Below are 230,686 nucleotides of genomic sequence, written 5' to 3' on the forward strand. Positions count from 1 at the left end.
TTCCCGCAAAGAGAAGATTTCGTTACTAAAGCTGGTGACAAATACGGCGCTGAAGTTGATAAAGTTATTGGTGCGGGTCCGTTCGTTCTGAGCAAATGGGATCACGGTCAAACACTTGAACTTGTTAAAAACGATAAATATTGGGATGCTGCTAACGTGAAGCTTACAAAAGTTACAGCTAACATCGTTAAAGATACCAATACAGGTCTGAACCTATATGAAACAGACGCAGCTGATTTGACAGAAATCAACCGCGATCAATTGAAACTGTACAAAGGTAAACCAGACAACCTGCCTAAACCAGAGTTGACGAACTCTTACCTGATGTACCAAACGAAAAAAGTTCCAGCATTAGCTAACAAGAAGATTCGCCAAGCTTTGGGTATGGCGATCGACCGTCAAGCTTATGTAGATACGGTTCTGGCTAACGGATCTGTAGCTTCCACAGGGCTTGTACCAGGTGGTACTTCTGACGGCAACGGCGGAGACTTCCGTAAATCGGCTGGCGAAACACAACCGAAGTTCGATGCAGCGAAAGCAAAACAATTGCTTGCAGAAGGTTTGAAAGAAGCTGGCTTAACAGCTCTTCCAAAAATGAAAGTGAATGCAGATGATACTGAAACTGCGAAAAAATCACTTGAGTTCATCCTTGCACAATGGAAAGAAAATCTTGGATACGAAGCTGTTGCGAACCCAGTTCCACATGCTCTGCGTATTGAGCTTTCCTCCAAAAAAGATTTCGAAATCGTACTTTCCCTATGGGGCGCGGATTACAACGATCCAATGACGTTCTTGGATATGTGGGTAACAGGTGGAGAGTTTGACGAAGGCGACTACAGCAACCCAGAATACGATAAGCTGGTCAAATCCGCTCAAACCGAAGTTGATGCTGCCAAGCGTTCCAAAGCGATGATCGATGCTGAGAAAATCCTTATGGATGATCAAGGTGTAGCACCACTTTACTTCCGTACACGTGCTTACTTGAAAAAAGATAATGTAAACGGCTTGATTCTTCCATCATTTGGACAAGAGTGGGAATTGAAATGGACATCTATCAAGTAATCTAAGTTCGGACTGTGATTAGTTAAAGAAGAGGCCGTTCGCACCTCGTGGGAGCGGCCTCTTCTAAATTTCTCAAGAGTTAATTTTAATAAAGGAGGAGCAATATGGTTAAGTTCATTCTTCGCCGTTTCTTATACGCGCTTATTACGTTATGGCTAATTGCATCATTTACTTTCGTATTGATGAAAAACTTACCAGGTAATCCACTTGGAGAAGGCGCCGAACGGATTCCTAAAGCTACGAAAGAGATGTTGTTGAAGCAATATGGCTTGGATAAGCCATTATGGGAACAGTACTTGACTTTCATGAACAACATCATCCATGGCGATCTAGGAGCTTCATTTCAATTCCCGGCTCACAAAGTTACGGATATTATTAAACAAGCATTTCCTTCTTCACTGAAGCTTGGTTTAATTTCCATTGCTATTGCTATCGTAGTAGGTTTAACATTAGGTATTATCGCGGCACTGAAGCATAACAAAGCAGGCGACTATACAGCGATGTTCATTGCGATTTTGGGTGTATCTATCCCGTCTTTCGTTCTAGGGCCACTTTTATCTTATTATGTTGGCGTTAAATGGGGCATACTTCCTGCAGGATTATGGAAAGGACCCAAATACGTCATCTTACCGTCACTCGCGCTTTCTTTTGGTACCATTGCGATTCTAGCCCGTCTGATGCGAACGTCCATGTTGGATGTACTGAATCAAGATTATATTAAAACGGCGAAATCCAAAGGTTTATCCAATCTTACCGTCGTTGTTAAACATACAGTTCGGAATGCGATTCTCCCGGTTATCACAATTATCGGCCCAATATTTGTAAACGTCATCACAGGTACACTCGTTGTAGAGCAAATTTTCTCAGTGCCAGGCTTGGGGAAACACTTTGTAAGCTCGGTTACTTCCAATGACTACACGATGATTTCTGGATTAACCATTTTTTACTCAGCTATTCTAATTTTAGTAGTATTCCTTACTGACGTAGCGTACGGTTTTGTTGACCCTAGAATTCGTCTTGGGAAAGGCGGGAAATAATTGATGCAAACTCCAAATAACACATCTGAGGCTAACTTTAAGTTTGCTCCCGTATCGAAAACATCTTTAACTGGCGATAGAATTTTAAGACCTTCGCTCAATTACTGGCAGGACGCATGGAGACGACTTAAGAAAAATAGACTGGCTATGGCTGGCTTAATTATATTGGCAGCTTTAATCCTATTAGCGATTATTGCGCCTCTTGTTTCTAGCTACGATTATCAGACACAAAACTTAAAGTTGAAAAACGCAATGCCAAGCGCTGATCATTGGTTTGGAACAGATGATTTTGGACGCGATCTGTGGACGCGTGTCTGGGTAGGCACACGAATTTCCCTTTTCATCGGTATTACCGCGGCATTGATCGATTTAGTGGTTGGTGTTATCTATGGTGGTATTTCTGCCTACTACGGCGGGAAAGTCGATGAAGTTATGCAGCGTACGATTGAGATCGTTTATGCGATTCCTTTCTTGTTGATCGCGATTCTCTTGATTATGGTTATCGGATCAGGGATTTCCTCGATCATCATCGCCTACAGTATTACGGGCTGGGTTCCCATGGCTCGTCTAGTGCGGGGTCAAATGTTGACATTGAAAGAGCAGGAATTTGTTCTTGCTTCCCGTACATTAGGTGCTTCTCCGCTGAGAATTATTATGCGCAGTCTAATTCCGAATGCGTTGGGCATCATCATCGTACAAATTACGTTCGTTGTCCCATCTGCGATCTTTACGGAAGCTTTCTTAAGCTTTATTGGACTAGGCGTTGTACCGCCGCTGGCTTCACTGGGTAACTTATTATCCGACGGTGCTAATGTTATGCGTTTATATGCATACCGTTTAATTGTCCCGACCATTGTTTTCAGTTTGATTCTAATAAGCTTTAACGTCCTTGGCGACGGGCTTCGCGACGCACTTGATCCGAAAATGCGCAAGTAAGAAGGGGTGAATAATGATGAGCATCAAAGACAATTTACTTGAAGTTAAAGATTTAAGGGTTTCTTTCCAAACCTATGCGGGAGAAGTCCAAGCTGTTCGCGGCGTATCTTTTTCTTTGAAAAAAGGTGAAGTGTTGGCGATTGTAGGTGAATCCGGCTGCGGTAAATCCGTTACGGCACAAACGCTCATGCGTTTAATTCCTACTCCGCCTAGCTATATAAAGAGTGGCTCCATCCTGTTCGATGGGAAAAGTGATATTACAAAGCTTTCCAACAAGCAAATGGAGAAAATTCGCGGATCCGAAATCGGCATGATTTTCCAAGATCCAATGACATCACTCAACCCAACGATGAAAGTCGGCGATCAGATCACAGAAGGTTTGATCAAGCATGAAGGTTTGAGCAGAAAAGCGGCAACAGAGAAAGCGATTGAGATTCTTAAATTAGTTGGGATCAACTCGCCGGAAGGACGTATTCATCAGTATCCGCATGAGCTTTCTGGTGGTATGCGACAACGTATCATGATTGCAATCGCACTGGCTTGTTCGCCTAAGTTGCTAATTGCCGATGAGCCGACGACTGCTCTGGATGTTACAATTCAAGCGCAAATCATTGATTTGATGAAGACCATTTCGGAGAAAACGGACTCTTCTATTATCTTAATTACACATGATCTTGGTGTCGTTGCAGATATGGCACAGCGTGTCGTTGTTATGTATGCAGGTAAAATTGTCGAACAAGGGACTGTAGACGAAATTTTCTACGATCCACAGCATCCTTATACATGGGGCTTGCTTCGCTCGGTGCCTCGTTTGGATACGAATAGTAATGAAGAGCTTGTCCCGATTCCGGGTACGCCGCCAGATCTATTTGCACCTCCAAAAGGGTGTGCTTTTGCAGCCAGATGTCCATACGCCATGAATCATTGCCTGGAGGAAGATCCGGAGCATACAACGCTTTCGGAGACTCACAGCTCCGCGTGCTGGCTGTTGCATCCTGATGCACCGAAAGTTGAACGTCCTGTAGGAGTAGGAGGTCATCAACATGTCCAATAAACCTATTTTGCAAATTCGCAATATGAAGAAGCATTTTAATCTTGGCAATGGCAAGGTGCTTAAGGCCGTCGACAATTTCTCGATAGAAATCAATCGGGGTGAAACCTTTGGTCTCGTTGGGGAATCTGGTTGCGGGAAATCGACAGCTGGACGTACGATTATCAATCTGTATGACGTCACGGAAGGCGAAGTTATTTTCGATGGCGAAAATGTTCACAAGATGAAAGGCAAGAAGCTGAAGGATTTTAATCGGAATATGCAAATGGTATTCCAAGATCCGTACGCTTCCTTGAACCCGCGTATGACCGTTGGTAATATCATTGCAGAAGGCATTGATATCCATGGTCTATACAAAGGGGCTAAACGCAAAGAACGCGTGATGGAATTGCTGCGTGCTGTTGGTTTGAATGATGAGCATGCCAGCCGGTTCCCGCATGAGTTCTCCGGCGGCCAACGCCAGCGTATCGGGATTGCCCGTGCTTTGGCGATTGAACCTAAATTTATTATCGCGGATGAGCCGATCTCGGCCTTGGACGTATCTGTTCAAGCTCAGGTTGTTAATCTGTTCAAAAGATTGCAAAAAGAAATGGGTTTGACTTATTTGTTTATTGCGCATGACTTGGCGATGGTAAAGCATATTTCTGATCGTATCGGTGTTATGTACTTGGGCAACCTTGTTGAAGTTACGACATCCGATGATCTTTATGCGAAGCCGCTTCATCCTTATACGCAGTCATTGCTCTCGGCTATTCCGATCCCGGATCCAGAGATTGAACGTACGCGTGAGCGTATCATTCTTCAAGGTGACGTGCCAAGTCCGCTCAACCCGCCAAGCGGCTGCCCGTTCCGTACGCGCTGCCCGCAAGCAATGGCGAAATGTGCAGATTCGATGCCGCCTACCAAAGAAGTGGAACCACATCACTTTGTTGCTTGTCATTTGTATTAATTTGCTCGGCCGTCCCTTAGGGGCGGCTTTTTGTCTTGTTCGGATTTTAATTGTAATTTTTAAAAATACAGTTTTGACGATTTCGGGGCTTACGTGTACAATCAAAGAATAGCTGTTTTATTTGTTGTGAAGAGGAGACACAAGAAAGCTTATGCAAATCGATACTTTTCATTGGAAGAAAAATCAGATATTGGCGGAAGATTATATTGGTCAATCGGATCAAGCAAAAGCATTATATCCGTATCATTTTGGAAACGTAGAAGATTGGCAATCCCGTGTAGATTGGTTGGACGAAGGCGGCACTTCGCTGCGGGCTGATCGCGGGCGCTTGGTGGAAGTGCTGCAAGCTTATAATGAACGTATTGGCAACTCACAGGCTGCTGTCGAGCAGATTAAAGCACTTGCAGGGAAGGATGCGCTCGCGATAGTAGGGGGGCAGCAAGCCGGCTTGTTTGGGGGTTCGCTTTTGGTCATGTACAAAGCGATTACACTTATTCAATTGGCGCGTGAGTGGAGCGCGAAATTGGAGCGCCCAGTCGTGCCTGTTTTCTGGATTGCAGGCGAGGACCATGATTTCGATGAAGTCAATCATATACACATGTTATCCCAAGCTCAGCAGATTGAGAAAGTGAAGATGGATCATCCGACAGGCAAACGGACATCAGTCAGCAGACTGCCGCTTACGGCTGAAGCATGGAAAGAAGCACTGAACGCCTTGGATCAATCATTAATGGATACGGAGTTCAAAGCATCCTTGCTAACAAAACTAGAGAGGACTGTGGTTGACGAGGCTTCCTTATCCGATGCATTTGCACGATGGATGGCCATTTTATTTGGCGAATACGGACTTGTTCTCATAGATTCGGATGAGCCGAATCTGCGTGCGCTGGAAGCATCCATGTTTGAGCAATTAATCGTTCAGAATGAAGCTTTGACAGCCTCGCTGCTGACAAGTCAGGATGAGGTCACACAAGCGGGTTATGGCGTTCAAGCGGAGATTACGCAGGAAAGCGCTAATCTGTTTGTCTTTGCTGGTGAGCAGCGTCTGCTTTTGCACCGTGAGGGGAATTACTTTGCGGATAAGAAGAATGAGCATCGCTTTACTAAGGAGCAATTGCTTGATATGGCTTTGACAACGCCTGAACAATTGAGCAATAACGTCATGACGCGGCCGCTGATGCAGGAATTTCTATTCCCCGTTCTGGCGACGGTTCTTGGAGCTGGTGAAATTGCCTACTGGGCGTTAACGAAACACGCTTTCGAACAATTTGGCATGAAAATGCCCATCTTGGCGCCGCGGCTGGAGTTTACACTCATCGAAGGTACCGTTCATAAGCAAATGAACAAATATGAGTTCACTTTTGCTGATGTGCTTGAACGTTTTGAACAAAAGAAACAAGCTTGGCTGGATGCGCAAGATACGCTGCAGTTAAACGAACGTTTCGATGTTGTGAAAAAGGATTTCCATGCGAGCTACGCGCCGCTTGTCGAAACATTGGCTGCAATCAATCCCGGTGTCAAAAAGCTGGGGGACACGAATCTCTTAAAGATTCTTGAACAGATCGAATTTCTTCAGCACAAAGCAGGGGAAGCGTATAAAGCGCAGTTCGATGCAGCACTTAGACAATTGGAGCGCATACGCCTAACAATATTACCGTTAGCAAAGCCGCAAGAAAGAGTGTATAATGGGTGTGCTTATCTAAACCGATATGGGAATGATTGGCTTCGTGATTTAGTGGAGAATGCAATACCTGTAGACGGTTTGCATCGTGTTTATTATTTATAGGAGGAATCGACCATGACAACTGTTGACAAAAGTATTGTAACTGATATGGCTTTAGCGCCAGACGGACATTTAAAGATTGACTGGGTTCAGGCTCATATGCCTGTTTTGAATCGCATTCGTGAGCAATTTGAGAAAGAGCAGCCTTTCAAAGGGTTGAAAGTGACGATTTCTTTGCATCTAGAAGCGAAGACGGCCTATCTAGCCAAAGTGGTTAAGGCTGGCGGAGCAGAAGTTACAATTACAGGCAGCAACCCGCTTTCAACGCAAGATGACGTTTGTGCGGCGCTTGTGGAAGACGGCATCACTGTATATGCCAAATATAATCCAAGTCCGGAAGAGTACAAGGAATTATTGATTAAAGCGCTTGAAACAAAACCTGATCTTATCATTGATGACGGTGGCGACTTGGTTTCCATTCTACATTCCGAACGCAAGGATTTGGCTGTGCAAGTTCGCGGCGGTGCGGAAGAAACAACAACAGGTATTCTGCGTCTGAAAGCGATGGATAAAGAAGGGAAGCTTGAATTCCCGATGGTTGCTGTGAACGATGCTTTCTGTAAATACTTGTTCGACAATCGGTATGGAACAGGGCAATCGGTATGGGATGGCATTAATCGTACGACGAACTTGGTTGTGGCTGGCAAAACCGTTGTTGTTGTCGGCTACGGCTGGTGCGGTAAAGGTGTTGCGATGCGTGCGAAGGGTCTGGGCGCGAATGTTATCGTTACAGAGATCGACGCTATCAGAGGCGTTGAGGCGTACATGGATGGTTTTGCTGTTATGCCAATGGTAGAAGCGGCTAAGCTGGGTGACTTCTTCGTAACTGTTACAGGGAATCGCGATGTTATTCGCGGAGAGCACTACAAAGTTATGAAAGATGGAGCTATTCTTTCGAATGCAGGCCACTTTGACGTAGAAGTGAATAAACCTGAACTTGAGGCTATGTCTTCTTCCAAACGTACTGTGCGTCGCAATATTGAAGAATATCAATTGACGGATGGCCGCAAAATCTACGTCCTTGCTGAAGGTCGTCTCGTGAACCTCGCTGCAGGTGATGGACATCCGGCAGAAATTATGGATATGACGTTCGCGCTGCAAGCGATGTCCTTGAAATATGTCAACGATGAGTATGAAAAGTTGGGTAAAACCGTTGTAAATGTTCCTTATGTTTTGGATGAGCAGGTGGCTAGATTCAAACTGGAATCATTGGGTACTAGTATTGATTTCTTGACGGAAGAGCAAAAAATGTACTTAGACAGCTGGGCTGAGCATTAAACGATAAAGATGAGCCTTTCAATCCACTTTGGTGGTTGGGAGGCTTTTTTTGCTGATTTCCTGCAATTCTGCATCCTTTTTGGTCTTGGAAAGCCACGAATCAATAAATGCCTGCGATTGTGCAGGTTTTTGAGGGTTTTTCTTGATTAGGGGGGGGAAACGCTTAAAAAGCCTGCATAATCGCAGGCTTTCCTGTGTTTCAGCTGATTTCGCCGGAAAAGCCTGCATTTTTGCAGGCTTTGGCTATTGCTGTATCTGTGCACCAGGATGGAAGTGTCCGAAATGGGGAGATAGGCTTCGTCTTCCGTTTGACTAAGAATGTCACTTTGTCTGTTGGCGGTGAGAAGGGGGACATCTTGCCATGAGAGAACCGGTCTTTCCAGATTGGAATATCGAGTCAGCCAGAAAAGAAGCCGCTTCATTCGAGTGGATGGATGGCATTCACGCATTTAAGATTGGAATTTCTTGTTGTTGCTCCAAATGGGCAATCATCTATGCAACTTTTCTTGGGCGCACTCCGTTTATAGGGTGTGCGACCTATATTTGGAAAAGAGGGGTGCTATCATGGGGGGCTTGAAAAGTAAAGAGAACAGCAGACGAATGCAAGGGCAGAGGTATGGAATGCTGACAGCAGGTGGAAGGAAGCAAGGGGGCGAGCGAAGGAGGAAGCAAGGGAGGAAGTGGACAACGTCGCATATATTCGTCGTTTGTATCCTAGTTGTTGCCCTCTTGTCCGGCTGCAGCTCAGCTGTTAACGACACAGCCAAGTCGTCGTTGGCAAACGAAACGAGCGATCAAATGCATGTGGATGGCAAACAAGCTGAAATGGCCAAACGCTCCGAAGATAAGGCTGCTGCTGTGCCTGCTGCTCAAGCTGGAAGCGGACAATTGGCTGCCGAGAAGTCGAAGGATGCTGCATCGATTAGCGTGATGCCGGCAATCGGAAGCGATGAAGCGGCAGGTTTTAACCGAAAGTTAATTTATCGTGCTAATTTGGTTATGCCTGTGGAGGATTACAGCAAGTCGCAAACGGCGCTTCGTGACCTGGTTACATTAAGCGGCGCTTATATCCTGCAGTTCTCTGAAAATGCCAACACGGGGGAGCGGGGCGGTACATACACGATTAAGGTAGCTGCGAACGGATTTGTTTCCTTATTAGACGGTTTGGAGAAAATTAGTCCGTCGCTGCAACGGAATGTACAGGGGCAGGATGTGACCGAACAATACGTGGATCTAAGTTCCCGCCTTAAAGCCAAAGAACTGGTTGAAGCCCGCTTGCTTAGCTTTATGGAAAAGGCATCGAAGACGGATGATCTGCTGGCCTTCTCGAATGAGCTTTCCAAAGTTCAGGAGACGATTGAACAGATTAAAGGTCAAATGAGATATCTAGATCAGAACGTAGCGTTCTCTACAATTGAGCTGCGGATATATCAGCGAACTGGAAACAAGCCGCTGCTCGCTGATCCGAATCAATTAACGCTTCAAGAACGGGTTCACAAAGCTTGGAGTTCCAGTCTCAATGTTCTTGTTGCCGTGATGCAGGGAATTCTTGTTTTCTTGGCTGCAGCATTTCCTGTTATTGTAATTGCTTTGTTGATTGGGACGCCGATCTGGTTGTATAGACGTAAAAGAAATAGGGAATTACTGGCGATGCGAAATGAGCTGAAAGCGCAAAATGCTTCGCTGAACGCATTGGATGGTGAGAAACAAGAAACAAAAGACATCGAATCGCCCTAAAATTGAAATTAATTTTGAAAATCCTGCTCCCGTAGCAGGATTTTTTTCATTTTTGGCGAATTATGATTAAAAAGTGGTGGAAAGTGGTACAAAGTGGAGGGAAAGGGGGCGCGCATGCTATGTTCATGGGTGAATATCAACATAGCATCGACGAAAAGGGGCGAATGATCATTCCCGCCAAATTTCGTGAAGCCCTTGGAGAATCCTTTGTTATCACCCGCGGCTTGGATCAGTGTTTATTCGTCTATCCGCAGTCGGAATGGGCAATACTTGAGCAGAAGCTCAAAGCGCTGCCGCTCATGAAATCCGATGCTAGGGCGTTTACCCGCTTTTTCTTCTCCGGAGCTACGGAGTGCGATCTTGATAAACAAGGGAGAGCGAACATTCCAGGTAATCTCGTTGATCATGCCAAGCTTGAGAAAGATTGTGTGGTTATCGGTGTTTCTAACCGAGTTGAGATTTGGAGTAAGCAAATTTGGGAAAGCTATGCCAATGAATCGGAACAATCCTTTAATGAAATAGCAGAGAAACTCGTCGATTTCAATTTTGATTTATAGATACTTACGAAGTGAGTTTTCCCAAAAGAAAGCTCTTAGGAGGACAACAAGTGTTTCATCATGTGACTGTACTTAAGGAAGAATCTGTTGAAGGTTTACATATAAAGCCGGATGGTGTTTATGTGGATTGTACGATGGGAGGAGCAGGTCATAGCTCCCTGATTGCATCTAAACTAGGCCCCAATGGCTTGTTGATTGCTTTGGATCAGGATGATATTGCATTAGCCAATGCTCAAACGGTTCTTGCTCCTTATCTGGATCGCGTAAAAATTGTAAAAAGCAATTTCAGAGACTTGGAAAATGTACTCCGCAACGAGCCTAGAGCTCTTCGGGACGGCGTCCCTCAGGTTGACGGCATCCTATTTGATCTTGGTGTTTCCTCTCCTCAATTGGATGATGGAGACCGGGGATTCAGCTACAATCATGACGCAGAGCTTGATATGAGAATGGATCGTACAACGGCATTAACGGCCAAAACGATCGTCAATGAATGGTCGCCAGAGCAAATAGCTCGCATTTTGTTCGAGTATGGCGAAGAGAAGTTCTCCAGACGAATTGCAGGTGTCATAGCCGAAGCAAGAACCAAAAAAACGATTGAAACGACTGGGGAACTAGTCGAGTTAATAAAAGAAGGCATTCCAGCAGCAGCCAGAAGAACCGGCGGTCATCCGGCCAAGCGCAGCTTCCAAGCATTGCGCATTGCAGTCAATGATGAGTTAGGGGCTTTTGAAGAAGCGTTAGTACAGTCAGTTCGTTGTCTTGCACCGCAAGGGCGCGTTGCAGTGATAACATTCCACTCGTTGGAAGATCGTATTTGCAAACAGTTTTTCGTGAAAAATGTGGAGAAATGCACATGTCCTCCCGATCTTCCATTTTGCGTATGCGTGAAAAAAGGAACTGTCAAATTAGTGACGCGTAAACCGATCATACCTAGTGAGCATGAGCTTGAAGTGAATCAGAGGGCGAGATCAGCAAAACTGCGGATTGCAGAGAAGCTTTGAACCAAGGGAGGAACGAAGATATGCCATCTTACATTCAAGGCAATTTGGCTCTCGATCAGAAACGCGCTGTACCCAAGCAGAAGGTTAAGATCAAAGAAACAACAAAGGTTGTTTATCGCAATAAGTCATTGCCGACACAAGAGAAAATGCTTTATTTATTCACAGTCGTGTTATGTGTTATCGTAGCTGGCGTCATTATCTGGCGCTACGCGGCTATCTATGAAATGAACGCGAATATTCTAAAAATGCAAAATGAAATTCGCGAGATTCAAGCTCAGAACAGCGCTTTGAAGCAAGAAGTAGAAAAACTGCAAAGTCCAGATCGCTTAAAAGAGGAAGCCGCACGTCTCGGGTTTAATTTACAAGATGAGAAGCAAGTTAGCCTAGTGACGCCTCCTAAGTCGAAGTCTAGCACGAACAGCAGTAAAAATACGAAAACAGCTTCTAAACCGTAACGGGCAGGTATGGATATGACGAAAAAAATTAAGCTGCGATCTTTACTCATCGGAGGGTTTTTCACCCTTCTTTTTGTTGTCCTTGTTGGTAGAGTCTATTGGATTCAAGTGGTAGAGGCGTCTTGGCTGCTGAAAGGCGCGGAGACTAGATGGGAGACAGATAAGATTATTGCCCCTGTCAGAGGCACCATCATGGATAGAAATGACAAGGCGTTGGCCGTAGAAGGAACTGCTTATACGATTGCTCTCAACCCTAAAGTGATAGATGGCTATAAGGTTTCTGAACCAATTGTGCAGGGGCTAGCAGAGATTTTGAAAGAATCGGAAGAAACGAAACCGGAACTTGTTAATAAAATTAGGAAATTAGCAACGAGATTGAAGCAGGATGGATCAGATTTTGCTGCCAATGTGGAGATTAGGAATGAAGGCTGGAAAATTGATAAAGATAAAGCGGATAAGGTACGTGAGCTGATCAAGACGCTTCAAACTAAGCTCAATCTCTCTACCAGGGCGAATGTGGGAATTAGTATTTTAGAAGAGAAGAAAAGATATTATCCTGGTCAAACGCTAGCTTCGCATATTCTTGGTTACACGAATAAAGAAGGGGAAGCCGCATTAGGCTTGGAGCTCAAGCTCAATGATACACTCAAGGGCATTCCTGGCATGCTAAGCTATGAAAAGGATGGAAAAGGCGTTGAGCTGCCTGACGCCAAGGTTGATTTCAAACCTGCGGTTGATGGCAATAACGTACGGCTTACGATTGATAAGAACATTCAGTTCTATTTGGAAAGCGCGCTGGCGAAAGTCAACGACAAGTGGCACCCCAAGAGCTTAACGGCGATTGCCGTTAATCCGCAAACGATGGAAATATTAGGCATGGCGAACACGCCAACCTTTAACCCGAATACGTATTGGACGATTAAGGATCAGGCTGATTTTAAAAATGGCGCTGTGGCTTCACGCTACGAGCCAGGGTCGACGTTCAAGCTGGTCACGCTAGCAGGTGCAATTGAAGAAGGTGTTTTCAATCCTGCGGAGATGTACCAATCAGGACAAATTCAGGTAGCGGACAGAGTCCTTCATGACCACAATTACGTTGGTTGGGGGAAGATCTCTTTTCTGGATGGATTGAAACGGTCAAGCAACGTGGCATTCGTCAAGCTAGGTTTAGAAAAACTGACTGAACCCAAATTCAGAAATTATATTACCAAATTTGGGTTTGAGGAAAAAACGAATATTGATATGCCCAATGAAGTTTCGGGTTTAGTTGATATGAAATATAAGCCGGAAATCGCAACAGCGACTTATGGCCAAGGGAAAGTTGTGGTTACGGCTATTCAACAAACAGCCGCATATGCAGCAATGGCTAACGGCGGGAAATTGATGTGGCCTCATATTGTCAAAGATATTGTCGATCCGAAAACCGGGAAAACGATTCAATCTTTTGAACCCAAAGTGGTTAGACAAGTGGTTAGCGAAAAAACAGCGAATCTAGTAAGCGGGTATCTCGAGCAAGTTGTCTCTGACCAAGAGATTGGTACAGGTAAGCTTGCCTATATGGAAGGTTATCGGGTAGCAGGAAAGACCGGAACTGCGAATCTCGTTCGTCCCGGTGAAAAAACGTACTCGCCGAATACGTGGGTTATTTCCTTTATCGGTTATGCCCCTGTTGAAAATCCACAAATCTTAGTTACCCTGATCGCGGACCAGCCGGATCTAGGCGGCAACTATCATTTGGGGGGTCAGGTTTTGGCGCCTGCTTTTAAAGAAATTGTCGGAGAATCACTGCAATATATGGGCGTCGCGTCCAATAAGCAAACCAAGATGGTGGCGAAGGAAGCGAACAAGCTGACGGTTCCCAATTTCTCGGAATCAACGTCCGAAAGTGCTAAGGCAACTGCGAAAGAAAGCGGCCTATCACTTGAGGTCTTTGGCAAAGGCAATAAAGTTGTTGACCAATTTCCGAAAGCAGGAACAGAAATCTTGTCTGCACAACGAATTTATGTAGCAATGCAACCTGTGGATGGAATGCCATTGCCGAATTTGGTTGGACGATCCTTGCGGGATGCCGTCGAGGCTTGCTCCTTCTTCAAGGTGGATTGCCAAACATCAGGAGAAGGCTACGTCTCGGATCAAGCTGTATCCGGTGACGGAGAAGGGCGAAGCGCAACACTCCAGCTTAAGCCGCTGAGTGAGAAAACAGCGGCATCGGATTCTCAGGCGTCGGCTTCATCGACGCCGCCACCGAAAGCGAAAACAGAGGATCAACGATCTACCGGCAAAAAGGCTCCTTAACGGAGAGCTTGTTCTAACCCCTGTTTGTCCCGAATAGTCATGTTAGGAATGACTTGATTTATTTGGGAAGGGAGATTGAACGTTCATGCGTGTTTCTAACGTTACCGTTCGTCGCAGATTGTTTACTGCACTTATCATTAGCACCGTCATCTTCAGTGCACTTATCATCCGTCTGGCTTACGTTCAGCTATGGATTGGACAAGACTTGGCGAATAAAGCGGAAGATAGTTGGCGAAGGAAGATTGAGTTTGCGCCCAAAAGAGGCGAAATTCAGGATCGCAATGGGATTACGATGACCTATAGTATGAGTACCCCTACGATTGTGGCCATTCCTGTTCAGGTTCAAGATGCCCGAAGTACCGCAGCGAAGCTTGCAGAAGTGCTTCAAGGAAATGAAGAGGACATCTTTAAGCAAATTACCAAAAGAACCTCACAAGTCGATATAAAGCCTGCTGGGCGAAAAATAACGATTGAAAAGGCGCAGGAAGTCCGCAATCTTCATCTTCCCGGCATCGTGGTCGCAGAAGATAATAAAAGGTACTACCCCTTCGGCAATTTAGCGGCGCATATTCTTGGCTTCGCTGGAATTGATAAAGGAATTACGGGGATTGAAGCGAAATATGACAGCCAATTGACCGGGATACCCGGAAATATTTCTTATATGACGGATGCTGCGGGCAGAACGCTGGAGGGGACAACGGATACGTATACGAGCCCCAAAGACGGCCTGAATGTGAAATTAACCATCGACAGTCATCTGCAGTCTGTGATGGAAAGAGAATTGGATCAAGCGATGGTGCAGTACCAAGCGCAAAATGTTGTCGCCATTATGATGGATCCGAATAATGGCGAAATTCTCGCCATGGGCAGCAGGCCAACCTATGAACCAGGCAATTACAAGGATTTTCCGAGCGAAACGTATAATCGGAACTTGCCCATCTGGAAAACGTATGAGCCAGGCTCTACTTTCAAAATCATTACGCTGGCAGCTGCGTTAGAGGAAAAAAAGGTCGATCTCAAAAATGAGCAATTTTTTGACCCTGGTTTTATTGAAGTTGGCGGAGCTAGGCTGCGCTGCTGGAAGCGTGGCGGTCATGGCAGTGAAACGATGCTGCAGGTGGTGCAAAATTCCTGCAACCCTGGTTTCGTTGTTATGGGGCAGCGCTTAGGCAAGGAGAAGTTGTTTGACTATATTTCCAAATTCGGTTTTGGGAAGAAGACAGGGATTGATCTTGGCGGGGAAGAAAACGGGATTATGTTTAAGCCGTCACAAGTCGGACCGGTTGAGCTGGCAACAACGGCTTTCGGTCAAGGGGTGTCGGTAACGCCAATCCAACAAATCACGGCGGTATCCGCAGCAATCAACGGCGGCAAGCTGTTTAAGCCTTATGTGGCCAAATCGTTCACAAATCCGGATACGGGCGAGGTTGTCAATGTCGTTGAGCCGCAATTGGTGCGTAATGTGATCTCCGAAGGAACCTCGAAGCAAGTCCGTGAAGCGCTTGAAAGCGTTGTGGCTCTGGGGACAGGACGAAATGCTTTTATTGACGGCTACCGGGTCGGTGGCAAAACAGGAACAGCGCAAAAGGTAATTAATGGTCGTTATTCACCGGATGAGCATATTGTTTCTTTCATCGGCTTTGCGCCGGCAGATAATCCGAAGATTGTTATCTATGCTGCTGTTGATGACCCGAAAGGCATACAGTTTGGCGGGCTTATCGCAGCCCCATTAGTGAAGAACATGATGGCTGACGCACTCCGATATATGAAGGTCGAACCCGATAAAGCTCAGCTCAATAAAGAGTATCGTTATGGGGAAATTCCGGTTGTTGAGGTGCCGGACTTGGTTGGAGCGTCAGTTGATGATATATTAGAAGATCTGAACATGAATTTTAAGCTGGCGAAGTCGGGAAATGGCAACTATGTCATTAGTCAAGCGCCTAAGGCAGGCTCGCGTGTGGATCAAGGCTCAACGATTCGAATCTTTTTATCCAATACGCCTCCCCCGCAGTAAATGGGGAGGAACGGTCAAAAAAGATTTCGAATGTAGACATGTTTTGCTTTTCCAACTGCATAAAATTGTCCATAATAGATAGAAAACCGGTAAGGAGAGGTTGCTCATGAAACTGCAGGAGCTTGCTTCCGCATTGCTCATTACCCATATCCATGGTAATGCTGAAACAGAAATTACGGGGATTGAAGCAGACTCTCGTAAAATTAAACCAGGATACGTATTCCTATGTATTCCTGGATTAACCGTAGATGGCCATGATTATGCCCCAAAAGCGATTGCGCTTGGGGCTTCTGCGCTTGTTACGGAAAGAGTGCTCGATCTGCCGATCCCGCAGTTGGTTGTCAAAGATGCCAGATATGCCATGGCTGCATTGTCTGCCCATTTCTATGGCTATCCGAGCAAAGAAATGAAGATTATAGGTTTTACAGGTACGAACGGTAAAACGACTTCTACCTATTTGCTCGAAAAAATATTGCGAGACCAAGGCTTTATCACCGGACTTATGGGCACCATTGAGATGAAAATCGGAGACAACTATTACGAAATGGAGCGGACAACCCAAGAAGCGGTTGATTTGCAAAGCAGTTTTCGTAAAATGTGCGAGCACAAGACCGATTATTGCCTGATGGAAGTTTCCAGTCATGCTTTAGAGCTGGGACGTGTCAAGGGGATTCATTTCCGTTCGGGGGTTTTTACGAATTTAACACAGGACCATTTGGATTATCACAAAACAATGGAAGCCTATGCTGCGGCAAAAGGGTTGTTGTTCTCTCGTTTAGGGAACGGCTTCGCAAGCGATCCTGCTGAGCGTCAATATGCCATTCTCAATGCGGATGATGAAGCCTCTGTGATTTTTAGCAAATTAACTGCTGCGCAGATTATTACCTATGGGATCAATCAGGAGTGCGATGTACGAGCAGCGAATATTCGAATGTCGGCGAAAGGCACGGAATTCCAGTTAATTTCGTTTGCAGGCGAAGCCTATTTTCAAATGAAGTTGGTCGGTAAATTCAATGTGTACAACGCGCTTGGGGCGATTGCTGCGGCTTTGGCTGAGGGTATTTCGCTGGAAGCCATCCGCAATAGCTTGGAAAGCTTGAACGTGGTTGAGGGACGTATGGAGGTTGTGGACGAAGGCCAGGAGTACTTGGTCTTGGTTGACTATGCCCACACGCCTGACGGCTTGGAGAACGCGCTGTCAACGATTTCCGAATTCGCTGAAGGCAAGATCATTACGGTATTTGGGTGCGGCGGTGACCGTGACAGAACGAAGCGTCCGATTATGGGGAAAGTGACTGCTGCCTACAGCGATTATTTATATGTGACTTCCGACAATCCTCGAACCGAGGATCCGGAGGCTATTCTTGCCGACATCCGGCCTGGCTTGCAAGAGGTAAACTACCCGGCCGAAAAGGCTGAATTCATTGTGGATCGCAAAAAAGCGATACAAAAGGCTATTGAAGGGGCAGGCCCCAAGGATGTAATATTGATAGCGGGAAAAGGCCACGAAACGTATCAGGATATCATGGGGGTTAAGCATGATTTCGACGATCGTTTGGTGGCTAAGGCTGCGATAAGGGGGAGAGGACGATGATCCAACGTACACTAGAGCAAATCGCAGTGATGTTGGGGAGTGAAGTATCAGAGGGAGCGGGAACTGTTCAAGTAACAGGCGTTTCCACAGATACTCGCTCTATCCAGGCAAGCAGCTTATTTGTTCCTTTAATCGGTGAAAATTTTGATGGGCATTCGTATGTGCAAGAAGCATATGCCAAAGGAGCTTCTGCCATTTTGTGGCAGGATAGTCATGGCGCGGCTCCAATCGGCATTCCTCATATCCGTGTTGCCGATACGTTGACAGCCCTGCAGCAATTGGCCAAAGCCTATCGCAAGCAATTGTCAGTGCGCATAATAGGGATTACAGGCAGCAACGGTAAAACGACGACGAAAGATTTGGTTGCGGCCGTTCTGGGCAGTACGTATGAGGTGCATAAAACGAAAGGCAATTTGAATAATCACATCGGCTTGCCGCTTACGCTGCTCCAGTTAGAAGAAACGACGCAATTTGCCGTGGTTGAAATGGGGATGAGCGGGCGAGGCGAGATCGAGTTGTTGTCTGATCTGGCTGAGCCTGAGGCAGCGATCATCACGATGATCGGCGAGTCGCATTTGCTTCAGCTGGGCTCGCGGGACGAGATCGCGCGGGCGAAGGCCGAGATTGCCAGCGGTATGCCCAGGGATGGGCTGCTCGTCTACAACGGCGATGAGCCGCTGATTGAACAGGCCCTCGCCGAGCGAGGTCTGGGCTCGATTGAGGAGCAGGTTGCAGGGCTGCGCCGCATTCGCTTCGGCAGCGGCGCGGGCAATGATCTGTTCCCGACCGATATCCGAATGGACGCGGACGGGGCTTACTTCCAGATCAATTCACCGGGCTATCCGGAATTGTACGTTCCCTTGCTCGGTACGCATAATGTCATTAATGCGTTAGCGGCCATTGCCATCGGCGAGACCTTCGGCGTCGCGCCAATCGCGATTGCAGCAGGGCTTCGCTCTCTGCAGATGACGAGCATGCGCATCGAGAAGCAGACGGCAGCCTCTGGGCTGACCGTGCTTAACGATGCGTACAACGCCAGCCCGGCCTCCATGCGGGCGGCGATTACGTTGACCGAGCAGCTGGGCGGCTTCGGTCGCAAGTTTCTTGTGCTCGGCGATATGCTGGAGCTTGGCGAAAATGAAGAGCAGTTTCATCGCGGCATTGGTGCGATGATAGATGCCGAACGTGTCGATTACGTCTTCACGTTCGGCCGTTTGGGCCGCTTCATTGCAGACGAAGCGGAGGCGCGGTTTCCGCAAGGGCACGTTCGCGCCTTCGATGAGAAAGATCAGCTCGCGGCCGAGCTGGCCGCTCTCGCCGAGAAAGATGATCTTGTGCTCGTGAAAGGCTCACGCGGCATGAGGCTTGAACAAGTGGTGCAAGCTTTGCTCGCTTAATCGGCGAGCGAGTTGACGATAAGGAAGAAACAGTAGATCGTTTTCGGAAGGCGGAAACGAGCAGGGGGAACCGACGTGGAAAACGCAATTTTATTAACAATGGGCGTAGCATTCGTGCTCGCGCTAATTATGGGGCCGCTTTTCATTCCGATCTTGCGGCGCATGAAATTTGGGCAACAAATTCGGGAGGATGGCCCGCAAGGCCATTTGAAAAAACAAGGAACGCCTACCATGGGCGGTGTCATTATTTTACTGGCGCTGGCACTGGCTACCCTTCGTTTTGCCGATAAAAATACAGACCTGCTCATTTTGTTGATTGCTTCACTAGGCTATGGTCTCGTAGGCTTTCTCGATGATTACATCAAAATTATTTTCAAACGCTCTCTGGGACTTACAGCGAAGCAAAAGCTGTTTGGACAACTATTGATTTCAGCCATTGTTTGTTATTTGCTAGTCATGAAAGGTCATAGTACGGACTTATATATTCCTTTCGTAGAGTTCCACTTTAACCCAGGCTGGCTGTACTTCCCGTTAATGGCGATTTTAATGTTAGGCGCATCCAACGCGGTTAATTTTACAGATGGACTGGACGGTCTGTTAGCCGGTACAAGCGCGATTGCCTTCGGAGCGTACACCGTTATTGCTATGAACAACACACAGCCGGAAGCGGCCATTTTCTCTGCGGCGATGGTTGGTGCTGTGCTGGGCTTTCTTGTGTTTAATGCTCATCCGGCTAAAGTGTTCATGGGCGATACCGGTTCGCTCGGAATTGGCGGCGGCCTTGTGGCTGTTGCGATTTTGACGAAAGCGGAATTACTGTTAGCGGTTGTTGGAGGTATTTTCCTGATTGAAATTCTTTCTGTCGTCATCCAGGTCGTTTCTTTCAAAACAAGAGGGAAACGGGTGTTTAAAATGAGCCCGATTCATCATCACTTTGAATTGGTTGGATGGTCGGAATGGCGGGTTGTTATTACGTTCTGGGTCGTAGGTCTTGTGCTGGCGATACTCGGATTATATATGAATGAGGTGTTGTAGAGGATGAATCATCCGCGTGAATATCGTGGACTAGAAGTCATTGTTTTGGGCTTGGCTCGCAGCGGTGTCGCTGCAGCTAAGCTTTTTCACCAAAAAGGTGCCCTAGTTACCGTTAATGACAAAAAAGAGCGGAGCGCATGCCCTGAAGCCGACGAATTGGAGGCTCTGGGTATTTCTGTTGTATGCGGCTATCATCCGGACTCCATCGTTCATGCGGGCGTTGCGCTTGTCGTGAAGAACCCAGGCATACCGTATTCGGTAGAGCCTATTCGCAAGGCATTGGAGCTTGGTATCGAAGTGGTGACCGAAGTTGAAGTCGCTTATCAGTTCTGTGAAGCGCCTATTATTGGCATTACCGGCTCCAATGGCAAAACGACCACCACCACCTTAATTGGCATGATGTTGGACGAAGCAGGCTTGTCGCCTGTGGTGGCGGGGAATATTGGACGCGCGCTGACAGAAGCAGCGCCTGAGGTGACGGCTGAGAATTGGATGGTCGTTGAGCTGAGCAGCTTTCAGCTGAAAGGCACAACCTCATTCCGGCCCAAGATTGCCTTATTATTAAATTTGTATGAGACCCATTTGGACTATCATGGCTCAATGGACGATTATATTGCGTCCAAAGCGAAAATATTCGCTAATCAAACCGAAGCTGACACAGCCATCTTGAATTGGGATGACGCCGTTTGCCGCGCTCTTATTCCGACTATACGTGCCAAGGTGTTCCCTTTTTCGATGAAGGAAATCTTAGCTTATGGCGTATATTTTGACGAGAAAACAGGGGCACTCATTTACGCAAATGGCAAGGATCAAGCTGTGCCTTTCATGCAAGCCAGCGAAGTTGGGATTCCAGGCAGCTTCAATGTGGAGAATGCCTTGGCAGCCGCCGCGGCAGCCCTTACAGTGGGTGTTCAGCTTGAGATCATAGCTGATGTGCTTCGAAGCTTTCAAGGCGTGGAACACCGCCTGGAGCTCGTGAAAGAGCTGGACGGTGTGACCTTCTACAATAATTCCAAAGCCACGAATGCAGCAGCTTCCATCAAATCAATCGAAGTTTTTGATCAGAAGATCATTCTCATTGCAGGTGGTCTTGATCGAGGCTCGGATTATATGGAATTGCTGCCTACTTTCCGTGAGCGGATCAAAGGGATTGTTGCGCTGGGTCAAACGAAAGAGAAAATTGCCCATATTGCCGAGCTGGCAGGGATTAGCTACAGGCAAACCGTCGATACTGCTAAGGATGCAGCGGATGCGGTTTCACAAGCCGTCCAGCTTGCTTGGCAAATGAGTGAACCTGGCGATATTGTCTTGCTGTCGCCTGCTTGCGCAAGCTGGGATATGTTCCCCTCTTATGAGGACAGGGGACGCATGTTTAAGGAGTCCGTGCATAACCTTTAAGTAGGGCTTATCCACCTTTGGGGTGTTGCATGTGACCACTCGCCTACGGATTCATGGATAAGGCCCACAACACACAAAGAGGTGTCTGTTATGGGTAAATCACGGTCCGCTCCTGACATTTGGATCATCATTCCAACCTTGTTGCTTCTGACAATTGGTATTATTATGGTTTACAGTGCAAGCAGTGTGCTGGCATTTCGAGAGTTCGGCGATTCTCTGTATTACTTGAAACGGCAATTAATTTTTGCTGTTTTGGGTGTTGTTGCCATGTTTTTTACGATGAATGTGGATTACTTAGTTTGGAAAAAGATTTCAAAAATCACTCTTTTTATCTGCTTTGGCATGCTCGTTATCGTTCTTATTCCCGGAGTGGGGGTTGTTCGAGGCGGGGCCAGAAGCTGGCTTGGGATCGGCGCCTTCGGTATTCAGCCTTCCGAGTTTATGAAGATCGGGATGATTCTGTATTTGTCCAAAATGCTCTCTGAGCAGCAGTCCAAAATCACCTTGTTCACGAAAGGCTTGCTGCCCCCGCTAGGGATTATGGGCTTGGCTTTTGGTCTTATCATGCTTCAGCCTGACTTGGGTACCGGCGCTGTGCTTGTCGGCGCATCCCTGTTGATCATTTTCACTTCCGGAGCGAGATTGCTTCATCTCTCTTATCTAGGTATGATAGGGATTGCTGGTTTTATTGGTCTGGTCATTGCAGCTCCCTATCGCTTGAAACGTATTACGGCCTTCTTGGACCCTTGGCAGGATCCATTAGGCGCAGGTTATCAATCTATTCAATCCTTGTATGCGATTGGACCTGGCGGTCTAGTTGGACTTGGCTTAGGAATGAGCAGACAGAAGTACAGCTATTTGCCAGAGCCGCAAACCGATTTTATTTTTTCTATTATTGCAGAAGAGCTTGGTTTTATTGGCGGAACGCTGGTTCTGCTGTTGTTTACGATTCTCGTTTGGCGCGGGATGCGGGCAGCTATTACGGCCCCGGATACGTTTGCCAGCTTGATCGCCGTCGGGATTATCGGCATGGTTGCAGTTCAGGTTATTATTAATATCGGTGTTGTTATCGGCATGTTTCCGGTAACCGGCATCACATTGCCATTCATAAGTGCAGGAGGGTCTTCCCTGACGCTAATGCTGACATCGGTCGGCATCCTGCTCAATATATCCCGCTATTCGAGGTGACACGGAAATGAAAACAATTGTCTTCACCGGAGGTGGCTCCGCTGGACATGTGACCCCCAACATTGCGCTCATGCATCGTCTTGAGCAGTTAGGTTGGGAAATTAAATATATCGGCTCTGCTACGGGCATCGAGAAAGACATCATAGAACGGGAAGGGGTATCCTTTTACCCCATCTCGTCTGGGAAGCTTCGGCGATATTTTGATCTTAAAAATTTCAAGGACCCTTTCAGAGTCATGAAAGGCGTGTATGAGTCTTATAGATTGCTTCGTCGCTTGAAGCCCGCCATCGTCTTTTCGAAGGGCGGGTTCGTTTCCGTCCCGGTCGTTCTTGGCAGTCGGATGAATAAGGTGCCTGTGATCATTCATGAGTCTGATATGACACCGGGACTTGCCAACAAAATTTCCATTCCTTTTGCAACCAAAGTATGTGTGACGTTTCCAGAGTCCCTTCAGCATGTACAGAAAGAAAAAGCGGTCTTAACCGGATTGCCGATTCGTGAACATATATTGAACGGAAAAGCGACTCGTGGCTACCAGCTTTGTGATTTTCACTCTCAGAAGCCTGTTATCCTGGTCATGGGCGGGAGCTTGGGCTCACAAATCATTAACCAAGCGGTACGCGGCAATTTGGATCGACTGCTGGCACAGTTTCAGATTGTGCATCTTTGCGGAAAAGGGAACATCGCCTCCGAGTATGCTCATACACGGGGTTATAAACAATTTGAGTATTTGAACGAGGAACTGCCGGATGTCCTGGCGATGACGGATCTGGTTATTTCCAGAGCGGGCGCTACGTCTATCTATGAGTTCCTGGTATTGGAAAAGCCGATGCTGCTCATTCCATTATCCTTGCAAGCAAGCCGAGGCGATCAGATCTTGAATGCAAAGTCTTTCCAGAAAGCCGGCTATGCCGATGTGCTTCAAGAAGAGGACTTAACTGCTGAGACGCTTGCTGCGCATGTGGAAGCTCTCTACGCCAATCGTTTGGCTTATCAGGAAGTCATGCAGTCTCGCAAAGTGAACGACGCCGTAGCATCCATCATTGCCTTGATTGAATCCCACAGCCTTACGTCTTGATTTTGCTAAAGCGTATAGGCGATTGTCACACTCTATCCGATTTTACATAAACTACACTATAACCGTGACAGACACCTACGGGCTTGATACGGCGCCAAGCAAAGGAGACCGGCCATCTTCGTCTTGGTCCGTATGATTGAAATTATAGAGCTTGAAGCACAATTTCAAGATCTTTTCGCCCTATGTTCTGTGAAGGAGGTTTTCCCATGCAACAGTTAATATCCGACTTACAGGCAGCAAATATTGGCGAGATTCGAACGAATGAACGATTGGCTCCTTTTACAACTTGGAGAATCGGAGGTCCGGCCGATTGTCTGATCCTCCCTCAAACGAAAGAGCAGGTTGCTGCGGTTATTCGTTTCTTGCATGAACGCGGCGTTCCGTGGACCGTTATCGGCCGTGGTTCCAATCTGCTTATCCGTGACAAAGGGATTAGAGGTGTCGTCATTAAACTGGGGTCTACACTCGAAACACTGCGTTTCGATGGTGCGACCGTATACGCAGGTGGTTCCTATTCGTTCATTAAATTGTCCGTACTAGCCGCCAAAGAAGGTTTAACCGGACTGGAGTTTGCTTCTGGCATCCCCGGTTCTGTGGGAGGCGCCGTCTACATGAATGCAGGGGCTCACGGGTCCGATGTGTCACGCATACTCAAGCAGGCTGAAGTCATCCTGGACACAGGGGAATTGGTCACGATGCAAGCGGAGGATTTGCAGTATGCCTATCGACATTCCATTCTGCACACGCTGCCCGGCATTGTAACGGAAGCTGTCTTTGAATTACAGGTTGGAGATCGCAAAGAAATCGCCGGAGCCATGGCGGCTTACCGTGATCGGCGTCGACGCACGCAACCTGGCCACTTAGCTTGCGCAGGAAGCGTATTCCGCAACCCCGAAGGGGGATTCGCAGCTAAACTTATCGAAGAGGCAGGCTTGAAAGGCAAACGTGTCGGTGGAGCGGAAATCTCTACCTTGCACGCCAATTTCATTGTTAACACCGGAGATGCTGCAGCCGAGGACGTTCTCACTCTCATAAGCGAAGTCCAGCAGATCGTACTGCAAAAGTACGGAATCTCGCTGGTACCTGAAGTTTTGGTGATGGGTGAGAGGTAAATCGGAGGTGGAACTTTGGAGAAGCTCGTTATCGAAGGTGGAAGACCTCTTACGGGAGCCATCCAGATACACGGCGCGAAAAACGCCGCATTACCAATCTTAGCAGCCTGCATCCTGGCTAGCGGCACTCATACTCTGCATAATGTTCCTAATTTGCTCGATATCGACACCATGCTGCGCATTCTATGTGCACTCGGTTGTCGTGCGGAGCAGCAGGGACATACCGTAACCATTACAACATCCACAGCTCATTCCTCACATATCCCGGAAGAATTGATGGGGCAAATGCGTTCTTCCATCTTCCTCATGGGTCCGCTGCTCGCGAGATTCGGCAGTGTCACCGTGTATCAACCTGGTGGCTGCGCAATCGGCGAACGTAAAATCGATTTGCACCTGAAGGGTTTGCAGGCTCTTGGAGCCAACATTGAAGAATTCGCGAATAAAATTGTTTGTACAGCTGATTCGCTTCAAGGCAGTGAGATTGTGCTCGACTTCCCGAGCGTTGGTGCGACGGAAAATATTATGATGGCTGCTGTGCGAGCAGAAGGCATCACAACGATTTACAATGCAGCCCGTGAGCCGGAGATTCAGGACTTGCAAAATTTTCTGAATGCCATGGGCGCTGATATCATTGGAGCGGGTACGGATACGATTACGATCCGCGGAGTAGAGTCTTTGTCGCCTTGCACGTATGAAATTATACCTGATCGCATTGTGGCTGGTACCTTCCTGGTAGCAGCAGCTGCAACCAAAGGGAATATTACCCTCGAGAAGGTGAATCCGGCACATTTAACCTCAGTGATTCACGTCCTTAAGCGTGCAGGTGTTCAAATCATTACGGACGGTGATATAATACATGTAAGCTGCCCGACAAGACCGAAGGCAGTCGAACGAATTGTAACGTCACCTCATCCTTCCTTCCCAACCGATCTTCAATCGCAAGTTATGGTGCTGCTGTCGTTAGCAGATGGACTTAGCGTGATGAAAGAAACGATTTTCGAAGGCAGATTCAAGCACGTCGATGAATTGTCCCGAATGGGAGCAGATATCCGTGTAGATATGAGCTCAGCCTTTATCCGAGGCGTTCCAAGATTGTATGGAGCAACGGTTGAAGCGACTGATTTGCGTGCTGGCGCCGCACTTGTTATCGCCGGTCTGGCTGCGCATGGCACAACGATCGTTGAGCAAATCCATCATATTGATAGAGGTTATGATAGGATTGAACATATGCTGTCCAGGTTAGGCGCTTCCGTTCATCGCCAAGCCCCCGTACCGAGTGAGTAGAACATTGAATGACTTCCGCGGATCCCTTCCTGCTTACAGGTGGGGATACACGGCTTTCATTGAATCATCATACATAGATTTATTCTAGCAAACTTTATATGAAACTATTAGGTGGTGCCCATCTTGTCCGAAGACCGCAAAGTACCCGCTCTGCCTGCTGTACCTAAGCCACGTGCGCGTACCAATCGGAAGCTGCTTATTTTCTTGTTTATCTTTTTTGCGATCCTATTAGTTATTCTTTTTTTTCAATCATCACTGAGCCGTGTTAGCGCCATTGAGGTTCAGGGTAATGAACTAATGACATCCGAAGCCATTGGACAAGCTAGTCAAATAGCCGTAGGAGATCGATTCTTTGCCGTAAGCTCAGCCACGATTCAGCAGCGTATTGCTTCCATGCCAATGGTTAAATCGGCTGAGGTCAAAAAACATTTTCCAGGCATCATACGCATTGCCGTAGAAGAATTCCCCAAAGTAGCTTTCCAAATAGCGGCTGATGGCAAGAAACAGGCTGTTCTTGCTGATGGCGCTGTTGTTCAGCTTGCTGCCGGGAGCAGCATCCCTCTGGATATGCCTATTCTTACAGGATGGACGGATGGTGATCCGAATAAAGCGGCGTTATGCAAGGTTTTGGGAGAGATTCCTGAAAGCGCACTATCGGATATTTCCGAAATTAAACCGGATCCATCCGAATCGTATCCTGATAAGATCAAGTTATACACAAGATCGCAGTTCGAGGTGTATACGACAATTGCCTATCTGCCTGAGAAAATTGACAACTTGCCTGCTTATATTGCAAGCTTACAAGAGGACCACATTACGAGTGGTGTGATCAAAATGCTAGAAGTAGAGTATCACGCTCCTTTTGATCCAAATGAAGAGCCCAAAGGCGATAAGGATGCATCAGCCACTCAGAAGTCTGGGAACAGCAATTCGAGTCCAAGTCCTGATTCGAGCAAGGATGGAGGCAAGCCGACTCCAAAACCGACTCCAAAACCGACTGCCAAACCAACGCCAAAGGAAACAGTAAAGCCTTCTTGACAAAAAAACGCTTTAATGGACTACTCAATCATGAAAATTAATGTTAAAATTAGATTTATGGTTAAATAGGCATCTCTCAACTCTTTATATGTTTACCAGAAAATTACTAGTCAAAATTAAGATCTATTTACAAGTGGTTGATTAATCAGGTTAAACATTTTTTTGAGCAAAAAATTGTAGAAAAAAGAGGGAATATGGCGTTTGTGTGGAATAAATACAGAAGATATTGTGAGGAAATCACATTAATACCAAAGTTATAGGAGGTGCCAGGGCTTGAGCAACAATGACATCATTGTTAGTTTAGACATCGGTACATCCAAGGTTCGTGCTATTATTGGGGAAGTTGTTAACGGAACCATTAATATAATAGGAGTGGGATCTGCCGAGTCAGAGGGTATTCGTAAGGGCGCCATCGTGGACATTGATCAAACTGTGAATTCTATTCGCAGTGCTGTGGATCATGCTGAACGAATGGTTGGCGTACAAATATCTGAGGTTTATGTTGGAATTTCAGGAAATCATATTGCTCTTCAATCCAGTCATGGTGTTGTCGCTGTTTCTAATGAAGACCGAGAGATCGGTGAAGAGGATATTGATCGTGTTATTCAGGCGGCAAGAGTCATTGCATTACCTCCTGAGCGTGAAATTATTGGAGTCGTACCCAAACAATATTTGGTTGATGGACAAGAAGGAATTAACGATCCTCGCGGGATGATTGGCGTTCGATTAGAAGTTGAAGCGACCATCATTACGGGCGCGAAGACCGGGATACATAATTTAATCCGTGTTGTGGAGAAATCCGAACTCAAGGTTGCTGGAGTTATTCTAATGTCACTGGCCTCTGGACAGTTAGCTCTATCCAAGGATGAGAAAGCGGTTGGCACAGTGCTTGTTGATATTGGAGCAGGAGCGGCTACAATCGCTATTTTTGAACTAGGCAATTTGTTGGCAACATCGACAATTCAAATTGGCGGCGAGTACATCAGCAATGATATCTCGATTGGCCTCCGTACTCAGCTCGAAATCGCAGAGAAAATAAAGCTGAAATACGGCTGTGCATCCGTCGATGATTCAGCGCCTGATCAAGTGTTTAAAGTGACCCGCATGGGAAGCAATGTGGAAAAAGAATTTTCACAAGTGGACCTTGCGAATATCATTGAACCCCGCGTCGAAGAAATTTTCCAGATGATTCGTGCAGAAGTGCATCGATTGGGTTATGGCGATTTAGCCGGCGGTTATGTGCTTACTGGCGGAACTGTCTGTATGCCGGGTATACTTGCTATTGCACAAGCTGAGCTCGCAACGTCAGTGCGTATTGCTGTTCCAGATTTCATTGGGGTGCGTGACCCTTCTTATACAAGTGGAGTTGGTATCATTCAATTCGTTTCCAAGTATATGAAAAACAGGAATTCTGGCTTTACCAAGAAAGTGGCTGCAAAAACGACTACAAAAAAATCCTCCGACAGCAATAAACCAGGTCTTATGGAACGAGTAAAGAACTTTTTTAGTGAATTTATATAGTGAACGCGAAGTTAGGGGGATATGACTCAGATGTTTGAATTTGATATGGATTTAGATCAATTGGCTCAAATCAAAGTCATTGGTGTGGGTGGCGGCGGAAGCAATGCCGTTAATCGGATGATCGAGAACGGTGTAAAGGGCGTTGAGTTTATTACGGTGAATACGGATGCTCAAGCTTTGCACTTAGCGAAATCCGTGCATAAATTGCAAATTGGGGATAAGCTTACGCGTGGTCTTGGCGCAGGTGCGAACCCTGAAGTAGGTAAGAAGGCGGCAGAAGAGTCAAGGGAGACAATTCTGAATACGCTTCGCGGTGCCGATATGGTATTCGTAACAGCAGGAATGGGCGGCGGTACAGGAACAGGAGCTGCTCCGGTTATTGCCGAAATCGCCAAGGAAGTAGGCGCTTTAACGGTTGGTGTTGTGACTCGTCCGTTTACGTTCGAAGGGCGCAAACGTTCTTTACAAGCAGAGCAGGGGATTGCTGCTCTGAAGGAAAAAGTAGATACATTGATTATTATTCCGAATGATCGTCTCTTAGAGATTGTAGATAAGAAAACGCCAATGCTTGAAGCTTTCCGTGAAGCGGACAATGTTCTTCGTCAAGGTGTGCAAGGGATTTCAGACTTAATCGCGGTTCCTGGACTTATCAATTTGGATTTTGCAGATGTCAAAACGATCATGACCGAGCGCGGCTCAGCCCTTATGGGGATTGGTGTCGCAACGGGTGAGAATCGCGCAGCGGAAGCAGCCAAGAAAGCAATTTCCAGTCCTTTGCTGGAAACTTCCATTGAAGGCGCACGTGGTGTTCTGATGAATATCACAGGCGGTGTCAACCTTAGCTTGTACGAAGTCAACGAAGCAGCTGATATCGTAGCATCTGCATCCGATATCGAAGTGAATATGATCTTTGGAGCGGTTATTGACGATAAGCTCAAAGACGAAATTCTGGTTACTGTTATCGCTACTGGTTTCGAGCACAAGGCTCCGCCTTCTCACGCTACAGTGAAACGTCCTGTGAGTGGACAACCTGAAGCGCCAGCTTCGGATAACCGCTTGAATAACTTAAAACCATTTGGCGCTCAGCCATCCAATGACCAATTAGATATTCCGACGTTCCTGCGCAACCGCGGGCGGAATACCGACAAATAATTACACGAACTGTGTAAAGAGACCGAAGCCCTACATCATGTAGAGGCTTCGGTTTTTTTGTGTTTCAGGACTTTTCTAGCGAATGCAGCACCGCGTCAACTGACAAAAAAAGTAATAGCCTACTAGCAAGTTTAGACAGACTTTGAAATTAGATTCCCCTATACTGATTTAGAACCTTAAAGTTTCGTCAGGAAATTGGATAAAAAGCATCACTCATGGAGGTGAGGAAATTGTGGTCGTCTATGCGGATCTCATTTTCCTACTGAACTTTCTGATGGATGCGGCCATACTGATTGTTACGGCTAAAACACGGAAAATATCGTTCAAGTGGTGGAGAATCGTAGGTTCGTCGTTTTTGGGAGCTTCCTATGTCGTGATCATGTTCCTGCCCGTGCCTCTTTTTTTATTTACATTTTCTGTGAAATGTATGTTCTGTATCGGTATGATTATGACTGCTTTCGGATTTGGTTCTCTACAAAATTTACTGAGAAACCTTGGAACGTTCCTCTTAGTGAATTTTGCCGTGGCCGGAGGGATGTTCGGCATTCATTATGTACTGGCATCCTCATCGGATGTGATGAAGGGGATTGTATTTACACAATCAGGTGTAGCTTTATTTCAGTTGAATATGGGCGGTATTCTATTTGTCCTTGCTCTCTTGATTCCTTTGTTATGGTGGTTCAAAACGGTGTTTCAAAGCACGAAACAGCGTGAAGTGATGACGACTTTTTTAGCTGAGATTACGATTCATGTAGGTGATTATACAGCCTCGTGCAAAGGATTGATTGATACGGGGAATCAATTATATGATCCGCTGACGCGAACCCCGGTGATGGTCATGGAAGTGTCAGAGTGGGGCGATGTGTTTCCTGCCCAGTGGCTCGAACGGATTCGGTCAGCCGATGTAGACCAAATCATTAGCGGTTTGGGGGAAGAAGAGTTTGTGTGGCAGGATCGATTGCGTCTTGTTCCTTATCGAGGTGTGAATCGAAATACGCAATTCATGCTGGCGATTAAACCCGATAAGGTGGTGATTACCCATAATCAGACGCAAACGGAAGCAAGCAAGGTGCTTATCGGGCTCGACGGAGGTAAGCTTTGCAGTGACGGCTCCTATCAAGCTATTATTCATCCGGCATTAATTTCCGCAGTATAGCGCTTTCAGAATGGATAGATGGGCTACCCAGTTGGATCGACGAAAGTTTTGCTTTCGCAAAACTCAGCTTACGCTTACGACGCAAGTTTTCCTACGGAAAACTCGGCAAATGCTTACGAAGTCAGTTTTGCACAGCAAAACTCAGCTTACGCTTACGACGCAAGTTTTCCTACGGAAAACTCTTAGGAGGAAACTAACATGCTCTTGAAATGGAAAATGCTTTTTCAACTAGCGTATTATCGTATTTTAATGTTCTTAGGTCTTAAAGGAGAGGAAATCTACTACATAGGTGGTAGTGAAGCTTTACCGCCACCCCTTACGAGAGAAGAAGAAGAATACTTATTGGAAAAATTACCATCTGGGGATGCCGCGATACGAGCGATGCTGATCGAGCGGAATCTGAGATTGGTTGTCTATATAGCTAGGAAATTCGAGAATACAGGGATAAATATCGAGGATTTGGTTTCAATCGGTGCTATCGGATTGATTAAAGCTGTGAACACCTTTGACCCTGAGAAAAAGATAAAATTAGCAACCTATGCATCACGTTGTATCGAAAATGAGATTCTTATGTACCTGCGGCGCAACAGTAAGATTCGTACAGAAGTTTCTTTCGATGAACCGCTGAATATTGATTGGGATGGAAATGAACTTCTGCTTTCCGATGTTCTTGGAACCGAGAATGATACGATCTATCGTAACATTGAAGAGCAGGTAGATCGCAAGTTGCTGCATAAAGCGCTTGATAAGCTTAGTGAACGCGAGCGTATCATCATGGAACTTAGGTTCGGCCTGCAAGACGGCGAAGAAAAAACACAGAAGGATGTTGCGGACCTGCTCGGTATCTCACAATCGTATATATCCAGATTGGAAAAGCGGATTATTAAAAGGCTTCGCAAGGAATTTAATAAGATGGTATAAGAAATTTTTTTTGGGCAGGTTATGTGGAATTTGTTCAGCAGTCACGGGAGGGAGCAAGTCGCAGACCTTTTGTCAAGTGCCTGGACAGAGGGAAGGACAGGAATAAATCGGTTACTCACGGGGATAATTAACAGTAATGTTTCTCCTTGGGAGGTAATCACGGTGACCCGAAATAAAGTTGAGATTTGTGGTGTTGATACCGCCAAACTGCCTGTTCTCACAAACGCAGAAATGCGTGAGCTGTTCTCTGATTTGCAGACCAAACAAGAACGGACTGCACGGGAGAAGTTGGTGAATGGGAACCTCAGATTGGTTCTAAGTGTGATTCAACGGTTCAACAATCGCGGAGAGTATGTGGACGATCTCTTCCAAGTTGGTTGTATTGGTTTGATGAAAGCCATTGATAATTTCGATTTAAGCCAAAATGTCAAATTCTCGACCTATGCTGTACCGATGATTATAGGTGAGATACGCCGCTACTTACGTGACAATAACCCGATTCGCGTTTCTCGTTCCTTGAGAGATATTGCTTACAAAGCTTTGCAAGTCAGAGACAGTTTGACGAATCAGAATTCTCGCGAACCGACGATTTATGAAATATCCGAAGCGCTTAATGTGCCCAAAGAGGATGTGGTCTTCGCTCTGGATGCTATTCAAGATCCAGTTTCCCTTTTTGAGCCGATTTATCATGATGGTGGAGATCCGATTTATGTGATGGATCAAATCAGTGATGAGCGGAATAAGGATATGTCCTGGATTGAAGGTATTGCCCTGCGGGAAGCGATGCGGAAATTGAATGCCAGAGAGAAGATGATCCTCTCCATGCGCTTTTTTGAAGGGAAAACACAAATGGAAGTTGCCGATGAGATTGGCATTTCACAAGCGCAAGTATCCAGACTTGAGAAGTCAGCCATATGCCAGATGCAAAAACATGTGAAATCGTAAGTTATTACATAAAGACCGGATCGGCTGTGACAAGCCGTGAAGGTCTTTTTTTAAGTTTCAGGACATTTTGCCCACTCCGCACATATACTAGTACAAAATCAGTTAAAATCTATTGAGATTCGTGGTGAGCAGCCTCATGAAAATATCTGATTTTCAGACGAAGGATGTAATCAACATTGTAGATGGCAAAAAGCTCGGCCAAATCAGTGATTTGGAGCTTGATTTGCGCCAAGGCCGAATTGAATCCATTGTTGTACCAAATCAAAGCAGGTTCTTCGGGTTATTTGGTTCAGGCACGGACGTCATCATCCCATGGAAGCATATTGTGAAAATCGGCGCTGATGTTGTACTCGTTAAACTCGAGGATGCTCGTCCCTATCGTCAAACGGATGACAGTGAAGGTGTTTATGAGTTTAACCGGCAGTTCCGTAATTGACGTACGACACACGAGCGAAGGCTGCTGCGAAGCGCGATAGCCGAGCAGATATCGTGTGTCTTTTTGTTTTGTGCTAAAGTAGGAGTAACTGAATGTATGGGGAGAGAGACAGATGGAGCCATTTATTATACAAGATAATGAGAATAGGCCAGTCCTATTTACGATAGCAAGCTGGTTGGAGCAGTTTAGTGAAATAACAGCAGGCTTTACTTCACGCCATGGAGGGGTGAGTATGGAGCCCTTTTCGACACTTAATTGCGGGCTTCATGTTAATGATGTATCTGACCATGTAGTGAAGAATCGTGCACTAATTGCCGAAGCCCTTGAGCAGCCGTTTGAGGCCTTTACATACGCAGAGCAAGTACATGGCAACGAGGTTGTCGTCGTAAGCGCTCAGGATAGAGGGAGAGGCCGTACATCCAGAGTAGAGGCTATTCAGGCCAAGGATGGGTTCATCACGAAGGAGCGGGGGATTGTGCTATGCGCACAGTTTGCCGATTGCGTACCTTTGTATTTCTATGATCCTGTTCAGCGTGTTGTCGGGTTAGCCCATGCCGGCTGGAAAGGGACCGTGCTAAACATTTCCATGGCTACAATATCCTTAATGACACATACTTTTGGTAGTCAGCCGTCTGACATTTATGCGGCCATCGGACCATCCATTGGGGCGTGCTGCTATGAGGTGGATACAGTGGTAGCCAGTCGAGTGCAAGAAGTGCTTGAGGGAACTCTAGATGCACCCGAAGAGGGGGCTCCTATACTGGTTGCCAAAGAAAACGGCAAGTATATGCTGAATTTGCAAGAATTGAACCGAAAATTGTTGCGCCAAGCAGGAATTTTGTCGTCCCATATCGAAGTATCACAGTTATGTACGAGTTGTAACACTGATCAGTTCTTTTCTCATCGAAAAGAAGGCGGTGCTACAGGCAGAATGATTGCTTGGATCGGACTTCTGCAAGAAGCGGATGAGCAAGCAATGCGTTGAAGTGAGGTGCTTTCGCAAATGAATTTACGTAATCGTAAAAATGAAGTCGAAGTGCGGGTTGCCGCAGTCTGTGAGCGGTCCGGACGAAATCAAGAGGATATCAAGATCATAGCTGTAACCAAATATGTTTCCTTAGAAACAACACGAACTGTTTTGGATGAAGGACTACAGCACATTGGCGAGAATCGGTGGCAGGATGTTAAGCCTAAGTGGGAGGCGCTGCACGAGCGAGGAACCTGGCATTTCATCGGACATCTCCAAACGAACAAAGTGAAAGACGTCATTGGCAAATTTGCCTATATTCACTCGTTGGATCGTATGTCGCTAGCCAAAGAACTGGACAAACAGGCAGCAGCCCTAGGTTTGGAAGTTAATTGCTTGCTGCAAGTGAATGTCTCCGGCGAGGAGTCCAAATATGGCGTAGCCCCTGAGCATTTCTTTGATCTCGCTGCAGAAGTCAGCAAACTAACACATATACATATCACCGGCTTGATGACCATGGCTCCGTATGAGATGGAAGCTGATGCAACGAGACCTGTTTTTCGTGGATTAAGAGAGCTTCGAGATCAATTGAATGAACGGCAAATATTCCCTTATGAGGTCACCGAGTTGTCAATGGGAATGTCCGGTGATTTTGAGGTAGCTATTGAAGAAGGCGCAACTTGGGTGCGTTTGGGAACGGTTTTAGTGGGTAAAGAAGAGTAATGAAGAAATAATCAATGTTCTGGATGTAAGAACAAGACAGGAGGGAATTATAGTGGGTGTATATAACCGATTTATGAATTTTCTTGGACTGCAAGAAGAGGAAGAGGTTGTGGAGCGGGAACGGATTGTGGAAACAACAGAAGAACCTGAAACCAATCCATATGAATTGCGTAATAAAAATAAGGCGAATGTCGTCAGCATTCATTCACAGAAAAATGCACGTGTCGTGCTGAGCGAGCCTCGCACCTATGAAGAGACACAAGACATCGCAGATCATCTTCGATCTCGAAGAGCTGTGGTCGTTAATCTGCAGCGCGTTCGCGGCGATCAAGCTGTACGGATCGTAGATTTTTTGAGCGGAACAGTATATGCTTTGAATGGGTCTATTTCCAAACTAGGACCGAATATCTTTCTGTGTACACCAGACACCGTCGATATTCATGGTCACATCTCCGAGATGATGGGTGAGGAATAGGCGCATATCCTAACACAGAGGTGGATGCTTACGTGGCTTACGTTCACTATTATTTAAGTATTTTGATGGAAATTTATTATTTCATGATTATTGGTTATTTGATTCTTTCTTGGTTTCCGAATGCGCGTGACAGCTTTATTGGTGGATTGCTGAGCAAACTGGTTGAGCCCTATTTAAGTCCTTTCCGGAAAATCATTCCGAGTATGGGCGTCATTGATTTCTCCCCAATCGTCGCTTTGATCGCTTTGCGATTTGTCGTGATGGGAATTGCAGCTGTGCTAGATTTCATTGCGGGGATGTTTTAATTTTGTCAAAAGAACTATACGGCCATTTCCACCCTGATGAACACCATTTTGTGGACAAAGCCTGGGACTGGGTTGAGCGGGCAGCAGAGCAGCATGCTGTGAAGCTGACGGATTTCCTAGATCCCAGACAGGCATTTATTTTAACTTCACTCGTTAACCGGCATCCCGATGTCCACTGTCGTTTGGATGGCGGATATTCGGCTGCAGAACGAAGGAGAGCATTGATTGCCCCTGACTACCGTCTATTGGATGGAGAGGATATGGCCATGTCAGTGCTGTCTGTTGCTTCCGGAGACGGTAAATTTCTAACCTTAGAACATGGAGATTACATGGGCGCCATTCTTGGACTCGGCATGAAGCGAGACAAGGTTGGCGATATTCATGTTATAGAGGGCGGCTGCCACTGCTTGGTAACGCAGGATGCAGCCGATTACTTGCATTTGAATTTATCACAAGTCCATAAAGTTCATGTCCAAACGGAGCTATTGCCCCTGGATCAGTTGGAGCTGGCACAGGTGAGCTTGGACGAGCTGACCTTGTCTGTGGCCTCGATGCGGATGGATGGTATCGTGAGTGATGTTTTTCGTCTCAGTCGTGCCAAAGTATTGACACCTATTCAAGCTGGTCGCTGCCGAGTCAATTGGAAGCTTGAGGAAGATCCGAGCAAGCCGTTGAAAGAAGGCGACATGGTTTCTATGCAAGGCTTTGGCCGGTTCAAGGTGCTTGAAGTCGAAGGCGTCACGAAAAAAGGCAGGATTCGCGTGAAAATCGGTAAATTTGCCTAAGTGGAACATTTATCCACGAACTTTGCAGGAATTGCTTATTTTCTGTCGAACTGAAACAGTAAGAGTTAGGTGTAAACGGGCTTTCAGCGGAAGCTTGTCCGTTTATGCTTACGAAGTCAGTTTTGCTAAGCAAAACGCTAAGGAGGGGCACTGATGCCATTAACACCGTTAGACATACATAATAAAGAATTTTCCCGCTCGTTTCGCGGTTATGATGAAGATCAGGTCAACGAATTCCTCGATCAAGTCATTAAAGATTACGAAGCGTTGATTCGCGAGAATAAAGACTTACAGAATCAAACGGTGGCGCTTCAGGAGCGGCTGGATCATTTCACGAATATTGAAGATTCGCTTAGCAAGACGATCATTGTCGCGCAAGAGGCGGCAGATGAAGTAAGAAGCAATGCGAAGAAAGAAGCTCAGTTGATCTTAAAAGAAGCCGAGAAAAATGCAGATCGGATCATCAATGAATCGTTGACGCGTTCACGCAAAGTGTCTCTGGAGATTGAAGAGTTGAAGAAGCAGGCATCGATTTATCGGACCCGTTTCCGGACGCTGCTGGAAGCTCAGCTTGAACTGCTCAACACAGAAGGCTGGCAAAGCATGCAATTCGAGACCAAAGAAGAGTAGGAAACTACTGTCCTAGGTGGTTGTCATATTGACTATGCCTAGTGAATTGGGTATACTCCTGTTAAATGTATCTCAGCAAAGCTATGACTGGAACGAGTAGGGCGTCATTGCAGTGTCAGCGAATTAGGATATCGGTGTGAGCCTAATCTCTGCAGCGTATCGAATATCCCCCAGGAGCGTCTCTTGAATCAAGTAGAGAGAACCGGGTCATGCCGTTACACATGGTCGAGTGATTAAGCGTTAGAGCTGCGCAATGTGCGCTGGTTCAATTGCTTAATAACGAGGGTGGTACCGCGAGTTGAGTTTCTCGTCCCTTTTTAGGGGATGGGAGGCTTTTTTTGTTTTTTGGACGCAAACAAGTTTAAGGTAAGAAATGGAGCGGTTGACATGGATTATGGCAAAACATTAAATCTATTACAAACGGAGTTTCCGATGCGAGGGAACTTGCCTCAGGCGGAACCGAAAATTCAAGAACAGTGGGAAGCCGAAGACATCTATGCCAAAGTGCAGGAAAGTCGCAAAGGCAGAACCAAGTTTATTTTGCATGACGGGCCTCCCTATGCCAACGGGGATATTCATATTGGACATGCGCTGAACAAAGTCCTAAAGGATATTATCGTGCGTTTCAAAACGCTGCAAGGCTATGATGCTCCTTATGTTCCAGGTTGGGACACGCATGGCTTGCCGATTGAACAAGTGATTACGAACAGCGGCAAGGTGGATCGGAAGAAAATGACCGTTCCAGAGTTCCGGGAATATTGCAAAGAGTATGCCCTGCAATCGGTTGAGAAGCAAAAAAGCCAATTCAAACGTTTGGGTATTCGCGGGGATTGGAAGAATCCATATATTACGCTGCAGCCAGAGTATGAAGCTAATCAGATTCGGGTTTTTGGTAACATGGTGCAAAAGGGCTATATTTACAAAGGCTTGAAGCCGGTTTACTGGTCTCCGTCCTCGGAGAGCGCTCTTGCGGAAGCCGAGATTGAATATAAAGAAAAAACGTCAACATCCATCTATGTGGCTTTCCCTGTGAAAGATGGTAAAGGCAAGCTGCCGCAGGACGCGGCAATTGTGATCTGGACCACGACGGCTTGGACGCTGCCAGCCAATTTAGGGATTTCCTTGCATCCGGAATTCGAATACGCGGTTGTTCAAGCCAATGGCAAGAAATATGTGCTTGCGCAAGGCTTGCTTGCCGCTGCTGCCAAAGAAATTGGCTGGAGCGAGTATGAAGTGCTTTCAACGGTAAAAGGCAGCGAGCTGGAATATGTGACTTGTCAGCATCCTTTCTATGACCGTGAATCATTGGTTATGGTTGGCGAGCACGTTACGCTGGAAGCGGGTACCGGCTGTGTTCATACAGCTCCTGGACATGGGGAAGATGACTTCGCGATTGGTCAGCGCTACAACATCGGTGTGTTGTGCCCAGTGGATGACCAAGGCCATTTCACGGCAGAAGCACCTGGGTATGAAGGCTTATTCTATGAAAAAGGCGGCAAGCTGATCATTGAGAAGCTGCAAGAATCAGGACTGCTTCTGAAAGCCGCAGACATTCAGCATCAGTATGCACACGACTGGCGGACGAAAAAACCTGTCATTTATCGTGCTACAGAGCAGTGGTTTGCTTCGATTGATAAATTCAGACAAGAGATGCTGGGTGAAATCAAACAAGTGAAGTGGACACCGGAGTGGGGCGAAGTTCGCCTGCACAACATGATTGCAGACCGTGGAGACTGGTGTATTTCGAGACAGCGCGCATGGGGCGTTCCAATCCCAATCTTCTACTGCCGCAGCTGCAACGAGCCGTTGGTCAACGAGCAAACGATTGAGCATGTAGCTCAGTTGTTCGAACAAGAAGGCTCTAATGCTTGGTTTATCAAAGAGGAGAAGGACCTGCTTCCAGCGGGAACGAGCTGCTCCAAATGCGGTCACGGAGAGTTCCGCAAGGAAACAGATATCATGGACGTTTGGTTTGATTCCGGCTCAAGTCATGTCGCCGTGTTGGAAGCACGCCCTGAGCTTGAATGGCCTGCTGATCTGTATTTGGAAGGGTCTGACCAGTATCGCGGGTGGTTCAATTCTTCCCTTATAACAGGTGTAGCCACAAGAGAGAAATCGCCATACAAAGGCATTCTCAGCCACGGCTTCACGCTTGATGGCGAAGGACGCAAAATGTCCAAGTCGATCGGGAATACAATAGATCCGAATGTTGTTTGCGGGAAGCTTGGCGCCGATATTTTGCGTCTTTGGGTATCTTCTGTGGATTATCAATCCGACCATCGTATTTCTGATAATATTTTGAACCAAACGACGGAAGTATACCGGAAAATCCGCAATACATTACGTTTCTTGCTTGGGAACCTCAGTCATTTCAATCCGGATGCGGATCGTGTTGCAGCTGAAAGCTTGTCAGAGCTAGACCGTTATGCGTTAATTCGCTTAAACCGGATGATTGATAAAGTGGTGAAAGCTTATGAAGCTTATGAATTCCATGTCGTTTACCAAACGATTCATCACTTCTGTGCGGTAGAAATGAGTTCATTCTACTTGGACATCATCAAAGATCGTCTATACGCGAATGCGCCAAATGATCCAGCACGCAAAGCATCGCAATCGGTGTTGTATGCCTCGTTGATCGCGATCACCAAGCTGATTTCACCGATTCTTGCCCATACGGCAGATGAAGTCTGGAAGTACATCCCTGGTGTTGAATTGAGCAGCGTTCAGTTGGCTGAACTGCCGGAAGTAGACACAAGCTTGTACAACGAGGAATTGGAAAATAAATGGAACGGATTCTTAAATGTTAGAGATGAAGTGCTGAAAGCACTCGAAGAAGCGCGCAAAGAAAAAGTGATCGGCAATTCGTTGGGAGCATCTGTCCATTTGTATCCGAATGAAGCAACGTACAGCTTACTGTCGAAGCTGGAACAGCTTGACCAATTGTTCATCGTATCTGCCGTATCTGTGCATCCTGCTGGCTCGACAGCGCCTGAGGGAGCTTACCAAGCCAAAGAGGCTGCCATTGCTATTACGGTTGCCGAAGGCGAGAAGTGCGAGCGCTGCTGGATAGTGACCCCGGAGGTTGGGCAAAGTAAAGAACATCCAACTCTATGTAAAAGATGTAATGACGTCGTAGACGCTCATTATCACGAGTAACTAAGGGAACAAACGAGCTTTCGCCAAATAGCGAAGCTCGTTTGTCCTGTTTGTTCTAATCCTGCTCATCATCCGCTTTATGGAGATTTTCGGGTTCCAGAAAAGGGTCGCCTTCGCCGCTATGCAAATAATCGCGATAAGATTTGCTCCGCACAATGGTCACATGCTCACCGTAGAGATCAGTGGCGACAAAGCTTTCGAAGGATTCCACGTAACCTTCGTTTTCATCGGCTTCAATGTACATTTCGTTGTAATTCTCGACATTGGGATCTTCAGCAAAAGCAGGCGTATTCGAGGTGCCCCAGCTTTCAACAATTTGCCAGGCATCCTCACCGTCAAATTCGGTCTCATCGCCGCGTTCATCGAAGCTCGTCCGGCCAAAAGGGGGAAAGAGCACTTGTTCTTCGACAGGCCTTCTGAAAGACTGGTCTGGATCCGGTACATGTTCCAAGCTGTAAAGCGTCGTTGGTATGGCTTGCAGACGTTCGAAAGGAATAGGCTGTTTACTGAAAACACAGATGCCATATTCCCCGCTTTCCATGCGAGATAAAGCTTCATTTACTTGTTCCAAATGCATTTCGGCATGTTCATTCAGTGAGATATCTTTCTCGCGTTCGTAAATTTCAGAGGCAATATCTCCAGGATGATTGTCGTACATGGAGAGCTCGCCTGTACTGTCAGAGAACGAATTGGCTAGGCCATAATGATCATTTGAAGCAAAATGTTTCTCAAGACCAAGCTTTTCCTCCAATAATTGCAGATATAATTGTTTGAGTTGTTCCTCGGTTAAATGGCTCATAGGTCGTACAGCTCCCTTCTTACAGCTGATCCTTACCGTTATAATGCCGAGTGGGAGCACTTTTTAGTGAGGTAATTCCTTGAAAATAAGGAACTGTTGTTTTTTGATGACGATTAGGAGGAAAAGATCAATGAAATATTATTTTTATGCGCTCATTGTATTTATTATGGATCAAGTGTCCAAATGGTTTATTACCAAACGAATTCCGCTGGGAGAAGAACGCTCAGTCATTGGTGAATTCTTCATTATTACTTCCCATCGCAACAGAGGCGCGGCTTTCGGTATTTTGCAAAACCAAAGATGGTTTTTCATTGTCATCACAACGATTGTAGTGATCGGGATTATTTGGTACATCCGCAAGACAATCCGCGAAGGCAAGGTTTTGCTATCTTTTGCGCTAAGCTTATTGCTGGGAGGAGCTCTTGGTAATTTCATCGATCGTGCTCTATTTGGCGAAGTTGTGGATTTCCTTCAGTTTACTTTTGATTTCAGCCTATTCGGCAAAGCCATCTATTATATATATCCGATTTTCAATTTAGCTGATTCAGCCATTGTAGTTGGGGTTATCCTCATCTTCCTTGAATCAATTCTGGCTTGGAGAAAAGAGAAAAAAGGAGCAGCACATGAACACAAATCAGACCTCGTCTGAAGCCGCACAGAGTGAGATCGTCGAATGGACGGTCGAAAAGCAGTTTGCCAAAGAACGTATTGATAAGTTCATCACAGAAGCCTTGGAAGAAGATGTGTCGAGAACGTTGATCCAGCAATGGGTCAAGGATGGGCATGTTAAAGTCAACGGCAAAGAAATTAAACCTAACTATAAGCTGGCTGAACAAGATGTTATTGCGCTGCAAATTCCTGAACCGCAAGGAGTCGAGCTTGCCGCGGAAAACATTCCGTTAACTGTCGTCTACGAAGATGCGGACCTTATTGTCATCAATAAACAACGCGGGCTTGTCGTTCATCCGGCGCCAGGACACTACTCGGGCACATTGGTGAATGCTCTGATGTATCATTGCAAGGATTTATCCGGCATCAACGGAGAGCTGCGTCCGGGTATTGTTCATCGGATCGATAAGGACACTTCCGGACTCATTATGTCCGCCAAAAATGACAAAGCGCATGCAAGTCTTGCTGAGCAGCTGAAGGCGCATACCGTCAATCGCAAATATATCGCCTTGGTACACGGGCATTTGCAGCATGATCAAGGAACGATTGACGCTCCAATCGGACGCGATTCTCATGATCGTAAAATGTATACCGTCACCGAGAAAAACAGTAAAACGGCAGTAACTCATTTCGTTGTGCTGGAACGTTTCGGAGATTTCACGTTGGTTGAGTTGAAGTTGGAGACGGGACGAACGCATCAAATCCGTGTGCACATGAAATTCATCGGGCATCCGCTAGTCGGCGATCCGATGTATGGCAAGAGCAAAGGAATGCTAATGGATGGACAAGCGCTTCATGCAGCTATTCTGGGTTTTAAGCATCCTCGCACAGGGGAATGGCTGCAATTCGAAGCGCCAATGCCGGCGGATATGGACAATTTGCTGCAAACAATAAGAACAACCTAGGGTTCTTCTGAGTGGGAGAGGAGTGAATCATATGGAGCATTTAATAAATCCCTTAGTGAGGGACATTCAAATTTCGGGCATTCGCAAAATTTCCAATCTGGTCAGCACCATACCAGGTGCTTTGACGCTAACGATCGGGCAGCCTGACTTCCCGACACCGCGGCATATTATCGAAGCGGGTCAGAGGGCGCTGGATCAAAATAAGACCGTGTACACCCAAAACCCCGGACTGTTGGAACTGCGTGAAGCCGTGTCCCATTTCGTGAAGCTGAAATATGGACAAACGTATCGCGCGGCGGACGAAATTATCGTAACTGCAGGAGCGAGTCAGGCTGTTGACATCACGCTGCGAACCATTCTTACACCGGGAGCAGAGGTGATCATCCCAGCCCCGATATATCCTGGCTATGAGCCGTTGATTCGTTTGGCAGGAGGCGTTCCTGTCTATGTCGACACGCGGAATAATGGTTTGAAGCTAACGGCTGATATTCTTGAGCCTTATTTAACGGCAAACACGCGATGTGTGATTCTATGCTATCCGTCTAACCCAACAGGACAGGTGCTCACAGAGAAAGAATTGGCTGATCTGGCGCAGCTGTTGGAAGATCGGGATCTCTTTATTTTATCCGATGAAATTTATAGTGAGCTGGTTTACGGTCAAAGCCATCATTCTATTACGACGATAGGCAAAATGCGCGAGAAAACGATCGTTATTAATGGTCTATCCAAATCACATGCGATGACAGGCTGGCGGATAGGCTTCACACTCGCGCCGGCTTACCTCACTGAGCACATGATTAAGGTTCACCAATACAATGTGACCTGCGCCAGCTCCGTAAGCCAGTATGCGGCATTGGAGGCCTTGACGGTTGGTGTGGATGATGCACTGCCGATGCGCAGCGCATATGAAGCGCGTAGAGATTATGTGTATGATCGCTTAGTGGCTATGGGAATTGATTTGGAAAAACCGGATGGAGCTTTTTACTTATTCCCTTCTATTGCCAAGTTTGGCCTCAGTTCCATGGATTTCACAATGAAGCTGCTTCAAGAGGAGCATGTTGCCGTTGTTCCAGGTGATGCCTTTACTTCCTATGGGGAAGGCTTCATTCGAATATCCTATGCGTATTCTCAGGAAGTTTTGGAGCAATCCTTGGATCGCTTGGCGCGATTTGTTGGCAAGCTGAAGTAATTGAATTTGCTGGCAAAAACTGCAAAAGTGCAGGCTTTTTGGATGATTTAGGGCTAAAAAGTGGATAATCCTGCAAATATGCAGTTTTTTTAGGCTTGTAAGCGCTTGGAATAGAAATGAGCGGAGAAAACCTGCACTTTTGCATGAATTTTAGAAAAAGAAGCATAAATGAACCGAAAAAGATGCACAATTGCAGGTTTTTATTAGCTATGAAGGCTTGTCTTCTTGAATAACCACCATTAGACACGATAGTGATCTTGGTTCGCTCTTGATCGAGATGAAGCTGGGAGCATGAATAAGAAGAGTGAAGAGGCTGTCTCAAAGTCGAAAATGACGACGAGGCAGCCCCTTCTGTTTTAGTGCCTCAACGGGTACCGTCTAACCCTAACTGCAACTGCCTATTCATCTGCGACTGCAAGCCCAAGCCCAAGCCCAACCCCAACCTGTTTGCAAATTCCACTGGAATTACTACAGTGTTATCGGGTTTGGGAAGTGGAAATGCTGCTTTGACTGGAGTTTATCCAGTGTATGCAAAGAACGCCTTCCTAGAGGCCACAAGAGGCTGTATCTAAAGTCTGAAAGACCTTAGAGAATAATAAAAAGAAATCTCTCTTTGGCAAAATGGAGGTATACACCCTGCCAATGGATTAGAAGAGAAGATTCCTCCAATTGAAGCGAATGCCAATCGATATACGTGTGTTACTTTTGAAACAGCCTATTTGGCCCTACCGCTGTAATAATCGTTTCTGCACTACATGCTTCTGTAGCGAAACGGAAGCATGGAGCCGCGAGTTGATGGAAGATGTCTTCCAAGTCAATCATCGACGGACAAAGGAGTGGAAGGCAGCTCAATAGAAGAGGGATGGGTGTGAGGATGGTAAGGCGTTTTACGTAGGAACCCCCACATCGATCCCTCCCCATGAACAAAAAAATGGATTTACACGCAAAAAAACCGTCAGGATGGTTCCCCTGACGGTTTTTCTTATTGCATTACTTTTTATCTGATTTAAATCGCAGATAAGCCGTTATTGTCGTTATCGCGATTTCAATCGCGCGTTCGTCGGGCTCAAGCTTGGCATGATGCAGACCATGTGGCGTGTCTACACCCAACCAGAACATGAAGCCGGGGATTTGCTCCAGGAAATAACCAAAATCCTCGCCGGTCATTGCTTCGGTGCATTCAACCAACTGGATGTTGTCCCGATCCCGCAGCCAATCCATGAACTCGATCGTCAGCGGAGGATCATTAAACACTTGGCGATAATTGGAGCCATAATCAATCGCGACGCTGCATTCGAAGGAGTTTTCAACGCCTGCGGCTACCGCTTCGATCCGCTTTTTGATCTTGCCCATGGAGTCTGCGGACAAGGTGCGGATCGTGCCTTCGAGACGAGCTTTTTCCGCGATGATATTTTGTTTGGTTCCTGCTTCCATTTTGCCGATTGTAATAACCGCTGAATCCAGCGGGTTTACATTGCGGGAAACGATGGTATGCAGTTGTCCTACCATTTGCGTCGCAGCGACAATCATGTCATTCGCTTGATGCGGGTAAGCAGCATGTCCGCCTTTGCCCAGCAGGTCGATGAAAAGCTCGGATGTGTTGGCAAACAAAATTTCCGGCCGCGTAGCGATAGTGCCTACCGGATATTCCGGTGCGATATGGAGGGCGACCATTTGGTCGGGCTTCCAATCCTGCAATTCTTCGGCAGCGAGCATCGGCAATGCGCCGCCCGGACCTTCTTCGGCTGGTTGAAACAGGACGACCAAATCATCCTGCATCGGCTGCTGGACGAAGTGGGTGACTACGCCCATTCCAATGGACATGTGGAAATCATGCCCGCATGCATGCATATAGCCCGGATGCTGGGAAGGAAAGGCAAGAGAGGTCTCTTCAGCAATGGGCAATCCATCCATATCCGCCCGATAGCCGAATCTCTTCGTTGGGTTCGTTCCTTGAATGTAAACAAGAATGCCGGTACGCCATGTACGAACGAATAGGCGCTCTTGCGGCAGCTTGGCTAGATGATCAAGTAGCAGCTGTTGGGTCTTGAACTCTTGGAAGCCAGGCTCCGGTATTTGGTGAAGCTGACGTCGCAGCTCGATAAAAGGGCTAAGCATGGCGAATTCCTCCAGATCCTCTTACAGGGTGCGCAGATCTTGTAAAATTTCGGTTTTGGATTTCGTTTTGTCATCCACTTTCTTGATGACGCGTGCAGGCGCTCCTGCAACAACGGTATACTCTTCAACGTCTTGTGTGACGATAGCGCCAGCAGCGACAACGGAGCCTTTACCGATGCGCACGCCTTCCAAAATAACCGCATTCGCACCAACAAGGACGTCATCTTCGATCACGCATGGTTGTGCGGAAGGAGGCTCAATAACGCCGGCAACGACAGCGCCTGCGCCGATGTGACACATTTTGCCGACTTGTGCTCTGCCGCCAAGGACTGCGTTCATGTCGATCATTGTGCCGTCGCCTACGGATGCGCCAATATTGATGAGCGCGCCCATCATGATAACAGCGTTATCTCCGATATGTACTTTATCGCGAATAACTGCGCCTGGCTCGATACGGGCATTGATATGTTTCAGATCAAGCATAGGGATAGCCGAGTTGCGACGATCCGCTTCAACAACGAAATCCTCGATTTGCGCTTTGTTTGCTTCGAGAACCGGCTGGATTTCACTCCACTCGCCAAATACAACGCCGCTGCCGCCGGAAAGGAAGGATTGACTGCCTTCTCCGAAGTTAATGCCATCGAGGTTTCCTTTTACATATACTTTCACCGGAGTTTTTTTCTTGCTCTCTTTAATAAATTGGATAATTTCTAGCGTATTCATTTCGCTCATGGTGACATCTCCTTAAAATTTAAATTGACTCTCCTATATTATCAGATAGGGAGCGTTTCAGCCAATGCGTATTCATAGAAAAAGCTTGTTTGCCGGATGCAACTTATGACTTCATTGTGAAAAAGGCCGCGTCAGGAGTCGGATTAACTCTAACGCGGCCATAATTTAGGAGCTTGCTTTTTGAGCAAATTGACTATTGTAGAGATCTGCATAGAAGCCTTGTTGTTCCAAAAGCTCCACATGTGTGCCTTGTTCAATGACGGTTCCCTGATTCATGACGAGAATGAGGTCAGCATCACGTATCGTCGAAAGACGGTGGGCAATGACAAAGCTGGTACGATTCGCCATCAGGTTATTCATGGCTCGTTGGATAGATACTTCCGTTCTCGTATCAACGCTGCTTGTCGCCTCGTCAAGGATGAGAATCGTTGGATCCGCTAGGATAGCGCGAGCAATGGTAAGAAGCTGTTTCTGACCATGGGAGAGGTTGGATGCTTCTTCATTCAGAATCGTGTCGTACCCCTCGGGCAAAGTTCGAATGAAATGATCGGCATAAGCAGCTCGAGCTGCGTTCACGATTTCCTCTTCCGTCGCTCCGTCACGGCCATAAGCAATGTTGTCCCGAATGGTTCCATTGAACAGCCAAGTATCTTGAAGCACCATGCCGAAAAGTCCGCGCAGTTGGCTGCGTGACAGCTCGCGTGAATTCACACCGTCAATAGAAATGGTTCCGCTATTCAATTCATAGAAACGCATAAGCAGATTGACGATTGTGGTTTTGCCGGCGCCTGTAGGTCCAACGATTGCGACGGTTTGACCGGGTTCCACGGTGATATTCATATCTTCAATCAGCGGCGTATCGGCCTTGTAAGAGAAGGCAACGTGCTCAAACTTCACAAGTCCGCGGACATTAGAAATCGAATGGACATTGGCGTTCTCCAGAACTTCTTCAGGCTCATCCAACAGCTCGAAAATACGTTCCGCCGCGGCGATGGTGGATTGAATGACATTGGCGATATTGGCAACTTGCGTAATCGGCATTCCGAATTGCCCGGAATATTGAATGAAAGCAAGGATGTCACCGATTTTAATAGCACCATTGGTAACCATGATCCCGCCGATTACACTGACAAGTACGTAGCCGATATTCCCGATAAAGGACATTAAGGGAAAAATCATCCCGGAGATGAATTGAGCTCTCCAGCCTGAATCGTACAACCGGTTATTAATTTCATTAAACTGCTCAACCGATTTGTGCTCACGGCCAAAGGCTTTGACGATCGTATGGCCCGTATACATTTCTTCTACATGACCGTTTAGTTCGCCAAGTGTTTTTTGCTGTCCTTTGAAGTACTTTTGTGAACGGGAGGCAATTATTTTGGTTCCCCAAATGCTTAATGGCAAAGTAATAATGGTAGCTAAAGTCAGCAGGGGGCTGATCGTTAACATCATCACAATGATACCTAGCAAAGTGACGATCGATGTAATCAATTGGGTTAAGCTCTGCTGCATTGTAGAACTAAGTGTATCTACATCGTTGGTAGCACGGCTCATCGTGTCCCCATGACTGCGGGCATCAAAGAAGGACAAGGGAACCCGAGTCAGCTTCTCGCTAATCGCCTTGCGCAGATTAAATACAACCTTCTGTGTAACGCCAACCATAATCCATTGTTGGATATAGGTTAGAACAGCGCTAAGCACATAGAGCGCAGCCAAAATCAGAACGATTTGGAGAATCGCATCGAAGTCGATTTTCGCACCGGCGACCCCTTTTAACTTGGCCACAGAGCCTTCATATAATAGGGTAGTCGCATTACCCATCAGCTTCGGACTGATAATGCTGAACATCGTGCTAAGAACAGCTGCAATAAGAACAAAAGATATCGGCAAGCGAAAGGGCTTCATAAAGCCGGCAAGCCTGCGAAGCGTTCCTTTGAAATCCTTGGCTTTTTGAACGGGTCTGCCCATAGCCCCCATCCCGCCGCGGCCAAAGTTTCCTGGGTTGACAGCCGGAGGGGACGGACGCTCATCTTTGCGTTGCTCACTCATGCGATTTCCTCCTCTGACAGCTGCGAAGCCACAATTTCTTGATAGACAGCACAGGTATTCATCAGCTCAGCATGTGTTCCGATACCGGAGATACGGCCATCTTCCAACACGATGATACGATTCGCATCCATGATGGTACTGACGCGTTGAGCGACGATAATTTTGGTCGCATAGTCAGTTTCATCTTTGAGTGCTGCGCGGAGCTTGGCATCCGTCTTGAAATCCAAAGCAGAAAAGCTATCGTCGAACACAAAGATATTAGGTTTGCGAGCTAGTGCTCTAGCGATGGCAAGGCGCTGCTTCTGACCTCCTGATAAATTCGTTCCGCCTTGGGCGAGAACCGACTCAAAGCCATCTTTCAATTCAGCGATAAAATCAGCAGCTTGCGCTGTAGCCGCCGCATGTCGGATCTCTTCATCCGTTGCAGTTTCACGTCCGAAACGAATGTTTTCGGCGATCGTCCCGGAGAAAAGCGCAGCTTTTTGTGGGACATAACCGATTTGTTCTCTTAGGCTTTCTATTTTCAGCTTATGCATAGATTGTCCGTCAATGGTAATGTCTCCTGAATCGACATCATAGAAACGTAACAGCAAATTGATGAGTGTCGTTTTCCCAGAACCTGTGCCGCCAATAATTGCAGTAACTTCACCTGCTTCTGCGCGGAAGGAAATGTCGAGAAGCGCCGGCTGCTCGGCGCCTGGATAACTAAACGTAACATTTTGAAACTCAATGGCGGCTTGCTTGGCATCCAAATTTTTCGCTGATTCGCTATCATGGATCGTGGACTCAAGGGCCAAAACTTCATTAATTCGAACGGCCGATGCTGATGCCCGGGGAATCATCATGAAGATCATCGTCATCATAAACATGGAAAACATAATTTGCATCGCATACTGGATGAAAGCCATTAGATCGCCAATCTGCATCTGATTGTTGTCAATCCGTATGCCGCCGTACCATAGAATGACGACAACGCCTAAATTGAATACCAACATCATGACTGGCATCATAGTAGCCATTAAGGTATTAACTTTTACAGCGGTCTGGGTGTAGTCAAGGTTTGCCTTTTCGAATTTCTGTTTCTCATGATCGGACCGATTGAAGGCACGGATTACGCGGATGCCGGTTAAATTTTCTCGCAACACTAGGTTGATACCATCAATTTTGAGCTGTAATAATTTGAAGAGGGGGAGACCCTTGCGCATAATCCAAATGATCGCAAGAACGAGAATCGGAATGACGGAGATTAGAACAATTGCCAGATGAGCGTCTTTGTAAGTCGCCATGATGACTCCGCCGATCAGCATCGTTGGCGCTCCGATGAACATTCGCATCATGACAATGACCTGCTGGACTTGGGCAATATCATTGGTTGTTCTTGTAATGAGCGAGGAGGTACCGAGCTTGTCGAATTCGTTCAGCGAGAAGCGCTCGACATGGCTGAAAAGCGTACGGCGCAGATCCCTGCCGAATCCTGTTGCCGTCTTGGCGAGCAAGTAGCTTGCGATGATAACACAAACCATTCCTCCCATCGCGACTAACAGCATGTAAGCTCCGTATCGAAGAATATACGAAACATCTCCTTTGACAACCCCCACATCAACAATGTCTGAAAGCAGTGTCGGCAAATACAACTGTGCCAGTGATTGCAGCAGCATTAATGCAATGACGGCAGTCACCAAAAATTTGTAAGGCTTCAAAAGTCGAAACAATTTGAACATAGTTTCCTCCTTAGTGAGATAGCAAGCCTGTCTGTTTCTTTCAAAATAATATGTAAATTATAACACATGCCGGAGCGCTTGCTCAAAGAGAAATGCGGATAAGATATTGACTTATCGTGTCGAAAATGGCATAATGCTTTTAATTACATATGTACCTTTAAAAACAGTCCAGAGAGGCTGGCAAGGTAAACGATAAGAAAAGACGGGATATCGAGAATCTTAGGTTCACGATATGAACAAGCGTGGGATGTGCGCATCCTGATGCCCCGCTCTGTATCTTTATGCACTCGTAACTCCTTGCCAAGAATTGGGCAAGGAGTTTTTTGGTTATCCCGAAGGAATATGCAGCTTATTCTTACGATGTCCATTTTGCTGGAGATGAACTCTCAGGAGGCGAAAATATGAACGAAACAGCGGAACATACCATTATCGATGAAATGGGCATTCGAAGAGCACTTACGCGGATTGCGCACGAGATCCTGGAAAAGAATAAGGGTGTAGAAGATTGCACCTTGATTGGGATTCGGACCCGCGGCATTTATTTAGCCAAACGCGTGGCAGAGCTTATTATGGAAATCGAAGGTGTGCCGATTCCGGTTGGCGAGATTGATATCACTTCTTACCGCGATGATCGCATCAAAGTGAAATCAGTGGAAGACGCCAGAGAAGGCGGCAACCTGCAAATCCAAGACCGCAAAATCATCCTTTTTGATGATGTTCTTTATACCGGACGAACGGTGAGAGCTGCCATGGACGCTTTGATTGATCTGGGTAGACCGCAGATGATCCAGCTGGCCGTACTTGTTGACAGAGGACATCGCGAGCTGCCCATTCGCCCCGATTATGTTGGGAAGAACGTACCTACCTCCAAAAGTGAAAGCATCGAAGTGCTGTTAACGGAAATCGATGTTAAAGATGGGGTCATCATACTTCAACAGAGGGGGAAATAGGAGTGAGCATAGTGAGTACACAAGCAGCAAGACATTTTCTGGGACTAAAAGGCGTGAGTGCAGGGGAAATAACGAGCATTCTAGATCGCGCGGTGTATTGGGAACAATCGCCAACGAAGGTGTCGAACCAGTTCCAAGGCAAATTCGTTTCCAACCTATTTTTCGAAAATAGCACCAGAACCCGCTTCTCCTTCGAGCTGGCGCAGAAACGCCTAGGAGCTGACGTGCTTAACTTCTCTGCCGCAGAATCAAGCGTGCAAAAAGGGGAGTCCATCTACGATACAGTTCGCACGCTCGAATCCATGGGAATTGATGCTGGGGTTATCCGCCTGAAGCCAAACGGTGTTCTGCAGGAGTTAGCCGAGAAAATCAAAATTCCACTAATCAATGCCGGCGACGGAAATAACGAGCATCCTACGCAAGCGCTTCTGGATTTCTATACAATGCGCAAGCAGTTCGGCGCCATCAAAGGGCTGACGGTTTCCATCATTGGTGATATCCTGCACAGCCGTGTGGCTCGCTCCAACCTATGGGGACTTATCGCCTTGGGAGCGAAAGTACAGTTCTGCGCGCCTCCAAGTATGCAAGCTCCTGAGCTGGCTGAGTTCGCACCGTATGTCTCTTTCGAGGAAGCTTTGAAAGCCGATGTCGTCATGATGCTGCGTGTACAGCTTGAGCGCCACGACAAAGGAATTATTCGCTCGGCTGAAGAGTACCGCGAGCAGTATGGTCTGACCGTAGAACGCGTAAGCCGCATGGCGCCGCATGCGATCATCATGCATCCAGCTCCGGTGAATCGCAATGTGGAGCTTGATGATGAACTGGTCGAACATGAAAAATCGAAAATTTTCACACAAATCGCTCATGGTGTTCCGATTCGTATGGCGGTCATTGAACGAGCTTTATCATAAAACAGGGGGATTGCATCACAATGGGAATTTGGATCTTAAACGGACTTACCGTTGACGTCAATAATGTACAAGCAAAGAAACACATTTTGATCGAAAATGATAAAATCGCACAAGTGGTGGATGCGGCAAGCGGCTCAACGCCTCAGACGGAAGGGCATGAAGTTATCGATGCAGCAGGCAAACTTGTAACACCTGGTTTCATTGATATGCATGTTCATTTGAGAGAGCCAGGCTTTGAACATAAAGAAAATATTGCGACGGGCACGCGCTCTGCGGCTCGCGGCGGTTTCACAACGATCGCCTGCATGCCTAATACAAGACCAGTGATCGATACGGTTGATACCGTGAACTACATATTGGATAAAGCCGCAACAGAAGGAGTCATCCGTGTAATTCCTTACGGCACGATTACGAAGAACCAGCTTGGTCGCGAATTGACGGATTTCGCAGCGCTCAAAGAAGCGGGCGTTATCGGCTACACCGATGACGGTGTTGGAGTGCAAAGCGCACAGATGATGAAGGATGCAATGGCTTTGGCCGCATCCATGGACATGCCAATCATCGCACACTGCGAGGATGACACGCTTGTCGTTGGAGCGCCGGTGAGTGAGGGCTCGTTTGCGAAGAAACACGGCCTGAAAGGGATTCCGAACGAATCTGAGGCGATTCATGTAGGGCGCGACATCCTGCTGTCTGAAGCGACAGGCGTTCACTACCACGTGTGCCATGTGAGCACGGAGCAATCGGTTCGCTTGATCAGGCATGCGAAGCAGTTCGGCATCAAAGTGACTGCAGAGGTATGTCCGCATCACCTCGTGCTGTCCGATGAAGATATTCCAGGGCTCGATGCCAACTGGAAAATGAATCCTCCGCTGCGCACGCCGCGCGATGTGCAGGCTGTCATTGAAGGTCTGGAAGACGGCACGATTGATATCATCGTAACGGACCACGCACCGCATAGCGAAGAAGAAAAGGCCAAAGGCATGATGCTGGCGCCATTCGGCATCCTAGGATTCGAAACAGCGTTCTCGCTGCTGTATACGAAATTCGTTCTAACTGGACAATGGACGCTGGGCTTCCTTGTGGATCGGATGACGCAAAAACCGGCAGACGTGTTCGGACTTCCTTACGGAACGCTGGAAGTGGGCCGAGCAGCGGATATCACAATCGTAGACTTGGAGACGGAGCGTGAAGTTCTGAAAGATGAGATCGTGTCGCGCAGCAAAAACACGCCGTTCATCGGTTGGAAGCTGCAAGGCTGGCCGGTTGTGACCATCGCATCCGGTAAAGTGGTTTGGTCGTAACATCCGCATAATGCGCTGTACGCGATCGATGAAATCGTGTATATTTATACAGAATGATCATTTTTTATGCAAGTCTATGCATTTCTTAGGAAGTTGTAGGCATGACATCTGCGGTTCGTGAGAATCGTTTGACAATAGCGAAGGAGTTGAAAGAACATGCAGGCAAGATTGTTGCTGGAAGACGGCACTCTTTTTACAGGAAAATCGTTCGGTAGTGAAGGTGAATCCGTCGGCGAGGTTGTATTCAATACAGGGATTACAGGTTATCAGGAGGTGCTTTCCGATCCTTCCTACTGCGGTCAAATCGTGACGATGACGTATCCATTAGTGGGGAACTACGGTGTGATTCGGGATGACTTTGAATCCGTTCGTCCTTTCATTCATGGTTTCGTCGTGCGTGAGCATGAAGAGATTCCAAGCAACTGGAGAGCGCAATACACACTTGGCAGCTTGCTCAAAGAATACGGCATTGTGGGCATCAGCGGCATCGACACTCGTATGTTGACTCGCAAAATCCGTCACTACGGCGTTATGAAGAGCTTATTGACAACATCCAACAAATCGGTTGCGGAATTAACGGAAATTCTTCGCGGAACTTCCCTTATGACGGATCAAGTTGCTCGTGTATCTACCAAAAGCGTATACGGCGCGCCAGGTCACAAAGAACGTATCGTACTTGTTGACTACGGTGCAAAAAGCGGGATCATCCGCGATCTGAGCAAACGCGATTGCGACGTCGTCGTTGTCCCTCAAGATGCGACGGCTGAACAGATTCGCCGCCTTGCGCCGGACGGCGTACTGCTGTCCAACGGCCCTGGGGATCCGAAGGATGTTCCACACGCGGTTGAAATGATCAAAGGCTTGCTCGGCGATATTCCTTTGTTCGGAATCTGCCTTGGCCACCAATTGTTCGCACTCGCTTGCGGCGCGGATACAGATAAATTGAAGTTCGGTCACCGCGGCGGCAACCATCCTGTGAAAGATTTGGCTTCCGGTCGCTGCTACATCACATCGCAAAATCATGGCTATACCGTAAAGGAAGATTCCGTGAACGGAACGGACCTTGAAGTAACGCACATTAACAATAATGACCGTACAATCGAAGGTTTGAAACACAAGAAATACCCTGCTTTCTCGGTGCAATATCACCCAGAGGCAGCACCGGGGCCATTCGACTCCAGCTACTTGTTTGATGATTTCATCTCGCTGATCCGTCAGCATAAGCTTGATAACCCACAGCAGCCGCGCCAAGCGCAAATGCTTGCTCAGTGGAAAGCTTCCACGGCATCGACATCTGTGAAGGAGGAACTGCAATATGCCAAAAAATAATACACTCAAAAAGATCCTCGTTATCGGTTCCGGTCCAATCGTTATCGGTCAGGCAGCGGAATTTGACTATGCGGGCACGCAAGCTTGTCAAGCACTTAAAGAAGAAGGCATGGAAGTTATCCTGATCAACAGCAATCCGGCTACGATCATGACGGATACAAACATGGCGGATAAAGTATATATCGAGCCAATTACACTTGAATTTGTTACACAAATCATTCGTCAAGAACGTCCTGACGGCTTGCTTCCAACACTTGGAGGCCAAACGGGTCTGAACATGGCTGTTGAACTGGCTCGCGCCGGTGTACTGGAAAGCGAGAACGTGAAGCTTCTCGGAACGCAGCTGACGGCGATTGAGAAAGCGGAAGATCGTGATCTTTTCAGAGACTTGATGAGAGAATTAGAGCAGCCGGTACCAGATAGCGTTATCGTAACGACAGTTGCTCAAGCGGTTGATTTTGCTAACGAAATCGGCTTCCCGATCATCATTCGTCCAGCGTACACATTAGGGGGAACTGGCGGCGGTATCTGTAATACGATGGAAGAGCTGACGGAAATCGTAGCTTCCGGAATTCGCTACAGCCCAATCGGCCAATGTCTGGTTGAGCGCAGTATCGCAGGTATGAAAGAAGTCGAGTACGAGGTTATGCGGGATGCGAACGACAACTGTATCGTTGTGTGTAACATGGAGAACTTTGATCCAGTTGGTGTACATACAGGAGACAGTATCGTAGTAGCGCCAAGCCAAACGTTGTCGGACCGTGAGTATCAAATGCTGCGTTCGGCATCACTGAAAATCATTCGCGCCTTGAATATCGAAGGCGGATGCAACGTACAATACGCACTTGATCCGCACAGCTTCCAATACTATGTAATCGAGGTTAACCCGCGTGTCAGCCGCTCCTCAGCGCTTGCATCCAAAGCGACTGGATATCCGATTGCCAAAATGGCAGCGAAAATTGCGATTGGCTACACGCTCGATGAGCTGGTCAATCCGGTTACAGGCCAAACCTATGCTTGCTTCGAGCCGGCACTGGATTACATCGTTTCCAAAATCCCGCGTTGGCCGTTCGATAAATTCACAGCAGCCAACCGTAAATTAGGTACACAAATGAAGGCGACTGGCGAAGTTATGGCGATCGGCCGTACGTTCGAAGAGTCCATTCACAAAGCAGTACGTTCCCTAGAGATCGGTGTACATCGCCTATTCCTTAAAGAAACGGATTTGCTGGATACAGAAACATTGGAGTTACGCTTGCAAAAACCGGACGATGAGCGCCTGTTCTTATTGGCAGAAGCTTACCGCAGAGGCTACACGGTGGAGCAATTGCAGAATTTGACGAACATTGACTGGTGGTTCTTGAACAAGCTTGATGGTCTGATCAAATACGAGAAAGAAATCGCGGCAAGTGAACTGACGAATGAGCTGCTTTTCGAAACGAAGCGCAAAGGCTTCACAGATCGTGCTATTGCCGAGATTCGTACGCTAGCTGGATGCTCGACATTCACCAAAGAAGCGGAAGTCAGAACACACCGCTTGAAGCAAAACATCAAGCCTGTCTACAAAATGGTAGATACTTGTGCAGCGGAATTTGAAGCTTCTACGCCTTACTACTATTCTACGTATGAGCAAGAAGATGAAGTAACCGAAACAACCAAAGAGAAAGTCGTTGTATTAGGCTCCGGTCCGATTCGTATCGGTCAAGGGATCGAGTTCGATTACTCCACGGTTCACGCGGTTTGGGCTATCCAAGCAGCGGGTTATGAAGCAGTTATCATCAATAATAATCCAGAGACAGTGTCGACGGATTTCAATACATCAGACCGCTTGTACTTCGAGCCGCTATTCTTCGAGGATGTTATGAACGTCATCGAGCGTGAGAATCCAATCGGAGTTATCGTTCAATTCGGAGGCCAAACTGCGATTAACTTGGCAGCACCGCTGCACAAAGCTGGCGTGCGCATCCTCGGATCTGATCTGGAAAGCATTGATACGGCGGAAGATCGCAAGAAGTTCGAAGCTTTGCTTAGCAAGCTTTCGATCGCTCAACCTCCAGGCGGTACTGTAACATCCGTTGACCAAGCCGTAGGAACAGCAGCGAAATTCGGTTATCCGGTTATCGTTCGTCCTTCTTATGTCCTAGGCGGACGTGCGATGGAAATCGTCTACTCCGATGAAGAATTGCTGAACTACATGGAATATGCCGTGAAAATCAACCCTGAGCATCCGGTTCTGATTGACCGTTACATGCTGGGCAAAGAAGTAGAAGTGGATGCGATTTGTGACAGAGAAACGGTTCTGATCCCAGGGATTATGGAACACGTTGAACGCGCAGGGGTTCACTCCGGCGACTCGATCGCGGTATATCCGCCGCAATCGCTCTCCGATGAGCTTAAGCAGCAAATCATCGACATTACAACGAAAATTGGACTTGAACTGAACGTGGTTGGATTAGTCAACATCCAGTTCGTCATTCATAACGATCAAGTGTACGTGATCGAGGTTAACCCGCGTTCTTCCAGAACAGTGCCATTCTTAAGCAAAGTAACGAATATTCCGATGGCCAATGTCGCGACTCGCGTCATTATGGGTCAAAAGCTTACGGATATGGGCTATCAAAGCGGACTTTGGCCGGAAGATAAATATGTTTCTGTCAAAGTGCCAGTGTTCTCCTTTGCGAAGCTGCGCCGTGTAGATACAACTCTCGGGCCTGAGATGAAATCAACAGGCGAGGTCATGGGGCGCGACATTAACTTCGCTAAAGCCCTCTACAAAGGCTTGATCGGGGCAGGCATGAAAATCCCAGCTGCCGGTTCCGTCGTAGTGACGGTAGCTGACAAAGACAAAGAAGAAGCGATTGAAATTTTGAGAGGCTTCTACCGCTTAGGTTATAAAATCATCGCAACAGGCGGCACCGCTACAGCGATTCAAGAAGCTGGTCTGCCGGTGACAACTGTCCACAAGCTGAGCGAAGGATCACCTAATATTCTGGATCTGATCCGCAGCGGGGATGCACAATTTGTTGTGAACACTCTGACAAAAGGGAAAGAACCAGAGCGCGACGGCTTCCGCATACGTCGTGAAGCTGTTGAGAATGGTGTGGTTTGTATGACATCGCTGGATACGGTCAGAGCGCTAGTCAATATGCTTGAAGCGATTAACTTCTCCTCACGTGCAATGCCCATTCATGCTTAAGGGAGAGTGAAGATTGTGTCGATATTAACACGTACTGAGATTGCTGGACGTATAATGGTTGCTTTGGATTATGCGAACGCAGAACATGCTGAAGGGCTGCTTAAGCAGCTCGAAGGCATTCCCTGCTTCGTGAAGGTGGGGATGCAGCTTTTCTACGCTGCAGGTCCTAGCTTCGTTGCTAGTCTGAAAGAACGCGGCTACAAGGTGTTCCTTGATGTGAAGATGCATGACATTCCGAACACGGTCAAAGGCGGCGCGGAGAGCGTGACGCGCCTCGGGGTTGACGTGTTCAATGTGCATGCTGCCGGTGGCAAGCACATGATGGAAGCTGCCTTGGAGGGGGTCGACAAGGGGCTTGCTCCTGGCCTTACACGTCCGATCGTGATCGGCGTGACGCAGTTGACCAGCACCAGCCAAGCTGTGCTGAATGAAGAGATCGGCCTGGCCGGTACGACCGAGCAGGCCGTCATTCGCTATGCCCGCTTGGCGCATGCCGCGGGGCTGCAAGGCGTCGTAGCGTCACCGCTTGAGGTGACGGCGATTAAGTCGGCGTGCGGCGACGGGTTCGTCACGGTGACGCCGGGGATTCGCCCGGCAGGAGCTGACGCGGGCGACCAGTCACGCATCATGACGCCGGCTGAAGCATTCGCGCAGGGGACGGACTACGTCGTGATCGGCCGACCGATCACTGGCGCAGCCGACCCTCGTGCGGCAATTGAAGCGATCATAGATTCGATCGCGTAACCAAGTCTTGAGCCTTACAACGGAAGGAACGGTGGAAGTATCATGAGTCAACTCGAAACTATTGCACAGCATATCGCAGCGTCTTTATTAGAAATCGAAGCGGTTGCGCTTCGGCCGCAGCAGCCTTTTACATGGACATCGGGCTTGAAATCGCCCATTTACTGTGACAATCGTTTGACGATGTCGCACCCTGCGATTCGCGATGCGATCGCTGAAGGCTTCGTCCAATTGATTCAAGAGAAGTTCCCTGACGCTGAGGTTGTGGCGGGTACAGCAACTGCGGGAATCCCTCATGCTGCTTGGGTCGCTCAAAAGCTCGGCCTTCCCATGATCTATATCCGGGATAAAGCCAAAGGCCATGGCAAAGAGAACCTGATCGAAGGTTCTGTGAAGCCAGGTCAAAAGGTGATTGTGATCGAGGATTTGATTTCAACCGGAGGCAGTTCATTGAAAGCGGCGATTGCGGTGAAAGAAGCTGGCGCTGAACCGCTTGGCGTGCTCGCTATTTTCTCCTATCAGCTGGATAAAGCAACCGAAGCGTTCCAAGCTGCGGGTATGCCGCTGCATACACTATCCAACTACTCTGCGCTGCTGGAAGTAGCACTAGAGAAAGGGAAGATTCAAGAATCCGATATGGAGCTTCTTCGCTCCTGGAGAGCGAATCCTGCTGCTTTTGGCGTATAAGAGGCTGTGCCTAGGTTATGGTGAAGTTTCGCGAAGATTGACGAATTGTGTAAGAGTACCCTATACTGTAAGAGTGCTAGGTACGTCCTAACATCTGCGAAATGGCAAATGACGCGAAAGCGGCAGACGCAAAGCTACAGGGGCTAATCGGCTTGGTCCGCATGCCTGCCAGCTACCGAACGATGAGAGGAGGAGTGCTCGTGAATATCAATAGTGTTCTTACAGCCGTTAATGGCGGTGACTCTTTGAAGCAAGCGGTTGGCATTCAGCTTTTGAGCAAAGCCAATGATCAGCAAGCCGCTGCAGCTACTACTTTAGTACAGGATTTTGCTAAAACCCAGCAGCAGGTTACCGCTTCAGCGGCGCCGCACTTGGGTGGCAATCTCGACATCCGCATATAAGTTTATAACGCAAGAAGCTCTACCTTTACGAAAAGGAGAGCTTCTTTTTTTTGTTGCGTTAATCTTGCTTTTCGCTCGTCAACAATTGGATGAACGATTGGAGGGGCTGCGACATCCACTTTTTGGGATGAAGCAAGAGCTGGAGATCCATGCGCAGATCGGCATGTGAGAATGGAAGCTGTGCCAGCTTGCCTGCGGCGAGCTCGCTTTGCACGGCGATATGCGGCAGCAGCGCAATGCCCAGCCCATTCATGACGCATTGCTTGATCGTTTCCAAATTGCCTAGCTCAAAACCGATGCGAAGCGCAATGGCGTGATCTTTGAGCAGCTGCTCAAACATGCCGCGATAAATGCACCCTTCTTCTGTAACGATAAATTCGGCTTCATGGAAGTCGCCAAGCTCCACGGCAGCTTGCTGCGACAGTGTATGCGCAAGCGGAGCTATCAGGACCAATGGTTCTTCACGAACTTTGGTACAGGTTAGCTGATTATCCGCCGGATAGCGATCCAACAGGAGACCAATATCGTAGTCGCCATTTTTGACTTTGCTCATCAAAGAGGACTCGCTATCAGGGTACAGCTGAATATTGAGACCTGGATACAGTTGTTTCATTTCATGCAAATAGGGAGGCAAATAATAGGCGGCAAGCGAGTTGATCGTTCCGATGGTCAAAGTTCCGCTGACTTGGCTGGCAATCATTTCTTTGGACTGATCGTAGAGATCGAGCATTTGCGCAACTAACTTGAGCAAGTTTTCTCCCGGAACGGTTAATCGCAGCTCACGACCGTACCTCTCGAAGAGGGGGACCTTATATTCTCTTTCCAGCTTCTGAATTTGCATGGTGATGCTGGATTGCGCGTATCCTAGTTCTTCGGCAGCTTTGGTAAAGCTTTTTCGCCGGGCGACTTCCCGGAAGGTTCGGAAATAAGTTAAATCCATGGGAGTCCCTCGTTTCATTATCAATAATATTGATGATCTACATCATTTATTATAGCTAACTGTGATGATAAGTTCCATGCTAAAGTGTTTGTATGCAGGAACATCGCGAAGGAGATGAGTCAGATGTTAAAAGAGCAGGATTTGCAAGGAGTTTACGTTCCGATCATTACACCATTTGATGAAAAATTTGAGATAGATGCAGCTTCTTTTTACAATCAGGCCTATCAATTGTTTCAAAATGAAGTGGATGGTCTTGTTGTCAATGGGACTACAGGCGAGTCGCCGACCATCACGGGGGAAGAGTTAGCGCTCTTGTTTGCAACCGCACAGGCAGCAAGAACGGCAGCCAACGTACAAGCCCCGCTTGTCGTCGGCACAGGGACGAATGACACGTTATCTACAGTGAAAAAAACGGAAATGGCAGGCAATTTAGGGGCAGACGCTGCTCTGGTGGTCGTGCCTTATTACAATAAACCAAGTCAGCAAGGAATTATTGCGCATTTCCGCCGAGCAGCAAGTGTTGGCGTTCCGATCCTTGTATACGAAGTTCCTCATCGGACAGGTGTGACATTGGAATTGGATACCGTTCGTGAAATACTCGATATTGACGGGGTCATTGGTATGAAAGACAGTACGCCAAATACGAAACTGGTAGCGGAGCTGACCCGAATGGGGTCGAAGCCAATTCTTTGCGGGGAGGATACGTTGCTGTTTGATGCCCTTCAAGCAGGGGCCAAAGGTGTTATGAGTGCCTCAGCCAACATTGAAACGGAGCGATTCGTCGCGTTCTATCGCCACTTCGCAGCTGGCAGGAACGAGCAGTCCAAAGAGCTTTTTGAAGGACTGCTGCCGCTTATTCGACTTCTTTTTGCAGAACCTAATCCGGCTCCGCTCAAATGGCTGCTTGAACAGCAGGGCGTCATAGCAAACGGTACGCTGCGCCTGCCACTTTTGCCAGTCACCGAAAATTTAGCAAAAAGATTAACGCCTTTTATATAAAAGAAGAGGGGGAAGCGCGATGAATCGAACGAAAGTGTTTACAGGATCGCCGTGGGAACCGCTAGTTGGTTATTGCCGGGCGATTCGTGTGGGAAACCGCATAGAGGTTGCAGGTACAACTGCGATGAAGGATGGTGAAGTCGTTGGCGCGGGGAATGCGTATGAACAGGCGCGATATGTGCTTCAGACGATCGAACATGCCCTGCATGAGTTGGGGGCAACCATGTCTGATGTTATTCGAACGCGCATGTTCGTGACGGATATTTCCTTATGGGAAGAGTTCGGCCGCGCTCATGGCGAGTTTTTTCGCGAGGTGCAGCCTGTGGCTACGATGGTCGAAGTGAAGGCGCTGATTGATCCGGATTTGATGATTGAGATTGAAGTTGAGGCCGTTCTAGGCTAAACCCAAACGGGGCTGTTTCAGAGGGGGGAAAGTATTTGAATCCGGCTTGAGCCTGTCGAAAAGGTGGCTGTCTCATAAGTAGATAGACCTTCTAGAGGGACTGCTTCTTTGATTGAGATTCGGAGAGGCTCAATCGTGCCTATTTCAAACTTACTTTTACTATTCGATTACCGATAGCTCAGAATTGTACATTAGAACCTGACATAAACTGGCCGTTCTGCGTGTGATCTTCTTTCATGCATATGACTATAGCTGTTCGGATCTATTTAGCTGTTACGGGTTCTGATAATCTCTTGATGAGCCTCTGAACTTTCTAGTTTCTCTGACTCTAGCTCCAGTTGCTTACTCTAAACCTGCAATTATGCATCTTTTTTGCTCTTGGAATAGCCTTAACTAGTAAATTCCTGCGTTTGTGCAGGTTTTTGAGGCTTTTTCTGGATGAGCGGCTGAAAAAGATCAAAATGCCTGCACAATTGCAGGCATTTCCACTTTTTAGCCGAATTTGCTCGGAAATTCCTGTATTTTCGCAGGCTTTTACACTTTGGTGATCTGATCTGATCTGAGCCCCTTCATCCTACATGAAATTATAAAGTAATCAAGCCTCATCATCTATCGAAGCTTACGTACTAAATTTTGCTTATGGGACAGCCTCAAACCCTGCTCGAGCCTGCCGAAAAAGCAGTCTCAACGCACGAAGCAGTAGCCTCCCCGCGGAAAGCACGCCGAACCCAAAATGACACTCAGGAGGAATTCCTCCCAAGTGTCATTTTGTTCCTGCGCAGCTGTTAACCTACACGCTTACCTACAATAATAAGGTCGCGTTCAATGCCATCCAGCTCTGCAATGCCTGGCAAATGCGCCCAGTTCTCAAAGCCAAACTTGCGGAATAGCTGCAAGCTGGGCTCGTTGTGGCCGAATATGAAGCCAAGCAAGCTTTTGATTCCTAATTCAGGACTAGCTTCAATCGCTTTTTCGATTAAATATCGGCCAATGCCTCTGCCGCGGTAGGCTTCATCTACATAAATGCTGATTTCTGCGGTAGCATTATAGGCAGGTCGGCCATAAAAGGATTGAAAGCTGAGCCAAGCGCATATATGATCGCCGTCTTCCATAACCCATAAGGGGCGGAAGTCGGGGGAGTGCTCATGAAACCAAGCTTCTCGACTTGCTATTGCAACAGGTTCCGTATCAGCGGTGACCATACGGCCTGCCACGGTTGTATTATAGATGCGGACGATGTCTGCAAGATCTTCAAGCTGGGCATTGCGAATAGGGAGAGGTGAGGTGCTCATTGTGTCGGTTCATTCCTTTCACTTAGTTGCTCATTGCTGCAAGCTTCAACCAGAATCGGCTGATGGTTTCTGTACCTTTACTCCAATTCATCAAATGAAAATGTTCATTTGGAGCATGCAAATTTTCACCTGGCAGGCCAAAGCCAAGAAGCACAACCGGAGCGTCCAACACGCGTCCTAATACTTCAACAATGGGGATAGATCCGCCGCTTCGTGTATAGACTGGCCATACGCCGTAGGTGTCCTCATAAGCCTCTGCTGCTGCAACCATGACAGGCTCATCAATATGGGTTATAAAAGGATTGCCTCGCAGCTGGCGGTCCATAGTCACTTTGACGCCAGGCAAGGATTGCGCATGAATATGCGTTTCAATGGCATCCATGATTTCTTCCGGCACCTGCGCCGCAACGAGTCGACAGGCCACTTTGGCTGTAGCCCGATTCGGTATGATGGGCTTAATCCCTTCACCTTGGAAACCGCCGGTCACGGATGTAATTTCCAGCGTTGGCCTTGATGTGGTTTGCTCATAGAAGGAGAATCCATTTTCCCCGTACAGCGAATCCACTTGCAAATCAGCGCGTACTTTGTTTTCATCCGGTTCCACTTGTTTAAACGCTTCGCGTTCCTTGTCTGAAAGCTCAATAACGCGGTCATAGAAGCCTTTGACTGCAACTTGCCCCTTATCATCGTGAAAAGTGCTGAGAAGTCTTGATATGGCATGTATCGGATTCTGAACGGCACCTCCAAACAACCCCGAATGCAGATCACTATTCGCTCCGTCCACTGTAATTTCGAAGCCTGCTAGTCCGCGAAGACCATACATGAGGGCCGGTTTGCCCGGTCCGTGCATTTGTGTATCGGAAAGTGTGATGGCGTCAGCTTGTAATTTGTCTTTATATTTCTCTACAAAAGCAGGCAAATGCTTGCTGGCAATTTCTTCTTCGCCTTCGATGCAGAATTTCAAGTTTACAGGAAGACTGCCCTGTGTGCGGAGAAACGCTTCAACCGTTTTGACATAAAGCAGCAGTTGACCTTTGTCGTCAGTGCTGCCACGGCCGAACAGCTTGCCATCGCGAATGATCGGATCAAAGGGAGGCGTCTCCCAGAGCTCAAGCGGCTCAGCGGGTTGAACGTCATAATGACCATAGATCAGCACGGTCGGCTTGCCTGGAGCATGCAGCCAATCTGCATAAACGACCGGATGCCCGCCAGTGGGCATAATTTCAATATGTTCAAGACCTGCTTGCTTCAACGATTGTGCCGTCCACTCGGCGCAGCGAAGCATATCGGGCTGGTGCTCGGCGACAGCACTGATGCTTGGAATCCGCAGAAACTGCATGAGTTCCTCTATGTGTTGATCCTTTTGCTCGTCCAAATAAGCTTTGATGGGTTCAATCATGTGTAAGTTCTCCTTCTTTGAAAGCAATATTAGTTAGTTGCTCCTTTTAACTTCCCCAAATACAGGTGAAATCCTGCAAATTCGTCTTAAAGGGGTGCATATTTATCCGAGAATGGCCAATCTGACTCGCACCAATCATGTTTTGTAAAAGCGTGTCAAAATAGGTCATTGGATGTATGGATAAATATTCCATTTAATAGTATCTTTTAATAGATTACACGTATGGATTTTATTGTAAAAAAGTTTTCAGGAAATTTTCAGTTTCATGAAACTTTTTTGGCAGATTCACCGTCTACTTTAGCATACATACAGTTTATCTATGAAAGGGAGTCCTACGATTATGGCGAGATGGTTTCGCAAAAAAAACACATCGGAGGCTTTGGCGTTCGAAGAAGAGCCGGCAATTGAAGTCAGCTCATCTCCTTCTAGACAGATAAAATCTCCACTTCTGACCGTAAGTGGCGTCCATCGCTCCTTTCAAGTTGGAGGTCAGAGATTGGATGTATTGAAAGGGATCGAGATGGAGTTGAAGCCGCTGCAGTTGGTGATGCTCAAAGGCCGTTCAGGCTCGGGTAAAACAACGCTGCTCAATTTAATTGGCGGACTTGATCAACCGAATGAGGGGGAAATTCGGTTTCAGGAGCATGCCTTCCATCTTAGCAGTGATGATGAGCGGACATTGATTAGACGCAAAGAGATTGGCTTTATCTTTCAATCCTTTGCCTTGATGCCGCTGCTGTCTGCTTGGGAGAATGTGGAACTCGCCCTGCGGATGGCAGGTATTCCGCGTTCCGAGTGGAAAGCCAGGGTTAAGCACTGTTTGGAGCTTGTAGGACTTGGCAAGCGGATGCATCATCGTCCCTTTGAGCTTTCTGGAGGAGAGCAGCAGCGTGTCGCGATAGCCAAAGCGATTGCGCATCGGCCATCGCTTATCTTGGCTGATGAGCCTACAGCAGAATTGGATTCCCAGATGGGAGCGCAAATTATGTCTGTATTTCGCAGTATTATGAAGACAGAGCAGATCACGATATGTATGACTACTCATGACCCTACAATTTTGGAGGTTGCCGATCATGTTTACGAAATGGTGGACGGGAAGTTCGTCTCTTAATTGGACGAAGAAGCCCCTAGCAGCAGCACTTATATGTTCAACCCTCATCATCGCTTCAGGCTGCTCGCTATTGCCTAAAGAGCAAGAGGAAGAAGCTATCCCGTCGATTAATCCACCGAAGCTTTCGAAGAAACCAGAATATACGGTGAAAACAGAAACGCTGGAAACGAAAGTAAGAGGAAGCGGGCGCCTTATGGCGTTGAAGGAGGAGAAGCTGTTTTTCTCGGAAGATATGACGGGGAAGCGAATTAGCGCCGTTCTAGTGAAGAATGGGGACGCGGTTGTACAAGGACAGCCGATTGCCGAACTTGATGTTTCGGATATGGCCAGCGATTTGAAGCGGAAAAAGCTGCAAACGCGCAAAGATGAGCTCACCATGATCGAAACGCTGCGCAAGTCGGACGAGATGTCGCCGGAACAAATTGAGCAGGCGAAAATTGATTTCGAGCTGAAACGCGAGGAGCTTGCGAAGCTCGAATTGCAAGTAAGCAAAGCCCAGTTAGTAGCACCCTTCAGCGGCAATATCGTTACGGTTGTCTCGAAAAAGGGTGATACCGTGAAATCAGGCGAATCCGTTGCAACGCTCGCTGATTTGAATGAGCTCACGGTTGCAGCTAGCATCAGCGCAGATGACGCCAAGAAGATCGCCATTGGCATGGAAGCACAAGTGGATATCAATTCCTCGGGGCAGCACAAGGGAAAAGTAAAGCAGCTTCCGGTAGTGCAAGGGAATGACAATAACAATGGTGGAGGATTCCCTGGCGACGGACAAGGCGGTCAGCAAGATTCCATTGACAAATATCTGGTCGTACAGCTGGATGAATTCCCTAAGGGTTTAAATCGAGGAACACCGCTTAGTGTCACAATCATTACCCAAAGAAAAGAAAATGCCACAACGATTCCACTCGCTGCGCTTCGCACTTATTCCGGTCGCAATTATGTTCAAGTGATTGATGCTCAAGGAAATAAGAAAGAAATTGACGTGGAGATTGGCCAACAGACTTCAACGGATGTGGAGATTGTAAAAGGTCTTACAGCCGGTCAGAAAGTAGTGGGTCGCTAATGTCTATCCCGATGCTGCGGTTTTTATTTCGAAAAATGTGGAATACCCGCTGGCTAACGCTAAGCACGTTATTAGGTCTTGTCATGGCTGTTGCCTTCACTACAAGTATCCCGATGTATGCAGATGGATCCTTGAAACGAGTCGTTGCCAAGTCGCTGGAAGAGAAGTCTAGCGGGCTGCCTGCAGGCTCTTTGCTTATGCGATATCAAGCCGTTGGGTCAGAACGTGCAGGACTGGATGAGCTGAAAGACGTCAATGTATACATACAGGATCAAATTCCTAAGGATATTGCTTTTCCAGTGGCAACTTTCGCAAGCACCTACACCATCAAAGGGGCACAGTTGACACCAGCCGATCAGACGAAAGTGGACCCAAGCAAACGTCGTCAGATGACGCTGACTTCGATGAGTGGGCTCAATAATCAGGTGGAATGGACCATTGGGCAGATGGCAGCGGGACAATTGCAAAATGGCATGATTGAAGCTGTTGTTCTCGAGGAAGCTTTATATCGGAATGATCTGCATATCGGGGATGTCTTTAATTATTCCGTTACGGGTGCAGGTGGCAGCCAGCTTCTAAAGGTGAAGATTGTTGGCTCTTTCAAACCGAAGAACGACACAGACTCCTATTGGTTCCAAGGGTTGGAAGGATTAGTCAATACACTTGTGATTCATGATGATGTGTTTATGAAGACGTTGCTAACGGAGAAGAAAATTCCGCTGCAGCTTGCTAATTGGTATTATGCTTTCGATTTGCGCAATATTCAAACGAGTCAATTATCGCAATTGGATAACCGTTTGGAGCGGCTGGATATCAACCTGTTCCAGAAGCTCAAAAATACGAAGGTAGATGTTTCCTTCAAGCCTATTCTTGCCGAATTTAAAGCGCAAAGCTTGCAGATGCAAATTCTACTGTTCACCTTAGCGGCACCGATGATTGCCATGGTTTTCTATTACATCGTGATGAATGCCAGACAATCCCTAGATCGCCAGCGTGGCGTAATCGCCATATTGCGAAGCCGTGGAGGCAGCACCAATCAAATTATCGGCATTTACTTCCTGGAAGGTTTGCTGCTTGGCATTATTGCGCTGCTGATCGGTCCGTTTATGGGCTGGTTCATGGCCAAAAGCATCGGTTCCTCGAGCGGATTCCTGACGTTCGTAGACCGCAAATCGATTCCCGTCAGCTTCACATCGGAAGCGATGCTTTATGGCAGTCTCGCCGTTCTTATCGCGATTCTGGCCAGTGTGATTCCAGCCGTTATGTTTGCGCGATCTTCGATCGTGAACTACAAGCAGCAGCTTGCGCGCTCCGATCGCTCACCGCTCTGGCAGCGCTGGTTCCTTGACATCGCGCTGCTTGGTTTCGTCGGTTATGGCTTCTACTTATTTGATCAACGTCAAATATTATCCGTCCAAACCGGGCTGACGACAGATCAGCTGCAGGTGCATCCGCTCTTATTTTTCGTGCCTGCGCTTTCGATCTTTGCGCTTGGACTTTTCTTTCTGCGCATTTTTCCATGGCTGCTGCGATTGTTCGGCTGGCTCGGCCGCAAATTCCTGCCTGTGCCGCTGTACTTAACCCTTGCACAGCTATCCCGTTCAGCCAAAGCCTATTATCCGCTCATGCTGCTGCTGATCCTTACGTTGGGTCTTGGGGTGTACAATTCTTCAGCAGCACGCACGATAGATTTGAACTCGACGGAGAGAACCCTCTACCAATATGGAACGGATGTCGTGATGCAGACCGTTTGGGAAGGCTTTTCGGATGATCTGCCAAAAGATCCTAAGGCTGGCAAAAACGGCGGTTCGCAGGGAGGCGGAGGAAACGGAGGAAACGGCGGGAATGGCTCTAATGGCTCTAACGGCAATGGTGGTTCGGGTGGCGGCCCAGGTGGTCCAAAGCCAGGCGAAGAAACACCAAGCAAGATCAGATATGTCGAGCCGCCATTTCAAGTTTTCCGTGACTTAGAGGGCGTTAAAGCAGCTGCAAGAGTGCTGCAAACCAAAGGAAATGTCGTCGTATCCGGTAAATCGACCGGCCAAGGCATGGTTATGGGCATCGACAATGTCGATTTCGCCAAAGTCGCGTGGTTTCGACCAGACTTATTCCCAGCGCCGCCGCATCAATATTTAAATCTGCTGGGAAGTTACGAGCAGGCCGTCATTATTCCATCCAACTATGCGAGTAAATATGCGCTGAAAACAGGAGATTTGCTCTCCATCACGATTGGACAGCAGCCTGTAGAATTCGTCATCGTCGGCATCTTGCCTTATTGGCCAAGTCAATATCCGGATCAAATGCCATTTTTCATTACGAATCTGGATTATTTGTATGATCAGGCTCCAATTCTTCCTTATGAGGTTTGGCTGAAAATGAAACCGGACGCGAAAGTAGCGCCTCTTGTTGCAGCTCTTCAAGCCAAGGGAATTGAACTTGCCGCCGTAAAAGATGTGCGCAATGAGCTGATTATTCAGAACAAGCTTCCTGCCAGAGGCGGTGTTTTTGGGATCCTAAGTCTAGGATTCTTGGTCTCGGTAACGGTATCTTTAATCGGCTACATGCTGTATTGGTTCTTCAATCTCTCCAGCCGTGTCGTACAATTCGGGGTGCTTCGTGCCATGGGGCTTTCGCGCAAGCAATTGACCGGGATGCTCCTTCTCGAGCAAGGCTTTACAGCGGGCTTATCGATTGCCCTGGGGATCGGGATAGGTAAATTAACAAGCTATTTCTTCTTGCCTTTCTTACAAACCTCACAAAATGTGAAGACGCAAGTACCGCCTTTCCGTGTCGTTTTCGATTCCAAAGATACTTACCAGCTATATTTCGTCGTGGCTTTTATGATGATAACCGGGGCGCTGCTTCTGTTCTTGCACATTAGAAGGCTGCGTGTTCATCAAGCTGTGAAGCTGGGGGAGGAGAAATAGCATGATTACCTGTGAAGGCTTGGTCAAAATTTACAAAACAGATGAAATTGAAGTTGTCGCCTTACAAGGGCTGAATATCCAAATCGATGCCGGTGAGCTGATGGCGATTATTGGGAACAGCGGAAGCGGCAAGTCCACCTTCCTTAACATTCTGGGAGGGCTGGATCGCCCCTCTGCGGGTCAAGTGAAAGTCGGCGACTGGGATTTATTGAAGATTACGGATAAACAGCTTGTTGACTACAAGCGGCATACAGTCGGATTCATATGGCAAAATAATGCGCGTAATCTAGTTTCGTATCTAACCGCACTCGAAAATGTAGAAATGCCCATGATGCTCAGCGGCAAATATGATCCAGCCTATGCCAAGCAATTGTTGGAATGGGTCGGTCTGAGCCACCGAATGAACAACAAGCTGCAGGAACTGTCAGGAGGCGAGCAACAGCGTGTCGCCATTGCGATATCGCTTGCGAACCGCCCGCGGCTGCTGCTGGCTGATGAGCCTACTGGATCTGTAGATACGAAGACAGCAGATATGATTCTCTCTATTTTTCAACGGTTGAACAAGGAACTAGGGGTAACCATTGTTATTGTTACCCATGATTTATCCATGGCTGGCAAAGTGGGAAGAGTTGTTGCCATTCGGGACGGGATGACAAGTTCGGAGTTTATTGCAAGGAATCCTTCGATTGATGGCACTGCAACTGGATTTACGAGCGAAGACCACGAAGAGTATGTCGTTCTGGACCGAGCAGGCAGGCTGCAAGTTCCAAAGGCTTACTTGACGGCTCTGCAAATTGACGGCAAAGCTTCGATGGAGTTCGATGGCGAGAAAATTATGATCAAAGCACCAAAAGGGCTAGCTGCGGATGAAGATGCAGCACCTATTACATCTACTGTTGGAGGGAAAGCGAAATGAAATTGATGAATCGTAGAATGCTGGCAACAACCTTAACGCTTAGTTTGGTTGTGCCTTTAGCTGTTGCTTGTACAAAAGGGGATAAAACGGATAATAAGCAGGAACGTGTGCTTCGCATCGCGAATTCCATGGGGTATGGCGGAGATGATGAATATTTCAGACAACAATTCACGGAAATTTTTGAGTTCGCCAATCCGAATATCAAAATTGAGTTTATTCCTACCATGGACGACGCGTTCCGCTTTGGCGGGGGGCAACCAGGTGAAAAGATGCCAGATCCTATGGTGAAATTGAAGGAAGTCATGCAAGGTGACAATCCACCGGATGTAGTCATGGTCGGTTATGAGCAGCTGCCCGAAATTATTGAAAGCAACCTGTTGACACAGCTTGATCCTCAGATTACCAAAGATAAATTCGATACATCAGGCATTGTGCCTGCGGTCATTGATGGTATCAAAAATGCAGGCGGCGGCAAGCTCTATGCCTTAGCGCCGACTTTTAGTTCATCAGCGCTCATTTATAATAAAAAAATGTTTACAGATGCAGGGGTAGATTTTCCGAAGGACGGCATGACGTGGGATGAAACTTTTGATCTTTCCAAACGTCTAGTTAAAGGGCAAGGAGAGAATCGCATTAACGGCTTCTCTTTCTCTACACAATCTCAAGGCGACAATTTATTTTATGGCATGCAAATGTATACAGCTCCCCTTCAGCTCAAGATGTTTGATGATGCCGGAGAGAAAATGACGGTAGACACGGATCAATGGGAAAAGGTTTGGGCGAAAATGGCGCAGCTGCAAAAGGACAACGTGTTCCCGGAATTGATGGATCCTCAGAAGCCGATGAACCGCCAATTCGATCAGAACAATCCATTCTCTTATGATGACTTCATGTCGAATCGTTTAGCGATGGGAATCATCAATTACGGACAGCTTCAGCAAATTACGAATGCGAACAAAAATGCTGCGAGCTATAAAGGTTATACGCCTATTGATTGGGATGTCGTAACGATTCCTTCCCATCCTGAAGCGAAGGGTGTCGGCGGATCTATCTACATGAATGGGATTATGGGGATCAATGCCAAAGCGCAAAATCCGGAAGATGCATGGAAATTCATTAAATTTATTAATGGCGAAGATTGGGCAAAGTTGAAGTCGCACAGCTCTTATAATTTAGTAGCTCGTTCCAAGTATTTGAAACCTAAAGATGGATTGGATTTCCATATGGAAGCTTTCTATAATGTCGTGCCTGCTCCGATGGAAAATAACATGAAACTCTATCGTGAGAATCCGAACATTTATCAGGTTCAAGAGATTGGACGCCAGCAATTCTCCAACGTCCTGCAAGGGAAAACAACCGCACGCGAAGGACTTAAGCAGTGGCAGACACAAGGCGATGCGATGCTGAAACAAATGAAAGAAAACCCAACAACACCAATGCAGCCTGGCGTGATGCAAGCTGTACCTGCCGGTTAAGGCAGAGCAGCTTGGCAGCTAACAGCCAGTTAGACTTATAAGGAGGTCATTCATCCCCATGAAAATTAAGTTTCATCATATTCGCTTGGCCACTATTGCTTTGTCAGCAACCTTAGTCCTAGGAGCTGTTACGCCCGTATGGGCGGACAGCACTCCAGCAGCAATCTCAGCTGCTATAGGCAAGGTGCCGATTACAGGAAGCAGCTATTTTGAATTAAAGCAAATTCACGTTCTTCCTGACCAAAGCGGGAAATTGGCGACATTCACCATCAGCATTCACAACGAAGGCAACAGTGAACTTCAGTTTATTGATTACTGGGCCCGTTTGAAAAGCAAATCCGGCAATCAATTCTCGGCGCGTTTAGTTCCTGCGGATAAAGATAAAAACCGTGTGGCCCCAGGGTCAACGACAGATTTAACCTTTTATGCGAATGTGAATGCGACTACGAATTTGCAAGATCTCGTTGTTCAATTCATCAAATGGGATTTTAGCCAGACCAATTTTGAACGTGTGCTTGGCGAAGTTGCCGTTCCAGCTGATTTCACAGATGTTACGCCAACCGACAGCGCTGCGGCCATTTCCGTTGGGGGCGTTCAAGTCAATGCTTCGATTAAGAAGTTCGTCAGCAACAAAAATGAAAAATATCATGTTCCAACGGTTTACTTAACATTAGAAAATGGGGGGAATAACGCAGTCACGATTCCTTCCTACCTCTTTTCCATTCGCACATCCGAGGGCCTGCTGTATCCATTGGAAGCCAAAGGAATGAAGGATCTAAAGATTAATCCAAAGGAACAGAAAGAAATTCAATTATCCGGTTCGATACCGGTCGCTGTTGCTACGAATGGTTGGCAGCTTGCTGTGGCTGAGACAATTGCAGATCTGAAGTTGAATGTTGCGGTTGCCAATTTTCAATTGCCGGCTGTTTCCAAACAGGATGGCGGTTCAATCGGCAAAGAATATACTTTCACGAACAAATCAGGCGTGTATACGACGCAAATGAATGGACTTCATCGTTTGCCTTGGGATGATCAAGATATTTTAACGGCGGATTTAACACTGTTCAACAAAGGCGATGAGTCCTTGCCCATCCCCAAATTATCCGGCTACTTCATGCTGGATGATGCTGTGAAAATTGATGCGAAGCTCATTCAGACGGAAAAAGTAATCGGACTAGGGGCTAAAGCGAATGTGAATTTGCAAATTGCCGGAAAAGTCCCTTATACGTATGAATTTTCTAAAGTGAAGCTTGTCCTGCAGGAGAATGAAACGGACACACCGGCTTCAGGAACGGATAAGGGCAGCACAACGACTACGGATGTGTTGGAGTTCTCCGCACAGTCCGAGATACAGGCTATTCCTTTTGTTAACTCCGGAGAATCCTATACCACGAACGATGTCGGGCGCAAAGCGAAATATGCGATTCGCAATGTCTCTACTTATGAAGACAAGACGAATATCATGTTTTCAGCTATGGTCGAGGTCACTAATTTGGAGAAACGGTTCTCAACGGTTTCTAAGCTGGTTGCTAACTTCCGTTCTCCAGATGGGACGATATTCCCAGCTTCAGTTGCAGAAGTGAAAAACAAGATCAGTCCAACGGGGAAAGCTTTATTGAATGTGTGGGCTACCGTACCGAAAGGGTTTTCCACCGCTAATATGAACTTGCTTTTGGGAGAGGCAGTTACGGAAGGCAAATTGTCAGAGGGAGAAAAGGCCGTAGCCGATTCTTATGTTAATCCTGTTTCCTACTGGCTTCCGGACGAGAAGAAAGAGGTAGCGAAAACTCTCAAAAATGTTGATTTGTTCCCTTATACCATTTCAATTGATAAAATTAGCACTGCTGTTGAGGATAATCTGTTTAAGCTGAAGTTTAATTACGAGCTGACCAAGGAAAAATTAACGGAAATTAATACCGAAGGCCATAATCTATTGCTTGTTTTTGAAGATGGCGGCGGCATTAAGCGATTTGAGAAAAAATTTGATTTTAAAGATTTCGATGTTTACAATGGTGACTCCACTGCTGATGAGGATACGAAGATCCGCCTTGGCAAACGAGAAAAGTTCTTAATCTCTATTTCAGACCCAGGACTTATTTTCAATACTAAATTCCTTGAGAAGTACAAGCTTAGTGTGTATGACGAGTTCCAAGGCCAAAGAAAGCTGCTGGCCACACAGACGGCTGATTGGTTTATTACGACGGACTAGCACTGAAATTGAAGCGAAGGCACAGAGCCTTCGCTTCTTTTGTATTCAGTCACACGAAGTCATAAGCAATAAGTGAACGATATGACCATTTTATGACTGAGATATGACTTCCCTCACCTGTTTTTCTGGCAATGAAGCGATATAATAAATCCAGATCACGAATAAACATAAAATTTCCAAGGAAAATTTATGTTTTGTTAAGAATTTCCAAGTATGATGAATGAGTGTGCATCATGGTAGTAACGTAATAAAGCTGGTGATAGGGGAGAAGTGAGAATGTCCAAGTTAACTGAGTTTTCCATGAAAAATATAGCGGCGATCTTTATTGTTATGCTGCTATTGGTCGTAGGAGGAACGTTTTCTACAACCACACTGAAGGTAGAAAGTATGCCGGATATTACGTTTCCTGTCGTCATAATTAGTACGACATATGTCGCACCTCCGAAGGATGTGCTGGACGAAGTTACGAAGCCGTTAGAAAAGGCTGTTGCAGGGTTAGATGGATTGAAGACCCTGAGTTCAGGCTCACAAGACAATTACTCACAGATTATTTTGGAGCTGGAACAAGATAAAAAGCCTGAAGACGTGAAGAAAGATGTGGAGAGCTTGATCTCCAATGTGAAGCTGCCGCTAGGCTCCGAGAAGCCGAAGGTATTAACAGCCGGCTTCGCATCCGAGCCTGTCTATTACTTAGCGGTTTACGGCGACGCGTCCATGAACCAAACAGAGCTGGATAAAGCCTACAAGGATACGATTCTTCCCGGCTTTAATGGCTTAAAAGGAATCGACCATGTGGATTCGGTCGGTAATCAAGACGCAGTACTTACCATTAAATTGGATGCGCCCGCGATTAACAACTATGGGCTGACTCCAGCAGAAGTATCGAGCTTGATTAAAGCTTCACTCGTTTCCAGTCCTGCGGGTACGGTGGATTTCAATGGGAACTCACAAATGGTTCGTGTCAAAGGCGAGTTGGATACGATTTACAACTTAGATAATTTGAAAATTTCAACCAAAGCAGGCGACACGCTGCTGCTGAAGCAAATTGCCAAAGTAGAAGCTATCAGCGAGTCGAAGTTTATTGCCCGATTAGATGATCAAGCAGCAATTGGGGTGCTTCTATACAAAACGAAAGCAGCTAATGCTGTTGAGTTCGCAGATAGTGCCGATAAACTGATGACGGACTGGGGAACAACACTTCCAGGGGTTAAATTCCATAAGATCTATAATTCAGCGAATGACATTAAGGATTCCATCCATGGCATGGTGCAAGAAGGCGGATTAGGCGCTGTGCTTGCCTCGCTTATGATCCTGCTGTTCCTGCGTAATATTCGTATGACGGTTATCGTTCTCGTTTCGATTCCTCTTTCGATTCTGGTCACCTTATTGGTAATGGGGCCGCTCGGTATCTCATTGAACATTATGACGCTTGGCGGAATGGCGATCGCGGTTGGTCGGGTCGTTGATGACAGTATCGTCGTTATTGAGAACATTTATAGTCAGCTGCAGGCTGCTCAAGAGCGAAATGAATCTGTCATCAAGCTGGCTACGAAACAAGTCTCCAGCGCGATTACGTCCTCGACGATTACAACTGTAGGTGTATTTGGTCCTATCGGCTTCGTGAGCGGGGTTGTCGGTGAAGTATTCCGTCCATTTGCCATCACACTTGTGGTTGCTTTAATGTCGTCATTGATTGTAGCGTTAACGGTAATTCCAATGCTGGCGAAGTTATTAGTGCTGCGCAGCAAAAAATTAGTTTCACACGATGACAATCATGTGACACCGATGGCTAAAAAGTACAAAAAAGCACTCATATGGTCTTTGAATAACCGTATCAAAACCTTGTTGATTTCTTTAGTTGTCCTTATTCTTTCAATTTTCATAACTGTTCCTAACTTGGCAGTTGCCTTTATGCCGAACAGTGAATCTGTTAAGCAAGGGGCTATCACGATTAAAATGCCGCGGGAAACATCCATCGAAATGATGAATGAGAAATCCAAAGAGCTCGAAAAAGATTTGAAGCAGCATACAGACAAAGCAGGCAAACCTGCGTTCAAGTACATTGAATCTCTCGTCGGTTACAACCAAAGCAGCGACCGTTTTGCCTACAGAACGATGATGTTTTTTGAATTAACACCAGAAACTGATGCAGATGCAGGGGTTAAGAAGTACAAAGAAGATATGCTGAAGCTTCTTCCCGCAGGCTCTGATGTTAACATTCAATTGTTCACAGGCGGTCCGCCAACCTCGACGGGTGCCGATTTCTCCTATGCGCTTAAAGGGGATGACCAGCTTTATCTCAAGCAGGCGGCTCAGCTGATCAAGGATAAAATGAAGGAATTCCCAGAACTGAATGATATTAAAGACAGCCTAAGTGATTCCAAAACAGAAGTTGAAATCACCGTAGATCAAAACAAAGCACGCTTGTATGGTCTTTCAAGTTCACAAATTCTCCAGTCGGTGAATGCTTGGATTGCAGAGGAGAAGCTTGGTGATTTGAAATTCAACAATGTCACTTATGAGACTAAAGTGCTGTTAAATCCGATGTACAAAAATTCAGTCGATAAATTAGGTCTTTTCCTGATTAAAACGCCGACAGGTCAAACGGTGCAGTTAAATGAAATTGCTAAAGTAAGACAGATTGATGCGCCTAGCAGCATTAGTCGAGAAGATCAAGAGCAAATCATCAGCGTAAGTGCTAAAATTGTTAGCACAGACAAAGGCGGAGCAAGTAAGAAAATTTCAGATGAGCTTGCCAAAATTGAATTGCCATCAGGCGTGAGCCGTGAAGTCAAAGGCGTGTCCGACGATATTAACAAAAGCTTCATGGAAATGTTCATGGCTATCATCGCGTCCATCTTCATTGTATATACCGTTATGGTTATTGCTTTTGGAAACGCCCGAGCACCGTTAGCGATTCTATTCTCACTGCCGCTGGCAGCCATTGGGGGGCTCCTTGGACTCCTACTGACCGGGGAATCCATTAACGTAACCTCACTGATCGGATTCTTGATGTTGATCGGGATCGTAGTAACGAATGCCATTGTTCTTGTCGATCGTGTTCAACAGCTTAGAAATCAGAATTATTCCATCCGAGATGCCTTAGTTGAAGCGGGGATTACACGCTTAAGACCGATTATTATGACGGCTGGAGCAACTATTATTGCCTTGCTGCCGCTTGGACTAGGTTTATCCAAAGGAACGATTATCTCCAAAGGCTTGGCGGTTGTCGTTATAGGCGGTCTGACGACTTCTACACTGCTTACACTCGTAATTGTACCTATCATTTATGAAATGTTATTTAAGAAAAGAGAAGGCCGTTGGTTCAAGAGAAAAGGGAAGTCGGCAACTGTACAATCCGAGCAAGCAGCATCTGCTCTTCAATAAGCTGAACAGGGGAAAAGGAGAAAATGAATATGAAACGTCAGTTGTTTACGATTAAACAGAGTGCCAAATTATTCGGTATCGTCGCGCTTAGCGCGGCGATCGCCGTAGGATGTTCCGCATCGCCAGCGGCAAGCCCTGCCGCGACGACGGCAGCTGTTGAGCAAGGGGTTAAGGTTGTCAAGACGGCAAAGATCGTGAAGCAGAAGATTGGTGATCCTATTGAACAAGTAGGAGATGTTGAATCCTCTGTTCAATTAGATGTAGTGGTGAAGTCTGGCGGCGAAGTTATTGAGATTGTGAAGAAGCGCGGGGATAAAGTTGAAAAAGGCGATGTCCTTTTCCGCTTGGATCCGACGGATACGTTGATTCAGAAGGATTTAAATACAGTGAGTATTAAAGGGGCTCAAGCAGGACTAACAGCTGCTAAGCAAAATACTTCAAATGGGATCGAGGATGCGAAGGATCGCGTTTCCAAAATGGAAACTGCTGTCAACGATCTACAGAAAGCCTATAATACGATTCACAACGATTATGACTTGGGAACTGCAACCAAAGCTCAGTTAGATCAGTCTCAAACGACTTTAACGAATACGAAGAAGGATCTCGATAGTGCAAGAAGATCATTGAAAACCTTGCAAGAGACCAACTCGCTTGCACAAGCGGAGACAAGTCTGGAATCCGCACAAGTCACTGCGCGCAGCATTGAAAGATCGCTGAGCAATCTGGACGTTAAAGCCCCGGCATCAGGCGTCTTAACAGATCTTAACGTGACTGTTGGCCAAACATTGAATATCGGAGTCCGTGTTGGAGAAGTTCAACAAACGAACCCGGTGAAAATTAAGTCGCAATTAACCGAAGCATCGGCTAATCTGATAAGAGGGAAAAGTGAATTGACGTTCTACATTCCGGACGTGACTCAGAAAGCAAGTGCGAAAGTCATTTACTTGTCCGATGTCATTAACGGGCAAACCAAAACGTACGATCTTGAGTTGGAAGTTGCGAATCCCGATGGCAAGCTGAGACCAGGCTCCAAGGCGCAAGTTGAGCTGACCAAGGATGATGAGCAAGTCGTGCCGGTTGTGCCAAGTTTAAGCATCGTCCGTGAGGGCGGAGATAATTTCGTCTACATCGTAAATGGTGAAACCGTACAAAAACGTAAAGTTGAACTTGGCCGTTTGAATGAAACGAATCAGGAAGTTATTTCCGGCGTAAAAGAAGGCGATGTGCTCGTTATTTCCGGGCAACATCAATTGAAAGATCAAGATAAAGTCAAGATAAGCAACTAACTTATCCTTTAGGAGGAGAAATAAGTGAAGAAGACGATGAAGAGATCGCTAGCTACCATTATTCTATCCACTGCACTTTTAACTACAGCATCTTTTCCTGCATGGGCAGCAGAAGGATCTAACTTAGCCGCTTTCGCGGCTACGAATGCTGTCACCAGTTATACGTTAACGGACAAGGTTGAAGTAGAAATCAAAAGCATTCTCAACGAGCATGAATCCGACTCAACGAAGCTCGGAGCTGTCATCCGAGTGAGAAACACAAGTGGGAAAATTACCCGCGTACCTGATTTTGAATTACGCGTTCATATGGCGGATGGTACGGACTACACCCTTCAGCCAAGCGCCAAAAATGTCAAATCGATTCAACCCAAAAGTCAACAGGAGCTAAGCTACTTGACCGTTGTTGACGGTGGCGATGATGCGGCTCTTACGGATCTTAGCTTCGTAGATGTTGATTTGGAAGTGTATCCTAAGAAGGAAACAACGCTGCTAGCCGTTAAAGTAGATGGAAGCAATGTATGGAACGGCAGCGACAGCTCGATCACAAAGCCTGCAGCCATTCTCAAATGGGGCGAAGCTTTTGCACTGCCTTCCTTGCGTTCGCCGTTAGGATTCATCCCTATTGATATTCATAAAGAAATAACGGCAAAAGGTGTTTCGACAGTCGTCCAAATTCAAGTTGTGAACCCGACCAAAGAACGCCAGAACGTACCTAACTTCGGCATCGATGGCAAGACGGAAGATCGTGTGTATTCCGGAAGTCGTGCAGAAGCTTCCGTTACCTTGGAACCAGGTGAGAAGAAATATATCCATATTGTGATTCCAACGGATTTGGACACCGAATTCACCAGCTTGAATGTCGTCACGCCAGAAGTATTTTCTGTAGCGGCAGGCGAAGGCAAGTTCTTGGATAATTCCTATCGTGTGGGTCGCATCAACATTCTGCTGCCAAACGGAGCTGCTACGCAAGGCGTTATTCCAGCACCTGATTATGCGTTGGGTACTCCAGTCAAGCTGGATTCGACGAATAAATTTGTTCCATCGAATGTTGACGTCTCGTTAGTTGAGCTGCATGTTACCAGCAATGAAGATGATGGTTTCAATACGGCTATCGCTAAGTTCAAATTGACGAACAACAGCGATCGTCCAATCCCCATTCCGGCTATTCAAACGGAGCTGGTGAGCAAAGACGGATATGCCTATGGCGGCAAAAGACAGGCGCTGACCGCACTAAGTGTCGTTCCGAATGCTTCTTACGTGGTAAGCTACTCGTACGCACTTCCTGCTTCCGAGACAGGGGAAGGCTTGAAGATGAATCTTTACAGCCAACAATCTAGTGGAGAAACAACCTATAAATCACTTCTTGCTACCGCGAAAGTACCCGTGCAGAAAAATGATTTTACAGGCAAAGAACTCAGTGTATATCCATATCAAATCACGATCAAAGATTGGAGCATTTCAGCAATTTTACAAGCTTCGATGATCTATGATTATAAGTTGAAGCTGGATCTAGATATTAAACCGGATAAAAAAGTAACAGTGGATAAATTCAACAACAGCCTTTCCTTTGAATTGTTCGACAAAGTGGGCAATCCGGTAGGGAAATCCGTTCAAGCTTTATCTGGCGAAGGCCGATTGTATAACGGAACGAATACGATTGATCTGAATGCGAGATCCAATCAGCTTGACTTCCCGATTCAAGTGAAGGTATTTGAGACGTTCACGAATGAATACGGAGAAGTCGTCAAACGATTGCTGACTACGTTCAAACAATAGCAGCGAATGAAGTGAAAGCCGCTTGGACTCTGATGCTCAGAGAACCAAGCGGTTTTTGGTTCTGTGCTCACGAAGAGCGCCGAGAGATCATGTGACTCATAAGTTAATCCGTTTATGGATAAGATAGGATTATCGATTTGAACAAAACGGAGTGATGGCGATGAATTGGATATATTGGGCCAAATTATATGATTCCAAGTTTCAAGCGGGCTGTTTAGCGAAAAGAATGGAAGAAGACTGGTGGATTTATGGCTATGAATGCCCGCAGGAAGTAGAAGTGTACAAGTCAAAAAAAGGCCGCTTCGGCGTTCGATACAACACATAAGCTGCTTGAAACTAACCTAAAAATTAACGCTTGACTTAGACCTCGCGATTGGTGTATATTTATTTTTGTCGCTGTTGAGCGACAGCTAATGACGCGGGGTGGAGCAGCCCGGTAGCTCGTCGGGCTCATAACCCGAAGGCCGCAGGTTCAAATCCTGCCCCCGCAACCAATTTATTTCATTTCGGGCCTATAGCTCAGTTGGTTAGAGCGGTCGGCTCATAACCGATTGGTCGGGGGTTCGAGTCCCTCTGGGCCCATAGCACGCAAACCCTTGGTATAAGGGTTTTTGTCGTTTATGGACATAAATAAGCCCCCCCAGAAAGGAACAAATGATGTGCCGAAACATTAAGCCTTTATTTAACTTTGATCCGGTCGTTACGGATGAAGAGATTCGCGCCGCGTCTTTGCAATTTGTTCGCAAAATATCTGGCTTCACGGAGCCTTCGAAAGCGAACGAGGAAGCTTTCGAGCTCGCGGTGAATGAAGTAAGTCTGATCGCTCGCAAGCTGATGGAATCGTTGGTGACGAATGCAGAGCCGCGCAATCGTGAGGTTGAAATGGAGCGGGCTCGGGCAAGAAATGCCAAGAGATTCGGAACGGGAGAGGCTTAAATCACTTCTCCTTACGTATAAAGGTTCTTTCCCTCAGGGAGAGAGCCTTTTTATGTTGGATCACTCTATATGTCTATTACGAGAGTAGCGCCCCAAAGCTTTTAAGCATATGATGTAGGAAACTAGTAGAAAATAGGTGATTGAAAGTGACCAAAGGTTTTGATTGTTCAACGCCTTTAACGGTACCAACTGCCGCTGCTTTCGTCAATGACGGCTACTTGTTTGTGGCCAGATATCTGGTTCCAAGTGGATTCAAAGCACTAACCAAAAGTGAAGCCGATGTAATTAGCAAAGCTGGTTTGCAGCTCGTATCTGTCTTCGAGACAACAGCTAATCGGGCTCTTGGAGGGCGGACCGCTGGCTTAGCCGATGGGGCAACTGCGCTGCAAGTTGCGAAACAAGTCGGCCAACCTGTGGGCAGCTGCATTTATTTTGCTGTCGATTTCGATGCCAGCAGTACGCAAATGGCGACGATTATTGCTTATATTCAAGCAGCGAGCGAAGCGACACCGGCGTATACAACTGGGGTTTACGGATCTTACTCCGTGATGGAGGCAGTTCGCCAGGCAGGAGTTTGCTCGCATTATTGGCAAACCTATGCATGGAGCGGTGGGAAGAAGTCCGCATTTATTCAAATTTACCAATATCTAAATGATGTCACTGAACATGGCATCGGTATCGATCATGATGAATCTTATGGGAATGAAGGCTGGTGGAACACGATATCACCACCTGACCCGCCCGTATCATATCCTTTGGCTGCCAGTGACGCCAATGCCATTATTCCTTTCCTTTCTGCGGGTTATGGGGCAACCTCCTCGCCAGATGCCCGTGAGGAGTTTCACCGCTTAGCGAATGAATTACGGAAAGCTTCAGGTCAACCTGAACAATAATGAGAAGAAAGTAAACCGAATCCTCTTTTGATCCGTTTACTCTTAGGAGTGAAGGATAATTCAAAGGAGGATTTTTGATGATGAAAAAAACTGTAATTGCCGTTGTTCTTAGTATTGGGTTGTTCGCAGCAGGTATATGGCCAGTTTCCGCCCAAGAACATGATATGAGTATGGCAGCAGATATGAGCCTGAAGGCAGGAACTACGCAGCAAGTGAAGTCCGATATGAAACTTACTTTGAATGGGAAACCGCTTCAGCTAGACGAGGCTTACTTGATTGATAATTCCTTATTCGTGCCTTATCGCGCTTTTGCCGAAGGAATTGGATCCGAAGTGGGTTATGATGCGGCTGCTCAAACGGTCACCGTAAAAAAAGATAATAAAACCGTCAAACTGACGATCGGTTCATCCGATGCCGATGTCGATGGCTCCATTCATACGATGATTGGACCGGCGCAGCTCATTAACAGCTCAACTTACGTACACTCGCGTTTTCTGGCAGAGGTTTTCGGGATTAAAGTGGTCTATGATGAGGCTGCACGAACGGTTAATCTTGTTTCCGGGCAAAAAGCAGCTAACACGTATTACGTGAATATCGAAGGATTTGCCTTCAAAGATGGCGATATTACGGTAGAAGCAGGCTCGACAGTTGTTTTTACGAATAAGGACAAAGTGAAGCATAATGCTGTTGCTGATAATGGCAGCTTCCAAACCAATCTGTTAGCAACCGGGGAGTCGGAAAGCATCACATTAACTACGCCGGGAGAGTATACGTATTTCTGTGAGCCTCATAAGAACTTTATGAAAGGCAAGATCACGGTGAAGTGAAAAATAGACGGCCTGCCCCACGCTAAGCGAAGTGGGGCAGGCCGTTTCTCATTGCATGACCGCGCTGCGAATGTACCAGCGTGTATCTAACGAGGCTCTTTCGAGACGAAAGAGCACGCGCCTGTTCACGACCGCGGAGGCGCCTTCTGGCGTAGCTGTGACGCTGACCGCGGTCTCCAGCTGCAGGAGCTGGGACACGTCCTGCTCCGGGAACTTGGACAAGCGGCGCATGCTGCGCACGTGCACCGCTTGTTCTGTTCCTGTGGTGGCCTGCAGAAGCTGAAGGTCACCTTGGTTCGCCGCGCTGATCCACACGTCGATCAGCGCCCAGGGCGAAAGCTTGCTGATGTAGGGGATCAGCAAGCCGGCAGCCCGGTGCACCATGACTTGGTGCGCCGGATCTACGGAGCGGGAGCCGTGTGTCACGCTCCCGAGGAAGTGAATGCAGAAATGACCGTTGAAGTCATTTCCGGGAATACCGTCTCCGCCATGCGGCATGCCATGCATGGAGCCGGCCAGCGTGCGGCCGTTCAGCTTCACGAGGACCGCTCGGCGGTCCCAGCTCCAGGCGCCGCCGTAGATAGCTTTGAGCGTCGCGGAGTCTTCTTTGGTCAGTGGCTGCACATCCGCATGACTGGAGCCCGCTCGGCGCTGCCCTTCGAAGCTGAGCCCGCTCTGCACGTCTACAATCGTGAACTTGCTATATTTGGGGAGGACTAGGCTTGCTTCCTCCCAAGGAAGCATCTCGCCATAATGTTTGGCTCTTACCGCTTGCACTTGCGCGCTCAGCGAGGTCTGGACATTGTGAGGAAGCGTAAGAATTGATTTGGAAACAAGCTCGACGACTTCTCCATCGGTGGTGACCCCAAAGCTGTACGTTCGGCCATTGTCTTCAAAGAAAAGTGTCGTATCAGGAAGGAGCGCTTCTTCATAAGAGAGGTCTGAGCGAGATTGCCCTTCTTTCAGCACTTTGCCTAACTTCTTATCGGTAAAAACAACTTCCGTCCGATAAGCAGAACTGGCAGTCGCTTGGACGACAAGGCGGAATGCACTCGCATTCGCTGCAGCCTGATCCATAGGCAGCATAAAGCCTATTAACAGCAAAAACAACAACAGCGTGCAGATCAGCTTTGGGAGCAAGCTGGTTGCTCGGTTGTAACCCATAAATGAGCTTCCTCCTGAGGTAGATTTTGTTAGTTCAGCATAGTCAGTTTTTACATAAAGAGATGAAATTATTATTAACATTCTGTTTTAGGCTGCCTGTCAGAGATTATGTTAAACTAGCAGTAATAACAATGATTAAAGCACAATCGGAAAGGAAGGGATCTATGTGAAGCTGAACGCTGGCAAACCATTTGAACTTAAATTGGAAGAAGATCGCATTGTACGAGGAGATTACATGGAAGCGAATATACAGCCTTCTCGAGGGCGGCTCATCATTTGCCATGGCTACAAAGGCTTCAAAGATTGGGGGATGTTCCCGCATGTCGCTCAAGGCTTGGCTAACGAGGTAGATGTGATTTCCATTAATTTCTCACACAACGGCGTCGGGGCAGATTTACTTGAGTTTACAGAGCTTGAGAAGTTTGCCAAAGATACCTATTCCAAAGACCTGGAGGACTTAGCGGCAATTATCCAATATAGCCAGCGTCAAGATGATACCAGCGTAGAGAAGCCCGTTTTTCTTTTGGGTCACAGCCGAGGTGCGGCAGTTTGTCTGATTTATGCACTGGAGCATCCAGAGCAAATCTCCGGCGTCCTGAGCTGGAATGGCACTGCGAATGTTGATTTATGGACAGAGGAAAATAAGGCGGAAATGCGGGCAAAGGGTCGAACCTATACATTGAATGGACGTACGAAGCAAAACATGCCGCTAGATCTTGAAATCCTAGAAGATATGGAACGCAATGTTGAGCGATTTGACATTGTGGGTCGTATTAGCGAAGCTGCTTGTCCAATCACGTTGATTCAAGGAACCGAAGATGGAGAGCGAGGCATCCAAGGATCAAAGCGATTAATCGAGCAAAATCCCGCTATTAAGTGGATTCGTATCCCTGAGGGCAATCATACCTTTGGCTCTGTTCACCCGTTTAAAGGAGAATCACAGCCGCTGAGAAAAGCGATTGAAGCATCGCTCCAGACAATTCATGACATGTTGGAGTAACGCTATATTCGAAGAGGAGGCGGACCCTGCATGTCCCAAACCTATTTTATTTCCGACCATCACTTTGGTCATAAATCCATTATTGATTTCGAAGATCGTCCCTTCGCGGATGCAGATGAAATGAACGCAGCCATGATTGCCAAATGGAATGCGGTCGTGACGAAAGACGATACCGTCTTTCATCTTGGCGACTTTTCCTTTCTTAACAAAGAGAAGACTGAGGCTATCGTTTCTCAGCTGAACGGCTACAAGATTCTCATTCTGGGCAACCACGACCGAGGACGTTCGAGAACTTGGTGGCTCGACGCCGGCTTTGATGAAGTAAGCGAGTATCCTATCATTTATAAAAACTTTTTCTTCCTGTCCCATGAGCCGATGTATATGAACAAACAGATGCCATACGTCAACGTCCATGGCCATATTCACGGCCAGAAATACGAGGGGCATCATTATTATAATGTCAGTGTGGAACAGTTGGATTATACGCCGGTTTCTTTTGAGCAGATTCGTGATTCGGTTGTGGTGAGTGAGGAGCAGTAGATAGTGTTAATTGGACCGCAGCGTAGTTTGCTGCGGTTTTGTTATTTTCTTTGTAAGTTCTATAAAATGGGCAATGAATTCGGCGTTTCCGCTGGAGTGAAGTTCACTCTCGTCATTAAAGCCATACAGTTTGCAAAGCACTAGGACGGCTTCTTCTTTTTGAACTTGAGTAGGCTCAGCATGTTGGCTTAACTCAAAAAAGCGTTGAAGGGATGCGAAAGCTGAGAAATGGGTGGATGTTGAATTGTGCATGGGATAGACCTCCTTTGTGATATAATGGGGAACTAATGTTCTGTTTTCTTGTACAAAGTATAACTCCGTTGCGATGTTTTGTAAATATAAACAAAATGTTTTGATTTACAAAACATCAGAATAGTTTTATTATATGGTTCATGAAATGCAAGAGATGAAAGATGAATCTTAATTTGGAGGGGAAGCTGCATGCTGGCTCAACGCAAGTCTTTAAGATATATGTATAAAATTAACAGCACACTTCTAAAAAAATATGACTGGAATCTTATTTTGGATCCAGATTCCGCAAGAAAAATAGGGTCAGTCGTCTCGTTAGCCAATAGTCAGGCTATCGAATTCATAGATGAGATTGTCAAAAGCGGCTTCTCTGAAGAGAAAGTGGATGAAATTAAACAGCAAATCAAGTTGATCAAAAAGAAAAAAACAACGAAGAGTCATGTAGAGAAATTAGGACGGCTTTATTGTGAACTGGATGAACTACTATTTATGAATGATTACTTATGTATACAGTTTGATAAAAAAACAGATTTTGATCAAGCCAATAAAGGTTTTTATTTCAATAATATCCGATTTACAAGGTTATATGGGACAAACGGTGGAGTGAAGAACGAAACAATCGTTTATGTCAGTGATAAGGTTGGAGCGGAATTACGCAAAAGGATTGACAATGGCCGCGATGTAAATAAAGAAATAGTGCCAGCCAAACTTGAATCTTATAAGTCACTGATTAGCAGTGCAAGTGTAAAAGTAACCGAGCCTGATGAAATGGGGGTACTCGTGGTTCGCGATTTCGTGCATGAGATTGATGCTGAGGTTATTAGGCTGAAAGATCATACAGATCAGCCGCCGAGTTTGGAAGAAGTATATACCAAGGTGCAAGTTAATGCTTCGGATGGGTTTGGTTTAATCTCTCCTGAGTTTGCTGCTAGATGGGCTGCAGATTTAGGACTAGATTATATTCCAAGCGGATTTATTGTTCGGAATTCGTTTTGTAAAGGAACTTTGTTTACTTTTGATTTTGTGCTATGGGCAAAGCAGAAAGCCCAAACCGAAACGGTGAAGGATGTATGGTCGCAGTTACAAGATATATCTAAAGTCCAAATTATTTTAACAGCGGGCATGTTGAAGCTCTGGAGCAGCTATGCCAATATTGGCCATTATCGAGCTTGCTGCAAAGAAAACGGCTATTCTTATCGTGTAACCAAAACGACGCCTAAAAAATTGGAACAAGAACGTAATTTGAACTACCAATTCATCCAGTCTTTACACTTGAACGAGGCTGATTTAGATCAGCTTCTTATGCCGACTGTAGATGAAATTAAAGACGTCATGGGAAGGGACTGGCGTAAGAGTATTCTATATCTAAAAGGGAATCATGTGGGTGATAAAAACATCGAGATGCTAACCTACGATTATGCCCAAGCACTGATGATTGATCCTCAGATGATCAATGACCCTTTTGTAAAAAGAAAGATTAGAGAAATGATTGATCAAAGAATTAATAGCGCCAAAATAGGAGAACTGAAAGTAAAGGGGAATTACAGCATCCTCTCAGGGGATCCAGTAGCATTATTGGAGCACATGTTTCAATTCAAAGAAGTGAGAGGATTATTAGGAGCCGGTGAATTCTATTCCCGATATTGGTTGGATCAAGGCATCCATCAAGTGGCAGCATTCAGAGCACCTATGACCTGTCACAATAACATTCGAATCTTTAGATTCGTCGAAAATGAGGAAATTAACAAGTGGTATACATATCTAAGCGGCGTTACGATAATTAATGCGTGGGATACAACGACACAGGCACTTAATGGATGTGATTTCGACGGTGATCAAATTATGACAACATCGAATGAGATTATTTTGTCCGGAATTAATGAATCCAAGGCACTTATTTGTGAACAAAAGAATGCCAATGCTGTTATTCCTGCCGAGCAAGATTTTGTTATAGCGAACAAAAACAGTTTTGGCAATGAAATTGGTCAAATTACGAATAGCGCTACCAGTATGTATGACAAGTTGGCTGAATTTAAACCTGAGAGTTTAGAATATAAAACCCTTTTGGAAAGAATTATGAGCTGTCAGCATTATCAGCAAAACGCGATTGATAAAGCAAAAGGAATTGAGTTTCATCCAATGCCTTCTGTTTGGTTTAACTACAAGTCCAATCTAGAGCTAGATAAAGATACGAAGGAAGTTTTGAATGTTAACGAGTTTAATATTCGTATTTTGGCGAACAAAAAACCGTATTTTATGATTTACCGATATGAGCACTTAAACAATGATTATAAAAAGTTTTTATCCAATACCAATCAAAATTCATTTAACCGTTTTGGCTGCAGCGTAGCGGAATTAATAGAAAAGGAAAGCAAGACGGACGAAGAAACACAGTTTATACAATCGTATTTTAACCAGATGCCGGTCTCTAGGGGGAATTCAGTAGTTAATCAGCTTTGTTGGAAAATTGAAGAGCATTTTGCAGCAAGGAAAAGCAAACAGAAAAGCGAAGCATTTGACTATTCCATCCTCATGTCTCCGGATCGAACGTATAGTAAAAGTACATTTAAGAAAATAAAAGATTTGTATGATGAATATAAATACATGACTCAAGCCTATATGCTGGGCAAAAAAGTAACGATTTCTAATCGTGCAGCAGAAGATACTTATTCCGATCAACGTCGTTTGTTCACTGAAAGATTTAAAGTTATAGCTTCGCAAATGTGCAGTAATGAGGAGGAGTTGTGCGATATTATTGTTACTTTATGTTATACCAATGATCAGTCCAAACAGTTTGCTTGGGATATTGTTGGAGAAAAAATGATTAATAACTTATTGAAAAGGAATGATTTTGTTATTTCATATCCTGAACTGGATGCTGCTGGCGATATTGAATTCAGCGGAAATAGGTTTTCAATGAAAAAGAAACAAATCGGACTACATGAGGAGTGGGTACATGAATATTTTGCTAAGTGAAAAAAAACTGCTTCATCAGATACTAGTTGAGGATTACTGGGGTCCAAATAAGCATGATCTGATTAGAGTTTTAGTTAAACATTTCTATGGGGAGGGGTTAAAGCGGAAGAGCGTCAAGGAAGAAGTAGAGAACGTTATTATACAAAAAATGGATACCTATAATCCTCTAGTTTGGGATGCGATCTTAAATAAATATTTGAAAAGGTTAGAAAAGGCGGATCATAGACTATATTCGGTAGATGAAATTATCATCACACAAGATGAACTGGCATCTATCAGGGCAATTGAACACGAAGAATATGAGAAGGTTGCTTTTGCTCTTCTGGTGCATGCGAAAATCCAAAATAGTATTAATCCGGATAACCACAATTGGATGAACAGCAAAACAACTGACATCATAAGAGACTCGAAGCTTAACCTGAAGGCACAGGAGAAGAAGCTGATTTTCCATGTATTAATGAAACGAGGATTAATTGAGAGCTCAAAATCGATGACAAATACCAACTTCAAAGTTCTTTTTATTCATAATGAATCTGAGAAGGGAGTTGTAATTAAGGATTTCAGAAATTATGTTTACGAGTATATAAGAGCGAAGGGGGGGACAAATATAATGGAATGCCAGCAGTGCGAGCTGCTCATCATCAAAAATAAAAACATTCAAAAATATTGCACCGATTGCGCGCGGGTGATTAAGAGAGAGAAGAATCGATTATGGAAACAAGAAAAATGGGTTCAGTAGGAAAATGAAAATAATTAATAATTTATTACTATAAAGTAAAATATTGTACTATTTGTTAATTTCTAATGTGATAAAGAAGACGGAGCATAAAATTAAAAAACTTTAACCAGGCAGGTGGTCTTTTGAATAAACAAGGTTTAGTCAGTGAAGTGGTTATGAAAACAAAAGTGACAAAAAAAGTTGCTTCAATTATTGTCGATGCTGTTCTTGATACGATTTCTGAATCGTTGCAAGCCGGTGAAAAAGTCCAACTGCTTCATTTCGGCACATTTGATACCTATGTAAGATCGGCGAGAAAAGGAATTAATCCAATGCTGCTTACCCAATTACTGAATCAAGGATTGGATGCTGAATCAGCAAAAGTAAGAGCCATCGTCTCTATACCTGAAGTAAGGGTAGCTGATTTTAAGGCAGCAGAAAAGCTGAAAGAAGTGTTGAAGGTTATCTGAGCAAGGTGCTTTACATGAATGAAGACTACTCATTGTTGAGTGGTCTTTTTTTATTTAATTACTCGAATATCGACAAGTAGGAAAATGAAAAAAGTCAAAAATATCATATAAATAATGGAATATATGTAAATTAATATAATCTTCTAATGTGATAGATAAATATATCCCAGAACATGAAAGGAATCAGTCTTTTTGATTTTGGTGGAATCATGCTTAAATATACAGTTGATCCTATTGGTATTGTACAAATTATCGAGTATGAGATAGGGAATCCAAGAATGGTAGTTGAGGATAACAGCAATGATTGTGATGACGTACTGACGCGCAAATCTCAATTACTTGAAACTGAATGTTTCTATATAAACAAAAAAGAAGGATGAGGAGAGTATCCGTGTTCTCCTGGATCGTATTTCAATAAAACTTACGCTTTAAGCACATCTATTCAATCGGATAGGTGGATTTAAAGCGTAAGTTTTCGTATGTGAAGCCGTATGTAATGTCCCCTCTTCCAACTTTAAGCAGCTATACATACGAAACTTAGGCATGCAAAGGAAGACGCAGGAAAGACTGAGGTGAGGAGATTGAATTTCATTGAAGATTGAAGATGACATAAAGCTGGAAGCATTAGCTAATTTGCCTACATCAGTTGGGCCGCTGCTTGTTTCACCGTTGACCTTGAAAGAAATCATTCAGTATGGGTACAGCAAATATAGTCAAGTCGTACAAGTTGCTTTGCTTACCAAAGAACAGCTCATTAAACCGGAGTATTTATCGCAGCTTTCTCCGCAGTTAAGTGTAGCTGAGATTATCTTTGAATTGTTTGAAGATGATTTATCATCATATCTTGTTGACGCGCTTAGATTGTTTCTAAAAGCGGATGTAGTTCATTACAAAAATAACGCATTATACATTGATGGGTTAGAGGTAAGCAGCGAGGACTTTAATGAGATTATTAGAATCATAAAAATTCAAAACTGCCTGGTGACCCCAAATGATGAAAAGTTTAATCCTTTGAATGAGCATGCAGCGAGAATTAAAAAAAAGATGCTTGAAAGTAAAAGGAAAATTCAGGAGTTAGGTCACGACAATATCAATGATCAATCATTATCGATATTTGACTTAATTTCAATTTTGTCTTCTCATGCAAACGGGATAACGATTTTTAATGTTTTTGATTTAAACATGCTTCAATTTAATGATCAATTCAGTCGTATGAAGCTTTTGGATGAATATGAAGTCAATATTCAGGCTCTTCTACATGGGGCAGATGCGAAACAAATTCAATTGAAACATTGGATTTCCAAACTAATGTAGGTCAATTACCTGCAAAAACATAATTAATAGGAGGAATTTACTATGCAATACGGATCACGTGAAATTTGTAATGTTGTTATTAAAGACTTTAAAACCAAGGAGCCAGTGGCTTACCTTGAATCTCTTACAACGTCGGATATCGAAGTAAAAGGAACAACGGTTTGGGCCAAAGGCGGAAGAGGCGCCGCTAAGCGGATTGGTTGGGATTCTGATAAAGAGATTACACAAAAAATGGAATCTGCTTTGATCACGAAGGAGTCCTTTGGTGTACTGACAGGCAGCGCATTTACGGCAACGGCCAAACCTGTACATAAAAAGGAAGCAATTCTGGTTACTAGTGACGCTTCGGATAAAGTTGTCATTTTGTCATCGAAACCAACAGCTGTTGCCGGCTATTTGACACTGTTTTATAAAACAGAAGACGGCTCAAGCCTTGGCGAAAAGCTGACTGCTACGGTTACTACGACCGGAACAGGGGCTGCTGCTGTCACGAAAGCCAAATTTGCAGGAGCCATTCCGGCGGTAGGAGATTTGGTCATTGTGGATTATTATGTTGATGCTCCGGCTAAATCTCAAACGATTTCAATCGATGCGGATAAGTTCCCAGGAACTTATTTTCTGGAAGCCGAAACACTTTGGAGAAATGAGGATGGTGTAGATGTACCTGCCTTGTATACCATTCCTAAGATGAAAATTTCTCCGAATTTCACGATTTCGATGGGAATGTCCGGCGAACCTAAGCCGTTCAGTTTCCAAGCTGAAATTCTAAAGGATAACAAATCACAATCGATGGTTATTATTGATTTGTTGGAAGAATAGCAACTGCAAACAGGAGACTTAGGTCTCCTGTCTTTTATTAAATTTAGTAACGGGAGGGGACACATTTCGTGGCAAAGAAACTAACACTTACGGCTATGAAGAAAGATCATACCAAAATCTTTAATGAAAAAACAAAGATCACCTTATCCAATGGCGATTACTTACATATTTATAAGGAATTTAAGACGACATCTATTCAGAAATTAGTCGTTGATTATATGGAGATTATCGAAGAGTTGAAAAAGAGACAAATCGGTTTTAAAACTTTTAAAGATATGACGTTTGTTTACTACATGTTATTACTCAAACATTTTACAGACTTAAACAATATCCCAACTGACATCGAAAAAATGATTATTATTTGTGAGGAACTCATCAATTTGGATTTACTTGAGCAAATTATGCAAGCCTTCCCCGAGGATCAATTGAAAAAAATTAAAAAGCTGCTCGATAAAGCAAATGAGAATAGTGAGCTTCTAGGAAAACACTTAAATGACCCAATGACATAAAAGGAGGAAATACAATGTCTAAATATGAAATGGATGAAACAACCCTAAAAAATTTAACCATCTTTCTTGGAAGAGTGAATCTTACGGGTGCAGAGGTCGGAGAATTCAATAAAATCATTCAAGCATTATCCAATCCGATTCCAGAAAACATCGAAAAGTAAATTTCTTATTCGAACATTCTACATCAGTTGAATGGTGTAGGAGATTGGACGAAGAAATAGAAAACAAAGGAGTGAAGCCTATAATGGCAGGGGAAAATCTCAATATTCTGCTTCAAGCAATTTTAAATAAACCAGCGTCTCTAACTGAACTTAACAAAGCTATCAAAGAGTTGGAAAATGATCCGAGATTACAAAAGATTAAAATCAAAATGGATATGAACACGAAAATCCTTGATATGTTAACTACTTATAATAGAACAATTAATCAGATTACACAGTCCATTCAAGCTCAGAACTATGTAGTAAATAACCATACGAATACGCTTAGTAGACAGACCCAGGCATTGAAGGATGCAACGGAGGCTCAGAAGCAATTTGTTGCCGAGAAGCAGAAGAAGGTGGGTGTTTCGGATGCTGCGAAGACAGTTGGCGCTGTTACTCCAGATAAAAGTAACTTCATCGAATCATCGAAATCAGTGAAAGAAATAGTTGATTATGTCGTGGCAATTTCTTCTGTTGGTGATGCTTTTAAAAAGTTGAAGGTTGCTGGTGATTGGTTTTTAAATTTTGTCGGAGTCTCAGCTACTAGAATTAGTCAGTTAAGTGCAAAAATAGTGAGCTTTATGACATCTTTAGGATACTCAGCAGCAGCTGCGAATGTTTTTGCAGCCTCACTTATTACTCTTGCTACAACGTTGCTTCCGTTAGCGATTATAACAGGTGTCACTTTTGCCATATCTAAATTTGTTGAAGTCATCCAAAAGAAAAAGGCCGAAGAAAAAGCACTTGCTGACCAGCAAAGTGTTATTGCTAATAGTTGGTACACACAGCAAGATAATATTAAATTACTTGTTGCTGAATATAATAATTTAAATTCAATTAAGAATAGAACTCAGACACAAGATGAGCGGTATCTAGAAATTTCAAATCAATTGGCCTCTCTTTTGCCGAATCTTGCGGCTTCCGTAGACCAAAAAGGACAAGCTCATCTTAAAAATGCTAAAGCGATTGAACAAGAACTTGCTTATGCTGGAAAATTGTCAGCTTTAGAGAGCGGTAAAAAAATTGCTAATTCTGAAAATAATGTTAAAGAGATTATTGACAGCAGAAAAAAAGTGCAGAATGAAATCGATGGAATAGATTCTAAATTAACTCTTGGCTTTACTATTGTTGGAACAACAGCGATCAAAATACCTGAGTCTGAATTGATTACTTTACAGATGAGAAAGCTTGGACTAGAGCAACAGTTAACCGGTATGACTGGTAAACTAAAAGATGAAATAACCTCTACTACTGCTTTAATGTCTGGGATGAAACCAAATACTGCTGGTATTGAATCTTATAAAAATATTATTGATAACTTAGATTTGGATAAAATTGAACCTAAAGATGCTTCCAAAAAAATCTTTGATATTGGGAATGCGCTTAAGAATCTCCAAACAATTCAAAGTGTTAAAAAGACACCTGAATCAGAAAAGGCTTACTCAATTGCTTTGGGTGTATTGAGAAGTAATTTAAAACTAACTGATCAAGAGTTACAAGATTTCATTAAAACGATGAATAGCTCCAGTCCCTCAAGTGACAAAGCGTCAAATGATACAGTTAAGTTTGCTGACAGGTTAAGTAAATTAAAATCATATGCGGAAGATTCAAATGGTTCTTTCTCTTCTTTAGCATCCGCTTATCAAAAGCTTCAGCAAGGGGAACAACTGTCTACCCAAGAGACATTAAAGTTGTCCAATGAGCATCCATTGTTATTGGATTATCTGGCTAAGCATAATGGACTCATTGAAGACAAGGGAGAGATTTTACAATGGGTTGCAGGTGAAGAGCGCAAAACTGCCTTAGCGGAAGCCATAAGTTTAAATACTAGTGCTACAAACACCTATAATGCTTTGGAAACAAAACGTAAATTATATAAAAACTTCTACGAGGGAATCAATCCAGTTAACCCTCTAATCCAAGACGCAAATTTTATCAAAAAGTATGGTAAAAAGGAAATTCCAGAAGAAAATAATCCAGCGAAATTTAGTCCAATAACTTCAGCAGAACTTAAAGAGCAAGCTGAAGCAAAAGAGAAGATGCAACAAACAAAAATCTTAATGGATTTTCTTAGTAAACCTATTGAATTTCCTGCGAGTGCTCCTAAATCGGAAGTTTCATCCGGATCTTCAAGTTTTGAGGAATATAAAATCGATGCCTATAAAAACAGTTTGCAGGAACTCGACTTACAACTCAAAGAGTCCGAATCTATCATGTCTCGCTACACAGAAACTTCGGAGAAGTATCGTGATGAATTATCGAAACAAGTTGAAATAGCAAAAGAAAAGCTTAAATTAACATCCGAGGAAGGTTTAACTGTTCGAGCCAAAATAACAGAGCTGGAAAGTCAACTTTCAAAGACTTCAGACAAGGAAAAGAAAAATCAGATAACCCAACAATTAGATGAGACAAAAAGCAAGCTGGCAGAGCTTTCGAACTCTTGGTGGGATTACGAGGTAAATATTGAACAATCTGAAAAGAAACTGAAGGAATCGCTATTTAATTTCTCCAAAGATTGGATCAATAATGAAAAGTCTTCCATGGAGTTGCTTGGCCAGTCTGAAGTGGAAGTAGCTCAGATGGTATTCGATGCCTGGAAGCGGATGAGCGACAAGCGAGACCAATATACCATTGAAGAACAAGATGAAATCAATAATAATCTAGCTCAGGCAAAGGATGCTTTGAAAAAATCTCATCTAGGAAATTCCGAGAATTGGATGAGCGAAGAATCTGAACGTATGCGTCTTACGGGTCATACAGAGATTGAGGTTGCTCAGATGGTTCTTGATGCTCGTAAACGAATGTTAGATGAGAACTGGACGAAAGAACGCGGTATCACTGAATTGAGTAAGGCAGAACGATTGAAAGCAGAAAAAGATGTAGCTAGTGCCTCATGGGATCTTATAAGTGTGAAAATTAATAAGGCTACTCATGAAGTCAGTAATTACGATGATGCGCTGTCTGCTTCCAAAAGTAAAATGTCTATGCTTACTGTTGGTTCCGCTGACTACACAATGGAATTATCCAAGCAAGTTAGTCTTATGAGTGATAAGTTGAAGGCTGAAGAGAATCTAGAAAAGGTAATCCGTTCTTCCATGTCAGCAGTAAATTTGAGTAATGAAAACTGGCAAAATTTAAATGATCAACTTCGAAAATCCATCCTAAATCAGATCAATATTGCCCAACAACTGAGTGATCAAATGAAGACAGTTGCTGATGATGTTGTTAGTATTTACAAGGATATGTATGAGAAGCAAAAGGAAGCCGCGGCTAAAGCTACTGAGAAAGAGCTTGAAGCACTTGAAACGACTCACAAAGCTAAAATTAAAATGCTTGATGATGAGATGAACAAGTACGATGAGTTGATTAATGCTAAAATCAAAGCTTTAGATGATCAAGCCAGTAAAGATGATTATAATAAACAATTGGCAAAGCTTCAAAAAGAACGGGATGAGATTACTAATAAGATTAGCATTTCATCACTTAATGATTCTCCGGAAGCCAAAGCTAAGCGCGCTGATCTGCAAAATCAGTTGAATGCTAAAAATGAAGAAATTGATAAATTTACAACTGACCGATCTATCACACTGCAAAAAGATAATCTTCAACAACAGCTCGATGAGAAAAAGAAGCAGTCAGATGCTCAGAAAACCATTGAAGATGATGCTTATGAAAAAACTAAAATAGGAATTGAAAATCAAAAGACATTAATGGATCAGTACTATGATGATCTAATTAATAATGAAAGAGAATTTGCTAAGATACGTGAGGAAATTGCTAAAGGCAACTTTGATCGCGTTAAGAAAGACTTTGCAAGTTTTCAAACGTTTCTTACTAGCAATAGTGGGATAATCGGAACAAGCATAAGTGAAAATATCAGTGATAAGATAAGCCAAGCTTCTGGTACAATTGAGCAGTTGTCTGTGACTATGCGCGAAAAGTTTTCGGATATTGCGAACTCTATGCAGACTGGAATTATTAAAACGATTGATGATTTAATTGAAAAATTAACGAAAGCAAGTAGCATGCAGTACTCCTCATCAACTGGTAGCACTTCTCCAACCAATGGTAATTCTAATAGTGGTTCTAATGGTAATGGTTTTTACTTTCCTACGGACGACAGAGAAAAGCATATTAAAGAAATGATGAAACAGAATAGTGGTGCTTGGTCAGATGCAGATACTGATAAACGCAAAGAGTTAGAACAGTCGAATCGAAATTGGGCAGCCGAACTTGGGGATAACGTAAAATACGACAATGGAACATGGTTTAAGAATGGATTACCACTATATCATGAAGGTGGAGAAGTTGGAGTTGAAGGAACAACGCAAAAGAGTTGGGTAGAAAAAGTACTAAAGCTTAATCCGAATGAGTTGCTGTCTATCCTGAAAAAGGGAGAGGTTGTTCTCAATGATCCGATGCAGTTTATTGGTGATATCGCTAGTCGAGTTATGGGTACTTTGAAGCCGACGATCCCAACTTTTCAAATGAGCAGTTCTAATAGGGAATCTGGAGATTCAACTTATCATTTTGATTTCCATATCGATAAACTTGTTGGTGATGAAAAAGGAGGCCAAGATTTTGCAAAAGGATTTATGAAAAGTCTTAATTTGAGAGGGGTGAATACATAATTTATGCTAGAAGGCACTAATTTCTCTTTTGATGGCAAGTATTCAGTCAACTATGGATTGCTGAATTGTAAAATTGGCGGTGGTTTATTTGATGAGCAATTTGTTGCTAATAAGGATATCAAAGAGACAAGAGTCAGAGGTAAAGATAAGCCTTACCTTCAAGAGGTTGTGCGTGCTCCTCTAGAGTTTTCGTTAACTTTTGCTTTTGAAGACAATTATGATGAAAGTAAAATTCGTGAAGTTGCACGATGGTTGGATACCGATTATTACGCTCCGTTTTTTACAGATTCAAACACGGAGCGGGTATTTTATTGTATGTTAGTCTCTGATTCTAAACTTCTACACAATGGACTAAAGCAAGGTTATGTGGAACTCACTTTTCGCTGCGATGGTCCTTTTTCATACTCACGGTCTTTTGTTTCAAAAACTTATGAATGGCATGATAGTCCACTAACAATTACAAAGCAAACTTTTGCAGATGGAGTATCAGAGAATTTGATTATGGATAGTGAAAACAAGCTGATTATGAATCCAGTGAAACCAAAGTGGTCAGGCCACTCTTCAGCTATAAAATGGATTGATGTGTAGAGAAAGGGGAAGTCATGATGAACAACACGACAAATTTAAATTTAATTAAGCCGGATTTAGATACTGAGATTCACCAAACAATTGCCGATCTAGCAAGTAACTTTCAGAAAATCGATGACGTTGCTGACATATATGGTAGTGGTATGCCTATATCAGGTGATTGGCTAGTTCCTAGAATTAGATGGGAATTGTCACCTGTAGCTGGAGGTAAAATGGGATGGGTTACAATCCGATCTGGTAAGGCAGCGCGTGCTTGGTCGGCTTTAAACCCATTTGTATTAGGTGACTTAATTGTACCGACATTAAATAATGGACACTATTATCAATGCATTCAGAAAGGTATGAGTGCAGTCACAGAGCCAACGTTTCCCACTACTTCTGGAGCTATTATAGAGGATATTAAAGGTGCTTCAGTATGGCAAGTAACTAAATCATATGCTTTGAATACTATTGTGAAGCCTAGTCTAAGTAATGATCGTTATTATATATGTAAAAATTCGGGGGTAAGTGGAATTACGGAACCTACGTGGTTAACCAGTGAAGGAAGTATTACATCAGATAACGGGGTTCAGTGGACATGCCACATCATTGCAAAATGGCAAGAGATGGGTACTTCTGCCCTTTTTAAGCAATTTGGATTAATAGATATGTGAGGTGATTACTATTGCAACTTGGAATTATTTAGCCGCTTATAAAGGGTTTTACACCTCACCTGACATAGCTATTAATTTAGATGGGGATGGTGTGATTTCAAAGATTACGTGGAATGCAACAGTTCCTTTGGGAACATCCCTACAGGTGCAAACCAATGTATCATTTGATAATGGCTTCAACTGGGAGGGGTGGAAGTTTGCTATTCATGGGGGTTCTGTTCCAGATATCTACGCTAATACTCCTTTATATCAAGCTAAAATTAAATATCGGTTTATTGCTGAAACTACCCATAAAACCATTACTCCAACAATTGAGAGTATTGGTTTTTATTTTGAGCCTGTTATTACATACAACAACAAAGGTGATCTGAATGTTAAACCTGAGATATGGATTGACAAAATTGGCAATGGAGATTTCACAATTATCAATACATCCAAAGGAAATGATGAGTTTAAATTTACTAATTTGATCGATCTAGAATCTTTGTATGTGAATAGTGAACGTGAAGAAATTGAAACAAGTTTACCCAATACGTACAGGTATAAGGATTTCAATGACAACCACCTTAGCTTTCCTTATGGAGTAAACATACTTCGAATTAAAGGGAATGCAAAGATTAGATTTAAAAGTGAGTATGTAGTAAAACAAGGATGAAAGTAGGGGGTTGAATGATAGGAGAAATTGACCCAAATAAAAAACCGATAAAGCCACAACTATTTCTATCTAAGCCAGATGGGACTATTATTGCTAAACTTAGCGAGGCTTTTAATATAAAGCACAATGTTAAATTGACTTCTGTGAATGAATTATCCTTTGATTTGCCCTATGAGATATCCGTTGATCATAAAAATGTTTGGAATAAACATATTGATGTTCTTAGAGAACGATACCTCATTAAGGTCAAATTAGGAAACAAAGAAGAATGGTTTATCATCGACAAGCTAATAGATAGCATGAGTGACACTGGAGATATCAAATCTGTAGAAGCTTTTTCACTCGCATATGGATTAAAAGACAAAACACTTAGAAATCTTGTCCTGGAATCTAAAAATGCGAAAGAAGCATTAAATGCGGTATTAACGCAAACCTTGTGGACAATTGATGTTCTCGATGCTGACTATGAATTAACCTATCGTGACTTTGACTTTGCGAGTAATACTGTCTTAGATGCTGTTTATCAGATTGCAGAGACTTTTAATGCAGTAGTGTTATGGAATACCGTGAATCGAACACTTAGCTTAATAAAGCCTGAGTTTACAGGTCTAAACAGAGGCTTGAAGTTCTCATATGGGCACTACTTAAAGTCATTAAGTCGAGAACACAATGCAGATGAAATGGTAACGCAATTAGACGCTTACGGGAAAGACGGATTGTCAATTGAGCAAGTCAGCAGCACAGGACAATCCTACATTCAAGATTTCAGCTATTTTGTTTATCCATTCGATCGAGATGCACAAAAACAAGTGATTACTTCAAGTTATTATATGAGTGACAGCCTTTGTCATGCGCTACTCGATTATAACGAACTACTTGAAAGTAAACAGGGTTTGTTTAACACCTATTTGACGAGTAAAGAAGCTCTAGTAAGTACTAAATCGACGAAAGATGAAGAAATGCTCAATCTCCAGAATGACTTGAAAGAAGCGATTGATATCCGAACCCTGCAGCAATTTGATAATAACATGTGGTTTTATAAAGAGTTGTATTTGGGACTATCTAAATCTTATGTTACAGCTCTTAAATCTGCGGCTCTTTCATATGTTGTCATGTGTAAAGTATCAAGCGTAGATAACATTACAGTAAAACTTGATGGAGTTGCTAAAAGTGTTACTGCAGATCAATGGACTGTACTAGGCAAAATAAAAGGTGTTGCATCTGCAAGTGTTCAAGTAAGTGGATCTGCTTTGAATACAGAACTGTTTATTCAGATCGCGAATACGACTGAAAATGAACATACCACAGTAAACAATGAGGACATGCTGATTAATAAATACAGCGTCGATCATAAAGAGTTGCAAATTGCTGCTAAACAAGATGAAATTAACAGCGTGAAAAGCCAAATTAGTGTTGTTGATGCTAATATTCTGGAATTGAAAACCTTGCTTGCTTCAACTAATAATTTTACACCTATGCAATTAGAAGAGTTAAGTGACTATATCATTCGCCGCGAATTTGTAGATGACAAGTATATTGATCCCAAAGACTTATACAAAGCTGCTCAAGAAAAGTTTGATGAATTGCGAAAGCCACAAACGAGTATCAAAATTGATATTGTTAATTTCTTGGAGATTGTGGAAGAACAGAGAAATTGGTCTAAATTAAACTTAGGCGACGAGGTTATTATTGCTTATGAAAAAATAGGCATTAAAGTCACAGCCAAAATTACTGAAATCAATTTTGATTATGAGAGTTCCAATATTTCGCTAACAATTGCCAGTATTAAGGAAATCAATGATGCCGATAGGAAGCTTGAGAAGTTTGTGCAAAAGGGAATCCATACTGCAGTAACGATTGATTTGAATAAGAATAAATGGAGCAAGACTATCCATAGTACTGGTGAGATTAGTCAGATATTGGAGAACTTCTGGAATAAGACAACCAATGAAATTAATATGGCTAACAACGAATATGTGACTCTCGATAGAGAAGGTATTACAATTATCGATCCCAATGATCCTTCTAGATTGATTCGTCTCACACATGGAGCGATGGGTTTAAGTCGGAGCAGCGGTTTAAAATATGAAACAGCGATTACGGCTGATGGCATTATTGCTGAGCGGTTGATGGGTAAAATTCTCCTTACTGAACGAGTGGTCATTGGCGATGACGATGGGATTTGGACAACTACTGGGGCAAGCACAGAGATTGTAGATCGCTGTGGAAGATTAGCCATGAAATTAGGTTTGTATGATGCTAACCCTGATAAGTTCGGTATGATTGTTAATCGATATGCCTCAACTGCATGTAATGACACCATCGTTACTAACCGAGTCCGGATAGATAGTGAAGAAGGTTACGTCATTGAGACTAAAAAAGGATCGGAATTTGAGAAAGTTGCTTGGCTTGACTCAAATGGGCTTCTAAACATTAAGAAACTTCAAATTGATCATGCCGTTGGGAAATTAAACAACGATATTCAACTTGATAACGAAGGCCTCATTTTCACTCGATCTGATAAAGGCTATCGGACGATCATGGATGCTATTCGAGGTTTTGTCATTCAGAAGAATAATGGAACATCAGAAGTTCCGTATTGGATGGATAAGCTTTTTACGAATGCGAACGGAGATTTGACGTTAAAAGGCCATTTCCAAGCTGGTGAAGGAGAACGAGTATTTACCATTGATGACTCTGGTTTGGCGCTAGGTAGTTCGGTATGGGGAACAGCTCCATTAAGAGCAGATTATTTGGGTAAAGTGTGGATGAACAAGCTGTTCGCGGAAACTGCCGAGATTAAGAACTCATGGTTTAGAGATGGGCATATCGTTGGATCTGATCTTACTATTGGTAGCGGTAATAACGTGCTAAAAATGTTTCCAACGATCGGATTATGGCTAGGGCACGATCAATACGAACTTTCACCATTTCATGTTAATCTTCAAGGTGAAGCTACAATGTCCAAATTAACCATCAAAAACGGGGCAGGAAAGCCTCTCCTGGAAACCACAAATAGTACTTTATACCTCAATAACATGAACATTGAAGGTGTTAACAAGCTGACTGCAGAGCAGATTGCAACACATAATATCACCGCTGAGGATGGGTATATTGCTAACCTCAAAGTGAATTCTTTAGTAACCTTGGAAAATGATGCTGATAAAAATCAATATGTTGATTACATTAAAATTAATGGTAAGACAACTCAGTTTATTACAGCAAAAGTGGTGAAAAAGGAACAAGCAAAAGATTCCTTAAACAATCTATTATGGTGGACTGATTCAACTAGACAATTGTTAACTATTGCAAATCTAGGTAAATCATTAATTGCATATTCTTATGGATTTGAAGGCGAAGGACAAGACATTAACATTAAACGAGAGACTAGTTTTAGTGGTAATGGGCAAAATTCTATTATTGTAGATAACTTTGGTGCAGGTGATGGTCAACACAAAAGAGCTGATGGTTACCAATCTGGGAAAGGGCATATTGAGAAGCGAAATGGAAGTATGGAGTTTAAGTACTTCACTTCTAATATTGCGGATGAGAGAAGTATTAAATTTGTTGACGATAAAATCAGTCTTTATGCTGAAAAATCACTAATCAAGGCTTTCGCGAAAGACTTCAATCTTCACGCGGAGGGTGGGAATCTCACTATTGAACATAGCAGTGGTTCAAAACTGATATTTGATTCGAATGGAGAAGTTACAATAAAATCTGCGGCAGATATGAATATTAACTCTGAAGCAAATATGAAATTCAATGCGGTTGGGAATATCCAAATGACTGCTGCTAGAATTGATTTGAATTAATACTTAAGTTACCTGTCTCACAAAGGAGGTGAATTAATTGTCAGAAGCTGCTTATCATGGACTTCCTATCGCACAAACAATTGCAGCAGGGTTTATATCATACAGGTATAGAAAATGGGAAAAGACTGGGACTCAAACATGCACAAGCAGAGATGAAGATGGGGGATGTAATAACTATGTGGATGACTATGCTTGGAAAGAATACCCGCAAAATTCTAATGCCGTTGACATGGGTACAGTATTTGCATCTTCGAGCGTACATGTAAATGGAAAGGCTGTAGCAACGACCTCAAGTACTACGAATGAAAGTTGGACAAATACAGGCTTTGAATCTGAACTTGTAAGCGCAAGTCCAAGCACTGATGGAATAGGAACAGGAGCTGTAACAAGTGGAAGTTCTACTATATTTGTGAATGGAAGCCCAGTGGCATTTAATGGATCGAAAGTAACCACATGTGTTGGCACTGTAAGTTCCATTCAAGGTGGAAGCTCAAATGTTTTTGTTGGCAGTTAGGAGGTGAAACCTTGCCAGAATTACAAACATATCTCGAATATAATGATCCACTTAGTATTATATATCGTGCAGGGACTCCAAATGATCCATATAAAGATCGCTTAGATTCCTTACCAGTAATCAATAATCAAATTACTTTATTAGAAATTCCATCCGAATTTCACAAAGTAAAGATCTCAGGATATACAGAAATAAATAATGATATATTCCGAGTACAAAACTTAATTAATAGCAATGAGTTTTTGGTGAATTATTCGAATGGTAACATTCAATTTAATCCTTCTGAAGAAGGGAAGACATTACTATGCGAATCCAAGGGTCGCGGCTTAATCTTATATCCTGCATCTCGAATTTACGCTATAGTGAGTCGAAATCCTGATGTCGTTAAAACACTTCAAGACATTATTGATGAAGCTTTGCTTAAGATCAGTCAAGCAAATATGGTCATTAAAGATGTGAAAGTAGCTATTCGCAATGCTGAAGCAGCTACAACAAATGCTAACACTGCTACAGATAATGCCAGTAAAGCAAGAGATAACGCAATATTAGCTACTGAAGAGACGAACATTGCAACATCCAAATCTATAGTTGCCACAACAAATGCAGTATCAGCCGCCCTTGAAGCATTGAATGCACGTGACTTAGCAATTGATGCTAGGAATCAATCCATTCTCTTATGGCAGCATTCAGTTCCATCTCGCGACGTGTTAGAAGCGACATATCCTACTCCTAAAACTGGATGGACTGTCTCAATGGATGATACAGGTGTTGTTTATAGATTCGATGGAACTGAATGGAAGGATATTGGGAATATGGTTGGTGCTGTTCCACTTGTTAACAGTACACTTGATGGATTGATGCGATTCAGTGACTACGTAAAGTTGAAAGCAATCGAACCTAATGCACAAGTCAACTTTGTTCAAGAAGATGCGAAAAATGTGCTTCCTGATTACTTCAGAACTAAGACAATTACTTTTATGTTTGCCTCTGTAATTGATACAGGTTTACAAGAAATAGAGATAAAGTTTCCTTATCATGGAGAGATTACAGATATTACAGCTTCGTGTAGTACGGAGGGTAGTGATGTCACAGAAATTGAAATTGAAAAAGCAAGTGAAGCTGACTATAAGGCTAAAAATCCATGGGCAAATATTTTATCTAGAAATGTATCTATTCATTATGGAGAGAAAGTTGACGATCACGAAAGACAAATTGTTATCCCACAAGTAAACAAGAACGATTATTTTAGAGTTAACGTGAAGAAAATTGGAACAGGATTAGCGAATTTAGTAGTACAAATAGAAGTTAAAATCTAAGGAGGACTTAAATAATGGCTAATGAACCTAGTGTATCTTGGTACGAATATGTAAGTGAAATTGATGCGGCACAAGGGACTCGCCCATTGTCAATGTGGCAGTTGAATACAGTTGAAGCAGATGGAAACAGTGACTTAACCTTAAAAAAATTTATCATATGGAATAATAAAAGTGGGACTCAAGCCGCGCAAACGATGCGCAATTGCACAATTGGTACTAGAGATACGAGTGGTGGTTTTAATCAACCTCTTGTAAAAGAAAGATGGGTAAAGGGACACTTTCCAGTTGGCGCTAACCCATTTGCTATTGGAGCTGTCGATAACGCAGGAGTTCTAACGGCTGTCGAAATGCCAATTAAAGCTGCTTCATCGGCTGCAGCAACAGGCACTGTTGAGGGTAACATAAATGATGGGAATATGGCAACAGCAGGGAATGATAAGAACTATAGCATCTTCCAGTTAAGAATGGTTGTACCTGCTTCTTCTGGAGCAGGACTGGTGCAAGCAAAACTAAGAGTAGGATATGAGATCACTGGTTAAGAATAAAATTTACTTTATTCATTCATTGAGGTGAATTATTAATTGAATATGCTAGAAAAAGTCCATCCCTATTCATTTGTGAGTAGGGATTTTTATTGGGTTTCAGAGTACTTAGATGGAAGCCTTTATCCAGAGTATAATTATCAAACTTTTGAAAAAAACGACTTTGAACGTATTAATAAGGGCTATTTAATTAGATTCGGATATATCGGTTGTGGGTATCGCTTCTACTATGATACTCCAACTGGCATTTTTAATATCGCAGGTAATGCATTTCAATTTTCCTATTTGGTTGATAATGTAGAATACAATTTATCATGCGCTGATACGTTTTACAATGATGTGATTTCATATAAATCAATGTTCTCAGATGCCAACTTTAGCAGCCAAATGAATGTAAGCAATATATCTGAATACCATTTTGGTTATAAGGCTTCTTTTGAAGAGAATGGTGTAAAATTTATTTTCAAAGTTATCATGCATGTTCCATTGGATTCACCCGCTTATTTCACGTTTCATTTGGTTAGTGATACAAGTTTAGATGGAAAATTAATTGTTAGAAAAAACCGTTTTAGATTTGCTGATTTCGAAGCACCACTAGAGAAAAACATTGGTGGAGCACTATCTTGGAATATAGAAATATAGAATGAGGTGATGTGATATGAGCATACAAGATGCTCAGATTATCGTGGAGAAGATAAATGGCACAGTGCCCAAGAACGCTAATTATGTGTTTCCATTCAAAATTACTGCCCCTAATTATGGACAAGAGACTATTACAAAAGTTTTAGAATCTACAAATTATCCATTAGGTACAGGGAAAGTTACTGAAGTTAAGACAGACTCAGAAAAATACAGCAAATTTACCGATTTAAAAGTCAACAATGGGACAGCTTTGCTGATTAAAAGTGGGGATGGATCTGACGCTTTATTTTCAGTGGATAGCGTATCTAAATCTGCTGTACAAGTAGGAACAGGAAATCCAACGGAGTCTTTATTTTTAAGCAAGGGTTTTACAGATAATTCGATTGTTGGAGAACTTAGTACGACTGTGAATTTAAATTATGCCAATGGTCTGGGAAGTGGATTCATATATAAGAAAAGCGTTCCTGATTTATTTGATAGACTTTCTACGATTCAATTTGTTTAAATAGTAATACTTACGAAAGAAAAAAATATTCTTTAAAAAGAATGATTGGAAATGGGAACATATGCGCAACAATTAATATGGCTTAGCGCAGTTCAATATTCGAATTAATAGATCTATATTATGGTTGGTTGGACTTAAATTACTAAGATTGCATTTTTAGGGGATGATGCGCCAATGTCAATATATTATGTTGATGGAATTAATGGGTTAGATTCAAAAAATGGAACAAGTTTAGCATTAGCATTCAAAACTCTAGATAAGGCTTTTGCTTCTATTGGAGCAGGAGACGAAATAAGACTAGTACCAAATAGCGTGTACAAGTACACTAGCACAGTTTTTACATCTGGAATTTATAAATTATCCAGTACTATTGATCGCACTTACGCAACAATAGATTTAGAAACAAAATCAGCAAGTTTTACCCAGAATAAATCATTTTACTGTATTGAATTGAAAAATGTTGGAGCTCTAAATACAAGTGGTGGAACAATATTAAATACCTTTGATACTTGTATTATTGATGGTGGTACAAATTCAGCAAACGCGAGTTTTTGGACTAATTCAAATAAAGTGATCCTTAAAAGATGCATTATCAAGAATTTATATAAAAATATGGGTTCAGCTATGTCGGTTCAATTAAACTATGGAACAACAACAGTTTCAGAAATTTCTAACTGTGTATTTTTTAATTTATTAGGTGTTACTGGCTCAGGAACATATCTGGTGTTTAAAAATTGTATTTTTGATACAGCGACACCAATAAATGCATCTTTTTCAATGGTAGATTCTGTAAAGAGAAGTACGTATGTTGAATATGAATATGTTAATAACACATTATATGGAGTTTATTTGTACTATAATAAATTCTTGATTTCATTGGAAGGTGGAGAAGTTTGTTCTATGAATTTTGCTGACCCCAATTTGAATACAATTCCAGCAATGACTTCAACCACCCTTCCCAATGGTGTTGTTGCCTCAAGTTCGATTGTTGCTGCTAATTATGATTGGCAAGCCTTTGATAGATTGACAACAGGAAATGGGTGGCTTACAGGATTAGCAAATCAATGGATTTCATACCAATTTGTCACTCCAAAAATAATTGCAAAATATACGCTAATTGTAAATTATCATTTCTCTGCCGCACCTAAGGATTGGACTTTTCAAGGCTCGAACGACGGCATTGTTTGGATTTCATTGGACACACGAACAAATGTCATAGATTGGGTCGTAGGTACAAAAAAAGTATTTTCATTTTCAAATAGTAGTGCTTATTCAAGATATAGGGTTTATATTTCGAACAATAATGGTCATTCTTCTTATACAAATATTTCTGAAATAGAAATGATGGAAACCTATTTTGATTTTATTTCTCTTGGAACAAAAACACCTAGCGACAATGATTTCATTAATAGAGGGGTAGATAAGACAACAGTATTTGATCTCACAAAAAATCTTTCAAAAAAAATATCATTAATATCTAATAATACTGCACTTGGTAGTGGTAAAGTGCTCAAACAATCGATTGACACATCACAAATTAAAATTAAGAAAGTTACAATCACGTAGAACATAATGACATTTATGTTTGAAAGGGGGAGTGAAATAAAATGGCAACAGTGGGACAAACGTTAAGCGCACCCGAAACAGGATGGAAAAGATATGAAGAAACGGATAGCTCTTTCACATATGCAGGTGCATCATGGCAGTCGAATTCAGGTGCGATCTACTCAGGAAATTCGGCTAAATACACTTTAACCCCTACGCTTCATTCCGTTAAATTTAATTTTACTGGTAGTAAGATTAGAATTATTTCTTACAGGGGAACGGATAGGAATAGTGCAATAACATTAAAAATTGATGATGTCGCCTATACTTATTCCGCAAATGGTTCTGCTCAGAATGCGACTTTACTATTTGAAAAGATTGATTTAGTTGACGCTGAGCATAACGTTGAGATAAGTGTGTCTGATGCAACTGGTCAAAGAATATTTGAATTTGATGCAATAGATATTGATAGCAACAAAACAATAAAACTGTATAAAACTTTTAGTTTTAAAATATTAGTTCTATCTAATGGCTATTACAGGAAGTTCAATGGAACATCGTGGGAAGTAGTTTCAGCTACACCAACAGAAACAGACTATCTAAATAATGGTATGGATGACATTTCAACAATTCCAGAATCTGCTTGGTCACAATTAACTGGAATTGTTGAAATTGACTGTTGGACTGACAATTTTGTTAAAGCAGAAGTACAATTCAACTTTGAAACTAATCCATTTACACTTGCAGATGTATGGGAAGGAAAATCAATAGAGGTTTTGTGCTATACAGATGATCCTTTAGCAGGAAATCAAAATATGAAAGTATCTATGAACGTCACAGGTCGAAGAAATTTAATCAAGAATATTCCAAACCCAACTATCTTAGCATATAATACCAATCCAAATACAGTCGTTAATGGAAGCATGTCTGGTATTCCAAAAGATAGATATTATAAATACAAAGTGACTATAGATGATACTTCTACACCGAACAATCCCGACGATATCCTTTCAGATTGGTCTAATTGGAAAACAACTAATACGGATACTTCTGTTACTGTACCTGCAGGATACGTGCATAAACTTAATCCATACAACATAAAAGTTGAAGCTCAGCAACTTGATAATAAAATTATTTCAAGCATTGGACAGGTTTTATTGTTCAATCAGTCTCCCGTCTTTATAATGGGTGCGATCTCTTATAACACTTTATCTGTCACACTTGATGACCCTGATGGTGACACCATTCAGTACCAGATTTTATTAAATGGGAAAGTCGTAACACCTGAAGATGGTGGTTGGTCACCACCCCAAACTGTCCCATTTCCAATAGTTTATAAGTTTGATACAACAGATGTATTAATTGGTAAGAGTAATACGTGCACCATTAATGTTAAAGATGAGTTTGGAGTTGTGGCTACTCTTACACTTACTTTTACAGGTGATTACAATGGGATCATGTTTAGTGATGCTTCTGGTTCATACTATTCAACTGACTCAGGGGCGGTTATCAAACAACTTGATTTTGGTATGCTTGTAGCAGGATTCAATTCAGACATTGCCACGATTCGGATTGTAAATAAGAACTATTTTCCAGTTAAAAATATTGAGTTGTCATTTGATAAATCCAAAATTGCACAATACACGGATGTGAAGATGAGCAAATACAGTGGAGATAGTTTTTTAGACTCTGATACGCTTATTTATGATAACGTTCTCAAAAGTGGAGAGTATGTAGAAATTTACATTAGAATTAAAACTCAAATGTTTGCTAATGGTGGATCTCTATTCAAAATTAATGCAAAGGCAAATATTTCAGTTTAGAAGTTCCAATGCAATACAATGGATTGGTGGTAAGCGATGGCATATATAATCATTAATAGCATGGAAGGCAAGTATCTAGTGAAACGACCCTTAGAGGTATTTTTACCTTTAACGGCTGGCATCCGTCTTTCGTTAAGCAGTTCTATCTTAATTCAAGTAGCAATTCCTCCAAACAATCAAATGGAGGGTGTCGTTGAAGTAGCTCACAGACCTACAATTAAAAAGATTATTAAAGTGGCTAGAGATGCTTATGTTAACGAAAGTGTTCCAACACTAAACTATGGTAATAGAAGTCAGTTGCGTGTTGGTGTTGATATGGACGGACACAAGTATAGGTCTTTTTTGTTGTTTGATTTGTCTACTTTAGATAAGGGCTTAACTTTTGTTAGCGCGAAACTCAACCTCAATGCAGCAAATCCTATATATTCAATTGACCATATAGAAATATCGACATTGAATAAGAGTTTTGATGAGTATGGGATAACTTGGGACAATCAACCATCAAGACTAAAATTTATCGATATTTTAGAAGTTGATAAAGGTTCCGAAAAACTTATTTTTACATTAACGGATGTAATAAAAGAGTGGTATCTGGATTCTAGGACGAATAATGGCATTCTATTAAAAGAATTTAACAACTCATTAGATAAACTGATCTCACTCCATTCTAAAGAAGGGGGATATCCTCCCAATTTAGAAGTTGAGTATTTCGATCCTACATTTGGAGTTCCAAAACAAAGCACTAAGCTTATATCTTTAACTGTCCTAAATAAAAAGAGTTCGTCTATTCCAATTAGTGTAAATGTAATTACTTACATGAGAGATTCTACTGTGCCAATTAACATGCTTGTTAAAAGCATAAGAGGTGAACTTTGGGTCGAGTCAAGAATAACTGTTAATAAGCTACCAATAAGTTTGACTGTAAAACAGGTCAGAAGTGATTCTATCCCTGTGGAATTCAAGGTTAGTCATCTGCTGGAAGATGTCATTCCACTTGGAATGAATGTGACTCAGAATAGTTTACCAACTCGATTCAACGTTAGAGCGATAAGTGAATTATTATTGGAATCCAAAATCTCAATCAGGGCAATTCCACTTTCACTTTTAGTAAGTAAGAGAGATTTAGACGTTAGTTTAAATGTTAGGACTCTTAGTGAAATTCCAATTTACATGTCGGTTAGTAAAAAAGGCATCCCAATTGAGTTTTCAGTGATGAAGCCTAGTTCTATTAAAATCGAAGCAAACGTTTTAAAGAGAAAAAATGAATATCTCAATGTTTCATTTAGCATTGGACGAACTTCTATACCAATTGAATTTTACTATAAGCAAGGAACTTCTATTCCGATTGAGTTTTTATTATTAGGCAAAAGATTCAATGAATTGCCTTTAACCCTATCAATCTACAAAAGTGATTACTCTGTAGTCCCAATTGAATTTGAAACACAAGCTATCTCAGATTTACTTATTAGCATGGATGTGTTTAGTAGAAATTTAGATGTTTCTATGTTCGTCCTTAAAAATAAGGAATCGTTTAAGAACCTTGAAATGAATGTTAGAAAGTTTGATTCCTTGCCTTTAGAACTTCACGTAACTAAGTTTAAAGACCTGCTGGTTTACATGGAAGTTAAAAAGATATGGTTTAGTGATATTGGAATTAGGTTGGTTATTGGTGGAAAGGGTAAGCAGAAGAGAAGTTATGTGTTCATTATGTAGGAGTTGACTGAATGATTAAAGAAAAGATAGAGAAAATGATATTTAATAAGAAGGAATCAGGAGAATCAGATTTTAGTGAAATTAAAGATCAGATTATGATTTATGCAAATGTAGAACTGATTAGCGAGGATGAAAAAGACTATTTGAATTTTTTGATTGGTTAATGGTGAATTATTAACTGTGTGGTTCATACGTGGTAATTTAAGGGGCGTCGGTCAGACGCTCTATTTGTTTTCAATAAGAAGGTGGCTGACAGTAATGGGAAGCGAAATGAACGAAGGTGAACGTTTGGTAAAGTTAGAAACTGAAGTAGGGGCTGTAAAAGAAGCAGTATTTGACATGAAAAAAATGCTCACGAATCAACATGAGAATTATATAACAAAAGAAGTATTAGATGAAAAACTAAAGTCACTAGACAAAGATGTTCAAGGACTTCAAAAGGCTATAGATCAAATAAGATTAGAGAAACAATCAAATAAATCAAATCTTCCAGTATGGTTGGGCATTCTGCCATCTATAGCCGCGGTGGTTGTAGCCATCATTGCTATTTATAAATAAAAAAGGAGAATGAAAAATGAATATTGATAAAGTTAAAGTACTACGTTACGTTTCACTGCTATTTGTGATTTTAGGAATTGCCAATAAGGTAGCAGGTCATTACGGATATCAACTACCTGAAGCTGAATTAGAATTTTGGGCTGATGTAGTAAGTGCTATTGCGACTCTTGTGTTTGGGATTACCCTTGATAGTAAAGTAATCCAATCATTGTTTAAAAGTAAGAGTGGGGTTTAATGCAACTAAATCAAATCCTATCGAAGAGTGAAGCAAGAATAAGTAAATTGAATCCTATTGTAGCCCAAGGGGCACGACAACTCATTATCGCGGCATTCAACGAAGGTATCAATATTGTTATCGTTCAAGGATTGCGCACATTTGAAGAACAAGCAGCGTTATACGCTCAAGGTAGAACAACCTCTGGACCCATCATAACAAACGCTAAGGCTGGATTCAGTTATCATAACTATGGAATTGCAATCGATTTCGCCTTATTAGCCGATGATGGATATAATGTTCTTTGGACTGTTAATTCTAAGTGGAGACGAGTAGCGGAGATAGGTAAATCATTGGGGTTTTCTTGGGGTGGAGATTGGACAGGAACGCTGATTGATAATCCACATTTAGAAATGACTTTTGGATTGAGTATTAACGATTTATTGAATGGTGCAAAGCTACCTGAATTAGAAGCGGATGAAGATTTAATGAATAAAGTACTTGAATATGAACAATGGGTATGGGATGAGTTAAATACTTACTTAGGTTGTGCTTACAATGAGGGGCATCTTGAAGACTGGAAGTGGGTTCAAGCTGCAAGAGATAAGACATTAACGTACAAAGACCTGATCTTACTTAAAGTTTTAATTGATGAACGTAGACGGAAGAAAGCATAAAACTTTATTTGGGGTGTGGTAGCTAATGTTCTAGCTACTATGCCCCCGAAATTAACTGTAGATGTAAATGGAAAAATACGCAACAAAAAAACCCTTATGCATCAAGGGTTTAATCGTTTTTGTGGTATGACCTGTAGTGGGCTCGAACCACTGACCCCTACCCTGTCAAGATAGTGCTCTCCCACTGTAAGTAGATATACAGTAAAAACGGTGCTAGAGCAAAAGCTATTTGTCTCATTAAAATCAAACAAAAGAAAAAAACTACCTGCAATTTAATACGCAAGTAGTTTTTTTCGTATAGGACGAGTGGGGATCGAACCCACGACCCCTACCCTGTCAAGGTAATGCTCTCCCACTGAGCTACCGTCCTGCATATGGGAACTTTAACAGTATACAATGAAAAGAAATTTTTTTCAACTCTCAATTCATTTACATAATCGGGGAGGGTTCTTCCTTAAAGAAGGTACCCGTTGAATACTTATTGAACTTGATCTTTAATCTTATAAAAGTAATGATTTCTTTACTTTTTAGTGTTAAATAAATTATTACTAGACAAAAACAGAAAAAAGTAAGCGATTTTAATTGACATCATCTAATATTTGGCTTATTCTAATTGTTAGGAAAACATATGGGAGATGATCAGTCATGATGATTACTGAAAAACATCCCGAATTAAGTCCTGCTACTAAACAATTAAAGACTATCATGATTGGGCTTTACAAGGGTCTGGAGAAGCATAAAGCAAAAATTGAAAACTCTAAAAAGAAGAGAACTGCAAAGAACTATCTTCCAAATCAAAGAGCCACATATGTGAGTGACGAGATTGCGGAAACAATAGAGGCAACTGACTCATCTTTATCTGTTGTCATCCAAAATTCAGCAAATCACGAATTCGTTGTAATAAAGATAGAAGAGAATAATGTGAATGTAATTGTCATGCATTTACGTGAGGGAGAAGACCTTCCAACTAAGTCTCGATTCCGTGGCAATTATTCAGCATATCATAATGATCGTTTGAAAATACATAGTATTAAGTCAGAACCAATAGGACAACTAGAAGCAATACTTCAAACATTTAATGATACAATTGCACCCATTGTCTTAGATCATACAACGCTTCCTTTCACTTGGATTGTTACATATGATGGTCGGAAGTATACTGATTCTACAATAAAAATTGGCGCACTAGCTCCTGATCAAGAAAATTGGATATTCCGAGATGATATTACTGGATTTTTTAGATCTTGTGTAAACGATGTTCCAGCCGAGCTTTTACCAGAAGAAGAAAGTACATTCGGATCAGACACAAACGTAGTTTACATTAGTTCAATAGAGAAAAACATACAAGAGACAGAAATACCTCTTGAATTTAAACCGAATGTAGTTTCTCCTATAAAGAAGGAGAATGATTTAGATGGGGACAGCATTTAATGGTAAGGCTTTAAAAGATGCAAGGCTAGCTAGAGGATATACTCTGATTGAACTCTCTAAAATGATTAATGTTTCAAAACAAGCTATCTCTCAGTATGAAGCGAATATAAACCCGCCTAAAGCCGAAGTTTTAATGAGAATAATTAATACATTGAAATTTCCAAGGTATTATTTTTATTCAGACATGGGAAATCGGTTTGAAGGTAATACTTTTTTCAGGGCCAATTCCTCTGCTACAAATCGTTTAAGAGATATGCAGAAAATCAGAGCAAATTGGATTGCACATATCAGGGATTACTTGGAAAAGTTTATTACCTTCCCAGAATTAAATTTACCAGATTTGAGTAATTATGAAGATTCTATATGGGATGATGTTTCAATTGAACACCTTGCAGCACACGTTCGTTCCTATTGGGGACTGAGTGATAAACCTATTACTAATTTGATAAATGTCTTGGAGAAGAATGGCATAATTGTTTCTTCAATAAAATTAGATTCTGATAATGTTGATGCATTCTGTCAATTTAGGCAACCCGATAAAGCAATGATTGTGTTAGCGGAAGATAAGGAAAGTGCAGTTAGAAGACAATTCGATGCAGCTCATGAATTAGGCCATATTCTAATGCATAAGTTTGATGTGGATAATCAGACAGAGTTACCAAAAGAACAATTTAAACTTATGGAAGCCCAAGCTGATAAATTTGCATCCTGTTTTCTATTAACTGAGAGTACGTTTAGAAAAAGCATAGAAATAACGTCTACCACTATTCAAGGATTTATTGAACTAAAGAAAATATGGAATGTGTCAATTGGAGCTATGGTACGAAGAAGTCGCGATCTTGGATTAATTAGCGAAAGTAGATATACTTCAATTCAAAAGCAAATGTCAATGAAAAAAATGCGTAAAAGAGAACCTCTTGACGAGATCATAGAAATTAGTGAACCTAACCTACTTAAACGTGGTATCATCATGCTTATTGATGCCAAAGTTAAGACAAAAGCTGATATAGTCGAGGAGATTATGTTGCCTTCTGAAGAAATTGAGATATTATGCAGTCTGGATGAGAAATATCTAACTGTAGTCGAACATGAAGCTGTGTTATCTCTTAAATCTAATAAGGATTTGTCCGAATCTGTTATTGGCTAAAAAGAAATTGATTCAAATAGGGAAATCTTCTAATTAAACTTATAAGTGTTTCGTTATCGACTATAGAGAAGGTATTCTTTTTCACTAAGACTTTCAAAGGGAATAACCCTCTCTAGAGTCGATAACTGAGTTCTTATAACCCCAAAATCTCATCTGCAAATTCACAAAGTTCACCACTTACAGATTCCACAATTCCACTCCACTTACTAAAGAATTAATACAAATTATAAACTCTATCTGCAGCGTTCCATCCTCTTAATTTTATATGGTAATATTAAACTATTAACGTAGGAGAGGAAGAATATCTATTGAATCGTGAGCGAATTAAAGCTATATTACCTGAAGTTGAAAAGCTAATTGCTTTATCTAAAGAGTATCAAAGGAAATTGAATAATGGGGTATCAAGCTATTTAGCAGATGTAGAAGTTAATAGCTACTTAAGTAAGTTTGATCTTACTGATATTATCTTGATTGAGGCATTAATGTACATAGGACGTGAGGATTATATCCCGCGGGAAAGATACGAGAGCGAAGTGGACTATTATAGAGAAGTAGAAGAGTTCTACGAAAGATACGATGTTGATGATATTGTTGGAAATAAGGTTGAATCTTTATTTAGAAATAGTGATACAAAGCTAACAAGGATAGAGCAAATGGTTTCAAAGACACCACTTTCTCAATACCTAGAGCAAGGGCTTCACGTAATCAGAGTTAAGAGGAAATTGGCGTAAGTAATTCTTGTGAATTAGTGGTTGATATCAACAGGAGAAGTCAAGATGAAACAAATTATAATGATTGAAATTTAACAGAAAGTAGGAAACAAGAGGGTACCTCATTAATTAGGGTACCCTCTGCTCATTCAGATAAACACCATCACATACTTACCATTATAATCTTCTTCGCCACATTCATCTGTAGTTTCAATTTCCTCCCATTTGTAATAGCCATTAACACATCTAAGAATCGTATCTCTTATAATAGCTTGTTCACCAACATAACCAATCCATTCCGTTATTTCCTCAATCTTGGCCAGCTCTTTATTTACTTCGTAAAAACCATCATATCCGAGCATGAAAGGGTAGAGGCCTTGATCAGATAAACTACGGTCAAAGTAAACAGGAAACCATGTTGGTTCAACATAAGCATTATCTTCGCTGTAATACTCTCTATAAAGCGTTTCTAGCTCATCACTGTTCATATAGTTGATATGTTCAATCTGACTTGTTACCGCCACTCTATGACCTTTCAGTAAGCTTGCAATGTAGTCCGAGTGAGTGCCACTCAATTCCATATCTATGATTGCTAATTCATGAGTTAATGAGTTCAATTGGTTTTCCATATATTTGTTACCTCCGAATGTAAATTATTAAATTTTTGAATATATCCAATGTCTTATTTCATTTTTATTAAATGTGGGTTATGATTATTAAGAAATCTTTATAATTCAGTTTTGGAGTGTAAGAGGGTAGACTGTTCGCTGCAATTTACTCTCAAACTTCCTATAAATTCAATCAATTGTCATCACATCCGTTTCCTTTGATAATTAAAGTTTACCAACAATTAGGCGATTTTTAAACTAGCTGAATTGTGATTTTAGAGGTAAATGTAGGATTGATTTTCCAGTTATAATATGCATTTGTGTTATATTTTGTCGAACTTTTGTCGAATAAAAGGAAAAAAAATAACCCTTTCGGGTTAGCATTAATGTAAAAGTACGTTTATTTTTGTTGCAGATAATGTCTTCATATCAGAAATATCTTTCTCTTTACCAAGTGCAGGTTTTAAGGCAGAATCTATAAATTTTGCATAGACTTGAGTGAAAATTAGATCCTTACTATCGCTAAACTCCTCAGAGAATACAGCCCAATATTTAAATGAATCATAATATAACACCTTATCCATATTAATTAAAACCTTACTGTGGGCAACAACGAAATTCTTCATCTGAGTTAACATTTCTATAATATCAATTTCTTTGTGAACATATATGTAAGTATCAGTTTTGGTTGTAATCACAGCTTTTGTTGTTCTTGTACATTCTACATAAAGTATTTCATTTATCGGCAACCACTCGGCAACTTTTGTCTTCTCATTTGTTACGAGTAGTGTTTTTCTATCGTTTATGATATTAGCAATGTCTTCAATTACTTCCTCCTCTACATCACTACTTCGAAGTTGATTAAGCAATTCTGTTAGTCTCTGTAGCATACACTTATCCCCCAATAATCACTATTAATTGTTTATCTATAATTATAAAACGATTCTCTCCCAAAAGAAGTTTCAATGAGAGAGAATCATTTATAACTTCTTTTAATTAAACTTGCTCAGGATCATGTAAAAAAAATACTTTGCTAGTTACTCCAATAATTACAACAAGACAAGTAATCAATAAAACCATAGCTAGTTTTTTCATATATGCTAGACCTCCTTTTTATCATTTTTGAGGCCATATACTTCAGGAGCATATTCGGCTTCATTTCTCTTTATAGAAAAGTAAATTAATATTAAAGTTATAATAATCAGCCCAACAAAAACAAAAATAAAGTATTGTATAGTTAGTGATTGATTAAAAGCATAAAGAAGGGCAGTAGAAAGAATTACACAAACAATAACAGTACCTATGAAATGGTTCATTTTTTTTATTTTTGAATCTGCTCTAAAAGCGAAGCCTTGCTGTCTAAAGATTTTAAAGCTAATACAAATAAATAAGCAAAAGATGAACTCGATTAGTTGAAAAGTATACGTCTTTACAGTAAACGCATCTTTTAACTCTTGCATACTATTAAAATATCCAGCATATATAAACAAACCAATGAGAATAGCTTGCAAGAATACAAAAATAATATAACTTACTGAAGGAACGACAATAGAATACATCCAATTGCGTTCTTTAAAAACAAACTTAAATAACATTATTAGCGAAAATATTTGTAGAACTACGAATATTTCTCCAACATCATATATGACAAAAAAATAAGAGAATAGGGACATAATTACAGATGTTGAAATTACCTCTTTTATGTAATACTTAATCGTAAATTGAAAAATTGTGAGCATTAAAATAATGACGGATAAGAATTCAATTGAAGAGAAGATCATAAAGTTAACAAAGTTAATCATGATTTCACCGTTTCTTCCTGATTGGTATAAGTGTCATGGAACTAACGAAGAGTGCTGCATCTATAACTTGATTATTTAGAATAATTACCACAAGACATATAGCTATCGAGAGAAACTTTCTTTTCCTAACATTTGTTCTATGACTTCGCTTAGTTGGTGCAAAAAGTAATATAAATATTGCTGCTAACGATAAGAATATGTAGCGATGATTTTCTATGAATGGGGCTGCTAAAGGTAAGATAACCAATAAGCTGCTAGTAATGAAAATGCAGTGTTCAGCCTTCCTCAAGTGAAAACCACCGTTTAATGTTCGCAACAAACCGAAAACAATTAAACCAATCAAAGTATTTATTAAATTGTGAACCATTATTCCAGTAGCTAGTGAAATGAGAAGTATTGAGTAGTTGATAATGACATTAGATATCTTAGTAGATAGCTTTTTCATATCTTCTACCAATCCAATTTCAACTACTATGGATAACTTGTTTGCTATTCTATTAGATAAAAATGCTACCACTCAAACCCTCGTCTCTATTTCATTTATTTTCCAGCGTCTTCATTACTAATATACATCGCACATTTACTTTAGTCAACTTAATATCGTTATTTTTATTTTATACTCCTATTCGATCACACTTATGTGCAACAGTGAAGGTACTCGTTTCAATAATTCTTTTTTTCATACCGACATCGGTACATATCTGTTTAAGTACTTCTAAATCATCACTTTCAATTACCTTGCCATTTGGCTTGTAGAGTTTCCATACATCTGGATTAGTACTGATTAATTGTTGAATGCGATACTTTTTCATTGTGAGTGCTCCTTTCTGGGCAGGATTAATAAGCTTTTAATTGGTATTATAGTATTATTTTTATTATAATGATTATCTATTTCAAGGGGAGAAGTACGCTCCCTCGGGCGGTTTACCGCGACCATATTGCCCGATGGACAAGATGGGTTTCGACTGATAACCAATCAGCAGCTCATCAGGCGGTTATAGTTTACTCAACGTACTAGATGTATTGTTCTTGTAATTATTCATTGTTTGGACATAATGACGATCAATGATTTCAATAGAACTATGTCCAGTATGTTGACGGATAGTTGATAAATCAAAACCTTCATCATGTGCCGCTGTTATGTGTCCACTTCTAAGCGAATGCCCAGCGTAGAGTTCAGGATTGAGTCCAGCAGCCTTTGCATGTTTTTTTACAATATCAGCTACTGATTCACCCGAAAGTCGTTCACCAACGTTATTGGCCTTGTTGACTGCACGAAATATAGAATCGCTTTTGATTCGTGCTTCTTTTAACCAGACAAGAAGCGTTTCGATTGGACAATAGTTGTTGTTAGCAGGGAGAATTACTATTTTTCTTTGCTTTTTCTTCTTTTGCTCGAATACGTCAATCTCCAAGCCTTTATCAGTAAAAACCAAATCTTCCATATTAATTGAAACAATATCACCACGTCTTAAGGCAGTAGACCATCCAAGTAAAATTAATGCTTTGTCCCGTTTTCCTTGCAATGTACTGGTGTCAATCACATCAATGATTCTCTTTAAATCATCTAATACCATAGCTTTTTTGGAAGTAGAATGATTACCTTTTGTTCGTGCAATAGAATCCATTAATTCTTCAACAATTGGATGAGTAGTGTTTGACATAAGTTTGGCCATTTTATGTGCTTTCGAGATGGATGAAATTTTCCTTTTTATGGTTGAATGTTTGCATGTTTTGGATTCTTCAGATATGAAATGTATCAAAGTTGCTTCACTAGCAGGTAAAGGGAGGTAATTGAATTTAGAGCAGAACTGCTTAAAGTTATTCCAATCAGATTCATATGCAAGTTTGGTGTTAGCGGCTTTAGCGTTTTCCAATATTGATGCAATTCTTTCTTGATCCGCTTGAGGCATCGCTGAAAGATTTATTTCATTAGATAACATGAACATATGGATGACCTCCTTAGATTAATTTACCGCTACGCTTTCCATAGAAGGAAAACGTTTCGCTAGAATCTCACTAGCTCATCAGGCGGCTTAAAAGATGGCTTCACTAAAACTGCATAACTCTTTAGTGAATGAATCACGAAGTTTAGTCCATCCATTTAGAAATGCATTACAATCAAATTCAGTGAAATGCTTTTTGACCATATCGACCAACCAAAACTCTGCATTTTCATCTTCGCCAAACTCTGGATCTTCTCCGTGAAGTACCACCAAGTCAATTAATTCTTCTTTAGCTGTTTTAGTGTTTGTCATATGTATATCGCTCCTTTAGAATATGTTTTGTTGTTGCTACCTAACTAGAGAGTCGTAAGAACAGCTACATTTGTTGCATTGCCATTCCGAAACAGTAGTGTTCAGCCGCTTCGTCAACTGGTTTTGTTTTAACAATTTCATATGATGATCCTATGTATGAAGGTAGATCCTTGAGCTGTGTGTAAAAGGTATCGCGGCAATGGGTGAAGGATACAATAACATAACCTTCAGTAACCCAGCCTTGAACCGTTTCATGGAACTCAGCTTTGGTGTAGAAGCCAAATGGTGGTACAGATACAAGGTCTTTACCGCTAATAATGATTTGCTTCACCTTAGAGTCCCATGCAGTTTTTTGTTTCAATTGAAAAGGTGTCATTGTGGTTAGCTCCTTTATTCGTATCTGTGGTAGTTTGAACTTGTTATAGGTTGGTTAGCTCCGTACTCTGCTCGCCACTTTGAAAGCTTATTGCGCCACATTTTAACTTGCTTTTCGTTACCTGCCTCTCGTGCCAGCCTGATCTTTTCAATAATTTGATTGTAGCGATTGCTCATTGAGGCAACTCCTTAATTTTTCGTTTGTTTAACTCGATACTCATATAGTATCACTTAAATAGTGACACGTCAATAGTGTATCTTTATATGTGATACTATTTTTATTTATTTTTTTAAAGTAATATGTTATCTTTTATATATCGCTTTTTAAGGAAAGGACATTGTGAGAAGCTATGTCAAAAATTACTCTTCATTTAGATGAAATATTAAATGAGCTTGGAATAACTAGAAATCATTTAGCGGTGGAAGCGAAAGTTAGACCAACAACGCTTTTAGAAATGGTTCACGGCAAAACTCAAGCAGTGAAGTTTGATACATTAATCAAAATTCTTGATACTTTGAATATTATTGCTTTTAAGAATTGCTTCGAACGTAGATACACCATAGGTGATTTAATTAAATATGAATTCACTTTAAGAATGGTCAATGGAATACCCATTGATTTAATGGATGACGATTTTGAAGAAGTATAGTCTTAGTTCTCAGTGGCTTAGCAAGCCGCTTTTTTTGTTCCTATATTTGGAACATTTGTTCTTATTTCGGTATTCGTATTGTAATATAAAACACTTGTTTTGTAAAACAAAACATTTTACGTTGAGTGTAAAGTAAAAAATAACAATTATGCTAATTTGTATTTGGTGTTATTCTAATCATGCAGGAATATCCTGTAAACTAATCATAAGGGAGAATGATAAGAAGAATGACAAATGAGATTCAGGTAAAAGGTACAGTTAGTTTTATGGGGAAAGAGATCCCAAAAGTATTTGGAGGGTTCGGAGAAGACAAGCCAGTGTTGTTGGCAAAAACAATTGCGAAGATCCATGAAAGAGATTTGTTTAAAGTTAATGAGTTGATTAACAACAACATTGAGCAGTTTAATATTGAAGGTGCTACGGATTTGATTGATTTAATCTCAATCCTTTCGAAGGATTCACTTTTAGAGTTTGGGTTCACAAAGCAATCTATTGCAAACTCAAAAAACATCTACCTCTTATCTGAGCGTGGGTATAAAATTCTAATCAAGGCTATGGAAGATGATATGTCTTGGGAAGTATATCATAAGCTATTGAATGAATATTTTAACTTCAAAGAGCAACAGCAGTTCGACCTTTCGAAACTTTCACCAGAATTGATTATGTTCAAAACCTTATGGGATGGATTAGCTAAAACTCAGTTGATAGCACTTGAAAATCAAACAGAGATTAAAGAAGCTAAACAAGAAATTAAACAAGTACAGAATGTTGTTGATGATATCCGCGAGACGATTGTCCAACGTGATGACGATTGGAGAGATTCAATCAACCAACTAATAAAGAAGGCTGCTAAGAATTTGGGTGGACGTAATGATGACTTTGTGACTGTTAGAAGGGAATCATATGAACTACTTCAAGAACGTGCTAGTTGTCGCTTAAAACAACGGGTTAAGAACATTCAAGATAGGATGCGTGAACAAGGCATTAGAGAGACAGACGTTAAGAAAGCAAACAATCTTGATGCAATCGAAGCAGATAAGAAGTTAAAAGAAATCTATTTTAGTATTGTTAAAGAGCTTTCAATTAAATATGGAAATGATAAAAGGGTAGTGTAAAGTAAAAATAATACATATAAACAAAGTGTGGTTACTAGATGAATAGGCAAAGTAACCACACTCATTTTTAATGAAATCGAGGTGACTATATATTTATTGTGTTATACAAAAAGTTGTCAATAAAAAAGTCAAGTATCAAGGCCAGTCGAAGCAAAGTGATGATGGGGAAATGATGAAACTCATTAACAGGTTAAAAGAGGAATGGAAAATAGAAGCTTCCAAAACTAGCATAAGTTAAAGAAGAAGGCACAAAATGTTGATCCATATAGTGGAAAGTGTTTTAATATATATACAACAACTAAAGGAGCGACAAAGATGACAATAAACCAAGAAGATGAAAGTAAAAGTGAAAAAGAATCGTTGCGTAAATACATTCTTAACATGGAAGTTGAAAAAGTCGAGTTCAAAAAAGCAGTAGTGGATTACATTGGTGTTTGGTACGAAAAGAACGCAAGAAAGTTGATTACCGATAATGAAGAAACGCTCAAATTACTAGATACTGCTATATTAAAAGCATTTAAAGAAGATGTACGCAAGCTAATTGAAAATGCTAGTGAGTATGTAGAGAAATATTTTGATGATGAAAAATTGTGGTGGCACACTAACGGACATAGAGCTTTAGTTTTTAATAATTCGGAATTACCAAGTGAAATCAATATAAGCTTAAAAGCGTTAGCTGGTGAATTGGGAAGTGTGTTGGATAGACATGAATTAATACTAATTAGTGGATCTAGTGCAATTTCAAGGATGGAAAATATTGAACAGTTGATTCAATCCTATGAAAAGTATGATACGTTGACTCTTCGAGCAGAACTATTGAAAGATATTATTAATAGTAAAGAAAAGAAAATTAAGGACAATTCTAAGGTTGAGGATAACTCTATAGGCGATTTGTGGGATTCATTGTAAGCCATTATACATTTTAAATAATTTCCCTGACATTTGTAGTGTCAGGGTTTTTAGTGTTTACTTTTGCTATGTGATTTCTATTGTTATCAATTGGCTAATCTTTAGAGTTTGACATATAATGGGAAATTGTATTCACTAAAGGGTATCCATCAAAATCATTTTCCTACATGATGAACAACTGATGAAAGAACAATTTTAATGCGAGTTATATAGATAAATTATTTTAAAGTAAAAAATTAATTTAGGGTTTAAGGAGCCTATTAAGGGTTCTATTTTATTCAACTTTATCAAGAACTCTAGTTTTTGAGATACCAAATATTAGAATATTAATATTACTAGAAACTAACAAAAATATATTGTCAATATTCCTATGTTTTCCATTACATAGTATAATATGACTATAAAATTTAAGGGGAACTCTACTATGAGGAAAAAACTACAAGTATTCATCTCTTCGACTTTTACAGATTTGAGAGATGAAAGACAAGTTGCTGTAAAATCTGTCTTAAACACTGGACATATTCCTGCTGGTATGGAGTTGTTTACAGCTGGAGATGAATCACAAAAGGAAATAATTAAGAGATGGATAGATGAGTCAGACGTCTACGTATTAATTTTAGGTGGTCGTTATGGATCAATAGACAAAGATACAGGTAAAAGTTACACACATTGGGAATATGACTATGCAGGTGAAATAAGTAAACCACGATTCGCTATTGTTTTGAGCGATTCCGCGATACAAAACAAAATAGTTAAAATTGGATATAAAGATGCTACAGAACAAAATAATCCACAATTACTTAAGAATTTTAGAGAAGATTTACTAGGAACAAAACTAATTAGTCCTGTGGATGACGATAAAGATATAGAGATTAGTATCTTCAAATCATTGAGGGAGATTGAAAATAGAAATGATTTATCGGGTTGGGTATCTGGCAAGGATGTTCCAGATGTGAACGGATTATTGAATGAAAATGCGAGACTATTGAAGGAAAACGCAAAGTACTTACTTGAGATTGATAAGTTAAAGGTTAAATCATCGAAAACTGATTTAATAAATGGGTACGAATATGATGAATTAATTAAAATATTAACAGATACAAAAATTGTTTTGCCTAAAGAAGTTGATCCTGATACAAAAGAGATTAGTTATTTGCAATTATTCAAGTCTGTCAAAAATCATTATGCTGTAGGAATCAGTAATGCTTATGGTATGAATGAAAGTGCAAAGTTATTATTTTTTAAAGTAGCTCCCACATTAATGATCTATGGTTTAGTTGATAAAGTAAAATCAGGAAAATTAGAAAAAATCCAAACGTCTAAGGAAGGATTTAAATTTCTAGCGAGGTTAGAATTAGATGGGATTCAAGATGATAAAGAAGAAGTCGACAACAAAGGTAACGTTACCAAGGCAAAACCAACTATAGAGAAAGAAACAGCTACAAAAAGAAAACTAAAGGAAAAAGAGCAATCAGCAAATTTACGATAATTTGTAGTATTGTAGTTGATTACTTATTAATCCGTAAAAAAGAACCTTCAAAAACACTGTAAAAGTGGAGTTGTCGGTTCTTTTTTTTCAAACTTTTATGTAACAGGAAGTATTGAGTAGGCAAAAATAAAACATGAAGATGATAAAGCAAAATAAAAACCTCACTTTTATTAGGTGACATAAAGGAGATTAGTTAATGCTAAAACTAAACGATTTTATTTTATTGAAGTCCATATATAGCGAGGATCTTCACAATGCCATTCTAAAGCATGATTCCGCGGCAATGAATACAATTGTACAAAGAGACTATTCAGAGGAGCTAGAGGACGGTTATGTAAGCTTAGAGGTCATTTATACTAAAAATAATTAAATCAACATTTTAGATAAGGAGAAACAATGAAATTGACAAGTATATATAGAAAAAATAAAAAGTAAAGTAATAGTTGACTTAATGTATATATCAATGTATTATGGTATTAAGCGTTAGACAAGGGGGTGCAAGCATTGAATCAAGATGACGCTATCTTAAAGGTAATAAAGAAATTGTCTGATCTAGGTTCATACATACTTACAAATCATGCAACTGATCAGAGAATAGTAAGAGGTATGAGCATACAAGATGTTGAAGATGTACTTTGTAACCCTACTAAAATTATTAGAACCGATGTCATCAACTCAATATCAACGTATAAAATTGAGGGTGGTTTTAAAAAGCAACGGTTAGCTGTAGAAATTTCAGGCCAAAATGTAGTTATAGTGATAACGGCTATGGATTAATAATCCTAGCCTTATCTTCATAATATATATACAGATTAAACACTAGAGAATGCGGAGAATATACAGTTTTAACACTGGAGTTTATCAGATGTAGTACTGGAGAATATTAGATTTAACCTAGAGAATATCAGAGTTTTCTATTATGTATAAGGGAGTGTAAAAGTATGTTGAATTTTAATTGCGTTAATTGCAGGAAGGACGTGTTTGTTGAAAAATTTATTTCGAAGGAATATGAAGTTGATGGGAAAAAGTTGGTGATTAGTGGGATTCCAGTAATCCAATGCTCCAATTGTAATGAATCATATTTTGACAAGAAAGCATCAGAATATATTGATAATCAAATTAAAATTTTTAAATCAGAGGGACTCGAAAATAGAACACGCGAACTAGCGAAGGCTAAAGGATTGACTCAGGAGCAGATTGGAAACCATTTAGAACTTAGCAAACAAAGGATTAGTCAAATTTTTAGCTCTGAGAGTATTGATATTAAAATTGCTTATAAATTGTCTAATATAATGAAAGAACCAATTCAGGAAATATTCAAACTTCACAACATAATCCAAAGAGAAGACAAATATTATATTGAAAATTGACTGAAAATAATTATATAGATGCCAAAAGCCCATATAAGGTTATGGGCATTGGCATTTTTGTGTTTTAGTACAATGTAGATTTTTTAGTGAGTGCTTATATTTAGATTGGACGTTTTGGTGGTAATTGAACAACTAACTTATAGGACTTACCGAAATAGTTACCTTCTAAATGCAAAATGTCCTCATTCTCGAAATATGAAAATGATACAGGATATCTATTGCTTGAATTTGGATAATGTTCTTGGAATTCAGCAGGAATAACACCATCTTCGTCCCATACAAAGTAAATACGACTATAGTTAGTTTCTACACTTGCATACACTTGGTAATAATTGTTGATTGTTTCTTTACCATTAACTCTAGCAATCACATGAACCTTATCTCCTGAAAGTGGTTCGTCCCTGTAATTTATAACTACTTGGCGAAGATCGTCTTTATAATCATTCATAGTAATTCTCCTCATTGTTGTAATATGGAAACTACGAATATATTAACATTTTTGTATTATCATTGCATACCATTATTTAGGCTTAGAATTGATTACATTCAATACACTAAACACTATCGTCACACAAATAAGCGTGTATATGACTATCTTTATGTACATTGGTAGTTGATTGAATGTACCTGTGAATAGTGACGTTAGTGAACCCAGTATAAGTAGTATTGCGATTACAATCGCGTTGTTTTTAGTCAATGTGATATTCCTCCTTTTTCTTGGATATGATATAATAAAGGAACTAAAGGAAGGCTCCAACCTTCCCTTAGTTGCTTGTCTAGCGTTTGCGGTGCTTTCTACTTCTTGGCGGGAGTGAAGCATCGCTTTTTACTATGTCCTGCTTTCTTTCGTCTGCTTCGCGTTCATTTCGTCTATCTCGCCTATTTGCGAAGTAGAGGAAGATGGAAACCGATGCCCCGATTAAAGCAGGTGCTAGGGCTTTAATGACGTCTAACCATATCATTGGCGTCATTCCCTTCTATGTATTTGTGTTTCTTTGGTACTTCTTTATTATAAGTTATTTTTAGTTTAAAGTCAAATGTTATTTTTATTTTATAGAATGAGGCTCGTAACGGCGTTTCAGGCGTATTATGTGCTAATGAAAGTGTAGGTGAGGTTATGTGGTGTAACGTTGTATTTAGGGCTTCCTGAGGCGTTAGGATGGATGATAGTGGGTTAGGGAAAGGTGAGTGAGTGAATAGTGGAATGGATCATGTTAGGTGAATAGTATAGTGAGAATGGTAGATGGCATGTTGATAGGTGATAGTTATTGGATGGATTATGGTGATAGGTAATGGCTATAACGTAGAGAGTGGATAATTATATAGTTAACATGTAAGTTAATGTAATATGAGTGTGATGATATATTAACATCAAACTAATACCAATAGTTTATCAATTGAACTAAGTCGTTATTGTTATTAACAGAATGGGAACTGGGGCGTTTAGTGTCCCTATGCTAGTATTATACATATCCCTTTATACATAAACCTTTTTAATCGTCACATCCTTGTTAAACAAGCTATTATCAATGAGTATTCATGTAAGTTACTTACTATTATATATCCTGATAATATATAGATATCGGGATCTATCCTTTATATATAAGCCTTTTCATAGGTGGGGGGATGGTTCACACCTTACAAAAAGTAAGTGAGACAGTGAGGGGCTGCAACTGATTATCCCACAGCATCTTCCCAATTTTCCACTTTTACTTTCATCTTCAGCTCCTCAATTTAACTCCTAATCCATGCCCATATTCCATAAATTTTAATCATGTTCCCACTCATAAAACTATTATATTTTTCTTTATTTATATACTATTTTCCATACCTACTTTTTCGGCTAAAATTTATTTTTTCAACATATTCCCCTACATTATCCCCCTCAAACCTTGATACATAAGGCTTTCTATGATTAAACTCTCCTTTATCCCTAACATACGACACTATAAAACTCATTTTTTTGTTTTACATAGGCATAAAATGGATCTATTGTGGCTATCATTAATTATACGGACATACAAACTATATTAAATTGTCCGATAGAAAGAGAGGGTCATCATATGTTCATTAAATTATCCCAAAAGCACAAAGTAGGTAGAACCTTCGTTATCGTGTCGTTAAACTCATCCGATTTAGTAGATATAGGTTACGTTGCTAAGCTCCAGAAAGAGATGGAGAAGTACTTCGGCTTTCCAGTTTACTTCTACAACGTCGAGAATAAACAGTGTCTTGGTGAGTCAGAAGATGTAATAAGCTGGATTCAAAGTAACGTAGAAACAGTAAGTTGGGAACACTGGGCAATCAAGGAGGAAGCAGCCGTAGTATAGGCTGTTTTTTCTTTTCTTTATTATAAACTAAAAATAATATTTACATAATAAATTATATGTGTTACATTTTTATTGGAGGGAGGAAATTGGAAGAATTTATAACTACATAAGGGAGATGATTCGCTGTTTGAAATTATTATTAGATACATATCCGTTTAGCAAGAAGCCAACAGGAAGTGAAATACCTGTGCTATCCAATAGAATTAGCAAATATCCAGTAGATATTACGGCTGCAGAACTTGCACAAGAAATAGTTAAAGGGAAGACATTCGTTCCAGTAACGCTAACTGAAGTTGGAGAAAAAAAGAGAGCTCAATTAAATTGGAAGTCGCAAGAAATAATTTGTTTAGATTTTGACAATGAAAAGAGTATTCCTGATCCTGATAATCCCAAAAAGAAAATCAAAGTTAAAGATATCAAGATGACATTAGCGGCCGCGTTAGAGGAGTTTAAGGATACTGCAATGTTCATTTACACATCATTCAGCCACAAACCAGATCATCCAAAGTTTCGTGTTGTATTTGCATTAGAAAAAGTCTGTTATTCATCTAACGATATCATATCAACATACAATTATTTTGAATCGAAGTATCCTTACATAGATACAAATTGCTCTGAGGTTGCACGAATGTTCTATGGTGGCAAAGAGCTTTTCGAATTAAATTACTCTAATCGAATACCCATTGTTATAGCCTCGTCCATCAATAAGAGTAAAAATAATGGTGGTGGTTTATGTGACTTTGATAGCATTAGGGTATTATCTAATGAATATAATAGTCACCAAAACCCCCCATCTAAAGTTATCATCAATAGTAATACTCAGCTCAATATCCAACAAGACAATATGCTGGAGTACATTAAGTCTAAGAATATAGATAGGCTACATACAATACTTAATCCTAATGCTGTAGACTTCTATACATATAGTGAAACAGTCGAACATATCAAAAGCCAAGACTTAAGACTATTCTTAGGAATCAATGCCCCAACCTTCAGATGTATATTTCATGACGACAATTCACCAAGCGCAAGCATATTCAAGAGCGATAAATCAAATGACATTCTATACTGCTGCAACAGTTCCAATTGTAAGTTTGGTACTGGAAATGTAATCAAATGTGTTGAGTGGCTGCTAAAATGCAATAGACTTCAAGCTTTACGTTTTCTCAGACAGGTCTATAAAATTGGATTTCATCAAACAGAATGGCAAAAGGAACAAATCGAGTTTTTAGATGAGAATATTCGCTATGTTCAAAGTGAAGAATTTTCGTATTCACAACCAATTCAATACAAGTTGATCAAAAACTACATAGGTGATTTAGTAAATTTTTGGAGCATTGCAAAGGACTACCTCCCACCTGAACACTATTCTTCAGAGCAGTCAGAAGTATTGTTTTATGCAAGCATAGGTCATTTTAACAAAGTCTACGGTAAGAACAAAAGTGTAAAGAGACTCGGAGATAGGTTATCGCTATTCACATATTTGAAGTACATTAAAAAATTAAAGGAATCTGAGATCCCAGATAGAATGTTGAAGGAATCAAAAAAATACATAATCAAGAATAAAGCATTAAACAATCAGGACTCATATAATTTAATTCAACATTATGTTGCATACCCACTTACTCAAGATGTATTAGTTGATGCTGAAGACAAAGCTCTAGAATATAGAAATAGTGAGTTCACAATGAAAGCATGGTCGTGGGAGACAATAGCAAGAACACTTAATGAAGAAGAAGCAAATCGAGTGTTTCCTCAGATGGGGGGAAAGAAAACTAAGATTAGAGAAAAAAGCCATAAGATGACTACAGAAATTGAGATAGTTGGTATGAAATTGATCAGTGAGAATGGCTGGACGACAGAGAAAGAGATTTTGGAGAATGTTGACTTGACTATTATTACATCCAAGACAGGCAAAGAGAGACAGATGAAGAAGATTATCTTTGAGTTTATGCAAAAGTATGGGTTAATCAAATTTCAACTTAACAAGAAGCTATCCGCGGAACTAGGCATTCCACCAACAGTTACAGAAAATGGAGTAGGCTATCCAAGAATTATCTATAAAAAATGATTTATATAAAATAAAAATAACTGTTTACATAAAATAAAAGTCGTGTTACATTGTTAATGGGAGGTGTTGAAAATGGTTTAAAGGCATTTAATTAAAAGTAAAAATAATATTATAAATAAAAAAGGAGTAATTATGGGAATGATTCAAATTGAAAAACTAAATCCACATCCAAAGAATGAATACTATTTTACTGATGTTGTCGGTGATAAGTATGAAGAAATCAAACGCAGCATCAATACATATGGTATACGCGATCCTCTAAAGGTTACGACAGCTTATACAATTATCAGTGGTCACCAACGATATAGGATTGCACGAGATTTAGGATTGTCAGAAGTCCCAGTTGAGATTGTTGATGTCGATGAGTGGAAAGCCGAGTACATGTTAATTGCTGAGAATACTGAACGCCGCGGAGAAGCCGAAGGAGATCCAATAAAAAAGGCTAGAATTATTCAGTTTTTAAAAGATTATTGGAACATAAAAAAGGGAAGTCGTAGTGACCTTGGACCAAAAGTCCGAAGTTCAAAAGAAATGGCAGATTATATTGGGGAAGACGAACGAACGACACGCAGACTTGCCAAATTAAATGAACTTATTCCACAACTTCAATCACTTGTATCGTCTGGAAAGTTTAGTGTGAGAGCAGCAGAGCAACTAGCATATCTAACAGAAGAAGAGCAAGAAGTTTTATTTGAAGAGAGAGGAGAAGCAATTAGTGAAATGACACTTGACGAATCCAAAAAGCTTAGAAAGGAAAATGAACAATTAAAAAAACAACTTCTAAATAGTAAGGATACGGAAACTAAAATAGCGAATGCACTTGAAGATAAAAGAACGCTAGAATTGGAGTTAATCAATTTAAAAAATGAAAAGACTAAGACTGAGTTTATCACTAACAATATAATGGTGGATAAGCCTGAAACTCTTGATAAAATTACTAGATTAGAAGAGCAAATTAAGGAAAAGGAGGGGTATGTTGAAAAGTATCGTAAATCACTAAAAGAATTAAATGAGAAAAATGCAATCATTAATAAGTTCATGGGTGAAAACACTAATTTTCAACTCGTATCAAAAGCAAGCGAAGTAACTTTAAAAATGCTTGATTTTACCAAAGAAATGAGTAGATATGATTATCTTTCTGAGGTTTTTAATGAAATTCCCGATGCTACAAGAAAAGAATATGTGAGAAGTATTTATGGTGTATATAAATGGGCTAGGAATATTCTTCAAGAAGTGAAACATGATGATGTAATTGGAGTTAATAAAAATATTATTGATGTTAAAAAAACAAACGTGGAGGTTATTTAATATATGACAAATTCATTAGAAGTAAAAGTTAATAAAATGGAAAGAATTCTTGAAAAACTAGCTTTGGGGCAAAATAATACTTTCGAAATTATTAGTGAACTAACGAACACTGTCACTGATGAAATTAGAGAGCAAGTCAAACAAGTTGTAACAGCAAACTCGTTAGAATTAAATCAAACTGTTCAGACTGTTAAAACTGAAATCAAAACAGATATTGAACGCATTGATGATAAAATTAGCAAAACACAGGAGATGGCTATCAGCACAGCTAGAGTTTCACAAACATCATCTAATTATGTCGATCAAGGTGAATTTGGAGACATGTTTAGAGTATCAATTAGTTCCAATAGAATCGGTAGATTGTTTAAAGCTGTGGGGTTAGCAAAAGCAAGCAAAAGAAAAACAACACCATATGATAAGTTTAAACCTAAATATGCTAAGACAGTTATTTTTGAGGAAAAACAATCTTATCAATGGCACTATAAAAATTGCATGGATTATATCGAAGATTGGTTAGAGAAAAAAGGACTTCTTGAAGAATTCTATACAATTGAAGTACGGGATGATATGGAGGTATACATTGATCGACTGTATAATCAGCTTGACTCATAATAACAATAAATAAATATAAAATAAAAATAATAATGAAATACATAACGATAATAGGCGGCCAGAAAAAGTGGTATAAGGCAGTAACAGACGATTTAAATCTTGAGTTAATACATGATGGAGGAGAGCATCCAAAACGCATATTGGGCAAACTCAAGCGTTCTAAGGCTATATTCTTGGTTCTTACAGCTACTTCACACAATGCGACTTATATGTGTGTGGAGTACGCCAAGGAGCTTGGTATTCCTTGCTTTAAATTAAAGGGATGTAAGTCACAATTGAGAGAGTTGATACTACAACTGGATCATTAGTAAACGAATGGAGGAATTCTGAATTTGAAGCAAGGTAAATCTTATACAATTTATAAAATCAACTCTGAAAGCATTAAGAAGACTAAGTGGAACTTTGTCACAGACTTTGCTAAGTTGCGGAAGAGTGAGGAGGTGGTTGGACTATCAGAAAGCACACTTATTAGAATTCTTCGTCGTATTGAAGGTATCGATGAACTAGAATTCAGAGATAATCTTACCACATTAGAAGCAGAAATTACTGATCTTAAAAGTTATGAGTCATCAAAAGCAAATTTAATAAAGCTAAAAGAGTTGAATCAGAAATTAAGAGACATGTTACATATTAAGGATTTAGTCATGATCACCATGAATAAGCCAGAGCACTTTGATAGATTGAATAGTAAAAAAGGCTTTACCATTGATGGAGTTAAATATAAGCGTCTATTTGGTACTGCAGGCGGGGTAAAGAATAAGACTTTATTCTATGCTTCAGATAATATATATGGTGAGTTAGTGAGAAGAATTGAAAATGGAAGAGACATGGAAATAAAAATACCCGCGGCTAAACTGGAAGCATATAAATCACTAGTTGCGTCATCTTCATTATCTGTGGGAAGTCTAGATCCAAAGAAAATTCTAGTGGTAAACGATTGTAAAACAATATTTAAAGAGGATGTTATCCGAATCTATGATGAAAAAGGAAAGAATTATCCAACTGTTGAGGAAGTAGAAGGATATACAATAGAAAACAATGCTTCTGATGGATTTGGACTAATATCTCCAAAATTAGCAGAGGAATGGGGTATCAATAGTGGCGGCTGCATGCGGAATGCATTTCTGAAAGGTATGATTTTCCCATTTGACTTCCACGAGTTTGCAAAAACTGAGGCAGAGGAAAAATACGAAGTATTTGATGTATGGAGTAAAACTGCCAAAGACATCAGGGATGTTCAATTGATTTTGACCACATCTATGTTGAAGTTGTGGAAAGCCTATAAAAGTATTGAGGAATACATAGGATGCTGTAATAAGAATGGTTTTACTTTCAGTATTACAAAAGTGACACCGAAATCACTAGAAAATCAGAGAGACTTGAATTATCAGTTCATTCAATCTTTAGAGCTTTCAGATGCCGATATTGAAGAATTAGTAAGGCCAACAGTGGATACTATTAATGATATTATGAGTAGTGATTATCGAAAGACCATATTGTACCTTAAAGGTGAAGATTTAAAAGAAAAAGGTTATAAAATAAAAGGAAATTTCGACTATACTAATGCACTGATGATTGAACCAAAATTAATTAATGACCCATATGTTAAGAATAAGGTTAAAGATTTGATTAGTAAAAGAATAGTTGATGCAATGAAAGGAGACTTAGTTGTCCGAGGGAACTTTGCTATTGCATCTGGTGATCCGTATGCGCTGTGCCAAACAATATTCAATATGAAAGTAACTGGCCTTTTGAAAGCAGGAGAGCATTATTCAAGATATTGGAGTGATAATGGTGTAAATAGGGTTGCTTGCTTTAGAGCTCCGATGTCTGTGGCAAACAATATTCGAATCTTGAATTTTAAAGATACAGATAAAATGAAGCTTTGGTACAAACACATGAAAACAGTCAATATATTCAATGCTTTTGATACGACTCCTCACGCGCAAAACGGTGAAGATTATGATTCAGATTCCAATCTTACAACTAATAACTCAGTTTTATTACGAGTAATTAAGGAATTGAAACCTATTATATGTGAACAAGGTACGGCAAAGCCAATTGTCCCCAAAGAAGATGACTTGCAAATTGCTAACAAGTTATCATTCGGTGATGATATTGGCAAGGTAACAAACAGGGGAACTTCTCTCTACAATGTCTTGGCTAAATTCGAAAAGGGAACTGCTGAATATAATGAGATACAATATAGAATCAAGTGTGTCCAACATTATCAGCAAAATGCTATCGACAAAACAAAAGGAGCAGAGTGGAGCCCATTCCCCAAAGAATGGTATAGCGCGAATGCAAATCAGATTATTGAGTACGATACAGAAGAAGATATTCAAAGAAAGCTACTTAATATATCGATCCTAGCCGATAAACAGCCATACTTCTTTATTTATAGATACCCTGAAACAAGCAAAAAATATAAGGAATACGTAAGAAAGCATGAAGATAACTGTATTTTTAACTATGGGATTAAACTACAGGATATGCTGACCAAGCAAGACAGGGATAAGGCAGAAGAAAATTTTGTATTTAATTATTATAGCTATATCCCAGTATCCTTAGCACCTTCAACAATGAATCGAATTTGTTGGAAAGTAGAGGAAGAATTCAAAGGTATTAAAAAAGGCAGCAATAAAGAAAAATTTGATTATACAGTAATGAAATCAGGCATTCAATACAATCAGAAACATTATAAACAATTGCAGAAGCTATATAATAAACACAATGCACTTATGCAATCTTATAAGAAAATAAGTAAACAGGATGATATCGATAAAGAAGAGTCAAATGAACAAAGTCGTCAATTTGTTGATGAATTTAGAAATAGCTCTTTAGAAATATGTAGCAATATGATCGAACTAACAGATATGGTGTTAGATATTTGCTATTCAAAGTTAAATGAGAGTAAGTCTAAGCAGTTTGCATGGGATATTTGTGGAGAACAGATTATTCGTAACCTATGTCAAAGTAATGATTTCGTAATTAATATTCCAGTTCTAGATGAGAATGGAGATATTAATTTTAATGGCAAAAGATTTAGAATGACAAAATCTTTTATTAGGAGTGTGTAGATGGAAAAAATACTAAATGAGAAGAAGTATCTGCATAAAATTATTTTCGAAAACTATATTGATCCTAATTTATTTAACCCTATAAGACTTCTTGTTAAGTATTATGTAGTTAACGGATTGGATAAAAGAAAAGTATATAACTGTGTTTTAAGATATGCGTGTAATATTTATAAAAAAGTCGATAAAATAAAAAATGATAAGGTTAATAAGAGATATGAAGAAGAAGAGCTTGAGGATATTGTCAAAAAAAATGTGAACTACTACTTTCAGAAGAAGAAGAAACTGATTAAAGAGAACAAAGAGTTAAGATTAACAGATATTGATCAAATACATATAACTAAGAATGAACTCTATAAGATTTCGATGCTTAGTAATTTTGAATTAGAGAGACTTGCTTATGTAATGTTGGTTCTGAGCAAGATTGGAAGAGCCAAGTCTGATAACTGTCAAGATAATGTGAACTATGGGGTATTCTGCAATCGAGAAGTATTTGAAGAGGCATTTCTTTCATATTCTTATAAAAATAAGCTGCTAATCAATGAATTGAAACAAACTGGTCATGTATCTCCAAATCAAGAAAATGGCAAATCCATTTTCGTCAAAGTTTTGTTTGCTGATAAAGATGAAGATTCAGAAGTAGCAATAACCATAACTGATTTTAGGAATTTTGCTTATACATATGACCAATTTAGAGGTAGCAAGGTTATAACCAAATGCAAGATATGTGGAATTACCTTTCAGAAAAAATCAAAGGGGCATAAATATTGTGAGGATTGTCAAAAAGAAAAGCAACTAGAATTCAAAAGAAAAAGTATTAATAAGAAAAGAAAAGTTATGTAGAGTTTATTGGATCACTAAAAAACTCTTTTAAATAAAGGCTATTTCAGCCAATTTTAAAAAGTGCTTATGTGGGTAATAAAGTAAAAATAAAAAATAATATTATACATTGGGAGATAATAATATATGAATAAGGCAGAACTCATAAATAAAGCAGCAGAAATATCAGGAGTATCTAAAAAAGAAACAGAGAAAGTCGCCAACGCTTTGTTTGACGTAATGTTTGGCACACTAGAAACAGGCGAAGAAGTCCAGATTATTAATTTTGGCACTTTCTTTAGGCGCATTCGGAAAGCTAGGGAAAATGGAATTAATCCATTACTTGCTGCTGAATATAAGAGCCAAGGATATAGCGAAGAAGAATATAAGAAAATGGCTAGTGTAAATGTTCCTGAAATGGGTGCTCCAGCGTTTAGAGGCTCGAACAAACTAAAGGCCGCATTGAAACACATTTAGATAATACATAACCAATTAGACCATTCATTAATTTGGATGGTCTTTTCATATTTAATCAAAAGGGAGATTGATGAAATAATGGCTATCGAAAAACTGAAAGAATTAAACAAAATTAAAGAGGATTTGTATGCACTCTACCCTAACGCAGTAAAGATTCAGTTTACTTGCGAAGGGGACAAAGTGACGCTTGTTCCAACAGAGAAGTATGAGATTTCACCAGAAGCTTTAGTCTCAGAGGAAGAGGAATAATTGATGAAAGATACTCTTCTTGCTTTAGGGATTAAAAAACGCAACAAGCAGATCAACATGAGTTGGCAGGAAATTGCTGACCAAAGTGATGGATTGTTTACTTCAGGTGAAAATTTCAGGTGTTGGGTTAAAGAGCAGCTTCGTAAAAAGGGTGAACTTAAATCCAAGGGTGTTGTAGTAGAGAAGGCAACATTGCCTAACTACAAAGAGACTGTCGAGATAAATAAGGATGGTTCACACACAAGCGATAAACTGCTTACAATGTCCGCTGAGCAGTGCAAGGACGTAGAATACCTACTTAAAGCTCATGGTTATGACACAAAAGCGTGGGAACTTGTCTCCGCGAGAAACAACATTTGGAATGTGTACAGTAAGGTTGACGGTGTTCAAACTCTTTATTCAAGTAAGATTTCAGTGAAACCACGAAAAGAAGTATTGAGTTTAGAATACATTCGTGAAGTATTTGATGAAATGAGTTCCAACTATAAGCTTCCTACGTTTAATCCAGTTAGATACAATGCAGATGGAAAAATGCTGGAAGTAAATATTTCAGATCTTCACTTAGGCAAGATTGCCGATTTGAGCACGTCAAACGATACATATAATCATGAGATTGCGAGAAATAGATTCTTCCACGTTATTAATGATGTAATCACACGTACTTCACACTATAAATTCGAAAAGATATTATTCATCTATTCTCAAGACTTCTTCCATCATGAAGGATTATCCACTTCCACAACAAGTGGAACAAAAATGGAAACAGATTTGAGATGGAACGAACTGTTTAAAATGGGTGTCCAAATGCTTGTTGAAGCTATTGATATCCTATCACAAGTTGCGCCAGTTGAGACAATCTATATTGAAAGTAATCATGACCGTCAGATTAGCTACTATGCAATTGAGTATTTATATGCTTGGTTCAGGAACAATCCAAATGTAACAGTTGATAATAGTCCTTTGTCTAGGAAATATATCGAGTTTGGTAAAAATCTTATTGGATTCGCTCATGGACACAATGAGAAAAAGAGACTTGCTTTTCTTATGCCAACTGAAGCTAAAGAGGCATGGAGTCGTACAGAATATCGAGAGTTTCACTTAGGACATTTACATAGTGAGCAATCGGTCACAGAGCAGAATGGAATCATTGTACGGCACATTAGTAGCGTAACAGGAACTGATACTTGGCATCATTCGCAGGGCTTCGTTGGAAGTCAAAAGAAAGCCCAATCATTTGTCTATGACAGAGATTTGGGTTTATTGGATGTTTTACATATCAATGTTTAATCAAATGGAAGGAATCTTTTATTAGAATGTTAGGTACATAAAATGGGCAACGGGCACAAATGGACTATTAAAGATAACGCTGTAGAACTTTTAGAGAATAAATATGATGTTGATAATAAGTTGAAGTTTCAGGAGATTATGGAACTACTTATAAAAGAAGACTTTTATGAGAACAATGGAGCATCCTTAAACCGATACGAAGGCGGTACTTAGTTCAAATGAATGCACAATTTCATAGGTTCGAAAGAATCATTTTTAGTTCAGAGATTGTAAAAGCGTTTCTTTACTAAGCAGGTAAAAGTAGAAAGGAGAGTTATATTGAATCAATATACAACATTAACAGGAAAAATTGCTTTTCACGACCAAATTACTTCTACAGCAAGTACTACGTATAATGTAGGCAACTATAGAACATTAATAATCGATATATTTGGAACAAGTTCGAGCAGAACTATCAACTTTAAATCAATCGGAGTAAGTGGTACTCCATATCCACTTTCAGGAGTGAGATTATCTGATTTAACCGTAGCCTCTTCAACCTCTTCAACAGGCGAAACTTGGTCATTCGATGTGACTGGTCTTGATTCTGTGGGAATTGATGTATCTGCTATCAGCGGAGGAGATGTTTCAGTGAAAGGAAGGTTTGTTGCTTAATGGCAGATTTAGTCGCAAGAGGTGTAGCAAATCAAGCAGTTCAGATAGTTTCTAACCTTCAACCTAAACCAAACCAAGATGACAGATCAAACAAGGATGGGGTAATCCTACTAACCAGCGGGATTGCAGCATCTTGGACTAAGCCATATGGAGATGCCATAGGTATCGATTCTTTGCATACATACCTCTCGCCTACAGGCATGTATATTCAATCCACAAATGGTGTAGATACGGCTTTGAGACTTGCTGCATTGAGGGGGTTTAGACTCGATAAATACAAGAGTTTGAGGGTTTATGTGTACATCGAAAATGTAGCTAATCTTTTTGATCTTCAATTTTATTTTTCGGCAAACGGTGGATTTAGCATTCAGTCTTATTACACACTTATTGCTGATGATGCCCGTTTTGTCGAAGGGTGGAATGAAATCTTGATTGATACAACTAAGTTGATTGCCCAAGGTGGTGATGTACTTTCAACCAAACGAGTATCTTTCCAAATGCGTGCTAAGTCCATAGCAGGTGCAGGAAAAACAGTGAAGGTTACTTTTGATTCTATTGTTGCTGATTCTAATAGTAAGCCTAAAATTATATTCACTTTTGATGATGCATGGGACACACAGTACACGAAAGCATTCCCACTTCTATTAGAGCGTGGATTTGTGGGTAACATTGGGGTTATACCGACAAAGGTTGGAACCACAGGTTATTGTACATTAGCACAGTTGCAAGAAATGTACAGCTATGGATGGGATATGTTTAACCATACCTATACTCACCCAGACCTTTCAACGCTTTCTGCTTCTGAAGTAACAAACGAGATTGTCCAATGTAAGGATTGGCTAAATAGACAGGGGTTCACACGAGCATCTGACTTTCTAGCGTACCCATATGGAGGCCACAATCAGACCACAGTCGATACGATAAAGTCAGAAATTAGAGCTGCTAGATGTCTAACCGAGGGTATACAAGGTGAAAAATTAATTAATCCGCATAGAATTATGACTCGAAACATGATAAATGGTCGAGCGACTGCGAACTTCACTGGCTTTGTCGATGAATTAATCAATACAGGTGGTACATTGGTCTTTACTAACCATAAAATTGAGCCAACAGGAACAGACCCTCTAATCTACGTTGATGCCAGTTTTACTACAGTTTTAGATCATATCTATAGTAAGCGAAGTCAAGTTGAAGTTGTCACAGTGTCACAGTGGCTAGGCACAAGACGTGCTTAATATGGGGATCGGTAGGAAAAGAAGAAAATATAAGTGTAGTTTATAGGAAAATGCAAAGACAGGAAGCCACTTAGAAATAAGTTAGGGCTTCTTATTTTTGCACAAATTTTATATAAAGACTCACGCTTTAAGCACATCTCAACGGGTGAATTTAAAGCGTAAGTTTTCGTGTGTGTACGCAATCTAGGATTAATGTTCCTCTCCCTAACATTTAATCTTGCTTTCACACACGGAATTTTCATGGGAGTAAGGGGAGGGTTGAAAGATGACTGAAACAAAGCTAAAAGGCAGACCAAGGAAAGATACTGATGTTTCACAACAAAAAGAAGTGGGACATGGTGGAAACATAGGAAAAAAGAAGAATTGTATTACATGTGTAAAGAGTAAAGATTTAAGTCAATTCTATTTGTCTTATAGCTCAAATCATGGTGATAAACGGACTCCTATTTGCAAACTCTGTGTTCGGAATGATGTTGATTTCACCGACTTAAAAAATGTAAGAGATAGGCTACTTTCAATAGATAAGCCATTTTTAATAGATAGGTGGAACATTGCTATTGAAGAACATAGAAAGACAAATAAACATCCAATTGGATGCTATGTAAAAAATATAATACTTTCAGACGCAACAAAGTACTTAACCTATAAAGATAGTGTTTTTGAGTCGTCTCACATGGAAACTATAGAAATATCTACTTCGATTGAAGATAATGAGATCTTAGAGATTAAGAAATTAAATTACGATTTGAAGCAACTTAAAAGTAAGTATGGATATGGATATCCAGATGATGAGTATTATCTTTTCGAGGATAAATATCAACAATTAAAAACAAGTTTCCAATTACTCACTACTATGCATGAAGAGTATTTCAGAGAATTCTGTGTTAATAAAGTCAAAGAAACTTTAGCTAAAGCAAAGGGACTCTTTAAAGAAGCCAAAGAATGGGCAGCAATGGTAAAGGATGTTGCTGAAGCTGGAAAGCTTAAGCCTTCTCAAATGAGCAAGGCCGATTTGTCGGGTGGTTTAGATACATTTGGGCAACTTGCTAGAATGGTCGAAGAAAATCATGAAATTATGCAGCTTCTCCCCCGCTTTACTGAGCAACCAAAAGATAAGGTCGACGTGACTTTATGGTGTTATATCAACTATGTTCGTGACTTAAAAGGACTGCCAGAGTGTGAGTATAAAGAAATTTATGCCTTTTACGACATGAAAAAGCAAGATTATGAAAGCCAAATGAGTGATGCCAGATATGGCGATGAAGAAGATGATGTAGGTGACTAGCCATAGTAATTTTCAAAGTGATAATTTCAAGCACACAAGAAAAAGCTCTCGTGTTGGAGATAATCCTGAATTCAATTCAAATGTAAAATTAGATGAGTCTAAAGGAAGTTCGTTTGATCGTAATTTAGAAAAATGGATTCAGTTTATCCAATGGAGCAAATGGTTTCCCGATCTATTCTATGATCTTATTTCTCCAGAAAAAGGTGGAATGCGATTAGATTTAGATCAAAGAGTCTTTCTTCGCTCTATGAGCCGTTTTGTAAGCACCTATGGAGTATTTCCGAGGGGTTTTGGGAAGACAATGCTCGAATTAATGAGCATATATCATACCTGCATACATTTTCCCGATATAACTATGGCTATGAGTGCTCAGACTCGTGAGAATGCAAGTTCTATTAGCGAAGAGAAACATAATGAAATTATTAAATGGTTCCCGTTAATGAATAATGAAATTGTGAAATCAAGTTTCAGCAAAGATCAAGTTGAAGTTATATTTACATCTGGTGCAATCTATAGTGTCTTGGCAAATTCTCAACATTCAAAGGGACAAAGAAGACGCAGACTTAATGTTGAGGAATCAGCACTCCTAAATAATGCATTATTCAAAGATGCACTGGAACCTGTCGTAAATGTTCCTAGAAGGACGATAGGTAAACTATCAACCATTAATCCATATGAGTTAAACGGCATGATTAACTACTTAACTACTAGTGGCTATCGCGGCAGTGATGAGTTTATTCGTTTGATAAACATGATTGACGATATGGCAGAACTGAAGGGGAAAATGGTTTTAGGTGCGAGTTGGGAATTACCTTGTCACTATGGACGTGGAGAAACTAGAAGTCAAATTCTAGCCAAGAGGGACGATCCCACTACAAGCTCGGTTTCCTTCAACCAAAACTATGGGTCGAAATGGTGCGGTGCGTCTGATGGAGCACTAGTTAGTATCAACAAACTATTAGAATTAAGAACAGTTCCTACCGCGAGTATTCAACCTCGTAAAAATCGAGAGTATTTTATTGGTGCGGATATTGCACGTTCACAATCAAACAATAATAACAAATCGGCATTTGTGGTTATTGAAGTTGAACGGGCATCCAATGGAAAAATTAAAACAGCAACAGTTTGTAATATTTTTGTTCCTCCAAATGGAACTAATTTTAATGATCAAGCAATGTTTCTCAAACGGCTGGACAAACATTATGGTGGTAATGTAACAGTAGTGGATGCTAATGGAATTGGTCAAGGTGTTGTTGAAGAACTAATGAAACAAACTATTGATCCTTTACAAAATGACCCTTATGAAAGTTGGGATACAATCAATACTGATGAAATCCCTCAAGATGATGTGTCCCCTAAGAAGATATTTAGTTTGAAGGCACAAGGAATTCAAACAGACATTGTAACTAATTTCATTGATTTTGTTGAAAGTGGTAGGCTGAAATTGCTTGTACCAAGTAAGTTGTTAGAGTCAAACGATAGAGTTAAAAGTAATAAAGATGATAATCAAATTAAAGCAGCTCACTTTCAAACAGATCAATTAATTGACCAAACTGCTAACTTAAAACTGGTTCAGAAACAAGGCGGGAAATTAAGCGTTGAGCAGGTAGCTAAAAAGACAGAAAAAGATATTTGGGCTGCTCTTGCTTATATTTTATACTACTTAAAACACTATGAGGATAACAAAAGAGAAGAAGAAGAAACCAATATTCTAGATTATTTATGGGTATAAAATGTCCAAACAGGAAGAGGGTGATTAATTGGACAACGGTAAAAACGCTGAGTCAGAAATTGAGCAAGCGGAATTATTAAATTATGCAATTGAATATGCTAAATCTGTAAATAACGCTGGAAATAATTCGATATTCTACAATCCTATTTGGCAGAATGAATTACTTAAAAGTATCAACATGTCTCCAGTAAAATATGACCGTAAAAAAGTTGAAGAGTTGATAGCTAATCCTCGTTCAAATGAAAAAGCATTGCGTGACTTAGCACAGTATCTTCAGAATTACATCATGCAATTTAATAAACTGGTGCAGCATTATGGTCGCATACTAACTTTTGATTATTTCCTTGAACCAACCAATGCAGATGCAGAGGATATGACAACGAAGAAATTCAAGAAAAGTTATGAGAAAGCCTGTGCATGGCTAGAAAGTTTAAATCCTAAAAAAATACTTCCTGAGATAACTACGATGTGTATTTTGGAAGATGCCAAGTTTTATTATGTGAGAGATTCAGGTGAAGATGTTGTGTTGCAGGAGATGCCTAGTGCTTATTGTAAAATTGTAAATAAGACAGAGTTAGGGTATCAGTATGCATTTAACATGGATTATTTTATGCAAGCAGGTGTTAACATTAATGATTATGCTCCTGAATTTGCTCAACATTACCTCGACTTTTTAAACGGCACAGATAAGAATAAAGGTTACATGCATTGGGTAACATTAGATCCGTCTAGCGCATTTGCCTTTAAATTTGACGAAAACAGAGCAGGTCAAACTCCTCCACTGATGGGGTTATTTGTTGATTCTGTTGAGATTGCATCTTATAAGAATCTATTGAAGACAAAAACCCAACTTGATGTTTGGAAAATCATTTTAAATAAAATTCCACTTCATAAAGAAGAAAAGAATGGAAATAAAAAAGATAACTTTGCCATAGCTGCTGATACCGCGGGTAAATTCTCAAGTTTGATGCAAGCCGCGATGCCAGAAGGTGTAAAAGTTGTTACTATGCCTCTAGATTCTGATGTAATAGATTTTTCTAATTCTCAAAATAAAAACGATATTGTAGGCATTGGACAACAGCATTTCTATGAATCGGCGGGCACATCTCCAATTCTATTTGGTGATAAAGGAACGAACGGTATTGGAATCAAAGCTTCAATTAAAACTGATGAAGCTTATGTAATGCACATGTATAGGCAGTTTGAAAGATTCATCAATTATAAACTGAGAAAAGTAACTGGCTCATATAGATTCAAAATTACATTTCCAGATATAACTATTTTTAATCGTGAAGAAAAGATGGATATGTATTTAAAAGCAGCTAATTTTGGCTTCCCAAAACTACTTGTGGCCTGTGCTCTTGGAATTACTCCTCAACAACTTGTTAATCTATCGAATTTTGAGTCTAGCTTGGGACTTGAGAATATTATGAAACCATTAATATCATCTCACACTTTAAGTGGTGATAAAGAAGGTGGAGCAAGTAAAAAATCAGATAAAGATATTACTGATGAGGGACAGAAAAGCAGAGATAACGGAAGCAACGAATCAGACAACAGGGTTTAGGAGGTGAGAAATAAAATTGAAAGAACCTAAAAATAAATCTATACCTTTATTATTTCAGAAAATTAATCACTATGATTCAGTTGAAGATGATGTCCGTTTCCTCAAAGTAAAGATTTGGCTGATGCATTTAGGTGAAAATCTAAATGGTAGCTACTTTGCAAAAGAGGTAGTTGAAGCAGCAGTACCAACATTGAGTAACACGCCGATATTAGCATACATTGAGGACAACTCTGAAGGAAATGAAGATTTTTCAGACCACCGTCAAGCCTTAATTAAAAAAGATGGCAAATATGCTGTTAAGTACTTAGGTTCGCCTATTGGCGTAATACCAAGTGATAACAATGCTCAATTTGAAGATCGCTTATGTGATGACGGAATTACTAGGTCTTTTTTAACTGTTGAGGGTCTCGTTTGGCGCAAATTCGATGATCCAGTAGACATCCTTAATAGAGATTTAATTAAGGCAGAATCGATGGAGCTTGCTGATAATTATGAAGGTGAGTTTAAAGAAGATGGCTTATTCCATTTTACTAAATTCAGCTTTTTTGGTGCTTGCGGATTGGGTTCAGATGTTAAACCTGCAATGCAAAATGCAACTATTGAGGTTCAGTTTTCAGAAGTTGAATTTTCTAAGTTGGTCAATGAAAAGATTGAATTATTCAAAAGGATTTATTCTGCAAAAGGAGGTAAAGAATTAGTGAATAAAGAGTTTACATGGTCAAGCGAACAACTAGAAGATGAACTTCGTCGTATCGTTAGACAAAACAAAAAAACGGATTCGTGGGGATATGAGTACTGTGACGAATACCTCGTAGACTTTCTGCCAGAAGAAAAAGTTGTAATTGTATTTAATTACGAAAAATCAACTTATCTTGGCTACGAATACTCTGTAATAGGTGATGTAGTTTCCATTAATTACGAAAGTCAGTCAAGATATAAAGACGAGTGGAAGAAGATGAGTCTGCCACAAGAAGGCGATACCGAGGAAACAATTGATTTTAATTTTGTTCCATCTGAAGTCATGGAGTATTCTCTGAAGGTAAAAGAAGCAGAACTTCGCAAAGAATTTGAAACTGCAAAAGAATGTGCTGTTTCAGAACTTCAAGAAAAACTTCTCGATATGAATAATAAATATTCAGAACTTGAAAATAACTTTACTCAATTGAAAGAGTTTAAAGACCAGTACGAGAATCAAGAGAAGCAATCGAAAATCAAAGAAGCTTTCCGAAGATTTTCTAATGTTCTTGATAAAGATGAGCTGGATTTATTCAAAGAGAAATCAAACAATTGTGAAAATGTTGATGATTTTATCAAGGATTTAAAATCTTTTGCTTGTGATAAACTTCTGGCCAAAACAAACGATAATAAAGGTGGACATATGTTTGTAGGTATTCATGTAGATGGAAATCCTTCTGATGAAATTGATAAAAGTAATGTTTGGTCTAGACTAAAAAGTAAAAATAATAATTAAGGAGATGTTTTAGATGTCAGCATGTGTGAATTTAAATGATATGTCAGGGTTTCAAATCGACACCCTAGTAAAAGCAGTTCAAAATACAGTCCCAATGGATAACGGTAGTTTGGTTACACTTGGAGGTATTGTAGCAGGGAATCCCGATGTTCGTGTTGTTGCAGCTCCAGTGGATGTTTTAAAAGATGAAATTTTGTTAGTACACTCACCAGAAATTATTGAAATTAATGGACTTCGTGTACCATTAACCGATGTAACACTATTCACTAATCCCGCAAATCGTCCTGCTCGTGCTTATCGTCTTCGAGTTGGCGATACATACACAACAACTGATGATGGCTTCACAGGTACTTCAGTATTGTTGCAATATGTAGTTCCAGTTAATGGCTCTATGAAACCTGCTGTTGCTGCTGATTTGACAGGTAACACTCGCCTAGCGTTGAGAGTTATTCAGAAACTAACTGTTTCGATTGGTTCTGCTCGTGTAGCAGCAACTCAACTAGAAGTTGTAAAAGCGTAATTTAAACAAAAAAAAAGGAGTTGTATCTAATTGTTACATAAACATTTTACTCAAAGATTCAATAATTTTTCAAAAGATCAAAAAGATATCGTTCAAGCAGGTGTTGAACTATTCTATCACTGGAAGTATGAGAACGCTAAACCACATGAAAAAAGCAAGGACAAATATAGAAACTTTGCTGAAAAGGGTGGATCGTATCAGGATAAACAAAAACTCTTTTCTGATAATCTGATTAAACAAGCAATGTCCGCTGCTTATTTACCTGATGGTCTAGAATTCAGTCAGTCTGTAATGATGCAACATCCTACTGTGAAGTTTGCTATGTTTGCAATTATCTCTGAGATCATTGATGTAGTTATTCCTGAAACAGTTTTGGATAATTTCTATCAATTTGCAGAAGTACGGAACGGCACTTGGGGAGATTCTTTTGTTTTTAATGTTCCTAATAATGATATGTTCGTAGTATCTAAATTCACTGATGGTATCCGCAAAGGTAATCGTCAACGTTTGGTTGGTACAGATGTGATCCTGAATCCTGTTATGCGTGAAGTAACAATTGGCGAAGATCTCTATCGTGTAATTGCTGGTAAAGTAAACTGGGGCGATTGGGTTAATCGTGTTGCTAAAGCCATCGAAACTCAAATTACTATCGATATCTACAGTTCTATTTTTAGTTCTTATTCTTCTTTGGGTACTGCATATAAACAAAGTGGTGCATTTTCTCAAGGAAGCTTCAATAACCTTACTCAACTTGTAGAAGCAGCAAATCATGGCGCTTCAGCCGTTGCATTTGGTACAAAAATTGCACTTTCTAAAGTTGTTCCAGATAATCAATATCTAACTTTTGGATTAGGACAAGAGTACAACACAGCAGGATATTTGGGTAATTTCCAAGGGACTGGTTTGTTTAAATTTGACCAACGTGTAACTCCAAATACAGACACCCTTGCAATCTCTGATCAATACCTCTTAATCGTTGCTACAGCTGTGGAGAAACTAGTCAAAATCGCTTTCGAAGGTGAAACTATGATTAGCCAAACTGATTCTAACTCTAGCGCAGACAACAGTATTGATTATACTGTCAAAAAGAAATGGGATACTAAAATCATTACATCTGCAAAATACGGGATGTATCAATTGGCTTAATATCACAATAAATAAGTGGAGAAAGTCAAAGTGCTTTCTCCTTTAATACAATTTCAGGGAGGATTTATAAGTGAGAAATAGTAAAAACGATACGCATACTTCTGACAAAAGTGTCGAGGCTTTGGAAAGTGTAACTAAATCACAAGCAGAAATTGAAGTTGAGGAATTAAAAGTACAACTTGCTGAAATGCAAAAGTTAATTGAATCAATGGCAAGTAATCAAGATCAAAATACATCTAAAACCAAAGATACAGACGGTATTTTTGTTTCAGATATCCAAGATCCGATTCCATCAAATAAGTTGATTCAGATTATTAGCATGGTTTCTGGTGGACTAAATCTTGAAGCTAACGGAAAGAAAATTAATATTCCTGATTTTGGGAACACAATACAAATCACATTCGAAGATTTAAGAGCAGCATATAATCATACTCCGAAAATTATTGATGATGGCTGGCTATTAATTCAGAGTGAAGAAGCTGTTAAGTACATGTATCTAGAAGAAAAATACAAGAAATTTGTTAGTAAGAAGTTTATTGAAAATATCATTAATCTTCCAAAGGATCAGATCGTCGAAACTCTAAAGGGACTCGGAACAGTCGCACAAAAGACTAGTATTGATTTAATCATTAAAGGTCTTGCTGATAAAGATGATAAATATTCTGATATGAACAAACTACATGTAATTAGTGAATTTATTGGTCAAGACATCAATGAATTAGCAAAAAATCGCTAATAAGAAGAAAGGTATGAGTGGTGAGAAATGACTCCGTACCAACAGGTATATCAAAGATTCGCAATTAAAGTTGAAGATTACACTTTGGACGCATTGTTTCGATCATCCATACCTAATTATGAATTGTATTTGCTTGGTTGGTTGAAAAGTGCAATTCCAAAGTTTACGAAATGCGTTAAAGACTTAACAGATAGGGATGATTCAGCTCAAATGTTTAATCAGACCTTATCTGAAAAAGAGGAAGAAATCCTTGCATTCTTGATGCAAATCGAATGGTCAGAGAAGGAAGTTAAAAATGTTAATGAAATGAGACTTGCATTGAGCACTTCTGATTTTAAACGATATGCAGAATCAAATAACTTAAAAGTTAAAATTGATCTGCAAAATCAACTTATTGAACGTGCTGATGCAATGATTGTTGAGTACACATATGAAAATTTTGACTTCTCTAAGATTTGAGGTGTCATAGGATAAATGAGTTTTTATGATGCTTATAATGCAAAATTAAGTGTAACTGATGCAGATCCAAGAACTTATAGCATCAACAATACCAAGAGAGTTATTCAAGCAGGAATTAAGGATTCACCATCTTATATGGAAGTTACATTTAACAATTCTCTCCTAAGCGTAGGTGTTCAAATTGTAGATGATAGTAAAACTAAAGAGCTTAAGCTCTTATCAACACTAGACTCAAATTACACTTCTGGAAATTATGTTCACTGGAATAATGAGACATGGCTAACTCTAATTGTTGATGATATGGCAAGCATCTACAAGCGAGGAACCATTAAAAGATGTATTTCATCGTTAAAGTGGTGTGACTCATTAGGAGCAATTAAAGATGTATATTTTACTGAAGCAGAATACATAAGTCATAATCTAGGCTTAAACGATGGCAGAGTGATTACTTTGTCTGATGAGCGTAGAAGTATTGTTGTCCAAAAAAACATTGATACTCTTCGTATTCATAAGCAGCAACGCTTTATATTCGAAGAGGGTAGATGTTGGAGGGTAACAGGGATTAATTCACTGACTGAAAATCTAATAACATTTGAGCTTGAAGAAACATTACTAAACGAGAGTAAAGATAATGTTGCTTTGAGGATTGCAGACTATTTCATCCATGATTACTCAATTCATATTTCCAATGGAAACAACGTTAATCTAAAACCAAATGACACTTTGCAACTTGAATTGGTAATTAAGGATCATGGAACAATAACAAGCCTTCCTCTGACATACTTATCTTCTGATGATTCAATTATAACCGTAAATGAGACTGGATTAATTACTGCAATCTCAAACGGTATTGCAAACATTCGAGTATCTCTGACAAATAGCCCAGATGTTGTAGATACATTAGATGTAGTAGTAAGTGATGCTGTTCATTCTGGATGGACTCTAGATATTAGCGGTAGTGACTTCTGTAAAATCACTCAAGTTCAGAAGTTCATTGGAACAGTTAAAAACAATGGAGTAACCGACACTACTAAGTTAATCAGATGGACTCTCTACGATGACTCAGGAGTGCAACCAACTACATTAGGTGTGATTGTAAGCCAGTCGGGTCATGAAGTATCTATACGGGCTAATAAGAAGTATACAGGGTATGTGAAGATTAAAGGTGTCTGTTACGAAGGTACTAATTTCACGGTTGAGGATTTAGCTACCTTTACAATTGAAGACCTTTCAGAGTTAACAGTTGATCAGTTACATGATGCTGGATTCATATCTGAAGAGGTTGCAGAGTATTCAGTTGAAGAACTGTCTGTACACACAATTGATGAGTTATTTTCATTAGGATTAACAACGGAACAATTGGCCTCGTTTACTGTTGAAGATTTAGCTATGTATACTGTGGGCGAATTGGCTAATGAGAGAGTGTTGGTGTCTGCTATGAAAAGAGTCCAAATTAAGAGTTTAATTTAAGGGGAAAACACAAAACTGATTTGAGGAGGGGATTAAGATTAAGAATTTTATTAACTTGAGTGAACAAAAAGTAGAGATAATGACCAGACTTATCGAATCAGAAGAGCTAGTCAAGGCTGTAGGCTATAATGAATCAAACTTCTTAGAGCAGCCAATCATAACTGACCCCTCTTCTCTTATATATGAAAACATATATCCGTACAGATTTGTCCCCGATCTTAACACGCACCAGAAAACGTTTATCACTCTCAGTTTCAGAGGATATAAGCCTGTTGATGGTTATTATAAATCAGGATTAGTTTACTTTAATGTAATCACTCACAAAGACCTGATAAAGACAGATTATGGGGCCTTGCGATATGATTTTATTATTCAAAAAATTGATGAGCTGATGAATAATACTCGTGGACTAGGAATTGGCAACACTCAATTTCATAGTATGGACGAATTGTACATTGATGAGAAGTATATGGGTATGTTCATTGCGTACAAACTTCTTGATTTTAGTTAGGTGATTGAGCAATGAGTGATATGGATCTAGAGTTGAAACTACTTGCGGGAATGCCAATTAATATTGAAGGTGTAGGCAAAATATTCTCACCCACAGTAAGAGAAATTATTGAAATCGGTGAATCTAACTACAATCAATATTTATCAGCTCTCCTGTTTGACAAAAACAGTATTGAAACAGACATCAAAGAAGAACTATCTAATTTCGAAATGATGTTTGCATACGCTTATCATCATGAAGAGTTTAGAAAAATTTTGTTTGAATCAATCTCATTCTTTTTCAAAGATGAAGTACATTTAGACCACGATGATCAAGATGTGTTTTTTCTATTTAAGAATGGAAAGATGGGGAAATCTGTATTCGAGAATGTACAAGATATTATTAAAACTGCAAATTGGGTCAGCGATTCTTCAGAAGAAAGTGAACAATACAATCCCGCCGATGAAGAAACTGCAAAGGTTATCAGAGAAATGCTGGAGAGACGAAAGAAAAAAGCGAAGCCTAAACCTGTAGTTAATCTTTACAGCATTATCTCAGCTATAGCTTGGAAGTCTCCTGATATGAATATAAGCAAGATTTTAGATTTGACAATCTTTCAACTCTATGATGGCTTTAGAAGATTAGAAAAAATTGATTCTATACATTACACATTGAATGGAATTTATTCTGGCAATGTGGATGCTAAAAAAATAAATATGTCCGATTTAAATTGGGCAAAAATCATTGAAACATAATTTAGGAGGAATTTAATAATGGCAGCAATTAATTCATGGGTAATTCGAGATGTTCCACTCGCTACGTTTGTTGAACCAGTCACTCGCAAGCCTTTCGCGTATTTATCTGATGTTAAAACAAGTGATTTGACGGTATCTTCTGATACGGTTTATGCAAAAGGTGGATCGGGTAATCCAAATATCATTGGGTTTAATAGTAACAAACAAGCAAAATTTAATATCTCTAACGCTGTGTTCGATAATACAGCGATTGCGCTTCAAACTGGTAATCCAATTATTAAAGGTGCTAAAGCAATTCAACAACGTGAGGTGCTTACAGTTGCCACAAACTCGGCAACATTGACATATACACCAGTAAGTACAACAGGAGCAATCGTTGGCGTATTTAAGAGAAATCCTGATGGGTCTCACGGTGCAGAAATAACTTTTACTGCCTCTACAGTTGCGACAACTCAGTACACTCATTCAAGTTCAAAAACACTAGGATTCTTTGCTGGAGATTTTGCTGCAGGTGAACAAGTCATTGTTTACTACATGACTAATACAGATGCTTTGGCACAAACTATTGTTGTTTCTACAAATAAATTCCCTTCTGCATTCGGGCTTGTCCTAGACACTGTTGCTAAGTCACCTTACGATGGGAAAGATTACAGAGTGCAATTTAACATCTACTTGTGCAAGGCTGAAGACAATTGGACTATTTCAATGTCGGCTGACGGAGATCCGTCCGCGCATACTATGCCTATTGAGTGCCTAAAACAAGCAGGACAAACTGACTATTTCACAATGACAGTATTCGATGGCACTACTTTAACTTAATAAAATAGAATGAAAAACAAGGCTAGATTCGGATTATACATCTGCTTCGAAGCCTTGTTTTATTTTTTCACTACAATTTCATATGTATTAAAGACATTTTTCAACAGGGTTCAAACTTTGAATCTTGTTCAATTCTGTCTTGCTTGAAAACAAAAGGGAGGCTTCATAATGTCAAATAAAACAAAGAAATTATCACTCACTGAATACAATAAACTTGAAAAACAATTTAATGAACGTAAACAAATTCGAATTACGGTAATTCTACCTGAAGGTGAAACAAAAGAGTATGATCATTCAATTGCCACCACATTTAAACCAACTGATATTCAGAAACTTAGTATTGATTACCTCTCTCTTCTATATGAATTACAAAATAATCCAGATGTTACCTCAGAGACCTTTTATAATGCCAACTCTCTTCTTAATGCGTTAATTGTGAAGTATTTTTCAGATGTTCCAGTAACTATTGATAATCTTGAATCCATCATCAAAGTTTCCGAGGTGTTATTCAATCTAGGTATTATGGAACAACTATTTGATGAGTCAAAGGGATTTTCTAAATCAGAAATTGAAAAATTAAGTGCTACTCTAGAAAAAAACAGTAAAGTTTTTGGTCAGCAATTTGGTGAGCTTGTGATTAAGTCAGGGTTTAATTTGACTGGAGATGAAACAGTTGGACGTAACGAATTGGAGTCAACTTGAGGATTATTTGAATAAGAAGATAGCTAGTGCTTTGAAAAATGAAGGTGCTGAAACAGCAAGAGATGAGATGCAGACGCATATCCAAGAGGATGTTTATGACGTGTATACTCCAATATCCTATGAAAGACGGATGTATGATGACGGACTCATCGATCCTCGCAATATAGAGATTTTAATGCATAATGATAATACGATATCACTAGAAAACATTGCTTATGATGGTGAAAAGAATGTTCCTTTAATAGTGGAAACAGGTAACGGCTATTTTAGAGGTGCTTCTGATGTACTAACAAGAGGTAGAAAATTTACTGAAGCGACTAAACAAAGCTTACGTAAAAGTAACAAATTAGAGTCGGCTTTAGCAAAAGGATTGAAACGTCAGGGTTTAGATATAAGTTCGATATAATAAAATAAATATTTCATTGTAAACACACTCTATAAACCATTTGAGACATATGGTACAATATACCAATACATCTAATGTGTGTAGGGAGTGAATTAATGTGTATAAAGCATTATTATTTTTGTGTATATCTGTTTCAATATTGTCGGCCTGTTCAAGTAACACTGAAAAGAAACAAGTCATCACTGTGGGATCAGCACCAACTGTAGCTGTAAAAAGTGAGAATACTAAAGTAGATCCTGAAAAGGAAAGCCGTGATTTTGCGTTCGTTTTGATCAATTCTAGACAGCAATTTAAAGATATTGGAAGCATAGGTGTTAGTGCATACAAAGATTTTATTGAGAAGAAGTCAACTAAGGATGAGTTTATTCAGAAAATTGAAACTATGAATGTTCAATTACAATCTGCATATAAAAAACTCGAAGCAGCAAAACTAAATGATGATCCAAATTTAAAATCACTTTATGCTGATCTTAAAAGCTTTGTGTCATTGTATTATTTAGATTACTATTATCATGGACTTTTAGCAGATTCTGTTGGAGATGATAAACTCTCTAAGAGTTTTAGTGAAAAAGCAAAACCATTAGAAAGCCAAAATCGTGATATAGATAAGAAACTAAATGATTTAAAATTGCAGTACAAACTATAGAAAAGCATGAGTCAAGGTATTCCACTTGGCTCTTTTTTTATATCTAAATTAAATATAACAATCATTAAAGGGGCGATGATTTCTTCGCTTCTTTTTGTTTTCTAAAAAAGGAGTGAGGACAATTGCCAGATACACTAAGGATATTAATTCAAGCATCATTAAATAAAGCGACATCAATTACTGAGATTAATAAAGCAATTAAAGAATTATCAAATAACCCATCACTCCAAAAAATAAAAGTTAATGTTGAAATTGACTCTAAAATACTAGAAGTACTATCAAATTTCAATAAAAATATAAACCAAATAACACAATCTACTCTTTCTCAAAGCAATGCAATGAAAGATACAATCAAGACAATAAGTCAAGAGACACAGGCAGTTAAAGACGCTACAGAAGCTCAAAAAAGATGGAATCTTGAAAGAAAGAAAACAGTTTCCGATGCTCAAAATAATGTCAAAAGAGTAACTGAAACTTTTGGTGATGGTGTAAATCAACAAATAAAAGACACTAAGTTTGTAAGTGGTGGCGTTGTTCAAACCACAACAGATATTATAAATCAGAAAAAAATGCTTGAAGAAGAAAAGAAAATTGATGCTGAGCGTGTCAGAAATGCAAACGAAACAAATAAGATAAGAAAAGCATTAGCTGATAAAGCAACTCAAGATGAAAATAAGAGATATAACGATTTTGTGGCAATAAAAAGGGCAGAATATGAAGCTCTAAAGAAAGCAAAAGCAGATGCCGCGGCATTACTAGCAGCACAAAATAAAGCAGAAGTTGATGTATTAAGTCTTAATCGTAGATATGGCACTAATGGCTCTAATGTCGATAATGCGGCTTTAAACAATTATTTATCTCAAATTAAAGCATTAACTCCAGCCACATCTAACTTTAGGGAAGAAGCAGCAAGGTTAACAAACGAGATAAACAAAATAGGTGCCTCTGCGAAAGTTAGTTCTGGACATACCCTTGCGTTAGGTGAAGCCTTGAAATCATCTCTAGTTAAGATGACTGCGTTCATTGTTGGCGGCAGCTTGATTTCTGCACCTTTTCAATTCATAAGAGAAGGCATCACCTATGTGAATGAATTAAACAAATCATTAACTGAGCTTTCCATTGTTTATTTGAAAAACCAAGGTGAAGTAGCTAAGTATGGTGAAGAGTTTCATAAAATGGGTATGGAAATGGGGGTTGCAACTCAAGAGTTAGCAAAAGGTGCTGTTGAGTTTGCTAGACAAGGTTTGTCTCCTGAAGAAACTGCGAAGAGAATGGCATCTGCTATTCAATATGCAAAGATCAGCAGTATTGATTTTACCTCATCTGCAAAAATTTTAACGGCTACAGTTAATTCAATGGGTGTGGATATTAATAGGGCATCTGATGTATTTAGCGCAATTGGTGATAGTGCAGCTACTTCTGCTTCTGAAGTTGGAGAAGCAATGCAGCGTGTTGGCGGTAGCGCGAATAGTATTGGATTAGAATTCGAGAAGGTCTCAAGTTGGATTGGACAGCTAAGTTCGTCTACGAGAGAGAGTTCATTCACAATAGGGAATAGTATTAAATCTATCATTGCAAGAGTTCAAAGCCTAAAAGAAAAAGGATTTGACGAAGAAGACGGTACTAAGATAAATCAAGTTTCTAAAGCACTTGCAGAAGTAGGAATTAGATTAGTTGATGAAAAAGGGAATTTCCGCAACTTTGGGACTGTCATGGATGAACTTGGTGCCAAGTGGGGTACTTTAACAAGTAGACAAAAAGCTTATATTAGTACTACAACTGCAGGGTCGTTTCAGAGTAGTAGATTCATGAATCTTATGGAGGGATACAGTGATTCCGTAAAACTTTATGATATCGCTCTTACTTCTGCTGGTATTAGTCAAAAGAAATTCAACCTATATCAAGATGGCACAGAAGCAAAATTAACGAAACTAAAAAATGCCTTTACAGGAATCTTTCAGTCTTCGTTTAAATCAGATGAAATAGGAAGTCTTATTCAGTCTCTAACTAGCCTAACACTTTGTATAGACAAAGTAGTTAAGACTGTTGGATTAATTCCACCTGTTATGTTTCTTGCCACTACAGCTTTCCTAGTCTTTAATACAGCAATGAGAGCATCTATTGCTACTTTTGCAGGTGGAAAATTATTTACAGCATTGGCAACAGCAGGAATGCAAATTCAAGCGCTAAGTATTTTTACTACTGCATACACAGGTTCTGCGATTGCAGCAAGAGTAGCTACAATAGGATTACAGGTCGCTTTAACAGGAGGTATTGCACTTGCTGTAGCAGCCGTTACAGTAGGAATCTCTAAATTAGTTGAGCGTCATCAACAATTAGCAGAGCAGCAAAAACAACTAGAAGACCAGCAAAAAAAAATTGCAACAAATTGGACTAATCAAAAAGATAAAATTACAGAGTTGGTTGCAGAATACACCAAACTTGATAATGCTACTAATAATGGAAAAAGTTTTTCTGATACCGCCCAACAAGAAAAATATTATGAAGTTAGTAAAAACTTGGCTGATTTGTTACCTAATCTTGTCCACCATATTGACGAAAAGGGTTTTGCACATTTAAGGTCTGCTGATGCAATCTCTAAAGAGTTAGTTAACACTGAAAAACTTACTAAGCTTCAAAATGCGAAAGACCTTGCTACTGCTAACGATGATTTCAAGAAAATATTAAATGATAGACGAGTACTTCAATCTCAACTAAATACTATTAACAGAGATATTGAAAGAGGTTATTCAACTGCGACTGCTGGAGGAAAGGATTACAAAGTAAAAACATACTCCGCGGCAGAAATTGCTACTTTAAGATTACAGGCAGAAGCTATAGGCTCTCAATTAGAATCTTCAACTGATTCAATACACGCTAAGTTCTCTGGTTTGGTCGGAGTTTTGGTGCAGATATCAGGTGTTAAATTCGGCGATGATGCAAAAAATCAATTGAGTAAGTTTGTCGAGAATATGGACATTTCTCAATTGTCATCAGACGATCTTGTTAAAAAGTTAGTACAGATATCTAGTATTATGAATCGTATCAAGGAGATACAATCTACTGATGGGCTAGATAAAAATGATTCATTAAGCATGATGAGTACTCAAACAGATCTACTTGCAACTTCTTTAAATGCAACCAGTTCACAGGCGAAAAAATTTGTAAATGTAATGAACGGTGTTAAGCCTTCAGTTGATAAGTCGAATGAGTTATTTGAGAACTTAAATGACACTCAAAAAGCGTTACAACAACAATTTGAACAAACTGCTGAATCGGTAAAACCTTTAAATGATGCAATTGATACGCTAAATAAAGAGCATCAACTATCTTCAAGTTCTATTATGGAACTTATTAAAAAATATCCAGAGTTGTATGACAAAATTTCCACCGAGAATGGACAATTAGTCATTACAAAAGAGGCTATTGAGTCAGTAAGAAACGCAAAACTTAATGAACTGGAAGTAAGTATTCAATCACAAAAGGCACAGGTCGATACACAAGAACAAGCATTAGTATCCAAACTTGCAGCTTATGGAGTTGAAATCGATGCAATTTCAAATGTAGCAGAAGCAAAAAAATCTCTTGCAGAAGCTGAAAAAAACTTAAATGATAGTTTCAATCCTAACGGCAGTGAAATGGAACAAAAAGGTAAGTTGCAAGATTTAGGTACTCTCAGTAATCAAATTCTTCAAATTGCTAAAACTAAAGAAGCATTAAAAGCATTGCAAGATGCAGCTAAAACTGGTTTTAACTTTAAGAACTCAACCAACACAGAGAAACCAAAAAATGAAAAGGAAGACACGCAAGCCAATCTACATATTTTAACTGATTTTTCAAAAGAGGAAATTGACAATATCAACAATGTTATAAAAGCGCGCGATTTGAACATAAAATCTCTTGAAAAGCAAGTTGAAGTTGCCAAGAAGACTGGGAATATTAATGTAGAGTTGGAACTTAGCAATAAATTACTCATTGAACAAAAGGCTAAGCTAGAAGATATTGCTACAGCTAATAGTAATTTAAAAAAATCTGCTGATTCAGTTAGGGATACATATCAATCTTTAAGTGATCAATTTTCAAAGGGTGGAGTTGGATTTGATGCATGGTTTAATGATGATGCTTCTGCTTCATCAAAGTATATTGAGGCAATCCACGCTATTGAAAAATCAATGCAAAATATCGAAGGTGACGGTAAAAATCTTTCTGATACTGACAAAAACAGAATTAAAGAATTAGAGAATCAAAGGGAACTTTATCAAAAGATATTCAACCAAATCCAAGGTATTAAACAATCTTGGAGTGGGAATTTAGATGAGATCCAGAAGGTTAAGGATTCAATCGAAGGTATAAGTGGAGATATATCTAACGTATTTAAATCTGAAATAGATAAAGTTATGGACGCTGCTTCTAAGGCAATAGATGTGACAATTGATAAGCTAAAGAAAAAGCTTGAAGCTAATCCCAATGATAATGTAATTTTAAATACCAAAGATTTGACTATTTCTATTGATGAAATCTTAGCCAAACTTGATGAAGCTGATGGTCGATACCCGAATGGTTTTCAAGTCATTGACACTTCTAGTGACGCGCGCGCTAAGTTAGACAATTATAAAAATACATTGCTTGGATTGTCGAATGTAATTAGTGAAATGTCTAAAGAGTCCTCAAATAACGCTTCTCAAACAAAAGCAAACATTGAGAAACAAATAGCATTTTCGCAGGATTTGAAGTCTCAAATTGCAAGCATGAAACAATACATTTCAAGTATGACGACAATGTATCAGCAGCAAGAGGCATCTATTTCTAATCAGATAAAACTACACCAAAAGCAATATGATCTGATTATTGAGAATTTAAAGAAGCAGCTTGAGATTCAAGACACCTTTAACATGGATGAGTTTTCGGATTCTATCGACTCAATCATTTCAGATTTGAATTCATTAGATGGAGTTTATGGAAAAGGGAATTTTATTGAATCAACACTAGGCACGAGAGAAGAACTCGATGCTTTTAAAGCTAAGATTCAAGATATTGCAAAAGCAGTATCGGATTATCAAAATGCTGCTGGAAACCCATCTCAGAATTCTATTCAAAATGAAATTGCATTCGTAAATGGCTTGAAATTAAAAATTGATGGACTTAACAATACTCTTCGTGATACTGAGTTGCAGTATAAAAATGAGGAGAAAGCTCTTGAAAATCTTATCACTACTCAAACCAAATATTACGATGATCAAATCGCAGCCCAACAATTAGCTCTAAAAAACCTTGACGAACAAATTGAAAAAGAAGATCGCCTAAAGAAGCTTCAAGATATCAATGATGAGATTAGCAAAACAAAAGCAGATAAACGATTCTCTTATATTGGTGCAGACGGAAATGAAACCCTAACCTTTGATAAGGGTAAAGTTGGGGAATTAGAGAAGCAGCGGGACGAGTTGTTAAAACAGTATCAGCGTGATGATTTAAAGAAAGCTATTCAAGATAATATAGACACTCTTGAAAAAGCAAAACAAGAAACTATTAAGAAACTTCAGGATCAACTAGATAAGACTAAGCAGATTCATCAAATTGAGTTAGATGTTCAACGTTTGTATATTCAAAACATGCAAAACCTGTATCAAATTGCTGTCAATGATGTAAATGGTAAAATTGACAAATTGAAATCCTCTTATGATAAGGAAATAACAAATGAGCAGGATAGGTTGACTCAGTTACAAGCAGTTCACCAACAGGAGTTAGCTAGTATGAATATGTACGTTGGGTATTTAAGTTCACTGGATGCTACGCTAGTCGCTAATACTCAGGCTAAGATTGATACTTTGAAGATCCAATTAGAAACTGAGCGCACTAATATGATTAATCATTGGATAGACTTGAATGACATCACGAAAACTGGTTCAAAGAAATTTAATGAATTAGTTGACGAGTGGAATAAAAGTGCTATTTCTAAACTTGATTCAATGGTTTCTGGAGCAAATGCAAGACTTATTCAAATGCAGCAGATTATGGCAGCTATGTCTGCAATGTCAGGTGGAGGTGGTGGATCTTCTTCTTCAAGTTCTGGTAGCTCACCAACTATTAAATACCATACTGGCACTAATTCGGTTGGAAGTGCTCCCTTAGCAGAGAATGAAATGCCAGCTATTTTAAAACTAGGGGAAACCGTGTTGACTAAAATGCAGTCCTTAAAACTACAGGATATCATGATCAAGCCGCTAGATTACCTAAGTGGGCTTATTAGCAGTGTAAAGTTACCATCTTTTAATCAATCATCAAAAAATACCTCAAATGCCACAACATATAGTTTGTCGGGAGTTACAATTATGGCCAACAACCCTTCAGAATTATTCGAAGGCATTCAAAATCTTGTGAAATCGCATCATACTTAAACATGGAGAAGCTAACCCCTTCTCCTTTTTCTATGGAAAGGAGGATTGCAATAAATGACTATTATGGGCTTAAACTTCTATGGAACTGAATTTTTTAGGAGTCCGTCAAACTCAGTAAATAATATCTATTATGGTGAACTAAAGAATGGCATATATGATGAAATTGAAATTCGTGAACGAACAGATGTTGGTAAAACTAATATCAAAGATGCATGGCAGATCGATCATAGAGCAATCTTTAAGTTCTTAAATGATCTTGAAGGTGGAAATATACAAAATAGCGGACTAGAGATTGTAAGTTTTGCTATCAAGCGAAGAAAAGCAAGTGAACTAAATTCTATTACATTACATCATCTCCCATTTGTAAATAATCAGCAAATCGTATATACAGATTACACTCAACCGAATGAAGATTTAGTTTATAGCATTGTACCCATTGCAGAAAACAACTTAGAGGGTAAGAATGTTGATGTTTCAGTGACATCCGATTTTGTAGGATGGTGGCTAGTGGATAAAAAGTGCGACTCTATCCTAGGATTCGATAAAGCAATGGAAAGTGTTGGGAATGTTGAGGCTACATTAAACCAAGGAAGAGTTGTAATTGAAACGTTATCTAAGTACCCCCAAGTGTATTATTTTGATAAAGAGTATGAGTCTTTCTCACTGAGTACAGTAATTATTCCTAGTGAATTTGAACGTAGCGGAAAGAGCTATGAAAAAATATTGAACACCTTCATTAAAGATCATCGACCATTTTTAGTTAAAAGTGACACAGGGAGAGCTTTTGTCTGTGACGTAAGCAACCCGCGATTAAGTAGTCCTTTGAACACATGGAAAAACTATGATTACGGTGTTCTAACTTTAGATTTTGTTGAGGTTCAATCCGTCGATGAATATATGGCAGAGTAGAGGTGAGATATGCAATACTGCTCAGCAGATTTTCTGGCTGCAATGAAAAGCCCAATTAAGCAGATGTATTTGAAGTTCGAATTTTACGATTCTAACATGAAATATATAAGCGAATACACTAAACAAGTTACAAATAAAGATAGTGGTTCAATATCTTTAGATGGATCTAGACCAATTAGAAGGAATTTTTCATTTAAGTTATTCAACAAAAAAAATGAGTTCAACTTTGGTGAAAATAATCTAATTTGGCTTGATAAACGCGTAAAGGTCTTTACTGGATTTAAAGTGAAAAGCGGAATTGTAGAGTATATACCTCAAGGTGTTTTTATATTAACAGAACCAGAGGATAGTCATACCACTGAGGGTAAAATCACTACATTAAACGGTCAAGATAAAATGTTTTTATGTACAGATCGCAGAGGGAAATTTCGTACTGAAACAAAAATAGATGTTGGTGCAAATATTGGTTCTGTAATAAAGTTACTCGCCCAAAAAGTAGGGGAAACTCTCTTTAACTTTGATAGTGTAGCTGAGACTGTTCCTTATACGCTTACATATCAAACTTCTGACAATATTTATAAAGCAATATCAGAATTAGCAGCGCTTTGCAAATCAGAAATCTATTATGATGTGAATGGGTATTTGAGGCTTCGAAAAATTGACTTAAATGAGTTTACACAATATCCACCTGTTTGGAGTTACTCATATGCAGACCCAAGTGAAAGATTTTATGCGGGTAATGTACGCAAACTAGATGAATCAAATCTCGCAAATAGAATTATCGTTTTAGGAGGCTCATCACAAACAGCAGAATGTTCATTTGAAATTGTCGTTACAGAGTCCAATCCAATCTGGGCAGGTCATCCATACTCAATTGAAAAGATTGGTGAAGTCACTTATGAACATAATTCAGGCAATCCAGACAGTTTACTATCAACTACAGATGATTGTAAATACAGGGCTAAATATGAACTGATGAACAGGCTTGGTTACACTGAAGTAGTTTCATTACAAATAAGTCCTAATTTCTTACATGAAGCTAATGATGTTATATATCTGGAGGACTCCGAAAATTCAGTTACAGGAAAATACTTGCTTAGAAGTTTTTCGCTCCCGTTGACTCCACAGTTGATGTCATGTGAGTGTTTAAAATATCGAGAAGTGATATCAAATTGGAATTTCATTTAAGAAGGTTGATTTATGGAGAATAAAGAATTTATTGCACTAATTGAAAATATTATTGATAACAAATTAAAAGAGTTGAACTTGCTTACAGGTCAATGGAATCTCGGAACGGTAGTGCAGGTTAAAAATGCAAAGCTTCTCTCAGTATATGTAAATGGCTCACAGACTCCTCAAGATATACCATGTAACCCAGATGTGACGTTTTCAGTTGGATCTAAGGTATTCGTTTTGTTCATTAATGGGAGAAGTACTGATAAGTATGTACCATTTAAAAGAGGAGTATAGCAGGAAGGAGAATGTAGTTTGGCTTTACAGAAACCATATAACATAAGTTTCAAAGGGTTAACTATTGCGGCAGGTGAAGTCAACAAACTGACTTGGCAAGTGTCAGGCGATTTAAGTGTTGCTTATCAAGTACGCGTGTTTAAAAACTCTGACAATATTTTAATTTATAACAGCTCAAAGATTACATCATTCGCTAATTCTCATTCCATTCCAGCTAATTCCTTTTTGAATGGTCTAGAGTATAAGATTCAAGTTATAATTTGGAACGATGCAGGAGCAGGCATTTTCTCTGATTACGAGATATTTCAGACAAGTTCCAGACCAGTTGTAGGGGTTTCGCCCATAGGAACGGTTGGCTCTCAAACGTATAATTTTACTGCTACGTACTCCCAATTAGAGTCTGTCTCAATGCGCTCATGGATTTTTTACTTGTATGACGCAAATAAGCTGAAAATATTTCAGTCTGAAATTCAAACAAACACAAATATCCATTATTTAATTTCGGGTTTAAAATCAAATACCAATTATTATGTTGAATTTCAAACGACAAGTAATAAAGGATTAGTTGGAACAAGTGGACTAGTATCATTCTCAGTTAGTTACTCTCAACCAAACATTAACACCAACCTTACTGCAGAAAATAACGAGAACGCAGGAATCAAATTAACTTGGAATACAATCCAAATTATAGGTTCAACATTGTCAGCTCCCATATTTATAAATGGGGAGAAGTTAAATGTTAGAAATGATGTCTTTTCCTTTAGTGAAGGCTTTCAGTTAACAAATAATTTCACATTAAAGCTATGGTTTGAAAATATTACTAGTAACGTAGATCTATTAGTCATTAAAGGGCAAAGCGGAACTATCAGTTTGCAGTATTGGAATGATCACAAGTTCCACTTATTCAAAGATGTGTATGGATATAGATCACATAATGTAAGCTCTGAGCTAATTGGTTCAGGCTTTTTTGTATATATTCAACAAATAGACGGAGATATGAACATAGAAGGAGAGGTGGTTAAATAGTGGCAAACCTATCTAGTTTCCCTAATCAAATAGATGCATTTACTCTCAAGACTGAGATTCAAGCATCAGATGTGCCATTAATTCAGAGATTTCAAGAATTAAAGCTAAAGTCAAGCAGAATACCATCTGAGGAAACCGAATTAGCCAACCTAACCAATCAGTTGCGTTCAAAACTAATTGCTGCTGATGAGTGGAATAAGTTTCAAGATGCGCTAGTTAATATGGAACAATTTCTCACTACAAATATTACAGGGTATGTAGCAACTAAACAAAATGAAATTAATGCAACTAAAGATGCTGCGCTTACACTAATTGAACAGAAAAAAAATAACATTATTGCCTATATGGATGGAACAACAGCAGGTGCAATTCGCAATGATATGGGTGATTTAACTACTCTAACAACCACAGATAAAACTTCTTTGGTCAATGCTATCAAAGAAGTCAAAGCAAATATAGAAATTCTCTACTGGATGGGGGTTTAAAAAAATGATAAATACACCAAAGAGGCTATATGTTGGTCAACCAACAACAGCAGCTACAACTTTATATACAGTTCCAGCAAATACAACCACTATAGTTAAGAATATTTTAATTACAAATACGACTGCAACCTCATCAAACATCACTATCTACGCAGTCCCAAATAGTCAGACTGTAGGCAATCAACACAAGATTCTTGCTGCCTACACAGTAAAAGGAAACGATACTATCAGTATGGATGTATCACTCGTAGTATCATCAAATGATACTATTCAAGCTTTGCAAGGAACATCTGCTGCTATTTCTATCTATGTTTCAGGAGTTGAGATTGTATGAGTATTAAACGCCTAAGTGCTATGACTGTTAAACCAACAACAGCAACAGGAAATGCTACTGCAGGAGATGTAAGAGCGACTAAAACTTTTTCATCAGACGCAGATGTTGATTTGATGGGGAGTGTACCAGATCGTGGAGCAGTAATAATCACACCAAGCGGAACAAATCAAATTGCAATTCCTGATGGAATTCATTCTGGAAGCGTGGTTTCACAAGTTTCTGTCCCTGCAAACAAAGTATTAACAGGTACTACGATAGCTGGTACTGCAGGGACAATGACAAATAACGGAACACCCACGATTGTTCCAACAAGAAGCAATATAACTTTGGCAGAGGGCTATTACGGCCCAACAACGACAGTTCAAGGTGTCCCTGTAGATGCTTCAAAAGTATTGAGCGGAACTACAATTGCAGGCACAGCAGGAACAATGCCAAATCAGCCAGTACTAAATGCTGCTACTGGTCACGCTACAGCACTTAACAGTTCAGCAGGCCAATACACAGCAGGCAATCCAAATGTTCGTTGCTATCTCATGCCTCCTGCTGGATACTATGATGGTGCTACGTGGGTTGCACAAGATCAGCCTGCTATTATTCCTTCGAACATTGCAAGTGATGTTACAATTCTCGGTGTTACTGGAAACGTTCCGAAACCCGTCTATGTGTCTTTACCTACTCCCAGATATGTACAGAACTTCAATGGTACTTCCGAGATCTTGAAATCTGCCCAAATTAACGTAACTGGACAGATATCAATCTCTATGAACCTCGGTAGCACCTATAACAATGGGGTATATGCATATCTGTTTCTTTATAAAAACGGTTTACGAATTGGAAATCCCGATGGTTATTACTCGAATCAACCTTATCCCGGTCTTGCTGTAGGTTTATCGATAGCAGTAAATGCAGGAGACGTAATTGAGGTCTCGGCTAGAGCCGAGAGTTCCTCAGGGGGAGCTACGGTGGGTAACTTTCTTATCACTAACACCTTATCATCCCCTACGAATGCCTCAAATCTTAAAGAGGGAGGTAGATCATGATCCAGAATACACTAACAACAATTCCATTTAAAACTCAAGCAGAGTTTGACCAAATCATGATCGCGAATAAGAACAATATTCTGGTGGTATATAATGACCTGATGGAAGGTAAATCTCTAGTGTTCAGTGATGATGCTCAAGGGAAATATGTCAAGAAGCTGGAAGACCAACTACTTCTTTTATCAGACGAATTAAGCGGAGGTATCCTATGACAAATCCTTTAGTGGTTCAGGTAATAGCAGAGCGTATCATGAACAAAGGAATAAACCCAAAAACTGCTGGAGTCTATACTCTTGATGAGATCACTAACGAGGAATATAGGCAGGCAGTAGTTGATTATCAAAACAGTCTAAGAGCAATCGTCCCGATTCCGAAGTAACAGCAGCCAAAGTAGAACTTGAACGACTCAACACTGAACTTGCTAAGTTTGAGGCAAAGAAAGCTGAATTGGAGAAGAAGTAGTAGTTAAAAATTATAGACTAAAGCTGCTCAAAATTGAGTGGCTTTTTTATTGTATGAAAACCATATCAAATATTGTACTATTTTAGTAGACATTAATCTCATATTTCAGGACATGAAAAATCGTGGACATAGACATAGGTAATTTGATATACTAAATTTAGTTGGTAAAAGTGCCCTTTTTATATACTCTTACTAGCTATAGATTCTAAAGAGATTCAGAACAGAATCTAGCATAGAATCAAAATTGAATCATAAACATAGTTCTAGGGTAACTTACCTTAGGAGGTGTTTTATGAGTAAGAGGAGAGTGAAAAAAATGGCTACTCAAATTGCTGCAACACCAATTGTGACTGGAAAAAAAGCAAGAGAAATCATGAAATCTATTAAAAATCAACCAAGCGAGAAGTCAAAGAAGAACGGGCAAGCGCTAATTGATTTTTTTAAGAGTTTCGAAACAAAGGGGAAGTAATGTGTTTTGAATCTTCCTGATAATTATACGTTGTCTAGATTAAGTATTGAAGATGAAAAAACATTGAGATCTTTCAATTGTTATAATGAAAAAGAATACTCTAAACTAGAACCTAGAACTAAAAAAAGACTTTCAAAAATTACTAAAGAAATGAATTCCTTTTTAGTAAAAGAAGCATATATAGAACAAGAATCAGCACTTAATACAACTTTTTTATTATACCATAATAGAGATTTGGCAGGATACATATCTTTATGTGCGGATAGCATCAAATTACAGTTAAAGGAAAGAGATTCTGATAATATTCCGTATGAAACAATCCCCTCTCTGAAGGTTGCTCGACTTGCGATAAGCAAAGACTTTCAAAAAAAGGGATTAGGTAAACTTCTGCTCAAATACTCCATTTATAAAGCCTTACTAATGAGAAAAGATTTCTGTGGTATCAAATTTCTTACTTTGGATTGTTTTCAACATCGATTATCATATTATGAAGCTTTAGGGTTTAAGAAAAATCTAAATCAAGATGTGCGAGATTTAGGTGTAAATTTCGCTCCAATAAGTCTTAGACTTCATATTGATAATTTTTTGGAAAGCCAAGATTTTTAAGTCACTTCCTCATGGAGTGGCTTTTTTGTATTCCCAATAAAAGAGGAGTTTTATCGTAAATAAACATGTTTGAGAACAGTAGTACTATGAGTGAGCAAAAACGAGGTGAATATTTTGGGGAATGAGTTAACTGAAAGTGAACGCTTAGCAATTGTAGAAACACAATTAAAGAATGTATTAGAAGGAATGGCTTCACTCACAAAATCATTTACTCGTCTTGAGGAGAAATTAGATCGTCGTGAAGAAAATTTTGTAACAACAGTATTATTGGATGAAAAGTTCAGGTTGCGTGATGATAAAATTGACGGATTACAAAAAGCCATCGTTGATATCAGATCCGAGAAACAATCAAATAAAAATAATTTGCCTGTTTGGTTAAGCATACTGCCATCACTAGCCGCTGTTGTTGTAGCCATCATTGCTATTTATAAATAAAAAGGAGAATGAAAAATGAATATTGATAAAGTTAAAGTGCTACGTTACGTTTCACTTCTATTTATTATTTTAGGAATTTTCAATAAAATTTCTGGACATTTTGGGTATGAGTTGCCTGAAGCTGAATTGGAATTTTGGGCAGATGTAGTTAGCGCTGTAGCGACCCTAATCTTCGGTATTACTCTAGATAGTAAAGTGATCCAATCATTATTTAAAGGTAAGGTTTAGAGAGTTAAGTAAAAATAATAATAGAAAGGAGTAATGTGAATTGGAAATAACACCATTAGGCTTTAAAAAGCCTGTAAGTTCAGATAGTGCAGATTTGAGAGTATTTATTGGGACAAATATGGATTTACTAGATATTTTAATATCAAGAAAGGAAAAAGAAATTCCTAAACAATCTACTCCTCCAACCTCACCTAAAACCTACGATTTATGGATTGACACAACATCTGAGCCATACTCACTTAAAATGTTCAGTGGATCTTTATGGGTATTAGTAGGCGGTAGCGGTTCTGGTGGCGCATCTGGCAAAAGTGCATATCAAGTCTGGCTAGATTTAGGAAATACAGGAACACCTCAACAATTTATTGATTCTTTAAAGGGAGCGCAAGGAATTCAGGGTGCTATAGGTTCACAAGGTATTCAGGGGCAAAAAGGCGACCAAGGTATCCAAGGACTTAAAGGAGATCAGGGAATTCAGGGTATTCAAGGATTAAAAGGCGATCAAGGCATTCAAGGAGCTGCAGGAAGTGGTGGGAGCAGTACTGGCACAATTCAAGGATTTGATAAATTCGTAATAAAGGATTCATGGAATACATCTGGTGTACACTCAACTCCTTCAAACATGGATACATTTTACATTATCAACACAGGAACAACTGACCTCACTTTTAACATTAATGGTATCACTCAAAATATAAAAGCAAACGAAGAGCTTCTTGATATTTTCGATCAATTCTCACAAGTTACAATTTCTGCAACTGGTACATTCGAAGCTAAAGTTGGAAGTGCCATTGTTTCGCCTACCAGCTCTGTTAAAGATGCTTTTTCTGGTTCAGCAAATGTAACTAGAACTATTTCTGGTTCCATCGTAGGGATAAGTAATGATGGCACAAGTCCATTAACTTTAGTGGTGAATGGAATATCAAATACTATAGTTGCAGGAGATGTTAAGGAGTTTTTGTTTGCTCCATTTACTCAGATTACAGTAAATAGTACAATTCCATTTCGCGCATACGTTAAAGGAGTGCCAGCAGCTATTGATACAACACCCCCAAATCCTATCACTGGGTTAATGGCTGGCACAGCAACAACGAGTACAATTCCAATTAGTTGGACTGTCTCTAATTCAGGAGATGTCGTCAACCAAGAAGTTGCTTACTCCTTAAATGGGGGAACAAGTTATACTATCGTTAGTTCTGCGATTAACCCTAGTTCTAGCTCTTACATTGTTACAGGGCTATCAGCTAACCAGTCGTATACAATCCGTGTGATAGCAATAGATGGTGCTGGAAACCGTTCTACAGGTGTGACTGTAGATAAATCAACTTTGGCATCTACCGACACAACACCACCTGAAGTAGTGACAAATTTAGCGGTAGGTACGCCGACATCAACTTCGGTTCCGTTAACTTGGACAGCATCTATTGCTTCAGATATCGCAAATTATGAAGTGGCATTTTCCACAGATGGAACCAACTATACAATCTCTAGTGCATCGGTTACTGGAACCTCATATACAGTTACTGGATTGACAGCAAGCACTCTTTATACATTCAGAGTTGCATCAATTGACACATCAAATAACCGTTCGTCGGGAAATCCAACGGTTCAAGCAACAACAACCACTCCAGCTTCGGGTACTGTTCAAGTATTCGATGACTTTAATCGTTCAGATGGGACAGTTGGCAATGCGGTTACAGGACAAGTATGGAATGGTGGAGGGGGAAGCCTTGCACCTACCATTATGAGTAATCAGATTGGTTTCACTGCTAATTCCACTAATTATCCTAACTTTAGCATTAGTCTATCTGATAATGTTGATATTGAAATGGACTTAATATTACCTACTTTAACTACTGGGAATATTTCTGGCGTTTCTGCACGAGTGAATGCTGGTAATAATCAAGGTTTAATATTTGGAGCACTTTCAAACGGGACTAGGGCAGGATTTCTTTCAACTTTAACGGGTGCAGCTACTGTTCCTGCAACAGCAAGCTTTACATTTAATACAGGGCAAGCATATCGTTTGAAACTAGAAGTAAGAGGAAATGTCTATAAGGGATACATTGATGGTGTTTTGATTCAGAGTTATACAGATACTGCGAATATAGGCTTGTCAAATACAAAGTATGGATTTGTTTTCTATAATACCGCTGTACCAAGAGGAGACAATTTCAAAATAACATCTCATTAAGAAAGGGGGCGTATTGAATTGACATTGAAGAAAACATCAACTCCAAGTAGCTCAGGTACGCCTGATACTACCTATTCAAAGTATATTGGTAAAAAACTATATTGTTTTGGGGACAGCATAACACAATCAGTGGGTGCAACAAACAACTATCCTACATATGTAGCAACAAAATTAAATGTTACGATGACTAATTTTGGAAGCTCTGGCGCAGATAACAATCGATTACGATGTATTGTGTGTGGTGGAACATCAAGTGGAGGACTTACATTTACAGCACCAGACTTTTCAAATATTGATATTGTGACTTTGACCATTGGGCATAATGGTGGTGTTGGAAGTTCAACAATTAACGACATTTCAGGGATCACTGATTTCAATTTATATCCTGATACTTTTTATGGCAATGTGTGTCGAAGTATTGAGTACATACTGAACCAAAATCAAAATATTAGAATATACTTGTTGACTCCAATTCAATCACTCAACTCAACATATATCACAAGCACAGCTGCCGCTACTACAGCTATAAAAGTAATAGGTTCTAAATACGCTTTACCTGTAATTGATCTGCAAAACACTAGTGGACTACATTTTAGAAACATAAGTTTATTTACAAGTGATGGAACACATCCAAATCCATCGGGGGCACAAAGAATTGCTGAAGTTGTTTATAGGCAAATGTTAAGCTACTGACGCTTTCCTGTAACTCGAAAACCAAAGAAGCTAATGCAATTACGAGGACATAGGTCTTCATTAAGTTCATAAGACCATCCACCTTCATCGAAGTTGTAGTGCCCTTCAGCTCGCCATAGAACATGACACTTTGGACATCTTAAAGTATCTACATTTGGATCACTCGATTGCACTATTGCTACATTGGATTTATTAGACGTAAAAAAGGTAGAAAAATTAGTGAGTAATTTCAGAGTAAACACCCCTTCTTAATAACGAACGAAATTATAGGAATATATTACCATGGATTAAGCGGAAAAGAAATATGTTTTGATTTGATGGGAAATTAAATAAGAGGCTTAGATTAACAAGGCGAATCCAATGGGTTCGTCTTTTTTTCGTTAGGAGGAAACGAATAATGTTACTCTCACAATTACTAAATAAGAGTGAAGCAAGAATAAGTAAACTTCATCCCGTTGTAGCAACTAAGACTCGTCAACTTATTACCGCGGCGTTTAATGAAGGTATCAACATTGTTATAGTTCAAGGATTACGCACATTTGAAGAACAAGCAGCCTTATATGCTCAAGGTAGAACAACAGCAGGTGCAATTGTGACGAATGCTAGGGCTGGATATTCGATGCACAACTATGGGGTAGCTCTGGATTTCTGCCTTTTAGCTGATGATGGTATTAATGTAGTGTGGACTGTTAATGACAAGTGGCTTAGAGTCGGAGCAATTGGTAAAAGCCTTGGATTTGTCTGGGGTGGAGATTGGACTTATGAAAAAGAAGGAATTGTAGATTATCCACATTTTGAGATGAGTTTTGGTTTGAGTATTAATGACTTGAGAAATGGCGCAAAGTTGCCCGATTTAGTTGAAACTGTAAAGGATGAGGATGAGATGAAACTTGATTTAAATCAATGGAAAATGCTTGGTGATTCAATCGATGCTTGGTACAGAAAAGGCTGGATTACAGATTATAAATGGGCAGAGAAAAGCTATAAACAAGAGTTAACTCTAAGTGATTTGGCATGGCTGCAATCAATTGTTTTCTCTCGTCAAAATGGAATTCAGGTTTAGTATGGAAAGACAATATCTACTCAAGCCAGATAGACCAGACCCTAAAGACTATAAGTATGCCAGCTATAGTTCTCAAGAAATTAAACCAATTGATCTTCGTCCATACGATTTCCCTGAAATACTAGATCAAGGTTACTTAGGTTCATGTACCGCTTTCGCAATATCGGCTTTGAAACAGTTTAAAGAAAGAAATGAAAGCCAAATTAATGCATACTTTTATCTTTCACAACTTTACCTATATTACAAAGAACGAGAAATTGAAGGAACAATTGACTTTGATTCTGGTGCGTCAATACGTGATGGTCTGAAAGTACTACAGCAAGTTGGATGTTGTACAACTTCCTATTTTCCATACGTTGAATCTAACTATAAGAATAAACCTAGTATTGAAGCAGATGAAAATGCTAAAGAGCATAAGATTAATTCATATTCGCGCTTGTTTACTGCACTTCAATTGAAACAGGCACTATCTGAAAAGAATCCAGTTGTTATGGGTGTAGAGATATTCCAAAGTTTTGAGAGTTTTGAAGTAGCAAGTACAGGCGTAGTACCATTTCCTGATAGAAACAAAGAGTATTCGTTAGGTTATCACGCTGTTTTAGCAATGGGATGGAAGATAATCAATGGTGAGGAATATATCATCTGCCGTAACTCGTGGTCGAAACAGTGGGGGGACAAAGGTTACTTCTATCTTCCGATGAGTTATATTGGAAGATTAGTTTCAGATATGTGGGTTACGAATTAATTGAATATTGATTGAACTAAGAACAACCAAAAGGGATAATATGAACTAAGAATGGCCAAGTGCTATTGTAGTTTGTATTATCCCTGTTTTCGCTTTTATAAAATAAAAATAACAGTATACAATATATTTAATGTGTGTTATATTAATTTTGCGGAGGAAAATATTTGAAGAAAGGAGAGATGAAGATGATCAATATTCGCAAAGTGGAAGATGAAGTTTGGAATAGAATTAAGCAGAAGACGAATTGGACAGACGATCAAATTAAACTGAGCCAAAGTATGGTAAGCAATACAGTTAGTTTGTATGTAACAATGATGTTTCAAGTTTATAATGAACAACTCATTGAATTAATCAGCGGTGACAATTTTATCAGGTTGCAGAACATTGACCAGACAGCACAAGACATCCTAAAAGTTAAAGAAGTTATGTAAAACAAAAATAAAATATAATTTAAATAAAAAAACTACCAGAAGGTAGTGATGGAAGTTAAATGCTATTTGTAATGAGGTGGTAGCAAAATATTAGATGTGAAATGAGTAGGATAGATTGTTACTTTGCCGAAGTTTGTTAAGATTGTTGTAAACTTAATTTCATCAATCTCAATTTTTTGTATCATCTGTTTACCTATTGATGAAGCTTTATTTTCATCAGCAATTAATATGAAACCATCGATATCTCCATTAATAATATATTTATTATGATAAATAGTACCATTTTTCATCTTGATTGTTACTGTTAATTTTGAATTTGAGATTAATCTGAACGTCTTGATAAGTGGTATTAAAGAAATAAAATATGCTATTGATAAAGCAAATACAGTGTAAATCAATTCCTTATAACCTGTTAGTGGCAGTTCCAATAACATTTTACTTGAAGATAAAGTAGTATTGTTATGAGATTCACCGATATTAAGAATAGTTATATTAATAAGAACCCCATACATCAGTGAAAGTAAAATAAAATATACTACCATCGAGATAACTATTAAAAGAAAAAGGAATAAGCCAGATCTCTTTTTATCCCTTATAGCAACTGTAAGTTTATTGAAATAATAGTTTCTAAATTTTTTAATAATTATGATTGTCATAAGAAATAGTAAAATAGCGAGGAAAATAATAGACGACCACCATTTAAATACAATATGTAAAGGTGTGTTAGAAGAACCCTCGGACTTGTCTAATACTGTAATTAATACAAAGTAAGCTGTTGCAAAGATAACAAAGAAAATATACAAGGTTATTTGTCTGAAGGTTTTTATTGAACTACTTAGAAACAACTCCTCTTCTTTCGGGGCAGTAATTATCGTAAATGGATTAAAAACTAGCTTAATTTTACTTTTACTACTGAATAACGCTATTCCTAAGCCACTAAACACCCAAGTAATGATATTGTATAAATCCATTTTATTTCAGCCCCATTTGTATTTAATAGGTATATTCTACCACATTTAATAACAAATTAGCGGGTTTGAATGTCATGTTTTTGAATAATTTGTCATAAATAATTGATCAAGAAGAAAGCCCAATGAAAGCATAATTTTATTCGGCAATATTTTGTGTCTTGTTCTTTTTGAAAAAATCAAACCCATTTGAAATTGCTTCAAAAATAGAAATGCCGATTACCAACACATTAATCAAGTTAGCCTTTAGAAGATCAAATTGTGAGAAACTTTTTTTACATTTTTGAAATAATTCATATGTGGCTTTTTCGTTGCAATCTATGCCTAAATCAAAAGGTCCAATGTTAAACGCAATAGCGAACGTGAAAAAGGCAATCAAAATGTAAAACGCAAATTTAATTAAAATTGTTGCTTTCCTTGTCCTGAATAAAATATTAAGAAAAACAATGTAGAGAACAAATACCGAAAATGTCAAAACAATAAATTTGTTAACATCGTGCTGCTGATATTTAATACTTATCTTACCTAAAATATAAAAGGAATAATGCAAGGTTACTAAAGAGAATACAAACTTAGTGCAAGTAAAAGAAAATCTGAACAGCGACCAGATCAATGTGCATACTGCAACTAACGGAATTACATTAAAATATACATTCGCATTCGATGCCAATTCAGCAGATAGTAGCAATAACATGATTCCAAATAGGTGATTAATTTCTTTGTTTACAAAAATTCTCTTTATACGATTAAGCATTATTTTCCAACTTTCTGTATCTATAATGAGACATTATAAGTTACCAAATATCACCATGTCTACATCTTTCGACAAAGAGTGGAAGCAAATAAAATAAGGATTTCATAAGGAGGATTAATTCGTTGGATTTTAGCAAAATGTTTGATGATCGGTTTTTACATCGTAACAAATCAATAGGCTCATATTGTGTAGAATGGTATTTAGACTGTGGAATAGTCATTGAGAATGAAATCTGGAAAAACGATCAGAAAAGAAGAGAATCTATTCTTCAATCTCTCTGGGAGGAATGTTTAGATGATAGTCCATGGCTCAGTGATAAAAATCCAGACGATTACCGAAAAATAATCTATTATCGAGATGGAGAAGAACTGGAAACAGGAAGAAAAATAATTCTTGCTATCGAAAATATTACATGGGGTTCTCCAACACTATACATAAAGAAATAGTTTATGAAAACTAAAAATAAAATTAATTAAATAAATTACTAAACACAAACAAATCTTGTTTACTCAACTCTGCCCGTTGTTCATCCCAATTGAATCCATCTACTTGGGCAGAGTACATATACAATCTATCGTTCTCACTTAATACATAAATGGTGAATCGTCTATCTTTAACAATTAGTTTGTAGTTTAGAATTCTTTCATCATTAAACTCATGTTTGAGTAAATCACGTATCGCGTATTCACTCTCATAAAGATAGTAGATATTCAGCATGTCCCAGATGAATTCCATTTTGACTAGGTACGACTTAGATTCTCGGAGGCATGAAGGATGGAAGGGCACGAAGCCATTTAGACATACTTTTTCTTCATCGTCTACTACACCACAGTAATAGCACATGGCTGCGTGTACGTCGCAGTATCTTAGTTTGAGAGACATTTGTTCACCCGTTGAAAGTTGTATTTTATAAGGAATTATAACATAGAGAGGAGATTTATGATTAAAACAACAAGTTATTTAAATTATTGTCCAAGGTTCAAAGATTACTCGCCAGTTTTAGTAGTAAGCGATAATGAAAGTACCGAAAGTTTTGAAATGGGTGTTTATGGTGATTTGGCTGAAGCTGAAGAAGCAATTAGTAAAGCCGAGCTTCATGTGAGTAAATATAGGAATGTTACTGAATTAGTCGCGGCAATAGAAAATCAGGAATAGGATGGCAACTGGAGGAATTGAATGTATATCGAAATGAAGAATGATGAATATGAGAAGTTTGAAGAATATGTTGCCAAAACAGAAAAGTCGCAAGGAGCAGAGTGGGATAAGTTGAGGGAGATGGTTAATAATCATAAAGATTCTAGAAAGTCAGATGATGACGAATTAGTCCAATACTTTATCGTTAACTCAGAACTCAATATGTCAGCAGGTAAGATTGCTGCTCAAGTGGCACATGTGGAAACATTGTGTACTATGTCTATCTTAAATGAGGGTAGAGTGCAATTCGATGAAGATGATGATATTAATCAAAGATATGAAATGTTTTACAAATGGTTAAATCACAATCAACCTAAAATCATCCTTCGCGGCAAACAAAAGGAACTAGAAAAGTTAATTGAACAAGGCTGGTATTATATCTGCGACAATGGACGAACAGAAATACCTGAAGGATCACTGACTGTAATTGGGTGCTCTCCTGAATGGAAATCGGTGATGAAGCCAATCGTGAAGAGGTTTCAGTTGTTATGAAAAGGAAAAGAGTGAATAGTGGAATTACTATAAACGGACTGATAAACAATGGCAATAGCGATACAAGAACACTAGATGAAAAAATTGAAAGCTTGCGTAAATTAGGTGTGAATGTATCGGCTGTAATAGAAGACAAGACATTGTGGTCTAGAATAAAACGATATTTTTTTTGGAATTGAAGTATCTGATATTAATACAAAGGGAGAATGTATTCTAGAAATGAGGAATAATGAACTATGGAGTTTACTAGAAAAACAATTGAATTTTCCTGAAGAGGATAAGAAGAATCCTTTCTATCTAATCCATCTTAAAATTAATCCATCTCAAGATACAGATGCTTTCGTTTTAAATCCAAACTCTCCATCACACTTGGAATGGTGGTATGAAAACGAACATGAGAAATGGAAGATCATTGAGGAACATGGATTTGAATTGTTGATGATTCTAGAATCTGAAAACATTACCCTAAAAGACGCGGCAGATAAATTAATTGAGTTTTATCAAAGTAAATAAGTCGTTTAGTTCATAAGGGAGGTAGGTGTTGCTTTTGATTGTGTGTTGAGTAGTATTGTAAATATAGTAAAAATAAAAATATAAGGGAGTATGATATAAAATATGACAAATCAATTAACAGTATTTCAAGGGCAAGAGGTAATGATTCTCACAAAAGAGGACGTGAATGTTGATTTCAAAGGAGATTTCTTGATCCGAGCGAAAGACGTGGGTATCGTTCTTGAATATGAGACAAGTAATGCAACTAAAGAGGTGTTAAAGTTCTGCAAGAAGGATCAAATCCTCACTTTGAAAAATTCCAACATTTCATTAAGTGTGAAAAGCACTTATCGAAAATTGAATAATACTGGTGAAGCATTCATTACTAATCTTGCCTTAAATCGCGTGTTTGGAAAGTCAGAGAACCATTCCAAGATTGGCTTTATGAGGAAGTTGTGCCATCTATTCAAAAGACAGGTGGATATGTCGGTAATGACGATTTGTTCATTAATACATACATTCCGCAAGCTGATGAAACTACAAAATTATTGTTCAAGCAAACTCTTGGCGCAATGAAAGAACAGATTGAAAAAATCGCTGCCTTAGAACCCAAAGCAACCAAGTATGATATGTACCTTAATGCTGACGGTTTGATCCAGTTAAACGAAGTTGCCAAATTGTTGAATATTGGATTGAAAACATTCTATGCGATTCTTAGAATTGAAAGCAAAAGAAGCCAGACATACATATTCCAACTCGTAAGTTTGAGACTAAAGGTTATTTCGTAGTCATTAGAGAGCAGCAAGCGAACAAGCAAGGTAAGTTAGTATGGCAGTCAATTGCATATGCGACACATCAAGGGTTTGATTTCTTAGATGAGTTTTTTAAGAAATACTTTGAAGATGAGATTGCTTGATAATACATAGCTTGTAAAGTAAAAATAACATAAATTAATATTACATAGTGTATTATTCAAGTGTGACAGTGAGGACATAGTAAGGTGAGAGGCTTCCTAAATAGGTATCGGAGAATTTATAAATGAAATTAACTTTAGTAAAGCAAGTAAACTTTGGAACAATGTTAATGGATTTCTATATGGATATGAATGGCGAACCATGGGCTACACGTGAACAGATCGGAACAGCATTGGGGTATGGAGATCCAATTAGGGCTATTTCTAAAGTCCACGAACGTCACGAAGAACGATTTAAAGATAAATCAGTAGTAGTCAAACTGACCACCACTGATGAAAAAGATTACAGTACTACGTTATACAATGCTAGAGGTATTACAGAGATTTGTCGTTGGGCTAGAACTGAAAAATCAGATGAATTTTTTGATTGGGTGGCAGACATTATTGATGAACTACGAAGAAATGGTGTTGTTGTATCCGATACCGCGACACACGAACAAGTTAAATTCAACATCTCAACATTTATGGCTAATTTAGATGAGTACAATATCACAAAACTATATAATCTCGTCGAAGAGTTCTTAAGTTTTCATCGTGAGAAGAAGACACGCTTACCTTTTGAACGTTCAAATAAGAAGCGTCATGGAAATAAGAAATTGAAAAACCACATCGAGTCGATGGAGGAAATTAGAAAAGAGCTGGTTACATATTTAGATGTTAAGATTCAACTTTTCAATAATTCCAATCAAGCTGGCTTAGCACAAGAATATGTGCGTATTAAAGGCTTGGTCGAATGGAAAGTTGAAAATATGCGGTATCGATCTGCTGCATGTAAATGAGGTAAAAAGCAATACATAAAAATGGAGAGTGTGATCAATCCACTCTCCTAATCCTATACATATTTACGAATCGCTTTAGCTACAAGTCCAGCGACAAATATTCCACCAAATAAATATAGAATATTAAAATTTGATAGGTTCAACATCCCTAAATAATCCAAATACATAAGAGCAACAAGACCAAGGAAAACTACTGAGCCAAATACATATTTGGGCGTCATATTAATTTTCTGTCAATTTGTTTAATTAACACTGACAACTTATCATCAATGGATTGCAAGAGTGACAACACTTGATTTTTATAGTTACGGTCAAAGTCTTTCTCTTCTTGTTCAGCATTTTCTTGTTGAGCTGTAATTTCTAGAATAAGTTTTTGTTTTTCAGCAGGTGAAAGATTTGGATTGCTTATCAAACGTTTTAATTCTTCTGACATGGTGCCCACTCCTTATTTGTGTAGTAATAGGTATATTATACCATATGAGACTTAGATTCACTATATTTAGGAGATAGAAAGTAAAATCAAACTAATACATAGTTTGTATAGTAAATATAAATAATATAAAAATTATAGGAGTGACTGAATGGTAATTATTAAACTTGAGAACGGCAATACAGTAAAATTGTTTGAAAAGAATGATGTAATTGAAAAGTTAGGAAGAACAATCGATGAGTGGAAATTGGTTGACCGATACCAAACGAAATTCCCTATCTTGAGTATTGTTGAGAGTAAAGACAAGCTTCCTATTGATAGCGAAGAATTGTGTGAGGCAATGGGAGTGGATGACCCATTCACATCATGGCTCTTAGCAGATAGGGCAAAAGTAAAGGGGAAATTAATTAAGTATAGATTTGTTCGAGGAGAAGACTTTATCGAGATTTCTCGAAAAAGTACTGGTGGTCGCCCAAAAACAGAAATCAAGCTCTCTATCAATTGTGCGAAGAAAATTGCTATGAGACAAAATAACGATGCAGGTAATCTAGTTGCAGATTATTTCATCCTAATGGAGCTATTAGCAAAAGATATGGATAAATGGATCAGCGTAAGAGAGCCAGAAAAAGATGGATGGACAAGAGTAAAAAAAGCATTATACGATAACTACATTTTAACTCACGATGGTAAGAAGCCAGATCATACTTGGTTCGAGGTCAAAGAAGCTGATTTAATTGACTTGAATCTGTTCGGATATAAGGCAGGAGATTTGCGAGAACTTCTTAAAATGGATGATAATGTTACTCGGAATCATTTAACAATTGAATGCAATCAAGCTTTATATGAAGTTCAAATCCTAGTAGAGAGTTTGATTTTAAGTGGAGTCGTATACAAAGATAGATTTGAATACGTAAAGAATTATTGCCAGAGTAAATTTAAGCATATTCCATCAGTTATCGAGGAATTAAAGAAAATAAAAGGATAATACATAGTATATAAAGTAAAAATAATAATATATCATGAAAGGAGAAAGATGGAAAGTAAACAAATTGTCATAGGTGATGATACATATGAATGGACAGTTGAGAACGGACAAGATGTATTAAGACAATACGATGAAGAGTTCAAAATGTGGGTTAAATTAAAATTTTCAACAAAAAGCACTGATATTAATTCAATTATTACCAATATATTAACATCCGAATTTATTTCAAAGACTGCTCACTAGCGGTCTTCTTTTTCGTTAATTGCTATGTTAAACTAGATATAATGATATAGGTCAAGGGGTGCAGTAAAATGGAAATGGTGAGGGAATTTACCGCGATTAAAAGAGTAGCCACTTTGTACCGTGTTTCAACCAAAGGACAAATGGATGGCGACGATATTCCAATGCAAGAAAGAGCATGTAGAAACTTAATTGATCTAAAACCAGAATGGAAATTGGTTAAAGAGTACACAGAGAAAGGAGTATCAGGATTCAAGGTTTCTGCCGCAAACAGAGATATTATCCAACAAGCAAAAGAAGACGCTGAGAATGGCTTGTATGATGTCTTATTGGTCTTCATGTTTGACAGGCTGGGAAGGAAAGATGATGAGACTCCGTTCGTCCTAGAATGGTTTGTTAGCAAAGGAATCGAGATGTGGTCGGTAAATGAAGGTCAGCAAAAAATCGAACAGCATACGGATAGACTAGTTAACTATCTAAGGTTTTGGCAATCGAGTGGAGAGAGCAGAAAAACTTCAGAGCGTGTAACCGAAAAACATAAACAGATGGTAGAGGATGGCATCTTTAGGGGTGGTGGAATTCCTTATGGTTATATTGGAGTCGATTCAGGAGTTACGAATAAAAAAGGCAAACCATTGCTCAAGATGGCTCTTCACGAAGAAGAGAGCAAAATAGTTAAAAAAATATATGAATTGGCTCTTTATGAGGGTTATGGTCAACTCAGAATTGCAAAGTATTTAAACGAGCTTGATGTTCCAGCAAGAAAAGCTAAGAGTTGGGGATCGCCCACGGTAAATGTAATTCTAAAAAATCCTATTTATAAAGGAGTAATGAGATATCGCACCGAAAAAGGTGAGACACTTTCACAAGAAAATCCCGAAATCGTAATAGTTTCAGAACAAGAGTGGAATCAGGTTCAATTAATTCGTGAAAGTAAGAATCCAAAGAATTACGGCGAAGAAGAAAACAATACTCCTATGAGTACTAAAGGAAAGCTGCTGTTTATTGGTATGGCTAGGTGTGGATGTTGTCATTCAAGATTTACCTCTACTTACTTTACTAATAAGTATCGTGGCAAGAATGCTGAAAAAGCTAAGATCTATAGCAAAACAATGAGCTATAGATGTTCGGGAAAGCTTCAAGGGAAAACGGGTTGTGATGGACAATCTACATTTGCACAGACAAAAGTAGAAGGTGTTGTTATGAAAAAGATATATGGTTATTTAGATCAGCTGAACACAGTCGACTTAACTACTCAGATTCAAAATTTTAAGAAAAAGAATTCCAATGATGACGACAAGCATTTAAAAAAACTTCAAAGTTCGATAGAAGAATTCTACGAAGAATTATCCGCATTAAATGCTGAAGTACCAAGAGCAATTATGGGCAAGAGTTCGTTTAAGCCCGAACTATTAAATAATCTAATCGAATCAAAAAATAATGAAATTGCTGGCCTACGGATCGAGATAGAGTTGTTGGAGAAAAAGATAAGTTCTAAAAAGTTTGAGGAAAATGAGATGGAGGAATTAAAAAAAATAACACCCATTTGGAAGGATGTCTTTGAAAAGGCAAGTATTGAAAAAAAGAAAATGATGCTTGCCACTATAATTGATACGATTTATGTGAGCAAAGAAGGGATTGAAATCAATTTAAGACTTCATATCAACGATTTTATTAACCAAATTTACTGTGATACTACTACACGGTGCTCTCCCAGCTGAGCTAACAAGTCGTTTTTTGAAGACAATTAGTAATATACCAAGGATTTAGCTGATTGTCAACAGTTGAGCTTTGATTTAGCGATACAAAAATGGGAATATTTTCTGTATAAGGTGATTCGTCTTGCGTTTCTTTTTAGATCTAGGTAGATATGGGGAGTTTAGATGCTTAGTGTAGAGGGTTTCATCATTTTTGCCATGCAGGATGTTTATTTCTTCTTCGGATAGGCCTTGTGAGGTCATGTCGATGACAACCTTTCTTGACGTTCATGTCCTTAATGTACCATAGATGGGTACTTGTTTAATAGTAGGGCTTTCATCTTGGCGAGATTTATGGTAACTTGTTGTCATTAGGGCTTGGGAGGAACAAGGAAATGACGAAACAACAGCATCGATGGAATTTACGTTTGAAAAGCAGTAATGTTTATTTGGGAACGGTCTATTTAGGCGATCCGCTGCCGGAAGTGGAAGATGTTATTATGATAGGCGATAAGAAATATACGATTCTTGAATTGGGAAGCAATCGTGACGCAAGTGACGTATTTGTAGAAGAAGTGAAAAAGAAATAAGGCTTAAACGAAAGAGCTAATCCGGAGGGTCAAAACCCATCGAGACTAGCTCTTTTTTGTTTGCCATTACACTCTTTTATTGTTTGCCATTACACTCTTTTTTTATTTGTCATCACACTCTTTGTTCCCATCACACTTCATTAACTTGTTAATTAGTTGATTTGGTATAGCGAAGCAAGGCAATCGACGAACATTTTATTGTATTCCTCACGGGAATAGTCTTGGTTGCAGGCGATGTCTCTTCCAAGGAATTGGAACCAGGTGATTTCGGTGGGAACTTTTTTGTAAACAAATTTTTCGTTTTGGATGAGGAAGGTATCGTTCTCGTAATACGGTACGTTGTCAAATTGGAGGGCTTGTTCACCTTTTTGTTCGCTTACTAATGTAGCCAATAGGATGAGCATTCGGTATGGATCACGGAATATTTCATATTGTTCAGTCATGGTTAACACTCCTTTAGCTGATAGCGGTCAAAGACATCATACTAAAGCTTCAAGCTGAAAAGAATACGCCCATGCAAACTGGTGAGGAATTTGAAGGAAGATAGGATAATATTGAAGGTTATAAAAGAAAAAGACTGATAAACACTCTAAGGAGGATCGAGTGAATCAGTCTTTTTGAGCTTGCTCCTACATCAAAGGATTAGCGTTTGAAGCTGGAAAGTTGTTGCTCAGCTATTTGCACTAACCGTTTCGTAATGTTGCCGCCAATTGCGCCAGCATCACGTGTTGCCAAATTGCCGTTGTAGCCATTAGGGGAGAGAGGGACACCAATTTCCTGAGCGACTTCGTACTTCAGTTGATCCAATGCTGCCTTTGCTTGTTGCACGACTAAAGTGTTGTTTCTAGCCATTCAAATCATCTCCTTTTTTTTGGTACACCAGTATTATTTGAATGTTCAGATTATTTATTCGTGTTTTACCAAAAAAAATTAATTTATTTTTCTTATGGCTGAATGATGACCCCGGAAATGCAATAAACCCCCATCCTGTTAAGGGTGGGGGGAATTTATATTTGAAAATAAAAGGATTATTCCTCTTCGGATTCTTCGCTTTCTTCTGCAGCAGCAACTTCTTCAAGCGCTTCTGCCACTTCTTCAGTCGCTTCTTCGCTCACCACTTCTTCGGCGGACTCTTCGGCGATTTCTTCTTCGTTCTGGGATACTACTTCTTCCTCTTGGCTCATGTATTGTCACCTCCTCTGATACGTATAGTAACATTTTAACACGTCTATTGGCCTATACAAGTAGGTAGAAAGCTATCTTGGTAGATTTAATTAAATCTTAATCTGTTTGTCATTCTATGAAAGATAAGAGTAGCATTTGTTGTCATTCCATGCGGTAATAACGTATATTTTCGCCAGCTTTTTGTAGGAAGCATGTTTTATTTTTCGGATGAATATATATGAGGCGAAGCAGCAAAAGGTTTTCATTTGCTAAGCTGATTGGAGGATTCCGAATGAACCGGTCGGATGTGATTTTGGAGCTGCAGCTTGTACCCGAATTGCTTAGGCAAGCGGAAGCTATTTATGTGGATGCGGTGTCTGAGTTGTCCTGGGCAAAGCATCAGCTTTTGGCCAAGGAATGTGAAGTGATTGGGGATGGATTGGTCACAGGAAAGAATGAGCTTCAACGCCAAGCGGAAATGTGGCCACACACGAAAGAGCTGCAGGAACAGGTACTGCGGATGGAAGATGCTGTTGAGCATACGAAGGTTGAGTTCCATTTCTACAAGCGAAAGCTGGAGAATTTGCAAACGATTGCCAAGCTCATGACAATTTTATAGGTAGCATGAATCTGGAGGTCTGCAATCATTGGATTGCAGGCTTTTTAATATGGAAGCAAGCAAATGAAAAATTTGTTTGTGATATACGGTTACAGTCTAAGGCAGTTGTGCATCCTAAGGGTAGAATATGTCAAATGCCAAGTTTCGGGAGGATTTTACTACATGAAATCAATGAAGATGTTGATGACGATTAGTTTAGGATTAATAGTGCTTACAGGTTGTCAAAGTGTTAGAAGTGCTTCGACGAAAGAAGCGGTTCCACCACCCAAAGATGTGGAAGTTACGATGATTGGAACGAATGGCCAGTCAGTGGGAATGGCGAAGTTAAGCGCTGTTCCGGAGGGAGTGCTTGTTAACCTTCAGGTTAGCGGTTTAACTCCTGGTGCTCATGGTTTTCATATTCACGAGAAAGCCATTTGTGAGGCACCAAGTTTTGATTCAGCAGGAGCTCACTTCAATCCGACGAAGAAAGAGCATGGTTTTCTGAATCCCAAAGGGTTTCATGCTGGGGATCTTCCTAATTTGATTGTTGATGAGAAGGGAATTGGAACCATCTCTGCTATTACTAAAACGGTTGTTCTTCAACCGGACAAACCTAACTCTTTATTCAAGCCCGGAGGCACCAGTATCGTCATTCACGAACAGGCTGATGATCTGAAGACAGATCCATCCGGCAATTCTGGTAAACGGATTGCTTGCGGTGCTGTGAAATAAGGGAAGGAGCGATTTTGACAACATGATCAAAACACAAGATCTCAAGCTGCAAATGGACGAGTTAACAAAGCAAAACGATATGGTGCTCATAGAGCTCGAACAAGTGAAGAAGATGTTGATCAATGGCGCTCAAAGCTCACAAGGCACCCAAGAGCAGCAGCAATCGTCTGGCGATGATCAACAGCAACAAGCTCAAGGACAGCAGGATCAAAGTCAAGGTCAAGCCCAGAACTCGCATCAATTTCAAGATCCAAGCCAAGGCAATCAAGGCGGGCAAGGAACTCAAAGCAGCCAAGGTGGTCAAAGCGGTCAAGGCAGCCAAGGAACTCAAAGCAGTCAAAGCAGTCAAAGCAGTCAAAGCAGCCAAGGTGGTCCAAACAGTCAAAGCAATCAAGGCGGTCCAAGCAGTCAGAGCAACCAACAAAACAACCAAAACAACCAAAACAGCCAAAGCGCCCAAGGCGGCAATGGATCAAACTCACAGCAAGTGACGGACTTGGCTAATGAATTATTGAAGATTAAAGATTTAGTTGAGAAATTGGAACAAAAAACGTCGCAATATGTCAGCAGCCAATCAAACGGAACGTTGACAGAGAAGGATGCGGTTAATCTTATTTTGACTTTAATGAATGGAATGGTGGATTGGGCGAGTGAGTTCGTCTCCTCCAAAGCATCCTCAAATGGACAGTTACAATAATGCAGTTATAATAGTGACAAAAGAGCCGCCGACAGCAGCTCTTTTGTCTTTTTTTGTCGAAAGCAATTTGCTTAAATTAACTATTCTTTATATTTAATTAATTTATTTTTTAGCCGATTCGACAATATGTACATATTTACAGATGATAGATTGACCGATAAAGTAAGAGTAGATGATCAGAAAGTGATTAAACATGGACGAGGTGCAGGAATCATGAGAGAAATCGATATTATTGAAGTGCTGCGTCAATTAGGCATTGAGCCAGCTCAATTACATAAATGGCTTTCCACGCAAGTGGAGAATAATGAACTGCAAAGCTCCGCCTTGGAAGGCCCTGGTAGCTCTGTGGCTGCTGAGAGTTGATCCCAAGTACATCGCTTATTTGATAACTCCGATTCCTTCAAGCTTCATCTGGATATTCACATGAAATTCTAACTCTGGATAGAGGGCTTGCCACGTATGCCATTCCTCCTCAACCTTGCCAAAATGATGCGCTCGATAATTCAATCCAAACCCCATGGGATCCAGATTCTCTTTTTGGAGTTTCTCTAATAGTTTTGACATAGCCTCTGATTGTGTTTTTTCGACGGCTTTCTCGTAAGCCGCTAATTGATTAGCATCTAGATGAGTAAAGGTTTCTTCGATGACACCGCGCATTCGAATATCTATTTTTGCATAAGGTCGCTGATTAGCCGGAGCATATACGCGGAATTTGGAACGCAGATTATCCACAGATATGAAAAATTTGGAATCATTATAAGGCGTCGCAATCTCCACTTTATTGAGGTTTCCTTTCATAATATTAAACAACCTTGTCTCATGCATGTTCAATGCTAATTTAGACCGCTCTTTATCGAAGACGAGAGATGTATTAATGGTGTAGTGTTTATCAGAAGCTTGGATAATCGGAATGATAGGGTCTAGGCCCAGTTCTTTTTTTTTGCGGTAAAAGTCGAATAGGTATTCAGAAATGATGTAGCCAGATTCCACCCCTGTTTTGCCGAAACTAAGGAGAAGGGCGTTGCCTGGGAGTCGTTCATGGGCGATCTCTGTCCCTAATACGGCTTCTGCGGAAGGACTTCCGGCAGCCAGCCAGGATACAAGCTGGATGTCTCTGCGGCGATTTAACCAATCCGTCGTTTCGCGTATAGTTTCCTTTAAAAGAGACTGCCCGAAGATTACAATTTTGGCATGTCCAAAATCCAATTCCTTGTCTACTTTGGATTTGAGAATTCGTACACAATCGGTAATGGAATTTCCGTCTTGTGTAATTAACTCGAATTTAGCGGTACCCATATCGATGTTATTCCCTGGGACAGCTAGTTTGAGGGTTAATCGATATTTGGCGTCTTTTTTCTCGGATTTATCGATTCCGATCGCAACTACGAAGAAACGTCTGTCAATATCTTTAAATCCACACGCACTGCAAAGGCAAATGAGAATCAGAATGACAACGAATTTCTTCATTGCTTTTTCCTCCTGGCCAGCATAAACATAGTAATAACTAAGGCTATTTCAGAGGCAAATCGTATATTTAAAAAGTACACGCCGGTTTGATATAAGGTTTGATCATTAAATAGATAGCTGAACAAATAAGTTGTTAACCCCATGACGCCAATAACAATCCAAGAAAAATAGGATTTGTCTTTTTTACGCGGCATTAGCTCTTTAATGAATTCTAAACATACATGCCAATGGATAAAAGAACCTGCCAAGCTGATGTTAGTATACAGGTACATAAAGATAAATAAGACCCTCTCGACTAAGCCAAATTCCACTCGCATGGAATCGGAAGTTGAAATCCAGGGATAAATATAAGCATTAACATTCATAGTCCCATGGAATCCTACAGGTATAAGAAAGCTGGTTGCGAGCACGCACGTGCCGACTATCGGAATTGTCCAGAGGAATGGCATTTTCTTGGCGGTCCCCATTAAACGATTGAATATAACTAAGTTTGTGTAGCCAGTGAAAATATAGGTTCCCGCAGCAAATGTGTCCCAAGTAGGCACATTCCAGACATGGGATACGATCTCCATACAGGCATCGTAATTCATTGAATTGTTCGTTACTGCTTTGTAAAGCACCCAAAGAACGAAAGGGACATTCATGATAATCAGTATTTCCATGCTATAAAGAATGGTATCAGAGCGCAGACGAGCGATTAGCCCGATAATACATATGAATGCGAACGCGATAACCATTGATGAGATATCCGGATTGATATATTTCTTTGTAATTTCGCTAAAGGAGATAACGGTAATCATCCCAGCAACAAACCAGATGCTCAGGAAATAAATGATAAAGGGAATTCGAATCCAGTTTGGCATATGATTTTTTAGAATCTCAGGCAATCCTAGTCCTGGAAACTTCCGAATCGAATTCACGAATACAATTAAGAGCGTGGAGCCAATCGGTATCGAAAGAAGCATAGCCATAGTGCTTCCTTCAAATCTGTGTGAAATCAGAACCCGAGGAGCGAAGAGTATAATATTGGCAAGCATATTCAAAAAAACCAAATAGTAAAAATAACGATACATTGGTGCATTCACCCCACTTAGGCTCAGCTCGCTTTATTTCCTATAGAAAAAAACACGCAAATATGGCACGCCGAAGCTCCTTAGATTTGTCATATAGGTAATCATCCCGATAAGTCCAAGAACTAGGCCGGTAATGCCGAGCATGGAGGCGAGCAGCACAAGCGGATATTTCATAATTCTCATCGCGAAGCTCATAGAATTGATAGGAACTACAAAGTTGGAAATGGCTACAGTCGATACAATAATGATCATGATATTGCTGATTAGCCCTGCCGAAGTTGCTGCCTGTCCCAGAATCAATCCGCCAACGGTTGTCGCTGTAGATCCGACGGATTTGGGAAGGCGTATGCTCGCCTCTAACAGCAGTTCCATAAGCCCTAGCATCAGCAGCACTTCCACATAGGCTGGATAGGGTACTGACGCTCTACTACCGGCAATGGAGAGCGCTAATTGAACACGGAAAATCTCAGGATTATATGCGGTTAGAGCGACGTAGGCGGCCGGTAAGACAAGGCTGAGAAATAAGGCGATATACCGAAGGAATTGCAAAAAATAGCCAACAAGGGAAAGTTGATAGTTATCATCCATGGCAGAATAGAAGTCAAAGAAAACAGCAGGCAGGATCAGGACAAAAGGGGTTCCTTCAAGCATGACAATGACTTTGCCTTGCGACAGATTAAGAATGGCTCTGTCAGGGCGCTCCGTATTGATAAATGTAGGGAAAATGGTGTATTTCTGCTTCGTTAACAACTGGTGCAATTCAGTCACTGATTGCAAGTTATCTACCTTGATTTCATCTAATTTCTTCTTAAGCTGATCCAGAACCTCGTGATCAACGTTCATGTCATCATACAGAAGGCAGAGTCTGGATTTGGACAAGCGGCCAAGTTCGCGCGACTCTACACGCAATGAACTATTTTTGTAGCGGAATCTAATCAAGTTGATATTCGTATCGATATGTTCACTGAAGGCTGTTTGCGGGCCTTGGATCGTAGCTTCTACTTGGGCATCGCTTAAAGCGGCGGCTTTAATCTGCGCGGCTTGAAAGAGGAGGAAATGATCTTTGAACACGATGGCCACATAACCGGACATGATCTTATTCAGGGAATCAACATTAGAAGCAGGTCTGTCGCAGCCAGGAAAGGAGAGTAAATAATCTTCCAGCTCATCTTCATTGTTCATTTGGAAAAAAGGTTGGATAATTTCTTCTCGGATCACTGCGCTGTCACAGATGTTCGTAATAAAAAGGAGTTCAACATACATGCGTGTTGATTTCATCGTGCGATGCTCCAAATCATCCGATGGGCCCAATTTGTCAAGAAGCCACTGCTTGTTTTGGCTTGTTTGATCCAAGGATATCCTTCCTCTCCAAGCAAAGTTTTCCTCTTAGTCTGCCTTGTTGCTTCCTGATCTATCCATTTGAACAACGTTTTATTTCCATGATGCGGAGGTTGGCTGAGGCTTGAATGAGCACTTCAAACAAAAGAAGCAGGTGATCCATTCCTTAGGGAACGGATACCTGCTTCTGTGATTAGACCTCTCCGGCAGTAGCCGTGGAAGGGGATCTGAACATCATTTGCTTTGCGCAGTATTCAATGATTTCACTTCTTCGAACAATGCCGATAAATTTATCGGCATCGTCCACGATCGGGACGAAGTTCTGAATTTTCGCCAAATCGATGAGATCTTCCATATCGGCGTGAATATGAACCGGCTTATTGTTCATACGCAGAGGAACTTCGGCAAGGGTATGCCGATGCGTATTTTGAAAACTTAATCCTTCTGAATTTTTGAGGAACCAGAGCAAGTCGCCTTCTGTTATCGTTCCTACATAGTGTCCGTCGTCCGAGAGAATGGGAACCGCGGTATACCGATGATATTCCATTCGTTCTAATGTTTGGCGCAGAGTTGCTTGTAGGGTAGTCGTAATAACCTCAGATTTGGGTAATAAGAAAAAAGCAATATTCATGCTTGCACACTCCTTAGAGTTTTCCAAGGGAAAACTTTCTTCATGGATTAAAAGTATAAGATCATACTTGATACAGCTTGGTCATAATGAAATCTTTGCTTTGGGGCAGCATGTCTATTGTATCAAAGTTTAGGAATAGAATCTAAACCTGTGATGGATGCTAATGAAGAGGTGAAGCATATGAATCGAGCATTAACGACAGCACTGATAGGAATTGGGACGGCGCAGCTTATGAAAATTCCATGGCATTATGCGGCAAGCCGGCAGTGGGATTGGTCGCAAGTGGTTCAAACGGGAGGAATGCCTAGTTCCCACTCCTCTGGTGTAAGCGCCCTTGCCACGTACATAGCGATGAAAAAAGGCGTTTCGGCAATTGATTTTGCGGTAAGCTCTGTTTTTGGCGCTGTTGTCATGTATGATGCGATGGGGATTCGCCGAGCAGCTGGTGAGATTGCGGTTGAAGTCAATGATCTGGATGAACAGGTCGAGCGATTAGCGAAACAGCAGCCAGGGATCTATCATGCACGCAGACGCAAAGCCCTGAAGGAACGACTTGGCCATCTCCCTAGAGAAGTTCTGGGAGGGGCGCTCCTAGGCATTGCTGTGGGCGCTTGCAGCTATTTGTTGGAGAAGAAGTAGGGCTGAAGATGTGGACAACTTTTCTGGAATGAGATAAGATCAAGGGACGTTCTCAGAAAGGAAGAAGTTCATATGGAAATCATTCGTGTTACTACTGAAGATCAATTAAAGGGCTGTTTTGAAGTTCGCTACAAGGTATTTGTGGATGAACAGCAAGTTCCTGAGCATTTGGAGATGGATGAGAAGGATGAATCACCCGAAGCATGTCATCACTTTCTAATTGTAGACGCCGATAAGCCCGTTGCGACAGCCCGCTGGTATGAATACCAGCCTCAGACAGCGAAGATGCAGCGTGTTGCGGTATTGAAAGAATATAGAGGCCAGTCATTAGGCAAACAAATCCTGCTTGCGATGGAAGAGCAAGCGAAAGAATTGCAGTGTACTTCATCGATTCTGGATGCGCAGTGCCAAGCAGAAAGCTTTTACAGCCAATTGGGGTATCAGGTGATTTCGGAGGAGCCGTTTTATGATGCCGGCATTCTCCATGTTAGAATGAAAAAGCCGCTTAGCTAAAAGCGGCTTTTTCTATGTAGGTTTCACTTTCTGCTAATGGAAAAGTAAGTATAAATCGAGTGCCTTTTCCAGGCTCGCTTTCGACTTCGATGGTACCTTGATGATCTTGAACGATTTTGTAGCAAATGGATAAGCCTAGCCCCGTACCATTTGATTTGGTGGTGAAGAAGGGATGGAATATTTTCTCCAGCTGATCACTGGGAATTCCGGGGCCATTGTCTTGAATGATCATGGTTGCCGTTTTTGGAGCAAGACTTAATTCCATCCGGACGATGCCGTTTTCTTCCATAGCCTCGCAAGCATTTTTAACAATGTTGAGGAGGAGTTGGGTGATTTTGTCCTGATCCATCCAGAGCGGGACCGGATCCAAAGCTTCTTTGTAATGAATTTGATGTCCAAAGCGTGTGGCTTCCGATTCCATGAGGGCAATGACTTTGAGAATGCATTCATGAAGAGAATAAATGCGGAAGTCGATGCTGTGGGGCTTTGAGAATTGGAGAAATTCCCCTGTCAAATCACTCATGCGATCAATTTCATCCATAATCAATCCATACCAATTCTCAATGTTGTAACCGTTTGCTTTTGAAATTTGCAGAAATCCTTTCACTGTTGTTAATGGATTTCGTATCTCATGCGCCATTCCTGAAGCTAATTCTCCGATTACTCTAAGCTTATCTGACCTCAGCATATGCTCTTCACGTTTCAGCCAGGATTCACGTTTCCTTATAAATAAATTATGCTCGGCAAGCAGAATTAGATCATCTTTTGTTAAACATTCGAGAGGGTAGGAGGCAATTCCGTATGTGATTTGGATGCCCGTCAATTTCGGAAGCTCGGAATCCAGCTTAAGCTTGAGCGAGTCTGAAGATAATTGATCAGGACCGGGATGCAGCGGCATAACAACCGCGAACTCATCGCCGCCGTACCTGGAGATAAACAAAGCATCTTTGAATAAAATTTGCAACAGCTCAGCCATTTGTTTCAAAATGAAATTTCCGGCTTGAAATCCGCCGGTCGTGTTCATCGCTTTCAGATCCGTGCAATCGATGAGAATCAGAACCAGCTTCTGCTTCTGTTGAATTAGCTGCTCAAGCCTGCGATGAGCTTCCTCGTAATTGAACAAGCCCGTCAGTGAATCTTGCTGCGCATATAAATTACGTTCTTTCTTTAAACGGTCCGTTTTTTGGAGTGTGGAGTAAGTGGCTCTTGTTAGTATAGCGACCGTTGTAAAATATAGCGTACACTGAATATAGTAGATCCACGACACATGATGGATGCCTTTAATTAAACAAACATTAAGCAAAAAAACGATCGTGTAGGCAGCGGTTAGCAGCCAGGACTTTTTTTGGTTTTCCTCTGAATATATGTCTCGAAGAAGCGTTAGGATGTAAAGAGGAAGACAGAGACTTGAATGTCCCAAATAATGCATTGAACCGATGATTAGCAGCCGAAACCAAGGGATGGCAGGGTGTTTTGTTGGAATTATGAGACTAATGAGGTAAAGGCCAAAGGCCAGAATAAGTAAATTTGGATGCGATGCTGTATGTAAGATCATGGTATACATGAAATAAACGGTTGCATAAGCCAAAAGAATCCAATTGATTACCACTGTATCATCTCCTGAATGTAAGTATAGACTTATTTTACACCCATTTGACAAGTTCTCTGTCTGTTTACCAATTCCTGCTGATTTCCAAAAAGATTAGCAAAAAAACACTGATTATCACGAAAAAGAACCTGAGGGCGCATGTCCCTAGGTTCGAAAAAACACTATTTATGAAAGGGTAAGAACTTCATGTTGTTGGATAAACCGCATACTTCCGGTTTTCCCGATATAATTCATCATATTGTCGCCATAGTGCATGAGGTAGATTCGTTCCTGGATGTCATGGGGCAGTGTCAGCAATTGCTCCAGCGTTGCGTGAATCGCACCGTAGCCGCTTAATTGGCAATCATGGAGAATCGTATGGCAATTCCTCTTGTTGACAACTTCTTGCATTAAAAGTTCTGCATTAAACTGTGTGTCTGCACTATAGAAGGTCCGATCATTAATGAACAAGGAGTAATTAGGCTTATGAGGAATATGCATGGTAGTAATCATTTCGACGGTAAACCCAGGAAGTATTTCTGTAGGAATATGTTCGTCAATTAACACGATCTCGAAATAATCTTCGATCCGGGTGAAGCCGTCTGAAGGATTGTACATGCCGCCTTTCAAGGTGTTCTCCCAAAGGATCGCGGCGATGGATTGGGTTAGGAAAAGTTTGGTTTTCTTGTGATTAAACTCATATAATAGTCGAAAGGCCATTTCCTCCAAGCCGCCAACGTGATCGGCGTGAATATGAGAAATGATGATGCCATCAATTTGATCTGGTTGTATATTAATTTCATGAAGCGATTTAGGCGTTGAGTATCCGCAATCGATTAGTACGTTTCCGTTAGTGGAGCGAACTAATGCGCTTGTATTATAAAGAGTTTTGGCAAATGCACTGCCAGTTCCCAACATTTGAATTTGCAAGCTCATTCAGCAGCCTCCCAGAATTCGACAAAAATCATCTTTTCCTAATGTAGCATGGGAGGTTAATGAATATCAACCTTTATCTCGTGCCCAGGCGATGAAATGACGCTAAATCGGCTAGTTATTTGTCATATTAAGTAAAAGGTGAGGATGTCAATGATGCTATGGTTGATAATTTGTTTCGTATTGCTCGTTCTGATTGGTTTCATTTTGGTAGGTATATCGACCTATGTAGGCTGGCAGTTAACGCATCCCAAACGCAAGGCGCTGGATGACTCGCCAGAGCATTATGGCTTAGAGAAGCAGGACATCAAATTTGCCAGTTTGACTGGGGATGTTGAGCTGGATGGGTGGCTTTTGAAGCCGCCTGCCGGGGCAAGGAGGGAGAATCCTGTAACCGTTATTATGTCTCATGGCTACGCGGGAACGCGTCTCGAGAAGGGTTTGCCTGCGCTTGCTCTGGCTGAAGCGATTGTAGGAGCGGGTTATCCTGTGTTGATGTTTGACTTTCGGAATTCAGGACGCTCGGAAGGAAACCTGACCACTGTTGGCTATTTGGAGAAACAGGATGTGAGGGGAGCGATTGCGTGGGTCCAGGAGCATATTTCGGATAAAATCTGCCTGCTTGGGTTCTCGATGGGGGGCACAACCTCTCTATTAGCTGCAGCGGAAGAAGCTTCTGTCAGAGGGGTTATTACGGATAGCGCGTTCAGTCAGCTTAGTCCCTATCTCCAAGATAATCTACCAGTGTGGTCTAAGCTTCCCAGGTTCCCCTTTACGCCGCTTATTCTAGCCATTCTACCAAAGCTCATCGGTATTAATCCAAGGCATGTGGATGCACTTGCTGCCGTTGATCAGATCTATCCGAGACCGATTCTTTTCATACACAGCCAAAGTGATGACGCGATTCCTTGGTCGAACAGCGAAGCTATGTGGCTTAGGCATCCTGAAGCTTTTGAGATTTGGCTGACCGAGCAGGGAAGTCATGTCGGCTCTTACCAGAAACAACCGGAAGCCTATACGGAGCGAGTTCTTGCTTTTTTATCAAAATTATAAAATCATCGCAACTCTTCCAGAGCTTCGGAGTATAAAGATGCAGACACAAAGATTACTAACAAGAGCTGGAGGTTAAACGAATGAAAGTTCAGCGGATATTTGCGTTGATGCTGGTGTTTTTTGTTCTAAGCACGGCTGCAGTGGTGGCCTCATCGATATGGGGGGATTTTAAGGGTTATAATATTGCGCGTTTGGTTGTCAACAATACGACCTCAGAGTTTGGAGATTCAGATGTTCCCCCGCTAATTATCGAAGGCAAAACGGTTCTGCCATTACGTGCAGTAAGTGATGCATTGCAAGCATTGGTGAAATGGGATAACTCCAACAAGACGGCTTATATGTACAAACCAAACGTTCACTTATTCTTTACGACCGAGGTGCGTAAAGATTCAGCCATCGTTCCATTTGGTGTCGTAGAACGCGGGAAGCAAGCCGATTTTATTGTGTTTGCGCAAGTCGATAATTTGAAGACCACTATCAATTCGGTTCAAGTTTCGATCTTCTCACCAAGTGGGAAAAGCGTTGTAACACCGGTGGTGAAATCCATATCAGATTCCAAAGAAGCTTTTTGGCTAAAAGTTCCTCTGTATGGTGTATCCTTTGATGAAGCGGGAACCTACGTCGTGAAATTCGCGATGAAACAAGAGGGAGCTAGCGACTATTCTGTCGTTTCTGAGAAACAGATTCAATCGGAATAGCAGTAAAGGCATAGAAAGTGGTTTGACCTCTTATAATGAACATGTTAGGATAATTACGTAACTAATTATTCGACGAAATGAGGTTCTGCCTGTGAGCGATGAGAAGCACGATCATGTACACGGCCCGGACTGTGACCACGATCACGAGCATGGGGAAGATGTTTTTATCGTAACGGACGAGAACGGTGAAGAACACGAGATGGTTATGGTATATACATTCCAATCTCAAGAGCAAGCGTATGCTGTATTGCTTGATCGTAATGATCCCGAAGCCGACGGTGTTATTTTCCGCGTTGAGGAAGAAGACGATGAAGCCTTCCTTGTTAACATTGAAGATGAGCAAGAATGGGAACGCGTAGTAACCATCTACAACGAAATCGTAGCTCAAGAAGGCGAAGAATAAGAGCTGTACATAAGAACCCCCTAGCAGATTTCTCTGTTAGGGGGTTTCTGTTTGCAAACTTTCATTTTCTGGGATTGAAATACATGATTCTTCCATTGAAAAGATGCAGCTCTGCTTTCAGCAGCTTACCGAGGTATTTACAGAATTCATTGCCTTTGCTCTTGTCGCCGTGCGTGGCGTCATCAGGTAGTACAACTTGAACATAATGCCGTTCTTCCTCTTGCTTCTGCTCATTGCCGACACCAATCACTATGTATTTGTATAAGGGATTGATACCTTTCAGATAGAACCATTTGCCTTCGCCTTCTGGCTTAGTTTCAATGGTATAAGGGAAGCCGGCTTCGTCGTACTCCCAGCCAAGCTGCTTGGCTGTCAAGGCAAGCTGCTCACGATAATGAAGCAGTCTTTCCTTCAATTCTTCCAAGGTGAGCGCGGCTACGGTGGAGCCTGTTACGAATTTAATATAAGCGCTTTGAGCCATTCCTTGATCACCTCATTCGCTAAACATCAACAACATCATAGCATCATGTAAACGGTTTTACAATATCTACCTGATTCGAGGAATGCTAGAAAATAGCTTGTGTTTCAACGATGACTTTGACATTCTTCACGCTGCGGTCTTCAGGTCCCTTCACAGGCAAGCCGACTTCCACATGTTCTACGATGTAGTCTATCAACTCTTGTGTGATAACTTCACCTGGAAGCAGGATCGGAATACCTGGCGGATACACATAGATGAATTCAGCAATGATACGGTCGGCCGAGTCTTTAAAAGGCAGAATTTCGGTTTCCCCGTAGAAAGCATCTCGTGGAGTCAGTGTCAGCTGAGGTATAGCGGGAACCTTGATGACGACTTCTTTGACTTCAACCACATCATCATTGATATGGGAGAGCTCGCGAAGCGCTTGCAGCAAGGTTTCGATGTTGTCCGGGGTATCTCCCGGTGTGATGAGACAAAGGATGTTATACATATCGCTCATCTCAACTTCAATATTGTAGTGATCGCGGAGCCAGTTCTCAGCTTCAAAGCCAGTAATGCCAAGCTTGCGAACATGCACGCAAATTTTCGTTGGATCATAGTTGAAAGTAGCTTCTTCGCCTAGAATTTCTTCTCCAAAGCAATAAAGGTTAGGAATTTCATTGATTTGTCTGCGCGTGTACTGGGCTAATTCAATTGTGCGTTCAGCCATTTCTCGGCCATTCAAAGCTAAATGTCTCCGAGCCGTATCTAGCGAAGCTAGTAAAATATAGGAAGTTGAGGTCGTCGTCAGCATCGAAATAATCGTTTGGATGCGTTTCGGATTTACGCGAGTTCCTTTTACATTAAGCACCGAGCTCTGTGTCATGGAGCCGCCCAATTTATGTACACTGGTAGCGGCCATATCAGCTCCCGCTTCCATCGCAGACATGGGCAGCTTGTCATGGAAGTGAATAAGCACACCATGCGCTTCATCAACCAAAACTGGCATATTGAAGCTATGAACAAGATCCACGATCTCTTTCAAATTCGTACAAACTCCGTAGTAAGTAGGATTAATAACCAGCACAGCTTTGGCGTCAGGGTGCTTCTCCAAGGCTCTGCGAACAGAACGAGTTGGAATTCCGTGATCAATACCTAAGTTTTTATCACGCGCAGGTTGAATGAATACCGGCTTAGCGCCGACGAAAATAATCGCGGCAAGCACTGATTTATGAACATTCCGCGGGACAATGATTTTATCGCCTTCCGAGCATACCGTCATGATCATCGTCATGATGGCACCGCTGGTGCCTTGCACGGAAAAGAAGGTGTGGTCGGCGCCGTAGGCATCCGCAGCAAGCCTTTGGGCTTCCTCGATCACGCCCATTGGTTGATGTAGGTCATCCAGCGGTGCTATATTGATGAGGTCGATGGACAAGGCATTGTCCCCAATAAAGGAACGAAATTCCGGGTCCATGCCAACTCCTTTTTTGTGGCCAGGAATATGGAACTGAATAGGATTTCTCTCTGCATGTGCGAGCAATGCAGTGAACAGTGGTGTACGGTTATGATCCACCTGATTATCGCTTCCCTTCTATTGTGGATTGCTTGTCACGTGATGTAACAAACAAAATGAGTATATCAAAATAGAGCTATCATGCAAGTTAATTTTTTCAAAATAGTTTGCGCACATTCAGGTAAAACTAACAGCAACGTGTTAAAATTCGCCAAAATAAGGAGAAACCCTATGATTTTGATGGAAAAATGGCGTAAAAACCGCTTATTTTCCCCATTTGTGATGGAATTGTTAATTATTATGTTTGTCGTCGAATTTGTGAAGGGAGCTTTGCTTTTAACCATTTTGCCCGTGTATATGAAAACGACGCTAGGCGCCACAACTTTCATTATTGGTTGGACACTTGCTGCTCAATATATCGGCGATAATGTGCTGCGCACACCAGTTGGCTGGATTATTGACAAGTTAGGCTATCGCACAACGATGCTGACAGGTGTTCTTTTGACTTTTGTTTCTGTGGTTCTGATTGCCACGACGACGCAATATAGCTGGATGATCATCGGATGCGCTTTGCTCGGATTCGGCACAGCGCCATTATGGCCCTGTGTCATTACAGGCACAACGGAAGTGGCGGGAGAAGAAGGGAAAGCTACAATCATGAGCGTGGTCTACATGGCTTGGTTGTCGGGAGTCGGATTAGGTCCGGTGGCGATCAACTTTTTTGTAGGGGAAGCTCACTATAGTTCTTCATTTCGAATCTTGATCGGCTGTATGACGGTTGTGGTGCTTGTTGCTCTTCTGCTGCCAAGAAGACAGAACGCCTCAAGTGGGAATCAGTCTGTCAAAGCTGATATGGCAAGCAGAGACCGCGCTCCCTTCTGGAGTCGGGTAACCATTTATCTAAAAGAAGTACGACGTTCTATGAACGTGAGTCCTCTATTGTTTCCTGCGATGTTCGCACAAACGTTTGCCCTTGGAATCTTAACTCCCATTCTCACCCTTTATGCCAAAGAGGTGCTAAAGCTTACATCCTTTCAGTACAGCCTTTTTCTGATTGCAGGAGGAGCTGTTACAGTGATCTTTTTAGTGCCGATGGGGAAAATGGTGGATCGAATAGGGATTCGTCCATTTCTTTTAATTGGTTTCTCTTTGAGCGCTGCTGCGCTGTTATTCTTTACCTTCGCCAAAAGCATGCTGCTGCTCTACATGCTGGTTGCTTTGCTTGGGATTGGCTATGCCTTCATTATTCCGTCGTGGAATGCGCTGATTGCTTCCGTGATTCCCCCAGAGAAAAGAGGCGCGGTATGGGGATTCTTTCTCACCATTGAGGGACTGGGCATGATCGTCGGCCCTATTGTTTCAGGGAAGTTATGGGATGTGTACGGTTACCATGCTCCATTCCTGATGAGCGGTTCCGTACTCGTTCTGCTGCTTGTTCTTCAAATGTTCATTTCCATACCCAAAAAAGGTATGGTACGATAAGGGAAAATGACTTATTTGGAGGCTTAAAAGCTACATGAATAAACAGATTGGAATCATCATGCTGCTGTTGATGACCATATTCATTGGATTCGGTATTATTATCCCGATTCTGCCCGAAGTGGTGAAGGGGGCAGGCTCTGAATATCATAACGCACTGTTGTTATCGGTTTACTCCGCGGCTTCGTTTCTCATGTCACCGATTTGGGGCGCTCTTTCCGATCGCATTGGACGCCGCCCAATTATCCTAATCGGCTTGCTTGGTTTTAGTATCAGCTTTCTGATTTTTGGATTTGCCAACGATCATTTGTGGATTATGTATGTGTCCCGCATTCTAGGCGGGTTATTCTCAGGTGCTGCTACGGCATGTGCTGTCGCTTATGTGGCAGATATCACGACTGCAGAGAATCGCACCAAGGGCATGGGGATGGTCGGCATGTCCATCGGATTAGGTTTTATCTTTGGACCTGCGCTAGGCGGTATTTTTAGCAAATGGGGGACCTATGTGCCTTTCTTCATTGCTTCTGCTTTATCACTTGTTTCCTTTTTGTTTGCTTTTGCAATATTGAAAGAGTCGTTGACCGCCGATAAGCGAACTTCCGTGAAGACCAAAGCGGCTTCCCGCTGGACTGCATTCTCCGGAGCGTCCAAGTATCTGTACGTGTTATCGTTTTTTGTCACATTTACACTGGCAGGCCTTGAAGCGACGCTTCAGTACTACCAAATGGACAAAATCGGCGCAACGCCATTTGATATCGGCATGATGTTCCTTGCCAGCGGCGTCGTTGGCGCTTTGATCCAAGGTGGCGTGGTACGCCGTTTGGTGAAGCAGGGCGCCGAGCAAGTCGTGATTGGAATTGGCCTGGTGCTTTCAGCTGCCGGATTCTTCCTTCTCTTGTACTCGAGCAGCGTTGTGACTGCCGCCATCTACTTATCAGTCTTCGGCGCAGGCAACGCCCTCATACGTCCTTGTGTGACTTCGCTGATTACACAGCGCACCAAAGTCGGGCAGGGCGTCGCAACGGGCCTGAGCTCCTCTATGGACAGTCTGGGCCGCATTGCTGGCCCGCTTCTCGGTGGAGCCGTATTCGCCATCGCCCATTCACTGCCGTTCATCATCGGCGGGGTGCTCTGCTTGGCTGCGATTCTGCTGCTGCAGCGCTTCGTACAAGTGGATCGTCAAACTCAGTCGCAACAGACCGCATAAAAAAAGCTGCGCCTAAGGTGGAATCACCTTGAGCGCAGCTTTTTTGTGAGTTGGCAAGATTCATTTCCTTAATGCCAAGCCGTTCATAATAAAATCAATCGTATATTGGATTTCTAGATCTTCATCCCAATCGGCGTTGGGCGCCAATAGAAATCGAGTAACCAGAAAGCCGACAATGGTTGAAATAATCAAGCGCATGGTTGTAGGCGCAGGGAGCTGAATGATTTGGCCTTCTGCCTGGAAATGCCGAATCGCTTTATAAGCTCTTTCCAAAACTAGCGTGGCAAACGTTTGTTGAAACTGTTCTCTAAGCTCGTTATGAAAAGGGATTTCATGCAGGAATATTTTCAAAACAGCAAAATGTTTACGAGCGAATTCCATGCGATTCACAATTATCGCGCGTAGAAACTGTTCCACGCTTGGGTATTCTGCATCCAATACTTTGGTGAAATCTTTCACCGCGAATGGGGCGATGAGCTTCGTCATGATGGGGGCGACAATCGAGAGCAGCAGTTCTTTTTTCGTTTTGTAATGTCGGAAAATGGTGCCTTCCGCGACGCCTGCTTTTTGAGCGATTTCACTCGTAGAGGAGCCTGCGAATCCTTTTTCAGAGAAAATCTCCACGGCCGCTTGAACAATCTTAATCTGTTTGTCGGTCATTTTCTCCTCTTCGTCATTCAGACGCAGCAGTTCTTGTAACCATGGCTCGACTTCGGACAAGGCATTCACCTCCTTTGCAATATGTCAGACTTGTCTTTTGCACATTTTCATATTATATCTTACGATGCTTCCTGAGTGCCAGTATATTCAAAATCATGAAGCAAATTGTGAATGCAGCCAATACGACAACATCAACCCAGATGGTCCCCCAGCCTGAACCGCGAATCATAATGTTTCGCAGAGCTTCAGCGCCGTATTTAAGCGGCATGACAACACTGATCCATCGCAGATAGACGGACATCGTATCCAAACTGAAGAGGCCGGAGAAAAATACTTGCGGTACGATAATGAGCGGAATGAACTGAATCATCTGGAATTCATTATTGGCGAAAGCGGAAATAAGCGTACCTAGCGATAACGCCGTAAGAGCAAGCAGGACAGTGATCAGCAGGACGTACCAGAATGAACCGACTAACAGGAGGCCAAGAACGCTGGTTGCGAACCACGCGATAAGAGCAGCTTGCAGGGTTGTGAATATGCCGAAACCAAGAATATAGCCAGCGACAATTTCCCAGCGGCGCAGCGGAGAGGCGAGAAGACGCTCTAATGTACCGCCTGTTCGCTCCCGCAGGAAGGAAACGCCAGAGAGCAGGAAGACGAAGAAAAAGACGAAAAATCCAATCAGAACGGGGCCAAAGCTATCGAATGAAGCCATATCCGCAGATCCGTGGAGGTAGTGAATGGTTGGCGCTTGTACTTGCGCGGCAGCTGGCGATGCGTTTTGAACTGCTTTTTGCAGGAGGAAAATGACAGCTTTGTTCTTGGTTGGATCACTGCCTTCCAAGGTCACTTGAGGGATTGCGCCATTCATGGCGATAATGGCATCCAGCCGCATATTTTTAAGCTCGTCTTGGGCTTCTTTGGCATTGTAGGATGTCACCTCAGCGCCACTATCCTGCAGCTTCTGAATGAGTGGAGCAGGCAACTCGACAGCGCCAAGCTTAGGCACATACGTACTGCCGTTAAAAACTAGCGACATTAGGAAAAGAATGAGCATAGGCGCTACAAGCATCATCATTAGTGTCCGTTTATCATGAAAAAACTGGCGCAAAATGCGAATAACAATGGCACGGATTCTCATGCTTCAGCACCTCCGTAATATAAAAATGCTTCTTCAATCGTGGAAGAGGACGTAGCCTTTTTCAACGCCTCGGGGTTTCCGACAGCCGTAAGCTTACCGTCCCGAATCATCCCGAGTTGGTGGCATTTCTCGGCCTCATCCATCACATGAGTAGTCACAAGTATGGTCGTTCCTTGCCGACTGAGATTCGTAAGTTCTTCCCAGATCGATTTTCTTAATAGCGGGTCGATCCCAACCGTAGGCTCGTCAAGGATAAGAATTTGCGGTTCATGGAGCAAAGAAACGGCAAGGGATAAGCGGCGCTTCATACCGCCTGAGTAAATTGAAATTTGCTTTTTCATATGGGCGCTTAGATCGACAAGCTCCATCACTTCTTGGATGCGCTTTTTGCGTTTTGTTCCCGTCAACCCATACAATGCCGCGAAGAATTCCAGATTTTCCAGAGCTGTCAATTCTGCGTAAAGGGCATCGGATTGAGCCATATAACCGATTTGTGATAACATCGCTAGTTGCGGCATCCGCTGGCCAAGCACATGAACAGTGCCAGAAGACGGAGCGTCGATTCCGGCAATCAGACGTACTAACGTGGTTTTGCCTGATCCAGATGGTCCCAGCAGCCCGAAAATGTGGGCTTTCGGAACAGCCAATGTAATGTCTTGCAGGACAATTTTTTCTCCGAATTGCTTGCTGACGTTTTGTACCTGAATGGATAATTCATTTGTCATGGTTAGCACCTCGAATGGGAGTGAGTAATCACTCATTTTTGTATGTTCATCATACGATAATCTTATGATTTTGTGAAGTGAGTAATCACTCATTTTGTCGTGATTGAGGAAAAAATAGGCAGAGCAATGCGGAGGCTTTAGCGCCGAAAAACAGCCTTACAGCAGCGATTGGCGCGGTTGAAGCGACGTTAAGGCTGAAAAACAGCCCTAAACAACCAGCGCGGTGCGCTTTCGCGCGTACCAGCTTGCCCGAAAGGCTGTTTTTCGGCCTTACGGCTGCGATTGGCACCGCTGCAGCGCCGAAAAACGCGCTCAAGATAAAGCACCGATGCGCAATGCCGCACATCGGCGAAGCTATCGCTTTCGGCCTACAGCCGTCAAAGCGCTCAGCAAAAAACAAAAAGCATCCCTAAAGGAATGCTTTTTCAACAGGCTTGTCAGTTTTTAGCTTTTGCATCTTTTTTGTGATCTACCCATTTCTCAATCGAAGGCGTTAGCTGCTCTTTGATGGAAGCGACAAGCTTGTCCTTCGAAATGCCCTTGGATTGGGCGATTTCTGCCAGTGACTTGCCTGAATGGAGCTGAGCATGCAGCTCGTCCTTGCTAAGACCCAGCGTTGTGGCAAGCTTGTCTGTGTCTGGCTTGAGACCGAATTTGTGCCACTTGCCGTGTCCGGCATGGCTGTCCAGCAAGTTTTTCTCGTTCAGGATGAACTTCAGGTGCTCATCGAGTTTTTGCTTCATATGCTCGCCTTGGTCGGTTGTCAGCTTGCCATCTTTCACGGCAACTTCAATCTTGCCGATGCGAAGCTCATGCAGCTTGGCGGTTAAGTCAACTTCGTTAATCCCTTTTTCTGCGGCGGCTTCTACGATACTTTTGCCGCTCTTCAGGGATTTCACGAGCACTTCTTTGTCAACGCCGATCACAGAGGCGGACTCCTCGATTATCGGCCATTTCCGGCCATGACGGCCTTGACCCTTCTCGTCATTTTGCTGCAAGGACATGATCTCTTGCGGGTCCCCGGATGAAGAATGAGCGGCAGCGGAGAGGGAAGGAAGCGCAGTACTTCCAAGTACAAGGGTGAGGGCGATCGAGCTCACGAGGAGCTTTTTCATATAAGGCTGATTCATCTTGGTGTGATACCTCCTTTCCTTGTGGATTAGGAATTACAGCACTTAGTTTGTGCAGGAGGGATTAATTTTAGTTTAAAATAAGCTTAGTCTCACATAAAAATTTCCATAAAAAGAATTATTTCGCGTCTACTGCTGTTTGATAAAGGGGAATAAGTTTCTCAAAGGTTTGTTTAATTAGATTCTCCAGTTCTGTTGGGTTAACCAGCACAGGATCTTGGAAATGGAGATTTCGGCCTATAAGGAGCTCGGCTTTTTTTACGTCACGGAAGCGCGTCAAGGCGTCTTTCCAGCCTGTTTGATCTAATTCGGACACAGGTGTAACATCCTTTTTCATATGATCGAAGGACAGGACGAAGTCAGCAGGAATCTCTTTTTGCAATCGTGTAATATCTTTCATATAGGAAGTTGCAATTTGTCCTTTGGTAGGGAGCTCATAGATCAAGGCAAGCCAGATAAACACACGATCGTCGAAGAGACCAACTTGGAAATGGGGAACTTGTTTGTACCCGCGTTTGTTAGGGCAAATAGCCATCCACGTATCCACTGGGGGATTAACCGTACGTCTCAAATGTTTGGCGATATGCAGGAACATTTCCGTACCTGTCAGAAGTGACAAGTCCTCGACTAACGAATCACCTAATGCTTTGAATTTGGGCTGTATGCGTTCGCGGATAGCGGCCATGCGTCCATCAAGGCCTTCTATAGCAAATGTATCGAATTCATGTTGGGCAAATCCAGTAAAACTCATGTCTGTTCCTCTTTTCATTGCGTTTTCAACTATTCTAAAGCAATTTGGTTTATCCCGCAATGAATGACAAGTTTCCGAGATGGAGTCGTAGGGACTTAGACCTATTTTGTTGAAATAAGCAGGTAAAGCTGGTTTTTTGCCGAAATATGTTGAATAACATGAATTTGGATAGATAGGAGAATTTAACCTTATGCGCATGACAAAATGGTCCAAAGTTGCGGTTATTGGCACAATCATGGGTACTTGCTTCACAGCGGGGGTATACGCTCAAGATGTCCTGCAGCGTGTGGATGCTTATTTGCGGAGTGACTTTAAAGTGATGGTTGACGGTAAACAGGTGAGTATGGCGAATCCACCCTTAATTTATAATAATGCGAGTTATTTGCCTGTAAAGGAATTGGGGGGGTACTTGGGAGCTTCTGTTAATTGGCAGGATAGCACGAAGACGATTTATATCAATCCGCGCGTCAGTACGCAGCAGCCTGCCGAGGGCAATGAGACGAATTATACGGAAATTGTTCTGCAATATCCTTATCCGCAATATTTGGATTACTTAGGGAGAACTTATCCGGTTTTGGTGAATATGACTGATCAATACTATTACCGTCTGAAAGATCTCGACCGAATGGGTGTCTCTACAGCGGGACTAAGAAAAGCGAAAGAAAAGTACACGGAAGAAATTTATGTTAGTGAACAAGAGCTGAAGAAAAGCTGGAAAGAAACCCCGCAAATTTCGTATATGATTAATGAGCCGATTGTCATTACAGGTGAAGAGGATCCCGCAAAGCTCAAGGCACTCAGGGAGTATGTAAAAAACTTCCGCTACTATGAACTTAATCAAGTGGCTTACATGACGAATCCAGTCATCATCGATGCTTTGCCTGAATTAAATACATACAGCTACATACTCTCCGAGAATAGGCATTTCTATAGAACAACGCTTAAGCTTACTCAAACGAATGACAACAACAACATCAATGATAAACCGATGTATGTGGTTGGCAGTTCGTCCAAAGAAGACATTGAAGTAACAAGAGTGAACAAATAAATTAATTGCCCGTTTGCTGCTTCAAATAAAATATAGCAATTTGTGTACGATCACGGAGACTCAATTTACTAAGAATTTCAGTAATATAGTTCTTTACCGTACCTTCGCTCAGGAAAAGCTCCTGGGCGATTTCTTTATTCGAAAGGCCTTCGGAGATTTTAACAACAACCGACTGCTCGCTGGCCGTTAAGCCGTAGTCACTAAGCGCTTTGGGAGCTCGTGCAGAGGGGACTGAACTCGGGCTGATGAACGTTGTCAATTTTTTGGCGATGTCTGCATGAATAAGCAGATTGCCTTGTTCCACCGTTTTGATGCCTTGGACGATCCGATCAGGCGAAATATTTTTGAGCAGATATCCGCTGGCTCCGTTTCGCAATGCTTGTATGATAAACTCGTCATCGTCGAATGTGGTAAGGATGAGGACGACAACGTGAGGATAGGCTTGCTTAATCTTCAGTGTGCCTTGGACACCGTCACAGATAGGCATCCGAATGTCCATAAGAATAACGTCAACCTGTCCGCCGTTTTGGAGGAAAGCCAGCGCTTCATCGCCGTTCATGCAGGTGCCGACGACATCTATATCTGGATCAAGTCCGATAATTAATTTCAAGCTTTCCCGGATAAAGGGATCATCATCTGTAATGAGTACTTGGATCATGGTTTTCGGATCAATCCTCTCTTAATCGGTGTCATGGTGGCGAAACGTAGGCAAGACCGTCGTTATGGCGTAGTGGTCTTCGATCGTCACGAAGAGATGCCCGCCAATGAGCTTGCTGCGCTCTTCCATACCTTTCATGCCGATGCCTTTGACATAAGGCGCTTGCGGTGTCTTGCCATTATTCGTTATACGCATGGTAATTTGCTTTGGCTCGTAAGTCAATTGAATATTCACGCGAGTGGCGCTGCCGTGACGAATTGCATTCGTGATGGCTTCTTGCGCATTGCGGTATAGAATGAAGGATAGGCTCGGATACAGCACGTAAGGCATACCTTCAAGCGCAACCTCGATCGAGATGCCATTCTCTTGGGTCAGATCCTCGATAAGTCGATCTAGCGAGTAAGTTTGCAAGGAATCTTCATCTGGCTTCAACCGACGAACCGTAGAGCGCAGCATCTCCATGCCTTCTGTTAGTTGGTCTCGCACGGATGCCAGCATTTCCATTCCCTTGCTTGGCTGAGTCGGTATAATCCGAAGGGAGGCCTCCATCATCATTTTTAGGCGTATGAGCTTGTGGCCTAATTCATCGTGAATATCACGAGAAATCCGATTGCGCTCTTCTATTTGTGCAATGTTTTCGACTTGTCGGGCATAATCCATCAGCTGCGAACGCGCTTCATCCAGTTCATAGTGCTGCCTTCGCAATTGGTCATAGAGCAGCTCAACATCATCTTTATTTTGATTAATACGCTGCATATGCAGCAGAAGCATGCTTGTAGCGAGGAAAATTAAATTTGCTATGACATAATCATTGCCGGACTGGTTATGCAGCGATAGATTCAGTACGATGATCTGAATACCTAAGAATGAGAAACGAGTCCCCTGATTCATACTAGGAATATAAGACAACAGTGTGGAGTAGAAGAGTATAAACAAGATGCCGTCATAGTGATAACTCAGCCACCCGCTGAATCCTATTTCGAGCAAAAGCATCCAAGCTGATTTGGAGAAAACGATCCTGCGCAATTCCGCTATCCAAAGAAATAGGAGAATAACAAATACATAGGCGCCGTTGGACATGTAGCTTTCAAGAAACATAGACGCGACGGCTGGGATGAGTATGAGCAAATATCGTGTAATGGTCAGTAAAGGCGTCAATCGGTTCCCTTCCTTTAGAGGCAAGTGTAAGCAAAGTATAACATAGATGGGAAGCGGGTTTACACGCCTTTTTTTCATGAAAGTATGACTTTCGTCACCTTGGGAAATGACCATTTCTACCTGTTGCAGCAGGCAATCAAAGGTACAATAAGGTTAATAAGGGAGAAGGAAGCAGGAAGAAGGAGTGAATGCGATGAGTTTTGTTCAAATAAAAGATGTAGTTAAAAAATATAGCCACCAAATTTCAGTGGATCACTTGAATTTAACTATTCAGGAAGGGGAAATCTTCGGGCTGCTCGGGCCCAATGGCGCGGGCAAAAGCACAACGATCAAGATGTTAAGCGGCCTTCTGAAAATAGATCAGGGTGAGATGATTGTGGATGGATTGTCCGTAGCCAAGGATATGCTGGAAGTGAAGCGCAAGATTGGTCTTGTTCCACAGGAGCTGGCCATTTTTGAAACGCTAACGGCCCGAGAAAATGTCACTTTTTTCGCCAGATTATACGGGTTAAGCGGCAAGCTGCTCAAAGAACGCGTAGAGGAAGCGCTGGCTTTCGTTGGACTATCCGATCGGGCTCGTGATAAACCAAACTCTTTTTCCGGCGGAATGAAGCGGCGCTTAAATATCGCCTGTGCCATTATGCATCACCCCAAATTAATCATTATGGATGAACCCACCGTAGGAATTGATCCGCAGTCTCGCAATCACATATTGGACTCTGTAAGATCACTTAATCGCATGGGTTCGACGATCATCTACACCTCTCACTATATGGAAGAAGTCTCTGCGATATCTTCACGGGTGGGCATTATGGATCATGGCCATCTCATTGCTTGCGGTACGCAGGAAGAACTGCGCAGTAAAGTGGCACAGGACAACAAAGTCGTCCTGCAAGTTGCCCATTTAAAGGATGAAGCTGTCAAGGAGCTTAGAGAGCATCCGCGGATTAAGCAAGTAACGGTCCAAGATCAGCTTATTGAGCTGCTGGTCGGCTCCTCGCAAGCCTATTTGCAAGATATCCTGTTCATTTTGGCCAAATATGATGTGAAGATTCAATCGCTCACACAGGTGGAGCCCGATCTTGAGGCCTTATTCCTGTCTTTGACCGGAAGAACCTTAAGGGACTAGGGGGGATTCAGGGTGCAGATATGGACGATAGCGAGATATGAAGTGCTGCGTATGCTGCGATTGCGATATGTATTTATCATTCAATTTTTGATGCCTATGCTGCTTATTTTCATCTTGGGCTCGGCGCTTTCCGGTGAATTCAAGGTGGGAGATCACAATTTGAAGTCCGTGAAATTAACCGTGGTTCAAGGCGATAACGGGCCAATGAATGCGGCGATGACCAGCTTTCTAGAGGCTCCTGAGATCAAGAAGATGCTTCAGGCTGACTTCGTTGCATCACGCGCTGAAGCTGTGGATCGGCTTAAGACAGGAACCTCGGAATTTGCGCTCGTCATTCCAAGTGATTTCAGCAAACAGGTGCTGGCAGGGAACGAAGCGCAGTGGGAGATGATTCTTGGCAATGATTACGGCCAAAATCTGACCGCTCAGATGGTGCTTCGCTCCTTTTTGGATCAAGTAAACCTGAGCCAAGCGGCCATTATCGCGGCCGGTCCGAGTGCGGCGGGACAGCTTGGGCAGCATGGCGTGCCTGCTGCTGCACAGGGAGAAGCTGCATCCCATGTACAGGTTGGCAATCTGACGACGTCCTCTGCCAGCTATACGGCTATGCAGTATTATGCGGCATCGATGCTAGTGATGTTTTTGCTGTACTCCGGGATGTCTACGGCGTTAAGTCTTCAAGCAGAAAAGGAGAAGCATACCTTATCTAGACTGAATGCAATGCCAATTCACGAGTACAAAATTTTAGTTGGGAAAGTATTGGGAAATACGCTCGTTTCCATCTGCCAAGCAGCTGTTATTGTTGCGGCTACGATTGTTTTCTACGGAGTGGATTGGGGGAACTCCTTTTTGTTGCTTTTCCTTGTTTGCTTGGGAATCATTCTGGGTTCCATGAGTCTTGCGGTATTGATAACCTTTTTGACCAAAACATCCAAAGCCATCAGCACATCGTTCCAAATGATCATCTTGGTCATGTCTTTCTTAAGCGGAGGATTCACGCCTTTGCCGGATGGATTGTTGCAGCAACTGGGTACATGCACACTGAATTATTGGGGCATGCAGGGAATGCTCCGCATTATGCTTGGAAGCAATCCGGCGGTAATTGGTCACCATTTATTCGTCTTGGCATGCATGGGCGGCGGTTTGCTGCTTGTTTCCCTGATTGCTTACCGAAAGGCGGGATATCATGAATAGTTTATATATTGCGATGAATATGCTGCGCCGTACGATTTTTCAGAAAAAAGGGTTCTTGATGTACTTGCTCATTCCAACTGCCGCGGTTTCTCTCATTATCGGAGTGATGGGAAAACAAACCGATAATCGCGTAGACATTGCTTATATCAACAAAGATCAGGGAACATTAGGGGCTCACCTAATTCATGAGTTGTCCTTATTGCCGGACTATCGTTTGCAAGAGCAGCAATCGGAAGCAAGTTTAAAAGATAATGTCGTAAAACAAAAAGTCAGTGCGGCCTTTCAGATTCCTGACGGCTTTAGCGAGTCGCTGCTGCAGGGTTCCCCCGCGCAAGTTGATATGTTCCAATTAAATAGCAATGAGGCCTCCATTACGCTCAAACTGACATTAGATAGCCAAATAGCCAGGTATCAAGATACGACGGATCTGTTTCGCAAACAAGGTCTTCAAGAAGCGGCATTGCGAGAGGCCGTGGAGAAGACTCTAACCCAAATGGAGAAACACCAAGTCAAAGCGCAAATGACGGATCTTGGCTTGTATGTGAATCCGAATATGCATATAGTCATTGGTTTCATGCTCATGTTCATGATGGGCGTCATTAATAACACGGTCTCCGTCATCATGGAGGATCGCAGGATGAGGACCCTGGCGAGAACCTTTACGGCGCCGGTTCGCTCCTTCGAAATTATACTTGGCAATTTCATAGGCAGTTTCCTCGTAGGAACATTGCAGGTTGTGGTCATTCTGTTCGTCACACGGTACGTAATGCATTATGAATATGGGCTGCCGTTCCTTTCGCAATTTATCATTTTGGAATTTTTCTTATTGGCGAGTATGGGCATTGCAAGTGCCGTTGCGGGAATGGTGAAAAGCTCGACCAACATGAGCGTCATCAATTCTCTCGTCGTGACTCCCACCTGCATGCTCGGAGGCTGCTTCTGGCCGGTGAGCTTGATGCCGGACTGGATGCAGAAAATAGCCAACTTCGTGCCTCAGAAATGGGCCATCGAAGCCATTCAGCGGATGGCTTCTGGACAGACCTTGTCCCAAATGTGGATGCACATGGGCGTGTTGACACTGTTTGCTTTGATCCTGCTGGGCATTGGTTCGGTGATTCTTAGACCGGCAGATGCTGAGGTGGGGTAAAAGCAATAAAAGGGCTACCTGCCAAGGCGGGTAGCCCTTTTGTATGTGAAATGATTTAGATAAAGAAAGCGCTGGAAATAATTACTAATAAAATGAAGAGTACCAAAATAGCTGCGGAAGAATTATAACCTACTCCACCAACACCTGCTTCATAACCCATTCAAAATCACCCTTTCGCTTGATATCTCTGTTTCGTTTGTCTTGCATGGTTAGCATATGGCAGCAGGACTCGGAAGGAATGGGCTTTTCAGGTTGACATAGATGATTGTGCTCCTGTACCTATAGGGAAGATAAACTTGGGGGAAATATGATACAATGTAACGATGTCATGACTTGCCTGCTAGCAGGCTTTTGAAATAGGGGAAGGAAGGGTGAGAATTCAAATGGCTGTTACAGCAAATGAAGTGGCGGAGTGGATGCTGGAGAGGCTCAAGTCCGCAGGAATTTTACATCAAAAAGAAGCCGTTGATTATATTACTCAGCATTATGGGGAATCGTTTATTTATGTAAATGAAAATGGCAATCAAGCGATCTCCAAAGAAGTGAAAAAAATCTTCAAGAAATTACATGGCGGCAAAGCAGCGTGGGAACGTGACGGTTTTTTCTGGGGATGGCAATAAAGAAGGAATATTTGGGGAAATAGGATAAATATTTTCTGTCCAATTAGGCTGAAGCCCGTTTGAACAGGCGTCAGCTTTTTTTGTGCTTTTTTCCTTAAAAAATGTCAATAATCCAAGTTGCTAAAACATAGAATTCATAATAAGATAAGATTAAGAAGAGAAGTTGTCTGAATATTTAAATAAAATAAAACGCACCAATTATGGAGGGGATTGCCGTGAGTAAGAGTCATGAAGTAGAGTACTGCAACCTAGAGTTACGATTTGATCGCCGGCTGATCCGGAACTTCATTAAAGCGCTCATTCAGGAAGGTTATTCTCTGTATTGGAACGAAAGCGACGTGCAGTTCATCATTTCCATTCGTACCGGACGGAAGCTCATCAAGCTGAAATTCGAACGAATCGGTGAGAAGTATAAAATAGTTGGCAACTATTCCTTCAAGGATGAGAAGCTGGCTGAGATGATGGAGAAGCTGATCGGAGACACACGTGGTCACGCTGTAGTGAAAAGATTCAAGGATCGGCAAATTCTCATTGAGAATATTATGTTCGGTGAAATTATTCGCATGGTAGAAATCAGCGGCATCGAGCATAAAGTGCTGTATCAGAAGGAGCCTGCCGTGACAGTAGAAGAAGTCATGCAAGCGCTGCGATCCAAACGGACCGACGAAAGAATTCCTATTTTGCGTATGGAGTTGGATTATGAACTCACTACACTTCATGATGCGATGGCTTCAGGCGATGTCAAAGCAGTCGCGGAGAGCAAAATGAAGTTAATTGAACTACGACAAGAAATGCTTTTATTGGAGATGTGAGAATGAATAGTGGATTTAAGTAAAAAGAGAGCCTGTATGTAACCATATGGACTCTCTTTTATGTTTACAAAAAGTTATACTTGTGAATTTAATTGGCATCGACTATAATCAACTCATGAAAGTTAAAGCACTTAAACTTTGTGCGGATCCAAACTTTCATTGATTTTTTAAAATGTTACCTTTATTCATTTTAAAAGGGGGATGTCACGACATAAAGTTAAAGCGGTTAAACTTTAAAGACATGAAATGATTACTTAGAAAAACAGTAGAAGGGGGAGCGGTTTCGCTGAGTGCTAGCAGAGGAAGTCGTCGAGAGAGCAAGTACTTTTATATGTTCGTTTCACCCTGGATCATCGGCTTCATCGTTTTTGCTTTATTTCCAATTGGTGCATCGTTTTATTACAGCTTCACCGAGTACGATATTATTCACTCACCGGTGTTCGTTGGCGTGCAGAATTATACGGAACTTTTCAAAGACGAACAGTTCTGGAACTCGATTAAAGTAACATTAAAGTACACGTTTTTTAGTGTTCCGCTAACGCTTTTGCTATCCTTATCTTTTGCGATGCTGATTAATCAAAAAATTCCGTTCCGCGGCTTTTTTCGCACAGCAATGTATTTTCCCAGCATGATTTCGGGTGTTTCCATGTCGTTGCTGTTTTTCTGGGTGTTTAACCCGCAAGCCGGATTATTCAATTATGGACTGTCCTTCTTCGGTATAGAGCCGATACACTGGCTTCTCGATCAGAAGTACGCCATGTGGGCGCTTATTATTATGTCCTTTTGGGGAATGGGTGCTGGAATGCTTATCTTCCTGGCAGGCTTGCAAGGTGTGCCAGCCAGCTTGTTAGAAGCGGCAAGGCTTGATGGCGCAGGACGCTGGAGATCATTTTGGAATGTAACGTTCCCGATCATTTCGCCTGTATTTTTATTCCAGCTGATTATTGGTATGATCGATTCTTTCCAGGTATTCACACAAGCGTATGCGATGACGCAGGGCGGTCCCAATTATTCCACATGGTTTTATGTCTACAACATTTATGTAAACGCATTTAAAAATTTCCGCTATGGCTATGCATCCGCCATGTCCTGGCTGCTGCTCCTTGCCGTTATGTTCGTCACCTTCCTCATTATGAAAGCATCCAATCGATTCGTGCATTATGAAGGAGGATCGAATACATGAATAGTACGAAAGCAAGAATTGATCCGATGCAGATCATTGGATTCTTAATACTAATCATTATAACGTTTATTATGTTATCGCCTTTATGGTTCATGGTCTCAACTTCGCTGAAGACAACGAAAGAGATGCTGGCCTTTCCGCCAACTTGGATTCCGAAAACGTTTGCATTTAGCAATTTCAAGACACTTTTTACGAATCAGGATCTGAAGTTTGGCCAGCAGTATTTGAACAGCTTCATTGTGGCAGGCTTCTCTGTTATTGGAACGGCGATTTCGTCCAGTCTTGTTGCCTTTGGCTTCTCACGTTATAACACTCGTTTGAAGTCATTATTCTTCATGCTGTTGCTGAGTACAATGATGCTGCCGTATCCAGCCATTATGATCCCGCAATTTCTGCTGTTTCGCCAACTAGGCTTGCATGATTCCTTATTGCCGCTTATCCTGCCAGCTTTTTTTGGCTCTGCGTATATGATATTCCTGCTTAGACAGTTCTTTTATTCGCTGCCGAATGAATTGTTCGATGCGGGTAGGATTGATGGCTGCAGCGAGTTTCGCTTGTTCTGGAACTTGACTCTGCCGCTATCAGGTCCTGTCCTAGCGACGGTATCTATCTTCACCTTCATTTGGTCGTGGAACGATCTGCTAGCTCCTGTCTTATATTTGGATTCACAAGAGCATTTCACACTTCCGATCGGTATGGCTGCCATGCTTTCTTCCAAGTTCCGCATTTCACCGTGGAATTTATTGATGGCCGCTTCGATTTTATCCATGCTGCCGATTATCACGCTATTTACGTTTGCTCAGAAACGATTTGTAGAAGGTATTGTGCTTACCGGTATTAAGTAATGAGAGGTTTACTTGATATGATAAATAGCAGACATGGGGAGGAAATAAGATGGAATTCGGTAAAAGAAAAGCTTTCTTGGCATTAAGTCTTGTTATGGCTGGCGCATCGGTGTTGTCAGCATGTTCAGATGGAGGATACTCTGGGAAAAGCGGCGGCACAGTCACCATTACGCATTATACGATTGATTCGCCAGATCGCACCTTTGTGGAGAAATTAATTCCTGATTTTGAGAAGAAGCATCCGAATATTAAAATTAAAGTGACGAAGGCGCCTTACGAGCAGTTCGACTCCAAGCTGCAATCGGCGATCGCGGCCAAAAATGCTCCTGACGTCACCTCGCACTATGGTTATGGCGGATTCATGGAGTATTACAACAAAGGGATGCTAACAGATCTCAGCTCGATTATGCAAGCGGACGGTTTTAAATCCTCCGATTACAACATTCCTGATGATGTGATGAATATTTACAAAGTAGATGGGAAGTCCTATGGCATACCACTCAATAGCTATGTCACTGTTATGTTATACAACAAGGATCTGTTCGACAAAGCGGGGCTTCCTTATCCGCCAACGGATTACAACGACAAAAGCTGGACCTATGACAAAATGGTGGAGTATGCAACCAAATTGACTGTAGATTCTACGGATATGAACAAAGCCCAATATGGCTTGGATTTTGGGTGGGGCGAGCGTGATCAGAAGCCGCAGTATTTTGGAGGAAATGTTTACTCCGACGATACCTGGAAAAATGGCGGAAAGCCAACTGCGATCAATTTGAACAAACCTGAGGTCATTGAAGCTTACAAGAAGATTTATGGGTTGATTTGGGATAAAAAGGTGTCCCCGACGCCAGCATTCTCCAAATCGGTCTCTGGACAATTCGGCGATCCGTTTCTCTCCGGCAAGATCGGGATGTCCGTCGTAGGATCATGGAGCTTGGCGGCATCCAGTGATTTCAATTTCAAAGTTGGTGTCGCAGCCGTGCCGCAAGGTCCTAACTCTAAAGTACGCAGTGTCCTGTACGTTGACCCGTTGTTCGTTCTCAAAGATTCCAAGCATCCGAAAGAAGCTTACGAATGGATCAAGTATTTAATTTCGGCAGACGTGCAGGAGAAATCAATTGAGCTTAGCGGCGGCAACCCTCCGGTCAACCAAAAGGCGGCTGAGAAGTACTATTCGAATTTTGAAGGCATTGATCCTAAACAAATTCAGCAAGTCTATGATGGGGCATTCAAATACGGCTTCGAATCCTACAACCATATGATCTCGAACTACTCGCAAATTAATGAGCTGTTCATTAATGAGCTTGCCAGCGTTGAGAATGGTGACAAGAAGGTCGAAGAAGCTTTGCCTGTGATTCAAGATAAGCTAACGAAGTTATTGGAACGTGTGAATAAATAGCTTTGATCTGCAAGCAGGAGGAATGCATCGCAAGGTGTGGATTTCCTCCTGTATATTTGCAGCGCTAATTGTGTTACTTTGGAATTATGCTGTGAATCACGTGATTACTGCAATAATTGAGCTACAGGAGTTGTTTTTATATGAAGGTAAGCATCTTTGACGTCGCTAAGAGAAGCGGATTGTCGGTCGTCACCGTTTCGCGGGTTATTAATCAAGCTGGCACTGTGCGTGAGAAAAATCGCCAAAAAGTGCTGGATGCCATGAAAGAGTTAGATTATCATCCGAATGCAGCTGCACGCAGCTTGGCTCGTGGCAAGACGGGGATCATTGGCCTTGCCATTACCACTTTAAATGATTCTTTCTTGGATGCCGTCGTCAAAGAGATTAACGATCGGCTTGCCGAAAAAGGCTATTTCTTGGCTCTTTCGATATCGACAGAAGTATTCGCCTCTTTTGATAATTCTATGTTCCAAGAGGACCGTGTGGACGGAGTTATTATGCTTTCACCGGTTCATGAGGATGATTATGTTATGGAATTGAAAAAGAAGAAGATTCCTTTCGTCATGCTGGACAATCAGCATGTCCATCCATCCGTTTCCTCGGTAATTATTGATAATTATAAAGGCGGATACGATGCCACCAAACATTTAATTGATCTGGGACATACGGAGATTGCGCATATTTGCGGTCCTGCTCCTTACTTGAGCAGCAGTGAACGGCTGCGCGGATTTGTAAGTGCGATGGAGGATGCCGGCTTGAATCCATCTTGGATCGAGCAAGGCGATTTCAGCATTACTTCCGGTTATAAAGCAACAAGCGGCTGGATAAAATCTGGAAAACTGCCAAGCGCCGTATTTGCTGCCGATGATTTAACCGCGTTTGGCGTCATTGACGCTCTTAAGAATGCGGGCTACAAAATACCGCAGGATGTTTCGGTGATTGGTTTTGACGATCAAATATTTTCGGCTGAGTTTCATCCGATGCTGACGACCATTCGACAACCGGCAGAGAGCATGGGGCGGCATGGCGTTGATCTGTTGTTGAAATGGATTGATGGAACCGTCAAGCGGAACACGACAGTGCAGCTGGAACCAGAATTAATTATCCGTGAATCAACAGGTAGAAAACTAAACTAGATATGACGGACATTCAGGAGTTGTGAGTATGAAGTATTATTTGGGTGTGGATGCAGGTGGAAGCAAAACGTATACGTTAATAACCGATGAGCAAGGAAATATTATCGGCAAAGGGCACAGCGGGAATGGCAATCATCAATTGGGTGTGGATCAAGCTCGCGCTAATATCACGCATTCCGTTGAGATGGCGCTTCAGCAAGCTAATCTGACACGCAGCGATATTGAATTTGCTTTTTTTGGTTTGGCTGGTGCAGATCGACCGATTGACTATACAATACTGCGTCCATTGATTGGTGAACTTGGATTTCCGCAACATGAGATCGATTGTGACACTATGATTGCACTTAGGGCAGGGACGGCACAGCCTTATGGGGTTGTGCTTATTTGCGGAAGCGGGACGAATAGTGCCGGGAGAAATCGGCATGGCCAGTTCTACCAATGCGGAGGTTTCAACTATCAATTTGGCGACTTCGGCGGGGGAGGAACCTTAGCTGTGGAAGTTTTCCGATCGGTGATCCGTGCTTGGGATGGCAGAGAAACGCCCACACTGTTGACCAATCTTCTTTTGGAAGCCCTCGGATTCAGTACAGTGAAGGATATGTTCGATGATTTTATGGATAACAACAAGTACGTTCCGCTGCATACAGCCAAATTGCTGTTTCAAGCCGCGCATCAAGGCGATGAAGTAGCTTTGCGAATTCTCCGTATTCAAGGCGAGGAACTAGGCAAAGCCGCAACAGCTATCATAAAGCGATTGAATATGGAACAAGAGAGCTTTAACGTCGTATTGGCTGGCAGTGTTATCGCTAGAGGCGAAGGAGCTTACATTCAAGCTTATATCGAACAAGCGGTTAGTGAAATCGCTCCTCATGCATCATTGGTCAAGTTGAATGTAGAGCCTGTAGTAGGGGCCGTTTGGCTTGCAATGGAAGCCGGGGGCAAAGCACTTTCATCTGAGGTCTATGAGAAGCTCAAAACCGTAAGTGATTATCAATCCATACAACTACTAGACAAGACAAGGATGTGAGTGCAATGAGAGAAGCATTGAAAATAGCGATCATTGGCGGAGGTTCCTCCTATACACCGGAAATTGTGGAAGGATTTATTTTAAGCTATGCAAAGTTGCCTGTGAGAGAGCTCTGGCTCGTTGATGTGGAAGAAGGGAAGCATAAGCTGGAGATTGTTGGCAACTTGGCGAAACGAATGATTGCCAAATCGGGCCTGCCTATCGAGGTTCACTTAACGCTGAATCGTCGAGAAGCCATCGCAGGTGCGGATTTCATCAGTACTCAGATGCGAGTAGGTTTGTTGGAGGCGCGCAAATGGGATGAGCATATCCCCAATAAACACGGCATTATCGGCCAAGAGACGACAGGTCCCGGCGGTATGATGAAGGCTCTTCGCACAATTCCCGTGCTGCTGGATATTTGCAAAGATATTGAAGAGTTAAGTCCGAATGCTTGGCTTCTGAACTTTACGAATCCTGCCGGCATGGTGACAGAGGCGATTCATAAATATTCGAAGGTCAAAAGCATCGGGCTTTGCAATGCGCCAATTGGTCTTCACAAATGGCTGATGAACAAATATGAGGCTAAAGCTGACCAGATCTACACGGAATTCGTAGGCTTGAATCATTTGCACTGGGTTACTCGCGCCGAAATTAATGGTGAGGATAAACTGAGTGAGCTGCTTGATCGCCGAGAAGAATACAGCGGCAAAAACGTACCAGCCAGCGAGTGGGATGCTGATTTCTTGCGTTCATTGCAAGCATTGCCCTCTTACTATTTAAAATACTTCTATATGACCGATGCCATGCTGGAGGAGCAACTAGCTTCTTTGAAGGAAAACGGCACCCGCGCCGAGGTCGTCAAACGAGTAGAGGACGAATTATTCGAGCTCTATCAGGATCCGGATTTGCAAGAGAAGCCCAAGCAGCTTGAGAAACGCGGCGGCGCTTATTATTCGGAAGCGGCTGTGAATCTGATGGTTTCTCTCTATAATGACAAGCGAGACATCCAGACGCTTAACGTGATGAACGATAACACGATTGATTTTCTGCCAAAAGATGCTTGTATTGAAGTGAACTGTATTGTAACCGCTCAAGGCCCGATACCCATTGGACTAACCAAAGTGCCAGAACATGTGAAGGGGCTAATGCACGCCGTCAAAACGTATGAGCGTCTTACGATTGAAGCCGCGGTTACTGGCAGCAGAGATTTGGTGCTTCAGGCGCTTGTTCATCACCCGCTTGTGCCTTCCGTGTCCGTGGCTAAAACCTTGATGGATGAAATGTTGGAAAAGAACAAACCGTATTTGCCTGCATTTTTTGCGTAAATATGCGGCAAGCTAAACTCCCTGAGAAGGGAGTTTTTTTGTTGAAAAAGACTATTGTTAACGTGTGCATACATGTGTTATGCTTCTGATAGAGGTGAAGCTATGAGCGTTACCATTAAGGACATTGCCAAGCTGGCAGGTGTGTCGCATACGACCGTGTCCAGAGCGCTGAACAACAGCCCGCTCATTCAAGAGGAGACGAAAGAACGGATTCGACTCATTGCCGAACAGCTGGATTATACGCCGAATTATAGTGCGAAGAGCCTTGTGCTCGATCGATCCTATAACCTAGGACTCTTTTTTACCACACTCAGCAAGGGGACATCCGCAGGCTTCTTCTATGAAGCGATACGTGGTGTCAATTCGGTCATTCAGGATCGCTATCAGCTCATTGTCAAAGGAATCGACGACTATACGAGTTTTCACTCGATCACCAGGAAAAGCTTCGATGGCATTATTATTGTCAGCCAAAGTGACGACGATCAAGCAATTATTGATCACATTGCCGCCAAAGGCATTCCACTAGTAGTTCTCAATCGCCCTGTGACTACGTCAGGCGTGCTGAATGTACTCTCGGACGAGGAACAAGGTGCGTTCCTTGCAGGCAGTTATTTAATCGAACAGGGTCACACACGGATAGCTTTGATTGAAGGCCGACAAGGCTTCAAATCTGCACAGAACCGGAAAGACGGCTTCGAGCGGGCGATGGAACATCATCGCATTCAAGTACCTCAGGCTTACCGGATTCCAGGTTTGTATGATTTGGAGAGCGGACATCAAGCGATGCAGCAGTTTTTGACGCTCAAGGTAAGGCCGACCGCAGTATTTTGCTGTAATGACGAAATGGCGCTGGGCGCAATGAAAGCGGTCTCGGAAGCAGGCTTGCAAGTGCCGCAGGACATGTCCGTTGTTGGGTTTGACGATACGGTATTTGCTGCCTATGTCACTCCCGCGCTTACAACGGTTCGCCGCCCGATTGAACAGATTAGCAAAGAAGGAGCTGTTCGCCTTCTTGGAAATATAGAAAACAAACAGCACGAAACGGAGCAGCTGCTCTTGAAAACAGAACTGATTGTGCGGGAATCCGTACGTTCACTTTCAATATAAAGAAAGAGGGATCGCCTGTGAGCATTCTAAGAGAGTTATTAAATGATATTCCCATTCCCCAAATGGTCAAGATCCGCCAGAAGTTTGACCGCACGATTCTAGAAAATCCAGAGCTGGAGCTAGTGAATAAGCTGGCTAGCAGCGGTGTTATGGCAAGCATTCATCCTGGCCAACAGGTTGCCGTTGCGGTAGGAAGCAGAGGGATTGCCAACATCGCGGGTTTTACGAAAACAACGATTGACGCGATTAAAGACAGAGGAGCCTTCCCTTTCATCGTGCCCTGCATGGGCTCTCACGGTGGTGCTACAGCGGATGGACAGACAGAAGTCCTGCAGCATTTTGGCATTACGGAGGCGACGATGGGTGCGCCGATTCGTTCTTCGATGGAAGTTGTGCAGATTGACCAACTGCCTAACGGTTTGCCTGTGTACGTAGATCGCATCGCTTCTGAAGCCGATGCCATCGTCGTAATTAACCGCGTAAAGCCGCATACGGCTTTCCGTGGACGGATCGAAAGCGGCATCATGAAGATGATCGCGATCGGGCTCGGGAAGCAAAAGGGAGCAGAAGCTTGTCACCAGCTGGGCTTCAAGTATATGGCGGAGAATGTGCCTGCCATGGCTACGTTGATGATCCAGAAGCTGCCTATCGTTTTCGGTGTTGCGCTTGTTGAGAATGCCTATGATGAAACATGCCAGGTCGAAGTGCTGCCTGCGGCAGAAATTGAAGAGCGCGAAGAGCAGCTGTTGATTGAGGCGAAATCGCGTTTGCCCAAAATTTTGTTCGACGAAATCGACGTACTGGTGATTGATTATATCGGTAAAAATATTAGCGGTGACGGTATGGATCCTAACGTAACTGGACGTTATCCGACGCCTTATGCGCATGGTGGTCCAGATGTTGCCAAAATGGTCGTATTAGACTTAACGCCTGAAACCAAAGGCAACGCCAACGGGGTCGGTACGGCTGATTTTACAACACAGCGATTGGTGGACAAAACGAATCTGGAATTCACATATGCGAATGGATTAACTTCAACAGTATGTGCGCCAACGAAGATTGCCACTACACTCGAGAATGATTTCTACGCGATCAAGGCTGCCGTGAAGACCTGCAACATCTTGGATTATACAACCTGCAAGCTAGTGCGAATTCAAGACACCCTTCACCTTGGCGAAATTGAGATTTCAGTCAATTTGCTGGAGGCAGCGCGTCAGCACCCAGATATTGAAATTTTGTCAGAGCCCTACGAGCTTTTATTTGACGCAGAGGGGAATATTAGCAAATGACCGACTCATCATCAAAGCCATCAGCGCAGGGGCAAGCTGTTGAATCCGTCAACAGCCAGCCTTATATCATCGCGGCTGACATTGGCACTACGAGCACGAAGACGCTCGTCATCTCCCGAGCAGGACAGGTTTTAGCGTCACATTCGATTGAATATCCGCTTTTTACGCCAGCCGCAGATCGTGCGGAGCAGGATCCGGATCAGATTTTCGAGGCGGTTGTGCAAGGCATCGGAGCTGTGGTCCGCAAGCTTAACCTAACCCCGGAACAAGTGTTATGCGTTTCGTTTAGCTCAGCGATGCACAGTCTTATTGCGGTCGACGAGCAGGCGAAGCCTCTGACGGCTTGCATTACGTGGGCTGATAATCGCAGCGCGGGCTATGCGGAGAAATTGAAACGCAGCGGTCTGGGGCAGCAGATTTATTCGCGTACAGGCACGCCGATTCATCCGATGTCTCCGCTTCTCAAGCTCATGTGGTTCCGTGATAACGAGCCAGAATTGATGAAGGAAACATATAAATTCATCGGCATCAAGGAATACGTTTTCGCCAAGCTCTTTGGCCGCTATCTGATTGACCACTCGCTGGCGAGTGCTACGGGGTTATTTAATCTAGAGAACCTCATCTGGGATGAGGATGCCCTCAGCCACGCTGGCGTGAGGCAGGAACAGCTCTCAGAGCTTGTTCCGACGACTTACCGCGTAGAAGGCCTTAGCAGCGAGTATGCGGCAGCTATGGGCTTGGCCGTGGACACGCCGTTCGTCATTGGCGCCTCGGATGGCGTTCTTGCCAACCTTGGCGTCGGCGCTTTCGAGCCAGGTGTCATCGCCGTTACCATCGGTACGAGCGGTGCCGTTCGCACCGTAGTCAACAAGCCGCAAACCGACCCGGAAGGCAAGCTGTTTTGCTATGCGCTCACAGAGAACTTCTGGGTCGTCGGTGGACCGATCAACAACGGAGGGATTGTGTTCCGTTGGGTGAGAGATCAGATCGCTACGGCGGAGGCGGAAGAAGCTCGCCGTCAAGGCATCGACCCCTATGACTACTTGACAGAGATAGCCTCTGAAGTCAGTGCAGGGTCGGATGGTCTTCTGTTCCTGCCGCTCCTTTCCGGGGAGCGCGCCCCTTACTGGAATGCCAATGCAAGAGGCGTATACTTCGGGCTTTCCTTAAGCCACCAGAAGAAGCATATGATTCGCGCTGCTCTCGAAGGTGTGATGTTCTCTATCCAAGCCGTTGCTGCGTCACTTGAACGGATGATGGGACCGGCATCCGTCATTCGGGCATCCGGCGGCTTTGCCCGATCTACGTTCTGGCGTCAAATGATGACAGATATGCTGGGCACGTCCGTAACCGTGCCGGATTCGATTGAAAGCTCTGGTATTGGAGCTGCATTGCTTGGTTTGCTCGCGATGGGTGAAATTGACGATCTCTCTCATGCCCATCAATGGATACAGGTAGGAATGGCTCACGAGGTGAATGAAAGCGATTATCGCATTTATCAACAATTGACATCTATTTATACAAGCGTATATCATCAATTAAAAGATCAATTCGATGCGATTACCGCTTTTCAAGGGCAGCACCTACGGAGTCCTCAATCATAAACAAGCTTAGGCGATTCAACAGTAATGGCCAAGTCAACATGCAGAGGGGATGAAGACGATGAATTTATTCGATCTTACAGGGAAAACAGCAGTAATTATTGGCGGCAACAGTACATTAGGTGGCTCGATGGCCCTTGCTTTAGCCGGGCATGGCGCGAAAGTGGCCATCGTTGGGCGCAATCAAGAGAAAAGCGATCAAGTTCGTCAAAGTATTGAAGCGATTGGCGGGGAAGCGAATACGTTCCAAGCCGACGCGACGAAACGCGAGGATTTGGAACTGGTTCTCAAAGAAGTTTTGGCCTGGTCAGGCTCTGCCGACATTCTGATGAATTGTCCCGGCAAAAATAGTGCTACGCCTTTCTTTGACATTTCCATGGAAGAATGGGATTCTATTATGGAGGTTAATTTGAAAAGCGTCGTGTTAGCCTGCCAAGTGTTTGGGAAATACATGGTTGAGCGGAACGAAGGCGGAAGCATCATTAACATTTCATCCGTTTCATCAGATCCTCCGCTTTCTCGTGTATTCACTTACTCCGCTTCCAAAGCAGCTGTCAATAATATCACACAGAACCTTGCTCGCGAATTCGCTCCAAGTCGTGTGCGTGTGAACGCGATTATCCCTGGGTTCTTCCCGGCGGAACAGAATCGCAAGATTTTGTCTCCAGAACGGATTGAATCCATCATGCGCCATACGCCTATGAATCGATTTGGCGAAGCGTCTGAGCTTCAAGGGGCTGCTGTGTTCCTTGCATCTGAACAAGCTTCTAGTTTTGTCACAGGGTCTGTCTTAAGAGTGGATGGCGGTTTTGGCGCGATGACGATTTAAAACTTATATTTTTTCGGAAGGGTGTATGAGAGACATGTCTAAACAACAAATTGGTGTAGTCGGTCTAGCGGTAATGGGTAAAAACTTGGCTTTGAACATTGAGAGCAGAGGATTCACTGTATCCGTATTTAATCGTTCTGCCGAAAAAACAAAAGAGCTTCTGCAGGAAGCTGAGGGTAAACAATTAGTAGGTACATACAGTGTGGAAGAATTCGTGCAATCCCTTGAAGTTCCGCGCAAAATTTTGATCATGGTTAAAGCTGGCGGTCCTACGGACGATACGATCAACCAATTGCTGCCGCATTTGGACAAAGGCGATATCCTTATCGATGGAGGCAACGCATTCTTCCCGGATACACAACGCCGTAACAAAGATTTGGAAGCACATGGTATTCGTTTCGTTGGAACAGGCGTTTCCGGCGGTGAAGAAGGCGCATTGAAAGGCCCGTCGATTATGCCAGGCGGTCAAGAAGATGCCTACAAATTGGTAGAGCCAATTCTGACGGCAATTTCCGCTAAAGTTGGCGATGACGCATGCTGTACGTATATCGGACCAGACGGTGCCGGCCACTATGTGAAAATGGTGCATAACGGGATTGAATACGGGGATATGCAGTTGATTTGCGAAGCGTACCAATTGCTCAAGGATGTTCTGAATGTCAGTGTGGAAGAGCTTCATGAGATTTTCACAGAATGGAATAACGGCGAGCTTGACAGCTATTTGATCGAAATCACACGTGATATTTTCACCAAATATGACGCTGAAACCGGCAAGCCAATGGTTGACGTGATTCTGGATTCCGCAGGTCAGAAGGGAACAGGAAAATGGACCAGCCAAAGTGCTCTGGACCTAGGTGTACCGCTTTCCATCATCACAGAATCCGTATTCTCCCGTTTCATCTCCGCGATGAAAGAGGAGCGCGTAGCGGCTAGCAAAGTTCTCAAAGGACCTGCTGCTCCAGCCTTCACAGGCGATCGCAAAGCGTTTATTGAGGCTGTTCGCCAAGCGCTTTACGCAAGCAAAATTTGCTCTTATGCACAAGGCTTCGCTCAAATGAGAGCAGCTTCCGAAGAATATAACTGGAATTTGAAATACGGCAGCATTGCCATGATCTTCCGCGGCGGCTGTATCATTCGTGCTCGATTCCTTCAAAATATTAAAGATGCGTACGATCGCGATCCAGAATTGAAAAACTTGCTGCTGGACAACTACTTCAATGGTGTTGTTGACAACTATCAACAATCATGGAGACAAGTTATCGCAGAAGCGGTTACTCGCGGTATCGCAGTTCCGTCTTTCGCTTCCGCCCTTGCTTACTATGACAGCTACCGGACAGAAAGACTTCCGGCGAACCTGCTGCAAGCACAGCGCGATTACTTCGGTGCGCATACGTTCCAACGTGTGGACAAAGAAGGTTCCTTCCACTTCAACTGGATGGAAAACTAAAAGGATTTGGCTTCAAGCTTCTTCCTGCAACCCATATGCCGCTTCGCGCAGCCACATTTTCAAACGATCGGCCTCTTGATCAAAGCCGTTCCGTCTGTGGATGAGCATTAAGGAGACTTCGGCAAAATAACGGAAATTTTTTAATAATCGTGGTTGAGCAAGGCCTTGCATGCGCGGGTCTTCTTCAGCCACTTTTTTCTTAATAAACTCCAGAATCCAGACGACATCTTCTTTGCAAAGGGTATAGCTTGGGTGTAAGATTTGCTCTAGTTTGCTTTGAGTACGGTTGGTATAGGCAACAGTTGGGTTCAAAGCTTCATCGCTCCTTGTCCATGTAAGATCTCTCTTAAAATCTTAACTGCGATTATTGGGATTTATTTACTCTACTATATGATTTTTTGATGGATTGTATTCATGATTAGTCTGCTATGGTATGATGTTGGGAATGTTTGTATGATTAGCATATGGGAAAAGGGGATTAACGTGACAGCAAGCAACATTGTACTTGTAGGTTTTATGGGGACTGGCAAATCGACCGTTGGTAAGCAGCTGGCCGAGCGATTAAAGTGGACTTTTCGGGATTCAGATGCCGTTCTAGAGGCTGAGGAGCAGACAAGTATTCCCGATTTATTTCGAATTCATGGGGAATCGTACTTCCGTACATTGGAAAGTAAGACCCTTGCACATATTCTAGAAGGCAACAAGCAGGTAGTAGCCACAGGCGGCGGTGCTGTATTGGCGGAGGCGAATCGAAGCCATATGCTGAACAATGGCTTTGTTGTGGCGCTGAAAGCTTCACCGGAGATGATTATTCACCGAGTAAGCAGCGATTCGAATCGTCCATTACTGCAAGGGAATTTGGCGGAACGTGTCCATACTCTATTGGAACAGCGGAAATCATCCTATGATTTCGCACATATGGTTATTGACACTACGGAACTAACGACGGATCAAATTGTAGAGATGATTGTGTTGGAAGCAGCGTCAAGAAAAGAGAGGACAAGCTAAAAAGCTTAGTCCTCCCATTCGAGCATACCGCCAGTCATATTTTTGAGGCCTTGGTAGCCTTGTGCTTCCAGAAAGCCAAGGGCACGTCCACTGCGAGCGCCGCTGCGGCATACCAGAATCACTTCATCCGCTTGCGGGATTTCCGTGAGACGTTCTGGCAGTTGACCCAGCGGAATATGAATCGCTCCGGGAATGATGCCGGCAGCCACTTCTTCATCTTCGCGAACGTCAATAATTGCAAGCTTTTCGCCGCGGTGAAGTCTTTCTTTTATTTCGGATGGCATGATCGTATCCATGGTAGACCTCCAAGCTTGAAATATGAGGAATCATCCCCATTACAGGTAATGATAGAAACAATTAAAGGAGATGTCAACCAGTTGAGGGTCCTGCCCTTAATCGGCTATGGATCGATCTTTGGGTGGTGTGTGAAGGTTCCCAAGTTCTATTCCGTATGGTACACTGACAATAAATCTTTTGGTTAGTTTTCATGCATAGTGAACCTGATGGAATTCTATTATTTTTCATCGGATATTACATATAAACACTTACGAAGGAGTTATCAACGACATGAAAGCCATCGTGAAACCAACCTCCCAGCTACAAGGGGAAATCAATGCTTTGTCCTCCAAAAACTATACTACCCGGTATTTGCTCATCGGCGCTCTTGCAGACGGGACAAGCACCATCTATTATCCGGCGCATAGCGAAGATAGCGATGCTATGAGACGTTGTGTCCGTGATCTGGGCGCCATTATTGAAGAAGACGATGAGAAAATCGTCATTACAGGTTTCGGCAAGAATCCTAAGCATGTTTCGGAGCTTAATGTCGGTAATGCCGGTGCCGTACTGCGCTTTTTGATGTCTACGGCTGCTTTTTGTCCTGATGTGACATTCGTCAACACGTATCCGGAATCCTTAGGCAAGCGTCCTCATGATGATTTAATCGACACTTTGCAGCAAATGGGCGTGGAAGTGCAACATTCTAACGGTCGTCTGCCGATAACTATTAAAGGGGGACAACCCCGCGGCGGCA

Annotated in this window: 227 protein-coding genes, 3 tRNA genes, 1 pseudogene, 1 riboswitch and 1 other annotated feature (2 of these 233 only partly in view); of the genes and pseudogenes, 187 read left to right on the plus strand and 44 right to left on the minus strand. The window is 41.5% G+C overall.

The window, feature by feature from the left end; genetic code table 11:
* The 36 genes from BC351_RS35525 to ileS all read left to right on the plus strand — a co-directional run.
* Window positions 1–1,062, plus strand: partial view of a peptide ABC transporter substrate-binding protein gene (locus BC351_RS35525; RefSeq protein ID WP_079420005.1) — the 3' portion only. The gene continues 618 nt to the left of window position 1, outside the view; only the last 1,062 of its 1,680 coding nucleotides appear in the window; its start codon lies off the left edge, out of view; the stop codon is at window positions 1,060–1,062.
* Between the two features lie 104 nt (window positions 1,063–1,166).
* Window positions 1,167–2,099 (plus strand): ABC transporter permease, encoded by a 933-nt coding sequence (locus BC351_RS35530; RefSeq protein ID WP_079420007.1) that lies wholly within the window; start codon window positions 1,167–1,169, stop codon window positions 2,097–2,099.
* A 3-nt stretch (window positions 2,100–2,102) separates the two neighbouring features.
* A complete protein-coding gene (locus tag BC351_RS35535) occupies window positions 2,103–3,035 on the plus strand; it encodes an ABC transporter permease (protein WP_079420504.1) in 933 nt (310 codons plus the stop codon).
* Window positions 3,036–3,048: 13 nt separating this feature from the next.
* Window positions 3,049–4,089, plus strand: a complete 1,041-nt coding sequence (locus BC351_RS35540; protein ID WP_079420009.1) for an ABC transporter ATP-binding protein — start codon at window positions 3,049–3,051, stop codon at window positions 4,087–4,089.
* The gene (locus BC351_RS35545; RefSeq protein WP_079420012.1) at window positions 4,079–5,035 is read left to right on the plus strand and encodes an ABC transporter ATP-binding protein; all 957 of its coding nucleotides are present in this window, start codon (window positions 4,079–4,081) and stop codon (window positions 5,033–5,035) included. Before BC351_RS35540 ends, BC351_RS35545 begins: the two co-directional genes overlap by 11 nt.
* Before the next feature lie 151 nt (window positions 5,036–5,186).
* Window positions 5,187–6,821, plus strand: a complete 1,635-nt coding sequence (gene bshC / locus BC351_RS35550) for a bacillithiol biosynthesis cysteine-adding enzyme BshC (RefSeq protein WP_079420014.1) — start codon at window positions 5,187–5,189, stop codon at window positions 6,819–6,821.
* 12 nt (window positions 6,822–6,833) lie between these two features.
* A complete protein-coding gene (locus tag BC351_RS35555) occupies window positions 6,834–8,096 on the plus strand; it encodes an adenosylhomocysteinase (RefSeq protein WP_079420017.1) in 1,263 nt (420 codons plus the stop codon).
* A 194-nt stretch (window positions 8,097–8,290) separates the two neighbouring features.
* The gene (locus BC351_RS42555; RefSeq protein ID WP_158082343.1) at window positions 8,291–8,461 is read left to right on the plus strand and encodes a hypothetical protein; all 171 of its coding nucleotides are present in this window, start codon (window positions 8,291–8,293) and stop codon (window positions 8,459–8,461) included.
* Between the two features lie 199 nt (window positions 8,462–8,660).
* On the plus strand, window positions 8,661–9,833 hold the full coding sequence (locus BC351_RS35560; RefSeq protein ID WP_158082344.1) for a DUF4349 domain-containing protein: 1,173 nt from the start codon (window positions 8,661–8,663) through the stop codon (window positions 9,831–9,833).
* A 119-nt stretch (window positions 9,834–9,952) separates the two neighbouring features.
* Window positions 9,953–10,390 (plus strand): division/cell wall cluster transcriptional repressor MraZ, encoded by a 438-nt coding sequence (gene mraZ / locus BC351_RS35565; protein WP_079420022.1) that lies wholly within the window; start codon window positions 9,953–9,955, stop codon window positions 10,388–10,390.
* Between the two features lie 50 nt (window positions 10,391–10,440).
* The gene (gene rsmH, locus BC351_RS35570) at window positions 10,441–11,391 is read left to right on the plus strand and encodes a 16S rRNA (cytosine(1402)-N(4))-methyltransferase RsmH (RefSeq protein WP_079420024.1); all 951 of its coding nucleotides are present in this window, start codon (window positions 10,441–10,443) and stop codon (window positions 11,389–11,391) included.
* A 20-nt stretch (window positions 11,392–11,411) separates the two neighbouring features.
* Window positions 11,412–11,846 (plus strand): cell division protein FtsL, encoded by a 435-nt coding sequence (gene ftsL2 / locus BC351_RS35575; protein ID WP_079420026.1) that lies wholly within the window; start codon window positions 11,412–11,414, stop codon window positions 11,844–11,846.
* 15 nt (window positions 11,847–11,861) lie between these two features.
* Window positions 11,862–14,141, plus strand: a complete 2,280-nt coding sequence (locus BC351_RS35580; protein WP_079420029.1) for a penicillin-binding transpeptidase domain-containing protein — start codon at window positions 11,862–11,864, stop codon at window positions 14,139–14,141.
* Window positions 14,142–14,226: 85 nt separating this feature from the next.
* Window positions 14,227–16,155, plus strand: a complete 1,929-nt coding sequence (locus BC351_RS35585; protein ID WP_079420031.1) for a stage V sporulation protein D — start codon at window positions 14,227–14,229, stop codon at window positions 16,153–16,155.
* Window positions 16,156–16,261: 106 nt separating this feature from the next.
* Window positions 16,262–17,749 (plus strand): UDP-N-acetylmuramoyl-L-alanyl-D-glutamate--2,6-diaminopimelate ligase, encoded by a 1,488-nt coding sequence (locus BC351_RS35590; protein ID WP_079420034.1) that lies wholly within the window; start codon window positions 16,262–16,264, stop codon window positions 17,747–17,749.
* Window positions 17,746–19,146 carry a UDP-N-acetylmuramoyl-tripeptide--D-alanyl-D-alanine ligase gene (locus tag BC351_RS35595; protein ID WP_079420036.1) on the plus strand — a complete coding sequence of 467 codons (1,401 nt, stop codon included), beginning with the start codon at window positions 17,746–17,748 and terminating at the stop codon, window positions 19,144–19,146. Before BC351_RS35590 ends, BC351_RS35595 begins: the two co-directional genes overlap by 4 nt.
* Window positions 19,147–19,245: 99 nt before the next feature.
* The gene (gene mraY / locus BC351_RS35600; RefSeq protein ID WP_144028644.1) at window positions 19,246–20,181 is read left to right on the plus strand and encodes a phospho-N-acetylmuramoyl-pentapeptide-transferase; all 936 of its coding nucleotides are present in this window, start codon (window positions 19,246–19,248) and stop codon (window positions 20,179–20,181) included.
* 3 nt (window positions 20,182–20,184) lie between these two features.
* Window positions 20,185–21,579: a UDP-N-acetylmuramoyl-L-alanine--D-glutamate ligase gene (murD, locus tag BC351_RS35605; protein ID WP_079420041.1), complete on the plus strand. Its 1,395-nt coding sequence runs from the start codon at window positions 20,185–20,187 to the stop codon at window positions 21,577–21,579.
* A gap of 90 nt (window positions 21,580–21,669) precedes the next feature.
* Window positions 21,670–22,767 (plus strand): stage V sporulation protein E, encoded by a 1,098-nt coding sequence (gene spoVE / locus BC351_RS35610; protein ID WP_079420043.1) that lies wholly within the window; start codon window positions 21,670–21,672, stop codon window positions 22,765–22,767.
* Window positions 22,768–22,774: 7 nt separating this feature from the next.
* Window positions 22,775–23,845, plus strand: a complete 1,071-nt coding sequence (locus BC351_RS35615; protein WP_079420045.1) for an undecaprenyldiphospho-muramoylpentapeptide beta-N-acetylglucosaminyltransferase — start codon at window positions 22,775–22,777, stop codon at window positions 23,843–23,845.
* A gap of 206 nt (window positions 23,846–24,051) precedes the next feature.
* Entirely contained in the window at window positions 24,052–24,957 is a 906-nt protein-coding gene (murB, locus tag BC351_RS35620; protein WP_079420048.1) for a UDP-N-acetylmuramate dehydrogenase, read from the plus strand.
* A 15-nt stretch (window positions 24,958–24,972) separates the two neighbouring features.
* Window positions 24,973–26,241, plus strand: a complete 1,269-nt coding sequence (murA, locus tag BC351_RS35625; protein WP_079420051.1) for a UDP-N-acetylglucosamine 1-carboxyvinyltransferase — start codon at window positions 24,973–24,975, stop codon at window positions 26,239–26,241.
* Window positions 26,242–26,364: 123 nt separating this feature from the next.
* Window positions 26,365–27,279: a cell division protein FtsQ/DivIB gene (locus tag BC351_RS35630; RefSeq protein ID WP_079420054.1), complete on the plus strand. Its 915-nt coding sequence runs from the start codon at window positions 26,365–26,367 to the stop codon at window positions 27,277–27,279.
* Between the two features lie 273 nt (window positions 27,280–27,552).
* Window positions 27,553–28,800, plus strand: a complete 1,248-nt coding sequence (gene ftsA / locus BC351_RS35635) for a cell division protein FtsA (protein WP_079420056.1) — start codon at window positions 27,553–27,555, stop codon at window positions 28,798–28,800.
* 30 nt (window positions 28,801–28,830) lie between these two features.
* Window positions 28,831–29,952: a cell division protein FtsZ gene (gene ftsZ / locus BC351_RS35640; protein ID WP_079420058.1), complete on the plus strand. Its 1,122-nt coding sequence runs from the start codon at window positions 28,831–28,833 to the stop codon at window positions 29,950–29,952.
* Between the two features lie 232 nt (window positions 29,953–30,184).
* Window positions 30,185–31,108: a sigma-E processing peptidase SpoIIGA gene (spoIIGA, locus tag BC351_RS35645; RefSeq protein ID WP_079420061.1), complete on the plus strand. Its 924-nt coding sequence runs from the start codon at window positions 30,185–30,187 to the stop codon at window positions 31,106–31,108.
* A gap of 198 nt (window positions 31,109–31,306) precedes the next feature.
* Window positions 31,307–32,029: an RNA polymerase sporulation sigma factor SigE gene (sigE, locus tag BC351_RS35650; protein WP_079420064.1), complete on the plus strand. Its 723-nt coding sequence runs from the start codon at window positions 31,307–31,309 to the stop codon at window positions 32,027–32,029.
* 162 nt (window positions 32,030–32,191) lie between these two features.
* A complete protein-coding gene (gene sigG, locus BC351_RS35655) occupies window positions 32,192–32,974 on the plus strand; it encodes an RNA polymerase sporulation sigma factor SigG (RefSeq protein WP_079420066.1) in 783 nt (260 codons plus the stop codon).
* A gap of 136 nt (window positions 32,975–33,110) precedes the next feature.
* Entirely contained in the window at window positions 33,111–33,410 is a 300-nt protein-coding gene (locus BC351_RS35660) for a YlmC/YmxH family sporulation protein (RefSeq protein WP_079420068.1), read from the plus strand.
* A gap of 112 nt (window positions 33,411–33,522) precedes the next feature.
* A complete protein-coding gene (pgeF, locus tag BC351_RS35665; protein ID WP_079420070.1) occupies window positions 33,523–34,395 on the plus strand; it encodes a peptidoglycan editing factor PgeF in 873 nt (290 codons plus the stop codon).
* Between the two features lie 18 nt (window positions 34,396–34,413).
* Window positions 34,414–35,100, plus strand: a complete 687-nt coding sequence (locus BC351_RS35670; RefSeq protein WP_079420073.1) for a YggS family pyridoxal phosphate-dependent enzyme — start codon at window positions 34,414–34,416, stop codon at window positions 35,098–35,100.
* A gap of 52 nt (window positions 35,101–35,152) precedes the next feature.
* Complete coding sequence (locus tag BC351_RS35675; protein ID WP_079420075.1) at window positions 35,153–35,575, plus strand: cell division protein SepF; 423 nt, start codon at window positions 35,153–35,155, stop codon at window positions 35,573–35,575.
* Window positions 35,576–35,607: 32 nt separating this feature from the next.
* The gene (locus BC351_RS35680; RefSeq protein ID WP_244209288.1) at window positions 35,608–35,880 is read left to right on the plus strand and encodes a YggT family protein; all 273 of its coding nucleotides are present in this window, start codon (window positions 35,608–35,610) and stop codon (window positions 35,878–35,880) included.
* A gap of 2 nt (window positions 35,881–35,882) precedes the next feature.
* The gene (locus BC351_RS35685) at window positions 35,883–36,665 is read left to right on the plus strand and encodes a YlmH family RNA-binding protein (protein ID WP_158082345.1); all 783 of its coding nucleotides are present in this window, start codon (window positions 35,883–35,885) and stop codon (window positions 36,663–36,665) included.
* 153 nt (window positions 36,666–36,818) lie between these two features.
* The gene (locus BC351_RS35690; RefSeq protein ID WP_079420079.1) at window positions 36,819–37,295 is read left to right on the plus strand and encodes a DivIVA domain-containing protein; all 477 of its coding nucleotides are present in this window, start codon (window positions 36,819–36,821) and stop codon (window positions 37,293–37,295) included.
* A gap of 74 nt (window positions 37,296–37,369) precedes the next feature.
* Window positions 37,370–37,613, plus strand: a binding site (T-box leader).
* A gap of 69 nt (window positions 37,614–37,682) precedes the next feature.
* Window positions 37,683–40,451, plus strand: a complete 2,769-nt coding sequence (ileS, locus tag BC351_RS35695; RefSeq protein WP_079420081.1) for an isoleucine--tRNA ligase — start codon at window positions 37,683–37,685, stop codon at window positions 40,449–40,451.
* A gap of 55 nt (window positions 40,452–40,506) precedes the next feature.
* On the opposite strand, the gene BC351_RS35700 is transcribed toward ileS, so the two are convergent.
* Window positions 40,507–41,250: a TraR/DksA C4-type zinc finger protein gene (locus BC351_RS35700; RefSeq protein WP_079420083.1), complete on the minus strand. Its 744-nt coding sequence runs from the start codon at window positions 41,248–41,250 to the stop codon at window positions 40,507–40,509.
* Window positions 41,251–41,380: 130 nt separating this feature from the next.
* On the opposite strand from BC351_RS35700, the gene lspA reads away from it, so the two are divergent.
* The 4 genes and pseudogenes from lspA to BC351_RS44520 all read left to right on the plus strand — a co-directional run.
* Window positions 41,381–41,899 (plus strand): signal peptidase II, encoded by a 519-nt coding sequence (lspA, locus tag BC351_RS35705; protein WP_079420085.1) that lies wholly within the window; start codon window positions 41,381–41,383, stop codon window positions 41,897–41,899.
* Window positions 41,874–42,824 (plus strand): RluA family pseudouridine synthase, encoded by a 951-nt coding sequence (locus BC351_RS35710; RefSeq protein WP_079420087.1) that lies wholly within the window; start codon window positions 41,874–41,876, stop codon window positions 42,822–42,824. Before lspA ends, BC351_RS35710 begins: the two co-directional genes overlap by 26 nt.
* Window positions 42,825–42,855: 31 nt before the next feature.
* A complete protein-coding gene (locus tag BC351_RS35715; protein WP_079420089.1) occupies window positions 42,856–44,013 on the plus strand; it encodes an aminotransferase A in 1,158 nt (385 codons plus the stop codon).
* A gap of 723 nt (window positions 44,014–44,736) precedes the next feature.
* A pseudogene (locus BC351_RS44520) lies at window positions 44,737–44,838 on the plus strand (hypothetical protein); the annotation flags it as partial.
* 165 nt (window positions 44,839–45,003) lie between these two features.
* Here BC351_RS44520 and BC351_RS35720 read toward each other — a convergent pair.
* The 4 genes from BC351_RS35720 to BC351_RS35735 all read right to left on the minus strand — a co-directional run bounded on the left by BC351_RS35720 (window position 45,004) and on the right by BC351_RS35735 (window position 50,633).
* Window positions 45,004–46,131: an N-acetyldiaminopimelate deacetylase gene (locus tag BC351_RS35720; protein WP_079420091.1), complete on the minus strand. Its 1,128-nt coding sequence runs from the start codon at window positions 46,129–46,131 to the stop codon at window positions 45,004–45,006.
* Between the two features lie 21 nt (window positions 46,132–46,152).
* On the minus strand, window positions 46,153–46,863 hold the full coding sequence (gene dapD / locus BC351_RS35725; protein WP_079420093.1) for a 2,3,4,5-tetrahydropyridine-2,6-dicarboxylate N-acetyltransferase: 711 nt from the start codon (window positions 46,861–46,863) through the stop codon (window positions 46,153–46,155).
* Window positions 46,864–47,028: 165 nt separating this feature from the next.
* Window positions 47,029–48,912, minus strand: coding sequence for an ABC transporter ATP-binding protein (locus BC351_RS35730; RefSeq protein WP_079420095.1), 1,884 nt, complete (start codon window positions 48,910–48,912; stop codon window positions 47,029–47,031).
* Entirely contained in the window at window positions 48,909–50,633 is a 1,725-nt protein-coding gene (locus tag BC351_RS35735) for an ABC transporter ATP-binding protein (protein WP_079420097.1), read from the minus strand. Before BC351_RS35735 ends, BC351_RS35730 begins: the two co-directional genes overlap by 4 nt.
* A gap of 401 nt (window positions 50,634–51,034) precedes the next feature.
* Here BC351_RS35735 and pyrR point away from each other — a divergent pair, with 401 nt between their 5' ends.
* From pyrR to BC351_RS35775, 8 genes are all read left to right on the plus strand, one after another.
* Window positions 51,035–51,583, plus strand: a complete 549-nt coding sequence (gene pyrR, locus BC351_RS35740) for a bifunctional pyr operon transcriptional regulator/uracil phosphoribosyltransferase PyrR (RefSeq protein WP_079420508.1) — start codon at window positions 51,035–51,037, stop codon at window positions 51,581–51,583.
* 11 nt (window positions 51,584–51,594) lie between these two features.
* A complete protein-coding gene (locus tag BC351_RS35745) occupies window positions 51,595–52,494 on the plus strand; it encodes an aspartate carbamoyltransferase catalytic subunit (RefSeq protein ID WP_425270960.1) in 900 nt (299 codons plus the stop codon).
* Window positions 52,495–52,514: 20 nt separating this feature from the next.
* The gene (locus tag BC351_RS35750) at window positions 52,515–53,798 is read left to right on the plus strand and encodes a dihydroorotase (protein ID WP_079420101.1); all 1,284 of its coding nucleotides are present in this window, start codon (window positions 52,515–52,517) and stop codon (window positions 53,796–53,798) included.
* 156 nt (window positions 53,799–53,954) lie between these two features.
* On the plus strand, window positions 53,955–55,127 hold the full coding sequence (carA, locus tag BC351_RS35755) for a glutamine-hydrolyzing carbamoyl-phosphate synthase small subunit (RefSeq protein ID WP_079420103.1): 1,173 nt from the start codon (window positions 53,955–53,957) through the stop codon (window positions 55,125–55,127).
* Entirely contained in the window at window positions 55,114–58,323 is a 3,210-nt protein-coding gene (carB, locus tag BC351_RS35760) for a carbamoyl-phosphate synthase large subunit (RefSeq protein ID WP_079420105.1), read from the plus strand. Before carA ends, carB begins: the two co-directional genes overlap by 14 nt.
* 54 nt (window positions 58,324–58,377) lie before the next feature.
* The gene (gene pyrF / locus BC351_RS35765; RefSeq protein WP_079420510.1) at window positions 58,378–59,067 is read left to right on the plus strand and encodes an orotidine-5'-phosphate decarboxylase; all 690 of its coding nucleotides are present in this window, start codon (window positions 58,378–58,380) and stop codon (window positions 59,065–59,067) included.
* Between the two features lie 42 nt (window positions 59,068–59,109).
* Entirely contained in the window at window positions 59,110–59,751 is a 642-nt protein-coding gene (gene pyrE / locus BC351_RS35770) for an orotate phosphoribosyltransferase (RefSeq protein ID WP_079420107.1), read from the plus strand.
* A 93-nt stretch (window positions 59,752–59,844) separates the two neighbouring features.
* Window positions 59,845–59,931: riboswitch (cyclic di-GMP riboswitch) on the plus strand.
* Between the two features lie 20 nt (window positions 59,932–59,951).
* On the plus strand, window positions 59,952–60,152 hold the full coding sequence (locus tag BC351_RS35775; protein WP_144028636.1) for a putative motility protein: 201 nt from the start codon (window positions 59,952–59,954) through the stop codon (window positions 60,150–60,152).
* Between the two features lie 58 nt (window positions 60,153–60,210).
* Here the strand turns inward: BC351_RS35775 and BC351_RS35780 are convergent, their stop codons facing one another.
* The gene (locus tag BC351_RS35780) at window positions 60,211–61,092 is read right to left on the minus strand and encodes a LysR family transcriptional regulator (RefSeq protein ID WP_079420111.1); all 882 of its coding nucleotides are present in this window, start codon (window positions 61,090–61,092) and stop codon (window positions 60,211–60,213) included.
* A 123-nt stretch (window positions 61,093–61,215) separates the two neighbouring features.
* On the opposite strand from BC351_RS35780, the gene dapA reads away from it, so the two are divergent.
* Together dapA and BC351_RS35790 are read left to right on the plus strand one after the other, a co-directional pair.
* Window positions 61,216–62,091: a 4-hydroxy-tetrahydrodipicolinate synthase gene (gene dapA / locus BC351_RS35785; protein ID WP_079420113.1), complete on the plus strand. Its 876-nt coding sequence runs from the start codon at window positions 61,216–61,218 to the stop codon at window positions 62,089–62,091.
* 19 nt (window positions 62,092–62,110) lie between these two features.
* Complete coding sequence (locus BC351_RS35790; protein WP_079420115.1) at window positions 62,111–62,494, plus strand: RidA family protein; 384 nt, start codon at window positions 62,111–62,113, stop codon at window positions 62,492–62,494.
* A 785-nt stretch (window positions 62,495–63,279) separates the two neighbouring features.
* Here the strand turns inward: BC351_RS35790 and BC351_RS35795 are convergent.
* Together BC351_RS35795 and BC351_RS35800 are read right to left on the minus strand one after the other, a co-directional pair.
* A complete protein-coding gene (locus BC351_RS35795) occupies window positions 63,280–63,786 on the minus strand; it encodes a GNAT family N-acetyltransferase (protein ID WP_079420117.1) in 507 nt (168 codons plus the stop codon).
* A gap of 22 nt (window positions 63,787–63,808) precedes the next feature.
* The gene (locus BC351_RS35800; protein ID WP_079420119.1) at window positions 63,809–65,185 is read right to left on the minus strand and encodes a dipeptidase; all 1,377 of its coding nucleotides are present in this window, start codon (window positions 65,183–65,185) and stop codon (window positions 63,809–63,811) included.
* A 340-nt stretch (window positions 65,186–65,525) separates the two neighbouring features.
* Between BC351_RS35800 and BC351_RS35805 the strand changes: the two genes are divergently transcribed.
* The 15 genes from BC351_RS35805 (at window position 65,526) to BC351_RS35870 (ending at window position 83,991) form a co-directional block, all read left to right on the plus strand.
* Entirely contained in the window at window positions 65,526–66,296 is a 771-nt protein-coding gene (locus BC351_RS35805; protein WP_079420121.1) for an ABC transporter ATP-binding protein, read from the plus strand.
* The gene (locus BC351_RS35810; protein ID WP_079420122.1) at window positions 66,259–67,359 is read left to right on the plus strand and encodes an efflux RND transporter periplasmic adaptor subunit; all 1,101 of its coding nucleotides are present in this window, start codon (window positions 66,259–66,261) and stop codon (window positions 67,357–67,359) included. The genes BC351_RS35805 and BC351_RS35810 overlap by 38 nt, the downstream gene beginning before the upstream one ends.
* Window positions 67,359–70,286, plus strand: coding sequence for an ABC transporter permease (locus BC351_RS35815; protein WP_208629900.1), 2,928 nt, complete (start codon window positions 67,359–67,361; stop codon window positions 70,284–70,286). The genes BC351_RS35810 and BC351_RS35815 overlap by 1 nt, the downstream gene beginning before the upstream one ends.
* 1 nt (window position 70,287) lies before the next feature.
* Window positions 70,288–71,202, plus strand: a complete 915-nt coding sequence (locus tag BC351_RS35820; RefSeq protein ID WP_079420124.1) for an ABC transporter ATP-binding protein — start codon at window positions 70,288–70,290, stop codon at window positions 71,200–71,202.
* Complete coding sequence (locus BC351_RS35825) at window positions 71,199–72,677, plus strand: ABC transporter substrate-binding protein (RefSeq protein ID WP_079420126.1); 1,479 nt, start codon at window positions 71,199–71,201, stop codon at window positions 72,675–72,677. Before BC351_RS35820 ends, BC351_RS35825 begins: the two co-directional genes overlap by 4 nt.
* A gap of 58 nt (window positions 72,678–72,735) precedes the next feature.
* A complete protein-coding gene (locus BC351_RS35830) occupies window positions 72,736–74,886 on the plus strand; it encodes a hypothetical protein (protein WP_079420128.1) in 2,151 nt (716 codons plus the stop codon).
* Between the two features lie 276 nt (window positions 74,887–75,162).
* Complete coding sequence (locus BC351_RS35835) at window positions 75,163–78,273, plus strand: efflux RND transporter permease subunit (protein ID WP_079420129.1); 3,111 nt, start codon at window positions 75,163–75,165, stop codon at window positions 78,271–78,273.
* Window positions 78,274–78,302: 29 nt separating this feature from the next.
* Window positions 78,303–79,559 carry an efflux RND transporter periplasmic adaptor subunit gene (locus tag BC351_RS35840; RefSeq protein ID WP_079420131.1) on the plus strand — a complete coding sequence of 419 codons (1,257 nt, stop codon included), beginning with the start codon at window positions 78,303–78,305 and terminating at the stop codon, window positions 79,557–79,559.
* Window positions 79,560–79,583: 24 nt separating this feature from the next.
* The gene (locus BC351_RS35845) at window positions 79,584–81,335 is read left to right on the plus strand and encodes a hypothetical protein (RefSeq protein ID WP_079420133.1); all 1,752 of its coding nucleotides are present in this window, start codon (window positions 79,584–79,586) and stop codon (window positions 81,333–81,335) included.
* 160 nt (window positions 81,336–81,495) lie between these two features.
* The gene (locus BC351_RS42835; RefSeq protein ID WP_167356966.1) at window positions 81,496–81,660 is read left to right on the plus strand and encodes a hypothetical protein; all 165 of its coding nucleotides are present in this window, start codon (window positions 81,496–81,498) and stop codon (window positions 81,658–81,660) included.
* 92 nt (window positions 81,661–81,752) lie between these two features.
* A tRNA-Met gene (locus BC351_RS35850) sits at window positions 81,753–81,829 on the plus strand.
* 14 nt (window positions 81,830–81,843) lie between these two features.
* Window positions 81,844–81,917, plus strand: a tRNA-Ile gene (locus tag BC351_RS35855).
* 75 nt (window positions 81,918–81,992) lie between these two features.
* Window positions 81,993–82,271, plus strand: a complete 279-nt coding sequence (locus BC351_RS35860; protein ID WP_079420135.1) for a DUF2277 domain-containing protein — start codon at window positions 81,993–81,995, stop codon at window positions 82,269–82,271.
* Between the two features lie 146 nt (window positions 82,272–82,417).
* Entirely contained in the window at window positions 82,418–83,164 is a 747-nt protein-coding gene (locus BC351_RS35865; protein WP_079420137.1) for a DUF1906 domain-containing protein, read from the plus strand.
* A gap of 77 nt (window positions 83,165–83,241) precedes the next feature.
* Window positions 83,242–83,991 (plus strand): stalk domain-containing protein, encoded by a 750-nt coding sequence (locus BC351_RS35870; RefSeq protein WP_079420139.1) that lies wholly within the window; start codon window positions 83,242–83,244, stop codon window positions 83,989–83,991.
* 48 nt (window positions 83,992–84,039) lie between these two features.
* On the opposite strand, the gene BC351_RS35875 is transcribed toward BC351_RS35870, so the two are convergent.
* On the minus strand, window positions 84,040–85,155 hold the full coding sequence (locus tag BC351_RS35875; protein ID WP_079420141.1) for a hypothetical protein: 1,116 nt from the start codon (window positions 85,153–85,155) through the stop codon (window positions 84,040–84,042).
* A 166-nt stretch (window positions 85,156–85,321) separates the two neighbouring features.
* Here BC351_RS35875 and BC351_RS35880 point away from each other — a divergent pair, with 166 nt between their 5' ends.
* A complete protein-coding gene (locus BC351_RS35880; protein ID WP_244209289.1) occupies window positions 85,322–86,155 on the plus strand; it encodes an alpha/beta hydrolase family protein in 834 nt (277 codons plus the stop codon).
* Window positions 86,156–86,185: 30 nt separating this feature from the next.
* Window positions 86,186–86,695 (plus strand): metallophosphoesterase, encoded by a 510-nt coding sequence (locus tag BC351_RS35885; RefSeq protein ID WP_079420143.1) that lies wholly within the window; start codon window positions 86,186–86,188, stop codon window positions 86,693–86,695.
* A gap of 6 nt (window positions 86,696–86,701) precedes the next feature.
* Here the strand turns inward: BC351_RS35885 and BC351_RS35890 are convergent, their stop codons facing one another.
* On the minus strand, window positions 86,702–86,947 hold the full coding sequence (locus BC351_RS35890; protein WP_079420145.1) for a hypothetical protein: 246 nt from the start codon (window positions 86,945–86,947) through the stop codon (window positions 86,702–86,704).
* Window positions 86,948–87,136: 189 nt separating this feature from the next.
* On the opposite strand from BC351_RS35890, the gene BC351_RS35895 reads away from it, so the two are divergent.
* From BC351_RS35895 to BC351_RS36000, 25 genes are all read left to right on the plus strand, one after another.
* On the plus strand, window positions 87,137–89,920 hold the full coding sequence (locus tag BC351_RS35895; protein WP_079420147.1) for a hypothetical protein: 2,784 nt from the start codon (window positions 87,137–87,139) through the stop codon (window positions 89,918–89,920).
* Window positions 89,901–90,659: a hypothetical protein gene (locus BC351_RS35900; protein ID WP_079420149.1), complete on the plus strand. Its 759-nt coding sequence runs from the start codon at window positions 89,901–89,903 to the stop codon at window positions 90,657–90,659. The genes BC351_RS35895 and BC351_RS35900 overlap by 20 nt, the downstream gene beginning before the upstream one ends.
* 122 nt (window positions 90,660–90,781) lie before the next feature.
* Complete coding sequence (locus BC351_RS35905; protein ID WP_208629902.1) at window positions 90,782–91,108, plus strand: HU family DNA-binding protein; 327 nt, start codon at window positions 90,782–90,784, stop codon at window positions 91,106–91,108.
* A 209-nt stretch (window positions 91,109–91,317) separates the two neighbouring features.
* Window positions 91,318–91,488: a hypothetical protein gene (locus BC351_RS42560; protein WP_158082346.1), complete on the plus strand. Its 171-nt coding sequence runs from the start codon at window positions 91,318–91,320 to the stop codon at window positions 91,486–91,488.
* A 211-nt stretch (window positions 91,489–91,699) separates the two neighbouring features.
* Window positions 91,700–92,422: a hypothetical protein gene (locus tag BC351_RS35910; RefSeq protein WP_079420151.1), complete on the plus strand. Its 723-nt coding sequence runs from the start codon at window positions 91,700–91,702 to the stop codon at window positions 92,420–92,422.
* A gap of 42 nt (window positions 92,423–92,464) precedes the next feature.
* Complete coding sequence (locus BC351_RS35915) at window positions 92,465–93,241, plus strand: hypothetical protein (RefSeq protein WP_079420153.1); 777 nt, start codon at window positions 92,465–92,467, stop codon at window positions 93,239–93,241.
* Between the two features lie 68 nt (window positions 93,242–93,309).
* Window positions 93,310–93,750 carry a hypothetical protein gene (locus BC351_RS35920; RefSeq protein WP_079420155.1) on the plus strand — a complete coding sequence of 147 codons (441 nt, stop codon included), beginning with the start codon at window positions 93,310–93,312 and terminating at the stop codon, window positions 93,748–93,750.
* Window positions 93,751–93,764: 14 nt separating this feature from the next.
* On the plus strand, window positions 93,765–93,911 hold the full coding sequence (locus BC351_RS42565) for a hypothetical protein (RefSeq protein ID WP_158082347.1): 147 nt from the start codon (window positions 93,765–93,767) through the stop codon (window positions 93,909–93,911).
* Window positions 93,912–93,955: 44 nt separating this feature from the next.
* A complete protein-coding gene (locus BC351_RS35925) occupies window positions 93,956–98,584 on the plus strand; it encodes a coiled-coil domain-containing protein (RefSeq protein ID WP_144028637.1) in 4,629 nt (1,542 codons plus the stop codon).
* Window positions 98,585–98,587: 3 nt separating this feature from the next.
* Window positions 98,588–99,172, plus strand: a complete 585-nt coding sequence (locus tag BC351_RS35930) for a phage tail domain-containing protein (RefSeq protein ID WP_079420159.1) — start codon at window positions 98,588–98,590, stop codon at window positions 99,170–99,172.
* 14 nt (window positions 99,173–99,186) lie between these two features.
* Window positions 99,187–99,825 carry a hypothetical protein gene (locus BC351_RS35935; protein WP_144028638.1) on the plus strand — a complete coding sequence of 213 codons (639 nt, stop codon included), beginning with the start codon at window positions 99,187–99,189 and terminating at the stop codon, window positions 99,823–99,825.
* 1 nt (window position 99,826) lies between these two features.
* A complete protein-coding gene (locus BC351_RS35940) occupies window positions 99,827–100,480 on the plus strand; it encodes a hypothetical protein (protein WP_244209290.1) in 654 nt (217 codons plus the stop codon).
* A 14-nt stretch (window positions 100,481–100,494) separates the two neighbouring features.
* Window positions 100,495–104,295, plus strand: a complete 3,801-nt coding sequence (locus BC351_RS35945) for a phage tail protein (protein WP_079420163.1) — start codon at window positions 100,495–100,497, stop codon at window positions 104,293–104,295.
* Between the two features lie 37 nt (window positions 104,296–104,332).
* Window positions 104,333–104,809: a PAAR domain-containing protein gene (locus BC351_RS35950; protein WP_079420165.1), complete on the plus strand. Its 477-nt coding sequence runs from the start codon at window positions 104,333–104,335 to the stop codon at window positions 104,807–104,809.
* 11 nt (window positions 104,810–104,820) lie between these two features.
* Window positions 104,821–106,125, plus strand: a complete 1,305-nt coding sequence (locus BC351_RS35955; protein ID WP_079420167.1) for a hypothetical protein — start codon at window positions 104,821–104,823, stop codon at window positions 106,123–106,125.
* A gap of 14 nt (window positions 106,126–106,139) precedes the next feature.
* Window positions 106,140–106,664, plus strand: coding sequence for a hypothetical protein (locus BC351_RS35960; protein ID WP_079420169.1), 525 nt, complete (start codon window positions 106,140–106,142; stop codon window positions 106,662–106,664).
* Between the two features lie 42 nt (window positions 106,665–106,706).
* Window positions 106,707–107,309, plus strand: coding sequence for a hypothetical protein (locus tag BC351_RS35965; RefSeq protein WP_079420171.1), 603 nt, complete (start codon window positions 106,707–106,709; stop codon window positions 107,307–107,309).
* A 16-nt stretch (window positions 107,310–107,325) separates the two neighbouring features.
* Window positions 107,326–107,814, plus strand: a complete 489-nt coding sequence (locus tag BC351_RS35970) for a hypothetical protein (protein WP_079420173.1) — start codon at window positions 107,326–107,328, stop codon at window positions 107,812–107,814.
* 174 nt (window positions 107,815–107,988) lie between these two features.
* Window positions 107,989–109,380, plus strand: coding sequence for a discoidin/SUN/FTP domain-containing protein (locus BC351_RS35975; RefSeq protein ID WP_079420175.1), 1,392 nt, complete (start codon window positions 107,989–107,991; stop codon window positions 109,378–109,380).
* 41 nt (window positions 109,381–109,421) lie between these two features.
* A complete protein-coding gene (locus BC351_RS35980) occupies window positions 109,422–111,182 on the plus strand; it encodes a hypothetical protein (RefSeq protein ID WP_079420177.1) in 1,761 nt (586 codons plus the stop codon).
* A 36-nt stretch (window positions 111,183–111,218) separates the two neighbouring features.
* Entirely contained in the window at window positions 111,219–112,895 is a 1,677-nt protein-coding gene (locus tag BC351_RS35985; protein ID WP_079420179.1) for a DNRLRE domain-containing protein, read from the plus strand.
* A gap of 11 nt (window positions 112,896–112,906) precedes the next feature.
* Entirely contained in the window at window positions 112,907–113,059 is a 153-nt protein-coding gene (locus BC351_RS42570; RefSeq protein WP_158082348.1) for a hypothetical protein, read from the plus strand.
* A gap of 94 nt (window positions 113,060–113,153) precedes the next feature.
* A complete protein-coding gene (locus tag BC351_RS35990) occupies window positions 113,154–113,453 on the plus strand; it encodes a hypothetical protein (RefSeq protein WP_079420181.1) in 300 nt (99 codons plus the stop codon).
* 16 nt (window positions 113,454–113,469) lie between these two features.
* Window positions 113,470–113,688 carry a hypothetical protein gene (locus BC351_RS35995; protein ID WP_079420183.1) on the plus strand — a complete coding sequence of 73 codons (219 nt, stop codon included), beginning with the start codon at window positions 113,470–113,472 and terminating at the stop codon, window positions 113,686–113,688.
* Entirely contained in the window at window positions 113,688–114,344 is a 657-nt protein-coding gene (locus BC351_RS36000) for a M15 family metallopeptidase (RefSeq protein ID WP_079420185.1), read from the plus strand. The genes BC351_RS35995 and BC351_RS36000 overlap by 1 nt, the downstream gene beginning before the upstream one ends.
* Before the next feature lie 298 nt (window positions 114,345–114,642).
* Here BC351_RS36000 and BC351_RS36005 read toward each other — a convergent pair.
* Window positions 114,643–114,714: transfer RNA gene (locus BC351_RS36005), tRNA-Val, on the minus strand.
* A gap of 275 nt (window positions 114,715–114,989) precedes the next feature.
* On the opposite strand from BC351_RS36005, the gene BC351_RS36010 reads away from it, so the two are divergent.
* The 3 genes from BC351_RS36010 (at window position 114,990) to BC351_RS36020 (ending at window position 117,653) form a co-directional block, all read left to right on the plus strand.
* On the plus strand, window positions 114,990–115,775 hold the full coding sequence (locus BC351_RS36010; RefSeq protein ID WP_079420187.1) for a hypothetical protein: 786 nt from the start codon (window positions 114,990–114,992) through the stop codon (window positions 115,773–115,775).
* Window positions 115,759–116,922 (plus strand): helix-turn-helix domain-containing protein, encoded by a 1,164-nt coding sequence (locus BC351_RS36015; RefSeq protein WP_079420189.1) that lies wholly within the window; start codon window positions 115,759–115,761, stop codon window positions 116,920–116,922. The genes BC351_RS36010 and BC351_RS36015 overlap by 17 nt, the downstream gene beginning before the upstream one ends.
* 308 nt (window positions 116,923–117,230) lie before the next feature.
* Window positions 117,231–117,653 (plus strand): DUF3775 domain-containing protein, encoded by a 423-nt coding sequence (locus BC351_RS36020; RefSeq protein ID WP_079420191.1) that lies wholly within the window; start codon window positions 117,231–117,233, stop codon window positions 117,651–117,653.
* A 128-nt stretch (window positions 117,654–117,781) separates the two neighbouring features.
* Here the strand turns inward: BC351_RS36020 and BC351_RS36025 are convergent, their stop codons facing one another.
* The 9 genes from BC351_RS36025 to BC351_RS42575 form a co-directional block, all read right to left on the minus strand.
* Window positions 117,782–118,261: a hypothetical protein gene (locus BC351_RS36025; RefSeq protein ID WP_079420193.1), complete on the minus strand. Its 480-nt coding sequence runs from the start codon at window positions 118,259–118,261 to the stop codon at window positions 117,782–117,784.
* Between the two features lie 362 nt (window positions 118,262–118,623).
* Window positions 118,624–119,130, minus strand: a complete 507-nt coding sequence (locus tag BC351_RS36030) for a hypothetical protein (protein WP_079420195.1) — start codon at window positions 119,128–119,130, stop codon at window positions 118,624–118,626.
* A 210-nt stretch (window positions 119,131–119,340) separates the two neighbouring features.
* A complete protein-coding gene (locus BC351_RS36035; RefSeq protein WP_079420197.1) occupies window positions 119,341–120,042 on the minus strand; it encodes a hypothetical protein in 702 nt (233 codons plus the stop codon).
* Between the two features lie 4 nt (window positions 120,043–120,046).
* Window positions 120,047–120,559 (minus strand): accessory gene regulator B family protein, encoded by a 513-nt coding sequence (locus BC351_RS36040; protein ID WP_079420199.1) that lies wholly within the window; start codon window positions 120,557–120,559, stop codon window positions 120,047–120,049.
* Window positions 120,560–120,656: 97 nt separating this feature from the next.
* A complete protein-coding gene (locus BC351_RS36045; RefSeq protein ID WP_079420202.1) occupies window positions 120,657–120,854 on the minus strand; it encodes a hypothetical protein in 198 nt (65 codons plus the stop codon).
* Between the two features lie 183 nt (window positions 120,855–121,037).
* Entirely contained in the window at window positions 121,038–121,991 is a 954-nt protein-coding gene (locus BC351_RS36050; RefSeq protein WP_079420205.1) for a site-specific integrase, read from the minus strand.
* An 87-nt stretch (window positions 121,992–122,078) separates the two neighbouring features.
* Window positions 122,079–122,300 (minus strand): hypothetical protein, encoded by a 222-nt coding sequence (locus BC351_RS36055; protein WP_079420208.1) that lies wholly within the window; start codon window positions 122,298–122,300, stop codon window positions 122,079–122,081.
* A gap of 64 nt (window positions 122,301–122,364) precedes the next feature.
* Window positions 122,365–122,676 (minus strand): hypothetical protein, encoded by a 312-nt coding sequence (locus BC351_RS36060; RefSeq protein WP_079420210.1) that lies wholly within the window; start codon window positions 122,674–122,676, stop codon window positions 122,365–122,367.
* Between the two features lie 14 nt (window positions 122,677–122,690).
* Window positions 122,691–122,852, minus strand: coding sequence for a hypothetical protein (locus BC351_RS42575; RefSeq protein WP_158082349.1), 162 nt, complete (start codon window positions 122,850–122,852; stop codon window positions 122,691–122,693).
* Window positions 122,853–123,025: 173 nt separating this feature from the next.
* Between BC351_RS42575 and BC351_RS36065 the strand changes: the two genes are divergently transcribed.
* From BC351_RS36065 to BC351_RS36090, 7 genes are all read left to right on the plus strand, one after another.
* Complete coding sequence (locus BC351_RS36065; protein WP_079420214.1) at window positions 123,026–123,325, plus strand: helix-turn-helix domain-containing protein; 300 nt, start codon at window positions 123,026–123,028, stop codon at window positions 123,323–123,325.
* A 227-nt stretch (window positions 123,326–123,552) separates the two neighbouring features.
* The gene (locus tag BC351_RS36070) at window positions 123,553–124,440 is read left to right on the plus strand and encodes a hypothetical protein (RefSeq protein WP_079420217.1); all 888 of its coding nucleotides are present in this window, start codon (window positions 123,553–123,555) and stop codon (window positions 124,438–124,440) included.
* Between the two features lie 315 nt (window positions 124,441–124,755).
* The gene (locus BC351_RS36075; RefSeq protein ID WP_079420221.1) at window positions 124,756–125,349 is read left to right on the plus strand and encodes a hypothetical protein; all 594 of its coding nucleotides are present in this window, start codon (window positions 124,756–124,758) and stop codon (window positions 125,347–125,349) included.
* A 424-nt stretch (window positions 125,350–125,773) separates the two neighbouring features.
* Window positions 125,774–126,838 (plus strand): DUF4062 domain-containing protein, encoded by a 1,065-nt coding sequence (locus BC351_RS36080; RefSeq protein WP_079420223.1) that lies wholly within the window; start codon window positions 125,774–125,776, stop codon window positions 126,836–126,838.
* A 196-nt stretch (window positions 126,839–127,034) separates the two neighbouring features.
* Window positions 127,035–127,208: a hypothetical protein gene (locus tag BC351_RS42580; protein ID WP_158082350.1), complete on the plus strand. Its 174-nt coding sequence runs from the start codon at window positions 127,035–127,037 to the stop codon at window positions 127,206–127,208.
* 134 nt (window positions 127,209–127,342) lie between these two features.
* Window positions 127,343–127,615: a DUF4258 domain-containing protein gene (locus BC351_RS36085; protein ID WP_079420226.1), complete on the plus strand. Its 273-nt coding sequence runs from the start codon at window positions 127,343–127,345 to the stop codon at window positions 127,613–127,615.
* Between the two features lie 164 nt (window positions 127,616–127,779).
* Window positions 127,780–128,208, plus strand: a complete 429-nt coding sequence (locus tag BC351_RS36090) for a YgiT-type zinc finger protein (RefSeq protein ID WP_079420229.1) — start codon at window positions 127,780–127,782, stop codon at window positions 128,206–128,208.
* Between the two features lie 100 nt (window positions 128,209–128,308).
* On the opposite strand, the gene BC351_RS36095 is transcribed toward BC351_RS36090, so the two are convergent.
* Window positions 128,309–128,656 carry a hypothetical protein gene (locus tag BC351_RS36095; protein WP_079420233.1) on the minus strand — a complete coding sequence of 116 codons (348 nt, stop codon included), beginning with the start codon at window positions 128,654–128,656 and terminating at the stop codon, window positions 128,309–128,311.
* Between the two features lie 1,615 nt (window positions 128,657–130,271).
* On the opposite strand from BC351_RS36095, the gene BC351_RS36105 reads away from it, so the two are divergent.
* The 45 genes from BC351_RS36105 to BC351_RS36315 all read left to right on the plus strand — a co-directional run bounded on the left by BC351_RS36105 (window position 130,272) and on the right by BC351_RS36315 (window position 175,513).
* On the plus strand, window positions 130,272–130,538 hold the full coding sequence (locus BC351_RS36105) for a hypothetical protein (protein ID WP_079420238.1): 267 nt from the start codon (window positions 130,272–130,274) through the stop codon (window positions 130,536–130,538).
* A gap of 127 nt (window positions 130,539–130,665) precedes the next feature.
* Window positions 130,666–132,609 carry a hypothetical protein gene (locus tag BC351_RS36110; protein WP_144028640.1) on the plus strand — a complete coding sequence of 648 codons (1,944 nt, stop codon included), beginning with the start codon at window positions 130,666–130,668 and terminating at the stop codon, window positions 132,607–132,609.
* Between the two features lie 138 nt (window positions 132,610–132,747).
* A complete protein-coding gene (locus tag BC351_RS36115) occupies window positions 132,748–133,917 on the plus strand; it encodes a ParB/RepB/Spo0J family partition protein (protein ID WP_158082351.1) in 1,170 nt (389 codons plus the stop codon).
* A 3-nt stretch (window positions 133,918–133,920) separates the two neighbouring features.
* Window positions 133,921–134,529, plus strand: coding sequence for a hypothetical protein (locus BC351_RS36120; protein WP_079420244.1), 609 nt, complete (start codon window positions 133,921–133,923; stop codon window positions 134,527–134,529).
* Window positions 134,530–134,861: 332 nt separating this feature from the next.
* The gene (locus BC351_RS36130; protein ID WP_079420248.1) at window positions 134,862–137,609 is read left to right on the plus strand and encodes a hypothetical protein; all 2,748 of its coding nucleotides are present in this window, start codon (window positions 134,862–134,864) and stop codon (window positions 137,607–137,609) included.
* Entirely contained in the window at window positions 137,610–138,449 is an 840-nt protein-coding gene (locus BC351_RS36135; RefSeq protein ID WP_079420250.1) for a hypothetical protein, read from the plus strand.
* Between the two features lie 123 nt (window positions 138,450–138,572).
* The gene (locus tag BC351_RS36140) at window positions 138,573–138,902 is read left to right on the plus strand and encodes an HU family DNA-binding protein (protein WP_079420252.1); all 330 of its coding nucleotides are present in this window, start codon (window positions 138,573–138,575) and stop codon (window positions 138,900–138,902) included.
* 78 nt (window positions 138,903–138,980) lie between these two features.
* The gene (locus BC351_RS42585; RefSeq protein ID WP_158082352.1) at window positions 138,981–139,151 is read left to right on the plus strand and encodes a hypothetical protein; all 171 of its coding nucleotides are present in this window, start codon (window positions 138,981–138,983) and stop codon (window positions 139,149–139,151) included.
* 3 nt (window positions 139,152–139,154) lie between these two features.
* The gene (locus tag BC351_RS36145; RefSeq protein WP_079420254.1) at window positions 139,155–140,438 is read left to right on the plus strand and encodes a hypothetical protein; all 1,284 of its coding nucleotides are present in this window, start codon (window positions 139,155–139,157) and stop codon (window positions 140,436–140,438) included.
* A gap of 318 nt (window positions 140,439–140,756) precedes the next feature.
* Window positions 140,757–141,092 (plus strand): hypothetical protein, encoded by a 336-nt coding sequence (locus tag BC351_RS36150; protein WP_079420256.1) that lies wholly within the window; start codon window positions 140,757–140,759, stop codon window positions 141,090–141,092.
* Window positions 141,092–142,327 carry a polysaccharide deacetylase family protein gene (locus BC351_RS36155; protein WP_079420258.1) on the plus strand — a complete coding sequence of 412 codons (1,236 nt, stop codon included), beginning with the start codon at window positions 141,092–141,094 and terminating at the stop codon, window positions 142,325–142,327. The genes BC351_RS36150 and BC351_RS36155 overlap by 1 nt, the downstream gene beginning before the upstream one ends.
* A gap of 265 nt (window positions 142,328–142,592) precedes the next feature.
* The gene (locus BC351_RS36160; protein WP_144028641.1) at window positions 142,593–143,612 is read left to right on the plus strand and encodes a hypothetical protein; all 1,020 of its coding nucleotides are present in this window, start codon (window positions 142,593–142,595) and stop codon (window positions 143,610–143,612) included.
* Window positions 143,605–145,344: a hypothetical protein gene (locus tag BC351_RS43080; RefSeq protein WP_208629903.1), complete on the plus strand. Its 1,740-nt coding sequence runs from the start codon at window positions 143,605–143,607 to the stop codon at window positions 145,342–145,344. Before BC351_RS36160 ends, BC351_RS43080 begins: the two co-directional genes overlap by 8 nt.
* A gap of 28 nt (window positions 145,345–145,372) precedes the next feature.
* Window positions 145,373–146,911, plus strand: coding sequence for a hypothetical protein (locus BC351_RS36170; RefSeq protein WP_079420260.1), 1,539 nt, complete (start codon window positions 145,373–145,375; stop codon window positions 146,909–146,911).
* Between the two features lie 16 nt (window positions 146,912–146,927).
* Window positions 146,928–148,382, plus strand: a complete 1,455-nt coding sequence (locus BC351_RS36175; RefSeq protein ID WP_079420262.1) for a hypothetical protein — start codon at window positions 146,928–146,930, stop codon at window positions 148,380–148,382.
* Window positions 148,383–148,395: 13 nt separating this feature from the next.
* Entirely contained in the window at window positions 148,396–148,902 is a 507-nt protein-coding gene (locus tag BC351_RS36180; RefSeq protein WP_079420264.1) for a hypothetical protein, read from the plus strand.
* 30 nt (window positions 148,903–148,932) lie between these two features.
* Window positions 148,933–150,048 carry a hypothetical protein gene (locus tag BC351_RS36185; protein ID WP_079420266.1) on the plus strand — a complete coding sequence of 372 codons (1,116 nt, stop codon included), beginning with the start codon at window positions 148,933–148,935 and terminating at the stop codon, window positions 150,046–150,048.
* 70 nt (window positions 150,049–150,118) lie between these two features.
* Entirely contained in the window at window positions 150,119–150,784 is a 666-nt protein-coding gene (locus BC351_RS36190; protein ID WP_079420268.1) for a hypothetical protein, read from the plus strand.
* A 27-nt stretch (window positions 150,785–150,811) separates the two neighbouring features.
* Window positions 150,812–151,243, plus strand: a complete 432-nt coding sequence (locus tag BC351_RS36195; RefSeq protein WP_079420270.1) for a hypothetical protein — start codon at window positions 150,812–150,814, stop codon at window positions 151,241–151,243.
* A 15-nt stretch (window positions 151,244–151,258) separates the two neighbouring features.
* Entirely contained in the window at window positions 151,259–152,713 is a 1,455-nt protein-coding gene (locus BC351_RS36200; RefSeq protein WP_079420272.1) for an Ig-like domain-containing protein, read from the plus strand.
* Between the two features lie 55 nt (window positions 152,714–152,768).
* The gene (locus tag BC351_RS36205; protein ID WP_244209291.1) at window positions 152,769–153,224 is read left to right on the plus strand and encodes a hypothetical protein; all 456 of its coding nucleotides are present in this window, start codon (window positions 152,769–152,771) and stop codon (window positions 153,222–153,224) included.
* 11 nt (window positions 153,225–153,235) lie between these two features.
* Entirely contained in the window at window positions 153,236–153,958 is a 723-nt protein-coding gene (locus BC351_RS36210) for a hypothetical protein (protein ID WP_079420274.1), read from the plus strand.
* Between the two features lie 18 nt (window positions 153,959–153,976).
* Window positions 153,977–154,777, plus strand: a complete 801-nt coding sequence (locus BC351_RS36215) for a hypothetical protein (RefSeq protein WP_079420276.1) — start codon at window positions 153,977–153,979, stop codon at window positions 154,775–154,777.
* Between the two features lie 168 nt (window positions 154,778–154,945).
* Window positions 154,946–155,479, plus strand: a complete 534-nt coding sequence (locus BC351_RS36220; protein ID WP_079420278.1) for a hypothetical protein — start codon at window positions 154,946–154,948, stop codon at window positions 155,477–155,479.
* On the plus strand, window positions 155,451–155,885 hold the full coding sequence (locus tag BC351_RS36225; RefSeq protein ID WP_079420280.1) for a hypothetical protein: 435 nt from the start codon (window positions 155,451–155,453) through the stop codon (window positions 155,883–155,885). Before BC351_RS36220 ends, BC351_RS36225 begins: the two co-directional genes overlap by 29 nt.
* 97 nt (window positions 155,886–155,982) lie before the next feature.
* Window positions 155,983–156,531 (plus strand): hypothetical protein, encoded by a 549-nt coding sequence (locus tag BC351_RS36230; RefSeq protein ID WP_079420282.1) that lies wholly within the window; start codon window positions 155,983–155,985, stop codon window positions 156,529–156,531.
* Window positions 156,532–156,653: 122 nt separating this feature from the next.
* Window positions 156,654–162,926 (plus strand): phage tail tape measure protein, encoded by a 6,273-nt coding sequence (locus BC351_RS36235; protein WP_079420284.1) that lies wholly within the window; start codon window positions 156,654–156,656, stop codon window positions 162,924–162,926.
* Window positions 162,927–162,980: 54 nt separating this feature from the next.
* The gene (locus BC351_RS36240; protein ID WP_079420286.1) at window positions 162,981–163,835 is read left to right on the plus strand and encodes a hypothetical protein; all 855 of its coding nucleotides are present in this window, start codon (window positions 162,981–162,983) and stop codon (window positions 163,833–163,835) included.
* Window positions 163,836–163,844: 9 nt separating this feature from the next.
* A complete protein-coding gene (locus BC351_RS36245; RefSeq protein WP_079420288.1) occupies window positions 163,845–165,023 on the plus strand; it encodes a hypothetical protein in 1,179 nt (392 codons plus the stop codon).
* A 12-nt stretch (window positions 165,024–165,035) separates the two neighbouring features.
* Window positions 165,036–165,305, plus strand: a complete 270-nt coding sequence (locus tag BC351_RS36250) for a hypothetical protein (protein ID WP_079420290.1) — start codon at window positions 165,036–165,038, stop codon at window positions 165,303–165,305.
* Window positions 165,306–165,323: 18 nt separating this feature from the next.
* Complete coding sequence (locus BC351_RS36255; RefSeq protein WP_079420292.1) at window positions 165,324–166,331, plus strand: hypothetical protein; 1,008 nt, start codon at window positions 165,324–165,326, stop codon at window positions 166,329–166,331.
* Complete coding sequence (locus tag BC351_RS36260; RefSeq protein ID WP_244209292.1) at window positions 166,331–166,816, plus strand: hypothetical protein; 486 nt, start codon at window positions 166,331–166,333, stop codon at window positions 166,814–166,816. Before BC351_RS36255 ends, BC351_RS36260 begins: the two co-directional genes overlap by 1 nt.
* 4 nt (window positions 166,817–166,820) lie before the next feature.
* Window positions 166,821–167,150, plus strand: coding sequence for a hypothetical protein (locus BC351_RS36265; protein WP_079420296.1), 330 nt, complete (start codon window positions 166,821–166,823; stop codon window positions 167,148–167,150).
* The gene (locus BC351_RS36270; protein WP_079420298.1) at window positions 167,147–168,190 is read left to right on the plus strand and encodes a hypothetical protein; all 1,044 of its coding nucleotides are present in this window, start codon (window positions 167,147–167,149) and stop codon (window positions 168,188–168,190) included. Before BC351_RS36265 ends, BC351_RS36270 begins: the two co-directional genes overlap by 4 nt.
* On the plus strand, window positions 168,187–168,402 hold the full coding sequence (locus BC351_RS36275) for a hypothetical protein (RefSeq protein ID WP_079420300.1): 216 nt from the start codon (window positions 168,187–168,189) through the stop codon (window positions 168,400–168,402). The genes BC351_RS36270 and BC351_RS36275 overlap by 4 nt, the downstream gene beginning before the upstream one ends.
* Window positions 168,399–168,569 carry a hypothetical protein gene (locus BC351_RS42840; RefSeq protein ID WP_167388054.1) on the plus strand — a complete coding sequence of 57 codons (171 nt, stop codon included), beginning with the start codon at window positions 168,399–168,401 and terminating at the stop codon, window positions 168,567–168,569. The genes BC351_RS36275 and BC351_RS42840 overlap by 4 nt, the downstream gene beginning before the upstream one ends.
* Window positions 168,570–168,944: 375 nt before the next feature.
* Entirely contained in the window at window positions 168,945–169,121 is a 177-nt protein-coding gene (locus BC351_RS42590) for a hypothetical protein (protein ID WP_158082353.1), read from the plus strand.
* 6 nt (window positions 169,122–169,127) lie between these two features.
* On the plus strand, window positions 169,128–169,727 hold the full coding sequence (locus BC351_RS36280) for a GNAT family N-acetyltransferase (RefSeq protein ID WP_079420302.1): 600 nt from the start codon (window positions 169,128–169,130) through the stop codon (window positions 169,725–169,727).
* Between the two features lie 114 nt (window positions 169,728–169,841).
* Window positions 169,842–170,162 (plus strand): hypothetical protein, encoded by a 321-nt coding sequence (locus BC351_RS36285; protein ID WP_079420304.1) that lies wholly within the window; start codon window positions 169,842–169,844, stop codon window positions 170,160–170,162.
* Between the two features lie 15 nt (window positions 170,163–170,177).
* Entirely contained in the window at window positions 170,178–170,390 is a 213-nt protein-coding gene (locus BC351_RS36290; RefSeq protein ID WP_079420306.1) for a hypothetical protein, read from the plus strand.
* A gap of 40 nt (window positions 170,391–170,430) precedes the next feature.
* Window positions 170,431–172,581: a fibronectin type III domain-containing protein gene (locus BC351_RS36295; protein WP_079420308.1), complete on the plus strand. Its 2,151-nt coding sequence runs from the start codon at window positions 170,431–170,433 to the stop codon at window positions 172,579–172,581.
* Window positions 172,582–172,599: 18 nt separating this feature from the next.
* Window positions 172,600–173,274 carry an SGNH/GDSL hydrolase family protein gene (locus BC351_RS36300; protein ID WP_158082354.1) on the plus strand — a complete coding sequence of 225 codons (675 nt, stop codon included), beginning with the start codon at window positions 172,600–172,602 and terminating at the stop codon, window positions 173,272–173,274.
* A 397-nt stretch (window positions 173,275–173,671) separates the two neighbouring features.
* Window positions 173,672–174,337, plus strand: coding sequence for a M15 family metallopeptidase (locus BC351_RS36305; protein ID WP_079420316.1), 666 nt, complete (start codon window positions 173,672–173,674; stop codon window positions 174,335–174,337).
* Between the two features lies 1 nt (window position 174,338).
* A complete protein-coding gene (locus BC351_RS36310; RefSeq protein ID WP_158082355.1) occupies window positions 174,339–175,082 on the plus strand; it encodes a C1 family peptidase in 744 nt (247 codons plus the stop codon).
* A gap of 185 nt (window positions 175,083–175,267) precedes the next feature.
* Window positions 175,268–175,513 (plus strand): hypothetical protein, encoded by a 246-nt coding sequence (locus tag BC351_RS36315; RefSeq protein ID WP_208629904.1) that lies wholly within the window; start codon window positions 175,268–175,270, stop codon window positions 175,511–175,513.
* 62 nt (window positions 175,514–175,575) lie between these two features.
* Here the strand turns inward: BC351_RS36315 and BC351_RS36320 are convergent, their stop codons facing one another.
* A complete protein-coding gene (locus BC351_RS36320; RefSeq protein WP_079420326.1) occupies window positions 175,576–176,484 on the minus strand; it encodes a hypothetical protein in 909 nt (302 codons plus the stop codon).
* 873 nt (window positions 176,485–177,357) lie between these two features.
* Between BC351_RS36320 and BC351_RS36330 the strand changes: the two genes are divergently transcribed.
* The 6 genes from BC351_RS36330 to BC351_RS36370 all read left to right on the plus strand — a co-directional run bounded on the left by BC351_RS36330 (window position 177,358) and on the right by BC351_RS36370 (window position 181,165).
* Entirely contained in the window at window positions 177,358–177,681 is a 324-nt protein-coding gene (locus tag BC351_RS36330; protein ID WP_079420334.1) for a hypothetical protein, read from the plus strand.
* A gap of 493 nt (window positions 177,682–178,174) precedes the next feature.
* Complete coding sequence (locus BC351_RS36340) at window positions 178,175–178,390, plus strand: hypothetical protein (RefSeq protein ID WP_079420341.1); 216 nt, start codon at window positions 178,175–178,177, stop codon at window positions 178,388–178,390.
* Window positions 178,391–178,411: 21 nt separating this feature from the next.
* Complete coding sequence (locus BC351_RS36345) at window positions 178,412–178,921, plus strand: aminoacyl-tRNA hydrolase (RefSeq protein ID WP_244209293.1); 510 nt, start codon at window positions 178,412–178,414, stop codon at window positions 178,919–178,921.
* Between the two features lie 219 nt (window positions 178,922–179,140).
* A complete protein-coding gene (locus BC351_RS36355; RefSeq protein WP_079420347.1) occupies window positions 179,141–179,434 on the plus strand; it encodes a hypothetical protein in 294 nt (97 codons plus the stop codon).
* Between the two features lie 434 nt (window positions 179,435–179,868).
* Window positions 179,869–180,201, plus strand: a complete 333-nt coding sequence (locus BC351_RS43675; protein ID WP_244209294.1) for a phage antirepressor KilAC domain-containing protein — start codon at window positions 179,869–179,871, stop codon at window positions 180,199–180,201.
* A gap of 250 nt (window positions 180,202–180,451) precedes the next feature.
* Window positions 180,452–181,165, plus strand: coding sequence for a BRO family protein (locus tag BC351_RS36370; RefSeq protein WP_079420351.1), 714 nt, complete (start codon window positions 180,452–180,454; stop codon window positions 181,163–181,165).
* Window positions 181,166–181,382: 217 nt separating this feature from the next.
* On the opposite strand, the gene BC351_RS36375 is transcribed toward BC351_RS36370, so the two are convergent.
* On the minus strand, window positions 181,383–181,598 hold the full coding sequence (locus BC351_RS36375; protein ID WP_079420353.1) for a hypothetical protein: 216 nt from the start codon (window positions 181,596–181,598) through the stop codon (window positions 181,383–181,385).
* A gap of 148 nt (window positions 181,599–181,746) precedes the next feature.
* Between BC351_RS36375 and BC351_RS36380 the strand changes: the two genes are divergently transcribed.
* From BC351_RS36380 to BC351_RS36395, 4 genes are all read left to right on the plus strand, one after another.
* Window positions 181,747–182,580, plus strand: a complete 834-nt coding sequence (locus BC351_RS36380) for an antA/AntB antirepressor family protein (protein WP_079420355.1) — start codon at window positions 181,747–181,749, stop codon at window positions 182,578–182,580.
* A gap of 48 nt (window positions 182,581–182,628) precedes the next feature.
* Entirely contained in the window at window positions 182,629–182,823 is a 195-nt protein-coding gene (locus BC351_RS36385) for a hypothetical protein (protein ID WP_079420357.1), read from the plus strand.
* A 68-nt stretch (window positions 182,824–182,891) separates the two neighbouring features.
* On the plus strand, window positions 182,892–184,541 hold the full coding sequence (locus BC351_RS36390; protein ID WP_079420359.1) for a recombinase family protein: 1,650 nt from the start codon (window positions 182,892–182,894) through the stop codon (window positions 184,539–184,541).
* A gap of 371 nt (window positions 184,542–184,912) precedes the next feature.
* Window positions 184,913–185,107, plus strand: coding sequence for a hypothetical protein (locus BC351_RS36395; RefSeq protein ID WP_079420361.1), 195 nt, complete (start codon window positions 184,913–184,915; stop codon window positions 185,105–185,107).
* A gap of 152 nt (window positions 185,108–185,259) precedes the next feature.
* Here BC351_RS36395 and BC351_RS36400 read toward each other — a convergent pair whose 3' ends face one another.
* The 3 genes from BC351_RS36400 to BC351_RS42595 all read right to left on the minus strand — a co-directional run bounded on the left by BC351_RS36400 (window position 185,260) and on the right by BC351_RS42595 (window position 186,291).
* Entirely contained in the window at window positions 185,260–185,550 is a 291-nt protein-coding gene (locus tag BC351_RS36400; RefSeq protein ID WP_079420363.1) for a hypothetical protein, read from the minus strand.
* 199 nt (window positions 185,551–185,749) lie between these two features.
* Window positions 185,750–185,959 carry an alpha/beta-type small acid-soluble spore protein gene (locus BC351_RS36405; RefSeq protein WP_057302991.1) on the minus strand — a complete coding sequence of 70 codons (210 nt, stop codon included), beginning with the start codon at window positions 185,957–185,959 and terminating at the stop codon, window positions 185,750–185,752.
* Between the two features lie 176 nt (window positions 185,960–186,135).
* Window positions 186,136–186,291 (minus strand): hypothetical protein, encoded by a 156-nt coding sequence (locus BC351_RS42595; protein ID WP_158082356.1) that lies wholly within the window; start codon window positions 186,289–186,291, stop codon window positions 186,136–186,138.
* A 272-nt stretch (window positions 186,292–186,563) separates the two neighbouring features.
* On the opposite strand from BC351_RS42595, the gene BC351_RS36410 reads away from it, so the two are divergent.
* The 4 genes from BC351_RS36410 (at window position 186,564) to BC351_RS42600 (ending at window position 188,664) form a co-directional block, all read left to right on the plus strand.
* Window positions 186,564–186,890: a hypothetical protein gene (locus tag BC351_RS36410; protein ID WP_079420365.1), complete on the plus strand. Its 327-nt coding sequence runs from the start codon at window positions 186,564–186,566 to the stop codon at window positions 186,888–186,890.
* A gap of 162 nt (window positions 186,891–187,052) precedes the next feature.
* On the plus strand, window positions 187,053–187,604 hold the full coding sequence (locus tag BC351_RS36415) for a superoxide dismutase family protein (RefSeq protein WP_079420367.1): 552 nt from the start codon (window positions 187,053–187,055) through the stop codon (window positions 187,602–187,604).
* Window positions 187,605–187,626: 22 nt separating this feature from the next.
* A complete protein-coding gene (locus BC351_RS36420; RefSeq protein ID WP_079420369.1) occupies window positions 187,627–188,301 on the plus strand; it encodes a hypothetical protein in 675 nt (224 codons plus the stop codon).
* A gap of 213 nt (window positions 188,302–188,514) precedes the next feature.
* Complete coding sequence (locus tag BC351_RS42600) at window positions 188,515–188,664, plus strand: hypothetical protein (RefSeq protein WP_158082357.1); 150 nt, start codon at window positions 188,515–188,517, stop codon at window positions 188,662–188,664.
* Window positions 188,665–188,679: 15 nt separating this feature from the next.
* On the opposite strand, the gene BC351_RS36425 is transcribed toward BC351_RS42600, so the two are convergent.
* The 4 genes from BC351_RS36425 to BC351_RS36440 form a co-directional block, all read right to left on the minus strand.
* Complete coding sequence (locus BC351_RS36425; RefSeq protein ID WP_079420371.1) at window positions 188,680–189,768, minus strand: Ger(x)C family spore germination protein; 1,089 nt, start codon at window positions 189,766–189,768, stop codon at window positions 188,680–188,682.
* Window positions 189,765–190,841, minus strand: coding sequence for a GerAB/ArcD/ProY family transporter (locus BC351_RS36430; RefSeq protein WP_079420373.1), 1,077 nt, complete (start codon window positions 190,839–190,841; stop codon window positions 189,765–189,767). Before BC351_RS36430 ends, BC351_RS36425 begins: the two co-directional genes overlap by 4 nt.
* Before the next feature lie 33 nt (window positions 190,842–190,874).
* A complete protein-coding gene (locus BC351_RS36435; RefSeq protein WP_244209295.1) occupies window positions 190,875–192,194 on the minus strand; it encodes a spore germination protein in 1,320 nt (439 codons plus the stop codon).
* Window positions 192,195–192,372: 178 nt separating this feature from the next.
* Entirely contained in the window at window positions 192,373–192,810 is a 438-nt protein-coding gene (locus BC351_RS36440) for a CBS domain-containing protein (protein WP_079420377.1), read from the minus strand.
* A 180-nt stretch (window positions 192,811–192,990) separates the two neighbouring features.
* On the opposite strand from BC351_RS36440, the gene BC351_RS36445 reads away from it, so the two are divergent.
* Both BC351_RS36445 and BC351_RS36450 read left to right on the plus strand, forming a co-directional pair.
* On the plus strand, window positions 192,991–193,449 hold the full coding sequence (locus BC351_RS36445) for a divergent PAP2 family protein (RefSeq protein ID WP_079420379.1): 459 nt from the start codon (window positions 192,991–192,993) through the stop codon (window positions 193,447–193,449).
* A gap of 72 nt (window positions 193,450–193,521) precedes the next feature.
* Complete coding sequence (locus BC351_RS36450) at window positions 193,522–193,962, plus strand: GNAT family N-acetyltransferase (RefSeq protein WP_079420381.1); 441 nt, start codon at window positions 193,522–193,524, stop codon at window positions 193,960–193,962.
* Here BC351_RS36450 and BC351_RS36455 read toward each other — a convergent pair.
* Complete coding sequence (locus BC351_RS36455) at window positions 193,955–195,571, minus strand: ATP-binding protein (protein WP_079420383.1); 1,617 nt, start codon at window positions 195,569–195,571, stop codon at window positions 193,955–193,957. The two genes, BC351_RS36450 and BC351_RS36455, sit on opposite strands and share 8 nt — an antisense overlap.
* Before the next feature lie 165 nt (window positions 195,572–195,736).
* On the minus strand, window positions 195,737–196,486 hold the full coding sequence (locus tag BC351_RS36460; protein WP_079420385.1) for an MBL fold metallo-hydrolase: 750 nt from the start codon (window positions 196,484–196,486) through the stop codon (window positions 195,737–195,739).
* Window positions 196,487–196,636: 150 nt separating this feature from the next.
* Here BC351_RS36460 and BC351_RS36465 point away from each other — a divergent pair, with 150 nt between their 5' ends.
* From BC351_RS36465 to BC351_RS36475, 3 genes are all read left to right on the plus strand, one after another.
* On the plus strand, window positions 196,637–197,536 hold the full coding sequence (locus tag BC351_RS36465) for an alpha/beta hydrolase (RefSeq protein ID WP_244209296.1): 900 nt from the start codon (window positions 196,637–196,639) through the stop codon (window positions 197,534–197,536).
* An 80-nt stretch (window positions 197,537–197,616) separates the two neighbouring features.
* Window positions 197,617–198,234: a stalk domain-containing protein gene (locus BC351_RS36470; RefSeq protein ID WP_079420387.1), complete on the plus strand. Its 618-nt coding sequence runs from the start codon at window positions 197,617–197,619 to the stop codon at window positions 198,232–198,234.
* Between the two features lie 91 nt (window positions 198,235–198,325).
* Complete coding sequence (locus tag BC351_RS36475; RefSeq protein ID WP_079420389.1) at window positions 198,326–198,637, plus strand: DUF1292 domain-containing protein; 312 nt, start codon at window positions 198,326–198,328, stop codon at window positions 198,635–198,637.
* A 61-nt stretch (window positions 198,638–198,698) separates the two neighbouring features.
* Here BC351_RS36475 and BC351_RS36480 read toward each other — a convergent pair whose 3' ends face one another.
* On the minus strand, window positions 198,699–199,118 hold the full coding sequence (locus tag BC351_RS36480) for a DUF1885 family protein (RefSeq protein WP_079420391.1): 420 nt from the start codon (window positions 199,116–199,118) through the stop codon (window positions 198,699–198,701).
* A gap of 85 nt (window positions 199,119–199,203) precedes the next feature.
* Complete coding sequence (locus BC351_RS36485; RefSeq protein WP_079420393.1) at window positions 199,204–200,673, minus strand: aminotransferase class I/II-fold pyridoxal phosphate-dependent enzyme; 1,470 nt, start codon at window positions 200,671–200,673, stop codon at window positions 199,204–199,206.
* 171 nt (window positions 200,674–200,844) lie between these two features.
* Here BC351_RS36485 and BC351_RS36490 point away from each other — a divergent pair, with 171 nt between their 5' ends.
* Entirely contained in the window at window positions 200,845–202,095 is a 1,251-nt protein-coding gene (locus BC351_RS36490) for an MFS transporter (RefSeq protein WP_079420395.1), read from the plus strand.
* 34 nt (window positions 202,096–202,129) lie between these two features.
* Window positions 202,130–203,299 (plus strand): MFS transporter, encoded by a 1,170-nt coding sequence (locus BC351_RS36495; protein WP_079420397.1) that lies wholly within the window; start codon window positions 202,130–202,132, stop codon window positions 203,297–203,299.
* Window positions 203,300–203,359: 60 nt separating this feature from the next.
* Here BC351_RS36495 and BC351_RS36500 read toward each other — a convergent pair whose 3' ends face one another.
* The 5 genes from BC351_RS36500 to BC351_RS36525 form a co-directional block, all read right to left on the minus strand.
* Window positions 203,360–203,959, minus strand: coding sequence for a TetR/AcrR family transcriptional regulator (locus BC351_RS36500; RefSeq protein WP_079420528.1), 600 nt, complete (start codon window positions 203,957–203,959; stop codon window positions 203,360–203,362).
* Window positions 203,960–204,071: 112 nt separating this feature from the next.
* Complete coding sequence (locus BC351_RS36505) at window positions 204,072–205,100, minus strand: ABC transporter permease (RefSeq protein WP_079420399.1); 1,029 nt, start codon at window positions 205,098–205,100, stop codon at window positions 204,072–204,074.
* The gene (locus BC351_RS36510) at window positions 205,097–205,825 is read right to left on the minus strand and encodes an ABC transporter ATP-binding protein (RefSeq protein WP_079420401.1); all 729 of its coding nucleotides are present in this window, start codon (window positions 205,823–205,825) and stop codon (window positions 205,097–205,099) included. The genes BC351_RS36505 and BC351_RS36510 overlap by 4 nt, the downstream gene beginning before the upstream one ends.
* A 437-nt stretch (window positions 205,826–206,262) precedes the next feature.
* Window positions 206,263–206,955: a DUF2680 domain-containing protein gene (locus BC351_RS36520; protein ID WP_079420405.1), complete on the minus strand. Its 693-nt coding sequence runs from the start codon at window positions 206,953–206,955 to the stop codon at window positions 206,263–206,265.
* Window positions 206,956–207,073: 118 nt separating this feature from the next.
* Window positions 207,074–207,706, minus strand: coding sequence for a YktB family protein (locus tag BC351_RS36525; protein ID WP_144028643.1), 633 nt, complete (start codon window positions 207,704–207,706; stop codon window positions 207,074–207,076).
* Between the two features lie 190 nt (window positions 207,707–207,896).
* Here BC351_RS36525 and BC351_RS36530 point away from each other — a divergent pair, with 190 nt between their 5' ends.
* Complete coding sequence (locus tag BC351_RS36530; RefSeq protein WP_079420409.1) at window positions 207,897–208,754, plus strand: stalk domain-containing protein; 858 nt, start codon at window positions 207,897–207,899, stop codon at window positions 208,752–208,754.
* 1 nt (window position 208,755) lies between these two features.
* On the opposite strand, the gene BC351_RS36535 is transcribed toward BC351_RS36530, so the two are convergent.
* Both BC351_RS36535 and BC351_RS36540 read right to left on the minus strand, forming a co-directional pair.
* A complete protein-coding gene (locus BC351_RS36535) occupies window positions 208,756–209,412 on the minus strand; it encodes a response regulator transcription factor (RefSeq protein WP_079420411.1) in 657 nt (218 codons plus the stop codon).
* A gap of 21 nt (window positions 209,413–209,433) precedes the next feature.
* On the minus strand, window positions 209,434–210,570 hold the full coding sequence (locus tag BC351_RS36540; protein WP_158082358.1) for a sensor histidine kinase: 1,137 nt from the start codon (window positions 210,568–210,570) through the stop codon (window positions 209,434–209,436).
* A 193-nt stretch (window positions 210,571–210,763) separates the two neighbouring features.
* Between BC351_RS36540 and BC351_RS36545 the strand changes: the two genes are divergently transcribed.
* Genes BC351_RS36545 through BC351_RS36555 form a run of 3 tightly spaced genes read left to right on the plus strand, consistent with a single transcriptional unit; the run spans window position 210,764 to window position 214,040 of the window.
* Entirely contained in the window at window positions 210,764–211,699 is a 936-nt protein-coding gene (locus BC351_RS36545; RefSeq protein WP_079420415.1) for an ABC transporter ATP-binding protein, read from the plus strand.
* A 12-nt stretch (window positions 211,700–211,711) separates the two neighbouring features.
* Window positions 211,712–212,893, plus strand: a complete 1,182-nt coding sequence (locus tag BC351_RS36550) for an ABC transporter permease (RefSeq protein WP_079420417.1) — start codon at window positions 211,712–211,714, stop codon at window positions 212,891–212,893.
* A complete protein-coding gene (locus tag BC351_RS36555) occupies window positions 212,886–214,040 on the plus strand; it encodes an ABC transporter permease (protein ID WP_079420419.1) in 1,155 nt (384 codons plus the stop codon). The genes BC351_RS36550 and BC351_RS36555 overlap by 8 nt, the downstream gene beginning before the upstream one ends.
* A gap of 55 nt (window positions 214,041–214,095) precedes the next feature.
* Here BC351_RS36555 and BC351_RS36560 read toward each other — a convergent pair whose 3' ends face one another.
* Window positions 214,096–214,200 (minus strand): YjcZ family sporulation protein, encoded by a 105-nt coding sequence (locus BC351_RS36560; protein ID WP_079420421.1) that lies wholly within the window; start codon window positions 214,198–214,200, stop codon window positions 214,096–214,098.
* Window positions 214,201–214,423: 223 nt separating this feature from the next.
* Between BC351_RS36560 and BC351_RS36565 the strand changes: the two genes are divergently transcribed.
* The 13 genes from BC351_RS36565 (at window position 214,424) to gndA (ending at window position 228,645) form a co-directional block, all read left to right on the plus strand.
* A complete protein-coding gene (locus BC351_RS36565) occupies window positions 214,424–214,660 on the plus strand; it encodes a DUF6953 family protein (RefSeq protein WP_167388055.1) in 237 nt (78 codons plus the stop codon).
* Window positions 214,661–214,875: 215 nt separating this feature from the next.
* On the plus strand, window positions 214,876–215,472 hold the full coding sequence (locus tag BC351_RS36570) for a hypothetical protein (RefSeq protein ID WP_079420422.1): 597 nt from the start codon (window positions 214,876–214,878) through the stop codon (window positions 215,470–215,472).
* A gap of 331 nt (window positions 215,473–215,803) precedes the next feature.
* Window positions 215,804–216,655 (plus strand): carbohydrate ABC transporter permease, encoded by an 852-nt coding sequence (locus BC351_RS36575; RefSeq protein ID WP_079420424.1) that lies wholly within the window; start codon window positions 215,804–215,806, stop codon window positions 216,653–216,655.
* The gene (locus tag BC351_RS36580) at window positions 216,652–217,500 is read left to right on the plus strand and encodes a carbohydrate ABC transporter permease (protein ID WP_079420426.1); all 849 of its coding nucleotides are present in this window, start codon (window positions 216,652–216,654) and stop codon (window positions 217,498–217,500) included. The genes BC351_RS36575 and BC351_RS36580 overlap by 4 nt, the downstream gene beginning before the upstream one ends.
* A 49-nt stretch (window positions 217,501–217,549) precedes the next feature.
* Window positions 217,550–218,902, plus strand: coding sequence for an ABC transporter substrate-binding protein (locus tag BC351_RS36585; protein ID WP_079420428.1), 1,353 nt, complete (start codon window positions 217,550–217,552; stop codon window positions 218,900–218,902).
* Between the two features lie 140 nt (window positions 218,903–219,042).
* Window positions 219,043–220,038: a LacI family DNA-binding transcriptional regulator gene (locus tag BC351_RS36590; protein WP_079420430.1), complete on the plus strand. Its 996-nt coding sequence runs from the start codon at window positions 219,043–219,045 to the stop codon at window positions 220,036–220,038.
* 28 nt (window positions 220,039–220,066) lie between these two features.
* Window positions 220,067–221,065 carry an N-acetylglucosamine kinase gene (locus BC351_RS36595; protein WP_079420432.1) on the plus strand — a complete coding sequence of 333 codons (999 nt, stop codon included), beginning with the start codon at window positions 220,067–220,069 and terminating at the stop codon, window positions 221,063–221,065.
* 5 nt (window positions 221,066–221,070) lie between these two features.
* A complete protein-coding gene (locus BC351_RS36600) occupies window positions 221,071–222,372 on the plus strand; it encodes a 6-phospho-beta-glucosidase (protein WP_079420434.1) in 1,302 nt (433 codons plus the stop codon).
* 102 nt (window positions 222,373–222,474) lie between these two features.
* Complete coding sequence (locus tag BC351_RS36605) at window positions 222,475–223,479, plus strand: LacI family DNA-binding transcriptional regulator (protein ID WP_079420436.1); 1,005 nt, start codon at window positions 222,475–222,477, stop codon at window positions 223,477–223,479.
* 17 nt (window positions 223,480–223,496) lie between these two features.
* The gene (locus BC351_RS36610; RefSeq protein ID WP_079420438.1) at window positions 223,497–224,768 is read left to right on the plus strand and encodes a nickel pincer cofactor-dependent isomerase, group 22; all 1,272 of its coding nucleotides are present in this window, start codon (window positions 223,497–223,499) and stop codon (window positions 224,766–224,768) included.
* Window positions 224,765–226,372 (plus strand): gluconokinase, encoded by a 1,608-nt coding sequence (gene gntK / locus BC351_RS36615; protein WP_079420440.1) that lies wholly within the window; start codon window positions 224,765–224,767, stop codon window positions 226,370–226,372. The genes BC351_RS36610 and gntK overlap by 4 nt, the downstream gene beginning before the upstream one ends.
* Window positions 226,373–226,430: 58 nt before the next feature.
* A complete protein-coding gene (locus BC351_RS36620) occupies window positions 226,431–227,198 on the plus strand; it encodes an SDR family oxidoreductase (RefSeq protein WP_079420442.1) in 768 nt (255 codons plus the stop codon).
* Window positions 227,199–227,232: 34 nt separating this feature from the next.
* Complete coding sequence (gene gndA / locus BC351_RS36625) at window positions 227,233–228,645, plus strand: NADP-dependent phosphogluconate dehydrogenase (RefSeq protein WP_079420444.1); 1,413 nt, start codon at window positions 227,233–227,235, stop codon at window positions 228,643–228,645.
* 12 nt (window positions 228,646–228,657) lie between these two features.
* Here the strand turns inward: gndA and BC351_RS36630 are convergent, their stop codons facing one another.
* Entirely contained in the window at window positions 228,658–228,957 is a 300-nt protein-coding gene (locus BC351_RS36630) for a hypothetical protein (protein WP_079420446.1), read from the minus strand.
* Between the two features lie 141 nt (window positions 228,958–229,098).
* On the opposite strand from BC351_RS36630, the gene BC351_RS36635 reads away from it, so the two are divergent.
* Window positions 229,099–229,653, plus strand: coding sequence for a shikimate kinase (locus BC351_RS36635; protein ID WP_079420532.1), 555 nt, complete (start codon window positions 229,099–229,101; stop codon window positions 229,651–229,653).
* Between the two features lie 5 nt (window positions 229,654–229,658).
* Here the strand turns inward: BC351_RS36635 and BC351_RS36640 are convergent, their stop codons facing one another.
* On the minus strand, window positions 229,659–229,949 hold the full coding sequence (locus BC351_RS36640; protein WP_079420448.1) for a rhodanese-like domain-containing protein: 291 nt from the start codon (window positions 229,947–229,949) through the stop codon (window positions 229,659–229,661).
* Between the two features lie 271 nt (window positions 229,950–230,220).
* On the opposite strand from BC351_RS36640, the gene aroA reads away from it, so the two are divergent.
* A protein-coding gene (aroA, locus tag BC351_RS36645) for a 3-phosphoshikimate 1-carboxyvinyltransferase (RefSeq protein WP_079420450.1) crosses the window boundary here: on the plus strand, window positions 230,221–230,686 show its 5' end (the start). The gene runs 830 nt beyond the window's last position; 466 of the gene's 1,296 nt are visible here — the first part of the coding sequence; it begins with the start codon at window positions 230,221–230,223; its stop codon lies off the right edge, out of view.

It is taken from the genome of Paenibacillus ferrarius (assembly GCF_002027705.1).
GTDB classification, from domain to species: domain Bacteria; phylum Bacillota; class Bacilli; order Paenibacillales; family NBRC-103111; genus Paenibacillus_E; species Paenibacillus_E ferrarius.

Excerpts from the sequence above, each read along its gene's own strand:
- BC351_RS36140 (WP_079420252.1), top strand. The coding sequence starts at position 138,573 with ATGAATAAGGCAGAACTCATAAATAAAGCAGCAGAAATATCAGGAGTA.
- BC351_RS35860 (WP_079420135.1), top strand. The coding sequence starts at position 81,993 with ATGTGCCGAAACATTAAGCCTTTATTTAACTTTGATCCGGTCGTTACG.
- BC351_RS35995 (WP_079420183.1), top strand. The coding sequence starts at position 113,470 with ATGAATATTGATAAAGTTAAAGTACTACGTTACGTTTCACTGCTATTT.
- BC351_RS36425 (WP_079420371.1), bottom strand. The coding sequence starts at position 189,768 with ATGAAGAAATTCGTTGTCATTCTGATTCTCATTTGCCTTTGCAGTGCG.
- gntK (WP_079420440.1), top strand. The coding sequence starts at position 224,765 with ATGACCGACTCATCATCAAAGCCATCAGCGCAGGGGCAAGCTGTTGAA.
- BC351_RS36470 (WP_079420387.1), top strand. The coding sequence starts at position 197,617 with ATGAAAGTTCAGCGGATATTTGCGTTGATGCTGGTGTTTTTTGTTCTA.
- carB (WP_079420105.1), top strand. The coding sequence starts at position 55,114 with ATGCCAAAAAATAATACACTCAAAAAGATCCTCGTTATCGGTTCCGGT.
- lspA (WP_079420085.1), top strand. The coding sequence starts at position 41,381 with ATGAAATATTATTTTTATGCGCTCATTGTATTTATTATGGATCAAGTG.
- BC351_RS36495 (WP_079420397.1), top strand. The coding sequence starts at position 202,130 with ATGAATAAACAGATTGGAATCATCATGCTGCTGTTGATGACCATATTC.
- BC351_RS35590 (WP_079420034.1), top strand. The coding sequence starts at position 16,262 with ATGAAACTGCAGGAGCTTGCTTCCGCATTGCTCATTACCCATATCCAT.
- ftsL2 (WP_079420026.1), top strand. The coding sequence starts at position 11,412 with ATGCCATCTTACATTCAAGGCAATTTGGCTCTCGATCAGAAACGCGCT.
- BC351_RS35915 (WP_079420153.1), top strand. The coding sequence starts at position 92,465 with ATGCAATACGGATCACGTGAAATTTGTAATGTTGTTATTAAAGACTTT.
- dapA (WP_079420113.1), top strand. The coding sequence starts at position 61,216 with ATGTTAAAAGAGCAGGATTTGCAAGGAGTTTACGTTCCGATCATTACA.
- BC351_RS36395 (WP_079420361.1), top strand. The coding sequence starts at position 184,913 with ATGACGAAACAACAGCATCGATGGAATTTACGTTTGAAAAGCAGTAAT.
- BC351_RS35840 (WP_079420131.1), top strand. The coding sequence starts at position 78,303 with ATGAAACGTCAGTTGTTTACGATTAAACAGAGTGCCAAATTATTCGGT.
- BC351_RS36385 (WP_079420357.1), top strand. The coding sequence starts at position 182,629 with ATGGAAAGTAAACAAATTGTCATAGGTGATGATACATATGAATGGACA.
- BC351_RS42570 (WP_158082348.1), top strand. The coding sequence starts at position 112,907 with ATGATTAAAGAAAAGATAGAGAAAATGATATTTAATAAGAAGGAATCA.
- BC351_RS36065 (WP_079420214.1), top strand. The coding sequence starts at position 123,026 with ATGTCAAAAATTACTCTTCATTTAGATGAAATATTAAATGAGCTTGGA.
- BC351_RS35810 (WP_079420122.1), top strand. The coding sequence starts at position 66,259 with ATGTTTACGAAATGGTGGACGGGAAGTTCGTCTCTTAATTGGACGAAG.
- BC351_RS36010 (WP_079420187.1), top strand. The coding sequence starts at position 114,990 with ATGATGATTACTGAAAAACATCCCGAATTAAGTCCTGCTACTAAACAA.
- BC351_RS42580 (WP_158082350.1), top strand. The coding sequence starts at position 127,035 with ATGCTAAAACTAAACGATTTTATTTTATTGAAGTCCATATATAGCGAG.
- pyrF (WP_079420510.1), top strand. The coding sequence starts at position 58,378 with ATGGTTGCTTTGGATTATGCGAACGCAGAACATGCTGAAGGGCTGCTT.
- BC351_RS36575 (WP_079420424.1), top strand. The coding sequence starts at position 215,804 with ATGTTCGTTTCACCCTGGATCATCGGCTTCATCGTTTTTGCTTTATTT.
- gndA (WP_079420444.1), top strand. The coding sequence starts at position 227,233 with ATGTCTAAACAACAAATTGGTGTAGTCGGTCTAGCGGTAATGGGTAAA.
- pyrR (WP_079420508.1), top strand. The coding sequence starts at position 51,035 with ATGAACGAAACAGCGGAACATACCATTATCGATGAAATGGGCATTCGA.
- BC351_RS42575 (WP_158082349.1), bottom strand. The coding sequence starts at position 122,852 with ATGAGCAATCGCTACAATCAAATTATTGAAAAGATCAGGCTGGCACGA.
- BC351_RS36535 (WP_079420411.1), bottom strand. The coding sequence starts at position 209,412 with ATGATCCAAGTACTCATTACAGATGATGATCCCTTTATCCGGGAAAGC.
- BC351_RS35660 (WP_079420068.1), top strand. The coding sequence starts at position 33,111 with ATGAAAATATCTGATTTTCAGACGAAGGATGTAATCAACATTGTAGAT.
- BC351_RS36605 (WP_079420436.1), top strand. The coding sequence starts at position 222,475 with ATGAGCGTTACCATTAAGGACATTGCCAAGCTGGCAGGTGTGTCGCAT.
- BC351_RS35815 (WP_208629900.1), top strand. The coding sequence starts at position 67,359 with ATGTCTATCCCGATGCTGCGGTTTTTATTTCGAAAAATGTGGAATACC.
- sigE (WP_079420064.1), top strand. The coding sequence starts at position 31,307 with ATGCTCTTGAAATGGAAAATGCTTTTTCAACTAGCGTATTATCGTATT.
- BC351_RS36340 (WP_079420341.1), top strand. The coding sequence starts at position 178,175 with ATGATTAAAACAACAAGTTATTTAAATTATTGTCCAAGGTTCAAAGAT.
- BC351_RS36270 (WP_079420298.1), top strand. The coding sequence starts at position 167,147 with ATGAGTATTAAACGCCTAAGTGCTATGACTGTTAAACCAACAACAGCA.
- BC351_RS36195 (WP_079420270.1), top strand. The coding sequence starts at position 150,812 with ATGACTCCGTACCAACAGGTATATCAAAGATTCGCAATTAAAGTTGAA.
- BC351_RS35805 (WP_079420121.1), top strand. The coding sequence starts at position 65,526 with ATGGCGAGATGGTTTCGCAAAAAAAACACATCGGAGGCTTTGGCGTTC.
- BC351_RS36075 (WP_079420221.1), top strand. The coding sequence starts at position 124,756 with ATGACAATAAACCAAGAAGATGAAAGTAAAAGTGAAAAAGAATCGTTG.
- BC351_RS36450 (WP_079420381.1), top strand. The coding sequence starts at position 193,522 with ATGGAAATCATTCGTGTTACTACTGAAGATCAATTAAAGGGCTGTTTT.
- BC351_RS36035 (WP_079420197.1), bottom strand. The coding sequence starts at position 120,042 with ATGATTAACTTTGTTAACTTTATGATCTTCTCTTCAATTGAATTCTTA.
- BC351_RS35890 (WP_079420145.1), bottom strand. The coding sequence starts at position 86,947 with ATGCACAATTCAACATCCACCCATTTCTCAGCTTTCGCATCCCTTCAA.
- BC351_RS35800 (WP_079420119.1), bottom strand. The coding sequence starts at position 65,185 with ATGATTGAACCCATCAAAGCTTATTTGGACGAGCAAAAGGATCAACAC.
- BC351_RS35945 (WP_079420163.1), top strand. The coding sequence starts at position 100,495 with ATGATAGGAGAAATTGACCCAAATAAAAAACCGATAAAGCCACAACTA.
- BC351_RS35820 (WP_079420124.1), top strand. The coding sequence starts at position 70,288 with ATGATTACCTGTGAAGGCTTGGTCAAAATTTACAAAACAGATGAAATT.
- BC351_RS35970 (WP_079420173.1), top strand. The coding sequence starts at position 107,326 with ATGAGCATACAAGATGCTCAGATTATCGTGGAGAAGATAAATGGCACA.
- BC351_RS36095 (WP_079420233.1), bottom strand. The coding sequence starts at position 128,656 with ATGAATGATTATAAAGACGATCTTCGCCAAGTAGTTATAAATTACAGG.
- BC351_RS36265 (WP_079420296.1), top strand. The coding sequence starts at position 166,821 with ATGATAAATACACCAAAGAGGCTATATGTTGGTCAACCAACAACAGCA.
- BC351_RS35990 (WP_079420181.1), top strand. The coding sequence starts at position 113,154 with ATGGGAAGCGAAATGAACGAAGGTGAACGTTTGGTAAAGTTAGAAACT.
- BC351_RS36505 (WP_079420399.1), bottom strand. The coding sequence starts at position 205,100 with ATGAGAATCCGTGCCATTGTTATTCGCATTTTGCGCCAGTTTTTTCAT.
- dapD (WP_079420093.1), bottom strand. The coding sequence starts at position 46,863 with ATGAGCGAAATGAATACGCTAGAAATTATCCAATTTATTAAAGAGAGC.
- BC351_RS36060 (WP_079420210.1), bottom strand. The coding sequence starts at position 122,676 with ATGACACCTTTTCAATTGAAACAAAAAACTGCATGGGACTCTAAGGTG.
- BC351_RS35885 (WP_079420143.1), top strand. The coding sequence starts at position 86,186 with ATGTCCCAAACCTATTTTATTTCCGACCATCACTTTGGTCATAAATCC.
- BC351_RS35980 (WP_079420177.1), top strand. The coding sequence starts at position 109,422 with ATGGCAACAGTGGGACAAACGTTAAGCGCACCCGAAACAGGATGGAAA.
- BC351_RS35975 (WP_079420175.1), top strand. The coding sequence starts at position 107,989 with ATGTCAATATATTATGTTGATGGAATTAATGGGTTAGATTCAAAAAAT.
- BC351_RS36465 (WP_244209296.1), top strand. The coding sequence starts at position 196,637 with ATGATGCTATGGTTGATAATTTGTTTCGTATTGCTCGTTCTGATTGGT.
- BC351_RS42585 (WP_158082352.1), top strand. The coding sequence starts at position 138,981 with ATGGCTATCGAAAAACTGAAAGAATTAAACAAAATTAAAGAGGATTTG.
- BC351_RS35580 (WP_079420029.1), top strand. The coding sequence starts at position 11,862 with ATGACGAAAAAAATTAAGCTGCGATCTTTACTCATCGGAGGGTTTTTC.
- BC351_RS36580 (WP_079420426.1), top strand. The coding sequence starts at position 216,652 with ATGAATAGTACGAAAGCAAGAATTGATCCGATGCAGATCATTGGATTC.
- ftsZ (WP_079420058.1), top strand. The coding sequence starts at position 28,831 with ATGTTTGAATTTGATATGGATTTAGATCAATTGGCTCAAATCAAAGTC.
- BC351_RS36530 (WP_079420409.1), top strand. The coding sequence starts at position 207,897 with ATGCGCATGACAAAATGGTCCAAAGTTGCGGTTATTGGCACAATCATG.
- BC351_RS35935 (WP_144028638.1), top strand. The coding sequence starts at position 99,187 with ATGATGAACAACACGACAAATTTAAATTTAATTAAGCCGGATTTAGAT.
- BC351_RS36145 (WP_079420254.1), top strand. The coding sequence starts at position 139,155 with ATGAAAGATACTCTTCTTGCTTTAGGGATTAAAAAACGCAACAAGCAG.
- BC351_RS36585 (WP_079420428.1), top strand. The coding sequence starts at position 217,550 with ATGGAATTCGGTAAAAGAAAAGCTTTCTTGGCATTAAGTCTTGTTATG.
- BC351_RS36460 (WP_079420385.1), bottom strand. The coding sequence starts at position 196,486 with ATGAGCTTGCAAATTCAAATGTTGGGAACTGGCAGTGCATTTGCCAAA.
- BC351_RS36410 (WP_079420365.1), top strand. The coding sequence starts at position 186,564 with ATGAACCGGTCGGATGTGATTTTGGAGCTGCAGCTTGTACCCGAATTG.
- BC351_RS36370 (WP_079420351.1), top strand. The coding sequence starts at position 180,452 with ATGAAATTAACTTTAGTAAAGCAAGTAAACTTTGGAACAATGTTAATG.
- BC351_RS35825 (WP_079420126.1), top strand. The coding sequence starts at position 71,199 with ATGAAATTGATGAATCGTAGAATGCTGGCAACAACCTTAACGCTTAGT.
- BC351_RS36135 (WP_079420250.1), top strand. The coding sequence starts at position 137,610 with ATGGAAAAAATACTAAATGAGAAGAAGTATCTGCATAAAATTATTTTC.
- BC351_RS35545 (WP_079420012.1), top strand. The coding sequence starts at position 4,079 with ATGTCCAATAAACCTATTTTGCAAATTCGCAATATGAAGAAGCATTTT.
- BC351_RS35875 (WP_079420141.1), bottom strand. The coding sequence starts at position 85,155 with ATGGGTTACAACCGAGCAACCAGCTTGCTCCCAAAGCTGATCTGCACG.
- BC351_RS42560 (WP_158082346.1), top strand. The coding sequence starts at position 91,318 with ATGCTTAAATATACAGTTGATCCTATTGGTATTGTACAAATTATCGAG.
- murD (WP_079420041.1), top strand. The coding sequence starts at position 20,185 with ATGAATCATCCGCGTGAATATCGTGGACTAGAAGTCATTGTTTTGGGC.
- BC351_RS36220 (WP_079420278.1), top strand. The coding sequence starts at position 154,946 with ATGTCAAATAAAACAAAGAAATTATCACTCACTGAATACAATAAACTT.
- BC351_RS36490 (WP_079420395.1), top strand. The coding sequence starts at position 200,845 with ATGATTTTGATGGAAAAATGGCGTAAAAACCGCTTATTTTCCCCATTT.
- BC351_RS35670 (WP_079420073.1), top strand. The coding sequence starts at position 34,414 with ATGAATTTACGTAATCGTAAAAATGAAGTCGAAGTGCGGGTTGCCGCA.
- BC351_RS36025 (WP_079420193.1), bottom strand. The coding sequence starts at position 118,261 with ATGGAAAACCAATTGAACTCATTAACTCATGAATTAGCAATCATAGAT.
- BC351_RS35585 (WP_079420031.1), top strand. The coding sequence starts at position 14,227 with ATGCGTGTTTCTAACGTTACCGTTCGTCGCAGATTGTTTACTGCACTT.
- BC351_RS35835 (WP_079420129.1), top strand. The coding sequence starts at position 75,163 with ATGTCCAAGTTAACTGAGTTTTCCATGAAAAATATAGCGGCGATCTTT.
- BC351_RS36510 (WP_079420401.1), bottom strand. The coding sequence starts at position 205,825 with ATGACAAATGAATTATCCATTCAGGTACAAAACGTCAGCAAGCAATTC.
- BC351_RS36120 (WP_079420244.1), top strand. The coding sequence starts at position 133,921 with ATGACAAATTCATTAGAAGTAAAAGTTAATAAAATGGAAAGAATTCTT.
- BC351_RS36055 (WP_079420208.1), bottom strand. The coding sequence starts at position 122,300 with ATGACAAACACTAAAACAGCTAAAGAAGAATTAATTGACTTGGTGGTA.
- BC351_RS36290 (WP_079420306.1), top strand. The coding sequence starts at position 170,178 with ATGAATATTGATAAAGTTAAAGTGCTACGTTACGTTTCACTTCTATTT.
- murB (WP_079420048.1), top strand. The coding sequence starts at position 24,052 with ATGCAACAGTTAATATCCGACTTACAGGCAGCAAATATTGGCGAGATT.
- BC351_RS35555 (WP_079420017.1), top strand. The coding sequence starts at position 6,834 with ATGACAACTGTTGACAAAAGTATTGTAACTGATATGGCTTTAGCGCCA.
- BC351_RS36440 (WP_079420377.1), bottom strand. The coding sequence starts at position 192,810 with ATGAATATTGCTTTTTTCTTATTACCCAAATCTGAGGTTATTACGACT.
- BC351_RS35930 (WP_079420159.1), top strand. The coding sequence starts at position 98,588 with ATGCTAGAAGGCACTAATTTCTCTTTTGATGGCAAGTATTCAGTCAAC.
- BC351_RS35895 (WP_079420147.1), top strand. The coding sequence starts at position 87,137 with ATGCTGGCTCAACGCAAGTCTTTAAGATATATGTATAAAATTAACAGC.
- BC351_RS36080 (WP_079420223.1), top strand. The coding sequence starts at position 125,774 with ATGAGGAAAAAACTACAAGTATTCATCTCTTCGACTTTTACAGATTTG.
- BC351_RS36245 (WP_079420288.1), top strand. The coding sequence starts at position 163,845 with ATGCAATACTGCTCAGCAGATTTTCTGGCTGCAATGAAAAGCCCAATT.
- BC351_RS36090 (WP_079420229.1), top strand. The coding sequence starts at position 127,780 with ATGTTGAATTTTAATTGCGTTAATTGCAGGAAGGACGTGTTTGTTGAA.
- BC351_RS36210 (WP_079420274.1), top strand. The coding sequence starts at position 153,236 with ATGAGTGATATGGATCTAGAGTTGAAACTACTTGCGGGAATGCCAATT.
- BC351_RS35960 (WP_079420169.1), top strand. The coding sequence starts at position 106,140 with ATGGCTAATGAACCTAGTGTATCTTGGTACGAATATGTAAGTGAAATT.
- BC351_RS36160 (WP_144028641.1), top strand. The coding sequence starts at position 142,593 with ATGACTGAAACAAAGCTAAAAGGCAGACCAAGGAAAGATACTGATGTT.
- BC351_RS35615 (WP_079420045.1), top strand. The coding sequence starts at position 22,775 with ATGAAAACAATTGTCTTCACCGGAGGTGGCTCCGCTGGACATGTGACC.
- BC351_RS36620 (WP_079420442.1), top strand. The coding sequence starts at position 226,431 with ATGAATTTATTCGATCTTACAGGGAAAACAGCAGTAATTATTGGCGGC.
- BC351_RS36400 (WP_079420363.1), bottom strand. The coding sequence starts at position 185,550 with ATGACTGAACAATATGAAATATTCCGTGATCCATACCGAATGCTCATC.
- BC351_RS36595 (WP_079420432.1), top strand. The coding sequence starts at position 220,067 with ATGAAGTATTATTTGGGTGTGGATGCAGGTGGAAGCAAAACGTATACG.
- BC351_RS36480 (WP_079420391.1), bottom strand. The coding sequence starts at position 199,118 with ATGGCTCAAAGCGCTTATATTAAATTCGTAACAGGCTCCACCGTAGCC.
- ileS (WP_079420081.1), top strand. The coding sequence starts at position 37,683 with ATGGATTATGGCAAAACATTAAATCTATTACAAACGGAGTTTCCGATG.
- BC351_RS36045 (WP_079420202.1), bottom strand. The coding sequence starts at position 120,854 with ATGAAAAAGTATCGCATTCAACAATTAATCAGTACTAATCCAGATGTA.
- pyrE (WP_079420107.1), top strand. The coding sequence starts at position 59,110 with ATGAGTCAACTCGAAACTATTGCACAGCATATCGCAGCGTCTTTATTA.
- BC351_RS36590 (WP_079420430.1), top strand. The coding sequence starts at position 219,043 with ATGAAGGTAAGCATCTTTGACGTCGCTAAGAGAAGCGGATTGTCGGTC.
- BC351_RS35535 (WP_079420504.1), top strand. The coding sequence starts at position 2,103 with ATGCAAACTCCAAATAACACATCTGAGGCTAACTTTAAGTTTGCTCCC.
- BC351_RS36545 (WP_079420415.1), top strand. The coding sequence starts at position 210,764 with ATGAGTTTTGTTCAAATAAAAGATGTAGTTAAAAAATATAGCCACCAA.
- BC351_RS35710 (WP_079420087.1), top strand. The coding sequence starts at position 41,874 with ATGAACACAAATCAGACCTCGTCTGAAGCCGCACAGAGTGAGATCGTC.
- BC351_RS36070 (WP_079420217.1), top strand. The coding sequence starts at position 123,553 with ATGACAAATGAGATTCAGGTAAAAGGTACAGTTAGTTTTATGGGGAAA.
- BC351_RS36420 (WP_079420369.1), top strand. The coding sequence starts at position 187,627 with ATGATCAAAACACAAGATCTCAAGCTGCAAATGGACGAGTTAACAAAG.
- BC351_RS36375 (WP_079420353.1), bottom strand. The coding sequence starts at position 181,598 with ATGTCAGAAGAATTAAAACGTTTGATAAGCAATCCAAATCTTTCACCT.
- BC351_RS42590 (WP_158082353.1), top strand. The coding sequence starts at position 168,945 with ATGAGTAAGAGGAGAGTGAAAAAAATGGCTACTCAAATTGCTGCAACA.
- pgeF (WP_079420070.1), top strand. The coding sequence starts at position 33,523 with ATGGAGCCATTTATTATACAAGATAATGAGAATAGGCCAGTCCTATTT.
- BC351_RS36000 (WP_079420185.1), top strand. The coding sequence starts at position 113,688 with ATGCAACTAAATCAAATCCTATCGAAGAGTGAAGCAAGAATAAGTAAA.
- BC351_RS42600 (WP_158082357.1), top strand. The coding sequence starts at position 188,515 with ATGAGAGAAATCGATATTATTGAAGTGCTGCGTCAATTAGGCATTGAG.
- BC351_RS36415 (WP_079420367.1), top strand. The coding sequence starts at position 187,053 with ATGAAATCAATGAAGATGTTGATGACGATTAGTTTAGGATTAATAGTG.
- mraY (WP_144028644.1), top strand. The coding sequence starts at position 19,246 with ATGGGCGTAGCATTCGTGCTCGCGCTAATTATGGGGCCGCTTTTCATT.
- BC351_RS35540 (WP_079420009.1), top strand. The coding sequence starts at position 3,049 with ATGATGAGCATCAAAGACAATTTACTTGAAGTTAAAGATTTAAGGGTT.
- BC351_RS35730 (WP_079420095.1), bottom strand. The coding sequence starts at position 48,912 with ATGAGTGAGCAACGCAAAGATGAGCGTCCGTCCCCTCCGGCTGTCAAC.
- BC351_RS36215 (WP_079420276.1), top strand. The coding sequence starts at position 153,977 with ATGGCAGCAATTAATTCATGGGTAATTCGAGATGTTCCACTCGCTACG.
- BC351_RS35790 (WP_079420115.1), top strand. The coding sequence starts at position 62,111 with ATGAATCGAACGAAAGTGTTTACAGGATCGCCGTGGGAACCGCTAGTT.
- BC351_RS35985 (WP_079420179.1), top strand. The coding sequence starts at position 111,219 with ATGGCATATATAATCATTAATAGCATGGAAGGCAAGTATCTAGTGAAA.
- BC351_RS36445 (WP_079420379.1), top strand. The coding sequence starts at position 192,991 with ATGAATCGAGCATTAACGACAGCACTGATAGGAATTGGGACGGCGCAG.
- spoVE (WP_079420043.1), top strand. The coding sequence starts at position 21,670 with ATGGGTAAATCACGGTCCGCTCCTGACATTTGGATCATCATTCCAACC.
- BC351_RS36315 (WP_208629904.1), top strand. The coding sequence starts at position 175,268 with ATGATCAATATTCGCAAAGTGGAAGATGAAGTTTGGAATAGAATTAAG.
- BC351_RS36355 (WP_079420347.1), top strand. The coding sequence starts at position 179,141 with ATGAGGAATAATGAACTATGGAGTTTACTAGAAAAACAATTGAATTTT.
- BC351_RS35795 (WP_079420117.1), bottom strand. The coding sequence starts at position 63,786 with ATGAGCACCTCACCTCTCCCTATTCGCAATGCCCAGCTTGAAGATCTT.
- BC351_RS36640 (WP_079420448.1), bottom strand. The coding sequence starts at position 229,949 with ATGGATACGATCATGCCATCCGAAATAAAAGAAAGACTTCACCGCGGC.
- BC351_RS35595 (WP_079420036.1), top strand. The coding sequence starts at position 17,746 with ATGATCCAACGTACACTAGAGCAAATCGCAGTGATGTTGGGGAGTGAA.
- BC351_RS36310 (WP_158082355.1), top strand. The coding sequence starts at position 174,339 with ATGGAAAGACAATATCTACTCAAGCCAGATAGACCAGACCCTAAAGAC.
- BC351_RS36390 (WP_079420359.1), top strand. The coding sequence starts at position 182,892 with ATGGAAATGGTGAGGGAATTTACCGCGATTAAAAGAGTAGCCACTTTG.
- BC351_RS42595 (WP_158082356.1), bottom strand. The coding sequence starts at position 186,291 with ATGAGCCAAGAGGAAGAAGTAGTATCCCAGAACGAAGAAGAAATCGCC.
- BC351_RS36200 (WP_079420272.1), top strand. The coding sequence starts at position 151,259 with ATGAGTTTTTATGATGCTTATAATGCAAAATTAAGTGTAACTGATGCA.
- BC351_RS35900 (WP_079420149.1), top strand. The coding sequence starts at position 89,901 with ATGAATATTTTGCTAAGTGAAAAAAAACTGCTTCATCAGATACTAGTT.
- BC351_RS35780 (WP_079420111.1), bottom strand. The coding sequence starts at position 61,092 with ATGGATTTAACTTATTTCCGAACCTTCCGGGAAGTCGCCCGGCGAAAA.
- BC351_RS36635 (WP_079420532.1), top strand. The coding sequence starts at position 229,099 with ATGATTAGCATATGGGAAAAGGGGATTAACGTGACAGCAAGCAACATT.
- BC351_RS35830 (WP_079420128.1), top strand. The coding sequence starts at position 72,736 with ATGAAAATTAAGTTTCATCATATTCGCTTGGCCACTATTGCTTTGTCA.
- BC351_RS35750 (WP_079420101.1), top strand. The coding sequence starts at position 52,515 with ATGGGAATTTGGATCTTAAACGGACTTACCGTTGACGTCAATAATGTA.
- BC351_RS36380 (WP_079420355.1), top strand. The coding sequence starts at position 181,747 with ATGGTAATTATTAAACTTGAGAACGGCAATACAGTAAAATTGTTTGAA.
- bshC (WP_079420014.1), top strand. The coding sequence starts at position 5,187 with ATGCAAATCGATACTTTTCATTGGAAGAAAAATCAGATATTGGCGGAA.
- BC351_RS36345 (WP_244209293.1), top strand. The coding sequence starts at position 178,412 with ATGTATATCGAAATGAAGAATGATGAATATGAGAAGTTTGAAGAATAT.
- BC351_RS36305 (WP_079420316.1), top strand. The coding sequence starts at position 173,672 with ATGTTACTCTCACAATTACTAAATAAGAGTGAAGCAAGAATAAGTAAA.
- BC351_RS36115 (WP_158082351.1), top strand. The coding sequence starts at position 132,748 with ATGATTCAAATTGAAAAACTAAATCCACATCCAAAGAATGAATACTAT.
- BC351_RS42565 (WP_158082347.1), top strand. The coding sequence starts at position 93,765 with ATGTCTAAATATGAAATGGATGAAACAACCCTAAAAAATTTAACCATC.
- BC351_RS36405 (WP_057302991.1), bottom strand. The coding sequence starts at position 185,959 with ATGGCTAGAAACAACACTTTAGTCGTGCAACAAGCAAAGGCAGCATTG.
- BC351_RS36560 (WP_079420421.1), bottom strand. The coding sequence starts at position 214,200 with ATGGGTTATGAAGCAGGTGTTGGTGGAGTAGGTTATAATTCTTCCGCA.
- BC351_RS36520 (WP_079420405.1), bottom strand. The coding sequence starts at position 206,955 with ATGAATCAGCCTTATATGAAAAAGCTCCTCGTGAGCTCGATCGCCCTC.
- BC351_RS36030 (WP_079420195.1), bottom strand. The coding sequence starts at position 119,130 with ATGCTACAGAGACTAACAGAATTGCTTAATCAACTTCGAAGTAGTGAT.
- BC351_RS35560 (WP_158082344.1), top strand. The coding sequence starts at position 8,661 with ATGGGGGGCTTGAAAAGTAAAGAGAACAGCAGACGAATGCAAGGGCAG.
- carA (WP_079420103.1), top strand. The coding sequence starts at position 53,955 with ATGCAGGCAAGATTGTTGCTGGAAGACGGCACTCTTTTTACAGGAAAA.
- BC351_RS36320 (WP_079420326.1), bottom strand. The coding sequence starts at position 176,484 with ATGGATTTATACAATATCATTACTTGGGTGTTTAGTGGCTTAGGAATA.
- BC351_RS35715 (WP_079420089.1), top strand. The coding sequence starts at position 42,856 with ATGGAGCATTTAATAAATCCCTTAGTGAGGGACATTCAAATTTCGGGC.
- BC351_RS36275 (WP_079420300.1), top strand. The coding sequence starts at position 168,187 with ATGATCCAGAATACACTAACAACAATTCCATTTAAAACTCAAGCAGAG.
- BC351_RS36250 (WP_079420290.1), top strand. The coding sequence starts at position 165,036 with ATGGAGAATAAAGAATTTATTGCACTAATTGAAAATATTATTGATAAC.
- BC351_RS36500 (WP_079420528.1), bottom strand. The coding sequence starts at position 203,959 with ATGACCGACAAACAGATTAAGATTGTTCAAGCGGCCGTGGAGATTTTC.
- BC351_RS35735 (WP_079420097.1), bottom strand. The coding sequence starts at position 50,633 with ATGTTCAAATTGTTTCGACTTTTGAAGCCTTACAAATTTTTGGTGACT.
- BC351_RS35700 (WP_079420083.1), bottom strand. The coding sequence starts at position 41,250 with ATGAGCCATTTAACCGAGGAACAACTCAAACAATTATATCTGCAATTA.
- BC351_RS35690 (WP_079420079.1), top strand. The coding sequence starts at position 36,819 with ATGCCATTAACACCGTTAGACATACATAATAAAGAATTTTCCCGCTCG.
- mraZ (WP_079420022.1), top strand. The coding sequence starts at position 9,953 with ATGTTCATGGGTGAATATCAACATAGCATCGACGAAAAGGGGCGAATG.
- BC351_RS36430 (WP_079420373.1), bottom strand. The coding sequence starts at position 190,841 with ATGTATCGTTATTTTTACTATTTGGTTTTTTTGAATATGCTTGCCAAT.
- BC351_RS36105 (WP_079420238.1), top strand. The coding sequence starts at position 130,272 with ATGTTCATTAAATTATCCCAAAAGCACAAAGTAGGTAGAACCTTCGTT.
- BC351_RS35530 (WP_079420007.1), top strand. The coding sequence starts at position 1,167 with ATGGTTAAGTTCATTCTTCGCCGTTTCTTATACGCGCTTATTACGTTA.
- BC351_RS36155 (WP_079420258.1), top strand. The coding sequence starts at position 141,092 with ATGGCAGATTTAGTCGCAAGAGGTGTAGCAAATCAAGCAGTTCAGATA.
- BC351_RS35720 (WP_079420091.1), bottom strand. The coding sequence starts at position 46,131 with ATGCTTAGCCCTTTTATCGAGCTGCGACGTCAGCTTCACCAAATACCG.
- BC351_RS36180 (WP_079420264.1), top strand. The coding sequence starts at position 148,396 with ATGTCAGCATGTGTGAATTTAAATGATATGTCAGGGTTTCAAATCGAC.
- BC351_RS42835 (WP_167356966.1), top strand. The coding sequence starts at position 81,496 with ATGAATTGGATATATTGGGCCAAATTATATGATTCCAAGTTTCAAGCG.
- BC351_RS36600 (WP_079420434.1), top strand. The coding sequence starts at position 221,071 with ATGAGAGAAGCATTGAAAATAGCGATCATTGGCGGAGGTTCCTCCTAT.
- BC351_RS35870 (WP_079420139.1), top strand. The coding sequence starts at position 83,242 with ATGATGAAAAAAACTGTAATTGCCGTTGTTCTTAGTATTGGGTTGTTC.
- BC351_RS36555 (WP_079420419.1), top strand. The coding sequence starts at position 212,886 with ATGAATAGTTTATATATTGCGATGAATATGCTGCGCCGTACGATTTTT.
- BC351_RS42840 (WP_167388054.1), top strand. The coding sequence starts at position 168,399 with ATGACAAATCCTTTAGTGGTTCAGGTAATAGCAGAGCGTATCATGAAC.
- BC351_RS36525 (WP_144028643.1), bottom strand. The coding sequence starts at position 207,706 with ATGAGTTTTACTGGATTTGCCCAACATGAATTCGATACATTTGCTATA.
- BC351_RS36240 (WP_079420286.1), top strand. The coding sequence starts at position 162,981 with ATGACTATTATGGGCTTAAACTTCTATGGAACTGAATTTTTTAGGAGT.
- BC351_RS36015 (WP_079420189.1), top strand. The coding sequence starts at position 115,759 with ATGGGGACAGCATTTAATGGTAAGGCTTTAAAAGATGCAAGGCTAGCT.
- BC351_RS36565 (WP_167388055.1), top strand. The coding sequence starts at position 214,424 with ATGGCTGTTACAGCAAATGAAGTGGCGGAGTGGATGCTGGAGAGGCTC.
- BC351_RS36050 (WP_079420205.1), bottom strand. The coding sequence starts at position 121,991 with ATGTTCATGTTATCTAATGAAATAAATCTTTCAGCGATGCCTCAAGCG.